This is a genomic window from Pseudomonas sp. L-22-4S-12 (genome assembly GCF_009799935.1).
Taxonomy (GTDB): domain Bacteria; phylum Pseudomonadota; class Gammaproteobacteria; order Pseudomonadales; family Pseudomonadaceae; genus Aquipseudomonas.
Genome location: NZ_WELL01000003.1, coordinates 219,947 through 424,792 on the forward strand (window position 1 = coordinate 219,947; position 204,846 = coordinate 424,792).

General features: G+C 65.3%; 181 protein-coding genes, 4 tRNA genes, 2 other RNA genes and 3 pseudogenes (1 of these 190 running past the window's edge). 123 read left to right on the top strand and 67 right to left on the bottom strand.

Translation table 11 applies throughout. The annotated features are described in order from the left end of the window. The 3 genes in view from F3I16_RS10310 to pilB are tightly spaced (at most 3 nt apart) and all read right to left on the bottom strand, a layout consistent with a single transcriptional unit that may run on beyond the window. Positions 1 to 422 carry the 5' end (the start) of an A24 family peptidase gene (locus F3I16_RS10310; RefSeq protein WP_160493569.1) on the bottom strand. It extends 448 nt beyond the left edge of the window, so the window shows 422 of its 870 coding nt (coding positions 1-422); its start codon is at positions 420 to 422; its stop codon lies beyond the left edge, outside the window. 2 nt (positions 423 to 424) lie between these two features. Further along, positions 425 to 1,642 carry a type II secretion system F family protein gene (locus F3I16_RS10315; RefSeq protein ID WP_160493570.1) on the bottom strand — a complete coding sequence of 406 codons (1,218 nt, stop codon included), beginning with the start codon at positions 1,640 to 1,642 and terminating at the stop codon, positions 425 to 427. A 3-nt stretch (positions 1,643 to 1,645) separates the two neighbouring features. Then, positions 1,646 to 3,349: a type IV-A pilus assembly ATPase PilB gene (pilB, locus tag F3I16_RS10320; RefSeq protein ID WP_160493571.1), complete on the bottom strand. Its 1,704-nt coding sequence runs from the start codon at positions 3,347 to 3,349 to the stop codon at positions 1,646 to 1,648. Positions 3,350 to 3,511: 162 nt separating this feature from the next. On the opposite strand from pilB, the gene F3I16_RS10325 reads away from it, so the two are divergent. The 4 genes from F3I16_RS10325 to F3I16_RS10340 all read left to right on the top strand — a co-directional run bounded on the left by F3I16_RS10325 (position 3,512) and on the right by F3I16_RS10340 (position 7,593). After that, complete coding sequence (locus F3I16_RS10325) at positions 3,512 to 3,988, top strand: pilin (protein WP_306110096.1); 477 nt, start codon at positions 3,512 to 3,514, stop codon at positions 3,986 to 3,988. 546 nt (positions 3,989 to 4,534) lie between these two features. After that, positions 4,535 to 5,935, top strand: coding sequence for a sulfatase-like hydrolase/transferase (locus tag F3I16_RS10330; RefSeq protein WP_372239618.1), 1,401 nt, complete (start codon positions 4,535 to 4,537; stop codon positions 5,933 to 5,935). After that, a complete protein-coding gene (locus F3I16_RS10335) occupies positions 5,932 to 7,479 on the top strand; it encodes an O-antigen ligase (RefSeq protein ID WP_160493573.1) in 1,548 nt (515 codons plus the stop codon). The genes F3I16_RS10330 and F3I16_RS10335 overlap by 4 nt, the downstream gene beginning before the upstream one ends. Positions 7,480 to 7,517: 38 nt before the next feature. Further along, positions 7,518 to 7,593 (top strand) — tRNA-Thr (locus tag F3I16_RS10340). A gap of 48 nt (positions 7,594 to 7,641) precedes the next feature. Here F3I16_RS10340 and nadC read toward each other — a convergent pair. After that, positions 7,642 to 8,490, bottom strand: coding sequence for a carboxylating nicotinate-nucleotide diphosphorylase (gene nadC, locus F3I16_RS10345; RefSeq protein WP_160493574.1), 849 nt, complete (start codon positions 8,488 to 8,490; stop codon positions 7,642 to 7,644). 310 nt (positions 8,491 to 8,800) lie between these two features. Between nadC and F3I16_RS10350 the strand changes: the two genes are divergently transcribed. From F3I16_RS10350 to ampE, 3 genes are all read left to right on the top strand, one after another. After that, positions 8,801 to 11,119, top strand: coding sequence for a DUF1631 domain-containing protein (locus F3I16_RS10350; protein WP_160493575.1), 2,319 nt, complete (start codon positions 8,801 to 8,803; stop codon positions 11,117 to 11,119). Positions 11,120 to 11,247: 128 nt separating this feature from the next. Further along, positions 11,248 to 11,808 (top strand): 1,6-anhydro-N-acetylmuramyl-L-alanine amidase AmpD, encoded by a 561-nt coding sequence (ampD, locus tag F3I16_RS10355; protein ID WP_160493576.1) that lies wholly within the window; start codon positions 11,248 to 11,250, stop codon positions 11,806 to 11,808. Further along, positions 11,809 to 12,639 (top strand): regulatory signaling modulator protein AmpE, encoded by an 831-nt coding sequence (ampE, locus tag F3I16_RS10360; RefSeq protein WP_160493577.1) that lies wholly within the window; start codon positions 11,809 to 11,811, stop codon positions 12,637 to 12,639. It begins immediately after the preceding gene. Positions 12,640 to 12,642: 3 nt separating this feature from the next. Here ampE and F3I16_RS10365 read toward each other — a convergent pair whose 3' ends face one another. Then, the gene (locus F3I16_RS10365) at positions 12,643 to 13,533 is read right to left on the bottom strand and encodes an ROK family protein (protein WP_160493578.1); all 891 of its coding nucleotides are present in this window, start codon (positions 13,531 to 13,533) and stop codon (positions 12,643 to 12,645) included. A 173-nt stretch (positions 13,534 to 13,706) separates the two neighbouring features. On the opposite strand from F3I16_RS10365, the gene F3I16_RS10370 reads away from it, so the two are divergent. Next, positions 13,707 to 15,737, top strand: a complete 2,031-nt coding sequence (locus F3I16_RS10370) for a methyl-accepting chemotaxis protein (RefSeq protein WP_160493579.1) — start codon at positions 13,707 to 13,709, stop codon at positions 15,735 to 15,737. A 201-nt stretch (positions 15,738 to 15,938) separates the two neighbouring features. Here F3I16_RS10370 and F3I16_RS10375 read toward each other — a convergent pair whose 3' ends face one another. From F3I16_RS10375 to F3I16_RS10380, 3 genes are all read right to left on the bottom strand, one after another. Further along, a complete protein-coding gene (locus F3I16_RS10375) occupies positions 15,939 to 16,721 on the bottom strand; it encodes a TatD family hydrolase (RefSeq protein ID WP_160493580.1) in 783 nt (260 codons plus the stop codon). A 109-nt stretch (positions 16,722 to 16,830) separates the two neighbouring features. Next, positions 16,831 to 16,983 carry a hypothetical protein gene (locus F3I16_RS21015; RefSeq protein WP_178116662.1) on the bottom strand — a complete coding sequence of 51 codons (153 nt, stop codon included), beginning with the start codon at positions 16,981 to 16,983 and terminating at the stop codon, positions 16,831 to 16,833. Then, a complete protein-coding gene (locus tag F3I16_RS10380) occupies positions 16,984 to 17,163 on the bottom strand; it encodes a hypothetical protein (protein ID WP_160493581.1) in 180 nt (59 codons plus the stop codon). 393 nt (positions 17,164 to 17,556) lie between these two features. Between F3I16_RS10380 and F3I16_RS10385 the strand changes: the two genes are divergently transcribed. Both F3I16_RS10385 and F3I16_RS10390 read left to right on the top strand, forming a co-directional pair. Then, entirely contained in the window at positions 17,557 to 18,744 is a 1,188-nt protein-coding gene (locus tag F3I16_RS10385; RefSeq protein WP_160493582.1) for an NnrS family protein, read from the top strand. Between the two features lie 35 nt (positions 18,745 to 18,779). Then, positions 18,780 to 19,220, top strand: coding sequence for a CopD family copper resistance protein (locus tag F3I16_RS10390; protein WP_160493583.1), 441 nt, complete (start codon positions 18,780 to 18,782; stop codon positions 19,218 to 19,220). Positions 19,221 to 19,236: 16 nt separating this feature from the next. Here the strand turns inward: F3I16_RS10390 and F3I16_RS10395 are convergent, their stop codons facing one another. Then, positions 19,237 to 20,064, bottom strand: a complete 828-nt coding sequence (locus F3I16_RS10395; protein WP_372239613.1) for a DUF4344 domain-containing metallopeptidase — start codon at positions 20,062 to 20,064, stop codon at positions 19,237 to 19,239. A gap of 446 nt (positions 20,065 to 20,510) precedes the next feature. Here F3I16_RS10395 and F3I16_RS10400 point away from each other — a divergent pair, with 446 nt between their 5' ends. Next, entirely contained in the window at positions 20,511 to 22,871 is a 2,361-nt protein-coding gene (locus F3I16_RS10400) for a DNA polymerase II (protein ID WP_160493584.1), read from the top strand. A 21-nt stretch (positions 22,872 to 22,892) separates the two neighbouring features. Here F3I16_RS10400 and rlmE read toward each other — a convergent pair whose 3' ends face one another. Next, positions 22,893 to 23,513, bottom strand: coding sequence for a 23S rRNA (uridine(2552)-2'-O)-methyltransferase RlmE (gene rlmE, locus F3I16_RS10405; RefSeq protein ID WP_160493585.1), 621 nt, complete (start codon positions 23,511 to 23,513; stop codon positions 22,893 to 22,895). A 257-nt stretch (positions 23,514 to 23,770) separates the two neighbouring features. Between rlmE and F3I16_RS10410 the strand changes: the two genes are divergently transcribed. From F3I16_RS10410 to F3I16_RS21360, 3 genes and pseudogenes are all read left to right on the top strand, one after another. Beyond that, positions 23,771 to 25,390: an NAD(P)/FAD-dependent oxidoreductase gene (locus tag F3I16_RS10410; RefSeq protein ID WP_160493586.1), complete on the top strand. Its 1,620-nt coding sequence runs from the start codon at positions 23,771 to 23,773 to the stop codon at positions 25,388 to 25,390. An 11-nt stretch (positions 25,391 to 25,401) separates the two neighbouring features. Further along, a complete protein-coding gene (locus F3I16_RS10415) occupies positions 25,402 to 26,127 on the top strand; it encodes an RNA methyltransferase (protein ID WP_160493587.1) in 726 nt (241 codons plus the stop codon). Positions 26,128 to 26,172: 45 nt separating this feature from the next. Next, positions 26,173 to 26,373 (top strand): annotated as a pseudogene (locus F3I16_RS21360) (Fic family protein); the annotation flags it as partial. Between the two features lie 210 nt (positions 26,374 to 26,583). Here F3I16_RS21360 and ssrA read toward each other — a convergent pair. Beyond that, positions 26,584 to 26,942, bottom strand: a transfer-messenger RNA (tmRNA) gene (ssrA, locus tag F3I16_RS10420). Between the two features lie 162 nt (positions 26,943 to 27,104). Here ssrA and F3I16_RS10425 point away from each other — a divergent pair. Continuing rightward, entirely contained in the window at positions 27,105 to 30,026 is a 2,922-nt protein-coding gene (locus tag F3I16_RS10425; protein WP_160493588.1) for an ATP-binding protein, read from the top strand. 31 nt (positions 30,027 to 30,057) lie between these two features. On the opposite strand, the gene F3I16_RS10430 is transcribed toward F3I16_RS10425, so the two are convergent. The 4 genes from F3I16_RS10430 to F3I16_RS10445 all read right to left on the bottom strand — a co-directional run bounded on the left by F3I16_RS10430 (position 30,058) and on the right by F3I16_RS10445 (position 36,279). Next, entirely contained in the window at positions 30,058 to 30,303 is a 246-nt protein-coding gene (locus F3I16_RS10430; RefSeq protein ID WP_160082557.1) for a hypothetical protein, read from the bottom strand. Positions 30,304 to 30,468: 165 nt separating this feature from the next. Next, the gene (locus tag F3I16_RS10435) at positions 30,469 to 33,270 is read right to left on the bottom strand and encodes an FAD-binding and (Fe-S)-binding domain-containing protein (protein ID WP_160493589.1); all 2,802 of its coding nucleotides are present in this window, start codon (positions 33,268 to 33,270) and stop codon (positions 30,469 to 30,471) included. A gap of 100 nt (positions 33,271 to 33,370) precedes the next feature. Further along, positions 33,371 to 34,516 carry an FMN-dependent L-lactate dehydrogenase LldD gene (gene lldD, locus F3I16_RS10440; RefSeq protein WP_160493590.1) on the bottom strand — a complete coding sequence of 382 codons (1,146 nt, stop codon included), beginning with the start codon at positions 34,514 to 34,516 and terminating at the stop codon, positions 33,371 to 33,373. Positions 34,517 to 34,584: 68 nt separating this feature from the next. Next, positions 34,585 to 36,279, bottom strand: coding sequence for an L-lactate permease (locus F3I16_RS10445; protein ID WP_160493591.1), 1,695 nt, complete (start codon positions 36,277 to 36,279; stop codon positions 34,585 to 34,587). Positions 36,280 to 36,601: 322 nt separating this feature from the next. Between F3I16_RS10445 and F3I16_RS10450 the strand changes: the two genes are divergently transcribed. Further along, entirely contained in the window at positions 36,602 to 37,375 is a 774-nt protein-coding gene (locus tag F3I16_RS10450) for an FCD domain-containing protein (protein ID WP_160493592.1), read from the top strand. 72 nt (positions 37,376 to 37,447) lie between these two features. Here F3I16_RS10450 and smpB read toward each other — a convergent pair whose 3' ends face one another. After that, positions 37,448 to 37,930 carry an SsrA-binding protein SmpB gene (gene smpB, locus F3I16_RS10455; protein ID WP_160493593.1) on the bottom strand — a complete coding sequence of 161 codons (483 nt, stop codon included), beginning with the start codon at positions 37,928 to 37,930 and terminating at the stop codon, positions 37,448 to 37,450. Between the two features lie 148 nt (positions 37,931 to 38,078). On the opposite strand from smpB, the gene F3I16_RS10460 reads away from it, so the two are divergent. Both F3I16_RS10460 and F3I16_RS10465 read left to right on the top strand, forming a co-directional pair. Next, a complete protein-coding gene (locus F3I16_RS10460; protein WP_160082545.1) occupies positions 38,079 to 38,513 on the top strand; it encodes a type II toxin-antitoxin system RatA family toxin in 435 nt (144 codons plus the stop codon). Beyond that, a complete protein-coding gene (locus F3I16_RS10465; protein ID WP_160493594.1) occupies positions 38,506 to 38,826 on the top strand; it encodes an RnfH family protein in 321 nt (106 codons plus the stop codon). The genes F3I16_RS10460 and F3I16_RS10465 overlap by 8 nt, the downstream gene beginning before the upstream one ends. Positions 38,827 to 38,882: 56 nt before the next feature. On the opposite strand, the gene F3I16_RS10470 is transcribed toward F3I16_RS10465, so the two are convergent. Further along, on the bottom strand, positions 38,883 to 39,398 hold the full coding sequence (locus F3I16_RS10470) for an outer membrane protein assembly factor BamE (RefSeq protein WP_160493595.1): 516 nt from the start codon (positions 39,396 to 39,398) through the stop codon (positions 38,883 to 38,885). Positions 39,399 to 39,495: 97 nt separating this feature from the next. On the opposite strand from F3I16_RS10470, the gene fur reads away from it, so the two are divergent. Further along, positions 39,496 to 39,906 carry a ferric iron uptake transcriptional regulator gene (gene fur, locus F3I16_RS10475; RefSeq protein ID WP_160082539.1) on the top strand — a complete coding sequence of 137 codons (411 nt, stop codon included), beginning with the start codon at positions 39,496 to 39,498 and terminating at the stop codon, positions 39,904 to 39,906. A gap of 58 nt (positions 39,907 to 39,964) precedes the next feature. Here fur and recN read toward each other — a convergent pair whose 3' ends face one another. Then, positions 39,965 to 41,638, bottom strand: coding sequence for a DNA repair protein RecN (gene recN, locus F3I16_RS10480; protein ID WP_160493596.1), 1,674 nt, complete (start codon positions 41,636 to 41,638; stop codon positions 39,965 to 39,967). 148 nt (positions 41,639 to 41,786) lie between these two features. Between recN and grpE the strand changes: the two genes are divergently transcribed. The 8 genes from grpE to F3I16_RS10520 all read left to right on the top strand — a co-directional run bounded on the left by grpE (position 41,787) and on the right by F3I16_RS10520 (position 52,084). Continuing rightward, entirely contained in the window at positions 41,787 to 42,365 is a 579-nt protein-coding gene (gene grpE, locus F3I16_RS10485; protein ID WP_160493597.1) for a nucleotide exchange factor GrpE, read from the top strand. 112 nt (positions 42,366 to 42,477) lie between these two features. Then, entirely contained in the window at positions 42,478 to 44,394 is a 1,917-nt protein-coding gene (dnaK, locus tag F3I16_RS10490; protein ID WP_160493598.1) for a molecular chaperone DnaK, read from the top strand. Positions 44,395 to 44,514: 120 nt separating this feature from the next. After that, a complete protein-coding gene (gene dnaJ / locus F3I16_RS10495) occupies positions 44,515 to 45,639 on the top strand; it encodes a molecular chaperone DnaJ (protein WP_160493599.1) in 1,125 nt (374 codons plus the stop codon). A 179-nt stretch (positions 45,640 to 45,818) separates the two neighbouring features. Continuing rightward, positions 45,819 to 46,622 carry a 4-hydroxy-tetrahydrodipicolinate reductase gene (gene dapB, locus F3I16_RS10500; RefSeq protein WP_160493600.1) on the top strand — a complete coding sequence of 268 codons (804 nt, stop codon included), beginning with the start codon at positions 45,819 to 45,821 and terminating at the stop codon, positions 46,620 to 46,622. A gap of 184 nt (positions 46,623 to 46,806) precedes the next feature. Then, positions 46,807 to 47,943: a glutamine-hydrolyzing carbamoyl-phosphate synthase small subunit gene (gene carA / locus F3I16_RS10505; protein WP_160493601.1), complete on the top strand. Its 1,137-nt coding sequence runs from the start codon at positions 46,807 to 46,809 to the stop codon at positions 47,941 to 47,943. 31 nt (positions 47,944 to 47,974) lie between these two features. Continuing rightward, on the top strand, positions 47,975 to 51,196 hold the full coding sequence (gene carB, locus F3I16_RS10510) for a carbamoyl-phosphate synthase large subunit (protein ID WP_160493602.1): 3,222 nt from the start codon (positions 47,975 to 47,977) through the stop codon (positions 51,194 to 51,196). Continuing rightward, entirely contained in the window at positions 51,193 to 51,669 is a 477-nt protein-coding gene (gene greA, locus F3I16_RS10515; protein WP_160082513.1) for a transcription elongation factor GreA, read from the top strand. Before carB ends, greA begins: the two co-directional genes overlap by 4 nt. Continuing rightward, positions 51,647 to 52,084, top strand: a complete 438-nt coding sequence (locus F3I16_RS10520) for a DUF4149 domain-containing protein (protein ID WP_160493603.1) — start codon at positions 51,647 to 51,649, stop codon at positions 52,082 to 52,084. Before greA ends, F3I16_RS10520 begins: the two co-directional genes overlap by 23 nt. Positions 52,085 to 52,093: 9 nt before the next feature. On the opposite strand, the gene yhbY is transcribed toward F3I16_RS10520, so the two are convergent. Next, on the bottom strand, positions 52,094 to 52,405 hold the full coding sequence (yhbY, locus tag F3I16_RS10525) for a ribosome assembly RNA-binding protein YhbY (protein ID WP_160493604.1): 312 nt from the start codon (positions 52,403 to 52,405) through the stop codon (positions 52,094 to 52,096). A gap of 255 nt (positions 52,406 to 52,660) precedes the next feature. Between yhbY and F3I16_RS21190 the strand changes: the two are divergent. From F3I16_RS21190 to F3I16_RS10600, 16 genes and pseudogenes are all read left to right on the top strand, one after another. Next, positions 52,661 to 52,947: pseudogene (locus F3I16_RS21190) on the top strand (SAM-dependent methyltransferase); the annotation flags it as partial. Between the two features lie 176 nt (positions 52,948 to 53,123). After that, positions 53,124 to 55,031, top strand: a complete 1,908-nt coding sequence (gene ftsH, locus F3I16_RS10530) for an ATP-dependent zinc metalloprotease FtsH (RefSeq protein WP_160493723.1) — start codon at positions 53,124 to 53,126, stop codon at positions 55,029 to 55,031. Between the two features lie 8 nt (positions 55,032 to 55,039). Further along, the gene (folP, locus tag F3I16_RS10535) at positions 55,040 to 55,891 is read left to right on the top strand and encodes a dihydropteroate synthase (RefSeq protein WP_160493605.1); all 852 of its coding nucleotides are present in this window, start codon (positions 55,040 to 55,042) and stop codon (positions 55,889 to 55,891) included. An 18-nt stretch (positions 55,892 to 55,909) separates the two neighbouring features. Next, complete coding sequence (gene glmM, locus F3I16_RS10540) at positions 55,910 to 57,247, top strand: phosphoglucosamine mutase (protein ID WP_160493606.1); 1,338 nt, start codon at positions 55,910 to 55,912, stop codon at positions 57,245 to 57,247. 64 nt (positions 57,248 to 57,311) lie between these two features. Then, the gene (gene tpiA, locus F3I16_RS10545) at positions 57,312 to 58,067 is read left to right on the top strand and encodes a triose-phosphate isomerase (protein ID WP_160493607.1); all 756 of its coding nucleotides are present in this window, start codon (positions 57,312 to 57,314) and stop codon (positions 58,065 to 58,067) included. A 2-nt stretch (positions 58,068 to 58,069) separates the two neighbouring features. Next, entirely contained in the window at positions 58,070 to 58,453 is a 384-nt protein-coding gene (secG, locus tag F3I16_RS10550; RefSeq protein WP_160493608.1) for a preprotein translocase subunit SecG, read from the top strand. 11 nt (positions 58,454 to 58,464) lie between these two features. Then, positions 58,465 to 58,550: transfer RNA gene (locus F3I16_RS10555), tRNA-Leu, on the top strand. Positions 58,551 to 58,645: 95 nt separating this feature from the next. Then, positions 58,646 to 58,722 (top strand) — tRNA-Met (locus F3I16_RS10560). Positions 58,723 to 58,849: 127 nt separating this feature from the next. Continuing rightward, the gene (gene rimP / locus F3I16_RS10565) at positions 58,850 to 59,308 is read left to right on the top strand and encodes a ribosome maturation factor RimP (RefSeq protein WP_160493609.1); all 459 of its coding nucleotides are present in this window, start codon (positions 58,850 to 58,852) and stop codon (positions 59,306 to 59,308) included. An 83-nt stretch (positions 59,309 to 59,391) separates the two neighbouring features. Then, a complete protein-coding gene (gene nusA / locus F3I16_RS10570) occupies positions 59,392 to 60,873 on the top strand; it encodes a transcription termination factor NusA (protein ID WP_160082499.1) in 1,482 nt (493 codons plus the stop codon). Positions 60,874 to 60,899: 26 nt separating this feature from the next. Further along, positions 60,900 to 63,404 carry a translation initiation factor IF-2 gene (gene infB / locus F3I16_RS10575; RefSeq protein WP_160493610.1) on the top strand — a complete coding sequence of 835 codons (2,505 nt, stop codon included), beginning with the start codon at positions 60,900 to 60,902 and terminating at the stop codon, positions 63,402 to 63,404. 225 nt (positions 63,405 to 63,629) lie between these two features. Continuing rightward, positions 63,630 to 64,007 carry a 30S ribosome-binding factor RbfA gene (gene rbfA, locus F3I16_RS10580; protein ID WP_160082495.1) on the top strand — a complete coding sequence of 126 codons (378 nt, stop codon included), beginning with the start codon at positions 63,630 to 63,632 and terminating at the stop codon, positions 64,005 to 64,007. 2 nt (positions 64,008 to 64,009) lie between these two features. After that, a complete protein-coding gene (gene truB, locus F3I16_RS10585) occupies positions 64,010 to 64,927 on the top strand; it encodes a tRNA pseudouridine(55) synthase TruB (RefSeq protein WP_160493611.1) in 918 nt (305 codons plus the stop codon). Positions 64,928 to 65,104: 177 nt separating this feature from the next. After that, positions 65,105 to 65,374 carry a 30S ribosomal protein S15 gene (gene rpsO / locus F3I16_RS10590; RefSeq protein WP_160082491.1) on the top strand — a complete coding sequence of 90 codons (270 nt, stop codon included), beginning with the start codon at positions 65,105 to 65,107 and terminating at the stop codon, positions 65,372 to 65,374. Positions 65,375 to 65,587: 213 nt separating this feature from the next. Next, positions 65,588 to 67,693: a polyribonucleotide nucleotidyltransferase gene (gene pnp, locus F3I16_RS10595; protein WP_160493612.1), complete on the top strand. Its 2,106-nt coding sequence runs from the start codon at positions 65,588 to 65,590 to the stop codon at positions 67,691 to 67,693. A gap of 110 nt (positions 67,694 to 67,803) precedes the next feature. Continuing rightward, complete coding sequence (locus tag F3I16_RS10600; protein WP_160493613.1) at positions 67,804 to 69,219, top strand: hypothetical protein; 1,416 nt, start codon at positions 67,804 to 67,806, stop codon at positions 69,217 to 69,219. A gap of 15 nt (positions 69,220 to 69,234) precedes the next feature. Here F3I16_RS10600 and F3I16_RS10605 read toward each other — a convergent pair whose 3' ends face one another. The 17 genes from F3I16_RS10605 to dksA all read right to left on the bottom strand — a co-directional run bounded on the left by F3I16_RS10605 (position 69,235) and on the right by dksA (position 90,922). Then, on the bottom strand, positions 69,235 to 70,689 hold the full coding sequence (locus F3I16_RS10605) for a rhomboid family intramembrane serine protease (protein ID WP_160493614.1): 1,455 nt from the start codon (positions 70,687 to 70,689) through the stop codon (positions 69,235 to 69,237). A 31-nt stretch (positions 70,690 to 70,720) separates the two neighbouring features. Further along, positions 70,721 to 71,026, bottom strand: a complete 306-nt coding sequence (locus F3I16_RS10610) for a DUF2845 domain-containing protein (RefSeq protein WP_160493615.1) — start codon at positions 71,024 to 71,026, stop codon at positions 70,721 to 70,723. 57 nt (positions 71,027 to 71,083) lie between these two features. Further along, positions 71,084 to 71,377 carry a DUF2845 domain-containing protein gene (locus F3I16_RS10615; protein WP_160493616.1) on the bottom strand — a complete coding sequence of 98 codons (294 nt, stop codon included), beginning with the start codon at positions 71,375 to 71,377 and terminating at the stop codon, positions 71,084 to 71,086. Beyond that, positions 71,377 to 74,409 (bottom strand): DUF748 domain-containing protein, encoded by a 3,033-nt coding sequence (locus F3I16_RS10620; RefSeq protein WP_160493617.1) that lies wholly within the window; start codon positions 74,407 to 74,409, stop codon positions 71,377 to 71,379. The genes F3I16_RS10615 and F3I16_RS10620 overlap by 1 nt, the downstream gene beginning before the upstream one ends. 77 nt (positions 74,410 to 74,486) lie before the next feature. Further along, positions 74,487 to 75,503 carry a class I SAM-dependent rRNA methyltransferase gene (locus tag F3I16_RS10625; RefSeq protein ID WP_160493618.1) on the bottom strand — a complete coding sequence of 339 codons (1,017 nt, stop codon included), beginning with the start codon at positions 75,501 to 75,503 and terminating at the stop codon, positions 74,487 to 74,489. Positions 75,504 to 75,718: 215 nt separating this feature from the next. Continuing rightward, on the bottom strand, positions 75,719 to 77,656 hold the full coding sequence (acs, locus tag F3I16_RS10630) for an acetate--CoA ligase (protein ID WP_160493619.1): 1,938 nt from the start codon (positions 77,654 to 77,656) through the stop codon (positions 75,719 to 75,721). Positions 77,657 to 77,806: 150 nt separating this feature from the next. Continuing rightward, positions 77,807 to 79,471, bottom strand: a complete 1,665-nt coding sequence (gene pgi / locus F3I16_RS10635; protein ID WP_160493620.1) for a glucose-6-phosphate isomerase — start codon at positions 79,469 to 79,471, stop codon at positions 77,807 to 77,809. 87 nt (positions 79,472 to 79,558) lie between these two features. Then, positions 79,559 to 79,939, bottom strand: coding sequence for an aspartate 1-decarboxylase (gene panD, locus F3I16_RS10640; RefSeq protein WP_160082471.1), 381 nt, complete (start codon positions 79,937 to 79,939; stop codon positions 79,559 to 79,561). 83 nt (positions 79,940 to 80,022) lie between these two features. After that, the gene (gene panC, locus F3I16_RS10645) at positions 80,023 to 80,871 is read right to left on the bottom strand and encodes a pantoate--beta-alanine ligase (protein ID WP_160493621.1); all 849 of its coding nucleotides are present in this window, start codon (positions 80,869 to 80,871) and stop codon (positions 80,023 to 80,025) included. Then, complete coding sequence (panB, locus tag F3I16_RS10650; RefSeq protein WP_160493622.1) at positions 80,868 to 81,668, bottom strand: 3-methyl-2-oxobutanoate hydroxymethyltransferase; 801 nt, start codon at positions 81,666 to 81,668, stop codon at positions 80,868 to 80,870. Before panB ends, panC begins: the two co-directional genes overlap by 4 nt. Positions 81,669 to 81,773: 105 nt before the next feature. After that, positions 81,774 to 82,283, bottom strand: coding sequence for a 2-amino-4-hydroxy-6-hydroxymethyldihydropteridine diphosphokinase (gene folK, locus F3I16_RS10655; RefSeq protein ID WP_160493623.1), 510 nt, complete (start codon positions 82,281 to 82,283; stop codon positions 81,774 to 81,776). A 1-nt stretch (position 82,284) separates the two neighbouring features. Continuing rightward, the gene (locus F3I16_RS10660; RefSeq protein ID WP_160493624.1) at positions 82,285 to 83,685 is read right to left on the bottom strand and encodes a polynucleotide adenylyltransferase PcnB; all 1,401 of its coding nucleotides are present in this window, start codon (positions 83,683 to 83,685) and stop codon (positions 82,285 to 82,287) included. An 835-nt stretch (positions 83,686 to 84,520) separates the two neighbouring features. Then, positions 84,521 to 85,933 (bottom strand): sigma-54 dependent transcriptional regulator, encoded by a 1,413-nt coding sequence (locus F3I16_RS10665; RefSeq protein ID WP_160493625.1) that lies wholly within the window; start codon positions 85,931 to 85,933, stop codon positions 84,521 to 84,523. Between the two features lie 89 nt (positions 85,934 to 86,022). Next, a complete protein-coding gene (locus F3I16_RS10670) occupies positions 86,023 to 88,977 on the bottom strand; it encodes a sensor histidine kinase (protein ID WP_160493626.1) in 2,955 nt (984 codons plus the stop codon). A 129-nt stretch (positions 88,978 to 89,106) separates the two neighbouring features. Then, complete coding sequence (locus tag F3I16_RS10675) at positions 89,107 to 89,283, bottom strand: hypothetical protein (protein ID WP_003095129.1); 177 nt, start codon at positions 89,281 to 89,283, stop codon at positions 89,107 to 89,109. 219 nt (positions 89,284 to 89,502) lie between these two features. Further along, positions 89,503 to 90,387 carry a tRNA glutamyl-Q(34) synthetase GluQRS gene (gene gluQRS, locus F3I16_RS10680; protein ID WP_160493627.1) on the bottom strand — a complete coding sequence of 295 codons (885 nt, stop codon included), beginning with the start codon at positions 90,385 to 90,387 and terminating at the stop codon, positions 89,503 to 89,505. Positions 90,388 to 90,478: 91 nt separating this feature from the next. Continuing rightward, the gene (gene dksA, locus F3I16_RS10685; RefSeq protein ID WP_160493628.1) at positions 90,479 to 90,922 is read right to left on the bottom strand and encodes an RNA polymerase-binding protein DksA; all 444 of its coding nucleotides are present in this window, start codon (positions 90,920 to 90,922) and stop codon (positions 90,479 to 90,481) included. 194 nt (positions 90,923 to 91,116) lie between these two features. Here dksA and F3I16_RS10690 point away from each other — a divergent pair, with 194 nt between their 5' ends. Both F3I16_RS10690 and sfsA read left to right on the top strand, forming a co-directional pair. Beyond that, complete coding sequence (locus tag F3I16_RS10690; RefSeq protein WP_160493629.1) at positions 91,117 to 92,298, top strand: pyridoxal phosphate-dependent aminotransferase; 1,182 nt, start codon at positions 91,117 to 91,119, stop codon at positions 92,296 to 92,298. Then, a complete protein-coding gene (sfsA, locus tag F3I16_RS10695; RefSeq protein ID WP_160493630.1) occupies positions 92,288 to 92,995 on the top strand; it encodes a DNA/RNA nuclease SfsA in 708 nt (235 codons plus the stop codon). The genes F3I16_RS10690 and sfsA overlap by 11 nt, the downstream gene beginning before the upstream one ends. 51 nt (positions 92,996 to 93,046) lie before the next feature. Here sfsA and F3I16_RS10700 read toward each other — a convergent pair whose 3' ends face one another. Beyond that, complete coding sequence (locus F3I16_RS10700; RefSeq protein WP_160493631.1) at positions 93,047 to 93,364, bottom strand: Rieske (2Fe-2S) protein; 318 nt, start codon at positions 93,362 to 93,364, stop codon at positions 93,047 to 93,049. A 195-nt stretch (positions 93,365 to 93,559) separates the two neighbouring features. Between F3I16_RS10700 and F3I16_RS10705 the strand changes: the two genes are divergently transcribed. The 3 genes from F3I16_RS10705 to F3I16_RS10715 are packed head-to-tail and all read left to right on the top strand — an operon-like array spanning position 93,560 to position 96,247. Continuing rightward, positions 93,560 to 94,543: an iron ABC transporter permease gene (locus F3I16_RS10705; protein WP_160493724.1), complete on the top strand. Its 984-nt coding sequence runs from the start codon at positions 93,560 to 93,562 to the stop codon at positions 94,541 to 94,543. Further along, on the top strand, positions 94,543 to 95,310 hold the full coding sequence (locus F3I16_RS10710; RefSeq protein ID WP_160493632.1) for a heme ABC transporter ATP-binding protein: 768 nt from the start codon (positions 94,543 to 94,545) through the stop codon (positions 95,308 to 95,310). The genes F3I16_RS10705 and F3I16_RS10710 overlap by 1 nt, the downstream gene beginning before the upstream one ends. Before the next feature lie 52 nt (positions 95,311 to 95,362). Continuing rightward, positions 95,363 to 96,247 (top strand): ChaN family lipoprotein, encoded by an 885-nt coding sequence (locus F3I16_RS10715; protein ID WP_160493633.1) that lies wholly within the window; start codon positions 95,363 to 95,365, stop codon positions 96,245 to 96,247. 122 nt (positions 96,248 to 96,369) lie between these two features. Here F3I16_RS10715 and algW read toward each other — a convergent pair whose 3' ends face one another. Continuing rightward, positions 96,370 to 97,512, bottom strand: a complete 1,143-nt coding sequence (algW, locus tag F3I16_RS10720; protein WP_160493634.1) for a Do family serine endopeptidase AlgW — start codon at positions 97,510 to 97,512, stop codon at positions 96,370 to 96,372. A 112-nt stretch (positions 97,513 to 97,624) separates the two neighbouring features. On the opposite strand from algW, the gene F3I16_RS10725 reads away from it, so the two are divergent. From F3I16_RS10725 to cysN, 3 genes are all read left to right on the top strand, one after another. After that, on the top strand, positions 97,625 to 98,383 hold the full coding sequence (locus F3I16_RS10725) for a Nif3-like dinuclear metal center hexameric protein (RefSeq protein WP_160493635.1): 759 nt from the start codon (positions 97,625 to 97,627) through the stop codon (positions 98,381 to 98,383). Positions 98,384 to 98,514: 131 nt separating this feature from the next. After that, positions 98,515 to 99,432 carry a sulfate adenylyltransferase subunit CysD gene (gene cysD / locus F3I16_RS10730; RefSeq protein WP_160493636.1) on the top strand — a complete coding sequence of 306 codons (918 nt, stop codon included), beginning with the start codon at positions 98,515 to 98,517 and terminating at the stop codon, positions 99,430 to 99,432. Positions 99,433 to 99,444: 12 nt separating this feature from the next. Then, positions 99,445 to 101,340, top strand: a complete 1,896-nt coding sequence (gene cysN, locus F3I16_RS10735) for a sulfate adenylyltransferase subunit CysN (protein ID WP_160493637.1) — start codon at positions 99,445 to 99,447, stop codon at positions 101,338 to 101,340. Positions 101,341 to 101,510: 170 nt separating this feature from the next. On the opposite strand, the gene F3I16_RS10740 is transcribed toward cysN, so the two are convergent. Next, positions 101,511 to 101,945, bottom strand: coding sequence for a ZapG family protein (locus tag F3I16_RS10740; protein ID WP_160493638.1), 435 nt, complete (start codon positions 101,943 to 101,945; stop codon positions 101,511 to 101,513). 138 nt (positions 101,946 to 102,083) lie between these two features. Here F3I16_RS10740 and F3I16_RS10745 point away from each other — a divergent pair, with 138 nt between their 5' ends. From F3I16_RS10745 to zapE, 3 genes are all read left to right on the top strand, one after another. After that, complete coding sequence (locus F3I16_RS10745) at positions 102,084 to 102,707, top strand: alpha/beta fold hydrolase (RefSeq protein WP_160493725.1); 624 nt, start codon at positions 102,084 to 102,086, stop codon at positions 102,705 to 102,707. 158 nt (positions 102,708 to 102,865) lie between these two features. Beyond that, a complete protein-coding gene (locus F3I16_RS10750; protein ID WP_160493639.1) occupies positions 102,866 to 104,212 on the top strand; it encodes a tryptophan--tRNA ligase in 1,347 nt (448 codons plus the stop codon). Positions 104,213 to 104,372: 160 nt separating this feature from the next. Beyond that, positions 104,373 to 105,467 carry a cell division protein ZapE gene (zapE, locus tag F3I16_RS10755; protein WP_160082421.1) on the top strand — a complete coding sequence of 365 codons (1,095 nt, stop codon included), beginning with the start codon at positions 104,373 to 104,375 and terminating at the stop codon, positions 105,465 to 105,467. A gap of 110 nt (positions 105,468 to 105,577) precedes the next feature. Here zapE and F3I16_RS10760 read toward each other — a convergent pair whose 3' ends face one another. Continuing rightward, a complete protein-coding gene (locus F3I16_RS10760) occupies positions 105,578 to 106,480 on the bottom strand; it encodes a GlxA family transcriptional regulator (RefSeq protein WP_160493726.1) in 903 nt (300 codons plus the stop codon). 234 nt (positions 106,481 to 106,714) lie between these two features. On the opposite strand from F3I16_RS10760, the gene F3I16_RS10765 reads away from it, so the two are divergent. Beyond that, positions 106,715 to 107,851 carry an acyl-CoA dehydrogenase family protein gene (locus F3I16_RS10765; RefSeq protein WP_160493640.1) on the top strand — a complete coding sequence of 379 codons (1,137 nt, stop codon included), beginning with the start codon at positions 106,715 to 106,717 and terminating at the stop codon, positions 107,849 to 107,851. 46 nt (positions 107,852 to 107,897) lie between these two features. Here F3I16_RS10765 and F3I16_RS10770 read toward each other — a convergent pair whose 3' ends face one another. Continuing rightward, positions 107,898 to 108,935 (bottom strand): NADP(H)-dependent aldo-keto reductase, encoded by a 1,038-nt coding sequence (locus F3I16_RS10770; protein WP_160493641.1) that lies wholly within the window; start codon positions 108,933 to 108,935, stop codon positions 107,898 to 107,900. A gap of 277 nt (positions 108,936 to 109,212) precedes the next feature. Between F3I16_RS10770 and rplM the strand changes: the two genes are divergently transcribed. The 7 genes from rplM to F3I16_RS10805 all read left to right on the top strand — a co-directional run bounded on the left by rplM (position 109,213) and on the right by F3I16_RS10805 (position 114,025). Then, positions 109,213 to 109,641 (top strand): 50S ribosomal protein L13, encoded by a 429-nt coding sequence (gene rplM / locus F3I16_RS10775; RefSeq protein WP_016490991.1) that lies wholly within the window; start codon positions 109,213 to 109,215, stop codon positions 109,639 to 109,641. A gap of 14 nt (positions 109,642 to 109,655) precedes the next feature. Continuing rightward, positions 109,656 to 110,048 (top strand): 30S ribosomal protein S9, encoded by a 393-nt coding sequence (rpsI, locus tag F3I16_RS10780; protein WP_160488757.1) that lies wholly within the window; start codon positions 109,656 to 109,658, stop codon positions 110,046 to 110,048. Positions 110,049 to 110,298: 250 nt separating this feature from the next. Continuing rightward, positions 110,299 to 110,892 carry a ubiquinol-cytochrome c reductase iron-sulfur subunit gene (petA, locus tag F3I16_RS10785; RefSeq protein ID WP_160493642.1) on the top strand — a complete coding sequence of 198 codons (594 nt, stop codon included), beginning with the start codon at positions 110,299 to 110,301 and terminating at the stop codon, positions 110,890 to 110,892. Further along, positions 110,892 to 112,103 carry a cytochrome bc complex cytochrome b subunit gene (locus F3I16_RS10790; RefSeq protein ID WP_160083456.1) on the top strand — a complete coding sequence of 404 codons (1,212 nt, stop codon included), beginning with the start codon at positions 110,892 to 110,894 and terminating at the stop codon, positions 112,101 to 112,103. The genes petA and F3I16_RS10790 overlap by 1 nt, the downstream gene beginning before the upstream one ends. Continuing rightward, complete coding sequence (locus F3I16_RS10795) at positions 112,103 to 112,885, top strand: cytochrome c1 (RefSeq protein WP_160493643.1); 783 nt, start codon at positions 112,103 to 112,105, stop codon at positions 112,883 to 112,885. Before F3I16_RS10790 ends, F3I16_RS10795 begins: the two co-directional genes overlap by 1 nt. Positions 112,886 to 112,975: 90 nt before the next feature. Then, positions 112,976 to 113,593, top strand: a complete 618-nt coding sequence (locus tag F3I16_RS10800) for a glutathione S-transferase N-terminal domain-containing protein (RefSeq protein ID WP_160082409.1) — start codon at positions 112,976 to 112,978, stop codon at positions 113,591 to 113,593. 18 nt (positions 113,594 to 113,611) lie between these two features. Next, positions 113,612 to 114,025 carry a ClpXP protease specificity-enhancing factor gene (locus F3I16_RS10805; protein ID WP_160082407.1) on the top strand — a complete coding sequence of 138 codons (414 nt, stop codon included), beginning with the start codon at positions 113,612 to 113,614 and terminating at the stop codon, positions 114,023 to 114,025. Positions 114,026 to 114,152: 127 nt separating this feature from the next. On the opposite strand, the gene F3I16_RS10810 is transcribed toward F3I16_RS10805, so the two are convergent. From F3I16_RS10810 to F3I16_RS10825, 4 genes are all read right to left on the bottom strand, one after another. Further along, positions 114,153 to 114,686, bottom strand: coding sequence for a BON domain-containing protein (locus F3I16_RS10810; RefSeq protein ID WP_160082405.1), 534 nt, complete (start codon positions 114,684 to 114,686; stop codon positions 114,153 to 114,155). Then, complete coding sequence (locus tag F3I16_RS10815; protein ID WP_160493644.1) at positions 114,683 to 115,276, bottom strand: phosphoheptose isomerase; 594 nt, start codon at positions 115,274 to 115,276, stop codon at positions 114,683 to 114,685. The genes F3I16_RS10810 and F3I16_RS10815 overlap by 4 nt, the downstream gene beginning before the upstream one ends. Positions 115,277 to 115,432: 156 nt before the next feature. Next, complete coding sequence (locus F3I16_RS10820; RefSeq protein WP_160493727.1) at positions 115,433 to 115,783, bottom strand: YraN family protein; 351 nt, start codon at positions 115,781 to 115,783, stop codon at positions 115,433 to 115,435. After that, positions 115,776 to 117,593 (bottom strand): penicillin-binding protein activator, encoded by a 1,818-nt coding sequence (locus tag F3I16_RS10825; protein ID WP_160493645.1) that lies wholly within the window; start codon positions 117,591 to 117,593, stop codon positions 115,776 to 115,778. The genes F3I16_RS10820 and F3I16_RS10825 overlap by 8 nt, the downstream gene beginning before the upstream one ends. A 90-nt stretch (positions 117,594 to 117,683) precedes the next feature. Here F3I16_RS10825 and rsmI point away from each other — a divergent pair, with 90 nt between their 5' ends. From rsmI to lpxC, 18 genes are all read left to right on the top strand, one after another. Beyond that, positions 117,684 to 118,589, top strand: a complete 906-nt coding sequence (rsmI, locus tag F3I16_RS10830; RefSeq protein WP_160493646.1) for a 16S rRNA (cytidine(1402)-2'-O)-methyltransferase — start codon at positions 117,684 to 117,686, stop codon at positions 118,587 to 118,589. Between the two features lie 40 nt (positions 118,590 to 118,629). After that, positions 118,630 to 118,977, top strand: an RNA gene (gene rnpB, locus F3I16_RS10835) — RNase P RNA component class A. Between the two features lie 311 nt (positions 118,978 to 119,288). Next, positions 119,289 to 119,744, top strand: coding sequence for a division/cell wall cluster transcriptional repressor MraZ (gene mraZ / locus F3I16_RS10840; RefSeq protein ID WP_160488751.1), 456 nt, complete (start codon positions 119,289 to 119,291; stop codon positions 119,742 to 119,744). 2 nt (positions 119,745 to 119,746) lie between these two features. Then, positions 119,747 to 120,688, top strand: a complete 942-nt coding sequence (gene rsmH / locus F3I16_RS10845; RefSeq protein WP_160493647.1) for a 16S rRNA (cytosine(1402)-N(4))-methyltransferase RsmH — start codon at positions 119,747 to 119,749, stop codon at positions 120,686 to 120,688. Then, positions 120,685 to 120,978, top strand: a complete 294-nt coding sequence (gene ftsL, locus F3I16_RS10850; protein ID WP_160488749.1) for a cell division protein FtsL — start codon at positions 120,685 to 120,687, stop codon at positions 120,976 to 120,978. The genes rsmH and ftsL overlap by 4 nt, the downstream gene beginning before the upstream one ends. Continuing rightward, positions 120,975 to 122,726: a peptidoglycan D,D-transpeptidase FtsI family protein gene (locus F3I16_RS10855; protein ID WP_372239615.1), complete on the top strand. Its 1,752-nt coding sequence runs from the start codon at positions 120,975 to 120,977 to the stop codon at positions 122,724 to 122,726. The genes ftsL and F3I16_RS10855 overlap by 4 nt, the downstream gene beginning before the upstream one ends. Beyond that, positions 122,726 to 124,189, top strand: coding sequence for a UDP-N-acetylmuramoyl-L-alanyl-D-glutamate--2,6-diaminopimelate ligase (locus F3I16_RS10860; RefSeq protein WP_160493648.1), 1,464 nt, complete (start codon positions 122,726 to 122,728; stop codon positions 124,187 to 124,189). The genes F3I16_RS10855 and F3I16_RS10860 overlap by 1 nt, the downstream gene beginning before the upstream one ends. Then, complete coding sequence (gene murF / locus F3I16_RS10865; protein ID WP_160493649.1) at positions 124,182 to 125,549, top strand: UDP-N-acetylmuramoyl-tripeptide--D-alanyl-D-alanine ligase; 1,368 nt, start codon at positions 124,182 to 124,184, stop codon at positions 125,547 to 125,549. Before F3I16_RS10860 ends, murF begins: the two co-directional genes overlap by 8 nt. Then, positions 125,550 to 126,632 carry a phospho-N-acetylmuramoyl-pentapeptide-transferase gene (gene mraY, locus F3I16_RS10870; protein ID WP_160493650.1) on the top strand — a complete coding sequence of 361 codons (1,083 nt, stop codon included), beginning with the start codon at positions 125,550 to 125,552 and terminating at the stop codon, positions 126,630 to 126,632. A 6-nt stretch (positions 126,633 to 126,638) separates the two neighbouring features. Beyond that, on the top strand, positions 126,639 to 127,985 hold the full coding sequence (gene murD / locus F3I16_RS10875) for a UDP-N-acetylmuramoyl-L-alanine--D-glutamate ligase (protein WP_160493651.1): 1,347 nt from the start codon (positions 126,639 to 126,641) through the stop codon (positions 127,983 to 127,985). Continuing rightward, the gene (gene ftsW, locus F3I16_RS10880; RefSeq protein ID WP_160493652.1) at positions 127,982 to 129,208 is read left to right on the top strand and encodes a putative lipid II flippase FtsW; all 1,227 of its coding nucleotides are present in this window, start codon (positions 127,982 to 127,984) and stop codon (positions 129,206 to 129,208) included. The genes murD and ftsW overlap by 4 nt, the downstream gene beginning before the upstream one ends. Continuing rightward, positions 129,198 to 130,268 carry an undecaprenyldiphospho-muramoylpentapeptide beta-N-acetylglucosaminyltransferase gene (murG, locus tag F3I16_RS10885; protein ID WP_160493653.1) on the top strand — a complete coding sequence of 357 codons (1,071 nt, stop codon included), beginning with the start codon at positions 129,198 to 129,200 and terminating at the stop codon, positions 130,266 to 130,268. The genes ftsW and murG overlap by 11 nt, the downstream gene beginning before the upstream one ends. 34 nt (positions 130,269 to 130,302) lie before the next feature. After that, a complete protein-coding gene (murC, locus tag F3I16_RS10890; RefSeq protein WP_218573223.1) occupies positions 130,303 to 131,709 on the top strand; it encodes a UDP-N-acetylmuramate--L-alanine ligase in 1,407 nt (468 codons plus the stop codon). Then, entirely contained in the window at positions 131,706 to 132,647 is a 942-nt protein-coding gene (locus F3I16_RS10895) for a D-alanine--D-alanine ligase (protein WP_160493654.1), read from the top strand. The genes murC and F3I16_RS10895 overlap by 4 nt, the downstream gene beginning before the upstream one ends. Before the next feature lie 3 nt (positions 132,648 to 132,650). Continuing rightward, positions 132,651 to 133,508 (top strand): cell division protein FtsQ/DivIB, encoded by an 858-nt coding sequence (locus F3I16_RS10900; RefSeq protein ID WP_160493655.1) that lies wholly within the window; start codon positions 132,651 to 132,653, stop codon positions 133,506 to 133,508. A 20-nt stretch (positions 133,509 to 133,528) separates the two neighbouring features. Further along, on the top strand, positions 133,529 to 134,776 hold the full coding sequence (gene ftsA / locus F3I16_RS10905; RefSeq protein ID WP_160082373.1) for a cell division protein FtsA: 1,248 nt from the start codon (positions 133,529 to 133,531) through the stop codon (positions 134,774 to 134,776). A 55-nt stretch (positions 134,777 to 134,831) separates the two neighbouring features. Continuing rightward, positions 134,832 to 136,028 carry a cell division protein FtsZ gene (ftsZ, locus tag F3I16_RS10910; protein WP_160493656.1) on the top strand — a complete coding sequence of 399 codons (1,197 nt, stop codon included), beginning with the start codon at positions 134,832 to 134,834 and terminating at the stop codon, positions 136,026 to 136,028. Between the two features lie 112 nt (positions 136,029 to 136,140). Further along, positions 136,141 to 137,052: a UDP-3-O-acyl-N-acetylglucosamine deacetylase gene (gene lpxC / locus F3I16_RS10915; RefSeq protein ID WP_160493657.1), complete on the top strand. Its 912-nt coding sequence runs from the start codon at positions 136,141 to 136,143 to the stop codon at positions 137,050 to 137,052. A 63-nt stretch (positions 137,053 to 137,115) separates the two neighbouring features. Here lpxC and F3I16_RS10920 read toward each other — a convergent pair whose 3' ends face one another. Beyond that, positions 137,116 to 137,571: a DUF721 domain-containing protein gene (locus F3I16_RS10920; protein WP_160493658.1), complete on the bottom strand. Its 456-nt coding sequence runs from the start codon at positions 137,569 to 137,571 to the stop codon at positions 137,116 to 137,118. A gap of 238 nt (positions 137,572 to 137,809) precedes the next feature. On the opposite strand from F3I16_RS10920, the gene secA reads away from it, so the two are divergent. From secA to F3I16_RS10940, 4 genes are all read left to right on the top strand, one after another. Beyond that, the gene (gene secA, locus F3I16_RS10925) at positions 137,810 to 140,548 is read left to right on the top strand and encodes a preprotein translocase subunit SecA (protein ID WP_160493659.1); all 2,739 of its coding nucleotides are present in this window, start codon (positions 137,810 to 137,812) and stop codon (positions 140,546 to 140,548) included. Positions 140,549 to 140,669: 121 nt separating this feature from the next. Continuing rightward, positions 140,670 to 141,887, top strand: coding sequence for a bifunctional glutamate N-acetyltransferase/amino-acid acetyltransferase ArgJ (gene argJ, locus F3I16_RS10930; RefSeq protein ID WP_160493660.1), 1,218 nt, complete (start codon positions 140,670 to 140,672; stop codon positions 141,885 to 141,887). An 84-nt stretch (positions 141,888 to 141,971) separates the two neighbouring features. Next, positions 141,972 to 142,604 carry a glutathione S-transferase family protein gene (locus tag F3I16_RS10935; RefSeq protein WP_160493661.1) on the top strand — a complete coding sequence of 211 codons (633 nt, stop codon included), beginning with the start codon at positions 141,972 to 141,974 and terminating at the stop codon, positions 142,602 to 142,604. After that, positions 142,601 to 143,542, top strand: a complete 942-nt coding sequence (locus F3I16_RS10940) for a Nudix family hydrolase (protein ID WP_160493662.1) — start codon at positions 142,601 to 142,603, stop codon at positions 143,540 to 143,542. The genes F3I16_RS10935 and F3I16_RS10940 overlap by 4 nt, the downstream gene beginning before the upstream one ends. A gap of 91 nt (positions 143,543 to 143,633) precedes the next feature. Here F3I16_RS10940 and F3I16_RS10945 read toward each other — a convergent pair whose 3' ends face one another. From F3I16_RS10945 to F3I16_RS10960, 4 genes and pseudogenes are all read right to left on the bottom strand, one after another. Further along, positions 143,634 to 144,209 (bottom strand): cob(I)yrinic acid a,c-diamide adenosyltransferase, encoded by a 576-nt coding sequence (locus F3I16_RS10945; protein WP_160493663.1) that lies wholly within the window; start codon positions 144,207 to 144,209, stop codon positions 143,634 to 143,636. 1 nt (position 144,210) lies between these two features. Continuing rightward, positions 144,211 to 146,232 carry an ATP-binding protein gene (locus F3I16_RS10950; RefSeq protein ID WP_160493664.1) on the bottom strand — a complete coding sequence of 674 codons (2,022 nt, stop codon included), beginning with the start codon at positions 146,230 to 146,232 and terminating at the stop codon, positions 144,211 to 144,213. A 45-nt stretch (positions 146,233 to 146,277) separates the two neighbouring features. Further along, positions 146,278 to 147,189, bottom strand: coding sequence for a putative 2-dehydropantoate 2-reductase (locus tag F3I16_RS10955; protein WP_160493665.1), 912 nt, complete (start codon positions 147,187 to 147,189; stop codon positions 146,278 to 146,280). 10 nt (positions 147,190 to 147,199) lie between these two features. Beyond that, a pseudogene (locus F3I16_RS10960) lies at positions 147,200 to 148,177 on the bottom strand (response regulator); the annotation flags it as partial. Positions 148,178 to 148,315: 138 nt separating this feature from the next. On the opposite strand from F3I16_RS10960, the gene F3I16_RS10965 reads away from it, so the two are divergent. Beyond that, a complete protein-coding gene (locus F3I16_RS10965) occupies positions 148,316 to 148,795 on the top strand; it encodes a YajQ family cyclic di-GMP-binding protein (protein ID WP_160082349.1) in 480 nt (159 codons plus the stop codon). 47 nt (positions 148,796 to 148,842) lie between these two features. Here F3I16_RS10965 and F3I16_RS10970 read toward each other — a convergent pair whose 3' ends face one another. Further along, positions 148,843 to 150,453, bottom strand: coding sequence for an AmpG family muropeptide MFS transporter (locus F3I16_RS10970; RefSeq protein WP_160493667.1), 1,611 nt, complete (start codon positions 150,451 to 150,453; stop codon positions 148,843 to 148,845). Between the two features lie 38 nt (positions 150,454 to 150,491). Then, positions 150,492 to 150,884 carry an MGMT family protein gene (locus tag F3I16_RS10975; protein WP_160493668.1) on the bottom strand — a complete coding sequence of 131 codons (393 nt, stop codon included), beginning with the start codon at positions 150,882 to 150,884 and terminating at the stop codon, positions 150,492 to 150,494. Between F3I16_RS10975 and F3I16_RS10980 the strand changes: the two genes are divergently transcribed. Both F3I16_RS10980 and F3I16_RS10985 read left to right on the top strand, forming a co-directional pair. After that, entirely contained in the window at positions 150,883 to 151,878 is a 996-nt protein-coding gene (locus F3I16_RS10980; RefSeq protein ID WP_160493669.1) for a DUF481 domain-containing protein, read from the top strand. The genes F3I16_RS10975 and F3I16_RS10980 overlap by 2 nt on opposite strands. A 125-nt stretch (positions 151,879 to 152,003) precedes the next feature. Next, positions 152,004 to 153,011 carry a DUF481 domain-containing protein gene (locus tag F3I16_RS10985; protein WP_256670147.1) on the top strand — a complete coding sequence of 336 codons (1,008 nt, stop codon included), beginning with the start codon at positions 152,004 to 152,006 and terminating at the stop codon, positions 153,009 to 153,011. Between the two features lie 181 nt (positions 153,012 to 153,192). On the opposite strand, the gene F3I16_RS10990 is transcribed toward F3I16_RS10985, so the two are convergent. Continuing rightward, entirely contained in the window at positions 153,193 to 153,951 is a 759-nt protein-coding gene (locus F3I16_RS10990; protein ID WP_160493671.1) for an SDR family oxidoreductase, read from the bottom strand. Positions 153,952 to 154,059: 108 nt separating this feature from the next. On the opposite strand from F3I16_RS10990, the gene F3I16_RS10995 reads away from it, so the two are divergent. The 4 genes from F3I16_RS10995 to groL all read left to right on the top strand — a co-directional run bounded on the left by F3I16_RS10995 (position 154,060) and on the right by groL (position 157,833). Then, complete coding sequence (locus F3I16_RS10995; protein WP_160493672.1) at positions 154,060 to 154,791, top strand: HugZ family protein; 732 nt, start codon at positions 154,060 to 154,062, stop codon at positions 154,789 to 154,791. Positions 154,792 to 154,854: 63 nt separating this feature from the next. Continuing rightward, on the top strand, positions 154,855 to 155,304 hold the full coding sequence (locus F3I16_RS11000; protein ID WP_160488720.1) for an FxsA family protein: 450 nt from the start codon (positions 154,855 to 154,857) through the stop codon (positions 155,302 to 155,304). 548 nt (positions 155,305 to 155,852) lie between these two features. Beyond that, positions 155,853 to 156,146 (top strand): co-chaperone GroES, encoded by a 294-nt coding sequence (locus F3I16_RS11005; protein ID WP_160082334.1) that lies wholly within the window; start codon positions 155,853 to 155,855, stop codon positions 156,144 to 156,146. Positions 156,147 to 156,192: 46 nt separating this feature from the next. Beyond that, complete coding sequence (gene groL, locus F3I16_RS11010) at positions 156,193 to 157,833, top strand: chaperonin GroEL (RefSeq protein WP_160493673.1); 1,641 nt, start codon at positions 156,193 to 156,195, stop codon at positions 157,831 to 157,833. A gap of 55 nt (positions 157,834 to 157,888) precedes the next feature. Here groL and F3I16_RS11015 read toward each other — a convergent pair whose 3' ends face one another. Together F3I16_RS11015 and F3I16_RS11020 are read right to left on the bottom strand one after the other, a co-directional pair. Continuing rightward, a complete protein-coding gene (locus F3I16_RS11015; RefSeq protein WP_160493674.1) occupies positions 157,889 to 158,614 on the bottom strand; it encodes a phosphatase PAP2 family protein in 726 nt (241 codons plus the stop codon). An 8-nt stretch (positions 158,615 to 158,622) separates the two neighbouring features. Continuing rightward, positions 158,623 to 160,569 carry an LTA synthase family protein gene (locus tag F3I16_RS11020; protein ID WP_160493675.1) on the bottom strand — a complete coding sequence of 649 codons (1,947 nt, stop codon included), beginning with the start codon at positions 160,567 to 160,569 and terminating at the stop codon, positions 158,623 to 158,625. A gap of 161 nt (positions 160,570 to 160,730) precedes the next feature. Between F3I16_RS11020 and F3I16_RS11025 the strand changes: the two genes are divergently transcribed. The 3 genes from F3I16_RS11025 to F3I16_RS11035 all read left to right on the top strand — a co-directional run bounded on the left by F3I16_RS11025 (position 160,731) and on the right by F3I16_RS11035 (position 163,110). After that, entirely contained in the window at positions 160,731 to 161,414 is a 684-nt protein-coding gene (locus F3I16_RS11025) for a response regulator transcription factor (RefSeq protein ID WP_160493676.1), read from the top strand. Continuing rightward, the gene (locus F3I16_RS11030; RefSeq protein ID WP_160493677.1) at positions 161,404 to 162,696 is read left to right on the top strand and encodes a HAMP domain-containing sensor histidine kinase; all 1,293 of its coding nucleotides are present in this window, start codon (positions 161,404 to 161,406) and stop codon (positions 162,694 to 162,696) included. The genes F3I16_RS11025 and F3I16_RS11030 overlap by 11 nt, the downstream gene beginning before the upstream one ends. Before the next feature lie 174 nt (positions 162,697 to 162,870). Beyond that, positions 162,871 to 163,110 carry a hypothetical protein gene (locus F3I16_RS11035; RefSeq protein WP_160493678.1) on the top strand — a complete coding sequence of 80 codons (240 nt, stop codon included), beginning with the start codon at positions 162,871 to 162,873 and terminating at the stop codon, positions 163,108 to 163,110. Positions 163,111 to 163,191: 81 nt separating this feature from the next. Here F3I16_RS11035 and F3I16_RS11040 read toward each other — a convergent pair whose 3' ends face one another. The 7 genes from F3I16_RS11040 to F3I16_RS11070 all read right to left on the bottom strand — a co-directional run bounded on the left by F3I16_RS11040 (position 163,192) and on the right by F3I16_RS11070 (position 174,771). Then, on the bottom strand, positions 163,192 to 166,248 hold the full coding sequence (locus F3I16_RS11040) for a multidrug efflux RND transporter permease subunit (RefSeq protein ID WP_160493679.1): 3,057 nt from the start codon (positions 166,246 to 166,248) through the stop codon (positions 163,192 to 163,194). Positions 166,249 to 166,271: 23 nt separating this feature from the next. Further along, on the bottom strand, positions 166,272 to 167,426 hold the full coding sequence (locus F3I16_RS11045; protein ID WP_160493680.1) for an efflux RND transporter periplasmic adaptor subunit: 1,155 nt from the start codon (positions 167,424 to 167,426) through the stop codon (positions 166,272 to 166,274). Between the two features lie 266 nt (positions 167,427 to 167,692). Further along, the gene (locus tag F3I16_RS11050) at positions 167,693 to 169,315 is read right to left on the bottom strand and encodes a methyl-accepting chemotaxis protein (RefSeq protein ID WP_160493681.1); all 1,623 of its coding nucleotides are present in this window, start codon (positions 169,313 to 169,315) and stop codon (positions 167,693 to 167,695) included. A 298-nt stretch (positions 169,316 to 169,613) separates the two neighbouring features. Further along, positions 169,614 to 170,708, bottom strand: a complete 1,095-nt coding sequence (locus F3I16_RS11055) for a DUF1513 domain-containing protein (protein ID WP_160493682.1) — start codon at positions 170,706 to 170,708, stop codon at positions 169,614 to 169,616. Further along, entirely contained in the window at positions 170,709 to 171,770 is a 1,062-nt protein-coding gene (locus F3I16_RS11060; RefSeq protein WP_160493683.1) for an imelysin family protein, read from the bottom strand. 10 nt (positions 171,771 to 171,780) lie between these two features. Continuing rightward, positions 171,781 to 173,193: a di-heme oxidoredictase family protein gene (locus F3I16_RS11065; protein ID WP_160493684.1), complete on the bottom strand. Its 1,413-nt coding sequence runs from the start codon at positions 173,191 to 173,193 to the stop codon at positions 171,781 to 171,783. 243 nt (positions 173,194 to 173,436) lie between these two features. Next, positions 173,437 to 174,771 carry an imelysin family protein gene (locus tag F3I16_RS11070; protein ID WP_160493685.1) on the bottom strand — a complete coding sequence of 445 codons (1,335 nt, stop codon included), beginning with the start codon at positions 174,769 to 174,771 and terminating at the stop codon, positions 173,437 to 173,439. 182 nt (positions 174,772 to 174,953) lie between these two features. Between F3I16_RS11070 and F3I16_RS11075 the strand changes: the two genes are divergently transcribed. Together F3I16_RS11075 and F3I16_RS11080 are read left to right on the top strand one after the other, a co-directional pair. After that, positions 174,954 to 175,526 (top strand): LemA family protein, encoded by a 573-nt coding sequence (locus F3I16_RS11075; protein WP_160493686.1) that lies wholly within the window; start codon positions 174,954 to 174,956, stop codon positions 175,524 to 175,526. Positions 175,527 to 175,528: 2 nt separating this feature from the next. Next, positions 175,529 to 176,443: a GIDE domain-containing protein gene (locus F3I16_RS11080; protein WP_160493687.1), complete on the top strand. Its 915-nt coding sequence runs from the start codon at positions 175,529 to 175,531 to the stop codon at positions 176,441 to 176,443. Positions 176,444 to 176,470: 27 nt separating this feature from the next. On the opposite strand, the gene F3I16_RS11085 is transcribed toward F3I16_RS11080, so the two are convergent. The 3 genes from F3I16_RS11085 to F3I16_RS11095 form a co-directional block, all read right to left on the bottom strand. Beyond that, complete coding sequence (locus tag F3I16_RS11085) at positions 176,471 to 176,977, bottom strand: RDD family protein (protein ID WP_160493688.1); 507 nt, start codon at positions 176,975 to 176,977, stop codon at positions 176,471 to 176,473. Between the two features lie 104 nt (positions 176,978 to 177,081). Then, on the bottom strand, positions 177,082 to 177,294 hold the full coding sequence (locus F3I16_RS11090) for a cold-shock protein (protein WP_160082300.1): 213 nt from the start codon (positions 177,292 to 177,294) through the stop codon (positions 177,082 to 177,084). A 290-nt stretch (positions 177,295 to 177,584) separates the two neighbouring features. Further along, positions 177,585 to 177,668, bottom strand: a tRNA-Leu gene (locus F3I16_RS11095). 109 nt (positions 177,669 to 177,777) lie between these two features. On the opposite strand from F3I16_RS11095, the gene queA reads away from it, so the two are divergent. The 6 genes from queA (at position 177,778) to F3I16_RS11125 (ending at position 184,039) form a co-directional block, all read left to right on the top strand. Beyond that, complete coding sequence (gene queA, locus F3I16_RS11100) at positions 177,778 to 178,827, top strand: tRNA preQ1(34) S-adenosylmethionine ribosyltransferase-isomerase QueA (protein ID WP_160493689.1); 1,050 nt, start codon at positions 177,778 to 177,780, stop codon at positions 178,825 to 178,827. A 5-nt stretch (positions 178,828 to 178,832) separates the two neighbouring features. Beyond that, positions 178,833 to 179,951 (top strand): tRNA guanosine(34) transglycosylase Tgt, encoded by a 1,119-nt coding sequence (tgt, locus tag F3I16_RS11105; protein ID WP_160493729.1) that lies wholly within the window; start codon positions 178,833 to 178,835, stop codon positions 179,949 to 179,951. A gap of 164 nt (positions 179,952 to 180,115) precedes the next feature. Then, positions 180,116 to 180,457: a preprotein translocase subunit YajC gene (gene yajC / locus F3I16_RS11110; RefSeq protein WP_160082296.1), complete on the top strand. Its 342-nt coding sequence runs from the start codon at positions 180,116 to 180,118 to the stop codon at positions 180,455 to 180,457. Between the two features lie 61 nt (positions 180,458 to 180,518). Further along, a complete protein-coding gene (gene secD / locus F3I16_RS11115; protein WP_160493690.1) occupies positions 180,519 to 182,387 on the top strand; it encodes a protein translocase subunit SecD in 1,869 nt (622 codons plus the stop codon). Between the two features lie 13 nt (positions 182,388 to 182,400). Next, entirely contained in the window at positions 182,401 to 183,312 is a 912-nt protein-coding gene (secF, locus tag F3I16_RS11120; RefSeq protein ID WP_160493691.1) for a protein translocase subunit SecF, read from the top strand. A 178-nt stretch (positions 183,313 to 183,490) separates the two neighbouring features. Then, a complete protein-coding gene (locus F3I16_RS11125) occupies positions 183,491 to 184,039 on the top strand; it encodes a glycine zipper 2TM domain-containing protein (protein WP_160493692.1) in 549 nt (182 codons plus the stop codon). A 62-nt stretch (positions 184,040 to 184,101) separates the two neighbouring features. Here the strand turns inward: F3I16_RS11125 and suhB are convergent, their stop codons facing one another. Beyond that, positions 184,102 to 184,917, bottom strand: coding sequence for an inositol-phosphate phosphatase (gene suhB / locus F3I16_RS11130; protein ID WP_160082288.1), 816 nt, complete (start codon positions 184,915 to 184,917; stop codon positions 184,102 to 184,104). Between the two features lie 145 nt (positions 184,918 to 185,062). Here suhB and trmJ point away from each other — a divergent pair, with 145 nt between their 5' ends. The 21 genes from trmJ to F3I16_RS11235 all read left to right on the top strand — a co-directional run bounded on the left by trmJ (position 185,063) and on the right by F3I16_RS11235 (position 203,882). Continuing rightward, positions 185,063 to 185,842, top strand: coding sequence for a tRNA (cytosine(32)/uridine(32)-2'-O)-methyltransferase TrmJ (trmJ, locus tag F3I16_RS11135; RefSeq protein WP_160493693.1), 780 nt, complete (start codon positions 185,063 to 185,065; stop codon positions 185,840 to 185,842). Then, positions 185,835 to 186,614, top strand: a complete 780-nt coding sequence (gene cysE, locus F3I16_RS11140; protein ID WP_160493730.1) for a serine O-acetyltransferase — start codon at positions 185,835 to 185,837, stop codon at positions 186,612 to 186,614. Before trmJ ends, cysE begins: the two co-directional genes overlap by 8 nt. A gap of 139 nt (positions 186,615 to 186,753) precedes the next feature. After that, entirely contained in the window at positions 186,754 to 187,245 is a 492-nt protein-coding gene (gene iscR / locus F3I16_RS11145) for a Fe-S cluster assembly transcriptional regulator IscR (protein WP_160082284.1), read from the top strand. A gap of 32 nt (positions 187,246 to 187,277) precedes the next feature. Continuing rightward, positions 187,278 to 188,492, top strand: coding sequence for an IscS subfamily cysteine desulfurase (locus tag F3I16_RS11150; RefSeq protein ID WP_160493694.1), 1,215 nt, complete (start codon positions 187,278 to 187,280; stop codon positions 188,490 to 188,492). 49 nt (positions 188,493 to 188,541) lie between these two features. After that, on the top strand, positions 188,542 to 188,928 hold the full coding sequence (gene iscU, locus F3I16_RS11155) for a Fe-S cluster assembly scaffold IscU (RefSeq protein ID WP_160082280.1): 387 nt from the start codon (positions 188,542 to 188,544) through the stop codon (positions 188,926 to 188,928). 26 nt (positions 188,929 to 188,954) lie between these two features. Further along, positions 188,955 to 189,278 carry an iron-sulfur cluster assembly protein IscA gene (iscA, locus tag F3I16_RS11160; protein WP_160493695.1) on the top strand — a complete coding sequence of 108 codons (324 nt, stop codon included), beginning with the start codon at positions 188,955 to 188,957 and terminating at the stop codon, positions 189,276 to 189,278. An 8-nt stretch (positions 189,279 to 189,286) separates the two neighbouring features. Beyond that, complete coding sequence (hscB, locus tag F3I16_RS11165) at positions 189,287 to 189,808, top strand: co-chaperone HscB (RefSeq protein WP_160488695.1); 522 nt, start codon at positions 189,287 to 189,289, stop codon at positions 189,806 to 189,808. A gap of 42 nt (positions 189,809 to 189,850) precedes the next feature. Beyond that, positions 189,851 to 191,716 (top strand): Fe-S protein assembly chaperone HscA, encoded by a 1,866-nt coding sequence (hscA, locus tag F3I16_RS11170; RefSeq protein ID WP_160493696.1) that lies wholly within the window; start codon positions 189,851 to 189,853, stop codon positions 191,714 to 191,716. Positions 191,717 to 191,722: 6 nt separating this feature from the next. Next, positions 191,723 to 192,061 (top strand): ISC system 2Fe-2S type ferredoxin, encoded by a 339-nt coding sequence (gene fdx / locus F3I16_RS11175; RefSeq protein ID WP_160082271.1) that lies wholly within the window; start codon positions 191,723 to 191,725, stop codon positions 192,059 to 192,061. Positions 192,062 to 192,215: 154 nt separating this feature from the next. After that, on the top strand, positions 192,216 to 192,416 hold the full coding sequence (gene iscX / locus F3I16_RS11180) for a Fe-S cluster assembly protein IscX (protein ID WP_160493697.1): 201 nt from the start codon (positions 192,216 to 192,218) through the stop codon (positions 192,414 to 192,416). A 95-nt stretch (positions 192,417 to 192,511) separates the two neighbouring features. Beyond that, positions 192,512 to 192,943, top strand: coding sequence for a nucleoside-diphosphate kinase (ndk, locus tag F3I16_RS11185; protein ID WP_090442892.1), 432 nt, complete (start codon positions 192,512 to 192,514; stop codon positions 192,941 to 192,943). A gap of 24 nt (positions 192,944 to 192,967) precedes the next feature. Continuing rightward, a complete protein-coding gene (rlmN, locus tag F3I16_RS11190; RefSeq protein ID WP_160493698.1) occupies positions 192,968 to 194,113 on the top strand; it encodes a 23S rRNA (adenine(2503)-C(2))-methyltransferase RlmN in 1,146 nt (381 codons plus the stop codon). A gap of 11 nt (positions 194,114 to 194,124) precedes the next feature. Beyond that, complete coding sequence (gene pilW / locus F3I16_RS11195; RefSeq protein ID WP_160493699.1) at positions 194,125 to 194,886, top strand: type IV pilus biogenesis/stability protein PilW; 762 nt, start codon at positions 194,125 to 194,127, stop codon at positions 194,884 to 194,886. Next, complete coding sequence (locus F3I16_RS11200) at positions 194,886 to 195,968, top strand: RodZ family helix-turn-helix domain-containing protein (protein ID WP_160493700.1); 1,083 nt, start codon at positions 194,886 to 194,888, stop codon at positions 195,966 to 195,968. Before pilW ends, F3I16_RS11200 begins: the two co-directional genes overlap by 1 nt. Before the next feature lie 2 nt (positions 195,969 to 195,970). After that, the gene (gene ispG, locus F3I16_RS11205) at positions 195,971 to 197,083 is read left to right on the top strand and encodes a flavodoxin-dependent (E)-4-hydroxy-3-methylbut-2-enyl-diphosphate synthase (RefSeq protein WP_160493701.1); all 1,113 of its coding nucleotides are present in this window, start codon (positions 195,971 to 195,973) and stop codon (positions 197,081 to 197,083) included. A gap of 18 nt (positions 197,084 to 197,101) precedes the next feature. After that, a complete protein-coding gene (hisS, locus tag F3I16_RS11210; RefSeq protein ID WP_160493702.1) occupies positions 197,102 to 198,391 on the top strand; it encodes a histidine--tRNA ligase in 1,290 nt (429 codons plus the stop codon). Between the two features lie 35 nt (positions 198,392 to 198,426). Beyond that, positions 198,427 to 199,062, top strand: a complete 636-nt coding sequence (locus F3I16_RS11215) for a tetratricopeptide repeat protein (protein ID WP_160493703.1) — start codon at positions 198,427 to 198,429, stop codon at positions 199,060 to 199,062. Beyond that, positions 199,055 to 200,206, top strand: coding sequence for an outer membrane protein assembly factor BamB (gene bamB / locus F3I16_RS11220; protein ID WP_160493704.1), 1,152 nt, complete (start codon positions 199,055 to 199,057; stop codon positions 200,204 to 200,206). Before F3I16_RS11215 ends, bamB begins: the two co-directional genes overlap by 8 nt. A gap of 79 nt (positions 200,207 to 200,285) precedes the next feature. After that, positions 200,286 to 201,749 carry a ribosome biogenesis GTPase Der gene (der, locus tag F3I16_RS11225; protein ID WP_160082253.1) on the top strand — a complete coding sequence of 488 codons (1,464 nt, stop codon included), beginning with the start codon at positions 200,286 to 200,288 and terminating at the stop codon, positions 201,747 to 201,749. 159 nt (positions 201,750 to 201,908) lie between these two features. Then, on the top strand, positions 201,909 to 203,057 hold the full coding sequence (locus F3I16_RS11230) for a pyridoxal phosphate-dependent aminotransferase (protein WP_160493705.1): 1,149 nt from the start codon (positions 201,909 to 201,911) through the stop codon (positions 203,055 to 203,057). Positions 203,058 to 203,093: 36 nt separating this feature from the next. Next, positions 203,094 to 203,882: an amidohydrolase gene (locus tag F3I16_RS11235; protein WP_160493706.1), complete on the top strand. Its 789-nt coding sequence runs from the start codon at positions 203,094 to 203,096 to the stop codon at positions 203,880 to 203,882. 13 nt (positions 203,883 to 203,895) lie between these two features. On the opposite strand, the gene F3I16_RS11240 is transcribed toward F3I16_RS11235, so the two are convergent. Next, on the bottom strand, positions 203,896 to 204,651 hold the full coding sequence (locus F3I16_RS11240) for an ABC transporter substrate-binding protein (protein WP_160493707.1): 756 nt from the start codon (positions 204,649 to 204,651) through the stop codon (positions 203,896 to 203,898). Between the last annotated feature and the right edge of the window lie 195 nt (positions 204,652 to 204,846).

Below are 204,846 nucleotides of genomic sequence, written 5' to 3' on the forward strand. Positions count from 1 at the left end.
CCCCAGGTCAGCAAGAGCACGGCCGCAGCCGGCCAGCCGAAACCGAAATGCAGTGCGACATAGGCGGACAGCAGGCCACAGGCCAGTTCCACCAGGGGGTAGCGTTTGCTGATCGGTGCCTTGCAGCTGGAGCACTTGCCGCGCAGGAACAGGTAGCTGACGACCGGGATGTTCTCCCACGGCTTGATCTGATGCCCGCAATGCGGGCAGCTCGAATGCGGCAGGATCAGGTTGAAGGTCTCGCCGGCCGGCTCTTCGGGCAGCTCGAGCACTTCCCGCGCCTGCAGGCGCCAGTCGCGCTGCATCATCTTCGGCAGGCGATAGACCACCACGTTGAGGAAGCTGCCGATCAGCAGGCCGAGGAGTAGGGCGCAGAAAACAAAGGCCGGCAAGTTGCCGGCCAGAAAATTGATCAACTGCATGGTTAGACAACCGCACCCAGTTGGAAGATGGGTAGGTACATGGCAATGACCAGGCCGCCAACCAACACACCGAGAATCGACATGATCATCGGCTCCATCAGGCTGGTCAGGCTATCGACCATATTGTCGACTTCGGCTTCGTAAAAACTGGCGACTTTGTCGAGCATATCGTCAAGAGCGCCGGATTCCTCGCCGATGGAGGTCATCTGCAGGGCCATGCTGGGGAATACCCCGGTAGTGCGCATGGAGAAGTTCAGCTGCATGCCGGTGGATACATCCTGCTTGATTTGATTGACCGCCGTCTTGAACACGATATTGCCAGTAGCGCCGGCTACCGAGTCCAGGGCCTCAACCAGTGGGACACCTGCGGCAAAGGTTGTCGCCAGCGTACGGGCGTAACGGGCAACGGACGATTTGTAAATGATGTCGCCAACAATCGGTAATTTCAAAACTGTGCGATCAAGCCAGTTACGGAATTTCTCTGAGCGCTTGTGGCTTTCCTTGAAGGCGAAGGCCGCCGCAAACAGTCCAGCCAGTACGGCCAGCCACCATTTTTGCAAGGCTTGTGACAGGCCTATGACCATCAGGGTAAAGGCCGGTAGTTCTGCGCCGAAGTTGGCGAAAACCGACTCGAATTGGGGAACCACCTTGATCAGCAGGATGGCGGAAACAATTAGGGCCACAACGATAACGGCGATGGGGTAGTTCATCGCCTTCTTGATCTTGGCCTTGAGAGCCTCGGTCTTTTCCTTGTAGGTGGCAACCCGATCCAGCAGGGTTTCCAATGCACCCGCTTGCTCGCCAGCATCGACCAGGTTGCAGTACAGGTCGTCGAAGTACAGTGGGCGCTTGCGCAGGGAAGCGGCAAAGCTGTTGCCGGCGGCGACGTCCTGTTTCACCTCGTCCACCAGCTTGCGCATGTTGGGGTTGTCGAAGCCTTCGCTGATGATGTCGAAGGAGTTCAGCAACGGGACGCCGGCTTTCATCATGGTGGCCATCTGCCGAGTGAACAGGGCAATGTCCAGCGGCTTGATCTTTTTCCCCGCGCCGAACAGGGATGCGGATTTCTTGCGAACCTTGAGCGGGTTGATGCCTTGCTTGCGCAACTGAGCCTTGACCAATGCCGGGGTCTGCCCGGACAACTCGCCTTTGACCTTGGTGCCGCGCTTATCCGTGCCCTCCCAGGCAAAGACGCTGGTTTTTAGAGTTTTTTCGGCCATGGTTTAGTCCTTGGTCACGCGGTTGATTTCCTCAAGGCTGGTAATGCCCTGCATGGCCTTGAGCAGGCCGGAGGTGCGCAAATCATTGAAGCCATCACGGCGCGCCTGTTCGGCGATTTCAATGGAGTTGCCTTCTTCCATGATAAGCCGTTGCAGGGCGGGCGTGATTTTAACCACTTCATAAATACCCACTCGGCCCTTGTAGCCACCCTTGCAGTTCTCGCAGCCGATGGGGCCGTAGAGTTTGAACTTGCCGATCTGGGCTTCGGGGAAGCCCTCCTTGATCAGGGTCTCGGCCGGGATATCGACCGCCTTCTTGCAGCTTGGGCAGAGCTTGCGCGCCAGGCGCTGGGCGATGATCAGGTTGACCGAGGTGGCGATGTTGAATGCCGGTACCCCCATGTTGCGCAGGCGGGTCAGGGTTTCCGCCGCGCTGTTGGTGTGCAGGGTCGACATCACCATGTGGCCGGTTTGTGCGGCCTTGATGGCGATTTCCGCGGTTTCCAGGTCGCGGATCTCACCGACCATGATGATGTCCGGGTCCTGGCGCAGGAAGGCGCGCAGCGCCTGGGAGAAGTCCATGCCCTGCCTGGGATTGACGTTGACCTGGTTGATCCCCTCCAGGTTGATCTCCACCGGATCTTCGGCGGTGGAGATGTTCACGTCGATGGTGTTGAGGATATTCAGGCCGGTATACAGGGATACGGTCTTGCCGGAGCCGGTGGGGCCGGTGACCAGGATCATGCCCTGGGGTTGCTTGAGGGCATTCATGTACAGTTCTTTCTGGAAGTCCTCGTAGCCCAGCGCGTCGATGCCCATCTGGGCGCTGGTGGGGTCGAGGATACGCATGACGATCTTTTCTCCCCACAGGGTGGGGAGGGTGTTGACCCGGAAGTCGATGGCCTTGGTCTTGGATATCTTCATCTTGATCCGGCCATCCTGCGGCTTGCGTCGCTCGGAAATGTCCAGGCTGGCCATTACCTTCAGGCGGGCCGAGATGCGCGGGGCCAACTGGATGGGCGGGCGTGCCGCCTCGTGCAGGATGCCGTCGGTACGGAAGCGTACGCGATAGGCTTTCTCGTAGGGCTCGAAGTGCAGGTCGGAGGAGCCGCCCTTGATGGCATCCAGCAGCATCTTGTTGACGAAGCGCACCACCGGGGCGTCGTCGGCCTCGCTGCCGGCGCCATCGTCATTCTTGTCGTCATCGACCGACTCGATATCGACGCTGTCCAGGTCGATGTCGCCCATGCCTTCCAGGCCGGTGGTGGCGTTGTCGAAGAACTTCTCGATGGCATCGCCGAGCTTGTCGTCCTCGACCAGGATGGCCTCGGTATTGAGGCCGGTACTGAACTGGATATCCGTGATGGCCTGGTGGTTGGTCGGGTCGGATATCCCGACATACAGCTTGTTGCCACGGCGATAGAGCGGCAGGGCGCGGTGCTGGCGAGTCAGTTTTTCGCTGACCAGGTCGCGCGGCTGGCTTTCCTTGTCCATGGCGCCGAGGTCCATGAAGGCGATGCCGAATTGCTCCGCGGCCAGTTCGGCCAGGTCGCGACTCTTGACCAGCTTGTTCTGCACCAGGTAGGTGACCAGCGGCAGCTTGTTGCGTGCAGCCTGCTGCTGGGCCTGCTGCGCGGTGCGCTCATCGAGCAGTTCGGCCAGGACTATCTGGCGGGCCAGGCCGGAAAGAGAAACGGTGTCGTTCATGGTTGCGGACGCGTGAGTGGTCAGTGGAGCCTTATAACGTAGTTGCAGGTGGCTGCCAAACCTCCTGGTCTTGGGTGACGTAAAACGTCACAAAGTCCCGGGAAAAGCCTGGGGGATTCGCATTGCTGTGCTGTTCGCCGCTATGTACAACGGGTTTTTAAGTTGGCACGCAAGCTGCTTTGTCTTTTGCAGGTCCAGTGGCCTGACTATTTTTCTTCCTCGATGGAGATGCTTATGAAAGCGCAAAAAGGCTTTACCCTTATCGAACTGATGATCGTGGTTGCCATCATCGGCATCCTGGCCGCCATCGCCCTGCCGGCTTATCAGGATTACACCATTCGCGCTCGCGTTTCGGAGGCGGTTGTTCTGGCTTCCGGGGCCAAGGCCACTATTGGTGAAAACATTGCCAGCAACAATGGTGTGGGTACTGGTACCTGTGCCGGTGTTTCTACCTCCGTTTCGACCGATAACGTTGCTAGCTTGGCTTGCGATGATTCTACTGGTGAAATCTCGGTGGTCACTACTGATAAGGCTGGTGCCGTCACCATTACCCTGACTCCGACCCCTGGTAGCTCGGGTGTAACTTGGGAGTGTGTAGGCTCCGAGGCAAAGTACGTTCCGGCTGAGTGCCGCAGCTAATTAACGCATAGCGTTATTGGTGGAAAAAGAGACCGTTTGACGGTCTCTTTTTTTATCTGCTAAGTAACGGTTTTTGAGGTGTTTGACTTGATAAGGCGTGCCTTCAGCAGTGCAGTGCTCTTTGCGTTTTTTGCATTGTGCTACTGGTTGCCCTTTGTGCTGGATGGTTCTGCTGTTGCAATCAAGGAGGGGCGGGTCGAGCAATTGCTCGCGGAGTTGATTTCCTCGTCTCTGGTTAGGCAGGAGTTGCTGCGCAATGGCGTGGCGCTGTTGGGATTGTTGCTCTGCGTGCATCTGGCTTGTGGCTGGGTGGCCGTGCGGCTGGCTTGCAAGATGGGGCTGGGCGCTTTCCCTGTGCGACTGCTTTTGCTGTTTGTCACCTGGTTGGGGTTGATGGCGGGCAATGCCTGGCTGTTCCCGCAGTCCAACTACTCCGTTGCCTTTCAGTCCATTGTCAGCCCGCTCTGGGTTGTCGCGTGTTTTGCATTGCTGTTTGTGGCCTTTCTGGTGGCAGTTATGCCGCTGAGGCGCGGGGTTCTGGTTTCTTTGGTTGGCCTGGCCCTCGCGGGGCTGGCTGGTGTTGGCTGGCTGTCCGCTCCGGAGCATGAAATCGCTCAGCGGTCGGGGCCGCGCAATATCATCCTGATTGGCATTGACTCATTGTCTGCCGATGCTTTCGAGAAAAATCCAACGCTATTGCCCGTCCTGACGGAGTTGATGGGGCAGGCTAGGCGCTACAGTCGGGCCTACACCCCGCTGGGGCGTACGTTCCCGGCCTGGGTCAGTATCCTGAGCGGCAAGCCGCCGGCCGAGCATGGTGCGGTCTTCAATCTGCGCAACATGGAGCATGTTGAGCGACGGGATCTGCTCCCCTCGACTTTGCGCCACATGGGTTATCGGACGGTGTTTGCCATCGACGAGCGGCGCTTTGCCAATATCGATGAGAGTTTCGGTTTCGATCAGGTGGTGGGGCCAAAGGCTGGTGCGCTGGATTTCGCGTTGCAGGGGGTGAATGACAATCCTCTGAGTAATTTGCTGCTGCAAACGCCCTTGGCCGCCTATTTGTTTCCTTATTCGTATATCAATGTCGCGGCGCATGCCAACTATTCGGCCAATGGCTTCGTCGAGCGCGTATTGGGCTCGGTTCGGACCGGGCAGCCGCTGTTCATGGCAGTGCACTTCGAATCGGCCCATTTTCCCTATAGAACTCGCCATGCCCGGGTTGAGGTGCAGCACGATAACCGCTTCATGGGTGACCATCTGCAGGCGCTGACGGTGGTGGATCGTCAGGTCGCGCAGTTATTGGCGGGTCTGAAGGCACGAGGTGCGCTGGATGATGCCTTGGTGATTCTGCTTTCCGATCATGGCGAAGCTGTGGGGGATCTCGAGGCTTCCGTCCTGCGTGATGGTGAGCCATTCGATGTACGCAGCTTTGGCCATGGTGCCAATCTATTAAGTGATCGGCAGAGCCGGATTATCTTGGGGGACTTGAGGTTCCGGAATGGCGAGCCTGTGGGCGAGTCTGCGGCTGATGCGCGGCAAGTGTCGCTGCTGGCTCTGCGTCCGGCTATCGAGGCTTTTGCTCGTGGCGGAGAAGCGGAATTTCCGAGGTTGGGGGAGTGCCTGATCGTGGAGACCGGTATTCGTCTGGATGCCACTCAGGACTACCGTTCGCTTAAAGAGGCTGACGTAGCAAGGCAGGCAGCCTCTTTTTATGAGGTTGACCCGCAGGGGCGCTTGCGCTTGCGTGAGGATCGCATGTCCGAGCTTTTAGCGACCAAGGACATCGGTTGGCGTTGCGCGGATCAATTGACTTGGTATGAGCCTGCCAGTCAGCGATATCTGGCTTACGGGCTGGATGAGCGTGGTGTGCCAGTTAAACAATTGGTACCGAGTGCTGACGCAGTGGCTCGTATTCGTGCTTACAGGGAGCGTTATCTGAAATGACGGAAAGTATGTCGTGGCGTCAGTGGCAGGAAGGGCTTGGCTTTTTCCTGCCATTTGGGTTGTTGGCGGCCTGCCTTTATTGCGTGTCGGCGGCATTTGTCAATTATGTGCCGCTGGGGCTTTTTCAGGTTTTTCTGGTGCTTACTTCTCCTGTTCTTTTATGGCAGGGCAAAGGCGCGCGCTCTTCAATGCGGCTGGTTTCAGTGCTACTGGTGCTGTCTCTCTTGCTGGGTGCCTTCCTGAGTCAGGTTGATCGTCAGTCTCTTCTAGGGTGGACGGCTGGTTTTTATCTGCTGACTCATTTGGTCTGGTTATGGGCGATCTGGAGCGATTTATATATAACGCGGCGCCAAGACGTTTTTCGTTTGGCTGCTTTGGTTTTTCTGGTTCTTCTGGCGCTGATCAATTCAGGGCTTACCGAGGATAATCAGCGCAATATTGCATTGCTGGAGGGATTGCTGCTGCTGGTCGGGCTCTTCGCTTATGGCAAGGACTTGCTACCAAACCGCTGGTTTTTGATCTGGCTGGTTTGTGTCGGTACTGCGCTTTCCTTGTCAAATCTGCTTGCGGAGCGCGACGGGGTTGGTCTGGTGTCCTGGTGGCGCGTTATCGAAATATGCATGCATCTGCTGTTGGCTTGGGTGCTGTTGGTCTGGATTCGACAAGACTCGCGGGCGGTTTTCTGGATTGTCCCAGGAGTTTTGTTTGCGCTGTTTATCTATGCCCTTGTATTGGCTGAAGCCTGGTGGAGCTTGGCTGATCCGGCGGGGTATGACTGGTTTTCTGCTCCGCCACTGTTCAAGCATATTCGTCACTTGGGGTATTTCCTTTGCATTGCCGTGGTGGCTGCTGTCTGGGCAGTTCTGGTGGGGCGAGGATGGCGCCGCTTTTCAGCCTGGCTGATTTATGTAGTGGCCGTCGCTATTTTGCTTTGGAGTGGCGGGCGCGGAGCATTTCTGGCGGCTCTGCTGGGGGCGTTGACGATGGTGTTTTGGGCGCGCCCCTTACGAGCGTGGCTTGGCCTGCTAGGTGGTTTTTTTCTTGCACTACTTATTTCGGCCTTATTTCCTGTTGATCATCCTGGGTTGGGATGGGTGTCGGCGTTATTGCGCTCAGATTCGGCGGACTCCATTAATGGATTGAGCAGTGGGCGATTAAGGATCTGGGGTTATCTGTGGGACTTCACTGTCCAGAGGCCGTGGTTCGGTTGGGGAGGAGAGGGGGTTCTTGCTGTGTGGGAAGGCTTCCGGTTGAGGCAGGCGCACAATGTTGTCATGCAGGTGCTGGTTGAGTGGGGGTGGGTTGGCTCGCTTGTGATAGGTGTACCGCTGGCTGCCTTATCGATATGGTCTGCACGCAGATATTTATCCTTGGCGCCTGAGCTTCGAGTGGCAACGGGTTTTGGTTTTGCCCTGGTGATTGCTCTGCTTGCGCTCTCGCTGGTTGATGGGGTTTTTTACTATGGCCTGCCTTCTGCATTTCTAGCGCTTGGTTACGCAGTGCTTATAGCTGGTTTGCCGAGCAGGGATGCCAAGACGGCATGATTGCTTCTCGTTTTAGGCGGTGCTAGTTTACCGCCGCTGCCGGTGTAGCTCAGTTGGTAGAGCAGCGCACTCGTAACGCGAAGGTCGCAGGTTCGATTCCTGTCTCCGGCACCACATATGAAAAAGCCCGCCAATTGGCGGGCTTTTTTGTGGGCGGTGCTTTTACAGGCTCAGTCGCATCGACAGGTCGATGGCCTTGATGTCCTTGGTCAGGCTGCCGATGGAGATGTAGTCGACGCCGGTTTCGGCGATGGTGCGCAGGGTGCTTTCGTTGATGCCGCCGGAGGCTTCCAGCTTGGCGCGGCCGGCGGTTATTGCTACGGCCTTGCGCATATCGTCCAGGCTCAGTTCATCCAGCATGATGATGTCGGCCCCGGCATCCAGGGCTTGCTGCAGCTCCGCCAGGCTTTCCACTTCGACCTCCACCGGCTTGCCGGGGGCGATCTGCTGGGCGCTGGCGATGGCCTGGGCAATGCCGCCGCAGGCGGCGATGTGGTTCTCCTTGATCAGGAAGGCGTCGTACAGGCCGATGCGGTGGTTGTGGCAGCCGCCGCAGGTGACTGCATACTTCTGAGCCAGGCGCAGGCCGGGCAGGGTCTTGCGGGTGTCGAGCAGTTTGACGGCGGTGCCGCGGACCATGTCGGCGAAGTGCTGGCTGCGGGTGGCGACGGCGGACAGGCTCTGCAGGAAGTTCAGGGCGCTGCGTTCGCCGCTGAGCAGGGCGCGTGCCGGGCCTTCCAGATGGAACAGCACCTGATTGGCGCTGGCGCGTTCGCCGTCGGCGACCTGCCAGAGCACGCTCACGCGCGAATCCAGCTGGCGGAACACTTCATCGACCCAGGCGGTGCCGGCGATCACCGCGTTCTCGCGGGTAATGATGGTGGCGCGGGCCTGGCGTTCGGCGGGAATGAGCTGAGCGGTAATGTCGCCACTGCCGATGTCTTCGTGCAGGGCGCAACGGACATTGGCCTGGATCTCGGCGCCGAGTTCGGCAAGGGTAAGGTTGGGCATGGCTGCCTCCGCTGTCGGATGGCGCGATTATAGAGATAGCCGACGGCTGGTGCAGGTAGGTGGCGGGGAATCTGTGCTGTTTCTGCTGGACCTATAAGGTGTGGCACTCGACAGTTGCCGACCATTCGTAGCTTTGTCTTGTGCGGGCTGTGACCTGGGTCATGTCTGGAACGGGAGAGAATTGGTCATTCTGCATCCCTCCTTACATAATGATATTTGTCATAATTTTTGACGCCGTGTATTTGGCGTGAAAGTGACGCCCGTTGATTGTTTGCAGGCCGCCCGATCTGGCTCCTGCGGGAGATTCGTAATGCAGACCGACGCGAAAGTGGTGCACCTGAACAGGGTCGCCCCTGAGCATTCGCCAACTTCGCAGGCAGGAAGGCTTCCCGTGGCCCTGATCCAGGTGCGCGACAAGGCTGCGCAGCAGCTCAAGCAGGCGCTGCAGGCGCTGTTCGACAATGCCGACGACACACTCTTCGACATGGCTGACCGGGCGGCGAGCAATGCCGAGCAGAATGCCTTCTTCGAAGCGATGCGCGATTTGCGCCTCAAGCGCAAGACGATCGAGCGGAGCTTCCTGCAGAAGGTCTTCGAGAGCTTCGCGGTCGCCAGTCAGTACCAGGTCGGTCAGGCCCCGCAGTTGGGTGGCGTGTCCTTCGAGAGCCTGTCGCTGGTACAGGACGATGTGCTGGAGGAGGCGGTTGCCCTGGATGCCATGGTGGCGCGGGTGATCAGTCGCGACGGGGTGGCGCTGGGCCACCTGACCACCCGTTGCAATGCCATCGTCAGCCAGAAGCTCGATGACAAGAGCAATCCGCTAGGGCCGCGCGTGCTCTGCGAGCAGTTCATGGCCGCCTGTGCCGGGCTCGGGGTGGAGATTCGCGTCAAGCTGATCGTGCTCAAGCTCTTCGAAAAGTATGTGCTGGCCGATCTCGACCAGCTGTATGCCGCGGCCAACCAGCAACTGGTCGAGGCCGGCGTGCTGCCGGAGCTGAAGTCCGCACTGCCGGCCCGACGCAATGCGCCGGGGCGCGAGGCGCCGGGCAATCGGGTCGCCCGTGAGACGGCTGCGGCGAGTGACGGCGGCGCAGCTTTCGCCGATGAGGGCGTGCAGGAGGTCTTCGGCGCGCTGCAGGAGCTGCTTTCCCACGTGCGCGGGACTGCGGCCGTGCCGCGGCGCGCGGTGCCCGCCGATGCGCTGCCGATTTCCAGCAACGATCTGATGCGCCTGCTCTCGCATATGCAGCAGCGCCTGCCGGCCGATGGGGCGCCGGCCGCCGATGACTTCGACCTGCGCAACCAGCTGGAGCTGTTGCTGACCCGCGCCAGCGCCAAAAGCGGCAAGGCGCGCGTGGTCGGCGAGGTCGATGAGGATGTGATCAACCTGGTGTCCATGCTGTTCGAGTTCATCCTGGACGACCGCACCCTGCCGGATTCGCTCAAGGCGCTGATCGGCCGCCTGCAGATCCCCATGCTCAAGGTCGCGGTGCTGGACAAGACCTTCTTCAGCCGCGGCAGCCACCCGGCCCGGCGCCTGCTCAACGAAATCGCCTCGGCGGCACTGGGCTGGAGCACCCAGGACGATGCCCGGCGCGACAGTCTGTTCCAGCGCATCGAGCAGGTGGTCCAGCGTCTGCTCAATGACTTCACCGACGATCCGAGCATTTTCGCCGACCTGCTCGCCGAGTTCCTCGCCTTCACCGGCGATGAGCGGCGCCGCAGCGAGCTGCTCGAACAGCGCACCCGCGATGCCGAGGAGGGCCGGGCCAAGGCCGAGCTGGCGCGCCAGCAGGTCGAGCAGGCGCTGAATGCCCGCCTGCTGGGCAAGACCCTGCCCGAGGTGGTGGTGCTCCTGCTGCAGCAAGGCTGGAGCAAGGTGCTGCAGCTGAGCTGCCTGAAGCACGGGGCCGAGTCTGCCGAGTGGCAGGCGGCGCTGGCGGTGATGGATGACCTGGTCTGGAGCGTCGAGCCGCACGAGGAGCCGGAAGACCGCCAGCGTCTGCTGGAGCTGGTGCCGAACCTGCTCAAGGCCCTGCGCGAGGGGCTGGCGGGTGCGGCGATCGATCCGTTCGTCACCAGCGAGTTCTTCAGCCAGCTGGAGTCCGTGCATGTGCAGGCCTTCCAGCGCTTCGCACGCGCGCCTGTCGAGCCCGAAGCGCTTGCCGCGCCTTTGGGCAACGAAGCTGGGGATGAGTTGCCGGACGATCTCGACGCACTCCTCGAGGTGCCGGCTGCGGAGCCTGAGCCGGCGGTGCCGGCCATGGTCGAGGTGGTCGAGGAGATCGTCCTGCTGGCCCCGGGCGAGCTACGTGAGCGCGAGCCCGAGATCAGTCTGCCCGATGACGACGAGACCCTGCTGCAGGTCGATAGCCTGCGCGTCGGCAGCTGGGTGGAGATCATGGAAGACGAGGAGCACAAGCTGCGCTGCAAGCTGGCGGCCATCATCAAGCCGACCGGCAAATACATCTTCGTCAACCGCACCGGCATGAAGGTGCTGGAGAAGACGCGCATGGGCCTGGCCGTGGAGTTCCGCCGCGCGGCGATCCGCATGCTGGACGATGCCCTGCTGTTCGACCGAGCCCTGGAGTCGGTGATCGGCAACCTGCGCAAGCTCAAGGGCGCCTGACCTTCCGCTTGGCCTGAAAACGCCCGGTTCGTGCCGGGCGTTTTCGTTTGTGTACCCCGGAAGATCCGCCCAGCTCTGAGGCGCGGCCGGCTATCTGCTACAGTGGCGGGACTGTTCAAGGAGCCCCTATGCAGTTGGACCCCGTCAGCGGCTGGTGCGCCGGTGTGCAGCACTGCCCCTCGCCGAATTGCAATGCGCGCCCGCTGGGGGAGGTTTCCCTGCTGGTGCTCCACAACATCAGCCTGCCGCCCGGGCAGTTCGGTACCGGCAAGGTGCAGCAGTTCTTCCGGAACTGCCTGCCGCTTGATGAGCATGCCTACTACGCCGGCATCGCCCATCTGCAGGTGTCCGCGCATTTCCTGATCGAGCGTGACGGCGGCGTCACCCAGTTTGTCTCCTGCAACGAGCGGGCCTGGCATGCCGGGGTCTCCAGCTTCGAGGGGCGCGAGGGCTGCAATGATTTTTCCCTGGGCATCGAGCTGGAGGGCACCGATGACATGCCGTTCAGCGAGGCTCAGTATGCGGCGCTGATCGGCCTGGCCCGCCAGTTGCTGCAGGCCTACCCGGCGCTCAGCGTGGCGCGGATCTGCGGGCACAGCGATATCGCCCCGGGCCGCAAGACCGACCCGGGCCCGTATTTCGACTGGCCACGCCTGCGCGCGGCCCTGCTGGATCAAGGAGAGCGGTAGATGAACTTTCTGGTGCTGCTGCTGGTGCTCTGGGTGGAGAAGTTTTCTGCCGGGCGCCGGCGTATCCAGCGCGATGGCCCGTGGTTGCGCCAGCTGGCCCGGGCCGAGGCGCGGCCGGACGCGTCGCCATGGCTGCAGCTGGCGCTGCTGGTGCTGCTGCCGGTGCTGCTACTCGGTGTGCTGCTGCTGGTGCTGGAACCGCTGGCCTATGGCTGGCTGGCCTTGCCGGTGCATCTGCTGGTGGTGATCTACAGCCTGGGGCGTGGCGATGTGCTGGCGGCGCTGGGGCCGTTTCGCGATGCCTGGCGGCGTGGCGATGACCAGGCGGCGCTGCATGTGGCCGAGCGCGACCTCGGCCTCGAAGCCGATGGCGAGGCCGAGCTGTTGTTGCGTGTGCAGGGCTATGAATTGTGGCAGGCCTATCAGGCCTTCTTCGCGGTGATCTTCTGGTACGCGCTGCTCGGCCCGCTGGTGCCACTGGCCTATCGCCTGCTGGCGCTGGCCGCCGAACATGCCGCCACGGCGCCGCTGGCCGAGCGGGCCGCGCAGCTGCGCCATGGCCTGGACTGGCTACCGGTGCGGGTGCTGGCGGCCAGCTTCGCCCTGGTCGGCAACTTCGCCGCGGTCAGCCGTGCGGTGCTGCATGACCTGCTCGGCTGGGACATTCCGGCGGCGCAGTTGCTGGTCAATGCCGGGCGTGCCGCCAGCGAGCTGCCCGAACCGCAGGTGGGCGAGCCCGGAGTCAGCAGCCTGGACGAGCTGTGGCAGCTGCTGGTGCGGGCGGCCGTGCTCTGGTATGCCGCCTTTGCCGTGTGGATTCTTCTGCTCTGAGCGCTACGGCCACAGCCAGGCGGCGCCGCGCACCCCGCTGGAGTCGCCGTGGCGGGCCGGCAGCAGACGGGTGTTGACCTGGTCGGAGAACACGTGGCGCACCAGTAGCGGCGGCACCCGCTCATACAGCGCGGCGATATTCGACAGGCCGCCGCCCAGCACTATCGCGTGCGGGTCGAGCAGGTTGATCACCGTGGCCAGACCGCGCGCCAGCTGCTCGCAGTAGCGCTGCAGCGCCTGTTGGGCGGCCGGTTCGCCGGCCTGGGCGGCGGCGGCCAGCTGCGCGGCATTCAGCCCCAGGCCGCTGCGCGCGGCCCAGCCGGGGCCGCTGAGGAAGGTCTCGATGCAGTCGTCCAGGCCGCAGTAGCAGCGCCGCGCCGGGCCATCGGCCGGGCTGCGCCAGGGCAGGGCGTTGTGCCCCCATTCGCCGGCGATGGCATTCGGCCCGCCGAGCAGGCGCCCGTGGATCACGATGCCGCCACCGACCCCGGTGCCGAGGATCACCCCGAATACGCTGTCGGCCCCTGCGCCGGCGCCGTCGCTGGCTTCCGACAGGGTGAAGCAGTCGGCGTCGTTGGCCAGGCGCACCGGGCGCTGCAGCAGGTCTTCCAGGTCGCCTTGCAGGTCCTGGCCGATCAGGCACACCGAGTTGGCGTTCTTGATCCGCCCGTGATCGGGCGAGCGGGTGCCGGGAATGCCGATGCCCACGCTGCCGCTGGCGCCCAGTTGCTGCTCGGCCTCGCGCACCAGGCGCACGATGGTCTGCAGGCTGGCCTGGTAGTCGCCCTGGGGTGTCGGCAGGCGCCGCCGCAGCCGTTCGTCGGAGCCCTGCAGGGCGATGATTTCCGTCTTGGTGCCACCCAGGTCAATGCCGAAGCGGAGAGGTGTGCGCATTCTTAACCTTAAGTTACAGAGGTTGGGGTCGATATCCGGTATACAGCTTGAGAAGGTGCGAGTGCTTGCCTGAGCATGGCGCCGAGATAAACCCGTGACACCCCTATTTTGCCGTTCCAGCGCCGGTCTGCTCCCGACCGGCATACAACAATAATGGCAACAGGAGACGTTTAGTGAATAGCGTGTTGTATCCCGCCATTGCGCTGATGAACCGCCTGAGCTTCGGCATGAAGTTCAGCCTGATCAGTGTGCTTTTCTTCCTGCCCATGCTGATCACCAATTTCTATCTGGTGCGCGACTCCTATCACGAGTTCGTCGATACCCGGTCGGAACTGCAAAGCCTCGAGCTGCTCAAGCAGAGCCTGAAGATGCGCCAGGAACTGGAGCGCCTCAACGACCTGCTGGAGATCAATGCCGTGCTCGGGCAGTCCGGCGAGTCGGAGAAGCTGGTCGCGCAGATCGGCGCACTGGAAACCAGCATCAACACCACCCTGGGGCAGTTGCAGCCGAGCAGCAGCGACGCGCAGAAGATCGAGGAATTCAACACCCAGCGCGACGCCATCAAGGCCTCCCTCGATGCGGTCAAGCAGGAGTCGTCGCAGCGCAGTAAGGCCGGCCTGGTGGTCAAGGCGCTGGACAATGCCGAGGTGTTCATCAAGTTCGTCGCCAGCCAGTCCGGTCTCAGCCAGGACGGCGAACTGACGGTGCGGCAGATGACCGAGCTGCTGACCACGGTCACCCCGCCGGTGACCAAGGCCCTGAGCAAGGGCCGTGCCCTGGGCTCCTACTCCCTGGGCCAGGGCATCCTCGGCTCCTCCGACAGCACCAAGCTCGACGAGCTGCTGCTGGAGCTGGAGAAGCTGCACGCCGAATACGGCTTCAAGATCCAGAACGCCCTGCAGGGCAACGCCCTGGCGCAGAAGCAGCTGAGCGCGCTGGCCGAAGCCAGCCGCAACAGCCTGACCGAGGGCGGCAGCCTGCTGGAAGAGCAGATCCTCATGGCCGATACCCTGGACGCGCCGTGGCAGGGCTTCTTCGACCAGATGAGCGCCGGCATCGACAAGACCTATGTGCTCGACGAGGCGGTGCTGGGCTTCCTCGATGAGGAGCTGAGCGAGCGCCTGGCCGCCAAGCGTGTGCAGATGATCCTGCTGGTGGTGGCGCTGGTGCTGGTGTTCCTGCTGATCGGCTACCTCTATGGCGGCTTCTACGTATCCACCCGCACCACCCTGAAAGGCTTTGGCCAGACCCTGGGCCAGGTCGCCGCCGGCGACATGACGGTCAGGGTCAGCGTCAAGAGCCAGGACGAGCTGGGCGAGCTGGGCCAGGTGTTCAACGGCACCGTGGCGAAGATCCGCGACCTGATCGAGCTGGTCGGCCAGACCGTGACCGAAGTCGAACGCCAGGCCGATCGCGTCGAACTGGTTTCCGGCGAGAGCAGCCAGGCGGTCAGCGCCCAGCGCGGGCAGATCGAGCAGGTGGCCACGGCGATGAACCAGATGTCCGCCACCGCCCAGGAAGTGGCGCGCAGCGCCGCCGCCGCGGTGGGCAGCGCGCAGAGCGTCAACCAGGAAACCGTCAGCGGTCGTGGCATGGTCGAGTTCCAGGTCGGCAGCATCCAGCTGCTGGCCAGCGAGATCGAGAAGTCGGTCGGCGTGATCAACCAGCTGGCCGCCGACAGCGCCTCGATCAGCCAGGTGCTGGAAGTGATCAAGGGCATCGCCGGGCAGACCAACCTGCTGGCGCTCAACGCGGCCATCGAGGCGGCGCGTGCCGGCGAGCAGGGCCGCGGCTTCGCCGTGGTGGCCGACGAGGTGCGCAACCTGGCCAAACGCACCCACCAGTCCACCGAAGAGATCGAGCAGATGATCGGCCGCCTGCAGAGCGGGGTCGGCGCCACGGTGACCGCCATGAACGGCAGTCACCAGATGGTCGAAAGCACCGTCAGCCAGTCGGCCAACGTGCAGCAGGCGCTGGAGAACATCCTCGGCGCGGTGGGCATGATCGTCGACCAGAACCAGCAGATCGCCGCTGCCGCCGAGCAGCAGACCGCGGTCGCCCACGATATCGACATGAACATCGTCGAGATCAACCAGGCCGGCGAGCGTACAGCCGAAGGCGCGGTGCAGACCGAACAGGCCAGCCGCCAGCTGTCCGACCAGGTTGGTCGCCTCAAGGAGCTGATCAGCGCGTTCCGCGTCTGAGAACCTGTCTACGATCTCTTGATCGTCGGCCATGCTGCGTTGAAATTGGACTCGGACTGCTCATTTACGGCTTGTAAACTCCGCGTCCTCGCCCAATTTCGCCTTGCCTGGCTCTAGCTCAAAAGATCGTAAACAGGCTCTGAGCCTGATGCAGGCGCACAAGGCCCGCCCTCCGGCGGGCCTTGTCGTTTCTGCCTGGCCTCAGTGCGGCCAGCCGAACAGTTCGGCGGCGTTGCGGCTGCTGGCGCTGGCCAGCTCGTCCGCCTCGATGCCGCGCAGTTCGGCCAGGGCCGCGCAGATGTCGGCGAGGAACTCCGGGCTGTTGCGCTGGTGGGCGTGCATGGCCGGCGCCATGTCCGGGGCGTCGGTTTCCAGGACGATGGCCTCCAGCGGCAGGCGGGCCACGACCTGGCGCAGGCGCAGGGCCTGCGGCCAGGTCGGCGCGCCGCCGAGGCCGAGCTTGAAGCCGAGCTTGAGGTACTCGCGGGCTTCCTCGTGGCTGCCGGCGAAGGCATGGATGATGCCGCCGCGCTTGAGCCTGCAGCGTTTCAGGGTGGCGATGGTGGCCGCATGGGCGCGGCGCACATGCAGCAGGGCCGGCAGCTCGAACTCGGCGGCCAGGCGCAGCTGGGCCTCGAACAGCGCCTGCTGGCGCTGGCGGTCGAGCTGCTCGAGGAAGTAGTCCAGGCCGAACTCGCCCACCGCGCAGAGCCGGGGGTGGCCGGCCAGGCGCTGCAGCCAGTGGCGCAGCGCGTCCAGGTGCTCGGGGCGGTGCTGCTCCAGATAGACCGGGTGCAGGCCGAAGGCGGCGTACAGGCCCGCATCGCCCTGCACCAGGTCCCACAGGCGCTGCCAGTTGGCCTGGTACACGCCGAGCACCACCAGTTTCTCCACGCCCAGGGCACGGCTGCGGGCGAGCAGGGCGCCGCGGTCGGCATCGAAGTCGGGGAAGTCGAGGTGGGTGTGGGTATCGATCAGCTGCATGGGCACAGCATCGGCGATTTGCCGCGAGCTCGCCAGTCCGGGTGCGCCGCCCAGAAACGGCGAAGGCCGGCAATTGCCGGCCTTCTTCGGTTGCCAACCCGGTGCGGGGTCAGCAGTTGCCTTTCTTGGCCTGCCCGGGCGGGCAGTGGTGCGGGCCGCCGCCACCGCCACCGCCGATGTCGATGCCGATACCCGGCAGTCGCAGGCTGCAGCCCGTCATCAGGATGGCCGCCATGGTCAGGATCAGCAGACGCGCGCTCATTTAGCAGCTCCCTTTCATGCGGTGCCCGGGTGGGCAGAAGCTGCCGCCATGCTGGCCGCCGCCGACATCGAGGTGGACCGAATCGACATCGCCGATGCGGGCATGCACGCCAGGGGCGCTGAAGCTGCAACCCGACAACAGCAGGACCGAGCCTAGAACCATCACCGCCAAACTCTTCATTGGAATACTCCTGAACTTCCACACGCAAAAGACAGCTGCTGCGAACCGTGCCGGGCACGTTTCGGCGGGCAGTTGGACGCCGCGATTTAGCGCGCGTTCCATTGCAGCAAGTTTTCCCGCTGGCCGGTGCCAAGCGCTCGACAGATTTACCCGGTTGCGTCTGGGTTTTGCGAGTAATGTCCATATTTTCAATGGCTTGCCAGGCGGCAAGGAGCCTTGGCCGGTAAAGCCGCGGCGGCCGCGCTAGGCTGGCGGGAGTGGCCGTTGCGGTTTTCCGCTGTGCACTGCGTCGGCTTGACTTCGGTCATGGCCGTGGCCCGGCCATGGGTCATGATGGTGGCCAAGTGTCCATTGATGGGGTTGTGCGCCGGCTGGCGTGGAGCAGGAGCAGCTATGCAGATTCTCGACAAGCGCAAGGCGATGGCGATCACGCCCCTGCTGCGTCTCGGCTTTCGTCCGTTCTTCCTACTGGGCAGCCTGCTGGCGGCGCTGGCCATTCCGCTGTGGCTGCTGGCGCTGCAGGGCTGGCCACTGACCGAGCAACCCCTGGGCGGCTGGCTGGCCTGGCACCGCCATGAACTGGTGTTCGGCTTCGCCGGGGCGATCATCGCCGGCTTCCTGCTGACCGCGGTGCAGACCTGGACCGGGCGGCCGAGCCTGTCCGGCAAGCCGCTGGCGGTGCTGGTGGCCATCTGGCTGGTGGGGCGGCTGATGTGGTGGTCGGGCTCGCCGCTGTTGCTGCTGCTCAGCAACCTGCTGTTCTTCGCCGGTGTGGCGCTGGTGATGGCGCGGCTGCTGTGGGCGGTGCGGCAGAGCCGCAACTACCCGATCGTGGCCGTGCTGCTGCTGTTGCTGGGCGCCGACCTGCTGACCCTGCTCGGCGTGCAGCAGGGCAACGATGGCTGGCAGCGACAGGGCACCTGGGCCGCCGTGTGGCTGGTGGCGGCGATGATGGGGCTGATCGGCGGACGGGTGATTCCCTTCTTCACCCAGCGCGGCCTCGGTCGGATGACGGCGGTGCAGCCCTGGGCCTGGCTGGACTGGGCCTTGCTGTTGCTCACCGCTGCGCTGGCCGTGCTGCATGCCAGCGGCAGCGCCTTGCTGGCACAGGCTTGGCTCGGCCTGGCCTTCGCCGCCTTGGCCCTAGGTCATGGCATCCGTCTGCTGCGCTGGTTCGACGGCGGCCTGCTGCGGGTGCCGCTGCTGTGGTCGCTGCACCTAGCCTATGCCTGGCTGGGGCTGGCTTGTGCCGGCATGGCGCTGTGGCATTTCGGCCTGCTCGGCAACCCCAGCCAGGCCCTGCATGCCCTGACCGTTGGCGGCGTCGGTGGCCTGATCCTGGCCATGCTGGCGCGCGTCTCGCTGGGGCATACCGGGCGGCCGCTGGAACTGCCGCGCGGCTTCGCCCTGGCCTTTGTGCTGCTCAACCTGGGCGGCGTGTTCCGTGTGCTGGGGGTCGGCTTCTGGTACCTGCCGTCGCTGTGGCTGGCGGCGATCTGCTGGACCTGCGCCTTCGCCCTGTATCTTTACTGCTATGCGCCCATGCTCTGGAGCACCCGCGCTGACGGGCATCCGGGCTAACAGGCCGTGGAGAAACTAGCCGCTAAGGAGTGCCCATGGCTTATCTGTTGCTGAAGTTCGTCCATCTGAGCGCCGCCGCCTGCTTCATCGGTGGGGTGTTCTTCGAGGTGATGATTCTCAGCCGTGCCGCCCGGCAGCTGGAGGCGGCCCCGCGCGAGCAACTGTCACGGGCGCTGGGGCAGCGTGCCCGGCAAGTCATGCACTGGGTGGTGCTGGCGCTATACGGTGCCGGTGCGGGGCTGGCCTGGCAGTACCGGGCGGTGCTGCGGGAACCCTTCGCCAGCAGCTTCGGTACCTTGCTGGTGCTGAAGATCGGCCTGGCGCTGAGCATCCTCGGCCACTTCATCGCCGTGGTCTATCTGATGCGCAGCGGCCGCATGACGCCGGCCCGCTCGCGTTTCATCCACCTCAGCGTGCTGGTGCAGATGCTCGGCATCCTGTTTCTGGCCAAGGCCATGTTCCTGCTCGGCTGGTGAGCGGCTGCGCCGGCACTCAGCGGGCTGGCGGCCGGGGCAGCGCCCGCGAGCTGGCCAGCCGGTGGAAGTGCTCGAGGCTCTCGTAGCAGAGCACGACCTCGGCATTGCGCGCGTCGTACCAGGCGTCGGGTGCGCCGCAGCTGGTCAGGCGCAGGGTCGCGTCACGGGGCAGGTCGAACATCTCGCTGGCCTTGTTGGCCACCGCCTCCAGCTCGCCGGACGCCTTGACCTTGGCCAGCATGTCCGGGCCGTAGCTCAGGTGGCTGGGGGGCTCGTCATAGAGCACGCGGATGCGCTGTCGGATGGGGCTGCCTTGGGGGCGCTGCAGGCGTTGCTCGAACCACTGCACGGCATATTGCGCCTGGCGGTATTCCTCGTCGCAGTAGAGCGCCCGCTCCACCGGCAGGCCGGTGGTCTGGATCATCCACTCGAGGCGGTCGGGGTCGCTGCCGTAGGCCAGGCAGGCGAAGTTGTAGAAGCGCTGGGCATCCAGGGCGTGGCTGTCCCAGGGCTGGATCTCCTCGTGGGCCGGCTTGGGCCGCAGCGACTCCAGGCGCCAGTACTCGGCCACATCTAGCAGCTTCTGGTAGAAGTCGGCATCGCGCTGCTTGCCATACAGCAGGAACAGGCCGATGAAGCCCAACTGGTCGGCGGCGTCTTCCTCGCGCCCGAGCACCGGCAGCTTGAGCTCGCTGATCAGCAGGTGGCCCATCTCGTGCAGCAGGGTGAACTCGGCGTTGGCGGTGACGAAGCGTAGCTGCTCGGCACTCAGCGCCGGCTCCTCGGCGGCGGCCAGGCGGCAGAGCAGAAGCAGCGTGAGTCCAGCCAGTAATTGCTTGAGCACCGCAGCCTCCGGCCACCTCGATAGTGGGGCCAACTTTGCGAGTTGCACGGGCAAGATTCAAGGGGCAGGCGCCGGGGCCGGTCGTCCGGTGCGGAGAGGCTAGAGCTAAAAATGCCTACGACACTTTTGCGCGGGCAACAAAAAACCCGCCGAAGCGGGTTTTTCTCAGACCATTCCGACGTCCTGTCAGCTGCCTTCCTGGCGATGGTCGATCATCCTTGATCCCGATGAGCGTCCTGCTCATCAGTGATGGGCTTAGATTAGGCGCAAGGGTCGGTCGTCGACAGGGCCAATCGCAGCCTATCCGTGTAAGCCTTTGGCTATTCGTTCCGGGGCAAATGCCGGCACGCGCGGCCTCGGCCTGGCCCGCGCTGGCTCGAAAGCCAGCGTGGATCGCCCCGGGCCAGTAGAATCGGGCGGTGCAACAGGCATTCGAGGTGGCAGCGGTGGATCTACAGCGGGGCTTTGTCCTGACCCGGCACTGGCGCGATACGCCGGCCGGCACCCAGGTCGAGTTCTGGCTGGCGACCGACGCCGGCCCGCGCTTGGTGCGCGTGCCCTATCAGCCGTCGGTGGCCTTCATTCCAGCGCAGCAGCGCGCGCGCGCCGAGACGCTGCTGCAGGGCGCGCACGGCGCGGAGCTGCGCGAGCTGGACCTGTGCGATTTTCACCATCGCCCCGTGCTCGGCCTGTACTGCCAGCAGCACCGCCAGCTGATCAAGCTCGACAAGCAGCTGCGCAAGGCCGGCGTCGACGTCTACGAGGCCGATGTGCGCCCACCGGAGCGTTACCTGATGGAGCGCTTCATCACCGCGCCGCTGCTGTTCGGCGGCACGCCCGGTGAGGGCGGCCTGCTGCTCGATGCGCAACTCAAGCCGGTGCCTGATTACCGCCCGCCATTGCGCCTGGTCTCCCTCGACATCGAAACCAGCGAGCATGGCGAGCTGTACTCCATCGCCCTGGAAGGCTGCGGCCAGCGTCAGGTGTATATGCTCGGCCCGCAGCCCGAAGTGGCTGCCGAGGTGGATTTCGACCTCGACTACTGCGCAACCCGCGCCGAGCTGCTGGAGCGGCTCAACGCTTGGCTGGCCCGCCACGACCCCGACGCGATCATCGGCTGGAACCTGGTGCAGTTCGACCTGCGCGTGTTGCACGAGCATGCCCAGCACCTCAAGGTGCCGCTGCGCCTGGGGCGTGGCGGCGACGAGATGGGCTGGCGCGAGCACGGCAGCGGCAAGCACTACTTCGCCGCAGCCGCCGGCCGGCTGATCATCGACGGCATCGAGGCGCTGCGTTCGGCGACCTGGAGCTTTCCCTCGTTCAGCCTGGAATACGTCGCCCAGACCCTGCTCGGCGAGGGCAAGTCGATCGATACGCCCTACCAGCGCATGGACGAGATCAACCGCATGTTCGCCGAGGACAAGCCGGCCCTGGCGCGCTACAACCTCAAGGACTGCGTGCTGGTCACGCGGATCTTCGCCAAGACCGAGCTGCTCACCTTCCTCCTCGAGCGCGCCGCCGTCACCGGCCTGCCGGTCGACCGCAGCGGCGGCTCGGTGGCGGCCTTCACTCACCTCTATATGCCGCTGATGCACCGCCAGGGCTTCGTCGCGCCCAACCTCGGCGAGAAGATCCCGCAGGCCAGCCCCGGCGGCTTCGTCATGGAATCGCGTCCGGGCCTGTACGAGTCGGTGCTGGTGCTCGACTACAAGAGCCTGTATCCGTCGATCATCCGCACCTTCCTGATCGACCCGGTGGGCCTGGTGGAAGGCCTGCGCCACCCCGACGAGAGCCAGTCGGTGCCCGGTTTTCGCGGCGCGCGCTTCTCGCGCAGCAAGCACTGCCTGCCGGCCATCGTCGAGCGGGTCTGGCAGGGCCGCGAGGCGGCCAAGCGCGACGGCAACGCGCCGCTGTCGCAGGCGCTGAAGATCATCATGAACGCCTTCTACGGCGTGCTCGGTTCCAGCGGCTGCCGTTTCTTCGACACCCGCCTGGCCTCGTCGATCACCCTGCGCGGCCACGAGATCATGCGCCGCACCCGCGAGCTGATCGAGGCCGAAGGTCATGGGGTGATCTACGGCGATACCGACTCCACCTTCGTCTGGCTCGGCCACGAACATGCCGAAGAAGACGCGGCGCGCATCGGCCGGGCCCTGGTGCAGCGGGTCAACCAGTGGTGGCGCGAGCACCTGCAGCAGGAATACGGCCTGCACAGCGCGCTGGAGCTGCAGTTCGAGACCCACTACCGGCGCTTCCTGATGCCGACCATTCGCGGCGCCGAGGAGGGCAGCAAGAAGCGCTACGCAGGTTTGGTGCGGCGCGCGGACGGGCGCGAGGAGATGGTCTACAAGGGCCTGGAAACGGTGCGCAGCGACTGGTCGCCGCTGGCCCAGCAGTTCCAGCAGGAACTCTACCTGCGCATCTTCAACCGCCAGCCCTATCAGGCCTACGTACGCGACTACGTGCGGCGCACCCTGGCCGGCGAACTGGATGATTTGCTGATCTACCGCAAACGCCTGCGCCGCCAGCTCGGCGACTACCAGCGCAACGTGCCGCCGCATGTGCGCGCGGCGCGCCTGGCCGACGACTACAACCAGCGCCAGGGCCGGCCGCGGCAGTACCAGAACGGCGGCTGGATCAGCTACGTGATGACCCTCGCAGGGCCGGAGCCGCTGGAGACCCGCAGCACGCGGATCGACTACGAGCACTACCTGTCACGCCAGCTGCAGCCGGTGGCCGATGCGATCCTGCCGTTCGTGGATGACGACTTCACGCGCCTGGTCGACCGGCAGTTGGGATTGTTCTGATGCCGGCCCGAAGGCGGCGTCTTATCCCTTGAAGCCCTTGGCCACCAGATACACCTCCCGCGAGCGCGGCCGCGATGCCTCTGGTTTGCGGATCACCACCTTGTCGAATGAGCTGCGCACATCCTTGAGAAACTCGTCGGAGCCTTCGCCCTGGAAAACCTTGGCCACGAAGTTGCCACCGGGCTTGAGCACTTGCCGCACCATATCGAGGACCAGCTCGACCAGGTACATCGAAGAGGCCTGGTCGGCTGCGGCGACGCCACTGATATTGGGGGCGATGTCGGAGACGATCAGGTCGGGCTGGCGGCCGTCGAGCTTGGCGAGGATCTGCTGGAACACGCCGTCGTCGGTGAAGTCGCCCTGGATGAAGTCGACGTTGTCCAGCGGGTCCATCGGCAGGATGTCGCTGGCGATGACCCGCCCCTTTTCGCCCACGATCCTGCCGGCCACCTGCGACCAGCCGCCGGGTGCCGAGCCCAGGTCCATGAGCAGCATGCCGGGGCGGATCAGCTTGTCCTTCTCGTTCAGCTCCATCAGCTTGTAGCTGGCGCGCGAGCGCAGGCCGTCTTTCTGCGCCCGTTTGACGTAAGGGTCGTTGACGTGTTCGTTCAGCCAGCGGCTGCTGCTTTTGGAGCGTTTCATGGAGGGGGCCAACCACGGAGAATCAGGGAGAGGAGCGAACCAGTGTATGGGGCAGCGGGGCAGCTGCTGGTCGCAAAGTGGCAGCGATTATAAGCCGATAATCCGACACAGGCTAAATCCGTGGCCCAAGGCACGCCCCGCCACCTGCTGCCACCGCAAGAGCAAGCCTGACAGCGGCGGGCCGCGGCGGCTACAATTGCGCCTTTCCCCTTCCTCAGTTGCTTCCTTTGCCGGAGTCACCGGCCAGGATTACCGCCATGATTCGCATCAACGAACTGTCCCTGCCCCTCGATCACTCCGCCGATGAACTGCGCGCGGCCATAGTCCGACGCCTGGGCATTGCCGACGCTGACCTGCTGAGCTTCAGCGTGTTCAAGCGCAGCTACGATGCGCGCAAGAAGAACAGCGTCATCCTGTTCATCTACATCATCGATCTGGAGGCCCGCGACGAGGCGGCCATCCTGGCGCGCCTGGCTGATGATCAGCATATCCGCCCGGCCCCGGATACCCGCTACTACCCGGTCGGCCAGGCGCCGGCCAATCTGAGTGAGCGGCCGCTGGTCATCGGCTTTGGCCCCTGCGGCCTGTTCGCCGCGCTGCTGCTGGCGCAGATGGGCTTCAAACCCATAGTGCTGGAGCGCGGCAAGGATGTGCGCAGCCGCACCAAGGACACCTGGGCCCTGTGGCGCAAGAGGGTGCTGACCCCGGAGTCCAACGTGCAGTTCGGCGAGGGCGGTGCCGGGCTGTTCTCCGACGGCAAGCTGTACAGCCAGATCAAGGACCCGAAGTTCTACGCGCGCAAGGTGATGCACGAGTTCGTCCGTGCCGGCGCGCCGGAAGAAATCATGTACGTGAGCAAGCCGCACATCGGCACCTTCCGCCTTACCGGCGTGGTCGCCGCCATGCGCGAGGAGATCATCGCCCTCGGCGGCGAGGTGCGCTTCGAGAGCAGGGTCACCGATCTTGTGATCAATGAGGGCCAGCTGGAAGGCGTGGTGCTGGCCAGCGGCGAAACTCTGCGCAGTCGCCATGTGGTGCTGGCGCTGGGCCACAGCTCGCGCGACACCTTCCGCATGCTGCACCGCCAGGGCGTGTTCATCGAGGCCAAGCCCTTCGCCGTGGGTTTTCGCATCGAACACCCGCAGGGCATGATCGACCAGGCCCGCCTGGGCAAGTACGCCGGCCACCCGGAGCTGGGCGCCGCCGACTACAAGCTGGTGCATCACGCCAAGAACGGCCGCGCGGTCTACAGCTTCTGCATGTGCCCCGGCGGCACCGTGGTGGCGGCCACCTCCGAGCCTGGGCGCGTGGTGACCAACGGCATGAGCCAGTACTCGCGCAACGAGCGTAACGCCAACTCGGGCATAGTCGTGGGCATCAACCCGGAGCAGGACTTCCCCGGCGGCCCGCTGGCCGGCGTCGAGTTCCAGGAGCGCCTGGAATCGCGCGCCTATGAGCTGGGCGGCAGCGACTACTGCGCGCCGGCGCAGCTGGTGGGCGACTTCATTCGCGGCGTGCCATCGAGCGAACTGGGCGAGGTGGAGCCTTCCTACAAGCCCGGCGTGCGCCTGGGCGACCTGGCACCCTCGCTGCCAGCCTATGCGATCGAGGCCATCCGCGAGGCGCTGCCGGCCTTCGGCAAGCAGATCCGCGGTTTCGACCGTGATGACGCGGTGCTGACCGGAATCGAGACCCGCACCTCCTCGCCGGTGCGTATCACCCGTGACCACGAGACCCTGCAAAGCCTTAACCTCAAGGGCCTGTACCCGGCCGGCGAGGGCGCCGGCTATGCCGGCGGCATCCTCTCGGCGGGCGTGGACGGCATCAAGGTCGCCGAGGCGCTGGCCAAGGCGATGTTGTCCGAGCAGAGTCACTGAGACGCGCAGCGATGAAACTCGACGACATCAAGAAGCTGCAGCAGAAGAAGTACCGCGCCGAGTTCGGGCATTTTCTGGTGGAAGGCGAGCACCTGCTGCAGGAACTGCAGAAGGCCGCCGTGCACAACCCCGCGCTGCTGGGCAGCCAGCTGTATGTGACGGCCGCCTACGAGCACTGGCAGAGCCCGTTCCGGACTCACGTGATCAGCGACCGGCAGATGGCGCAGATCGCCGACACCCAGACGCCGCAAGGCATCCTCGCCGTGGTGCCCATGGCGGCGCTGACTCCGGTGGCTGCAGCTCCGGGCGAGCGTGCCATCTACCTGCACGAGATCCAGGACCCGGGCAACCTCGGCACCATCCTGCGCACCCTGGCCTGGTTCGGCGGTTTCCGCTGCCTGCTCAGCCCCGGCAGCGTCGATCCGTACAACCCCAAGGTCGTGCGCTCCAGCATGGGTGCCATTTTCCATACCCCCATGGAGCTGGATGTGGAGCTGGATGCCCTGCGCCCGCGCTTTGCGCGCCTTGCCTGTCTGGACATGCAGGGCGAGCCGGTACAGTCGGCCCGCTTCAACGCCTTCGACTGCTACCTGTTCGGCAACGAGGCGCGCGGCGTGCCCCGCGAGCAACTGAACGCGCTGGGTGCCCAGCCTTTCACCATTCCCGGCTGCGGCGCCATCGAATCGTTGAACCTGGCCACCACGGTCAATATGTGTGCCTACGAATTGAACAGGTAAGCATGCCCCCCAAGTCACGCCTCAAGTAACCCCCAAGTCGCGGAGCCGCTCAGGCATGTGGTTGGTGAGGTCAGCCGTGAGAGGCTGCAAGCTGCGCTGGGCTTGGCCGACCGCAAATATTTCCGCGAGCGCTATCTACGCCCAGCGCTGGATGCTGGGCTGATTGCCATGACCCGGCCGGACAAACCCAACAGCCGCCTGCAGTGTTATTACCTGACGGAGCTGGGCGAGCAGGCTCGGCGGTAGTTGCGTTGCGTGGCTTGAGCGCAGATTGGTATTTCATGAGGGGGCTTGGTATTCCAAAAATTGCCGCCTGCGGGCTTGGAATGCCATTTGGAATGCCAGAAGGCGTGGCTGCAACTGGGGGCTCGTGAGCGCCGGTGGAGCTGAAAGCCCCGTATTTGCTGGATTTCAGGCACAAAAAAAGACGTCCGTGGACGTCTTTATATGTGTATTTGGTGGAGCCGGGGGGATTTGAACCCCCGTCCGCCAGTTCGCCGCTATCGGTTCTACATGCGTAGCCATCTCTATTGAGTTAACTCCGCGCGACCCGAGTGGCAGGGTGCTTGGAGCGAGCTGCATAAGTTTTAGCCGTTACACCTGCAGCGAGTTTGGCGGCGATCCTGTTCTATCTGACTGTCCAGAATCTTCGGGTTTACAGGCATCCCCTATGGACAGCTAGCGGCACTTAGGCGGCTAGAGCGTAGTTGTCGTCGTTGGCAACTATAAGTTTGCAACAGTGGATTTACGAGTTCTGTTACCAACTCGGCATGCCCCTCAAGTTTTGTTACCGGCGTCGAATCCTAATCGGCCCCAAAACCTTCCTACCGCAGTAGGACCGCTAGTCTACGGCAAAGGTTCCGCAGCGTCGACCGTCCATCTGGCTTTAGAATGGTCGCGGGTTTGTCGCCGGGGTGGCTGGCCCTGGCGCTGCCATGTGCCATCATTCCTCTGTTTCGATTGCCTGGAGCGCCGGCATGCCGCCTGCACCGCACAAACCTTTGCGTCGCTGGATCTGGCAGGCCTTCCTGCAGAGTGCGCTGATTCCGCTGGTTCTGGTGGAGTCGGTACTGATCGGCGTCTACCTGTACACCAACGAGTCGATCCGCGAGTCCCAGGTCGGCTACCTGCAGAACAGTGCGCTGCAGGATCTGGCCAGTGCGGTGCAGCGCGAGGGGCAGGTGATCGACAGCCGGCTCAGGGCCATCGAGTCGCAGGTCAGCATTTTCCGCGATGCGGTTGGCGAGGCCTTGCAGGACAAGCGTTTCGAACCGGACGCGCTGGAGCGGGCGCGCCATACGCAGACCGCGGACGGGGTGTTCTACAGCCGCAGCGATGACGGCCGCGCCGCCTCCTTTTATGCCAACAGCACTCCGCCGCAGCGCCAGGATCGCGACAAGGTCCTGCGCCTGTCGCGGGTCGATCCGCTGATGCGCTCGATCAAGGGCGCCGACCCGCTGGTGGCGGCGGTGTATTTCAACAGCTGGGACAGCTACAACCGCATCTACCCGTTCTTCATGACGCCCGAGCAGTATCCGCATGACATGGTCATCCCGGACTACAACTTCTATTACCTCGCCGATGCCAAGCACAACCCGCAGCGCAAGACGGTGTGGGCCGATGTCTATCTGGATCCGGCCGGCCTCGGCTGGATGATGTCAGCGATCGCTCCGGTGTATCGCGGCGATTTTCTCGAGGGTGTGGTGGGGCTGGACGTGACGGTGGGGCAGATGCTCGCCGAGATCGGCAATCTGCAGGTGCCCTGGCAGGGCTATGCGCTGCTGGTCAGCCGGGACAACGGCATCATGGCGCTGCCGGCGGCGGCCGAGCATGATTTCGGCTTGCGCGAGCTGACCCAGTATTCCTATGCCGAAGCGGTCAGGCGCGAGGTGCTCAAGCCGGCCGATTTCAAGCTGGATCGCCAGGCTGGCCTGCAGCCGCTGATCGCGGCCATGGCGCAGGCCCGGCATGGCGTCGAGGAGGTGCAGCTGGGCGGGCGCAGCCAGTTGATGGCCTGGAGCGAGATCCCGCAGACCGGCTGGCGCCTGCTGCTGGTGGTGGACGAGGCCAACATCTTCCGCGAGACCAACAGCCTGGCCGAACAGTACCAGCAGATCGGCTACCTGCTGATCGCCGGGCTGCTGTTCTTCTATCTATTGTTCGGCAGCTGGATGTGGCTGCGCTCGCGGCAGTTGAGCAACCAGCTGGCCACGCCGCTGGCCGGCATCGTCGGGATGATGCGGCGCCTGGCGCACGGCGAGCGGGCCTCGGAAGTGCCGCCCACGGGGATCAGCGAGCTGGCCGACATGGCCCAGGAAGTGCGCTATGCCGGTGAGCAGCTGCGGGCCAGCGAGTCGCGCCGGCTCGAGGTGCAGCGGACCCTGGAGCTGGTGCTGGAAAGCACCACGGAAAGCCTCTGGGAAGTCGAGGCGATGAGCCTGAGCATTTGCGTCAGCGAGCGCTTCGTCAAACGCTTCGGCCTGCGCGACAGCTGCATGCCGTTCGCCGAGTTCAACCAGCGCGCGCATCCGGATGACTTGCCGCGCATCCGCCAGCTGCGTCTGAGCATGGCGGACGACGCCCGCGAGGACTTCTTTGAGGCCGAGTACCGCTATGCCGACGCCCAGGGCCAGTACGTCTGGCTGCTCAGCCGCGGCAAGGTCATCGAGCGTGACGGCCAGGGGCGCGCGGTGCGGGCGGCCGGTACGCATGTCGACATCACCGGCCTCAAGCTGGTCCAGGAGGAGTTGCGTCGCGCCAGCCTGGAGGCGCAGGCGGCCAGCCAGGCCAAGAGCCGCTTCCTGTCCAGCATGAGCCATGAACTGCGCACCCCGCTCAATGCCATCCATGGTTTTGCCCAGCTGATCGAGCTGGAAGTGCAGGAGCGCCCGGACGCCGCCCAGGAGCTGGAGTACGCGCGGGAGATCGTGCTGGCCAGCCGCCATCTGACCTCGCTGGTCGACGATATCCTCGACCTGTCCAGCATCGAGAGCCGGCGCCAGCACCTGCAGCTCAAACCGGTCGAAGTCAGCGCGCTGCTCAGTGGTTGTGCCGAGCTGGTGCTGCCGGAAGTGCTGCAGCGTGGCCAGCAGCTGCGGGTGACGCCCGGGGTGGTTGGCGAGCTGTATGTGCTGGCCGATATCCGCCGGGTGCGCCAGGTGCTGCTCAACCTGCTGTCCAATGCGCTCAAGTACAACGCGCCGCAGGGCCTGGTCTGCCTGGGCTACGAGTTGCGCCCCGGTTGCGTGCGGCTGTGGGTCGAGGACTGCGGGCCGGGGCTCAGTGCCGAGCAGCAGAGCCAGCTGTTCCAGCCGTTCCAGCGCCTCGGCCGGGAAAGCTCGAATATTCCCGGTACCGGTATCGGCCTGGTGCTGTGCAAGGAGCTGGCCGCGCTGATGGACGGCGAGATCGGCTTCAGCAGTTCGCCGGGTGCCGGCAGTCGTTTCTGGATCGACTTGCCGAGCGCGGCGGCGCCGACCCCGGCGGTCGCCACGGATATCCAGGCGAGCGACGACGGCACGGAGCAGCCGTTGGCCCAGGTGCTTTGCGTGGAGGACCATCCGGCCTGCCTGCGCGTGCTGCAGGAGGGGCTGCGCAGCATGGCCGAGGTGCAGGGCGCCGGCTCGCTGCGCCGGGCCAAGGTGTTGCTGGGCGAGCAGACCCCGGCGCTGGTGCTGCTGGATCTCGACCTGCCGGATGGCAACGGCCTGGCGCTGCTGGAGTGGATGCGCAGCCAGCCGCAGCTGGTCGATGTGCCGGTGCTGGTGGTCAGCGCGGCCATCGATGAGGCACAGATGGCCGAGGCCCGCGAGCAGGGCGCGCAGGCCTGCCTGCTCAAGCCGGTGGATCTGCAGAAGCTGCGGCAGATGGCGCTGTCGTTGCTCGGCCAGGTGGTCTAGCAGGCGGCGCCTGGGGCCCGTTTGGGCCGGCCTATTCGCTGGACTGCAGCAGGTTCAGCGCCTCTTCCAGCACCTTGACCGACTCGGCGTGGTCGCCGGCCTTGTGCAGGGCTTCGCCCTCGGCGCGCAGGCGCTTGACCTCGGCGAGCACGGCCGGGTCGGCCGGCGGGTCGCTTTTCAGCAGTTGATCGATCTTGGCCATCTCCTGCGGGCAGTGCATGGCCATCAGTGGCGTGCAGAGCAGGGCGGCGGCGAGAAACAGGGCGGTGCGGCGCATGATGGCTCTCCTCGACTGGGCGGTGTCAGCAGTATAGGAGCCGCGCAACGATCTGCAGGGCGGGCGGCTGTTCGCTGGGTGCTTGCCGGGTGAGGTTAGCCCGGGCAAAAAAAGCCCCGCACGGGGCGGGGCCGAAGTTAGCGTGCCGGGGCACGCACCTTGAGGTCAGGCTTTGCGCCGGGTCACCCGGTCGACCAGGTAGACCAGGCCGTGGTAGTCGATGCCGGCATGATGGCTGAGGCCGATCTCGCAGGTACGGCTGGTGGAGATGCCTTCGTCGCAGATCTGCACCGCCTCCTTCAGGCTGCGCAGCGCGTGTGCATTCAGTTGCGGGGTGGTGAAGCCCTTGTCGCCGGCGAAGCCGCAGCAGTGGATGCCTTCGGGGATCACCACCTCGCGAGTGCAGCGCCGGACGATGTCGATCAGGCCCTGGGCCTCGCCCAGGTGCTGGGTGCTGCAGGTGACATGCACGGCCACCGGCTGCTCCTGCGGGCTGAACTCCAGCCGGTCGAGCAGATGTAAACGGATGAACTTCACCGGGTCGTGCAGCTGCAGGCGCGGGTCGAGGCCGTCCTGCAGCAGGCGCAGGGTGCAGGGGCTGGTGTCGCAGTAGATCGGGTCAAGGCCGCCACGGCTGGCCTGGAGCAGGGCGTCGATCAGCTCCTGCTTCTTGCGTTCGGCCTGCTCGGGGTAGCCTTTGGAGGCGAACGGCTGGCCGCAGCACAGGTTGTCCTGCTCGTCAGGGAAGACCACCTGGAAGCCGGCCTTTTCCAGCAACTGGCGAGTCTTGTCGAGCAGCGGCATCTGCTCGCTGTCGGCAAAGGCCGGGCCCATGGCCCGCGACACGCAGGCGGCCAGGTAGACCACTCGCGGCCGTGCATCGCTGACGACCGGATTGATGCGCAGCGGCTGCACCGCCTGTGGCATGGCCGGCGTCCACAGGGGCAGGCCGGCGCTTTCATGCAACGTACGGGCGACTTTGGCCAGGCGTGGCGCGCCGAGCAGTCGGCGCGCGCCATCAGCCAGGCGCAGGCTCAGGCGAGTGCCTTGCAGCGCCGTGGCGAAGTGCCCGGCCAGCCAGGTGGCAGTGCCGGGGTGCTGGGCACTGGTGGCGCGCAGCTGGCGCACCAGGTCGCCGGTGTTGATGCCCACCGGGCAGCGCTGCGCGCACAGGCCGGTGGCGGCGCAGGTGTCGAGGCCCTGGTGCTGGTAGGCGCGTTCCAGCTCGGAGGTGTCGATGCCGGCGCGCTTGCGCGCCTGGATATCGCGCCAGATGACGATGCGCTGGCGCGGCGTCAGGGTCAGCCCGTTGGACGGACACACCGGCTCGCAGAAGCCGCACTCGATGCATTTGTCGACGATGGCGTCGGCGGCCGGCAGCGGCTTGAGGTGTTTCAGGTGGATCTGCGGGTCTTCGCTGAGCACCACGTCCGGGTTGAGGATGCCCTGCGGGTCGAGCAGGCGCTTGAGCGTCCACATCAGCTGGTAGGCCTCGCTGCCCCACTCGAGTTCCACAAAGGGCGCCATATTGCGCCCGGTGCCGTGCTCGGCCTTCAGCGCGCCGCCGAACTCCACCGCCACCAGCTGGGTGACGTCCTGCATGAAGGCCTCGTAGCGGGCGACCTGGGCCGGGTCGTCGAAACCCTGGGTGAAGACGAAGTGCAGGTTGCCCTCCAGGGCATGGCCGAACAGGATCGCCTCGTCGTAGCGGTGCTTCTCCAGCAGCGCGAGCAGGCGGTTGCCCCCCTCGGCCAGGCGCTCGACCGGGAAGGTCACGTCCTCGATGATCACCGTGGTGCCGGTCTGGCGCACCGCGCCGACGGCGGGGAAGGTGTCCTTGCGGATCTTCCACAGCTGGTTGTAGACGGCCGGGTCCTCGCTGAAGTCGACCTGCTTCTCCACCGGGAAGTGGGCGATGGATGCCATGATCTGCGCCAGCTGTTCGTGCAGCAGGCTCTGGCTGGCGGCACGCGATTCGATCAGCAGGGCACAGGCATTGGCCGACAGGTTTTTCACCCAGTCCGGCATGCCCGCCATGTTTTCCACCGAGCGCATGCTGCGCCGATCCAGCAGCTCCACCGCCGATACCGGCTGGCGCTTGAGCAGCGGCACGGCCTGGCAGCAGGTCTCCACATCGGGGAAGACGATCAGCGCGCTGGCCTTGTGCGGGTGATCCGGCACGGTGTCGTAGGTCACCGCGCTGATGAAACCGAGGGTGCCTTCGGAGCCGACCATCAGGTGGTTGAGGATCTCCAGCGGCTCATCGAAATCGACCAGGGCATTCAGCGAGAAGCCGGTGGTGTTCTTCAGCCGGTACTTGTGCCGAATCTTGTCGGCCAGGGCGGTATTGGCGCGGGTCTGCCGGCCCAGTTCGGCCAGGCGCTCGAGCAGCGCCGCGTGGCTCTGGCGGAAGGCGGCCACGCTGGCGGCGTCCTCGCTGTCCACCACCGTGCCGTCGGCCAGCACCAGGCGCAGGCCGGCCAGGGTCTGGTAGGTGTTCTGCGCGGTGCCGCAGCACATGCCGCTGGAGTTGTTGGCGACTATGCCGCCGATCTTCGCCGCGTTGATCGAGGCCGGGTCCGGGCCGATCTTGCGCAGGAAGGGCGCCAGCGCGGCGTTGGCGTTGGCGCCGATGACTCCCGGCTGCAGGCGGATCTGCGCGCCCTGGTTGCGGATTTCCCGGCCGTTCCAGTGTTCGCCGAGAACGATCAGCACCGAGTCGGAAATCGCCTGGCCGGACAGGCTGGTGCCGGCGGCGCGGAAGGTCACCGGCACCTTCTCAGCACTGGCCAGTTTGAGCAGCTCGACCACTTCCGCCTCGCTCTCGACGCGCAGCACCAGCTTGGGGATCAGCCGGTAGAAGCTGGCGTCGGTGCCGAAAGCCAGGGTCGACAGCGGGTCGTCGAAACGCCGTTCGCGGGGGATCAGGCGGGCGGCTGCAGCGAGGAAGGTGGCGGGCAGGCTCATGGGCGCTCCGGATTGTTCTTGGGCTGTTGTGGGAGCGGATTTATCCGCGCTGCCGTCCTTGTTGACGGCATCGCGGCTGAAGCCGCTCCTACGCGGATGCTCAGCGACTCAGTTCACGCACCAGCGAATCGGCGCTGATTTCGGCGATGGACTTGGCCCCGGTCAGGGTCATGGCTACGCGCATTTCCTTGTCGATCAGCTCCAGCAGGTTGGTTACGCCGGCGCCACCGGCGGCGGCCAGGGCGTAGACGAAGGCGCGACCGAGCATCACCGTGTCGGCGCCGAGGGCGAGCATGCGCACCACGTCCAGGCCGGTGCGGATGCCCGAGTCGGCGAGGATCTTGATCTCGCCCTTCACCGCGTCGGCAATCGCCGGCAGGGCGCGGGCACTGGACAGCACGCCGTCGAGCTGGCGGCCGCCGTGGTTGGACACGACGATGCCGTCGGCACCGAACTTCACCGCGTCGCGGGCGTCGTCCGCATCGAGGATACCCTTGATCACCATCGGGCCGTCCCAGAAGTCGCGGATCCACTCCAGGTCTTTCCAGGAGATCGACGGGTCGAAGTTGGCGCCCAGCCAGCCGATGTAGTCGGCCAACCCGGTGGGGTTGCCGCGGTAGGCGGAGATGTTGCCCAGGTCATGGGGCTTGCCCAGCAGGCCGACGTCCCAGGCCCAGGCCGGGTGGGTCATGGCCTGCAGCACGCGGCGCAGCGGCGCGTTCGGCCCGCTCATGCCGGAGTGGGCGTCACGGTAGCGCGCGCCGGGCACCGGCATGTCGACGGTGAACACCAGGGTGGTGACGCCGGCGGCCTTGGCGCGCTCCAGGGCGTTGCGCATGAAGCCGCGGTCCTTCAGCACATAGAGCTGGAACCACATGGGGCGGCTGATCGCCGGGGCGACTTCCTCGATCGGGCACACCGAGACGGTCGACAAGGTGAAGGGAATGCCCTTGGCCGCCGCCGCCTTGGCCGCCTGCACTTCGCCACGGCGGGCGTACATGCCGGTCAGGCCGACCGGGGCCAGGGCCACCGGCATGGCCAGCTTCTCGCCGAACAGCTCGGTTTCCAGGCTCAGTTCGGCCATGTTGCGCAGCACGCGCTGGCGCAGGGCGATGTCGGCCAGGTCGGCGACGTTGCGCCCCAGGGTGTGCTCGGCGTAGGCGCCGCCGTCGATGTAGTGGAACAGGAACGGTGGCAGCTTGCGCCGGGCGGCTTCGCGGTAGTCGGTGGAGGCGGAAATGATCATCGGTAGGCTTCCGTCGAGTCTCGAAAGAGCGATGCCCCGGCCGGGGCCGGGGCGTCGTTGGGCATGGATCAGCGGGCCAGCAGCGGGTCGCCGATGCCCAGGCCATAGATGGCGAACAGGGCGATCAGGCCGGTGAACAGCACGTAGTACAGGGTCGGCCAGACGGTCTTGCGCAGGGTGGTGCCCTCGCGGCCGAGCAGGCCGACGGTGGCCGAGGCGGCCACCACGTTATGGATGGCGACCATGTTGCCGGCCGCCGCGCCGATGGCCTGCACGGCGACGACCAGCGCGGTGGAAATGCCCAGGTTTTGCGCCACGCCGAACTGGAACTGCGCCAGCATCATGTTGCTCACCGTGTTGGAGCCGGCGATGAAGGCGCCCAGGGCGCCGACGCTCGGCGCCAGCAGCGGGTAGATGCCGCCGACGCTGTCGGCTACGTAGCGGGCCATGGTGATTGGCATGCTGGCCAGTTCCGCGGCGTTGACCCCGGAATTGATCAGGATGCGCACCATGGGCACGGTGAACAGCAGGACGAAGCCGGCGCCGAGCAGCACGCCGGTCGATTCCTTCACCGCCGCGCCCAGCTCGCGCAGCTTCATGCCATGCAGGAAGAAGGTGGCCAGCACCACAGCGACCAGGATGCCGCCGGGCAGGTACAGCGGCATGAAATCGGCCTTGATGCCGGCCTCGCCGAGGATGTCCGGGAACACCAGCACCACGGATTTCAGCGCGGCGCCGACCTCAGGGAACACCCGACTGACCACCAGCAGGGCGCCGACCAGCACATAGGGCAGCCAGGCGCGCAGGGTGCCCATGGGCTTGACGGTGAGGCTGTCGAGCTTCATCTCGACGCTGCCCAGCCACTCGCTCGGCCATTCGCTGGCCGGGGCGAAGTCCCAGTGCTTCTTCGGCACCAGGAAGCCGAAGTGGGCGGCGGTGCAGACGATGGCCAGGCCGACCAGACCGCCCAGCAGGGAGGGGAACTCCGGGCCGAGGAACACGCCGGTGGCGGCATAGGGCAGGGTGAAGGCCAGGCCGGCGAAAATGGCGAAGGGCAGCACCTCGAAGCCGGCCTTCCAGCTCTTCTCGCGGCCGAAGAAGCGGGTCAGCATCAGCACCATGATCAGCGGCATCAGGGTGCCGACCGTGGCATGGATGATCGCCACTTCGCTGGTGATCAGCTGCAGGTAGGCCTCCCAGCTGGAACCCTGGGCGACCAGCTGGGCGCCGATGCCGGCGCTGTCCAGGCCGGTGTTGAGGCCGACCAGGATCGGCGTGCCGACCGCGCCGAAGGATACCGGGGTGCTCTGCACCAGCATGCCGAGGATCACCGCCGCCAGCGCCGGGAAGCCGATGGCCACCAGCAGCGGCGCGGCGATGGCCGCCGGGGTGCCGAAGCCGGAGGCGCCCTCGATGAAGCAGCCGAACAGCCAGCCGATGATCAGCGCCTGGATGCGCCGATCCGGGCTGATGGTGGCAAAGCCGGCGCGGATCGCGGTGATGCCGCCGGAATGCTTGAGGGTGTTGAGCAGCAGGATGGCGCCGAAGATGATCCACAGCACGCCGCCGGTGATCACCAGGCCCTGCAGGGTGGAGGCGAGCACTCGGTTGAAACTCATGTCCCACACGCTCAGGCCGATGCCGGCGGTGAGCAGGTAGACCAACGGCATGGCGCGCTTGGCCGGCCAGCGCAGGCCGATCAGCAGCACAGCGGCCAGCAGGATGGGGGAGAAGGCGAGGAAGGCGAGAAGTCCGGACGACATGATCGTTCTCCGCTCAGGGGCGCATCGGGCGCAGGCAGGTGGATGGGCGACGGGGCGGGCTGAGCGGTGGGTAACTGAGCGACATGGCGGTGACCTCTACGGCTTTCTTGGAATTGTTGGTGTGCTTGCTTTGTAAATTGGTAATACCAATTTACAAACAGGCGACGCCAGAGTAAAAGTCAGGCTTCCTGGCTGTCAAACCCGGCGTCTCAGACTTTGGTCGAAGCAGTCTGGGTTGCTGGGCCCGGGTGGTCTCGTTAGGCTAGCCGGCAGGCACCGTGGTAGAGCGGGGCAAGTGGTCAAACCAGTGGAGAATCGCTTTATGGCAGTGGGTCAGGTGCAACAGCGCCGTCTGTCGGATGACATCGTCAGTCAGCTGGAGGCGATGATTCTCGAAGGCACGCTCAAGGTCGGCGAGCGCCTGCCGGCCGAGCGGGTGCTGGCCGAGCAGTTCGGCGTGTCGCGGCCGTCTTTGCGCGAGGCGATCCAGAAGCTGGTGGCCAAGGGCCTGCTTGTCAGTCGCCAGGGCGGCGGCAACTATGTCGCCGAAACCCTCGGCAGCACCTTCAGCGACCCGTTGCTGAAACTGCTGGAGGAAAACCCGGCGGCCCAGCGCGACCTGCTGGAATTTCGTCACACCCTGGAAGGTTCCTGCGCCTTCTACGCCGCTCAGCGCGCCACCGAGCCGGATCGCCAGCGCCTGAGCGAAGCCTTTGCCGCGCTACAGGATTGCTACGAGCGCGGCGGTACGGTGACCCGCGCCGAGGAGGGGGCGGCCGATGCACGCTTTCACCTGGCGATTGCCGAGGCCAGCCACAACGCGGTGCTGCTGCACACCATTCGCGGCCTGTTCGACCTGCTCAAGCGCAACGTGGTGACCAATATCGGTGGCATGTACGCCCAGCGCGAGGAAACCCGCAGCATGCTGATCAGCCAGCACCGGGCGCTGTTTGAGGCGATCATGGCCGGGCAGGCGGAACAGGCGCGCAGCCTGTCCAACCGGCATATCGACTATGTGCAGGAAGTGCTGGCGGATGTGCAGCTGGAGGCGCAGCGCCTGGCACGGGCGCAGCGGCGGGTGGCGGTCAAGCCTTAGTAGGGTTGCCTGGAGGCGTGCGCAACGAGATCGGGTAGGGGGCGGGTGCGCGCGGCGCACCCGGCGGACGGCTTAGTCGTCCTTGCCCTTGGTGCGCATGGCGCGCTGCACTTCGCGGTCGGCGTCGCGCTCTTTCTCGGTGTGGCGCTTGTCGAAGTCCTTCTTGCCCTTGGCCAGGGCGATCTCGCACTTGACCAGGTGCTGCTTCCAGTACAGCGACAGGGCCACGCAGGTGTAGCCCTTCTGCTGCACCGAGCCGAACAGCTTGTCCAGCTCGCGCTTGTTCAGCAGCAGCTTGCGCGTGCGGATCGGGTCGGCGATGACGTGGGTGCTGGCGGTTTTCAGTGGGGTGATGTGACACCCCATCAGCCAGGCTTCGTCGTCCTTGAGCAGCACGTAGCTGTCGACCAGCTGCGCCTTGCCGGCGCGCAGGCTCTTCACTTCCCAGCCGGCCAGGGCCAGGCCGGCCTCGAACTTGTGTTCGATGAAATAGTCGTGCAGCGCTTTCTTGTTCTGCGCGATGGTGCCGGTGGGGTGTTTCTTTTGTTTAGCCATAGGCGCGGCATTATAGGGAGTCGGCGCGGTGCTGGCGACAGCCTGTGCTTGAGGGGGCAGGGTGAATTACGCACAATGCGCGCTTCTTGGCGGTCGCGCGGGCGGTTTGGCCCGGGTTGCCGCAATGCAGTCCTGGAAGTGAGAGCTGATGAGCACGCGAATCCTGCGTTCGGCGCTGCTGCCTTATCCGGCACAGGCCTTGTACGATCTGGTCAATGATGTGGCGAGCTATCCGCAGTTCCTGCCCTGGTGCTCGGCCTCCGAGGTGCTGGCGGTCAGCGAGGCGGAGATGCGCGCCAGCCTGACGGTGGCCAAGGGCTCGCTCAGTCAGCGCTTCATGACCCGCAACCGCCTGGTGCCGGGCCAGGCCATCGAGATGCAGCTGGAGGAGGGGCCCTTCTCGCAGCTGCAGGGCATCTGGGAGTTCAAGGCGCTGGGCGACAAGGCCTGCAAGATCAGCCTGGACCTGACCTTCGATTACGCCGGGCCTCTGGTCAAGGCGACCCTCGGGCCGCTGTTCAACCAGGCGGCCAATACCCTGGTCGATGCCTTCTGCCAGAGGGCCAAGCAACTCCATGGATAAGCCGAACATCTTCGTGGAGGTGGTGTACGCCCTGGCCGACAAGCAGAAGCTGCTGCGCCTGAGCGTGCCGGCGGGCAGCAGCGTGCGCGACGTGGCCTTGCGCTCCGGGCTGGATGCGCACTTTCCCGGCCTGGATCTGGCGCACAGCCCGCTGGGCATCTTCGGCAAGGCGGTGGCCAGGCCCGAGGAGCGGATCATTGAGGAGGGCGAGCGGGTGGAAATCTACCGGCCGCTGATCGCCGACCCGAAAGAGGTGCGCAAGCAGCGCGCGGCCAAGGCGGCGCTGGCGCGGGCCGGTGAACAGGGCGAGTAGCTTTCGCCCAGGTACAAAAAAGCCCGGTGAAAACCGGGCTTTTTGCTTTCCGCAGTTTACTGCGGAGTGGCTTCCAGCGGCTCCGGAATCGGTACGGCGACCGGTTCGGCGGCGTCCACTTCGCGCTGGATCTGTTCCAGCAGCGAGCCCGGCTTGGCCGGTTCTTCGGTGGTTTGCTGCGGCTGGCTGACCACGCTGCTCTGGCCGTCTTCGCCGAGGATTTCCTGGTCGCGGCTGACGCCCGGCATGAAGTCGCCGGCCAGGCCGATCAGCTGGTCGTCGCCGCCGAACATCAGGCTGACGCGTTCCTGGTAGCGCTGCCGGCCACCCGGCTGGATGCTGTACAGGTAGTCCCAGCGGTTGGCGTGGAAGGTGTCGGTGATCAGCGGGTTGCCCATGATAAACCGCACTTGTCGGCGGGTCATTCCGGGCTTCAACTGGTCTATCATGTCCTGCGTTACGACATTGCCCTGCTGGATGTCGATTTTATAAACCCCGGGAAATGAACAACCGGCGAGTGCGAGCAGACCCACGAGCGTGAGGCTGGACAGCAGGAGCTTGGTGTTTTGCATCGGTGGGTGACTTCCACTATCTTGGCTGGGCAAAGTAAACCCCGATCATACCCGCATAAACGGAAGCTGCGAAGCAGCAACCTAGAGAAAGCCGACCATGGTTGAAAATAGCGAACTGCGCAAAGCTGGCCTGAAAGTAACCCTGCCGCGCGTGAAGATCCTGCAGATGCTCGACTCGGCCACTTCCGGCCAGCGCCACATGAGTGCCGAGGATGTGTACAAGGCGCTGATGGAGGCGGGCGAAGACGTCGGCCTGGCCACCGTGTACCGGGTACTGACCCAGTTCGAGGCGGCCGGTCTGGTCGAGCGCCACAACTTCGATGGCGGCCATGCCGTGTTCGAACTGGCCGACGGCGGGCACCACGACCACATGGTCTGCGTCGACAGCGGCGAGGTCATCGAGTTCTTCGATCCGGATATCGAGAAACTGCAGAAAGAGATCGTCAAGAAGCACGGCTTCGAGCTGGTCGATCACAACCTGGTGCTGTACGTGCGCAAGAAGAAGTAAGTGTCACGACTCGAATGTAAAAGGCGCCCCGCGGGGCGCCTTTTTCATGTCTGGAATCTCAGAGCTGCGCGCTGCTGACCATCTTGCGCGCGTGCTGCAGGGATTCCTCGGTGAGGTCGACCCCGCCGAGCATGCGTGCCACTTCCTCGACCCGCTGCGCGGTGTCCAGGGTCGCCACGGCGGTGCGGGTTTCCTCGCTGCCGCGCTGCTTGTGCACGAACAGGTGGTTGTGGCCCTGGGCGGCGACCTGCGGCAGGTGGGTGACGGTGAGCACCTGGCCGCGTTCGCCGAGGCGGCGCAACAGCTGGCCGACCACTTCGGCGGTGGGCCCGCCGATGCCGACGTCGACTTCGTCGAACACCAGGGTCGGCACCCGCGAGGTCTGCGCGGTGATCACCTGGATCGCCAGGCTGATGCGCGACAGCTCGCCGCCGGAGGCGACCTTGGCCAGGGATTTCAGCGGCAGGCCAGGGTTGGCGCTGACCAGGAATTCGACCTGCTCCAGGCCATGAGGCTGCGGTTCCTCGGCGCTGCCAGCCTGCAGCTGGATGCTGAAGCGCCCGCCGGGCATGCCCAGGCCCTGCATCTCGGCCTGTACGGCGGTGGCCAGGCGCTCGGCGGCCTGTTGGCGCAGCTGGCTCAGCTCGGCGGCCTTGTCCTGGTAATGGCGGGCATAGGCCGCCAGTTCCTCGGCCAGGCGTTCGCTGGCCTGGTCGTCGGCGTTCAGGCCTTCCAGTTCTTCCAGCAGGCGCTGCTGCAGCTCGCCCAGTTCGGTGGGCTGGATGCGGTGCTTGCGCGCCAGGGTATAGATGGTGTCCAGGCGTTCTTCGAGGATCTGCTGGCGCTGCGGGTCGGCGTCGAAGTGGTCGATGAAGCGGTTCAGCTCGCCGACCGCTTCCTCGACCTGGATCTGCGCGCTGGCCAGCAGGTTGCTGGCTTCGCCGAGGGCGCCGGGCTGGCTGCTGAACGCGCCGAGGCGATTGAGGCTGGCGGTCAGGGCCGACAGCACGTTGCCGGCATCGCTTTCGCTGCACAGGTCGAGCACCTGGCGGCAGGCGCCGAGCAGCTGCTCGGCGTTGCTCAGGGTCTTGTGTTCCTGCTCCAGCTGCTCCAGTTCGTTGTCGCCGAGGGCGAGGCTCTCCAGCTCCTCCAGCTGGTAGCTGAGCAACTGGTGGCGGGCGCGCTGCTCGTCGCTGGTCGAGGTCAGGCGCTGCAGCTCCTGGCGGGTCTGGCGCCAGCGCTGGGCGGCCAGTTGCACCTGGCGCGCCAGCTCCTGGCTGCCGGCGTACTCGTCGAGCAGGCGGCGGTGGGTGTCGGGCTTGAGCAGCGACTGGTGCTCGTGCTGGCTGTGGATGTCGATCAGCAGTTCGCCGAGCGCCTTGAGGTCGCCCAGCGGGCAGGGGCTGCCGTTGATGTAGCCGCGCGAGCGGCCTTCGCTGGTGATCACGCGACGCAGGATGCACGGGCCGTCGTTATCCAGGTCGCGTTCGGCCAGCCAGGCGCGGGCTTCGGCGATGTCGTCCAGGTCGAAGCTGGCGAGGATGTCCGCCTTGTCCGCGCCGGGGCGCACCACGCCGCTGTCGGCGCGGTCGCCGAGGGCCAGGCCGAGGGCGTCGAGCATGATCGACTTGCCGGCGCCGGTCTCGCCGGTGATCACCGACATGCCGCGGGCCAGCTCCAGATCCAGGTGTTCGACGATGGCGTAGTTGTGAACGGACAGGTGCACCAGCATGGAGATCACTCCCAAAAAATTGTGCTGGCTATTTATACAGTGTTTTGTTTTGTCCTGACAATAACCCTTGAAACCTTGTGATCGAGCCCCATATAGGCGACAGAAGCAGCAGGCCTTGACCTGCCCCCGCATTGAACAGGAGGACCTAATGGCTGACGAACAGACCCTGGATACGCAGAACCCGCAGAACCCGCAGGACGCCCAGAACGCCGAGGCGGGCGCTGGCGAGGATCTGGCGGCACGTGTGCAAGCCCTCGAGGAGCAGCTGGCGCAGGCGCAGGACAATGCCCTGCGGGTTGCCGCCGATCTGCAGAACGTGCGCCGTCGCGCCGAGCAGGACGTCGAGAAGGCGCACAAGTTCGCCCTGGAGAAGTTCGCCAATGACCTGCTGCCGGTAGTCGACAGCCTGGAGCGCGGCCTGGAGCTGTCCGACCCGAACGACGAGTCGATCCGCCCGGTGCGCGAAGGCATGGAGCTGACCCTCAAGCTGTTCCACGACACCCTCAAGCGTTACCAGCTGGAAGCGGTCGACCCGCATGGCGCGCCGTTCAATCCGGAGCACCACCAGGCGATGGCCATGGAAGAAAGCACCCATGTCGAGCCGAACTCCGTGCTCAAGGTGTTCCAGAAGGGCTATCTGCTCAGCGGTCGCCTGTTGCGCCCGGCCATGGTCGTGGTGAGCAAGGCGCCGAGCATCGCTCCGCCGTCGATCGACGAGCAGGCTTGAAATCGGCGAGTCCGACCCCATCTGTTAGAGCAAGCGATTTAGTGCTGGTGCGGCCAATCCATTCAACGGGTCGCGCAATCAAGGTTAAAGATCAAGTTTCGGGAGAGTGAATATGGGCAAGATTATCGGTATCGACCTGGGGACCACCAACTCCTGCGTCGCCATTCTGGAAAACGGTAACGTCAAGGTCATCGAGAACGCCGAAGGCGCGCGCACCACGCCGTCGATCATCGCCTACACCAATGACGGCGAGATCCTGGTCGGCCAGTCCGCCAAGCGTCAGGCGGTGACCAACCCGCACAATACCCTGTACGCGGTGAAGCGCCTGATCGGTCGTCGCTTCGAAGAAGAAGTGGTACAGAAAGACATCAAGATGGTCCCCTACAAGATCGCCAAGGCCGACAACGGTGACGCCTGGGTCGACGTGAAGGGCCAGAAAATGGCGCCGCCGCAGATTTCCGCGGAAGTGCTGAAGAAGATGAAGAAGACCGCCGAAGACTACCTCGGCGAAGCCGTGACCGAGGCGGTGATCACCGTTCCGGCCTACTTCAACGACAGCCAGCGTCAGGCCACCAAGGACGCCGGTCGCATCGCCGGTCTGGACGTCAAGCGCATCATCAACGAGCCGACCGCGGCGGCGCTGGCCTACGGCATGGACAAGGGCAAGGGCGACCACACCGTGATCGTCTATGACCTGGGCGGCGGTACCTTCGACGTGTCGGTGATCGAGATTGCCGAAGTCGACGGCGAGCACCAGTTCGAAGTGCTGGCCACCAACGGCGATACCTTCCTCGGTGGTGAGGACTTCGACATCCGCCTGATCGACTACCTCGTCGACGAATTCAAGAAAGAGTCCGGCATCGACCTCAAGGGCGATCCGCTGGCCATGCAGCGCCTGAAGGAATCCGCCGAGAAGGCCAAGATCGAGCTGTCGTCCGCGCAGCAGACCGACGTCAACCTGCCGTACATCACTGCAGACGCCAGCGGTCCGAAGCACCTCAACGTGAAGATTTCCCGCGCCAAGCTGGAAGCCCTGGTCGAAGACCTGGTCACCCGTACCATCGAGCCGTGCCGCATCGCCCTGAAGGACTCCGGTCTGGACGTCGGCAGCATCGACGAAGTGATCCTGGTCGGCGGTCAGACCCGCATGCCGCTGGTGCAGCAGAAGGTTGCCGAGTTCTTCGGCAAGGAAGCGCGCAAGGACGTCAACCCGGACGAAGCCGTGGCCATCGGTGCCGCCATCCAGGGCGCCGTGCTGGCTGGCGACGTGAAGGACGTGCTGCTGCTCGACGTATCGCCGCTGACCCTGGGTATCGAAACCATGGGCGGCGTGATGACTGCGCTGATCGAGAAGAACACCACCATCCCGACCAAGAAGTCGCAGGTGTTCTCCACCGCCGACGACAACCAGGGCGCGGTGACCATCCACGTGCTGCAGGGCGAGCGCAAGCAGGCCTCGCAGAACAAGTCGCTGGGCAAGTTCGACCTGGCCGAGATTCCGCCGGCGCCGCGTGGCGTGCCGCAGATCGAAGTGACCTTCGACATCGATGCCAACGGCATCCTGCACGTCGGTGCCAAAGACAAGGCCACCGGCAAGCAGCAGTCCATCGTGATCAAGGCCAACTCCGGCCTGTCCGAGGAAGAAATCGAGCAGATGGTGCGTGACGCCGAGGCCAATGCCGAGGAAGACCGCAAGTTCGAGGAGCTGGTTACCGCGCGCAACCAGGGCGACGGTCTGGTGCATGCCACCCGCAAGATGGTCACCGAGGCGGGCGACAAGGCCACTGCCGACGAGAAGGCGGCCATCGAGAAGGCGCTGGGCGAGCTGGAAGTTGCGGTCAAGGGCGACGACAAGGCGGCCATCGAGGCCAAGATGAACGCCCTGTCCGAAGTCACCACGCCGCTGGCGCAGAAGATGTACGCCGAGCAGCCGCAGCCGGGTGCTGCCGGCCAGGGTGCCGACGAAGCCAAGGACGCGGCCGACGACGTGGTCGATGCCGAGTTCGAAGAGGTCAAGGACAACAAGTAAGCCACGGCTTACCTCAGTTCCCGCCCGCCGAAGCCTGGCTTCGGCAGGTGCGATTCGCCGCGCGGGAGCTTGCTCCCGCGTTGGCGTGTCTGGGGCAGACGAATTTAAAGGTGTTGATGTATGTCCAAGCGTGACTATTACGAAGTGCTCGGTGTCGAGCGCGGCGCCAGCGAGGCCGAGCTGAAAAAGGCTTACCGGCGCCTGGCGATGAAGCACCACCCGGACCGCAATCCGGACGACAAGGCTTCGGAAGAGAAATTCAAGGAGGCCAACGAGGCCTACGAAGTGCTTTCCGATGCGGGCAAGCGTTCGGCCTACGACCAGTACGGTCATGCCGGCGTCGACCCGCAGATGGGTGGCGGCGGGTTCGGCGGTGGCGGGGCGAACTTCTCCGACATATTCGGCGATGTGTTCAGTGATTTCTTCGGTGGCGGCCGCGGCGGTTCGCGCGGTGGCGCCCAGCGCGGCTCGGATCTGCGCTACACCCTGGAGCTGGATCTGGAAGAGGCCGTGCGCGGCACCACCGTGACCATTCGCGTGCCGACCCTGGTCAACTGCAAGCCGTGCGATGGCAGCGGGGCGAAGAAGGGCACCAGTCCGGTGACCTGTACCACCTGTGGCGGCATCGGCCAGGTGCGCATGCAGCAGGGCTTCTTCTCGGTGCAGCAGACCTGCCCGCGCTGCCATGGCAGCGGCAAGATGGTCACCGACCCCTGTGGCTCCTGCCACGGCCAGGGCCGGGTGGAAGAGAGCAAGACCCTGTCGGTCAAGGTGCCGCCAGGCGTCGATACCGGCGATCGTATCCGCCTGTCCGGCGAGGGCGAGGCCGGCAGCATGGGTGGTCCGGCGGGTGACCTGTATGTGGTGGTCAACGTGCGCGAGCACGCGATCTTCCAGCGCGACGGCAAGCACCTGTACTGCGAAGTGCCGATCAGCTTCGCCGACGCGGCGCTGGGTGGCGAGCTGGAAGTGCCGACCCTGGATGGTCGGGTCAAGTTGAAGATTCCAGAAGGCACCCAGACCGGCAAGCTGTTCCGTCTGCGCGGCAAGGGCGTGGCCCCGGTGCGTGGCGGCGGTGCCGGCGACCTGCTGTGCAAGGTGGCGGTGGAGACCCCGGTGCATCTGGACAAGCGCCAGCGCGAGCTGCTGGAAGAGTTCCGCAAGTCGCTGGAAGGCGACAGTACCCATTCGCCCAAGGCCAGCGGCTGGTTCGACGGCGTGAAGCGGTTCTTCGGCGACATCTAAGAGCTGCCCACGATCTGCTGCGCGTCGGCCAGGCGTCGTTAAAAACAGGCTCGGAATGCTCATTTACTACTTGTAAACTCCGCTTCCTCGCCGCTTTGACCAGCCGTAGGCTGTTACTGACGTAGCGCCTAGCCTGGCTCTAGCTCGCGAGATCGTAAGCAAGCTCTAAGGAATCGACTATGCGACGTATTGCAGTGATGGGCGCCGCCGGGCGCATGGGCAAGATCCTCATCGAGGCGGTCGGTCAGGCGGATGGCGCCCAGCTGACCGCCGCCATCGATCGCCCGGACAGCAGTCTGATCGGTGCCGATGCCGGCGAGCTGGCGGCGCTGGGCAAGATCGGCGTGGCCCTGGCGGGTGACCTGAATGCGGTGCTGGATCAGTTCGATGTGCTGATCGACTTCACTCACCCCTCGGTGACCCTGAAGAATCTGGAGGTCTGCCGCCAGGCAGGCAAGGCCATGGTCATCGGCACCACCGGCTTCTCGCCGGAGGAGAAGCAGTTGCTGGTCGAGGCAGCCAAGCAGATCCCGATCGTCTTCGCCGCCAACTACAGCGTCGGCGTCAACCTGTGCCTCAAGTTGCTGGATACCGCGGCTCGGGTGCTGGGTGACGAGGTCGATATCGAGATCATCGAGGCGCACCATCGGCACAAGGTCGATGCGCCGTCCGGTACCGCGTTGCGCATGGGTGAGGTGGTGGCGGGTGCCCTGGGGCGCGATCTGCAGAAAGTCGCGGTGTACGGGCGCGAAGGCCAGACCGGTGCCCGCGAGCGCGAGACCATCGGTTTCGCCACCGTGCGTGCCGGCGACGTGGTCGGTGACCACACCGTATTGTTCGCCGCCGACGGCGAGCGGGTGGAGATCACCCACAAGGCCTCCAGCCGGATGACCTTCGCCAAGGGCGCGGTGCGTGCGGCGCTGTGGCTGCAAAGCCAGCCGGCCGGGCTGTATGACATGCAGGACGTGCTGGGGCTGAGCTGAAATGCTTGAACGGTCCACTCAGACGGTGGACCGAAAAGGCACTTTCCTGTAAGCTTTCTGCTTTAGTGTGTCCACTAAAAGTAACGCAGAATGAATCAGATAAAAAAGCGGGGTGACGGTCAATACGTCATCCCGCTTTTTTACAACCTGCGTTTGTACAAGTTTCAGATCTAGGGAGGTCTTCTTGACTAAGCCAGCCATACTCGCCCTTGCCGACGGCAGCATTTTCCGCGGCGAAGCAATCGGGGCCGACGGCCATACCATCGGTGAAGTGGTGTTCAACACCGCCATGACCGGCTATCAGGAAATCCTCACCGATCCTTCCTATGCCCAGCAGATCGTCACCCTGACCTATCCGCATATCGGCAACACCGGCACCACGCCGGAAGATGCCGAATCCAACCGGGTGTGGGCGGCCGGCCTGATCATTCGTGACCTGCCGCTGATCTCCAGCAACTGGCGCAACAAGCAGCCGCTGGACGAGTACCTGAAGGAAAACGGTACCGTCGCCATCGCCGGCATCGATACCCGGCGCCTGACCCGCATCCTGCGTGAGAAGGGCTCGCAGAACGGCTGCATCCTGGCTGGCGCTGACGCCACCGAGGAAAAAGCCCTGGAGCTGGCGCGCAGCTTCCCCGGGCTGAAAGGCATGGACCTGGCCAAAGTGGTCAGCTGCACCGAGCGCTACGAGTGGCGCGAAAGCACCTGGGAGCTGAAAACCGACAGCCACCCGCAAATCGCCGCCAGCGAGCTGCCTTACCACGTGGTTGCCTACGACTACGGGGTCAAGCTCAACATCCTGCGCATGCTGGTCGAGCGCGGCTGCCGCCTCACCGTGGTGCCGGCGCAGACTCCGGCCAGCGACGTACTGGCGCTGAACCCGGACGGCGTGTTCCTCTCCAACGGCCCTGGCGATCCCGAGCCGTGCGACTACGCGATCCAGGCGATCAAGGATGTGCTGCAGACCGAGATTCCGGTCTTCGGTATCTGCCTCGGTCACCAGCTGCTGGCCCTGGCCTCCGGCGCCAAGACCGTGAAGATGGGCACCGGCCACCACGGCGCCAACCACCCGGTACAGGATCTGGATTCCGGTGTGGTGATGATCACCAGCCAGAACCACGGTTTCGCCGTGGACGAGCCGAGCCTGCCGGCCAACCTGCGCGCCACCCACAAGTCGCTGTTCGACGGCACCCTGCAGGGCATCGAGCGTACCGATAAGGCGGCTTTCAGCTTCCAGGGACACCCGGAAGCCAGCCCGGGCCCGCACGACGTCGCCCCGCTGTTCGATCGCTTTATCTCCGCCATGGCCGCCCGTCGCTGATCGCTGAGTCCAGGAATTCGAGAGTTACCCCATGCCAAAACGTACAGACATCAAAAGCATCCTGATCCTCGGCGCCGGCCCCATCGTCATTGGCCAGGCCTGCGAGTTCGACTATTCCGGTGCCCAGGCCTGCAAGGCCCTGAAGGAAGAGGGCTACCGCGTCATCCTGGTGAACTCCAACCCGGCCACCATCATGACCGACCCGGCCATGGCCGATGCCACCTATATCGAGCCGATCAAGTGGTCCACCGTGGCCAAGATCATCGAGAAGGAGCGCCCGGACGCCCTGCTGCCGACCATGGGTGGCCAGACCGCGCTGAACTGCGCCCTGGACCTGGAAAAGCACGGCATCCTGGAAAAGTTTGGCGTCGAGATGATCGGTGCCAACGCCGACACCATCGACAAGGCCGAAGACCGTTCGCGCTTCGACAAAGCGATGAAAGACATCGGCCTGGCCTGCCCGGTTTCCGGCATCGCGCACAACATGGAAGAAGCCTACGGCGTACTGGAGAAGGTTGGCTTCCCGTGCATCATCCGTCCGTCCTTCACCATGGGCGGCACCGGCGGCGGTATCGCCTACAACCGTGAAGAGTTCGAAGAAATCTGCGCCCGCGGCCTGGATCTGTCGCCGACCAGCGAACTGCTGATCGACGAATCGCTGATCGGCTGGAAGGAATACGAGATGGAGGTGGTCCGCGACAAGAAGGACAACTGCATCATCGTCTGCGCCATCGAAAACTTCGACCCGATGGGCGTGCACACCGGCGACTCGATCACCGTGGCGCCGGCCCAGACCCTGACCGACAAGGAATATCAGATCCTGCGTAACGCCTCCCTGGCGGTACTGCGCGAGATCGGCGTGGAAACCGGCGGCTCCAACGTGCAGTTCGGCATCTGCCCGAACACCGGTCGTATGGTCGTGATCGAGATGAACCCGCGCGTGTCGCGTTCCTCGGCACTGGCCTCCAAGGCCACCGGCTTCCCGATCGCCAAGATCGCCGCCAAGCTGGCCGTAGGTTACACCCTCGACGAGCTGAGCAACGACATCACCGGCGGTCGCACCCCGGCCTCGTTCGAGCCGGCCATCGACTACGTCGTGACCAAGATCCCGCGTTTTGCCTTCGAGAAGTTCCCCAAGGCCGACGCCCGTCTGACCACCCAGATGAAGTCCGTGGGTGAAGTCATGGCCATCGGCCGCACTTTCCAGGAATCCCTGCAAAAAGCCCTGCGCGGCCTGGAAGTGGGCGTTGCCGGCTTCGATCCGAAGCTCGACCTGAACGATCCGGAAGCCGAAAGCACCCTGCGCCGCGAACTGACCGTGCCCAGTGCCGACCGTATCTGGTACGTGGCCGATGCTTTCCGCGCCGGCAAGACCGTGGCGGAAATCTTCGAGCTGACCAACATCGACGAATGGTTCCTGGTGCAGATCGAGGATCTGATCAAGGACGAGGAGAAGGTCAAGACCCTCGGCCTGTCCTCCATCGACTATGAGCTGATGCTCAAGCTCAAGCGCAAGGGCTTCTCCGATGCGCGCCTGGCCAAGCTGCTCGGCGTTTCCGAGAAGAGCCTGCGCGCCCATCGGCACAAGCTGAAAGTGCTGCCGGTGTACAAGCGCGTCGACACCTGCGCCGCCGAATTCGCCACCGACACCGCCTACATGTACTCGACCTACGAGGAAGAGTGCGAGGCCGCGCCGTCCAGCCGCGACAAGATCATGATCCTCGGCGGCGGCCCCAACCGTATCGGCCAGGGCATCGAGTTCGACTACTGCTGCGTGCACGCGGCGCTGGCCATGCGTGAAGACGGTTACGAGACCATCATGGTCAACTGCAACCCGGAAACCGTTTCCACCGACTACGACACCTCCGACCGCCTGTACTTCGAGCCGGTGACCCTGGAAGACGTGCTGGAGATCGTCCGGGTCGAGCAGCCGAAAGGCGTGATCGTGCAGTACGGCGGCCAGACCCCGCTGAAGATCTGCCGCGCCCTGGAGGAGGCCGGCGTACCGATCATCGGCACCAGCCCCGAGGCCATCGACCGCGCCGAAGACCGCGAGCGCTTCCAGCAGATGGTCCAGCGCCTCGGCCTGCGCCAGCCGGCCAACGCCACCGCGCGCAGCGAAGACGAGGCCCTGGCCCTGTCCAAGGGCATCGGTTACCCGATGGTCGTGCGTCCGTCCTACGTGCTGGGCGGCCGGGCGATGGAGATCGTCTATCAGGAAGAAGAGCTCAAGCGCTACATGCGCGAAGCCGTCAAAGTATCGAACGACAGCCCGGTGCTGCTCGACCGCTTCCTCAACTGCGCCATTGAGGTGGACGTGGATGCGGTGTGCGACGGCGAGAGCGTGGTGATCGGCGCGATCATGCAGCACATCGAGCAGGCTGGCGTGCACTCCGGTGACTCCGCCTGCTCGCTGCCGCCGTACTCGCTGCCGATGCACATCCAGGACGAGATCCGCGAGCAGGTCAAGAAGATGGCCCTGGAGCTCGGTGTGGTCGGCCTGATGAACGTGCAGATGGCCGTGCAGGGCGAGGACATCTATGTCATCGAGGTGAACCCGCGCGCTTCGCGTACCGTGCCGTTCGTCTCCAAGTGCGTTGGCGTCTCACTGGCCAAGGTGGCTGCCCGGGTCATGGCTGGCAAGTCGCTGGCCGATGCCGGCTACACCAAGGAAATCATCCCGCCGTACTTCAGCGTCAAGGAAGCGGTGTTCCCCTTCGCCAAGTTCCCGGGTGTCGACCCGATCCTCGGCCCGGAAATGAAGTCCACCGGTGAGGTGATGGGCGTCGGCGATACCTTTGGCGAGGCCTTCGCCAAGGCGCAGCTGGGCGCTAGCGAGATCCTGCCGAACTCCGGCTGCGCCTTCATCAGCGTCCGTGAGGACGACAAGCCGGAAGCCGTGCAGGTCGCCCGTGACCTGGTGGCGCTGGGCTTCGAGGTGGTTGCTACCGCCGGTACCGCCAAGGTGATCGAGGCCGCCGGTCTGCCGGTGCGCCGGGTGAACAAGGTGACCGAAGGCCGTCCGCACGTGGTCGACATGATCAAGAACGACGAAGTCACCCTGATCATCAACACCACCGAGGGGCGTCAGTCCATCGCTGACTCCTACTCCATCCGTCGTAACGCTCTGCAGCACAAGATCTACTGCACCACCACCATCGCGGCGGGGCAGGCGGTCTGCGAGGCGCTCAAGTTCGGTCCCGAGAAGACCGTGCGCCGGCTGCAGGATCTGCATGCAGGAATCAAGGCATGACCAAATACCCCATGACCGTCCAGGGCGCTCGCGCCCTGGAAGAAGAACTGGCGCATCTGACCAAGGTGGTGCGGCCCAAGCTCAGCCAGGACATCGGTACTGCGCGCGAACTGGGTGACCTCAAGGAAAACGCCGAATACCACGCCGCTCGCGAGCAGCAAGGCATGGTCGAGGCGCGTATTCGCGATATCGAGGGTCGTCTGCAGAATGCGGTGATCATCGATGTCACCACCATTGCCCATACCGGCAAGGTGATCTTCGGCACCACCGTGGAGATCGCCAACTGCGAGACCGACGAGAGCGTGACCTACCAGATCGTCGGTGAGGACGAGGCCGATATCAAGCAGAGCAAGATCTCCGTCGGCTCTCCCATCGCCCGCGCCCTGGTCGGCAAGGCGGAAGGGGACGTGGTTGCGGTGAAGACGCCGGGCGGTCTGGTCGAGTACGAGATTGTCGAAGTCCGCCATCTTTAAGCGTCAACCGCTACGGGCGGGGCTGATCAGCTGGCAGCTGGCCCAGACTTTCTGGGTTGGCGGCCTGTGGCTGTTGTACTTCGTCATGCTGCCGGCGCTGGAGGAGATCGGTCTGGCGCCGTTGCTGATTCACACCGTCGATGCGACGTTGACGCCGCTGCTGGTCGGCTTCGCGGCATTCTGTGCGTTGCTGCAGATGCTGGTATTGCTGCAGGTCGAAGGTGGGCGCAGTCTCTGGCGCGATATGCGCGGTCAGCTGCTGCTGAGTGTGCTGGGGATGGCGCTGGCGTACTTCGCCGTGCGTGAGTGGCAGCCGGATGCGGTGCGCTGGCTGCGGTTCAACTACCAGGTGCTGGCGTTGTGCGGCTTGTTGCTGGTGTTGCAGCCGCTGCCGGGGCAGCGGGGCGAGGGCTGACTGCCGCTATCAGGCCTGATAGCGGTGGATGTTGGACAGGTTCTTGTTGGCCTTGGGGTTCTTGCGGTAGACCAGTGCCATCTTGCCGATGATCTGTACCACTTCGCAGCGGCTGATCTTGCTCAGTTCGTCGATCAGAGCGCGGCGATCGTCGCGTTCGGTGATGCGAAACTGCACCTTGATCAGCTCGTGATCATTCAGGGCGCGTTCCAGTTCAGCCTGCACCCCTTCGGTCAGGCCGTTTTCGGCCACGATCAGCACCGGCTTCAGGTGGTGACCGATGGATTTGAAATGTTTCTTCTGCTCGTTGTTAAGCGCCATAATCTGACCCTGCGACTGGGAAACTGCCGGAAATACAGCGTGCCTGAGCTTGAGTGACAAGCAGTAAAGGTCGCCTGATGCGGCTCCCCCAACCTTATTGCCTGCTCTGGCTTCGCTTGCCGAGGTTCCGGACGGCTTCTGAAGTGTAAAAGCGGCGTAGTGTACCCGAGCGTGCTTGGGTGCGCCTAGCTAATCGCGACCGTTGAGCATGAGGTGGCTCGTTCCAAGACTAGTCGGCGTTGGCTGGGGCGATTCGATCATCTGGTTGGCCTTGTGATTTCCGATGTGACCCCAATATCAGAAAGGTGAGAGCTGCCGATCAGGCACGTACCCTGTGTTTGTGCGAGCTGGGGTTGGATCTGGCTGCACGGGTGTGACGTCCGGGTGGCGACTTCCTGATCAGGATTTCCAGGGTGAGGGCTCGAGGTCTGGTGCAAGCGGATGCGCGAGATGTTCGGCAGGGAACAGATGTGCAACCCCTGTCGTCGTGTAAGTGTTCGTGCGAGCAATACCTGCTCGCCCGTGGCTTTCGCCGGGCCTAGACTGAAATCTCGGGCATCTCCCCCGGTCGGATAGGTGGGTGTGGGCTCATAAAGGGTTACAGACGGCACCTGCAGGGGCAGGGGTTGTGTAGTAAGTTAGGCGGGTAATCAACCAGCCGTCATGCGGGGCGCGTTTCAGGACGAGGCTCGCTTCAGAGGGTAGCTAATTGAACGATATGGCAAAGAACCTGATCCTGTGGCTGATCATCGCGGCCGTCCTGGTCACCGTGATGAACAACTTCTCCAGCCCCAGTGAGTCCGGCAAGCTGAACTACTCCGAGTTCATCCAGCAGGTGCAGGAAGGTCGGGTCAAGCAGGTCACCGTGGATGGCTACATCATCAGTGGCAAGAATGCCGATGGCACCACCTTCGAGACCGTGCGTCCGGCCATCGAGGACCGCGGGTTGATCAAGGACCTGATCGACAACAACGTCGAGATCGTCGGCAAGCAGCCGGAGCGCCAGAGTATCTGGACCCAGCTGCTGGTAGCCAGCTTCCCGATCCTGGTGATCATCGCCGTATTCATGTTCTTCATGCGCCAGATGCAGGGTGGCGGCGGTGGCAAGGGCGGGCCGATGAGTTTCGGCAAGAGCAAGGCACGTCTGCTCTCGGAAGATCAGGTGAAGACCACCCTGGCTGACGTCGCCGGTTGCGACGAGGCCAAGGAGGAGGTTGGTGAACTGGTCGAGTTCCTCCGTGACCCGGGCAAGTTCCAGCGCCTGGGTGGTCGCATCCCGCGTGGCGTGTTGATGGTCGGCCCGCCCGGTACCGGCAAGACCTTGCTGGCCAAGGCGATCGCTGGCGAAGCCAAGGTGCCGTTCTTCACCATTTCCGGTTCCGATTTCGTCGAGATGTTCGTCGGTGTTGGTGCCAGTCGCGTGCGCGACATGTTCGAGCAGGCCAAGAAACACGCCCCCTGCATCATTTTCATCGACGAGATCGACGCTGTCGGTCGTCATCGTGGTGCCGGTCTCGGTGGTGGTCACGACGAGCGCGAACAGACCCTCAACCAGTTGCTGGTGGAGATGGACGGCTTCGAGATGAACGACGGCATCATCGTCATTGCCGCCACCAACCGTCCGGATGTGCTCGATCCTGCGCTGCTGCGTCCGGGTCGCTTCGATCGCCAGGTGGTGGTCGGTCTGCCGGATATCCGTGGTCGCGAACAGATCCTCAAGGTACACATGCGCAAGGTGCCGATCGGCGACAACGTCGAGCCGGCGGTAATTGCCCGCGGTACCCCGGGTTTCTCCGGTGCCGACCTGGCCAACCTAGTCAACGAGGCTTCGCTGTTCGCCGCGCGTGCGGGCAAGCGCCTGGTGGAGATGAAGGAGTTCGAGCTGGCCAAGGACAAGATCATGATGGGCGCCGAGCGCAAGTCCATGGTCATGTCCGAGAAGGAAAAGCTCAATACGGCCTTCCATGAGGCCGGCCATGCCATTGTCGGGCGTTTGGTGCCCGAACACGATCCGGTCTACAAGGTGTCGATCATTCCCCGTGGTCGCGCCCTGGGTGTGACCATGTTCCTGCCGGAAGAGGATCGCTACAGCCTGTCCAAGCGGGCGCTGACCAGTCAGATCTGCTCGCTGTTCGGTGGCCGTATCGCCGAGGAGATGACCCTGGGCTTTGATGGCGTGACCACGGGTGCGTCCAACGACATCATGCGTGCCACGCGTCTGGCACGGAACATGGTGACCAAGTGGGGCTTATCCGAGAAACTGGGCCCGCTGATGTACGCCGAAGAAGAAGGTGAAGTCTTCCTTGGGCGTAGTGCCGGTAGCCAGCATGCCAACGTGTCCGGAGAGACGGCCAAGCTCATCGATGACGAGGTGCGTAGCCTGATCGATGGCTGCTACGCCACTGCCAAGCGTCTGCTGGAAGAGAATCGCGACAAGCTGGATGCCATGGCTGATGCGCTGATGAAGTACGAAACCATCGATGCCGATCAGATCGACGACATCATGGCTGGCCGTACGCCGCGCGAGCCGCGCGATTGGCAGGATGGCTCGGGTACTCCGAGCGCTCCCAAGGAGCAGGCTGATCGCCCGGAAACCCCGATTGGCGGCCCGGCCGGCGAGCACTAAGGCGACCCATGACTGTTGCGCAATACCCAACCCGACTGCCTTGCGGCAGTCGGGTTCTTGATTTGTCCCGTCCGCAAGTGATGGGGATTCTGAATGTCACCCCCGATTCCTTTTCCGATGGTGGTCGTTTCGCTGCGCGCGACGCGGCATTGCGCCATGCGGCGGCGATGGTTGCGGCTGGAGCGACGCTGATCGATGTCGGCGGTGAGTCGACCCGTCCGGGCGCGCGTCCGGTCTCTCCGGTGGAGGAGCTGGGGCGGGTGGCGCCGGTGGTTGAGGCCATCGCCGCCGAGCTGGATGTGGTCATTTCCCTGGATACCTCGACTCCGGCAGTCATGCGTGAGGGGGCTCGACTGGGTGCTGGGCTGATCAATGACGTACGCTCGCTGCGCCGTGATGGTGCGCTGGAGGCGGCTGTCGATACCGGTCTGCCGGTTTGCCTGATGCATATGCTGGGTGAGCCCGGCAGCATGCAGCAGAATCCGCAATACCGTGACGTGCTCGCCGAGGTGGCCGATTTTCTCGCGCAGCGCATGGTCGCCTGCGAGGTGGCCGGAATCCCGCGCGAACGGATCGTGCTGGACCCAGGCTTCGGTTTCGCCAAGACGCTGGCGCACAACCTGAGCCTGTTCAAGCATATGGAAGGGCTGCATGCCCTGGGGCGGCCTCTGCTGGTCGGGGTGTCGCGTAAAAGCATGATCGGGCAGGCGCTGGGGCGCGAGGTCGGTGAGCGCCTGTATGGTGGTCTGGCCTTGGCGGCATTGGCGGTCAGCAAGGGCGCCTGCATTCTGCGTGTACACGATGTCGCCGAGACGGTCGACGTGGTGCGCATGGTCGCGGCCGTGCAGATGGCGGAATAAGAATTAAGTGGAGTGATTATGAGCAGAAAGTATTTCGGCACCGACGGTATTCGTGGTCATGTCGGGCAGTTTCCCATTACTCCTGACTTCATGCTCAAGCTTGGCTGGGCGGCCGGCATGGCCTTCCGCAGGCAGGGCAAGTGCCGAATTCTGATCGGCAAGGACACGCGCATTTCCGGCTATATGTTCGAGTCGGCGCTGGAGGCCGGGCTGTCTGCGGCGGGGGCTGATGTCATGCTGCTCGGACCCATGCCGACGCCGGCCATTGCCTACCTGACCCGTACCTTTCAGGCGGAAGCAGGTATCGTCATCAGTGCATCGCACAATCCGCATTACGACAATGGCATCAAGTTCTTTTCGGGTAGTGGCACCAAGCTGCCGGATGAGGTCGAGCTGATGATCGAGGAATTGCTCGATCAGCCGATGACCGTGGTCGAGTCGGCGCAGCTGGGCAAGGTGTCGCGGATCAACGATGCCGCCGGTCGTTACATCGAGTTCTGCAAGAGCAGCGTGCCGACCAGTACCAGCTTCGCCGGGCTCAAGCTGGTCATCGATTGCGCCCATGGTGCGACCTACAAGGTGGCGCCGAGCGTGTTCCGCGAGCTCGGGGCGCAGGTTTCGACCCTGGCCGTTCAGCCCAATGGCCTCAACATCAATGACAATTGCGGCTCGACCCATGTCGAGGCGCTGCAGGCGGAGGTGCTGGCGCAGCAGGTCGACCTGGGTATCGCCTTCGATGGAGATGGCGATCGCGTATTGATGGTCGATCACGCCGGTGTGGTGGTCGATGGTGATGAGCTGCTGTTCATTATTGCGCGCGATCTGCAGGAGCGCGGCAAGCTGCAGGGTGGCGTGGTCGGTACGCTGATGAGCAATCTGGGCCTGGAGCTGGCATTGGCCGAGTTGGGTATCCCGTTCTCCCGGGCCAAGGTCGGTGATCGCTATGTGATGGCTGATCTGCAGGAGCGTGACTGGCAGCTGGGTGGCGAGAACTCCGGGCATGTCGTGTGTTTCCAGCACACCACCACCGGCGATGCCATCATTGCCGCGTTGCAGGTGCTGCTGGCGTTGCGGCGCAATGGCCAGAGCCTGGCCGAGGCGCGTCAGGCCTTGCGCAAGTGTCCGCAGGTGCTGATCAATGTGCGTTTTGCCGGTGGTGCCGATCCGCTCGAGCATCCGGCGGTCAAGGATGCCTGTGCGCGAGTGACCGAGCGCATGGCAGGACGCGGTCGCGTGCTGTTGCGCAAGTCCGGCACCGAGCCGCTGGTGCGGGTGATGGTGGAGGGCGAGGATGGGGCTCAGGTGCGTAGCTATGCCGAGGAATTGGCGAAAGTCGTCACCGAAGTCTGCGCCTGATTGGCTTGCCAGTGCTGGAGCTCTTGGGTAACATCTGCGCCCACTTTGATCGACGAGGTATGGCATGCGTCGCCCCCTGGTAGCTGGTAACTGGAAAATGCACGGTACCCGCGCCAGCGTCGCAGAGCTGATCAAGGGCCTTCGTCAGTTGGCTCTGCCTACCGGTGTAGAAGTGGCGGTATTGCCGCCCTGTCTCTACATCAACCAGGTGATTGCCGGGTTGGAAGGTAAATCGATCGCCGTTGGCGCGCAGAACTGCGCGGTTGAGCCCATGCAGGGGGCGCTGACGGGTGAGGTGGCGCCAAGCCAGTTGGCGGATGCGGGTTGTTCGCTGGTGCTGGTTGGGCATTCCGAGCGTCGCCAGATTCTGGGTGAGCGTGACGATATACTCAGTCGCAAGTTTGCTGCAGCGCAGTCCTGTGGTTTGGTGCCTGTGCTGTGTGTGGGTGAGACGCTGGAGCAGCGTCAGGCTGGCAAGACCCTTGAGGTGGTTGCCGCTCAGCTGGGTAGTGTGATTGAAGAATTGGGTGTGGGTGCATTTGCCCGTGCCGTTGTGGCGTATGAGCCGGTCTGGGCCATTGGTACCGGGCTGACGGCTTCGCCGCAGCAGGCGCAGGAAGTGCATGCAGCCATACGTGCGCAGCTGGAGGCGGAAAATGCCGAGGTGGCGCGCGGAGTGCGGATTATTTACGGCGGCAGCGTGAAAGCGGTCAATGCAGCTGAACTGTTCGGCATGCCGGATATCGATGGGGGGCTCGTTGGTGGGGCCTCTCTGAACGCGGACGAGTTTGGCGCGATCTGTCGCGCGGCAGGAAACTGAAAATGCTGGAAACAGTCGTAATTGTTGTGCATCTGCTGGTTGCCATTGGCGTGGTTGCGCTGGTGCTGTTGCAGCAGGGCAAGGGTGCGGATGCTGGCGCCTCGTTTGGTGCGGGTGCTTCGGCAACTGTATTCGGTAGCCAGGGTTCGGCTACCTTTCTGAGCCGCTTTACTGGTATACTCGCTGCAACTTTTTTCATTACCAGCTTGGGTTTAGCGTTTTTTGCTAAAGAAAAGTCTGATATGCTGACGCAAGCAGGTTTGCCGGATCCGGCAGTGCTTGAAGTGCAACAGGAAAAGCCGGCCGTCGAAGACGTCCCGGTGCTCGAAGGCCAGGTGCCGGCAGTTGAAGCAACTGACGTGCCGAAGGCTCCAGAGCAAAAGTAACACCCGTTTTTGCCGAGGTGGTGGAATTGGTAGACACGCTACCTTGAGGTGGTAGTGGCCATAGGCTGTAGGGGTTCGAGTCCCCTCCTCGGTACCAAATCAAGAAGGCCCGCTTTATGCGGGCCTTCTTGTTGCTGGGAGTTCGGTTGACCCTGAAGGGGTATCGGTCGTATACTTCCGCCCCAGCTTTGGCGCGGGGTGGAGCAGTCTGGTAGCTCGTCGGGCTCATAACCCGAAGGTCGTTGGTTCAAATCCAGCCCCCGCAACCAGTATTCGAGAAGCCCCTTTTCAGGGGCTTTTTGCTAGCTGGACAGTCCGCCGCCAGTGTTTCTGAGTGGCTTGATGATGGGCGTTTCGCCCATTTTTTATTTGTACGACATGCACGGAGGGGTTCAGGTGTCGAGCAAGCTAGAGCAGTTGCAGGCCTTGTTGGCCCCGGTAGTGGAGTCGCTTGGCTACGAGTGCTGGGGTGTCGAGTTCCTGTCTCAGGGTCGGCATTCTCTGCTGCGGGTCTACATCGATCAGCCCGATGGTGTGCTGGTCGAAGATTGCGAAAAGGTCAGCCGACAGATCAGCGGTGTGCTGGATGTGGAAGACCCGATCGCCAGTGAATACACCCTCGAGGTTTCATCGCCCGGCATGGACCGGCCGCTGTTTAGCCTCGAGCAGTTCGCCAAGCACGTTGGCGAGCAGGTGAAAATCAAGTTGCGTTCGCCATTCGATGGCCGGCGCAACTTCCAAGGCCTTCTCCGCGGTGTGGAAGAGCAGGACGTGGTGGTGCTGGTGGATGATCACGAATACCTGTTGCCGATCGACCTGATCGACAAGGCCAACATTATCCCCCGTTTTGACTGAGGCGCGGATCCCGCGGAGTACGCGGATTGCGCAGTTGGCGCGGATTGCGTGGATCCAATGGATTGCGAAAGGCGAGGCGTACGATGAGTAAAGAAGTACTGCTGGTTGTAGAGTCGGTATCCAACGAAAAAGGCGTACCGGCCAGTGTAATTTTTGAAGCGCTGGAGCTGGCTCTGGCGACAGCGACCAAGAAGCGTTTTGACGACGAGGTCGAGTTGCGTGTGGAGATCAATCGCCACACCGGCAACTATGAAACTTTCCGCTGCTGGAATGTGGTCGAAGAAGACGACCTGGAAAACCCGGCGGCCGAACTGACCGTCGAACAGGCCCAAGAGCAGAAGCCGGGCGCCAAGGTCGGTGACATCGTTGAAGAGCCGGTCGAGTCGATCGAGTTCGGTCGTATCGCCGCACAAACCGCCAAGCAGGTCATCGTGCAGAAAGTGCGCGAGGCCGAGCGTGCTCAGGTGGTGGATGCGTACCGCGAGCGCGTGGGCGAGATCATCTCCGGTACCGTAAAGAAGGTTACCCGCGACAGCGTGATCGTCGACTTGGGCAACAATGCCGAGGCCCTGCTGGCCCGCGAAGACATCATCCCGCGCGAAACCTTCCGTGTCGGTGCGCGTCTGCGTGCCCTGCTCAAGGAAATCCGCACCGAGAACCGCGGCCCGCAACTGATCCTGTCGCGCACCGCGCCGCAGATGCTGATCGAGCTGTTCCGCATCGAAGTGCCGGAAATCGCCGAGGAACTGATCGAAGTGATGGCCGCCTCCCGTGACCCGGGTTCGCGCGCCAAGATCGCGGTGCGTTCCAAGGACAAGCGCATCGACCCGCAAGGCGCCTGCATCGGCATGCGCGGTTCGCGCGTGCAGGCCGTTTCCGGCGAGCTGGGTGGTGAGCGTGTGGACATCGTGCTGTGGGACGAGAACGTCGCCCAGTTCGTGATCAACGCCATGGCTCCGGCCGAAGTGGCGGCGATCATCGTCGACGAAGATGCCCATGCCATGGACATCGCCGTCGGTGAGGACAATCTCGCTCAGGCCATCGGTCGTGGCGGTCAGAATGTGCGCCTGGCCAGTCAGCTGACCGGCTGGACCCTCAACGTGATGACCGAGGCGGACATCCAGGCCAAGCAGCAGGCCGAGACCGGCGACATCCTGCAGGACTTCATCAACGAGCTGGAAGTCGATGAAGAACTGGCCCAGGTGCTGGTCGAGGAAGGCTTCACCAGCCTGGAAGAAATCGCCTACGTACCGATGGAAGAGATGCTCAGCATCGATGGCTTCGACGAGGACATCGTCAATGAGCTGCGCGCTCGCGCCAAAGATCGCCTGCTGACCAAGGCCATCGCCAACGAAGAGAAGTTGGCCGACGCCCAGCCTGCCGAGGACCTGCTGTCCCTGGAAGGCATGGACAAGGGCCTGGCGCAAGAACTGGCAGTACGTGGCGTAGTTACCCGCGAAGACCTGGCCGAGCAGTCGATCGACGACTTGCTCGACATCGACGGCATCGACGAAGAGCGTGCCGGCAAGCTGATCATGGCCGCCCGAGCCCATTGGTTCGAGTAAGTTTTACGGCCTGAGGAGAGAAGTGCATGACGCAAGTCACGGTGAAAGAACTGGCCCAAGTGGTCGACACACCGGTAGAGCGCCTGCTGCTGCAGATGCGTGAGGCGGGTCTGCCGCACACCAGTGCCGAGCAAGTTGTGACCGACAACGAGAAGCAAGCCCTGCTTGCCCATCTCAAGAGCAGCCACGGCGAGAAACTGGAAGAGCCGCGCAAGATTACTTTGCAGCGCAAGACCACCACTACCCTGAAGGTTGCCGGTAGCAAGACCATCAGTGTGGAAGTGCGCAAGAAAAAAACCTACGTCAAGCGCAGCCCTGACGAGATCGAGGCGGAGAAGCAGCGCGAGCTGGCAGAGCAGCGCGCGGCCGAAGAGGCTGCCCGCCTGAAGGCCGAGCAGGAAGCCGCTCGCCGCGCCGAAGAAGAGGCGCGCAAGCAGCCGACCGCCAGCGCCAAGCCGGCCGAAGCCGCCAGCGAAGCTGCTGTCGCTGCGGTTGCCGCTCCGCTGGACGTGGCGCCGGTGCTGGATGCCGCCGCTGCCGAGCGCAAGAAAGAAGAACAGCGTCGCCCGGAAAAGGCGCGCAGCGACGATGCCGAGCGTCGTGGTGGTGACCGCAAGACCACCCAGCACCGCCCTTCCGTCAAGGAAAAGGCTCCTGCCCCGCGTGTTGCACCGCGCACCGTCGACGAGGAAACCGATGGTTTCCGTCGTGGCGGTCGTGGCAAGGGCAAGCTGAAGAAGCGTAATCAGCACGGGTTCCAGAGCCCGACAGGACCGGTAGTGCGCGAAGTATCGATTGGCGAGACCATCACTGTGGGCGAACTGTCCCAGCAGATGTCGGTCAAGGCTGCCGAAGTCATCAAGTTCATGTTCAAGATGGGCACCCCGGTGACCATCAACCAGGTGCTGGATCAGGAAACTGCCCAGCTGATCGCCGAAGAGCTGGGCCACAAGGTCAAGCTGGTCAGCGACAACGCCCTGGAAGATCAACTGGCCGAATCGCTGCGCTTCGAAGGTGAATCCTTCCATCGCGCGCCGGTAGTGACCGTCATGGGTCACGTCGACCATGGCAAGACCTCGCTGCTCGACTACATTCGTCGCGCCAAGGTCGCCGCCGGCGAAGCCGGTGGCATCACCCAGCATATCGGTGCCTACCACGTCGAAACCGACCGCGGCATGGTCACCTTCCTCGACACTCCCGGTCACGCCGCGTTTACTCAGATGCGTGCCCGTGGTGCCAAGGCGACCGACATCGTCATCCTGGTGGTGGCTGCGGACGACGGCGTGATGCCGCAGACCCAGGAAGCCGTACAGCATGCGAAAGCCGCTGGCGTGCCGATCGTGGTCGCGGTGAACAAGATCGACAAGCCCGATGCCAACCCGGACAACATCAAGAACGGTCTCGCCGCGCTGGATGTGATTCCGGAAGAGTGGGGCGGTGATGCGCCGTTCGTGCACGTTTCCGCCAAGGTCGGTACCGGCGTCGACGAACTGCTCGAAGCCGTACTGCTGCAGGCCGAAGTTCTCGAACTGAAAGCCACGCCGTCGGCCCCGGGCCGTGGTGTGGTGGTCGAGTCCCGTCTGGACAAGGGCCGTGGCCCGGTAGCGACCGTGCTGGTTCAGGACGGTACTCTGCGCCAGGGCGACATGGTCCTGGTCGGCGTCAACTATGGCCGCGTGCGCGCCATGCTCGACGAGAACGGCAAGCCGATCAAGGAAGCCGGTCCGTCGATCCCGGTCGAGATTCTCGGCCTGGATGGCACGCCGGATGCCGGTGACGAGATGATGGTCGTGGCCGACGAGAAGAAGGCCCGCGAAGTCGCCCTGTTCCGCCAAGGCAAGTTCCGCGAGGTCAAACTGGCTCGCGCGCATGCCGGCAAGCTGGAAAACATCTTCGAGAACATGGGCCAGGAAGAGAAGAAGACGCTCAACATCGTCCTCAAATCCGACGTCCGTGGTTCGCTGGAAGCGCTGCAGGGTTCGCTCGGCAGCCTGGGCAACGACGAGGTGCAAGTGCGTGTGGTCGGGGGCGGCGTCGGTGGTATCACCGAGTCCGATGCCAACCTGGCGCTGGCATCGAATGCGGTGATTTTCGGCTTCAACGTGCGTGCCGATGCCGGTGCGCGCAAGATCGTCGAGGCCGAAGGCCTGGATATGCGTTACTACAACGTGATCTACGACATCATCGATGACGTCAAGAAAGCCCTGACCGGCATGCTCGGCAGCGATGTCCGCGAGAACATCCTGGGTATCGCCGAAGTGCGTGACGTGTTCCGTTCGCCGAAGTTCGGTGCGGTCGCCGGTTGCATGGTGGTCGAGGGTGTCGTGCACCGTAACCGTCCGATCCGCGTACTGCGTGAAGACGTGGTGATCTTCGAGGGCGAGCTGGAATCCCTGCGCCGCTTCAAGGACGACATGTCCGAAGTGCGGGCCGGCATGGAGTGCGGTATCGCGGTGAAGAGCTACAACGACGTCAAGGTCGGTGACAAGATCGAAGTGTTCGAGAAGGTCCAGGTGGCTCGTACGCTCTAGAGCGGACTCGGGGCTAGCGAGCTAGAGCGAGACAAGGCGAAAGCAGCCGAAGAAGCGCAGTTTACGAGTTGTAAATGAGCATTCTGAGGCTGCTTTTAACGCAGTATCGCCGACGCGCAGCAGACCCGAAAACGAGTTGCAACACGCAACGCCCGGCCCCGCATGCGCGGCCGGGCGTTTGCCGCTTTTGTACCCGCTGGCGCTGCCGGCGGGAGAGGTAAGAAAATGGCCAAGATATACAGCCGTACCCAGCGTATCGGCGACCAGATCCAGCGCGAGCTGGCGCAGATGATCCCGCGCGAGGTCAAGGACCCGCGCCTGGGCTTCGTCACCGTCACTGCCGTGGACGTCAGTCGCGATGTTGGTCACGCCAAGATTTTCATCACCGTGATGGGCGAGAACGACGCCGACAAGATCAAGCAGAACGTGCGCGTACTGAATGACGCCGCCGGCTACCTGCGCATGCTGCTGGGCAAGGCGATGAAGCTGCGCAGCGTGCCGCAGCTGCATTTCCACTATGACGAAAGCATCTCTCGCGGTGTGCACCTGTCCACGTTGATCGAACGTGCCGTCGCCGAAGACAGCAAGCATCAGGACGATTGAGCGTGGCCCAGGTCAAACGTATTCGCCGCAAGGTTGACGGCATCATCCTGCTCGACAAGCCCTATGGCTTCAGCTCCAACGCCGCGCTGCAGAAGGTGCGCTGGCTGCTCAATGCCGAAAAGGCCGGGCACACCGGCAGCCTCGATCCGCTGGCCACCGGCGTGCTGCCGCTGTGCTTTGGCGAGGCGACCAAGTTCTCCCAGTACCTGCTGGACGCCGACAAGGGCTACGAGACCCTGGCCCAGCTGGGCGTGACCACCACCACCGGCGATGCCGAGGGTGAGGTGCTCGAGCGTTGCCAAGTGACCGTTGGTCGGGATGATGTCGAGGCGCTGCTGCCGCGTTTTCGCGGGGAAATCAGCCAGGTGCCGCCGATGTACTCGGCCCTGAAGAAGGATGGCCAGCCCTTGTACAAGCTGGCGCGGGCCGGTGAAGTAGTGGAGCGCGAGGCGCGTTCTGTTACTATTGCGCGCCTGGAACTGCTCAGCCTCGAAGAGTCGAAGCTGAGACTGAGCGTGGCCTGCAGCAAGGGTACCTATATCCGTACCCTGGTCGAGGATCTTGGCCAGCTGCTCGGTTGTGGCGCCCATGTTGCCGAATTGCGCCGTACCCAGGCCGGGCCGTTCAATCTGGCGCAGACGGTCACCCTGGAAGAGCTGGAAGCAGCCCATGCCGAGGGCGGCAACGAGGCACTGGACTGCTTCCTGCTTCCGGCGGACAGCGGCTTGCAGCACTGGCCGCTGGTGCATTTTTCCGAGCACAGCGCCTATTACTGGCTGCATGGCCAGCCGGTACGCGCCCCGGATGCACCGAAGTTCGGTATGGTGCGGGTACAGGATCACAATGGTCGCTTCATCGGCATCGGTGAAGTGAGCGAAGACGGGCGCATCGCGCCGCGTCGACTGATTCGGTCGGAATGACCGAAACCGCCAGCGGATTCGTGCGCTGGCGGTGAAACACAGGCGGATTTATCCGCATGCAAGCGTCAGCGGATTTACCCGCTGGCGTACGAGGATGGCTGTCAACAGGCATGGTCACTCCTCACTTTTTAATACAGGGAATAGTCCCTGGCCTGTTCACTCTAGGAGCCCATTACCATGGCACTGAGCGTTGAAGAAAAAGCCCAAATCGTAACCGACTACAAGCAAGCTGAAGGCGATACCGGTAGCCCGGAAGTGCAGGTTGCCCTGCTGACCGCCAACATCAACAAGCTGCAAGGCCACTTCAAGGCCAACGGCAAGGACCACCACTCCCGTCGTGGCCTGATCCGTATGGTTAACCAGCGTCGCAAGCTGCTGGACTACCTGAAGGGTAAAGACGTATCGCGTTACAGCGCCCTGATCGGTCGCCTGGGTCTGCGTCGTTAAGACGTACCCCTGAAGTGAGAAGCTGGAAGTCGCAAGTCGCAGTCGGTCTGACCGTCTGAGGTTTGGGGCTTCCAGCTTCTGGCTTTCTGCACAAGGGTATTTAAAGCCCGTTCACAAACCGGTTCCGCCGAGCCGAGTTGCGAACAGACTTTAAGAGGGTCAACCCCTCGCACCACCAGTTTCCCCAAGGCAACAATAGAGAAGGAAAAAACCGTGAACCCGGTAATCAAGAAGTTCCAGTTCGGTCAGTCGACCGTTACCCTCGAGACTGGCCGTATCGCCCGTCAGGCCTCCGGCGCCGTGCTGGTCACCGTTGACGACGACGTCACCGTACTGGTCGCCGTAACCGGCGCCAAGACCGCCGACCCGAGCAAAGGCTTCTTCCCGCTGTCCGTGCACTACCAGGAGAAAACCTACGCCGCGGGCAAGATCCCCGGTGGTTTCTTCAAGCGTGAAGCGCGTCCTTCGGAAAAAGAAACCCTGACCTCGCGCCTGATCGACCGTCCGATCCGTCCGCTGTTCCCGGAAGGCTTCCAGAACGAAGTGCAGGTCATCTGCACCGTGGTTTCCACCAGCAAGAAGACCGATCCGGACATCGCTGCGATGATCGGTACCTCGGCTGCCCTGGCCATCTCCGGCATCCCGTTCAACGGCCCGATCGGTGCCGCGCGCGTCGCCTTCCACCCGGAAACCGGCTACCTGCTAAACCCGACCTACGAGCAGCTCAAGGCTTCCAGCCTGGACATGGTCGTGGCCGGCACCAAGGACGCCGTGCTGATGGTTGAATCGGAAGCCAAAGAGCTGACCGAAGACCAGATGCTGGGCGCCGTACTGTTCGCCCACGACGAATTCCAGGCCGTGATCCAGGCCGTTACCGAGCTGGCCGCCGAAGCGGGCAAGCCGACCTGGGACTGGCAGCCGAAAGCGGAAAATACTGCGCTGCTCAATGCCATCCGCAGCGAGTTCGGCGACGAAATCTCCAAGGCCTATACCATCATCATCAAGCAGGACCGCTACGCGCGTCTGGGCGAGCTGAAGGATCAGGTGGTGGCCAAGTTCTCCGGTGAAGAAGGTCAGCCTTCTGCCGGCGAAGTCAAAGACGCCTTCGGCGAAATCGAATACCGTACCGTGCGCGAGAACATCGTCAACGGCAAACCGCGTATCGATGGGCGTGACACCCGTACCGTACGTGGCCTGAACATCGAAGTCGGCGTTCTGGACAAGACCCACGGTTCGGCGCTGTTCACCCGTGGCGAAACCCAGGCCCTGGTGGTTGCCACCCTCGGCACCGCGCGTGACGCACAGCTGCTCGACACCCTGGAAGGCGAGAAGAAAGACCCCTTCATGCTGCACTACAACTTCCCGCCGTACTCGGTCGGTGAGTGTGGTCGCATGGGCGCTACCGGTCGCCGCGAAATCGGCCACGGCCGTCTGGCCCGTCGTTCGGTGCAGGCCATGCTGCCGGCCGCCGACGTGTTCCCGTACACCATTCGCGTGGTCTCGGAAATCACCGAATCCAACGGTTCGTCCTCGATGGCTTCCGTCTGCGGCGCTTCCCTGGCCCTGATGGACGCCGGTGTGCCGATGAAGGCGCCGGTTGCCGGTATCGCCATGGGTCTGGTCAAGGAAGGCGAGAAGTTCGCCGTTCTGACCGACATCCTCGGCGACGAAGACCACCTGGGTGACATGGACTTCAAGGTGGCCGGTACCGCCAATGGCGTCACCGCACTGCAGATGGACATCAAGATCCAGGGCATCACCGAAGAGATCATGGAAATCGCCCTGGGCCAGGCCCTGGAAGCGCGCCTGAACATCCTCGGCCAGATGAACCAGGTCATTGCCCAATCCCGTAGCGAACTGTCGGCCAACGCGCCGACCATGATCGCCATGAAGATCGACCAGGACAAAATCCGCGACGTCATCGGCAAGGGTGGCGCGACCATCCGTGGTATCTGCGAAGAGACCAAGGCCTCGATCGACATCGAAGACGACGGCTCGATCAAGATCTTCGGCGAAACCAAGGAAGCGGCCGAGGCCGCGCGTCAGCGCGTACTGGGCATCACCGCGGAAGCCGAAATCGGCAAGATCTACCTCGGCAAGGTCGAGCGCATCGTCGACTTCGGCGCCTTCGTCAACATCCTGCCGGGCAAGGACGGCCTGGTGCACATCTCCATGCTCAGCGATGCGCGTGTCGAGAAGGTCACCGACGTGCTGAAGGAAGGTCAGGAAGTCGAAGTACTGGTACTGGACGTGGACAACCGCGGCCGTATCAAGCTGTCGATCAAGGATGTCGCTGCGGCCAAGGCCTCGGGCGTCTAAGTCCGAAGCATCTGCAGTAAAGAGGAGGGCCCGCTTGCGGGCCCTCTTTTTTTGCCCGGGATTTGCCCGGACAATGGCGCTTCAAGCCGTATCGACAAGGATGTTTGGCCATGGATATCACCCACTGCCGCTACCACCCCACGCAGCCGGCCACCTGGCAGTGCGTGCCGTGCCAGCGGGATTTCGGCGACTGCTGCATCCCGCTGAATGCCGAGGCCCCCGAGCAGCAACCGGTCTGCCCCCTGTGTCGCGGCAAGCTGGCCTTTCTCGGCGCGGCCAATAGCGCGCAACCCTTCTGGGAGCGTATCCCGCAATTCTTTCTCTACGGCTTGCAGACCGGGCCGTTGCTGTTCGCCGTGGTGCTGGCCCTGGCCAGCCTGTTCATGCCGGGCTGGAAGCTGCTCTGGCTGGCGCTGTTCTGCGTGGCCTGCAAGTACCTGCAAACGGTGATCGAGAGTGCCAGCCAGGGTGGCCGCGAGGCTCCCGCGTTGCGCACCGCATTCGATATCGAGGGTTTCGGCCTGTTCTGGCGCCTGCTGGTGATCTTCTTCATCGCCTTCGCCGCCCAGTGGCTGGCCGCCGATTTCGACAGCGAGGCACTGTTCTGGGCGGTCAGCCTGGGCGTGCAGCTGCTGATTCCGGCCTGCATCATCCGCTTGGCGCTGGACAAGACCCTGGGCGCGGCGCTCAGTCCGGACGAGGTCGGCCAGGTGATCAAGGCCATGGGTTGGCGTTACCTGATCCTCTGGGTGTTCCTGTTCATCCTCTGGCAGTCGCCGGACTGGGTCACCTACATGCTTTCGAACGGCTTGCCGAGAGTGGTGCTGCTGCCGATTGCCGCCTTGCTGTTCGGTTATTTCAGCGTGGTGATGTGCGCCATGATGGGTTATGCGGTGTTCCAGTATCAGGGCGCGCTAGGCTTTGCCGTGGCCGAGGAGGGTGCCAGTGCCGGTTTTCCGGCCGAGGAGTACCAGCGCCGGCGTGCTCTGGCCGAGGCCGAAGTGCGGCTCAAGGAGGGGCAGAGCGGGCCGGCCCTGGAGGTGCTGACCCAGGCGCTGGAGCGCATGCCCGACGACCTCAAGCTCAACGAGCGCTTCCATCAGCTGCTCTATAGCCTCAACGCCCGCGAGCGCTGCCTGCGCCATCTGGCCCATTACCTGCCCTTGGCCGCCCGCTCGAACCCGGCCCAGGCCGCCACGGCGCTGCTCAATGCGCGCCAGCTGCAGGCCGATTACCTGCCGGACGATGCCCAGACCTGCGAGCGGCTGGCCCAGGCGCTGATCGAGCGGCACAAGGTTCGCGAGGGCCTGAGCCTGCTGCGCAACCTGCACCAGCGTTTCCCCGACTACCCGTTCATGCCCCGCGCCTATCTGCTGGCTGCGCGTGCTTTTGCCGAGGGGCTGGGGCAACTGGAGCCGGCGCAGAAGCTGCTGGCCTTCATCCGTGCCCGTTACCCGCAGTCGCCGTTGCTGGGCGAGATAGCCGTGCTGGAGACGACCATTGCGCGTTTGGCCGAGCGCAGCTGAGGCGGCTGGCGCCGCTTAGCGCGCCAGATGCTGCTGGTAGATCGTCAGCTGGCGGGTCTGCTCGGCTTCCGGGAAGGCCTGGCGCAGGAAGCGGCTCAGCTCGCCGACCCCGTGCAGGTCCTGGCGCTGGCCGAGCTGGCGAGCCAGTTGCAGGGTCAGCAGCGGGAACTGCTGCGGCAGTTGCGCGCTGCGGCTCAGGCGGCGCCAGGCGCCCAGCGCGCGTTGCCCCTCGCCGGCGCGGATCAGCGGGGCAAGCAGGTGCAGTTGCACGGCCGGGTGCTGCAACAGGCGCTGCTCGGCCTCGCCGCTGTCGTCGGCGATGCGGCGCAGCAGGGTCAGGCTGTCGCCGTGCTCGGCCAGGGCGAACAGCTGCTTGAGCACGGCGCCGAGCAGGACCTTGTCCTGGCGCCCGCGGGCCACCGCATACAGCCGCTCCAGCAGCGCGATGCGGCCAGGGTAACGGGCCAGCAGGTCCGGGCCGCGGGCGGCGGCCTGGTCCAGGGCGAACTGGCCGATCAGCTGGTCGAGGGCGGCCAGCTCGCGCTTGAACGGCGCGTCCGGGTCTTCCTTGTGCAAGTAGGCCTCGTCGATCTTGAGCCGGCCGCCCAGGCGCGGCAGCCACACGGCGAGGAAGCCGGCCGCGAGGCCACCGAGGTGGGCGTAGTAGTTGGTGTTGCCCTCGGCCAGCAGCAGGCCGTACAGCTCCTTGCCCATCCACACCGGCAGGATCCACAGCGCTGGCGCCTTGAAGTAGCCGAACAGCGGGCCGAGCCAGTAGAAGAAGTTGATCTTGCGCAGGCCGTAGACGCCGATGTACATGCCCATCAGCCCGGAAATGGCGCCGGAGGCGCCGACGCCGCTGACCCAGACCGGGTCCACGGCCCACCAGAGCAGGTGCGAGGCGACGCCGCTGAGCAGGTACAGGCCCAGATACAGCGCACGGCCCAGGGCGATTTCCAGGGCGAAACCGAAGATGAACAGGAACAGCATGTTGCCCAGCAGGTGCTCGAAGCTGCCGTGCAGGAACATGGCGCCGAACAGGCCTTCAACCGTGAACCTGGCCGGGATAAAGCCGAAGCGCATGCTGCTGAGCTGGTTGCGCGCGGCTTCGGCTTGCTGGCGTGCCGCTTGCCAGGTGCTGTCGGCCCGGTAGTCGGCGCGCTGATGCAGACCATGCTCGAACTCCAGGTCATGCAGGATCAGTGCAGCCAGGTCCTGGCGGCGCATGCCGTCGAGATACTCGCGGCTGTCCTGATCCAGCTCCCGGCGCTGGCTGAAGTCCTCGGTGAACAGTGTCCGCTCGCGATTGAGCAGGCCGCCGTCCAGGTAGGCATGGACGGCGATCTCCTGGCGTTCGTCGTCACCGCCCTGGTAGGCGAAGTAGATCAGCGTGTTGAGCAGGATCAGCAGCAGGGTGATGACCGGTGGGCGTTTCCAGTCCAGCGGGTGTTCGGCGGGAATGATGAGCATTGGTTACTTCCATGTAGCCGGCGGCTGGCAGTTATTGGCCGCGTTTGCTTTCGATCTTGACCAGGCGATTGCCTTGCAGGCGCAGGTAGTAATACATGCCGTTCTTCGGCCCGTAGATCCACTCTTCCACCAACACTTCCTGGGTGAAGCCGTAATAGTCGGTCACTTCGCGGTAGCCTAGGTTGTCCCGGCTGACGGGAGTGCCGCACTTGGCCTCCACTTCGCTGGCTAGGTCATCGAGGCTGATCAGATTGCTACCGCAGCGCAGGGTCGAGCCGGCCTGGGCGGTGGCGCAGCACAGCGAGAGCAGCAGGGAAGTGGCGAGGGGCTTGAGCATCGAAGGGATCGCGGCGCGGGGCTATGGGCGGCAGCCTACACCGCCGCCGGCCGGCTGTCAGCGGCTGCGCCGGGTTTCGATGCGGATCAGCCGGTTGCCCTCGAAGGTGAGGATGCTGAGCATGCCGTTGGTGGGCCCGTAGACCCACTCCTCGATCTTGAATTCGCGCCGGTCATAGCCGCTCAGGGTGTAGCCGACCAAGTCGCGGTGCGCCGGCGCGCCACATTTCTGCTCGACCTCGAAGGCGCGGTCGCCTTCGCTGATCAGATGCGTACCGCAGCGCATGGTGGTTGCCTGGGCCGGGCTGCTGAGCAGCAGCGCCAGGGCCAGGCCGGCGACGTAGCGCTGCATCACTGGCTCCCCAAGTGCAGGGCGGTGGCGACCTTGCCGTCGGCCAGGGCCTGGCTGCTGGCGACGTCGAGCAGGTAGACCCGCTGGTCCTCCAGGCCGCCGCGTTCGACCAGGTAGTCCTTGATGCTGGCGGCGCGGGCCTGGGCCAGCTGGCGCAGGAGCAGGTCGCTCTGCGCCCAGGATTGCAGCACGGCCTGCTGCAGCTTCAGGGTGCGTTCTTCGTCCGGCAGTTCTTTCCATTCGGCCGGGGGCTGCTGCTTTAGGCGCGCGCGGTAGATGCCTTCGAGCAGCACGGCCTGGTCGTCCTCGGCCACCACCAGTTCGCTGGGGTCGGCCGGTACCTTGTCGCCGCGGCGCTGGAGGATCTTGTACCAGGTGTTCTGGTACTCGCGCTCCAGGCGTTGGGCGGCGAGCGGCGGGCCGTCGCTGCTCTGGGCGCTCATGCCCTCGACTTCCAGGCGCAGCACCGGGCGCTCCTTGAGGGCCGCGGCCAGGGTATCCAGGGATTTCTGCGCGGCGCCGTCCAGCTCGCTGCTGCCGGCGGCGAACTGCACCTGGCTGAGGTCGCTGTCGCTGCCGCCGACCAGCCCGGCGATGAAGTTGAACGGCGCCTGCGCGGCGCGCAGCACCAGGTTGCGCAGGGTCTGCCAGACGATCGGCATGACGCTGAACTGCGGGTTGTTGAGGTCGCCCTGCACCGGCAGCTGGATGTCGATATTGCCGTTGGTGTCCTTGAGCAGGGCCACGGCCAGGCGGATCGGCAGATCCACGGCGTCCTTGCTGTCGACCTGCTCGCCGAGCTGCAGGTCTTCCAGCAGCAGCTTGTTGTCGGCAGTCAGCAGGCCCTTCTCGATCTGGTAGTGCAGGTCGAGGTTGAGCCGGCCCTTGCGGATGCGGTAGCCGGCGAACTTGCCGGAGTAGGGGGTGAGGGTGGTCAGCTCGACATTCTTGAAGCTGGTGGCGATATCCAGGCTGTTCATCGGGTCGAAGGGGGTCAGCTTGCCCTTGATGCTGACCGGCGCGTACTTGTCGACCTTGCCCGCGATGTTCACGTTGGCGGCTTGCGGGCTCTGGTTGTCGAGGGTGCCGATCTTGCCGTTGAGTTGCTGGATGGCGGTGGCAAAGTTGGGCATCAGGCTGAAGTCGGCGAAGTTGGCCGAACCGTCCTGGATGTCGATGCCGCCGATGCGGATCGGCAGCGGCTTGGCGGCGGGCTCGGCCGCGGCGGCCTTGGCGCCGCTCGGCTCGGCCTGCGGGATCAGCAGGTCGTTGACGTTGGTGGTGCGGTCTTCGTTGATGATGAAGCGGGCATAGGGCTGCTGCAGGTTGACCTGCTGGATGCCCAGGCCTTCGCCGTGGCGGTAGTCGAGGCCTTCCACCTGCAGCAGCTGCCATTTGAGGAAGTCGCGCTCCTTGAGGGTATCCAGGGTGTGCAGCTGGTTGACCTCGGCCCGGCCGCCGATGGCGAAGGCCAGCGGTTCGAGGCTTTTCAGGTCGACCGCTAGGTCGCTGCCGAGCAGACCGCTGCGCAGTTCCAGGCGGATGAAGGGGCTGATATAGGCTTGCGCCAGGCGCAGGTCGATATCGCGGGTGGTCACTTGCAGCTGGGCGCTGAGCGGCGTCAGCTGGACCTTGCCGGCGGCCGTCAGCTGGCCGTTCTGGTTCAGGCCGGTGTCCAGCTTGAGGGCGAAGGGCGAGGTGCCCTGGCTGTCGAAGTCGCTCAGATCGAGGTTGAGCGGGCCGAGGTCGAGCTTGACCTCCTGCGCCGGCGCGCGGTCGGCCAGGTGGATCCGGTAGTCGCGCAGCTGCAGGTCGCGCAGGCTCACCTGCCAGGGTTTGCCCGGTTCGTTGCTGGCCGCTGGGGCTGCCGCTGCGGGTGTGCCTTGCGGCGCCGGAACCGACTCGCCGGTCGCCACGGCAGGGGGGGCGCTACCGTCTGCGGTCGTCGGCGTGGAGCCGGCGGCTCCCTCATTCGGTACTGGGGTCGAAGCCGGAACCGGAGCAGTTGGCGGTGCCGCCTTGGCGGGTTGGCTGGCCAGCAGTTTCTGCCAGTCGAGCTGGCCATCCTGCTCGCGGGCGGCCCAGGTTTCCAGCTTCCGGCTGCGCACCTTGCCGATCACCACCTGCTGCTTGGCCAGGTCCAGCGAGGTCTCGCTCACGTCCAGACTGGCCAGGCGCAGCAGCGGCTTGTCCTGCGGGCTCTTGATGGCGAAGTTGCTGAGGCTGAGCGTGGTGTTGCTGAGCAGCAGTTCGGTGCCCTTGGCCAGGCTCAGCCGGTAGTCGGTACTCAGGCTGAGCACGCCGTCTTCCAGTACCAGCGGGACGGCATCGCGCACATAGGGCCAGACGCCCTTGAGCTTGCCGTCGCTGAGTCTCAGCTGGCCGCTGGAGGCGAACGGGGTCAGGCTGACCTGGCCTTGCCAGTCGATGCGGCCGCCGGCCGGGCCGATGGCCACCAGGCTCATCTCGGCGTTGTCGCCTTGCAGGGTGCTGAGGTTCTTCAGCTCCAGGTTGAGCGAGTCATAGACGAACTCCACCGGCTCGCTGGGGCGCAGGTCGCGAAAGTGCAGGCCGTTCTCGATCAGTTCGAGGCGCTCGATGCGCAGCGGGAAGGGTTCGCTCGGCGCCTCTTCGGCCGGTTTCTCCGGGCTGGGCGGCAGCTTGAACAGCTGCCTCAGGTTGAGCGTGCCGTCCTGGGCGAACAGCACCTCGCTGCGCACCTTCTCCAGCTCGACATCGGACAGGTGCAGGGCTCCGCTCCACAGGCTGTCCAGTTGCAGGTTGGCGTGCAGGCGCTCGAAGGCGACCTGCTCCTGGCCCGTTTCGCCGATATGCAGGCCCCAGAGGTTCAGCTCCAGGCTGAAGGGGTTGAGTTCGATGCGCTCCAGGCGGGCCGGCACCGTGGTGTACTGGGCCAGTTGCTGGTTGGCGATGCGCAGGCCGATGCCGGGCAGGATCAGGAAGCCGAGCAGGCTGTAGAGGGCGATGGCGATCAGCAGTGCGCTCGCGGCGCGTTTCAATCCTTTGGGCATGGCGCGACTTCAACTTCCAGGCTGAGATGCCCGGAAGTATGGCATGGCTGTTTTGAAAACGGGGCCATCAAGGCGTCTCAGAACTGCAGGATCAGGGTCTTCAGCGGCGGCTGGCCATCTTGCGAGGGGAAGTCGGCGGCTGGCGCCAGCACTTGCCAGTCGCGCACCGGGCGGCCGAGCTTTTCCGCGCAGCGCAGCACCTGCTGGCGCCAGTCGTCCATGGTCACGCGCGCCAGGTTGTTGCAGCAGATCAGCGTGCCGTTGGCTGCGGTGGCGAGCAGCGCGGGCTTGAGCAGGCTCTGGTAGTCGCGCAGCAGGTCGACGGTGCCGAAGGCGCTCTTGGCCCAGGCCGGTGGGTCGAGCAGCACCAGGTCGAACTGGCGCTGCGCCAGGCGCGGGTAGTGCGGCAGCTGGTGCCCGTGCCGTGCGGCGATGGGCAGGCCGGCCAGCTGGCGGATGGCCGGGAAGTAGTCGGACTGGATGAACTGCATGGCCGGCAATTGCGGGTTAAGCAGGCCGTTCTCGCGGCCGACCGCCAGGTTGCCTTCGGCGAAGTCGAGGTTGACCACCTCGCTGGCACCACCCGCGGCGGCACACAGGCCGACGCCGCAGGTGTAGGCGAACAGGTTGAGCACCGACTTGCCGGCGCTATGCGCCTTGAGCCAGCCGCGGGCGTTGCGCAGGTCGAGGAACAGCAGTGGGTCCTGCCCCGGATGACGGCCGCGCACCCGGTAGTTCAACCCCCATTCGTGGCCGACCTGGTCTTCCAGGGCAGCAGGCTCGGCCTGGTAGGTGGGATCGCTGCGGTCGATGCGTGAGTTGCCTTGCGAGCGGTCGTTGTAGACCAGTTGCAGGTCGTGGCCGAGCCGTTGCTGGACGGTTGCGTGCAGGTCGAGCAAGGCGTCGCGTTCGAGGCTCTGATGGAAGCTCTGCACCAGCAGCTGCGGGCCGTAGCGGTCGGCGGTGAGGCCGGGGGCACCTTCCTGGCTGCCGTGGAACAGGCGGTAGCAGTCGGTGCCCTGGCCGTGCAGTTCGTCGAGCAGGCCCTGGCGGGCGTCGAGAGCGGCGCGCAGCGCCTGATTGAGAGCGGGCATGCGCGGTATCTCGGAAGAGGGAGCGCGCAGTTTACCAGCCCTGCCGTCGTGCCGGCAGGGCTGGCTCTCCGGTCAGAACCTGCTCAACGTCTCGCGAGCTAGAGCCAGGCAAGGCGAAATCGTGCGAAGAAGCGCAGTTTACGAGCTGTAAATGAGCATTCTGAGCCCGATTTCAACGCAGCATGGCCGAAGCGCAGCAGACGTTGAACAGGTTCTCAGCGGTTGAGGCGCTTGTCGATCAATCCGTCGACCACGCTGGGGTCGGCCAGGGTCGAGGTGTCGCCCATGTTGTCCAGCTCGTTGCAGGCGATCTTGCGCAGGATGCGGCGCATGATCTTGCCCGAACGGGTCTTCGGCAGGCCCGGCGCCCACTGGATCAGCTCCGGTTTGGCGAAGCTGCCGATCTCCTTGCCGACCAGCGCCAGCAGCTCGGCCTTGAGCGCGTCGTTGAGCTCCACGCCGAGTACCGGGGTGACGAAGGCGTAGATGCCCTGGCCCTTGATGTCGTGCGGGTAGCCGACCACGGCGGCCTCGGCCACCGCGTCGTGCAGGACCAGGGCGCTCTCCACCTCGGCGGTGCCGATGCGGTGGCCGGAGACGTTGATCACGTCATCCACCCGGCCGGTGATCCAGTAGTAGCCGTCCTCGTCGCGGCGCGCGCCGTCGCCGGTGAAGTAGTAGCCGGGGTAGGGCTTGAAGTAGGTGTCGATCATCCGCTGGTGATCGCCGTAGACGCTGCGGATCTGGCTCGGCCAGCTGGCCTTGATCGCCAGCACGCCGGAACCGGCGCCGTCGATCTCGTGGCCCTGGTCGTCGAGCAGCACCGGCTGCACGCCGAAGAACGGCCGGGTCGCCGAGCCGGGCTTCAGATCCGTGGCGCCGGGCAGCGGGGTGATCAGGATGCTGCCGGTCTCGGTCTGCCACCAGGTATCGACGATCGGGCAGCGCATCTCGCCGACCACGTGGTAGTACCACTCCCAGGCTTCCGGGTTGATCGGCTCGCCGACCGAGCCGAGCAGGCGCAGGCTGCTGCGCGAGGTCTTCTGCACTGGGCCTTCGCCTTCGCGCATCAGCGCACGCAGGGCGGTCGGCGCGGTGTAGAAGATATTGACCTGGTGCTTGTCGATCACCTGCCAGAAGCGCGAGGCGTCCGGGTAGTTCGGTACACCTTCGAACATCAGGGTGGTGGCGCCGTTGGCCAGCGGGCCGTAGACGATGTAGCTGTGCCCGGTGACCCAGCCGACGTCGGCGGTGCACCAGTAGATGTCGCCCTCGTGGTAATCGAACACGTACTTGTGGGTCATCGCCGCGCTGAGCAGGTAGCCACCGGTGCTGTGCAGCACGCCCTTGGGTTTGCCGGTACTGCCGGAGGTATAGAGGATGAACAGCGGGTCCTCGGCGTCCATCGGTTCGGCCGGGCAGTCGCCGGAGGCTTCGCGCAGGGCCTCGTGGTACCAGAGGTCACGACCGGGGGTCCAGTCGATTTCGCCCTGGGTGCGTTCGACCACCACCACTGTGCTCACCGCCGGGCAGCTCTGCAGGGCCTGGTCGACATTGCGCTTGAGCGCCACGTACTTGCCGCCGCGCACGCCTTCGTCGGCGGTGATCACGGTGCGGCAGTCGGCATCGAGGATGCGGTCGCGCAGGGCATCCGGGGAGAAGCCGCCGAACACCACCGAATGCACCGCGCCGATGCGCGTACAGGCGAGCATGGCGTAGGCGGCTTCCGGGATCATCGGCATGTAGATGCACACCCGGTCGCCCTTCTTCACCCCGCGCTGTTTCAGCACATTGGCCAGGCGGCAGACGTGGTGGTGCAGCTTGTTGTAGGTGATGTGCGCGGATTCGTTGGGGTTGTCGCCTTCCCAGATGATGGCGATCTGTTCGCCGCGGCTGGCCAGGTGGCGGTCGATGCAGTTGTGCGCCACGTTGATCCGGCCGCCCTTGAACCATTCGGCCTGGCCCAGGCGCAGGTCGCTGTGCTGCACCCGGTCCCAGGGTTTGAACCAGTCGAGGAACTGCTTGGCCTGCTCGGCCCAGAAGGCGTCGGGTTGCTCGATGGACTGGCGATACAGGCGCAGATAAGCGTCGTTGTCCAGGTGGGCGTGCTGGCGCACGGCATCCGTGACGGGATGGCGGGTGATCTCGAACATGGCGGGCTCCTTGTTATTGTTGATCCGCTGTGTCGATCAGGGTGGTCCAAGCAGTTGCTTGGTTCAAGTGGCGGGGCGAATTCCTGGCGTGCTCGGTGCGTGTCCTGCCCCGATAACGAAAAAGCCCGGCGCTGGGCCGGGCTTTTAGGGTCAACCGCGGTGACGGCCACGGAAGAAGTCGATCAGGCCCTGGGTCGAGGCATCCTCGGCGGCGGGCTGGTCCCAGCCGGTGAGGCGCTGGTACACGCCCTTGCCGAGGTCCTTGCCCAGCTCCACGCCCCACTGGTCGAAGGCGTTGATGCCCCAGATCACGCTCTGCACGAATACCTTGTGCTCGTACATGGCCACCAGCGCGCCCAGGCGGCGCGGGCTGACCCGTTCCAGGACCAGGGTGTTGCTCGGCCGGTTGCCGGGGATCACCTTGTGCGGCGCCAGGCGCTGCACTTCGTCCTCGGCCAGGCCCTGGGCGCGCAACTCGGCTTCCGCTTCGTTGCGGCACTTGCCGAGCATCAGCGCCTGGCTCTGCGACAGGCAGTTGGCGTACAGCCACTGGTGGTGGTCGGCGACCGGGTTGTAGCTGACCACCGGCACGATGAAGTCGGCCGGAATCAGCTGGGTGCCCTGGTGCAGCAGCTGGTGGTAGGCATGCTGGCCGTTGCAGCCGACGCCGCCCCAGATCACCGGGCCGGTATCGGTGCTGACCGGGCTGCCGTCCTGGCGCACGCTCTTGCCGTTGGACTCCATGTCCAGCTGCTGCAGGTGCTTGGTGATGTTGCGCAGGTAGTGGTCGTACGGCAGGATCGCGTGGCTCTGCGCGCCCCAGAAGTTGCCGTACCAGACGCCGAGCAGGGCCAGCAGCACCGGCATGTTCTTCTCGAACGGGGTGGTGCGAAAGTGGCTGTCCATGCTGTAGGCGCCGGACAGCAGCTCCTTGAAGTTGGACATGCCGACGGCCAGGGCGATCGGCAGGCCGATCGCCGACCACAGCGAGTAGCGCCCGCCGACCCAGTCCCACATGGGGAAGATGTTTTTCTCGCGGATGCCGAAGGCGACGGCGGCCTCCTTGTTGCTGGTGACCGCGATGAAGTGGCGGTACAGCTTCTCCTCGGTGCCGCCGCGGGCCAGGTACCAGCTGCGTGCGGCCTGGGCGTTCTTCAGGGTTTCCAGGGTGCCGAAGGACTTGCTGGAGACGATGAACAGGGTGGTTTCCGCGTTGAGCTTGCCGGTCAGCTCGTGGAACTCGCTGCCGTCGATATTGGCCAGGTAGTGGCAGCGCACGCCGTGCTGGGTGAACGGCAGCAGCGCCTCGGAGACCAGCTGCGGGCCGAGGAAGGAGCCGCCGATGCCGATGTTGACCACGTCGGTGATGCTCTTCTCGCTGTAGCCGCGCCACATGTTGCTGTGGATGCGCCCGACTATGTCGGTCATCTGGTGCAGCACGCGGTGCACCTCGGGCATCACGTTGACCCCGTCGACCCTGACGCAGTCGCCGATCGGCCGGCGCAGGGCGGTGTGCAGGGCCGGACGACCTTCCGAGGCGTTCAGCTGCTCGCCGTTGAACAGGGCGTCGATGGCCGGCTGCAGGCCGGCGTCTCGGGCCAGCTGGACCAGCAGGTCACGGGTCTGCGGGCTGATCAGGTTCTTCGAGTAGTCGAGGAACAGGCCGCTGGTGCTCATGGAGAAACGCTCGAAGCGCTTGTCGTCGCTGGCAAAGGCCTCGCGCATGCTGAACGCTCGCATGTCCTCGCGGTGCTGGCGCAAGGCCTGCCAGGCGGGCAGGGTGGTGACATCGAGCGGCTGTTGGTAATACGCCATGGGCGGCAAGTTCCTTGTTGTACGGCGTTTCGGGCATTAAAAAGCCCGGAAGATTCCGGGCTTGGAGTGTAGCGGCACGGGCCCGGGTCAGGCGACCTGCACGGGAATCGCGTTGCTGGTGTGGCTCAGCTCGCCATCGGCGCCCATGTACAGCACGCGCGGCTGGAAGTTGGCCAGCTCGGCCTCGCTGTAGTGGGCATAGGCGCAGATGATCAGGCGGTGACCGACACCGGCCTTGTGCGCGGCGGCGCCATTGACCGAGATGATCTTCGAGCCTTCCTCGCCGCGGATGGCGTAGGTGGTGAAGCGTTCGCCGTTGTCCACGTTGTACAGCTGGATCTGTTCGTATTCGCGGATGCCGGAGAGGTCCAGCCATTCGCCGTCGATGGCGCAGGAGCCTTCGTAGTCGAGCACCGCGTGGGTGACGATGGCACGGTGCAGTTTGGCCTTGAGCATGATGGCGTGCATGGCGGTTTCCTCGTCAGTACCTCGGGCGGCGGCAGAGTTTGCCCGAACCCCGAACAGTGTTCAAGGTCACAGGGCGGCTGGGCTCAGAGCTCGAAAGCCAGGTTGTCGATCAGGCGGGTGCTGCCCAGATAGGCGGCGCCGAGAATGACCAGTCGGCTGTCCGTGGCGCTGGCCGGGCGCAGGCTGCCGGCTTCGCGGATTTCCAGGTAGTCGGGGCGGAAACCGGCTTGTTCCAGCGCGGTCTTGCCCTCGGCCGCGAGCGGGGCAAAGTCGCGGCGGCCGTCGCGGATGGCCGCGGCCAGCTGCTGCAGGGTGCGTTGCAGCGCGGGGGCGCTGGCGCGCTGCGCTTCGTTCAGGTAGCCGTTGCGCGAGGACAGGGCCAAGCCGTCGGCGGCGCGCACGGTCGGCTCGCCGATGATCTGGATCGGCATGTTGAGGTCGTGCACCAGGGTGCGGATCACCGCCAACTGCTGGAAGTCCTTCTCGCCGAACACGGCGAGGTCCGGCTGGACCATGTTGAACAGCTTGGTCACCACGGTGGCCACGCCGTCGAAGTGGCCGGGACGGCTGCCGCCGCACAGGCCCTCGGACACACCGCTGACACGCACCAGGGTCTGCCCGTCCATGCCGTGCGGGTACATTTCCTCGACATCCGGGGCAAACAGCAGCTGGCAGCCGGCGGCGACCAGTTTTTCCTGGTCGGCCGCCAGGGTGCGCGGGTAGCTGGCCAGGTCTTCCTTGGGGCCGAACTGCAGCGGGTTGACGAAGATGCTGGCGACCACGAAGTCGGCGCGCTGGCCGGCCTTCTCCACCAGGGCGACATGGCCCTCGTGCAGGTTGCCCATGGTCGGCACGAAGGCGATGCGTTTGCCTTCGCCGCGCGCGCGCGCCACGGCGGCGCGCAGTTCGAGTACGGTCTTGACGGTGTTCATGCGGAGAATCCGTGTTCCTCGGCGGGGAAGCTGACGTCCTTCACCGCCCTGACGTAGGCGCCCAGGGCGGCCTGGATGGTCGGTTGGCCGGCCATGAAGTTCTTCACGAACTTCGGCGTGCGCCCGGTCAGCGCCAGGCCGAGCATGTCGTGCAGCACCAGCACCTGGCCATCGGTGGCCGGGCCTGCGCCGATGCCGATCACCGGCACCTTGACCGACTGGCTGATCTCGGCGGCCAGCGCGCTGGGCACGCATTCCAGCAGGATCATCGCCACGCCGGCCTGTTCCAGGGCCATGGCGTCGGCGCGCAGCTGGCGCGCGGCGGCATCGCCACGGCCCTGCACCTTGTAGCCGCCGAACACGTTGACCGCCTGCGGGGTCAGGCCCAGGTGGGCGCACACCGGCACGCCGCGCTCGGCCAGCTGGCGTACCGGTTCGGTCAGCCAGGCCGCGCCTTCCAGCTTGACCATATGGGCGCCGGCCTGCATCAGGGCGGCGCAGCTGGCGAAGGTCTGCTCCAGGGTGGCGTAGGCCATGAAGGGCAGGTCGCTGAGGATCAGCGCGCCCTGGTTGCCGCGTTTTACCGCGGCGGTGTGGTACGCCATGTCGGCCAGCGAGACCGGCAATGTGCTGTCATGGCCCTGCAGGACCATGCCCAGGGAATCGCCGACCAGCAGCACTTCCACGCCGGCCTGGCAGGCAGCCTGGGCAAACGTGGCATCGTAGGCGGTCAGCATGGCGATCTTCTCGCCTTTCTGCTTGAGCCCCAGCAGGGTGCTTACGGTTATCTCTGGCATGAAAACATCCTCATCAGCGCGCGGTTCTTGCACCGCCGCGGGGCAACGGGACGCCTATAGTCCCGATGGGGGTGCATGAAGTCAATCGCAGGTGTTACCGGCGTGTTACTGCGTTACCTGCACCAGGGCCGGTTCGGCCAGGCGCTCCAGGCCGACATAGGGGCAGGCGGCCAGCAGGCTGTGCAGGGTGCGGCCGTCGGGCAGCTGCAGGTCGGCGGCGATTTCCGCCAGCGGGTAGAGCACGAAGGCGCGGGCGTGCATGTGGTAGTGCGGCACGCTCAGGCGCGGCTCGTCGAGGATGCGCTGGCCGAACAGCAGAATGTCCAGGTCCAGGGTGCGCGGGCCCCAGCGCTGCTCCTTGCGCACGCGGCCCTGCTCCAGTTCGATGGCTTGCAGGGCATCGAGCAGCTGCAGGGGCGTGAGGGCGGTGTCCAGGGCGGCCACGGCATTCACGTAGCGCGGCTGATCGGGCGGACCCAGCGGGTCGCTGGCGTAGAGCGAGGACACCGCCGCCAGTTGGCTGTCGGGCAGGGCGGCCAGCGCGGCGAGGGCCGCGCGCAGTTGCTGGCGGGGTTCGGCCAGGTTGCTGCCGAGGCCGATGTAGACGCGTTCCATCTTATTCGCCGGCAGGGCTGTCGCTGCGCGCCCCGCGGCGCTTGTTGCGGCCGCCGCGGCGGCGCTTGCGGGCCGGGCCGTCGCCTTCTTCCTGGCGGGCGCTGAGGTCGCGGATCATGCTGCGCCGTTCGCTGTCGGTGGCATCCTGGTAGTCGGTCCACCAGTCGCCGAGACCGCCGGTCTCTTCACCGGCGTCTTCACGCAGCAGGAGGAAGTCGTAGCCGGCGCGGAAGCGCGGGTTTTCCAGGAGCAGGTCGGCACGCTTGCCGCTGCGCCGTGGCAGGCGCTCCTGCATGTCCCAGATCTCGCGGATCGGCAGGGTGAAGCGCTTGGGCACGGCGATGCGCTGGCATTGCTCGGCGATCAGGTCGTGGGCCGCTTCCTGCATCGCCGGGATCGGCGGCATGCCGCGCTCCTGCAGGTGCAGCGCGCGGGCGGGCAGGGCCGGCCAGAGCAGGGCGGCGAAGAGGAACGCCGGGGTCACCGGCTTGCCCAGGGCGATGCGCTCGTCGGTATTGGCCAGGGCCTGGCGGATCAGCGCGCCGGTGTAGTCCGGGTTGCGCTTGAGGGCGGCGGCACTGGCCGGGAACAGTGGGGCGAACAGGTCGTACTCGACCAGCAGCTCGAAGGTGCGCTCGGCATAGCCGGCGAGGAACAGCTTGAGCACCTCGTCGAACAGGCGCGCCGAAGGGATGTCGCGCAGCTTCGAGGCCAGCTGGCGGATCGGCGCGGCGCTGTGCTTCTCGATGTCGAAGTCCAGTTTGGCGGCGAAACGCACGGCGCGCAGCATGCGCACCGGGTCTTCCAGGTAGCGCTGCTCGGGGTCGCCGATCAGGCGGATCAGGCGGTTGCGGATGTCGTGCACGCCGTGGGCGTAGTCGAGGATGCGCTCGCCGGTGACGTCGAAATACAGCGCGTTGATGGTGAAGTCGCGGCGCTGGGCGTCGTCCTCCAGGCTGCCGTAGACGTTGTCACGCAGGATGCGCCCGCTCTCGTTGCGCGCGGACAGGTGGCTGTCTTCGTCGTCGTCGCCCAGCGGGTGATTGGCGCGGAAGGTGGCGACCTCGATGATCTCGCGGCCGAAGTGCACGTGGGCCAGCTTGAAGCGTCGGCCGATCACCCGGGCGTTGCGGAACTCGGCGCGGACCTGCTCCGGGGTGGCGCTGGTGGCCACGTCGTAGTCCTTGGGCTGCATGCCGAGCAGCATGTCGCGCACGCAGCCGCCGACCAGGTAGGCCTGGTAGCCGGCATGCTGCAGGCGCTCGACCACATTGACCGCATTGCGGCTGAACTGCCCCCGCTGCAGCGAGTGCTGGCGGTTGCCGAGGATCTCGGGGGTGCTGCGGGGATGAGCGTTGCGCTTGAGGGGCGAACGGAACGACTTGAACAGCTTTTTCAGCATGGGGAGCACTGTGTGTTTGAGAAAACGGCCGTTTCAGGGCGTCGTAGAGTCGCGGCGTAAGATGGCGCGACGTAGCACGACGGGCTGAAAAATGCATTAGACCGCACGGATGGCGCGGATTCTAGCATTGGGGAGGGGGATGGTGAATTAAATGGCAGGCTGGGGATGCGGAAGCTACTGGGGGAGCCGAAGCTCCCCCCCAAGTAGGTGCGTGCTTTGTTTTTGTTATTATTGCGGGCCTGTTGTTTTTGTTGGTTGGCCCGTTTTTGGTAGCCCAATATGGGTACCAGGAGCAAACGGATTACTTTGAATGCTGATGTTGCCATGATCAATCCGTGATCCAACCAGTGCAGGCACTGTCTTGAGACAGTCTTATTGTTCTCGGCCTGGCTGTGGGGCGAACCCCAAGGGCAAATCCTCTCCAAAATGATCAGTTAGCTGCGCCTCCGCCTTGTTGTTTTTATTGTGCTGGAGTCGTTTCGTCTTATTTTTATTGTGGTGTTTCTGGTTTGTTATTGTTGTTGTGCCAGAGATAAAGCAGAAGCCGTGCCAGTTTTTGAAAACCCTTATATTTCAAGGTATTGCTGTTTTGTGTGGCGTGCGGGAAGCCCAAAAAAGCCGCGTTCTCGTTACCGATGAACCCGGCGCCTGTTACGGCTGGGGCGTTGCGGTAACAGCTGCGGGGAACCTTTGTGCGGCCGGCCGGTCGCCCGGGTAACGTCGGTGCCGCGCTGGCTTGCCTGGCAGGTGGCTGGCTCGGCGCTGTGCCCAGGGCGCAAAGCATGAGGGCGCCTTGCGGCGCCCCCATGGGTACTCGTCGGATCCAGCCCGGAACTCAGGAGTCGGTGGCCGCCCCGGACTTGCGCCGCGGGATACCCAGGCGCTGGCGACGTTCCCACAGGCACTTGCGGCTGATGCCGAGTTTGCGCGCCAGCTCGGTCTCGGTCATGTGGTCCTGGTGTTCCAGGACGAAGTGCTGGAAGTAGTCTTCCAGGGACAGGTCCTCGGTCGGCTCGTGGCTGTTGCCGGAGCTGGCCGGGAGGCTGGAGCTGTCGAAGTCGTCCTCTAGGTCATCCAGTTCGATATCGATGCCCAGCAGCTCGGCGGAAATCTCCGAACCCTCGCAGAGGATCACTGCCCGCTCGATGGCGTTCTCCAGCTCGCGCACGTTGCCCGGCCAGGGGTAGTGGCGGATCGCCTGTTCGGCGTCATGGGCGAAGCGCAGGTCGTCGCGACCCATGCGCGTGCACTGGCGCATGAGGAAGGATTTGGCGATCTCGTTGACGTCGGCGCCGCGCTCGCGCAGCGGCGGCAGCTTGAGGGCGATGACGTGCAGGCGGTAATAGAGGTCTTCGCGGAACTGGCCGATCTTGGCCAGGGTCTTCAGGTCGCGGTGGGTGGCGGCGATCAGGCGCACGTCGACCTTCTGCGACTGTACCGAGCCGACCCGGCGGATCTCGCCTTCCTGCAGCACGCGCAGCAGGCGCGCCTGGGCTTCCAGGGGCAGCTCGCCGATTTCGTCGAGGAACAGGGTGCCGCCGTCGGCCGCCTCGACCAGCCCGGCGCGGCCGGCGCTGGCGCCGGTGAAGGCGCCTTTCTCGTGGCCGAACAGCTCCGACTCGATCAGGGTTTCCGGGATCGCCGCGCAGTTGACCGAGATCAGCGGCGCCTTGGCGCGCCTGGACAGGTTGTGCAGGGCGCGGGCGACCAGCTCCTTGCCGGTGCCGGATTCGCCCTGGATCAGGACGTTGGAGTCGGTCGGGGCGACCTTGCGGATCTTGCCGTAGAGATCCTGCATGGCGGCGCAGGAGCCGATGATGCCGATCTCGCCTTCGCTGCTCGCCGGCGTCTTGCCGGCACTCTTGCTGGTGCCTTCCGGCGCCTTGTTGCGGGCGTTCTGGTGGTCGCTGAGGATGCGCGCCACGGCCTGCAGCATTTCGTCGTGGTCGAAGGGCTTGGCGATGTAGTCGACCGCGCCCATTTTCATCGAGTCCACGGCCGAGCGCAGGCTGGCATAGCTGGTCATGATCAGCACCGGGGTGCCTTCGGCCAGCTTGATCAGTTCGGTGCCGGGGGCGCCGGGCAGGCGCAGGTCGCTGACGATCAGGTCGAAACCGGGAATGCTGTAGCGCTCCTGGGCCTCCTGCACCGAGCCGGCTTCGCTGACCTGGTACTGGTTGCGTTCCAGCAGGCGGCGCAGTGCCGATCGGATGATGGTTTCGTCTTCGACGATGAGGATATGCGGCATTGAGTCTCTCTCGACGGTCTCGATCTGTTCAAGGTCGCTGCGCCTCTGGTGCGACTCGCGAGGCCTTGAACGGGCTCATAGTTCACTGCTTAGGTCGCTACGGACGTCGCTTCGATATAGCGCGGCAGCGTCACGCGGAAGCGGGTTCCGAGCTGGCGTTCGGGGTCGGCCGGGCTGTCGATGGTAATTTGCCCATAATGCTCTTCCACGATGGAATAGACCAGTGCGAGCCCCAAACCGGTGCCTTTGCCCGGGTCCTTGGTGGTGAAGAAGGGTTCGTACAGGCGATCCATGATCGCTTGCGGGATGCCCGTGCCTTCGTCCTCGACTATCAGTTCGACGCTCTGCTCCGAGGCTTCGCTGCGCACGCGGATGGCGCCGCCGACCGGTGAGGCGTCGCGGGCGTTGGACAGCAGGTTGATCAGTACCTGGGCCAGGCGCTGCGGGTCGCCCTTGGCCAGATGCTCGGGGTCGCACAGGTTGAAGAAGTGCACCTCGGTGCTGTTGCGATTCAGCGACAGCAGGCCGATGGCGTCCTGCGCCACGTCGGCCAGGCACACCGGGTATTCGGCGCGTTGCTGCTGGCCGGCGTGGGCGAAATTCATCAGCGACTGGACGATGCGCGAGATGCGCTTGGTCTGGTCGAGGATCTGCGTGCTCAGCTCGGCGACTTCCTCGTCGCCTTCGCGCTCCTCGCGCAGGTTCTGCGCCAGGCAGGCGATGCCGGTGACCGGGTTGCCGATCTCGTGAGCCACCCCGGCGGCCAGGCGGCCGATGCTAGCCAGGCGTTCGGAGTGCACCAGCTGGTCCTCCAGCACGCGGGTCTCGGTGACGTCCTCGACCAGCAGCACCAGGCCGCTGTTGCCCGGTGCCAGCGGTTCGTCGATGGCCGCCTTGTGCAGGTTGAGCCAGCGCTCCTCGCCATCCAGGCGCAGCTGCTGCTTGTGCAGGTGTTCGTCGTCCTGGTGGATGAAGCCGATCAGCAGGCCGCGCCAGGGCTGGTCGAGGGCGCTGAGACGCGAGCCGACCACGCGCTCGGCCGGGATCTCGGTGAGGTCCTCCATGGCGCGGTTCCACATGAGAATTTCCTGGTCCTTGGCCAGCGAGCAGACGCCCATCGGCAGTTCCTGCAGGGTCTGCCGGTGGAAGCGGCGCAGGGCGTCCAGTTCGGCGGCCAGGCCGGTGAGGCGCGACTGGTAATCCTCCAGGCGGCTCTCGATGAAGTGGATGTCTTCGCTGACATAGCTTTCGCTGCCGCTCTTGTACGGCAGAAAGGTCTCGACTATGTCCTGGGCCACGCTGGGGCCCATCAGGCCGGAGAGGTTGGCCTCGATACGGTCGCGCAGGCGGCGCAGGGCATAGGGACGGCGCTCGTCGAAGGGCAGGTGCAGGTCATGCAGGGCCTGTTCGACTTCCTTCTGTGCGGTCTTGGCGCCCAGTGGCTTGGCCAGCTGGGTGGCGAATTCCTGCGGCGAATTGGCCAGCAGCTCGCGGCGTTGCGGGCGGCGCACGTTGTCCACGGTGCAGGCCTCGGCGGCGCTCTTTTCTTCCGGGCTGGCCTCGGTGAACAGCGAGATCAGGGTGAACACCAGCACGTTGGCCGCCAGCGAGCCGATCGCCGCCAGGTGCCAGCTGTTGTTGTCGAGGGTGTAGACCACGTCGAGCAGCGGCAGGTGCATGCCCTGCACATTGCTCACCAGCGGCAGCAGCATGCTCACCGCCCAGACCAGGATGCCGGTCAGCAGGCCGGCGATGAAGCCGCGCCGGTTGGCGGTCGGCCAGTACAGCACCGACAGGGTGCCGGGGAGGAACTGCAGGGTGGCGACGAAGGCGACGATGCCCAGGTTGGCCAGGTCCTGCTCGGCGCCGAGCAGCAGGTAGAAGCCGTAGGCGGCCATGATGATGGCGATGATCAGGGCGCGCCGGGTCCACTTCAGCCAGCGGTAGATATTGCCCTCGGCCGGCGGCTGGTACAGCGGCAGCACCAGGTGGTTGAGGGCCATGCCGGACAGCGCCAGGGTGGTGACGATGATCAGCCCGCTGGAGGCCGACAGCCCGCCGACGTAGGCGACCAGCGCCAGCGCCTGGCTGTTCACCGCGATGCCCAGGCCGAGGGTGAAGTATTCCGGGTTGGTGGTGGCGCCCAGCTTGAGGCCGGCCCAGAGGATCAGCGGCACCGACAGGCTCATCAGCAGCAGGAACAGCGGCAGGCCCCAGCTGGCGCTGACGATGGCGCGTGGGTTGAGGTTCTCGGTGAAGGTCATGTGGTACATGTGCGGCATGACGATGGCCGAGGCGAAGAACACCAGCAGCAGGGTGCGCCACGGGCCTTCCTGCAGCGGGGTGTGCAGGGCGGTGAGCGAGGCCTGGTTCTGCAGCAGCCACAGTTCCAGCTCGGCGGGGCCGCCGAACACCCCGTACAGGGCATATAGGCCGATGCCGCCGAGGGCCAGCAGCTTGACCACCGACTCGAAGGCGATGGCGAACACCAGGCCCTCGTGTTTCTCGCGGGTGGCGATATGGCGCGCGCCGAAGAGGATGGTGAACAGCGTGATCAGCGCGCAGAAGCCCAGGGCGAAGCGGTTCTGCAGCGGTTCGCGGGTGAGGATGCCGATCGAGTCGGCTACCGCCTGGATCTGCAGGGCCAACAGCGGCAGCACGCCGATCAGCATGAACAGGGTGGTCAGCGCGCCGGCCCAGCTGCTGCGGAAACGGAAGGCAAACAGGTCGGCCAGCGACGACAGCTGGTAGGTGCGGGTGATGCGCAGGATCGGGTAGAGCAGTACCGGGGCGAGCAGGAAGGCGCCGGTGATGCCCAGGTAGCTGGCGAGGAAGCCGAAGCCGTACTGGTAGGCCAGGCCCACCGTGCCGTAGAAGGCCCAGGCGCTGGCATACACGCCCAGCGACAGGGTGTAGGTCAGCGGGTGGCGGATGATCCAGCGCGGGATCAGGCCCTTTTCGCTGACCCAGGCCACGCCGAACAGCAGCAGCAGGTAGGTGGCGCTGATCAGGATCAGCTGACTCAGGTCAAAGCTCGTCAGCATCTCGTCGGCTCGGCGAATAGGGATAAGGGGTGATCAGCGGGGTGCGCCGGGGTAGGGCCGCGCTCGTCGGCAGCGGGCCAGCTCTGCTGGGCATCCAGAGGGCGGTTGGCGCCTTTGCTTCGATATCGCTCAAAGCTCATCGGCATCACGCTGGCTCTGCAGGATGAAGGTCACCACGATGAGGATCAGCCACAGCAGGTAGGGGCGATACCAGGCACCGTTGGGGTCGATCCACCAGTCCATGATGGCCGGGGAAAACAGGTAGATCCCCACTACCAGGAGCAGGACCAGTCGGTAGATGTACATGCCGGGTCTCGTGTCGGAGTTGTCGCGATGGTAGCGGATTCGTTACCCGGACGGCAGTCGTGCGCTGCGCTTGTTCGGGGCCAGGTCTGCGCGCTAGGTCACGGAGATTCGTGCAGGCGTAGGTAGGTTGGCGTTGAGCGTAGCGAAGCCCAACGGTCAGCGGCTGGGTCGTTGGGCTTCGTCGCTATGCTCCTCAACCCAACCTACGGTCTGAGCAGCTCAGCGTAGCTGGGCTTCGGCCAGGGTCCGCCGGCGCGGGATGCGCGCGGCGTCCCAGTGGCGCGTGCCCCAGGCCAGCAGCTCGGCGGCGCTGGCTCCGGCCAGCTCCGCCGGCGCCGGCTGGCCGAGGGCGCGTAGCGCACGCAGCAGCAACGCCGGGGCCTGGTCGGCGGGCAGCGGCGGCGAACGGTAGCTCTTGCCCAGCTTGTGGCCGTCCGGCTGGATCAGCAGCGGCACGTGCAGGTAGCGCGGCTGGCGCAGGCCGAGCAGCTCCTGCAGGTACAGCTGGCGCGGGGTGGAGTCGAGCAGGTCGGCGCCGCGCACCACATCGGTGATGCCCTGCCAGGCATCGTCCAGCACCACCGCCAGCTGGTAGGCGTACAGGCCGTCGCGGCGGCGGATGACGAAATCGCCGACTTCGCGGCCCAGGTGCTGGCCGAACTCGCCCTGCACGCGGTCGGTGAAGCGGTATTCCAGCTCCGGCACGCGCAGGCGAATGGCCGCGTCGTGGGCCGGGTGGCCGGCATTGCGGCAGAAACCCGGGTAGATGCCGCCGTGGCCCTCCAGCTGCTTGCGCGAGCAGGTGCAGGCATAGGCCAGGCCCTGGTTGAACAGTTGCTCGAGAACCGCGGCATAGGCCGGCAGGCGTTCGCTCTGGCGCACCAGCGGGCCGTCCCATTGGAAGCCGTAGGTTTCCAGGGTGCGCAGGATGGCATCCTGGGCGCCGGGCACTTCGCGCGGCGGGTCGAGGTCTTCCATGCGCAGTAGCCACTGGCCGCCGACATGACGGGCGTCGAGATAGGAGGCGAGGGCGGCGACCAGTGAGCCGAAGTGCAGGTAGCCACTGGGCGTGGGGGCGAAGCGCCCGATATAGGAGGTGTTCATGGGCTGCATGATGTCTGCGCGGGCATCGTCAGACCAGCCCGCTGATCAGGGGGCAGAAATGCAACGGGGCGCCTGAGCGCCCCGTCCGGAATCAGGAACCGATCTGTTTTTCCTTGATTTCCGCCAGCGTCTTGCAGTCGATGCACAGGGTCGCGGTCGGGCGGGCTTCGAGGCGGCGGATACCGATTTCGACGCCGCAGGAATCGCACCAGCCGTACTCGTTGTCTTCGATCAGCTGCAGGGTTTCGTCGATCTTCTTGATCAGCTTGCGCTCGCGGTCACGGGCGCGCAGTTCCAGGCTGAACTCTTCTTCCTGGCTGGCGCGGTCGGCTGGGTCCGGGAAGTTGGCAGCTTCGTCCTGCATGTGATGCACGGTACGATCCACTTCCTGCATCAGCTCCAGCTTCCACTTGTTGAGGATGTTGGTGAAGTGAGCTCGCATTGGCTCGCCCATGTATTCCTCGCCCTTTTTCTCTTTATAGGGCTCGAAACCGCGGGCCAGATGGCTACTGCTTGGTTTTGCTTTGGTGGGCATGGATGGCCGCCTCTCACTCTCTCTGATCCACTAGCGCAGGATCTGTTCCTTTACCGGCAGGGCCGGGCCTGCGGCTGCAAGCGGGCGAACTTACCAGATCAATTCGGGCGATGCTACTCCCGGTTGTCCATGTTGCTGCAGCCTGGTCGAGCAGTTAGTTAGAATCCACCCTTTGCCTAGATAAAGGAAGGCCAATGGCCCAGCCCTTCAGTGCGCGCAGTCGCGCCATCGAACCGTTCCACGTCATGGCCCTGCTGGCCCGCGCCAACGAGTTGCAGGCCGCCGGCCATGATGTGATCCACCTGGAAATCGGCGAGCCGGACTTCACCACCGCCGCGCCGATCGTTGCCGCCGGCCAGGCGGCCCTGGCCGCCGGGCATACCCGCTACACGGCGGCGCGCGGCATTCCGGCGCTGCGCGAGGCGATCGCCGGCTTCTACGCCAGCCGCTACGGCCTGAGCATCGACCCCGGGCGCATCCTGATCACTCCCGGCGGTTCCGGCGCCCTGCTGCTGGCCGCCAGCTTGCTGGTCGACCCGGGCAAGCACTGGCTGCTGGCCGACCCCGGCTACCCGTGCAATCGCCACTTCCTGCGCCTGGTCGAAGGCGCCGCGCAGCTGGTGCCGGTCGGCCCGGACAGCCGCTACCAGCTCACCCCGCAGCTGGTCGAGCGCTACTGGGACCACGACAGCGTCGGCGCCCTGGTCGCCTCGCCGGCCAACCCCACCGGTACCCTGCTGCACCGGGACGAGCTGGCCGCGCTGTCGAGCGCGCTCAAGGAGCGTGGCGGCCACCTGGTGGTCGACGAGATCTACCACGGCCTGACCTACGGCTGCGAGGCGGCCAGCGTGCTGCAGGTGGACGACGACGCCTTCGTCCTCAACAGCTTCTCCAAGTACTTCGGCATGACCGGCTGGCGCCTGGGCTGGCTGGTGGCGCCGAGCAATGCGGTGGGCGAGCTGGAGAAGCTGGCGCAGAACCTCTACATCAGCGCCCCGAGCATGGCCCAGCATGCCGCGCTGGCCTGCTTCGAGCCGGCCACCCTGGCCATCCTCGAAGAGCGCCGCCACGAATTCCAGCGCCGCCGCGACTACCTGCTGCCGGCCCTGCGTGAGCTGGGCTTCAGGATCGCCGTGGAGCCGGAAGGCGCCTTCTACCTGTATGCCGACATCTCCGCGTTCGGCGGCGATGCTTTTGCCTTCTGCCGGCACTTTCTCGAGACCGAGCACGTGGCCTTCACTCCCGGGCTGGACTTTGGCCGGCACCTGGCCGGGCACCATGTGCGCTTCGCCTACACGCAGAGCGTCGAGCGCCTGCAGCAGGCGGTCGAGCGCATCGCCCGCGGCCTGAAGAGCTGGCGCCCCGATGCGGTTTGATCCACCCCTGGAGGAGGGCCGTCTGCTGCGCCGCTACAAGCGCTTCCTCGCCGATATCGAGACGGCCGGCGGCGAGCAGCTGACCATTCACTGCCCCAACACCGGCTCCATGCTCAACTGCATGAGCGAGGGCTGCCGGGTCTGGTTCAGCCGCTCCAGCGACCCCCGGCGCAAGCTGCCGGGCACCTGGGAGCTGGGCGAGACGCCGCAGGGCCGGCTGGCCTGCATCAATACCGCGCGGGCCAATGCCCTGGTCGAGGAGGCCCTGCGGGCCGGGGTGATCGGCGAGCTGGCTGGCTTCACCGCGCTCCGGCGCGAGGTGCCCTTCGGCGCGGAGAACAGCCGGGCAGATTTCCGCCTGGATTACCCCGCTGGGCCGGCTTGGGTCGAGGTGAAGAGCGTCACCCTGGGGTTCCCGGATACGGCCGTGGCGGCCTTTCCCGATGCCGTTACCGCCCGCGGCGCCAAGCACCTGCGCGAGCTGGCGAGCCTGGCGCGCCAGGGCGTGCGCGCGGTGCAGCTGTATTGCGTGAACCTGAGCGGGATCGAGGCGGTGCGCGTGGCCGCGGAAATCGACCCGGCCTATGCGGCGGGCCTGCGCGAGGCCAGGGCGGCGGGTGTCGAGGTGCTGGCCTATGGTGCCGAGATCACGCCGCAGGCCATGCGCCTGGTGCGCCGCCTGGAGGTGCTGCTGTAGGGGGCGCTGCGCACCGATAGCGACTCGCAAGTGTCTGGTGCGCGGCGCACCCTAGGGCTTGATCCAGATACCGTCGGTATCTTCGCGGCACTCCAGTGCCTGCAGCGCCTGACCGGCGCAGGGCCCGGTCAGGCATTCGCCGCTTTCTATAAGGAACAGCGCGCCGTGGTGGGCGCACTGCAGCAGGCTGCCGCTGGCATCGAGAAAGTCGTCCGCGCGCCATTCCAGAGTCAGGCCGCGGTGCGGGCAGCGATTGCGGTAGACATAGGCGCGGCCGTCGCGGCGTACCGCCACCAGCTGCTGGTCGTGCACGACAAAGCCCCGGCTCTGGCCTTCGGCCAGCTCGTGCGGGGCGCATAGAAGCTTCATGGAGATCTCCGCGCTAGGTGGGGGATTATCCCGCATGGGCGTGACGCTGGGCTAGGGCGCGCGCCGCCCCTGGCGGATGCGCTGGCGGTAGCGGCGGCAGCCTTTTATCCTTGCGCGCACCCCGACTGCCGAAAGCCGCCCATGACCGCCATCGTTCGACCACGCCCGCTGCTGATCGCCCTGGGCCTGTTGCTGCTGCTGGCGCTGTGGCTGTCCCTGGCCCTGGGCCCGATCAGCCTGCCGCTGGCCGATACCCTGCAGGCCGCCCTGCGCCTGCTCGGCGTGCCGCTGGAGGGTGAGGGCTTGCAGCAGGCCGAACTGATCCTCGGCCAGATCCGCCTGCCGCGCAGCCTGCTCGGCCTGGCCGTGGGCGCCGTGCTGGCGCTGTCCGGGGTGGCCATGCAGGGCCTGTTCCGCAACCCGCTGGCCGACCCCGGCCTGGTCGGGGTGTCCGGCGGTGCGGCCTTGGGCGCGGCCATCGCCATCGTCGGCGGCAGCTACCTGGGCGGCCTGCCGCCGGTGCTGGAGCCTTATCTGTTGTCGCTCTGTGCCTTCGGCGGCGGCCTGGCGGTGACTGCGCTGGTCTACCGCTTCGGCCGCCGCGACGGGCAGACCCATGTCGCCACCATGCTCCTGGCCGGGGTGGCGCTGACTGCCATGGCCGGCGCCGGCGTGGGCCTGTTCACCTACCTGGCCGACGACGCCACCCTGCGCAGCCTGACCTTCTGGAACCTCGGCAGCCTGAATGGCGCCAGCTACTCGCGGCTGTGGCCGCTGCTGCTGGTGACCCTCGGCGTGGCCGCTTGGCTGCCGCGGCGGGCGGCGGCGCTGAATGCACTGCTGCTGGGCGAGTCGGAGGCGCGCCACCTGGGCTTCGATGTCGAGCGGATCAAGCTGGAGCTGGTGCTGTGCACGGCCCTGGGCGTCGGCGCGGCGGTGGCGGCGGCCGGGCTGATCGGCTTCATCGGCCTGGTGGTGCCGCACCTGATGCGCCTGCTGGTCGGTCCCGATCATCGCGTGCTGCTGCCGGCCTCCCTGCTGGCCGGCGCCAGCCTGCTGCTGCTCGCCGACCTGGTCGCGCGTTTGCTGCTGGCGCCGGCGGAGCTGCCGATCGGCATCGTCACCGCGCTGCTCGGCGCGCCGTTCTTTCTCTATCTATTGCTGCGGGGGCGCACCTGATGTTGCGGGCCAGGAACCTGGCGGTGCAGCGCGGCCCTTGCACCGTGCTGGCGGATGTCGATCTGCAGCTGCACCCCGGCGAAGTGCTCGGCGTGCTCGGGCCCAACGGCGCGGGCAAGAGCAGCCTGCTTGGCGCCCTGTGCGGCGAGCTGAAAGCGGCCCGGGGCGAGGTCAGCCTGGCCGGCCTGCCCCTGGCCGAGTGGCCCGGGCCGGCGCGGGCGCGGCGCCTGGCCGTGCTGCCGCAGAGTTCGACTCTGAGCTTCTCTTTCGCGGTGGAGCAGGTGGTCGGCCTGGGCCGTCTGCCCCACGCCAGCGGGCGGCAGCGCGACGACGAGATAGTCGGCGAAGCCCTGCGCGCCGCCGATGCCGCGCACCTGGCCGGGCGCAGCTACCTGGCGCTGTCCGGCGGCGAGCGCCAGCGCGTGCACCTGGCGCGGGTGCTGGCGCAGCTGTGGCCGGGTGCGGCGGGGCAGACCCTGCTGCTCGACGAGCCGACTTCGATGCTCGACCCGTTGCACCAGCACACCACCCTGCAGGCCGTGCGCGAGTTCGCCGGGCGCGGCGCGGCGGTGCTGGTGATCCTGCATGACCTCAACCTGGCGGCGCGCTATTGCGACCGCATCCTCCTGCTGCAGCACGGTCGGCCCCACGCCCTGGGGACCCCGGATGAGGTGCTCAACGCGGCAGGGCTGGAGGCGGTGTTCGGCTTGCAGGTGCTGATCCAGCGCCATCCCGAGCGCGGCCATCCGCTGATCGTGGCGCGCTGATGGGTTTATCCGCCGGCCTGGGCTGCTGGTGCGGATATCCAAGGAAATGTCCATGCGTATGTTGTTGCTCTGTGCTCTTGTCCTGCTGGCGGCCTGCCAGTCCCGTGGCGTGCTGCCGCCGCCAGCCCCCATTGCCCCCGAGGGGCGCGATCATCCCCGGCTGGGCCGGATCCTCGATCCGGCCAGCGGCGAGTGGCTGACACCGGAGCAGCTGGTCGAACGCCTGGCCCAGGCGCCGCGGGTGCTGGTCGGCGAGCAGCACGACAACCCCGATCACCATGCCCTGCAACTCTGGCTGCTGCGCGAGCTGGCGGCGCGGCGTGCCCAGGGCAGTGTGCTGCTGGAGATGCTCAATCCGGATCAGCAGGCCAGGATCGAGCAGGCCCAAGGGCATGCCCGTGCGGGTGAGCAGCTTGGCGATCCCTTTGTCGCGCTGGCCTGGCAGACGAGCTGGGCCTGGTCGCTGTACGGGCCGCTGGTCAGTCATGCGCTGCGCCAGCCCTATCCGCTGCTGGCGGCCAACCTCGATCGCGGCGAGCTCATGCAGGTCTATCGCCAGCGTCCGGCGCTGAGCGGGGCGGCCTCCAGCGCGCCGGCGGTGCAGGCGGCGCTGCTGGCCGATATCCGCGAGTCGCACTGCGGCTTGCTGCCGGACAGCCAGTTGCCGGCCATGCTCGCCGTGCAGCAGCAGCGCGACCGGCGCATGGCCGAACGCCTGCTGGCCGCGCCGCAGCCGGCCCTGCTGCTGGCCGGCGCCTTCCACGTGCGCAGGGACCTCGGCGTGCCGCTGCACCTGGCCGACCTGGGCGCGGCGCAGGGCAATGCCGTGCTGATCCTGGCCGAGGCGGGCACCACGGTCGAGCCGGGCAGCGCCGACTATGTCTGGTACACCGCGGCCATGCCGGCACAGGATCACTGCGCGCAGTTGCGCCGTTAGGCGCGCCTGTTCGTGCGGGACCCCGGTGCGCACGGCGCACTCTGCGCAGGCGCGCAAGGCTGCTGGTTCGTAGACGCGGCTGGTGCTTCAAGAAAAAGCCCGGCGGGTGCCGGGCTTGGTTGTTACTGGGTGCTCTGCGGCGGGCGCATGCCCACTTCGGCGCTCAGCGCGAGGGTCTCGCCGCCGCGCAGCACCTCGATGGCGATGCTCTCGCCGGGCTTGGTGCGCGCCACCTGGTTCATCGAGCGGCGGCCGTCGATGGCGGCTTCGCCGGCGATGCTGAGGATCAGGTCGCCCGGCTGCAGGCCGGCCTTCTGCGCCGGGCCGTCGCGGTAGATGCCGGCGACCAGGATGCCGGCGCGGCTCTGCAGGCCGAAGGATTCGGCCAGCTCCGGGGTCAGCGGTTGCACCTCGATACCCAGCCAGCCGCGGATCACCTGGCCGTGCTCGACTATGGCCCTCATCACTTCGGTGGCCAGCTTGACCGGGATGGCGAAGCCGATGCCCTGGGAGCCGCCGGACTTGGAGAAGATCGCCGTGTTGATGCCGATCAGGTTGCCGTGGGCATCGACCAGCGCGCCGCCGGAGTTGCCGGGGTTGATCGCCGCGTCGGTCTGGATGAAGTCCTCGTAGGTGTTGAGGCCCAGCTGGTTGCGCCCGGTGGCGCTGATGATGCCCATGGTCACGGTCTGGCCGACGCCGAAGGGGTTGCCGATGGCCAGGGTGACGTCGCCGATGTTGATCTGGTCGGAGCGGCCGAGGGTGATGGCCGGCAGGTCCTTGAGGTCGATCTTGAGCACGGCCAGGTCGGTTTCCGGGTCGCTGCCGATCACCCGGGCCAGGGTTTCGCGGCCGTCCTTGAGGGCCACCACTATCTGGTCGGCACCGGCTACGACATGGTTGTTGGTCAGCAGGTAGCCTTCCGCGCTCATGATCACCGCCGAACCCAGGCTCGACTCCATGCGCCGCTGCTTGGGCAGGTTGTCGCCGAAGAAGCGGCGGAACACCGGGTCGTCGAACATCGGCGCCGCCGAGCGGCTGACCACCTTGGTGGTGTACAGGTTGACCACCGCCGGCGCGGCCAGACCGACCGCCTCGGCGTAGGACACCGGGCCTTCCTGGACCATGCCGTAGCGCGGCGCCTGCTGCAGGTTGACGTCCTGGCTGGGCAGGCCGACCCACTGCGGGTAACGCTGGATGATCAGCATCGCCAGCAGCAGGCCGGCCAGCAGGGGCCAGCCGTAGAAACGCAGGGCCTTGAGCATCGGGGGAGAATCCTGAGGGTTGCGAGGGCACGGAGCGGCCCTTAAGGTGGCGGCATTATAGAGGTGCGCTGCGTCAGAAAGCAGTGCCCGCAACAGCTTGTGAGGAATCCCCATGGCCATCGCGCTGCGTACCCTGGTCGAGGAAGCCGACCGTTTCCTGAATGCCGCACGGATCGGCGATTATTGCCCCAACGGCCTGCAGGTCGAGGGCCGCCCGCAGGTGCGGCGCATCGTCAGTGGTGTCACCGCCAGCCAGGCGCTGCTGGATGCCGCGGTGGAGGCCGAGGCCGACGTGGTGCTGGTGCACCACGGCTACTTCTGGAAGGGCGAGGATGCCTGCATTACCGGGATCAAGCGTCGCCGCCTGCAGACCCTGCTGAGCCACGACATCAGCCTGCTGGCCTACCACCTGCCGCTGGACCTGCACCCGGAAGTCGGCAACAACGTGCAGCTGGCGCGCCAGCTCGACATCACCATCGAAGGCCCGCTCGATGCCGACAATCCCAAGGTGGTCGGCCTGCTCGGTTCGCTGGCCGAACCGATGAGCGCCCGCGACTTCGCCCGCCGGGTGCAGGAGGTGCTGGGGCGCGAGCCGCTGCTGGTGGAAGGCGCGGGGCCGATCCGGCGGATCGGCTGGTGCACCGGCGGTGGCCAGGGCTATATCGATGATGCCATCGCCGCCGGCGTCGACCTGTTCCTCACCGGCGAGGCCTCCGAGCAGACCTTCCACAGCGCCCGCGAGAACGGCATCAGTTTCATCGCCGCCGGCCACCACGCCACCGAGCGTTACGGTGTGCAGGCGCTGGGCGAGTACCTGGCGCGGCGCTTTGCCGTGGAGCATCTGTTCATCGACTGCCCGAACCCCATATAAAGCGCTGATTTTCCGGGCATAAAACTAGATCTTTTCGATCTAACCAGTGCCCTGAATAGAAGAGGGCGCTGTGCTAGAGTGCGCCCTCGTCCACGGCCCGCCGGCCGTTATCCTGTATTTCGAGAGTAACCATGCTCGACAAACTGACGCACCTGAAACAGCTCGAGGCGGAAAGCATCCACATCATTCGTGAAGTGGCCGCCGAATTCGACAACCCGGTGATGCTGTACTCCATCGGCAAAGATTCCGCCGTGATGCTGCACCTGGCGCGCAAGGCCTTCTTCCCTGGCAAGCTGCCGTTCCCGGTGATGCACGTGGACACTCGCTGGAAATTCCAGGAGATGTACAGCTTCCGCGACAAGATGGTCGCCGAGATGGGCCTGGACCTGATCACCCACGTCAACCCGGATGGCGTGGCGCAGGGCATCAACCCCTTCACCCACGGCAGTGCCAAGCACACCGACATCATGAAGACCGAGGGTCTCAAGCAGGCGCTGGACAAGTACGGTTTCGACGCCGCCTTCGGTGGCGCGCGTCGCGACGAAGAGAAGTCCCGCGCCAAGGAGCGCGTGTATTCCTTCCGCGACAGCAAGCACCGCTGGGACCCGAAGAACCAGCGTCCCGAGCTGTGGAATGTGTACAACGGCAAGGTCAAGAAGGGCGAGTCGATCCGCGTGTTCCCGCTGTCCAACTGGACCGAGCTGGACATCTGGCAGTACATCTACCTGGAACAGATCCCGATCGTGCCGCTGTACTTTGCCGCCGAGCGCGAAGTGATCGAGAAGAACGGCACGCTGATCATGATCGACGACGAGCGCATCCTCGAGCACCTGTCGGACGAAGAGAAAGCCCGCATCACCAAGAAGATGGTGCGTTTCCGCACCCTCGGCTGCTACCCGCTGACCGGCGCGGTGGAGTCCACGGCGACCACGCTGACCGACATCATCCAGGAAATGCTCCTGACCCGTACTTCCGAACGCCAGGGCCGCGTGATCGATCACGACGGCGCCGGGTCGATGGAAGAGAAGAAACGTCAGGGCTATTTCTAAGGACTGCGCACCATGAGCCATCAATCCGATCTGATCAGCCAGGACATCGTTGCGTACCTGGCCCAGCACGAACGCAAAGAACTGTTGCGTTTCCTCACCTGCGGCAACGTCGACGACGGCAAGAGCACCCTGATCGGGCGCCTGCTGCACGACACCAAGATGATCTACGAAGACCATCTGGAAGCCATCACCAAGGATTCAAAGAAGGTCGGCACCACCGGCGATGAAGTGGACCTGGCGCTGCTGGTCGACGGCCTGCAGGCCGAGCGCGAGCAGGGCATCACCATCGACGTGGCCTACCGCTACTTCAGCACCGCCAAGCGCAAATTCATCATCGCCGACACCCCCGGCCATGAGCAGTACACCCGCAACATGGCCACCGGCGCCTCCACCTGCGACCTGGCGATCATCCTGATCGACGCGCGCTACGGGGTGCAGACCCAGACCAAGCGCCACAGCTTCATCGCCTCCCTGCTGGGTATCAAGCACATAGTCGTCGCCATCAACAAGATGGACCTCAAGGGCTTCGATCAGGGCGTGTTCGAGCAGATCAAGGCCGACTACCTGGCCTTCGCCGACAAGATCAGCCTGAAGCCGAGCTCCCTGCACTTCGTGCCGATGTCGGCGCTCAAGGGCGACAACGTGGTGAACAAGAGCGAGCAGTCGCCCTGGTACACCGGCCAGTCGCTGATGGAAATCCTCGAGACCGTGGAAGTCGCCGGCGACCGCAACTTCGACGATCTGCGTTTCCCGGTGCAGTACGTCAACCGCCCCAACCTGAACTTCCGCGGCTTCGCCGGCACCCTGGCCAGCGGCATCGTGCGCAAGGGCGACGAAGTGGTCGCCCTGCCGTCGGGCAAGGGCAGCAAGGTCAAGTCCATCGTCACCTACGAAGGCGAACTGGAGCAGGCCGGCCCGGGCCAGGCGATCACCCTGACCCTGGAAGACGAGATCGACGTGTCCCGTGGCGACATGCTGGTGCATGCCGACAACCGTCCGCAGATCAGCGACAGCTTCGACGCCATGCTGGTGTGGATGGCCGAGGAGCCGATGCTGCCGGGCAAGAAATACGATATCAAGCGCGCCACCAGCTACGTGCCGGGCTCGATCGCCAGCATCGCCCACCGCGTCGATGTGAATACCCTGGAAGAAGGCCCGGCGAGCAGCCTGCAGCTCAACGAGATCGGCAAGGTCAAGGTCGCCCTGGATGCGCCGATCGCCCTCGACGGCTACGCGCAGAACCGCACCACCGGTGCCTTCATCGTCATCGACCGGCTGACCAACGGCACCGTCGGTGCCGGCATGATCATCGCCAAGCCCACCGCTGGCAGCCATGAGCACCATGGCAAGCTGGCTCATGTCTCGACCGAGGAGCGCGCTGCACGCTTCGGCCAACAGCCAGCCACCGTGCTGTTTTCGGGCCTGTCCGGCGCCGGCAAGAGCACCCTGGCCTACGCCGTGGAGCGCAAGCTGTTCGACCTGGGCCGCGCCGTGTACGTGCTGGACGGCCAGAACCTGCGCCATGACCTGAACAAGGGCCTGCCGCAGGACCGTGCCGGGCGCACCGAGAACTGGCGGCGTGCCGCCCACGTGGCCAAGCAGTTCAACGAGGCCGGCCTGCTGACCCTGGCTGCTTTCGTCGCTCCGGATGCCGAAGGCCGCGAACAGGCCAAGGCGGCGATCGGCAACGAGCGTCTGCTCACCGTCTACGTCCAGGCTTCGCCGGCCGTGTGCCGCGAGCGTGATCCGCAGGGGTTGTATGCGGCGGGGGGCGACAATATCCCCGGCGAATCCTTCCCCTACGACGTGCCGCTGGATGCCGATCTGGTGATCGACACCCAGAGCCTGTCGGTGGAAGAGGGCGTCAAGCAGGTGCTCGATCTGCTGCGTAGCCGCGGCGCGATCTAAGCCCGCCGGCTGACCGAAAGCCCCGCCTGGTGCGGGGCTTTTTTGTGTGTGGCTGGTGGGGCTGCCCACCACGCTGTTGCCTGGGTGCACGCTCCTGCGGATTAACCTGCACCTGGTTCAATAAAAAAGCCCCGCATCGGCGGGGCTTTTTCTCGGCGGTTAAGCGCAGATCAACGCTTGAGGCCGAAGGCCTCGTCCAGCGTGCCCGGGGCATCCGGTGCTTTCGGCGCGTAGTCCTTGGGGGCTTCGTTGCTTTTCGGCGGGGTCAGGCGTTCGCGTTTTTCGCTGCCGTCTTCGGCCTGCAGGGCGGCGAGCAGGCGCTGGCGGGTCAGTTCGTCGAGGGCCAGGCGGTTGGCGCCCTCGGCCAGGTGTTCCTGCACTTCCTGGTAGCTCTGGGTGAGCTTCTTCACCAAGCTGGCGGTGGTGTTGAAGTGGGTCACCACCTCGCTCTGGTAGGAGTCGAAACGCTGCTGCATTTCATCCAGCTGGCGCTGGGTGCGGCTGGGCGCGGCATTGGGCAGCAGGCGCGCCAGGGCAAAGCCGATGGCGGCGCCACCCAGCAGGGCAATGGCGGTGAGCAACCAGGGCGATATCGTCTGTTCCACGAGTCCTTCCTCTCTATACGGCTTTGCTTTACGGTAGCGGCTCCAAACCGCGCTGTATACCGCTTGCGAGCCGTGTTGTGCGTTGTGCCTAACCAAGACGTGTCGACCCGACCCGGGGTCACGGAGTTCCCGCAGTTGATCCGCGAAACCCCTCTCTCTCTCGAAGGCCCCTGCGGCCCGCTGGAAGCCCTCTACCTCGAAGTGCCGGACGCCAAGGGCGTGGCGCTGCTCTGCCACCCCAACCCGGTGCAGGGCGGCACCATGCTCAACAAGGTGGTCTCCACCCTGCAGCGCGCGGTGCGCGACATGGGCTACAGCACCCTGCGCTTCAACTACCGCGGCGTCGGCGCCAGTGCCGGCAGCCATGACATGGGCAGCGGCGAAGTGGACGATGCCGAAGCGGCCGCACGCTGGCTGCGCACCGCGCATCCCCAGTTGCCGCTGAGCCTGTTCGGCTTCTCCTTCGGCGGCTTCGTCGCCGCGGCCCTGGGCGGCCGCCTGGAGGCGCAGGGCGAAGGCGCGCAGCGACTGTTCATGGTCGCCCCGGCGGTGCAGCGCCTGCAGGCGCCGGAACAGCTGCCGGCCGCCGGCGAGCTGGTGGTGATCCAGCCCGAGCAGGACGAAGTGATAGATCCCGCCCTGGTATTCGCCTGGTCGGCGGCGCTGCAACGTCCTCATGAGCTGCTGAAAGTGGCAGAATGCGGCCACTTTTTTCACGGCAAGCTGCCCGAACTGAAAGGTCTGGTGCAGCCACGTCTTTGAGCCTGTTGATGATTTGCTGCGCGTCGGCCATGCGGCGTTAAAAACAGGCTCGGAATGCTCATTTACCACTAGTAAACTCCGCTTCCTCGCCTGTTTTTGCCTTGCCTGGCTCTAGCTCGCGAAATCCTAAACAGGCTCAAGTACGGCGATATTCGAACATGACCACCCGAATCCTGACTGGCATCACCACCACCGGCACGCCGCACCTGGGCAACTACGCGGGCGCCATCCGCCCGGCCATCGTCGCCAGCCGCGCCGCCGATGCGGACTCGTTCTACTTCCTCGCCGACTACCACGCGCTGATCAAGTGCGATGATCCGGCGCGCATCCAGCGCTCGCGCCTGGAGATCGCCGCCACCTGGCTGGCCTGCGGCCTGGACGTGAACAAGGCGACCTTCTACCGCCAGTCCGACATCCCCGAGATTCCCGAGCTGTGCTGGCTGCTCACCTGCGTGGCCGGCAAGGGCCTGCTCAACCGCGCCCACGCCTACAAGGCCTCGGTGGACAAGAACATCGAGCAGGGCGAGGACCCGGATGCCGGCATCACCATGGGCCTGTTCAGCTACCCGGTGCTGATGGCCGCGGACATCCTGATGTTCAACGCGCACAAGGTGCCGGTCGGTCGCGACCAGATCCAGCACGTGGAAATGGCCCGCGACATCGGTCAGCGCTTCAACCACCTGTTCGGCAACGGCAAGGAACTGTTCACCCTGCCCGAGGCGGTGATCGAGGAAGAAGTGGCGACCCTGCCCGGCCTCGACGGGCGCAAGATGAGCAAGAGTTACGACAACACCATCCCGCTGTTCGGTTCGGCCAAGCAGCTCAAGGACGCCATCGCCCGCATCGTCACCGACTCCCGGCTGCCGGGCGAAGCCAAGGATCCGGACAGCTCGCACCTGTTCACCCTGTTCCAGGCCTTCGCCACCCCGGCCCAGCAGGCCGAGTTCCGCAGTGATCTGCTCGCCGGGCTGGCCTGGGGCGAAGCCAAGCAGCGCCTGTTCCAGCTGCTCGACAACGAACTGGGCGAGGCGCGCGAGCGTTACCACGCACTGATCGAGCGCCCGGCGGATCTGGAAGACATCCTCCTCGCCGGCGCGGCCAAGGCGCGCAAGACCGCCACCCCGTTCCTTGGCGAGCTGCGCGAGGCGGTGGGCCTGCGTTCCTTCCGCAGCCAGGCGCAGGGCGGCGAAACCGGTAAGAAGAAGGCGGTCAAGAGCGCACGCTTCGTCAGCTTCCGCGACGAGGACGGCAGCTTCCGTTTCCGCCTGCTGGATGCCGCCGGCGAGCAGCTGCTGCTGTCCAAGTCCTTTGCCGATGGCAAGGCCGCGGGCCAGGCCAGCAAGCGCCTGCAGTCCGGTGAGGCGCTGGATGTGCGTGAGCAGGGCGAAGGCTTCGGCCTGTGGCTGGATGACGAGCTGGTCGGCGAGAGCCCGGCCTTCGCCGATGCCGGCGCACGTGACGCAGGTATTGCCCGTCTGCGTGAGGCTTTGGCGCCGCAGGAATAAACGCTGCGTAGGTTGGGTTGAGGCGCGTAGCGGCGAAGCCCAACATGGCCATGTCGCCACTGTTCGTTGGGCTTCGCTGCGCTCAACCCAACCTACGATTGCTAATCAACGGGGCCGTCGTTAAAGTGACCGCCCCGTTTTTGTTACCGAATTTCCCATCATGACTCCTCTTGCGCGCTACCAGGCCGACCTGCAACGGCCGGACTTCTTCCACGACGCCGCCCAGGAAACTGCCGTGCGTCATCTGCAGCGCCTGTATGACGACCTGGTGGCCGACTCCAAGAGCAAGCCGGGCCTGCTCGGCGGCCTGTTCGGCAAGAAGCGCCAGGGGCCGGTCAAGGGCCTGTATTTCTGGGGGGGGGTCGGCCGCGGCAAGACCTACCTGGTCGATACCTTCTTCGATGCGCTGCCGTTCCCGCAGAAGATGCGCACCCACTTCCACCGCTTCATGAAGCGCGTGCACGAGGAAATGAAGACCCTCAAGGGCGAGAAGAACCCGCTGACCATCATCGGCAAGCGTTTCGCCGACGAGGCGCGGGTGATCTGCTTCGACGAGTTCTTCGTTTCCGACATCACCGACGCGATGATCCTCGCCACCCTGCTGGAGGAGCTGTTCAAGAACGGCGTGACCCTGGTGGCGACCTCCAACATCGTTCCGGACGGCCTGTACAAGGACGGCCTGCAGCGCGCGCGCTTCCTGCCCGCGATCGCCCTGGTCAAGCAGCACACCGAGGTGGTCAACGTCGACAGCGGCGTCGACTACCGCCTGCGTGCCCTGGAGCAGGCCGAGCTGTTCCACTGGCCGCTGGATGCCGAGGCCGAAATCAGCCTGGACAAGAGCTTCCGCAGCCTGCTGCCCGAGCACTGCGTGGTGGAGGAGAACAAGGCGCTGATGATCGAGAACCGCGCGATCATGGCGCGCAAGGAAGGCGACGACGTCGCCTGGTTCGAGTTCCGCGAGCTGTGCGACGGCCCGCGCAGCCAGAACGACTACATCGAGCTGGGCAAGATCTACCACGCGGTGATCCTGGCCAACGTCGAGCAGATGGGCGTGGCCAAGGACGACATGGCGCGGCGCTTCATCAACCTGGTGGACGAGTTCTACGACCGCAACGTCAAGCTGATCATTTCCGCCGAAGTGGAGCTGAAGGACCTGTACACCGGCGGGCGCCTGAGCTTCGAGTTCCAGCGCACCCTGAGCCGCCTGCTGGAGATGCAGTCCCACGAGTTCCTGTCGCGCGCGCACAAGCCATAAGCCGGTCCGTGCTGAACAAGAAAGGGGTTGCCAGTCGGCAACCCCTTTTTCGTTTCAGAAACTGTTTTTAACGCTATATCGACGACGCACAAAAGATCCTAAGTAAGCTCTCAGGCGCCGTCCTTGTGCAGGAACTGCCGGCGGTACTGGTTGGGCGACAGCTCGGCGTGCTGGCGGAACAGGCGGGCGAAGAAGCTGGCGTCGTCGTAACCGACTTCGTAGCTGATGGTCTTGATGCTCTTGCGCGTGGAGCTGAGCAGGCTCTTGGCCGTCTCGATGCGCAGGCGCTGCAGGTAGTGCAGGGGCTTGTCGCCGGTCGCGCTCTGGAACCGGCGCATGAAGTTGCGGATGCTCATGCCGTGCTCGCGGGCCACGTCCTCGATGCGGAATTTCTCGGCGAAATGCTCTTCCAGCCACTGCTGCACCTGCAGGATGGCCACGTCCTGGTGCAGCTTCTGCCCGCCGAAACCGATGCGCCCGGGGCTGTAGCTGCGCTGGGTCTCGTAGAGGATGTCGCGGGCCACGCCCTGGGCGATGGAGGCGCCGCAGTAGCGTTCGATCAGGTAGATGTACATGTCGCAGGCCGAGGTGACGCCGCCGGCGCAGTACAGGTTGTCGGCATCCGACAGGTGCTTGTCCTGGTTGAGCAGCACCTTGGGGAAGCGCTCGGCGAACTCGCGGAAGAAGCGCCAGTAGGTGGTCGCCTCCTTGCCGTCGAGCAGGCCGGCCTCGGCCATCCAGAACACCCCGGTGGCTTCGCCGCACAGGGCGGCGCCGGCGGCATGCTGTTCACGCAGCCAGGGGATGATCTGCGGGTGGCGTTGGCGCAGCTCGTCGAAGTCGCCCCAGAAGGCCGGCAGGATGATCACGTCGGCCGCTTCCAGGGCACCATCCACCTGGATGTTGGCCTGGCTGAAACTGGTTACGTCCAGGCCGTCCGGGCTGACCACGCGGATCTGGAAGTTGGTGGCCTGGTCCAGGCCTTGCTGCTTGCTGTAGCGCAGGCCGGCCATGTGGAAGAAGTCGCGCGCCTGCATCAGGGTGGCGGCGAACACACCTTCGGTGGCGAGGATGCAGATGCGGGTCTGGGCGGTTGTCGCAGGCATGGCAATTATTCTTATTGGTGGTGAAACGGTCATTCAGTGGCTGGATCGTCTTATTTTTTGTCGCATGTGTCCAGTGTCTAGACCTTCTGGCCTGGCCTAGAGTGATGCTCACTCAATGACCACTCAGATGCAGGTGTAACAATGATTCCAAGAACCCTGTTCAGTCACGAGCACGAACAGTTTCGCGAGTCCGTGCGCAAATTCTTCGAGCAGGAGGCCGTGCCTTTTCATGCCCAGTGGGAGAAGGATGGCCATATCGACCGCGCCCTGTGGAACAAGGCAGGCGAGGCCGGCATGCTCTGCTCGCACATTCCGGAAGAATACGGCGGCATGAGCGCCGACTTCCTCTACAGCGCCGTGGTGATCGAGGAGCAGTCGCGTCTGGGGCTGTCCGGCATCGGCTTCTCCCTGCACTCGGACATCGTTGCGCCGTACATCCTGCATTACGGCAGCGAGGAGCAGAAGAAGCACTACCTGCCCAAGCTGGTCAGTGGTGAGCTGGTCACGGCCATCGCCATGACCGAGCCGGGCACCGGTTCCGACCTGCAGGGGGTGAAGACCACTGCCGTGCTGGACGGCGAGGAGTACGTGATCAATGGCTCGAAGACCTTCATCACCAACGGCTTCCTCGCCGATCTGGTGATAGTCGTCGCCAAGACCGACGCCAAGGCCGGGGCCAAGGGCATCAGTCTGTTCCTGGTCGAGGCCAACACCCCGGGCTTCGCCAAGGGCAAGCGCCTGGAGAAGGTCGGCATGAAGGCCCAGGACACCTCCGAGCTGTTCTTCCAGGACGTGCGCGTGCCCAAGGAAAACCTGCTGGGCAAGGAGGGCATGGGCTTCGTCTACCTGATGCAGGAGCTGCCGCAGGAGCGCCTGACCGTGGGGCTGCTGGCCATCAGCTCGGCCGAGGCGGCGCTCGAGTGGACCAAGGACTACACCCGCGAGCGCAAGGCGTTCGGCAAGGCGGTAGCGGACTTCCAGAACACCCGCTTCAAGCTGGCCGAGATGGCCACCGAGATCCAGATTGGTCGGGTGTTCGTCGATCGCTGCCTGGAGCTGCACCTGCAAGGCAAGCTGGATGTGCCGACTGCGGCGATGCTCAAGTACTGGAGCACCGACCTGCAGTGCAAGGTGATCGACGAGTGCGTGCAGCTGCACGGTGGCTACGGCTACATGCTGGAGTACCCGATCGCCCGCGCCTGGGCCGACTCGCGCGTGCAGCGTATCTACGCCGGCACCAACGAGATCATGAAGGAAATCATCAGTCGCGCCCTGTAAGTGCGACTGCTTGCGAGGAGCCCGGCGAATGCCGGGCTCTTTCGTTTCATGGCGCGGGATTGGGCTGCTCGCGGTGGATCGCCTCGATGGCCGTCAGCAGTTCCTCGCTCAGCTCCAGGCTCATGCTGCCCAGGTTGCTTTCCAGTTGCTCCAGGCTGGTGGCGCCGATGATGTTGCTGGTGACGAAGGGTTGGCGGGTGACGAAGGCCAGGGCCATCTGTGCTGGGTCCAGGCCGTGTTCCTCGGCCAGCTTGACGTAGCGGCTACAGGCGGCCTGGGATTGCGCATTGGTGTAGCGGGTGAAGCGGCTGAACAGGGTGATCCGTGCATTGGCCGGGCGCGCACCGTTCTCATGCTTGCCGGAGAGCATGCCGAACGCCAGTGGCGAGTAGGCCAGCAGGCCGCACTGCTCGCGCATCGCCACCTCGGCCAGGCCCACTTCGAAGCTGCGGTTGAGCAGGTTGTAGGGGTTCTGTACCGATACCGTGCGCGGCAGGCCCAGGCTGTCGGCCAGTTGCAGGTACTTCATGGTGCCCCAGGGGGTTTCGTTGGACAGGCCGATATGGCGGATCTTGCCGGCCTTGACCTGCTCCCCGAGCACTTCCAGGGTTTCCTGCAGCGGGGTGAAGTCCTGCTCCTGGTGGCGGTAGCCGAGCTGGCCGAAGAAGTTGGTGCTGCGTTCCGGCCAGTGCAGCTGATACAGGTCGATCCACTCGGTCTGCAGGCGCTGCAGGCTGGCGTCGAGCGCGGCGACTATGTGCGCGCGGTTGTGTTTGAGCTGGCCGTCGCGGATATGGCCGATGCCGTTGCCGGGGCCGGCCACCTTGCTGGCGAGAACCCACTCGCTGCGGTTACCGCGGGCCTTGAAGTAGTTGCCGATGATCCGTTCGGTGGCGCCATAGGTCGTGGCGCGGGGCGGCACCGGGTACATCTCGGCGGTGTCGAGGAAATTGATTCCGGCGGCGCGGGCGCGGTCGATCTGGGCGAAACCCTCGCTCTCGTCGTTCTGCTCGCCCCAGGTCATGCTGCCCAGGCACAGTGCGCTGACCTTGAGGTCGCTGCGGCCCAGTTGACGGTATTCCATGCGCTGCTCCTTGGCTGTGGCGGAAACGGCAAGCATAAAGCAGGTTGCTATTTTTGCAGTAATCGGCATAATTTCGCGGCTTTCTCGGCGGGGATGCCTAGCCTGTTCGAGAAAGAAGGTGGGGATGCCTAGCCCGCCGAAACCCCCGCCGTAGCGGACGCGCTGACCCGAGCCCCCGATAGCGTCTGTTTTCCGGCCGTCTTTGACTTGTCAAAGCAAGCACTATTCAGTAAGATCCGCCGTCTTATTTTCAGGGCGGCCCCTGAGGCTATAGCGAATGAAGACTTTTACTGCAAAACCGGAAACTGTTAAGCGCGACTGGTACGTCGTCGACGCTGCTGGCCAGACCCTGGGTCGTCTGGCCACTGAAATTGCAAGCCGTCTGCGTGGCAAGCACAAGCCGGAATACACTCCGCACGTTGATACCGGCGACTACATCGTCGTGATCAACGCCGAGCAGGTGCGTGTGACCGGTGCCAAGACCACCGACAAAATGTACTACTCGCACTCCGGTTTCCCGGGTGGCATCAAGGAGATCAACTTCGAGAAGCTGATCGCCAAGGCCCCCGAGCGCGTGATCGAGACCGCGGTCAAGGGCATGCTGCCGAAAAACCCGCTGGGTCGCGACATGTACCGCAAGCTGAAGGTGTACAAGGGTGCTGTTCACCCGCACACCGCTCAGCAGCCCCAAGAACTGAAGATTTAACGGAATAGTTCATTATGTCGGCGACTCAAAATTACGGCACTGGCCGTCGCAAGACCGCTACCGCACGCGTCTTCCTGCGTCCGGGTACTGGCAAGATCTCCATCAACAACCGCACCTTGGATACCTTCTTCGGTCGCGAAACCGCTCGCATGGTCGTGCGTCAGCCGCTGGAGCTGACCGAGACCACCGAGAAGTTCGACATCTACGTCACCGTTCTCGGTGGTGGTGTCAGCGGTCAGGCTGGTGCGATCCGTCACGGTATCACCCGCGCTCTGATGGACTACGACGAAGGTCTGCGTCCGGCTCTGCGTAAAGCTGGCTTCGTCACTCGCGATGCTCGTGAAGTTGAACGTAAGAAAGTGGGTCTGCGTAAGGCGCGTAAGCGTCCTCAGTACTCCAAGCGTTAATCGCTGCTGCGTTCAAAAGCGCCCAGTTTCCTTTCGGAACTGGGCGTTTTTTATGGGCGCCTATATGCCCTGCGACAACGTGCCGCATTGGTGAATCCCGCGGCTGGCAAGGCTTCCGGGCAATTTGTATCCGGTAATTACCTTGTCAGAAAAGGGGCTTTTCTTTACCATTCGGCAAATTTTGTGCGGCTAGCTTTTTACCTAGTAGAGGCCTGAACAACAGGCCACAAAGCTGATGGGAGACGACTGAATGAGCAATGACGGCGTGAATGCAGGCCGGCGTCGCTTCCTGGTAGCGGCCACTTCTGTGGTGGGCGCTGCCGGAGCGGTGGGTGCTGCGACTCCGTTTGTGGGGTCATGGTTCCCCAGTGCCAAGGCGAAGGCCGCTGGTGCACCGGTGAAAGTGAATATCAGCAAGGTCGAGGCCGGCCAGCAGATGATTGCTGAATGGCGCGGCCAGCCGGTGTTCATCGTGCGCCGTACCGAGGAGATTCTCGGTAACCTGGCCAAGCTCGAAGGCATCGTTGCCGACCCGGAATCCGCTGCCTCGGTGCAGCCGACCTATGTCGACAAGAAGACCCGTTCGATCAAGCCCGAGTTGCTGGTGCTGGTCGGTCTGTGCACGCACCTGGGCTGCTCGCCGTCCTTCCGTCCGGAAGTCGCGCCGGCCGACCTCGGTGCCGAGTGGGTGGGTGGCTACTTCTGCCCCTGCCACGGTTCCCGCTACGACCTCGCTGGGCGTGTCTACAAGGCCCAGCCTGCACCCTTGAACCTGCCGGTGCCGCCGTATTCGTACGAGTCGGATGATGTGATCGTCATCGGCGTGGACCAGGAGAAGGCATGATGAACAAGTTCATGGCATGGGTCGATGCGCGCTTCCCCGCGACCAAGATGTGGGAAGACCATCTGTCCAAGTATTACGCTCCGAAGAACTTCAACTTCTTCTATTTCTTTGGCTCCCTGGCACTGCTGGTGCTGGTCAACCAGATCGTTACCGGTATCTGGCTGACCATGAGCTTCACCCCGTCCGCCGAGGAAGCCTTCGCTTCCGTCGAATACATCATGCGTGATGTGGAGTTCGGCTGGATCATCCGCTACCTGCACTCCACGGGCGCCTCGGCGTTCTTCGTGGTGGTCTACCTGCACATGTTCCGCGGCCTGCTCTACGGCTCTTACCAGAAGCCGCGCGAGCTGGTGTGGATCTTCGGCATGCTGATCTACCTGTGCCTGATGGCAGAAGCCTTCATGGGTTACCTGCTGCCGTGGGGCCAGATGTCCTACTGGGGCGCCCAGGTGATCATCTCGCTGTTCGGTGCCATCCCGGTGATCGGCGATGACCTGACCCAGTGGATCCGCGGTGACTACCTGATTTCCGGCATCACCCTGAACCGTTTCTTCGCCCTGCACGTGATCGCCCTGCCGATCGTCCTGCTCGGCCTGGTCGTGCTGCACATCCTGGCGCTGCACGAAGTCGGTTCGAACAACCCGGACGGAGTCGACATCAAGAAGAAGAAGGACGAGAACGGCATTCCGCTCGACGGCATCGCCTTCCATCCCTACTACACCGTGAAAGACATCGTCGGCGTGGTGGTCTTCCTGTTCGTCTTCTGCGCCATCGTGTTCTTCTTCCCGGAGATGGGTGGTTACTTCCTCGAGAAGCCGAACTTCGAACAGGCCAACCCGTTCAAGACCCCGGCGCACATCGCCCCGGTGTGGTACTTCACGCCGTTCTACGCGATCCTGCGCGCCGTTCCGGACAAGCTGCTCGGCGTTATCGCCATGGGCGCCGCCATCGCCGTGCTGTTCGTCCTGCCGTGGCTGGACCGTAGCCCGGTCAAGTCGATGCGCTACAAGGGCTGGCTGAGCAAGATCTGGCTGCTGGTGTTCTGCGTGTCCTTCGTGATCCTCGGCGTACTCGGCGTGCTGGCCCCGACTCCGGGTCGTACCCTGCTGTCGCAGATCTGCACCGCGCTGTACTTCGCCTACTTCATCCTGATGCCGTTCTACACCCGGATGGAGAAGACTAAACCGGTTCCGGAAAGGGTGACTGGCTGATGAAAAAGCAATTTATCGCACTGATGTTCGCTGTACTGCCGGCCTTTGCTCTGGCTCAGGCGGCACTCGAGTATCCGAATGACCATGTCGATATCGACCTGGCCGACAAGGCTGCCCTGCAGGACGGCGCGCGTACCTTCGCCAACTACTGCATGGGTTGCCACAGTGCCAAGTTCCAGCGCTACGAGCGTGTGGCCAAGGACCTGGGCATCTCGGAAGAGCTGATGATGGACAACCTGGTCTTCACTGGCGCCAAGATCGGCGACCACATGAAGATCGGCATGCAGCCGAACGATGCCAAGGTCTGGTTCGGCGCTGCGCCGCCCGACCTGACCCTGGTCGCTCGCGTGCGTGGCACCGACTGGCTGTACACCTACCTGCGCACCTTCTATGAAGACCCGACTCGTCCTTATGGGGTGAACAACAAGGTCTTCCCGAACGTCGGCATGCCGAACGTGCTGGTCGACCTGCAGGGTCGCCAGGTCATCGGTTGCAAGCAGGTTCAGGTGGTCGAGCACGGCAAGAAGCAGTACGACCCGCTGACCGGTGCGCCGATCACCCACGAAGCCTGTGATCAGCTGACCGTCGTGCCGAACACCGGCAAGCTGACCGAGGCGGAGTTCGACCAGAAGATCCACAATCTGGTGAGCTTCCTGGCCTACTCGGCCAACCCGGTCAAGCTGGAGAGCCAGCGCATCGGTGTCTATGTGCTGCTGTACCTGGCCTTCTTCTTCGTGTTCGCCTACCTGCTCAAGCGCGAATACTGGAAGGACGTGCACTGATCCATCGCGTTACCGCTGTAGACGCACGCGCCCATAATGGGCGCGTGCGTTTTTCTGTTTCTGCAATCTGGTTTTTTAAGGAGGGGCATCATGGCCGCACCGAATAAGTTGGCCTGCTATTCCGACCCCGCCGATCACTACTCCCATCGCGTGCGCCTGGTGCTGGCCGAGAAGGGCGTGAGTGCCGAGATCATCGACGTCGCTCCGGGCCGTTGCCCGCCGCAGCTGGCCGAAGTCAACCCGTACGGCAGCGTGCCGACCCTGGTTGACCGCGACCTGGCCCTGTACGAGTCGACCGTGGTGATGGAGTATCTGGACGAGCGTTACCCCCATCCGCCGCTGTTGCCGGTCTATCCGGTGGCGCGGGCCAACAGCCGCCTGCTGATCCATCGCATCCAGCGCGACTGGTGCAAGCAGGTCGACCTGATCCTCGATTCGCGCAGCAAGGAACCGGCCCGGGTGCAGGCGCGCAAGGAATTGCGCGAGAGCCTGACCGGCGTATCCCCGCTGTTTGCCGATAAGCCGTTTTTTCTCAGTGAAGAACTGAGTCTGGTAGATTGCTGCTTATTGCCGATTCTCTGGCGCTTGCCGTTGCTGGGGATCGAGTTGCCGAAGCCGGCCAAGCCGCTGCTGGACTACATGGAGCGGCAGTTCGCCCGTGAGGCGTTCAAGGCCAGTCTGTCCGATGTCGAACGCGACATGCGCTAACTCAGGAGGTCGTCCGTCATGAATTCCAGTCGTCCCTACCTGGTGCGAGCCCTCTACGAGTGGATCCTCGACAACGATTGCACACCGCATCTGCTGGTCAGTGCGGAGTTTCCAGGGGTGCGCGTGCCGCCGGGCTTCGCCAGCGACGGGCAGATCGTGCTCAACGTGTCGCCCAGTGCCGTGCGCAACCTGCACATGGACAACGAGGCGGTCAGCTTCGAGGGGCGTTTCGGCGGGGTGGCCCATTCGCTGTTCATCCCGGCCGGCGCCATGCTGGCGATCTATGCGCGGGAGAATGGCCAGGGCATGGTCTTCGAGCTAGAACCGCCGGTCGACGAGGATGATGACGAGCAGGGCCCGGATGACGATGGTCCGTCCGGTGGCGAGCCGTCGCGGCCCAGCGGGCGGCCGAGCCTGAAGGTGGTCAAGTAAGTCTTGGCGGGTTACTCGGATAGAAACGACAAGGGCGCCTAGGGCGCCCTTGTCGTTTCTATGCCGGCCTGCGCTTGCGCAGTTCGTGGCGGCGGCTTCGGCCGCGAGCCAGGTGCAGCGGGCTGCCTCAGTTGGTGTACTGGAACAGCTTGACGATCTTCTGCACGCCGGATACGCCGGCGACCACGTTGCCGGCGCTGGCGCCTTCGGCGCGGGTCACCAGGCCCATCAGGTAGACGATGCCGTTCTCGGTGATCACCTTGACCTTGGCGCTGGGTACCGTGCTGTCGGCCAGCATCAGGGTCTTGATCTTCGAGGTCATCAGTGCATCGTTGCTGCGGGCCAGGGCCGATGTCGGCTGCAGCACCTGCAGTTCGTTGTGGATCTTGGTCACGCCCTGGACATTGCGTGCCGCCTGGGCGGCCTTGTCCTTGAGCTCGGCGCGCGGGGTCTGGCCGGCCAGCAGGATCACCCCGTTGTAGCTGGTGACCACCACGTGCGAGGTCGGGCTGGTCAGGTCCGGGTGCGCGCGCGACACGGCCGAGCTGACGTCCGGGCCGAGGAACTGGTCGTCGATCTTGTTGCCGATGCTGCGGTTGCTACAGGCGCCCAGCAGCAGGCTGAGGGCGAGGGTGGCAAGAATCAGCGGATTGCGGGTCATTCTTCACTCCCGAACAGTTGGCGGTCGATCAGGTCGCACAGGCAATGGATAGCCAGCAGGTGCACTTCCTGGATGCGTGCGGTGACCTTGGAAGGCACGCGAATTTCCACGTCTTCCGGCAGCAGCAGCGAGGCCATGCCGCCGCCGTCGCGCCCGGTCAGAGCTACGACAATCATTTCGCGGTCATGTGCGGCCTGGATGGCCTGAATCACGTTGGCCGAGTTGCCGCTGGTGGAAATCGCCAGCAGCACGTCGCCGGGCTGGCCGAGGGCGCGGATCTGCTTGGAGAACACCTCGTTGTAGCTGTAGTCGTTGGCGATCGAGGTGATGGTCGAGCTGTCGGTGGTCAGGGCGATGGCCGGCAGGCTCGGGCGTTCGCGCTCGAAGCGGTTGAGCAGCTCGGAGGAGAAGTGCTGGGCATCGCCGGCGGAACCGCCGTTGCCGCAGCTGAGAATCTTGCCCTCGTTGAGCAGGGCGTTGACCATCACCTGGCTGCCATGCTCGATGAACGGTACCAGCACTTCCATGGCCTGCTGCTTGGTGTCGATGCTGGCCTGGAACATCTGGCGGATTCGGGATTGCATGTCCATCGGATAAGACCTTCGGTGTACGGGCTGGGTCAGCCTCTACGGTGAGGGAGTGCCATAAGGCGTGGCGAATTATAACGACTCGCATCTGGCGTGCTGTCCGGCTTTTTACCCGACTTGCCCGGTGCGGGTCGACTAGAAAGCGTTGATCGGGTCGATTCAGGCCTCAAAAGCGTTCTTTAGCCAGTCCAGTTGCGTGGGGGCGAGGGCGATCACGTCGAAGCGGCAGGGTTGCCTGGCCCAGCGGCTTTCCTGCTGTAGGAAGTGCTGGGCGGCGTGGATCAGGCGTTGCTGCTTGCGCGAGTCGACGCTTTCCAGGGCGCCGCCCCAGGCGGCATGCCGGCGATAGCGGACTTCGACGAATACTACTGTATCGCCGTCGAGCATGACCAGATCGAGCTCGCCGCCGCGGCAGCGCCAGTTCTGCGCCAGCAGGCGCAGGCCGTGGCGCAGCAGGTGGTCGCGCGCCTGGGTTTCGGCGGCGCGACCGCTGTCGCTCGGCTTACTGATTGCCGCTGTCCGACAGGCGCTGGACCTGGCCGTCGTGGAACTCGGCCCAGGGCAGCTGGCGTTCGATGCGCTGGGCGCTGTTCAGGCTGAGGTTGCCGGACAGGCCTTCGACCCGGCTGTCGGGCATGGCCTGCAGCTGGCTCAGGCGCGGCGCCAGGCGGTAGGCGTCGACACCCATGGCGTACAGGCGACCGAGGCTGCCGGCGGCCTGCGGCCATTGACCGTCGACCTGCTGGCGCAGCGGGTCATTGGCATCCAGCAGCCAGGGGGTTTCGCAGAAGCGGATGCCTTCCAGGTCCTGGTACTGGCTCGGATTCTGCCCGCCGGCATACAGGTGTGAGGTGGCGTACACCGGCACGTCGCCGGCGTACTGGAAGGCCAGGGTCGGCTTGATCTGCTGGGCCTGCTGCGGGGTGGCGGCGAGGAAGATGAAGTCGACGTCCTGGCGGCGCGCCGGCACGGCGGCGATGGCGCCGCCGAGGGTGCTCTGCAGGCGCTTGGCGCGCGCTTCGCTTTCGCGCAGCTGGAACAGGTCGGCGATCTGCTGGGCCAGCTGTACCGGCTGGTCGACGTGCTCGGCGGCGATCAGGGTGCCGCCGGCGGCCTGCCAGCTCTGCTGGAAGGCGGCCAGCACGCGGTTGCCCCATTCGCCGCTGGGCACCAGGGCTACCGCGCGGCGCATGCCGTCGGCCCAGGCGCGCCGGGCCACTTCGCGGGCTTCGTCTTCGGCGGCCAGGCCGAACTGGAACAGCTGCGCCGGCGCTTCGCGGCCGGCGTCGCTGTAGTTCAGGGCCAGGGTGGTGATCGGTAGCTGCGGGCGCTCGCTGAGCTGCTTGACCAGCGGCTTCTCCAGCGGGCCGATCACCAGTTGCGCGCCGTCGGCCTGGGCCTGGCGGTAGAAGTCATCCAGCGAGGCGAGGCGCGAGCTGTCGTAGAGCAGCACTTCCGGCGGGTTCTGGCCGGCCTGCTGGGCCTGGTAGTGGGCAGCCATGAAGCCGTCGCGCAAGGCGCGGGCGACCGCGGCCAGCTGGCCCTCCTGGGGCAGCAGCAGGGCGACCTTCTGCAGCGGCTGGCCGGCCAGGCTCTTCAGCTTGTCCAGGGCCTGCGGCAGCTGTTGCGCGGCCGGGTGTTGCGGATGCTGCTGGCGCCAGGCGTCGATGGCGGCCAACTGCTGATCCGGGGTGCCGGCGCTCTTGGTGGCCAGGGCCAGGCTCAGCCAGCCATCCAGGTCGCTATCGCCGGAGGACTGCAGCTGGCTCTGCGGCAGGCTGGCGACCAGGGCCCAGATTGCTTCGTGGTTGCTGGCGGCCGCGCCGCCATCGAGCAGCGGGGCGATGTACACGCGTTCGCGGGCGGCGGCGAGGGGCTGGCCGTCGGCCTCCAGGGCGCGGGCGCGGACCAGCTGAGTGCGCACCTGCTGCTCGACCGGCAGTTCGCCGAGGCGCTGCATGCTCGGGTGGCTGAGGGCCTGGAGGGCGGCCTTGGGCTTGTTGCGGGCCAGGGCCAGTTCGGCGGCGAGGGTGCTGGCGAAGATCTGCTGGGCCGGCTTCAGGCCATCCAGGGCGATCTCGTCGAGGATGCGCGTGGCGCGTCCCAGATCTTGCTGCTGGTAGGCCAGGTCGGCGGCGGACAGGCGCAGCAGGGCGGCCTCTTCCGGCATTTCGCTGGCGGCGGCCTGTTGCAGCAGTTGTTCGATGCTGGCTTGCGGGGTGCGTGGCAGCTCGCCCAGGTTGGACGACGGGGTGCTGGCGCAGGCGGCCAGCAGGCCGGCGAGGCAAAGGGCGGAAAGCGGGCGCAGGCGGGCGATCATCTAAACGTTCCTGGTACTGGATCCAATGAGTGCGCGATTGTACCCAAGCCCCGCAGCCCATGCGATGTCGCTGCAGCGAAACGGGCTACAATGCGCGCTTTCCGTGGTCATCGAGGGTTGCCCGTGAGCGTTTCCGCTGCTTCTGTCACCGCCACCGGCACGCTGTATGTGGTTGCCACGCCGATCGGCAACCTGGATGACATCACTGCCCGCGCCCTGCGCATCCTGCGTGAGGTGGCGCTGATCGCCGCCGAGGACACCCGTCACTCCATCCGTCTGCTGCAGCATTTCGGTATCGCCACGCCACTGGCGGCCTGCCACGAGCACAACGAGCGCGACGAGGGCGGGCGCTTCCTCACCCGCTTGCAGGCGGGCGAGGACGTGGCACTGATTTCCGATGCGGGCACGCCGCTGATTTCCGACCCGGGTTATCACCTGGTGCGCCAGGTGCGGGCGGCCGGGATTCGCGTGGTGCCGGTGCCGGGCGCCTGCGCGCTGATCGCCGCCCTGTCGGCCGCCGGCCTGCCGTCCGATCGTTTCAGCTTCGAGGGTTTCCTGCCGGCCAAGACCGTCGGGCGCCAGGCGCGCCTGCAGCAGGTGGCGGAAGACCCGCGCACGCTGATCTTCTACGAGGCGCCGCACCGCATCCTCGAGTGCCTGGCCGACATGCGCGAGGTGTTCGGCGCCGATCGGCCGGCGGTGCTGGGGCGCGAACTGACCAAGACCTTCGAGACCCTCAAGGGCTTGCCGCTGGGCGAGTTGCACGACTGGGTGGCGGCCGACAGCAACCAGCAGCGCGGCGAGTGCGTGGTGCTGGTGGCCGGCTGGCAGGCGCCGGAAGGCGATGAGGCGATCAGCGGCGAGGCGCTGCGGGTGCTCGACCTGCTGCTCGGCGAGATGCCGCTCAAGCGCGCGGCGGCGCTGGCTGCGGAGATCACCGGGGTGCGCAAGAATCTGCTCTATCAGGCGGCGCTGGAGCGGCAAAAGGACGCTTGAGCTTGTCCTGCGGCGCTCGGCTCGTTACCCTTGGCGGCGGAGAGTCGATCGGACAGTCGCTGCCTTCGCAAGAAGGGGGAGGAAAGTCCGGGCTCCATAGGGCGGAGTGCCAGGTAATGCCTGGGAGGCGTGAGCCTACGGAAAGTGCCACAGAAAATAACCGCCTAAGCGCGCAAGCGCCGGTAAGGGTGAAAAGGTGCGGTAAGAGCGCACCGCACGGCTGGCAACAGTCCGTGGCTAGGTAAACCCCACTCGGAGCAAGACCAAATAGGGTTCCATTGGCGTGGCCCGCGCTGGAACCGGGTAGGTTGCTAAAGGCGTGCAGCGATGTACGTCGTAGAGGAATGACTGTCCTCGACAGAACCCGGCTTACAGATCGACTCTCCACCTTTTCTCTTCTATCCGCTTCACCCCGCATCCCGCATTTGTAATATCGAAAAGATCTTACTCTTAAGAAACTACTTTAAGTTCGAAGTTCAGTGCCATGAACAGGCTGAAATTCGCCTCTGAAAAACCCTCGATTTGCCTCTCCAAACCCCTCGCTTAGTTCGCTAAATCTCCGTCCTGTAAGGATTTTTCCCTGTTTGCGCGCCTTGACGCTGGGTGTGCTGCATTCCTATAGTGTGCCGAAGTGGCACAAAGTGGCACGAAGTGGGTCGTATGGGCACGGAAAGCTAATTACAGTGGGGAAACGCAGCCTTGTTTCGCGGAGCTAACGCCATCAGTCTCGACGCCAAAGGGCGACTCGCGATGCCGAGCCGGTACCGTGACGAGCTCGTTTCGCGTTGTGCCGGCCAGCTCATCGTCACCATCGATGCCGTCGATCCCTGCCTCTGCGTGTATCCGCTGCCCGAGTGGGAGCTGATCGAAGCCAAGCTCCGCGAGTTGCCCTCCCTGCGTGAAGAAACCCGTCGCCTGCAGCGCCTGCTGATCGGCAATGCCGTGGATATCGAGCTGGACGGCAGCGGCCGCTTCCTCGTGCCGCCGCGGCTGCGCGCCCATGCCGGCCTGGACAAGCATGCGATGCTGGTTGGCCAACTGAACAAATTCCAACTGTGGAACGAGGATGCCTGGAACGCACTTGCCGATGCCGACCTGGCTGCCATCAAACAACCCGGTGCTTTGCCGGACGACCTGCGTGATCTGATCCTGTGACCATGACCAATAGCTTTCGCCATATCACCGTGCTGCTCGACGAAGCCGTCGACGGCCTCGCCGTGCGCGCGGATGGCTGCTATCTGGATGGCACCTTCGGGCGGGGGGGGCACAGCCGGCTGATACTCGAAAGGCTCGGGCCAGACGGTCGCCTGTTGGGTTTCGACAAGGACCCACTGGCGATTGCCACGGGAAATGCACTGGCGGCCGAAGACGGCCGCTTCGTCGTTGTGCAGCGCAGCTTTGCCGAGCTGGGCGACGAGGTCGCTCAGCGCGGCCTGGCGGGCCGGGTCGATGGCATCCTGCTCGACCTCGGCGTGTCCTCGCCGCAGCTGGACGATGCCGCGCGCGGCTTCAGCTTCCTCAATGACGGCCCGCTGGACATGCGCATGAACCCGGATGCCGGGGTCAGCGCCGCCGAGTTCATCGCCAGCGCCAGCGCCGAGGAGATCGCCCGGGTCTTCAAGGAATACGGCGAAGAGCGTTTCGCCAAGCGCATGGCGCGTGCCGTGGTCGAGCGCCGCGCGCTCAAGCTGTTCGAACGTACCGCCGACCTGGCCGCCGTGCTCACCGAGGCCAATCCTGCCTGGGAAAAGGGCAAGAACCCGGCGACCCGCGCCTTCCAGGGCCTGCGCATCTACATCAACAACGAGCTGGGCGATCTCGAGCAGGGCCTCGATGCCGCCCTGGAAAGCCTGGCCGTCGGTGGGCGCCTGGTGGTGATCAGCTTCCACTCGCTGGAAGACCGCATCGTCAAGCAGTTCATGCGCCGTCACGCCAAGGGCGAGGCGGACAACCTGCCGCGCGACCTGCCGATCATCCCCAAGGCCTTCGAGCCGCGTCTCAAGCTGCTGGGCAAGCCGCAGTTCGCCTCCGAGGCCGAACTCAAGGCCAACCCGCGCTCGCGCAGCGCCGTCATGCGTGTGGCGGAGAAGCTGCGATGAGCCGCCTGTTCGCCAAGCCGTTGCCGCCCGGCAGCCTGCTGCTGTTGCTGCTGTTCATCGGCGTGCTGCTGTCGGCCCTGGCCGTGTCCTACAGCGCGCACTGGAACCGCCAGCTGCTCAATGCCCTGTACGCCGAACTCAGCGTGCGCGACAAGGCGCAAGCCGAGTGGGGCCGGCTGATCCTCGAACAGAGCACCTGGACCGCCCACAACCGCATCGAAACGCTGGCCAGCGAGCAGCTGCACATGCGTATCCCGGAAGCGGCCGAAGTGCAGATGGTGGCGCCATGATGGGTCTCGAAGGCGCCCTCTATCCCTGGCGTTTCCGCCTGGTGCTGGCCCTGCTGGCACTGATGGTGGGCGCCATCGCCTGGCGCATCATCGACCTGCACGTGATCGACCACGATTTCCTCCAGGCCCATGGCGATGCGCGCAGCGTGCGGCACATCCCGATCCCGGCGCACCGCGGCCTGATCACCGACCGCAATGGCGAGCCGCTGGCCGTCAGTACGCCGGTGATCACCCTGTGGGCCAATGGCAAGGAGCTGGTCAAGGCGCAGAACCGCTGGGTCGACCTGGCTGCCGCCTTGGGCCAGGAGCCGCAAGCCTTCGCCAAGCGCCTGCAGCAGGCCAGCGAGCGCGAGTTCATGTACCTGGTGCGTGGCCTGACCCCGGAACAGGGGCAGGCCATCCTCGACCTGAAAGTGCCGGGCGTATACAGCATCGAAGAGTTCCGCCGTTTCTACCCGGCCGGCGAAGTGGCCGCCCATGTGATCGGCTTCACCGACGTCGATGACCGTGGCCGCGAAGGCATGGAATTGGCCTTCGACGAGTGGCTGGCCGGTGTGCCGGGCAAGCGTCAGGTGCTCAAGGATCGCCGCGGCCGCCTGATCAAGGATGTCCAGGTCACCCAGAACGCCAAGGCCGGCAAGACCCTGGCGCTGTCCATCGACCTGCGCCTGCAGTACCTGGCCCACCGCGAGCTGCGCAATGCCCTGGTGGAGAACGGCGCCAAGGCCGGCAGCCTGGTGATCATGGACGTGAAGACCGGCGAAGTGCTGGCCATGGCCAACCAGCCCACCTACAACCCGAACAACCGGCGCAACCTGCAACCGGCAGCCATGCGTAACCGCGCCATGATCGACGTATTCGAGCCGGGCTCCACGGTCAAGCCGTTGTCGATGAGCGCGGCCCTGCAGAGCGGGCGCTGGAAGCCGGAAGACATCGTCGAAGTCTGGCCCGGCTCCCTGCAGATCGGCCGTTACACCATCAAGGACGTGTCCAAGACCCAGGGCCGCGAACTCGACCTGACCGGCATCCTGATCAACTCCAGTAACGTCGGCATGAGCAAGGTCGCCTTCGATATCGGCGGCGAGTCCATCTACAACATGATGCAGCAGCTGGGCCTGGGCCAGGATACCGGCCTGGGCTTCCCCGGCGAGCGCGTCGGCAACCTGCCCAACCACCGCAAGTGGCCGAAGGCGGAAACCGCCACCCTGTCCTATGGCTACGGCCTGGCGGTCACCGCCGTGCAGCTGGTGCATGCCTATGCCGTGCTGGCCAACGACGGGCGCAGCGTGCCGCTGACCATGACCCGCGCCGATCGCGTGCCCGAGGGCGTGCAGGTGATGTCGGAAGACGTGGCCAAGACCATGCAGGGCATGCTGCAGCAGGTGATCGAGGCGCCGCGCGGGGTGTTCCGCGCCCAGGTGCCGGGCTACCACGTGTCCGGCAAGAGCGGCACGGCGCGCAAGGCCAGTGTCAGCACCAAGGGCTACACGGCCAATGCCTACCGCTCGATGTTTGCCGGCTTCGCGCCGAGCAGCGACCCGCGCATCGCCATGGTCGTGGTCATCGACGAGCCGAGCAAGGCCGGCTACTTCGGTGGCCTGGTCTCGGCGCCGGTGTTCAGCAAGGTCATGGGCGGCACGCTGCGCCTGATGAACATCACCCCGGATAACCTGCCGCCGCCGGTCGCGCCAACTCCCGTTGCGCCGCAAACCGCCGCGACGGCCAGTAACCATGGAGGGCGGATCTGATGCCCATGCCACTCAACCAGCTGCTGCCCCAGGCCCAGTCGGCCACCTTGATCCGCGAACTGACCCTGGACAGCCGCAAGGTGCGTCCGGGCGATCTGTTCCTCGCCGTGCCCGGCACCGCCCAGGATGGCCGCCTGCATATCGCCGATGCCGTGGCCCGCGGTGCCGCCGCCGTGGCCTATGAAAGCGAAGGTGCGCCGGCGATGACGGCCAGTAGCGCCGAGCTGGTGCCGATCAAGGGCCTGCTCGGCCAGCTGTCGGCCATCGCCGGGCGCTTCTATGGCGAGCCGAGCCGCGCCCTGCGCCTGGTCGGCGTCACCGGCACCAACGGCAAGACCAGCGTCAGCCAGCTGCTGGCCCAGGCCCTGGACCTGCTCGGCGAGCGCTGCGGCATAGTCGGCACCCTCGGCACCGGCTTCTACGAAGCCCTGGAAAGCGGTCGCCACACCACCCCGGACCCGGTGGCGGTGCAGGCCATCCTCGCCGACCTCAAGCAGGCCGGTGCCCGCGCCCTGGCCATGGAAGTCTCCTCCCACGGCCTGGAACAGGGCCGCGTGGCGGCGCTGGACTTCGACGTGGCGGTGTTCACCAACCTGTCGCGCGATCACCTCGACTATCACGGCTCGATGGAGGCCTACGGCGCGGCCAAGGCCCGGCTGTTCGCCTGGCCGGACCTGCGTTGCCGGGTGATCAACCTGGACGACGCCTTCGGTCGCCAGCTGGCCGCCGCGCTGCATGAATCGCGCCTGATCGGCTACAGCCTGGACGACAGCAGCGCCTACCTCTACTGCCGCGAAGCCAGCTTCGACGACCACGGCGTGCGTGCTCGTCTGGTCACCCCGCAAGGCGAGGGCAACCTGCGCAGCCCGCTGCTGGGGCGCTTCAACCTGAGCAACCTGCTGGCCGTGGTCGGCGCGCTGCTCGGCCTGAACTACCCGCTGGACGAAATCCTGCGCCTGCTGCCGCAGCTGCAAGGCCCGGTCGGGCGCATGCAGCGCTTCGGCGGCGGCCGGCTGCCGCTGGTGGTGGTGGACTACGCGCACACCCCGGATGCCCTGGAAAAGGTGCTGGAGGCCCTGCGCCCGCACGTGACCGGCCGCCTGCTGTGCCTGTTCGGCTGCGGCGGCGACCGCGACAGCGGCAAGCGCCCGCTGATGGCCGCGGTGGCCGAGCGCCTGGCCGACGCCGTGCTGGTCACCGACGACAACCCGCGCACGGAAGACCCGGCGCAGATCATCAAGGACATCCGCGCCGGTTTCGCCCAGCCCGAGCGGGTCGAGTTCGTCCACGGCCGTGGCCAGGCCATCGCCCGGCTGATCGCCGCCGCACAGGCCGGCGACGTGGTGGTGCTGGCCGGCAAGGGCCACGAGGACTACCAGGAGATCAACGGCGTGCGCCAGCCGTTCTCCGACCTGGACGAGACCGCCAAGGCCCTGCAGGCCTGGGAGGCTGCCCATGCTTAAGCCGCTGCTGCTCAGTGAAGTGGCGCCAGCCCTGCACGCTCGTCTGCACGGTGCGGACGTGGCCTTCTGCGCGGTATCTACCGACAGCCGCAAGATCGAGGCCGGCCAGCTGTTCGTCGCCCTGAGCGGGCCGAACTTCGATGGCCACGATTACCTGGCCGAGGTGGCAGGCAAGGGCGCCGTGGCCGCGCTGGTCGAGCGCGAAGTGGCGGGCGTCGCTCTGCCGCAGCTGATCGTCAGCGACAGCCGGGTCGGCCTGGGTCGCCTCGGCGCCCTGAATCGCCAGGCCTACAGCGGTTCGCTGGCCGCCGTGACCGGCTCCAGCGGCAAGACCACGGTCAAGGAAATGCTTGCCAGCATCCTGCGTGCCGGCCTGCACGGCCCGGTGCTGGCCACCCGCGGCAACCTGAATAACGACCTCGGCGCGCCGTTGACCCTGCTGGAACTGGCGCCCGAGCATGTCGGCGCGGTGATCGAGCTGGGCGCCAACCACGTCGGCGAGATCGGCTACACCGTCAGCCTGACCCGGCCGCAGGTGGCGATCATCACCAACGCCGGCATCGCCCATGTCGGCGAGTTCGGCGGTCCGGACAAGATCGTCGAGGCCAAGGGCGAGATTATCGAAGGCCTGGCCGCCGATGGCGTGGCCGTGCTCAATCTCGACGACAAGGCCTTCGCCACCTGGCAGGCGCGCGCGCGTGGCCGGCGCGTGCTGAGTTTCGCCCTGCGCGACAGCCGCGCCGATTTCCATGCCGCCGAGCTGGCCCGCGACGCCCGTGGCTGCCTGGCCTTCACCCTGCACAGTCCGGCCGGCCAGGCGCGCATCCAGCTCAACCTGCTGGGCGAGCACAATGTGGCCAACGCCCTGGCCGCCGCCGCTGCCGCGCATGCCCTGGGTGTGCCGCTGGTCGGGATCCAGGCCGGGTTGGAAAGCCTGCAACCGGTCAAAGGCCGCGCCGTTGCTCAGTTGGCGACGAACGGTGCGCGGGTGATCGACGACACCTACAACGCCAACCCGATTTCGATGTGCGCCGCCGTTGATATACTCGCCGCCTTCTCCGGTCGCACCGTTCTGGTGCTGGGGGATATGGGCGAGTTGGGCGAGTGGGCCGAGCAAGGCCATCGCGATGTCGGCGCCTATGCCGCCGGCAAGGTCAGCGCGCTGTATGCCGTGGGCCCGCTGATGGCCCATGCCGTCAAGGCATTCGGTACGGAAGGACAGCACTTCGCCGATCAAGCCAGCCTGATCGCGGCACTTGGCCGCGAGTCGGGCGACACCACCATTCTAATTAAAGGTTCGCGCAGCGCGGCGATGGAAAAAGTCGTCGCGGCTCTCTGTGCATCGGGGGAGGCTCACTAAATGCTGCTGCTGCTGGCGGAGTACCTGCAACAGTTCTACACCGGTTTCGGTGTGTTCCAGTACCTGACCCTGCGCGGGATCCTCGGGGTGCTGACCGCCCTGGCCCTGTCGCTGTGGCTCGGTCCGTGGATGATCCGCACCCTGCAGATCCGCCAGATCGGCCAGGCGGTGCGCAACGACGGCCCGCAGTCGCACCTGTCGAAGAAGGGCACGCCGACCATGGGTGGCGCGCTGATCCTTTCCGCCATCGCCGTCAGCACCCTGCTGTGGGCCGACCTGACCAACCGCTACGTGTGGACCGTGCTGGCCGTGACCCTGGCGTTCGGCGCCATCGGCTGGGTCGACGACTACCGCAAGGTGATCGAGAAGAACTCGCGCGGCCTGCCGAGCCGCTGGAAGTACTTCTGGCAGTCGGTGTTCGGCCTGGCTGCCGCCGTCTTCCTTTATATGACCGCGCAGAGCCCGGTGGAAACCACCCTGATCGTACCGATGCTCAAGGATGTGGCCCTGCCGCTGGGTGTCGGCTTCGTGGTGCTGACCTACTTCGTCATCGTCGGCACCAGCAACGCGGTCAACCTGACCGACGGCCTCGACGGCCTGGCCATCCTGCCGACCGTGCTGGTGGCCGGTGCGCTGGCGATCTTCTGCTACCTGTCGGGCAACATCAAATTCGCCGACTACCTGCTGATCCCCTACGTGCCGGGCGCCGGCGAGCTGATCGTGTTCTGCGCCGCGCTGGTCGGCGCCGGCCTCGGCTTCCTCTGGTTCAACACCTACCCGGCCCAGGTCTTTATGGGCGACGTGGGAGCTCTCGCGCTGGGCGCCGCGCTGGGCACCATCGCCGTGATCGTCCGCCAGGAAATCGTGCTGTTCATCATGGGCGGCGTGTTCGTTATGGAAACCTTGTCGGTGATCATCCAGGTCGCCAGCTTCAAGCTGACCGGCAAGCGCGTGTTCCGCATGGCGCCGATCCACCACCACTTCGAACTCAAAGGCTGGCCCGAACCACGGGTGATCGTGCGCTTCTGGATCATCACCGTAATTCTCGTCCTGGTTGGCCTTGCCACCCTGAAACTGAGGTAATAGACAGTGTCGCTGATCGCTTCCGACCAGTTCCGCATCGTTGTCGGCCTCGGCAAGAGCGGCATGTCCCTGGTGCGCTTCCTCGCGCAGCAGGGCGTGCGCTTCGCCGTGGCCGATACCCGCGCGAACCCGCCGGAACTGGCGACCCTGCAGCGCGACTACCCGCAGGTGGAAGTGCGCTGCGGCGAGCTGGACGTGGATTTCCTCTGCCGCGCCTCGGAGCTGTACGTCAGCCCGGGCCTGGCCATCGCCACCCCGGCGCTGCAGGCCGCGGCCGCGCGCGGGGTCAAGCTGTCCGGCGACATCGAACTGTTTGCCCGCCATGCCAAGGCGCCGATCATCGCCATCACCGGCTCCAACGCCAAGAGCACCGTCACCACCCTGGTCGGCGAGATGGCGGCGGCGGCCGGCAAGCGGGTCGCGGTTGGCGGCAACCTCGGCACCCCGGCGCTGGACCTGCTCAATGACGAGGTCGAGCTGTACGTGCTGGAACTGTCCAGCTTCCAGCTGGAGACCACCGACCAGCTGAATGCTGAAGTGGCCACCTGCCTGAACGTCAGCGAAGACCACATGGATCGCTACGCCGGCATGCCGCAGTACCACCTGGCCAAGCACCGCATCTTCCGCGGCGCCAAGCAGGTGGTGGTCAATCGCGACGACGCCCTGTCGCGGCCGCTGATCGCCGATCAGGTGCCGTGCTGGGAGTTCGGCCTGGGCAAGCCCGACTTCAAGCGCTTCGGCCTGATCGAGGAGGGCGGCGAGAAGCACCTGGCCTTCCAGTTCGACAGCCTGCTGCCGACCTCCGTCCTGAAGATCCGTGGCGCCCACAACCAGTCCAACGCCCTGGCGGCCCTGGCCCTCGGCCATGCCGCCGGCCTGCCGATGGCGCCGATGCTGGCGACCCTGCAGAGCTTCGCCGGCCTGGCCCACCGCTGCCAGTGGGTGCGCGAGCTGCGCGGGGTGAGCTACTACGACGACTCCAAGGCCACCAACGTCGGCGCCGCCCTGGCTGCCATCGAAGGCCTGGGCGCGGATATCGCCGGCAAGCTGGTGCTGATCGCCGGTGGCGACGGCAAGGGCGCCGACTTCTCCGCACTGCAGGCGCCGGTGGCCAGGTTCTGCCGCGCCGTGGTGCTGCTCGGCCGCGATGCCGAACTGCTGGCCGCAGCCCTGGGCGATGCCGCGCCGCTGGTTCGCGTGGCGACCCTCGACGAGGCCGTGCAGCGTGCTGCTTCCCTGGCCGAGACCGGCGATGCCGTGCTGCTGTCGCCGGCCTGCGCCAGCCTGGACATGTTCAAGAACTTCGAAGAGCGCGGGCGCCTGTTCGCCCAGGCCGCGGAGGGCTTGCAATGAAGCTGGAGCACCTGCTCGCCGCCCCGTCGCCGCTGCGCAGCCAGCGCGGCATCGACCTCGACTTCCCGCTGCTGGCCGGCTGCCTGGCCCTGCTCGGCCTGGGCCTGGTGATGATCACCTCGGCCTCCTCGGAAGTGGCCGCGGCGCTGTCCGGCAACCCGCTGTACCACATGGTCCGCCACCTGATTTACCTGGCCATCGGCCTGGGCGCCGGGTTCATGACCCTGCTGATCCCGATGGCCCTGTGGCAGCGTTTCAGCGGCACCCTGCTGCTGATCGCCTTCGTCCTGCTGATTCTGGTGCTGTTGCCGGGCATCGGTCGCGAGGTCAACGGCGCCAAGCGCTGGATCGGCTTCGGCCTGTTCAACCTGCAGCCGTCCGAGCTGGCCAAGCTGTTCACCGTGATGTTCATCGCCGCCTACCTGGTGCGCCGTCAGGAGGAAGTGCGCAAGCACCTGATGGGGTTCATCAAGCCGATGTTCATCCTCGGCCCGATCGCCGTGCTGCTGCTGGCCGAGCCGGACTTCGGCGCCACCGTGGTGCTGGTCGGCGCCTGCATCGCCATGCTGTTCCTCGGCGGCATCAACCTGCTGCGCTTCATCCCCCTGGCCAGCGGCGTGCTGGCCCTGGGCGTGGTGGTGATGACCAGCCAGAGCTACCGCCTGGCGCGCCTGACCAACTTCGTCGATCCCTGGGCCGACCAGTACGGTGCCGGCTACCAGCTGAGCCAGGCGCTGATCGCTTTCGGCCGCGGCGAGTGGCTGGGCGTCGGCCTGGGCAACAGCATCCAGAAGCAGTTCTACCTGCCGGAAGCGCACACCGACTTCGTCTTCGCCGTGCTGGCCGAGGAACTGGGCATGGTCGGCGCGCTGCTGACCGTGGCGCTGTTCGTCTTCGTCAGCGTGCGCGCCCTGTACATCGGCCTGTGGGCGGAAAAGGCCAAGCAGTTCTTCTCCGCCTATGTGGCCTACGGCCTGGCGTTCCTGTGGATCGGCCAGGTGCTGATCAATATTGGCGTGAACGTCGGCCTGCTGCCGACCAAGGGCCTGACCCTGCCGTTCCTCAGCTACGGCGGCAGCTCCCTGGTGATCTGCTGCGTCAGCCTGGCGCTGCTGCTGCGCATCGAGTGGGAGCGGCGCACCCAGATCCAGCTGGGCAGCGCGGAGGTGGAATTCAGCGAGGCGGATTTCTTCGAGCCCGAGGAGGTCGGTCATGCGCGGTAATGTCCTGATCATGGCCGGCGGTACCGGCGGCCATGTGTTCCCGGCCCTGGCCTGCGCCCGCGAGTTCCAGGCGCGCGGCTACAGCGTGCACTGGCTGGGCACCCCGCGCGGCATCGAGAACGAACTGGTGCCGGCCGCCGGCCTGCCGCTGCACCTGATCCAGGTCAGCGGTCTGCGCGGCAAGAGCAAGCTGGCCCTGCTCAAGGCGCCGTTCCAGCTGCTGCGGGCCCTGTGGCAGGCGCGGCGGATCATGCGCGAGCTGCAGCCGGTCTGCGTGCTGGGCATGGGCGGCTATGTCACCGGCCCCGGCGGCCTGGCGGCCAGGCTCAATGGCGCGCCGCTGATCATCCAGGAACAGAACGCCGTGGCCGGCACCGCCAACCGCAGCCTGGTGCCGTTCGCCAGCCGCGTCTGCGAAGGCTTCCCGGATACCTTCGCAGGCAGCGCCAAGCGCCGCACCACCGGCAACCCGGTGCGCGAGGAGCTGTTCCTGGAAACCCCGCGCGACTCGCTGCGTAAACGCAAGCCGCGCCTGCTGGTGCTGGGCGGCAGCCTGGGCGCCGAGCCGCTGAACAAACTGCTGCCGGCCGCGCTGGCCAAGCTGCCGGCCGAGCTGCGCCCGCAGGTGTTCCACCAGGCGGGCAAGCAACATGCCGAGATCACCGCGGAGCGTTATCGCGAAGTTGCGGTCGAAGCCGAGGTCGCGCCGTTCATCAAGGACATGGCCCATGCCTATGCCTGGGCCGACCTGGTGATCTGCCGCGCCGGCGCGCTGACCGTCAGCGAGCTGGCCGCCGCCGGGCTGCCGTCGTTCCTGGTGCCGCTGCCGCACGCGATCGACGACCACCAGACGCGCAATGCCGAATACCTGGCGAAGGAGGGCGCGGCCTTCCTGCTCCCGCAACATGCGACTGACGCGGACAAACTGGCCGCGCAGCTGACCGAGGTTCTGATGCACCCCGAAAAACTCAAGGACATGGGCCGCATTGCGCGCCGCCTGGCCAAGCCCGATGCCACCCGCACGGTGGTGGAAACCTGCCTGGAGGTGGCCCGTGGCTAAATCCCCCGCCGCTGCCCGTTCGGAAATCCGCCGCATGCGCCGCATCCGCCGCATCCACTTCGTCGGCATCGGCGGCGCCGGCATGTGCGGCATCGCCGAGGTGCTGCTCAACCTGGGCTACGAAGTGTCCGGCTCCGACCTCAAGGCCTCGGCCGTGACCGAGCGTCTGGAAAGCTTCGGCGCCATCATCTTCATCGGCCACCGCGCGGAGAACGCCGAGCAGGCCGACGTGCTGGTGGTCTCCAGCGCCATCAACACCAGCAACCCGGAAGTCGCCACCGCCCTGGAGCGGCGCATCCCGGTGGTGCCGCGTGCCGAGATGCTGGCCGAGCTGATGCGCTACCGCCACGGCATCGCGGTGGCCGGTACCCACGGCAAGACCACCACCACCAGCCTGCTGGCCTCGGTGTTCGCCGCCGGCGGCCTGGACCCGACCTTCGTCATCGGCGGCCGCCTGAATGCCGCCGGCACCAACGCCCAGCTCGGCAGCAGTCGCTACCTGATCGCCGAGGCCGACGAGAGCGACGCCAGCTTCCTGCACCTGCAGCCGATGGTCTCGGTGGTCACCAATATCGACGCCGACCACATGAGCACCTACGGCGGCGACTTCAACGTCCTGAAGAAGACCTTCATCGAGTTCCTGCACAACCTGCCGTTCTACGGCCTGGCCGTGCTCTGCGTTGATGACCCGGTGGTGCGCGAGCTGCTGCCGCAGGTGGCGCGGCCGACCGTGACCTACGGCTTCGCCGAGGACGCCGACGTGCGTGCGATCAACGTGCGCCAGCAGGGCATGCAGACCCACTTCACCGTGCTGCGCACCGGTCGCGAGCCGCTGGACGTGTCGGTGAACATGCCGGGCAACCACAACGTCCTGAACTCCCTGGCGACCATCGCCATCGCCACCGACGAAGGCATCGACGATGCCGCCATCGTCGCCGGCCTGTCCGGCTTCCAGGGCGTCGGCCGGCGCTTCCAGGTCTACGGCGAGCTGCCGGTGGACGGTGGCAGCGTGATGCTGGTCGACGACTACGGCCACCACCCGCGCGAAGTCGCCGCGGTGATCAAGGCCGTACGCGGTGGCTGGCCGGAGCGCCGCTTGGTGATGGTCTACCAGCCGCACCGCTACAGCCGTACCCGCGACCTGTACGACGACTTCGTTCAGGTTCTCGGCGACGCCAAGGTGTTGCTGCTGCTGGAAGTCTACCCGGCCGGCGAAGCGCCGATTCCCGGTGCCGACAGCCGCCACCTGTGCCACAGCATCCGCCAGCGTGGCCAGCTGGACCCCATCTATGTCGAGCGTGGCGCCGACCTGGCACCCATCATCAAGCCGTTGCTGCGTGCCGGCGACATCCTCCTGTGCCAGGGCGCCGGCGATATCGGCGGCGTGGCCCCGCACCTGATCAAACACCCGCTGTTCACGGCTGAAGGGGAGTCGAAATGAGTCTGCAGTCCACCCTCGATCCCAAGGCCTTCGGCCGCGTCGCCGTGCTGTTCGGCGGCAAGAGCGCCGAGCGCGAAGTCTCGCTGAAATCCGGCGCCGCCGTGCTGCAGGCCCTGCAGGCGGCCGGCGTGGATGCCTTCGGCATCGATGTCGGCGATGACCTGTTGCCGCGCCTGACCCGAGAGAAGATCGACCGCGCCTTCATCGTCCTGCACGGTCGTGGCGGCGAAGACGGTGCCATGCAAGGCCTGCTGGAGTGCGCCGGCATCCCCTACACCGGCAGCGGCATCCTCGCCTCCGCCCTAGCCATGGACAAGCTGCGCACCAAGCGCGTGTGGCTGAGCCTCGGCCTGCCGACGCCGAACCACGCGGTGCTGGCCTCGGAAGCCGATTGCCGCGCGGCGGCCGCCGAACTGGGCTTCCCGCTGATCGTCAAGCCGGCCCACGAGGGTTCCAGCATCGGCATGGCCAAGGTCGCCGATGTCGAGGCCTTGATCGCCGCCTGGCGCGACGCCAGCCAGTACGACGCGCAGGTGCTGGTCGAGCAGTGGATCGCCGGCCCGGAATTCACCATCGCCATGCTGCGTGGCCAGGTGCTGCCGCCGATCGGCCTGGGTACTCCGCATACCTTTTATGACTACGACGCCAAGTACCTGGCCAATGACACCCAGTACCGCATTCCCTGCGGCCTCTCGGCCGACAAGGAAGCCGAGCTCAAGGAACTCACCGCGCGCGCCTGCGAGGCCGTGGGCACCCAGGGCTGGGCGCGGGCCGACGTGATGCAGGACGCCGCCGGCAAGTTCTGGCTGCTGGAGGTCAACACCGTGCCGGGCATGACCGACCACAGCCTGGTGCCGATGGCCGCCCGCGCCGCCGGTCTGGATTTCCAACAGCTGGTGCTGGCGATTCTCGCCGACAGCGTCGAGGCCAGGGGTTAAGTCATGGGCGCCACTCTCCGCCACCCGCAACCCATCGGCCGCGCTCCCCTGCGCCAGCCGACGGCTGCGCGCGGCGCGAGCCGGATGGTGGCCAAGGAGCCGCTGTCCGCGCGCCTGCCGAAGCCGGACTTCAGCGGCCTGAAACGCCTGCTGTGGCCGCTGCTGCTGGTCGGCCTGGGTTTCGCCACCTACGAGCTGGCCCAGCGCCTGATCCCCTATGCCGACCGGCCGATCGCGCGGGTCAGCGTGCAGGGCGAGCTGAGCTACATCAGCCAGCAGGCGGTGCAGGAGCGTATCGCGCCGTTCATCGCAGCGAGCTTCTTCACCGTCGACATGGCCGGCATGCGCGCCGAACTGGAGCGCATGCCGTGGATCGCCCATGCCGAAGTGCGCCGGGTGTGGCCGGACCAGGTGTCGATCCGCCTGGAGGAGCAACTGCCGGTGGCCCGTTGGGGCAGCGAGGCGCTGCTCAACAACCAGGGCCAGGCCTTCGCCCCGCGCGAGCTGACCCACTACGAGAACCTGCCGCTGCTGTCCGGCCCGCAACGCGCCCAGCAGCAGGTGATGCAGCAGTACCAGGTGCTCAGCCAGATGCTGCGCCCGCTGGGTTTCTCCATCGTCAGCCTGGAACTGCGCGAGCATGGCAGCTGGTTCATCAGCACCGGCCAGGGGGTGGAGATCCTTCTGGGGCGCGACCACCTGGTAGAGAAAATACGTCGCTTCAGCACCATCTACGACAAGGTGCTGAAAGAGCAGATCGCGAATATCGCGCGCATCGACCTGCGTTACGCCAACGGCCTGGCCGTGGCCTGGCGCACGCCGGTGGCGCCAACGGCGGCTGAACCCGCCGCCGTGCAGTGAATCGAGGAGAAAGTAGAACCATGGCAAGCGTGCAGAGCGGCAAGATGATCGTCGGCCTGGATATCGGCACCTCCAAGGTGGTGGCGCTGGTGGGCGAGGTGACCGCGGACGGCCAGCTGGAAATCGTCGGCATCGGCACCCACCCGTCGCGCGGCCTGAAGAAGGGCGTGGTGGTCAACATCGAGTCCACCGTGCAGTCGATCCAGCGCGCGGTGGAGGAGGCCCAGCTGATGGCCGGCTGCCGCATCCACTCGGCCTTCGTCGGCGTGGCCGGCAACCATATCCGCAGCCTCAACAGCCACGGCATCGTCGCCATCCGCGACCGCGAAGTGAGCCCGGCCGACCTCGAGCGCGTACTCGACGCCGCCCAGGCCGTGGCCATTCCGGCCGACCAGCGGGTGCTGCACACCCTGCCGCAGGATTACGTGATCGATAACCAGGAAGGTGTGCGCGAGCCGCTGGGCATGTCCGGCGTGCGCCTGGAAGCCAAGGTGCATGTGGTCACCTGCGCGGTGAACGCGGCGCAGAACGTCGAGAAGTGCGTGCGCCGCTGTGGCCTGGAAGTCGACGACATCATTCTCGAGCAACTGGCCTCCGCCTATGCGGTACTGACCGACGACGAGAAGGAACTGGGCGTGTGCCTGGTCGACATCGGCGGCGGCACCACCGACATCGCCATCTTCACCGAAGGTGCGATACGTCACACGGCGGTGATTCCGATCGCTGGCGACCAGGTTACCAATGATATTGCAATGGCATTACGCACCCCCACCCAGTATGCCGAGGAGATCAAGATTCGGTATGCTTGCGCCCTGGCCAAACTGGCCGGTGCCGGGGAAACCATCAAGGTTCCCAGTGTGGGCGACCGGCCACCGCGGGAACTGTCCCGCCAGGCTCTGGCCGAAGTTGTCGAGCCCCGTTACGACGAACTCTTCACCCTGATTCAGGCCGAGCTGCGGCGCAGTGGCTACGAGGACATGATTCCTGCCGGGATCGTCCTCACCGGTGGCACCGCCAAGATGGAAGGTGCCGTCGAACTGGCCGAAGAGATCTTTCACATGCCGGTGCGTCTGGGCGTACCACACAGCGTCAAGGGACTGGCCGACGTCGTGCGTAATCCTATCTATTCGACAGGCGTGGGCCTGCTCATGTACGGCCTGCAGAAGCAGGCCGACGGCATTTCCATGTCTGGCAGCAGCCTGTATAGCGACGAACCCAAGGCACCTGTACTGGAGCGGCTGAAACGCTGGGTCCAGGGCAATTTCTGAAAGCAACACCGCGGTTAGCTGTAGGCGATACAACTAGAAAATAAGGAGAGGGGAAATGTTCGAACTCGTAGATAACGTTCCGCAGAGCGCAGTTATCAAGGTGATCGGCGTCGGTGGCGGCGGTGGTAACGCCGTCAACCACATGGTCAAAAACAACATCGAAGGCGTCGAGTTCATCTGCGCCAACACCGATGCGCAGGCGCTGAAGAATGTCGGCGCGCGCACCGTACTGCAGCTCGGCCCTGGTGTGACCAAGGGTCTGGGCGCCGGCACCAACCCGGAAATCGGCCGCCAGGCCGCCCTGGAGGACCGCGAGCGCATCGCCGAAGTGCTGAATGGCGCCGACATGGTCTTCATCACCACCGGCATGGGTGGCGGTACCGGTACCGGTGCGGCGCCGATCATCGCCGAAGTGGCGAAGGAAATGGGCATCCTCACCGTTGCGGTGGTGACCCGTCCGTTCCCGTTCGAAGGGCGCAAGCGCATGCAGGTCGCCGACGAGGGCATCCGTGCCCTGTCCGAGTGCGTCGACTCGCTGATCACCATCCCCAACGAGAAACTGCTGACCATCCTCGGCAAGGACGCCAGCCTGCTGTCCGCCTTCGCCAAGGCCGACGACGTGCTGGCCGGTGCCGTGCGCGGCATCTCCGACATCATGCAGCGTCCGGGCCTGATGAACGTCGACTTCGCCGACGTGAAGACGGTGATGGGCGAAATGGGCATGGCGATGATGGGCACCGGCTGCGCCAGCGGTCCGAACCGTGCTCGCGAAGCCACCGAAGCGGCGATCCGCAACCCGCTGCTGGAAGACGTCAACCTGCAGGGCGCCCGCGGCATCCTGGTCAACATCACCGCCGGTCTGGATCTGTCCCTCGGCGAGTACGCCGCGGTCGGCGAGATCATCGAGGCCTTCGCCTCCGAGGCTGCCACCGTCAAGGTCGGCGCGGTGATCGATGCCGATATGCGCGACGAGCTGCACGTGACCGTGGTCGCCACCGGCCTGGGCGCGCGCATCGAGAAGCCGGTCAAGGTGGTCGACAACACCATCGCCGCCGCTTCCGTCGCGCCGGCGGCCGTGATCAGCGCCGCGCCGCGTGCTGCCGAACCGCAGAGCGTCAACTACAAGGACTACGAGCGTCCCACCGTGCAGCGTCAAAGCCACGCCGGTGCCGCCGCAGCAGCCAAGCTGAACACGCAGGATGACCTGGATTATCTGGATATCCCGGCCTTCCTGCGTCGCCAAGCTGATTGATGGAATTTATCAGGAGTATGAAGGTGATTGGTGTTCAGCAAAGGCCGGTTCTGCTATCATCGCCGGCCATTGTTGACAACAGTTCGCAACTAGCGCACAAGCAGCCAAAGCCATGATCAGACAACGCACCCTGAAAAACATCATCCGTGCCACCGGCGTTGGCCTGCATTCGGGGGAAAAGGTATACCTGACCCTCAAGCCGGCTCCGGTGGATAGCGGTATCGTGTTTCGTCGCACCGACCTCGACCCCGTCGTGGACATCCCCGCCCGCGCGGAAAATGTCGGTGAGACCACCATGTCGACCACTCTGGTCAATGGTGACGTCAAGGTGGATACCGTGGAGCACTTGCTTTCGGCCATGGCAGGCCTGGGCATCGATAACGCCTACGTCGAGCTCTCGGCATCCGAAGTGCCGATCATGGACGGCAGCGCCGGTCCCTTTGTATTCCTGATTCAGTCCGCCGGTCTGGAAGAGCAGGACGCTCCGAAGAAGTTCATCCGCGTGCTGCGCGAAGTGACAGTCGAAGAGGGCGACAAGCGCGCCACCTTCCTGCCCTTCGACGGCTTCAAGGTGAGCTTCGAGATCGACTTCGACCACCCGGTGTTCCGGGGTCGCACCCAGACCGCCAGCGTCGATTTCTCCAGCACCTCCTTCGTCAAGGAAGTCAGCCGCGCACGCACCTTCGGCTTCATGCGCGACATCGAGTTCCTGCGTTCGCAGAACCTGGCGCTCGGCGGCAGCGTGGACAACGCCATCGTGGTCGATGAATTCCGCGTGCTCAACGAAGACGGCCTCCGTTACGAGGACGAGTTCGTCAAGCACAAGATCCTCGACGCCATCGGCGACCTCTACCTGCTGGGCAACAGCCTGATCGGCGAGTTCAAGGGCTTCAAGTCCGGGCACGCGCTGAACAACCGTCTGCTGCGTACCCTGATCGAGCAGAAAGACGCTTGGGAAGTGGTGATCTTCGACGACGCCAGCAACGCCCCGATCTCCTACATGCGACCGGTTGCAGCCGGTTAAGCAGCAACACTCCCTCTTCTAGTTTGATTTAGGCCACCTCCGGGTGGCCTATTTTTTTGTCCGCTATTCGCGCGGCTTGGCGTGGCTGGCCAGGCGTTCGAGGGCGGCGCGCAACCTGGGGTCGCTGATGCCTTCGGCGGCGCTGTTGAGGCTGTCGGCGGCGGCGCTGGAAAGTTCCGCCTTGCGCCCGACATGGTCGACCTGGCCGGTCGGCGGGCGCACCTTGATCTGGATCTTCAGCAGCCCGGCGAACTCCGGCAGCGCCTGCAGCTGGCGCTGCAGGCGGCGCTGCTGATAGTGCAGGCGGGTGGCCCAGTGGCCGTTGCTGGTGAGCAGCAGCAGGCAGCCCTCGCGCCAGCTGGCGACCCGGCAGTGTTCGCGGGCGGCGGGCTCCAGCTGGCCGTCGACCAGCTCCTGCAGACGGGCAATCCGCTGGGCCTGGTCGAACAGCGCCTGCAGCGGTCTGCTGGCATGCAGCAGCGCGGCAGACGCCTTGGCGGGCAGGGGGCGGAAGGTCATGGGCGGGGCGTCGATACGGTCATGGCCGCATGTTAGCAAACCAGGCCTTGCAGTGGACGGCAGGCGCCCCCATATGGAAAGGATTCGCGGTTGCGGACTGTGCTCTGGTCGAGGGCATGATGCGCTTTCCTCGTCGACGTTTCCGAGTAGAATGCCCCCTTTCGCACGCAGCCGAGCCGGCTGCAGGGCTGGCGTTCTGCGTCGCCCATCATCCCAATTAGTGGAAGAATCTGCCGATATGTTTGCGCCGCTGTTGAAGAAACTCTTTGGAAGCAAGAACGAGCGTGAAGTCAAACGCATGCTCAAGGCGGTGACGGCGATCAATGCCCTCGAAGAGCAGATGCTGGCGCTCTCCGACGAGCAGCTGAAGGCCAAGACCGAGGAGTTCAAGGCGCGCCTGGCCAAGGGCGAGACCCTCGACCAGATTCTTCCCGAAGCCTTCGCCGTGGCCCGCGAAGCCGGCAAGCGGGTGATGGGCATGCGTCACTTCGACGTGCAGCTGATCGGCGGCATGACCCTGCACGAAGGCAAGATCGCCGAGATGCGCACCGGCGAGGGCAAGACCCTGGTGGGCACCCTGGCGGTGTACCTGAACGCCCTGGAAGGCCGCGGCGTGCACGTGATCACGGTCAACGACTACCTGGCTCGCCGCGACGCCAACTGGATGCGCCCGCTGTACGAGTTCCTCGGCCTCAGCGTCGGCATCGTCACCCCGTTCATGCCGCCGGAAGAAAAGCGCGCCGCCTATGCGGCCGACATCACCTACGGCACCAACAACGAATTCGGTTTCGACTACCTGCGCGACAACATGGCCTTCAGCCTGGACGAGAAGTTCCAGCGCGAGCTGAACTTCGCCGTGATCGACGAAGTGGACTCGATCCTCATCGACGAAGCGCGCACCCCGCTGATCATCTCCGGCCAGGCCGAAGACAGCTCCAAGCTGTACATGGAAATCAACAAGCTGATCCCGCGCCTCACCCAGCACATCGAGGAAGAGGAGGGCGTGGTCACCCAGGAAGGCCATTACAAGATCGACGAGAAGAGCCGTCAGGTCGAACTCAACGAAGCCGGCCACCAGTACATCGAGGAACTGCTGACCAGCGCCGGCCTGCTGGCCGAGGGCGAGAGCCTGTACTCGGCGCACAACCTGGGCCTGCTGACCCACGTCTATGCCGGCCTGCGCGCGCACAAGCTGTTCCACCGCAACGTCGAGTACATCGTGCAAGATGGCCAGGTGCTGCTGATCGACGAGCATACCGGGCGTACCATGCCGGGCCGTCGCCTGTCCGAGGGCCTGCACCAGGCCATCGAAGCCAAGGAAGGCCTGAATATCCAGGCCGAGAGCCAGACCCTGGCCTCGACCACCTTCCAGAACTACTTCCGCCTGTACAAGAAGCTGGCCGGTATGACCGGTACCGCCGACACCGAGGCCTTCGAGTTCCGCCAGATCTACGGCCTGGACGTGGTGGTGATCCCGACCAACAAACCGCTGGCGCGCAAGGACTACAACGACCTGGTCTACCTGACCCAGGAAGAGAAGTACGCGGCGATCATCGCCGATATCAAGGAAATCCAGGCCCAGGGCCGGCCGATCCTGGTTGGTACTGCCTCGATCGAGACCTCCGAATACCTGTCGAGTCTGCTCAACAAGGCCGGCATGGAGCACAAGGTGCTCAACGCCAAGTACCATGAGAAGGAAGCCGAGATCATCGCCCAGGCCGGTCGCCCGGGCGCGGTGACCATCGCCACCAACATGGCCGGTCGCGGTACCGACATCCTCCTCGGCGGCAACTGGGAAGTGGAAGTCGCCAGCCTGGAAAACCCGACGGCCGAGCAGATCGCACAGATCAAGGCTGAGTGGCAGAAGCGCCACCAGCAGGTGATCGAGGCCGGCGGTCTGTGCGTGATCGCTTCCGAACGCCACGAATCGCGGCGCATCGACAACCAGCTGCGGGGCCGTGCCGGCCGCCAGGGCGACCCGGGTTCGAGCCGCTTCTACCTGTCGCTGGAAGACAGCCTGATGCGCATCTTCGCCTCCGACCGGGTGAAGAACTTCATGAAGGCCCTGGGCATGCAGGCCGGCGAGGCCATCGAGCACAGCATGGTGACCAACGCCATCGAGAAGGCCCAGCGCAAGGTCGAGGGGCGCAACTTCGACATGCGCAAGCAGCTGCTCGAGTACGACGACGTGGCCAACGAGCAGCGCAAGGTGATCTACCACATGCGCAACAGCCTGCTGGCCGCCGACAACATCGGCGAGACCATCGCCGAGTTCCGCGAGGAAGTGCTGACCGCCGCCATCAACAACCATATCCCGCCGCAGTCGCTGCCCGAGCAGTGGGATATCGCCGGTCTGGAAGCGACGCTGTTCAGCGACTTCGGCCTGCGCCTGCCGATCCAGCAGTGGCTCGACGAAGACGACCACCTGTACGAGGAAACCCTGCGCGCGCGCATCCTCCAGGAGCTGCTGGCCGCCTACAACGAGAAGGAAGAGCTGGCCGGCGCGGTGGCCCTGCGCACCTTCGAGAAGCAGATGCTGCTGCGCGTGCTCGACGACCTGTGGAAAGACCACCTGGCGACCATGGATCACCTGCGTCACGGCATCCACCTGCGCGGCTATGCGCAGAAGAACCCCAAGCAGGAATACAAGCGCGAGTCCTTCACCCTGTTCCAGGAACTGCTCGACTCGATCAAGCGCGACACCATCCGCGTGCTGTCGCACGTGCAGATCCGTCGCGAAGACCCGGCCGAGGAAGAGGCGCGCCTGCGCCGCGAAGCCGAAGCCATGGCCCAGCGCCTGCAGTTCCAGCATGCCGATGCTTCGGCAATGGCCCTCGCGGAGCCCGAGGCGGCAGACGCTGGCGAGGTGGCCCAGGCCACCGCGCCGGTGCGCAGCGAGGTGAAAACCGGGCGCAACGAACCCTGCCCGTGCGGTTCCGGGAAGAAGTACAAGCATTGCCACGGTCAGATCGCCTGATCCGGCGGAAGTCAGCTATATAAACAACGCCGCGACCGGCTCTGCCGCTCGCGGCGTTTTGCCACTGCCTGCCGGGCCCTTGCCCGGCCTATGAACAGACTGCTTATTGAGGAGCGCACCCATGGCTGTTGGTCTTGGTCCCCTGCCGGTCCTGCACCCGGTTCCCGGTTTTGAACTTGGCATCGCCTCTGCCGGCATCAAGCGCCCAGGGCGCAAGGATGTGGTGGTGATGCGCTGCGCCGAAGGCTCGCGCGTGGCGGCCGTGACCACCACCAACGCCTTCTGCGCCGCGCCGGTGATCGTCACCCGCGAGCGTGTGCAGGGCGAGGTGCGTTACCTGCTGACCAACACCGGCAACGCCAATGCCGGCACCGGCGCGGATGGCCTGGCCAATGCCAAGCGTACCTGCGCCGCGCTGGCCGCGCTGACCGGCGTGGCCGCCGAGGCGGTGCTGCCGTTCTCCACCGGGGTGATAGGCGAGCCGTTGCCGGTAGCGAAGATCGAGGGCGCCCTGCAGGCGGCCCTCGACGATCTGTCGGAAAACCACTGGGCCGAAGCCGCCACCGGCATCATGACCACCGACACCCTGCCCAAGGGCGCCAGCCGCCAGTTCCAGCATGACGGCGTGACCGTCACCGTGACCGGCATCAGCAAGGGCGCCGGGATGATCCGGCCGAACATGGCGACCATGCTCGGCTACATCGCCACCGACGCCAAGGTCGCGCGCAGCGTGCTGCAGGACCTGGTGCGCGACGCGGCGAACAAGTCGTTCAACCGCATCACCATCGACGGCGATACCTCGACCAACGACTGCTGCCTGCTGATCGCCACCGGCCAGGCGGCGCTTCCGGAAATCACCGAGGCTGCCGGCGAACTGTTCGCCAAGCTCAAGCAGGCGGTGTTCGAGGTGTTCATGGACGTCGCCCAGGCCATCGTCCGCGATGGCGAAGGCGCGACCAAGTTCGTCACCGTGCAGGTCAACGGCGGCGGTACCCACCAGGAGTGCCTGGACGTCGCTTACGCGGTGGCCCACTCGCCGCTGATCAAGACCGCGCTGTTCGCCTCCGACCCCAACTGGGGGCGCATCCTCGCCGCCGTCGGCTATGCCGGCGTGCCGCAGCTGGACGTGAGCAAGATCGACGTGTTCCTCGGTGAAGTCTGCATCGCCAGCAAGGGCGGTCGCGCCGCCAGCTATACCGAGGAGCAGGGCGCCGCGGTGATGGCCCGCGAGGAAATCACCATCCGCATCGAGCTGGGCCGCGGCACCTGCAGCGAGACCATCTGGACCACCGACCTGTCTCACGAGTACGTCAAGATCAACGCCGAATACCGCAGCTGAGCCGGCGGCGTTGCACTCGAGTTGACACAGGGGGCGCCACGGCGTCCCCTGTGCATTCCGCCCACCCTTGTCAGGAGAACCGACATGGCCCTGCAACTGGTCATTGGTGACAAGAACTTCTCGTCCTGGTCGTTGCGCGCGGCGCTGGCCCTGGAACTGACCGGCGAGCCCTACGACGAGCTGAAAGTGCGCCTCTATCAGGCCGACAGCCGCCAGCAGATCCTCGCCCACTCGCCGACCGGCAAGGTGCCGCTGCTGAAGACCGAGGAAGGGCTGATCTGGGATTCCCTTGCGATCGCCGAATACCTCGCCGAACGTTTTGCCGAGTCCCACCTGTGGCCGCGCGGGCAATATGCGCGGGCGGTGGCGCGCGCCGTGTGCGCCGAGATGCACAGCGGCTTCCTCGGCCTGCGCAGCCACCTGTCGATGGACATGCGCCGCGACCAGGCCCTGGAGTCGATCCCGGCCGAGGCGCAGGCCGACATCGCACGCATCTGCCAGCTGTGGGCCGACTGCCGGGCCCAGTTCGGCCAGGACGGGCCGTTCCTGTTCGGCCATGCCAGCATCGCCGATGCCTTCTTCGCGCCGGTGGCCAGCCGCCTGCGCAGCTACCGGGTGGCCCTGCCGGACGTGGCGGCCGCCTATGTCGAGACCATCTACCACTGGCCGGCCTTCCAGCGCTGGTACCAGGCGGCGTTGCAGGAGAGCCCGGCGTGAAGCGTGTGCATGTGGCCGCGGCGGTGATCCGCGGCGCCGATCGGCAGATCCTCCTCGCCAGGCGCGCGGCGCAGCAGCACCAGGGCGGCCTGTGGGAGTTCCCCGGGGGCAAGGTCGAGGCCGGCGAGGCGGTGCGCGATGCGCTGGCGCGCGAACTGGCCGAGGAACTGGGAATCGAGGTGCGCCAGGCGCGGCCGCTGATCCAGGTGCACCACGACTACCCGGACAAGCAGGTGCTGCTGGATGTCTGGGAAGTCTCCGCGTTCAGCGGCGAACCGCACGGCGCCGAGGGCCAGCCGCTGGCCTGGGTCAGCCCGCGGCAGCTGGACGACTACCAGTTCCCGGCGGCCAACCAGCCGATCGTGACGGCGGCGCAGCTGCCCGAGCGCTACCTGATCACCCCGCAAGGGCTGGAACCCGGCGAGCTGCTGCGTGGCGTGCGCCAGGCCCTGGTAGATGGCGTGCGCCTGGTGCAGTTGCGCGCGCCGAATATGTTCGATGCGCAGTACCGCGATCTGGCGGTGGATATCCAGGGCCTGTGTGCCGGCAAGGCCCAGCTGATGCTCAAGGGGCCGCTGGAGTGGCTGGGCGACTTCCCGGCGGCCGGTTGGCACCTGACCGCCGCGCAGTTGCGCCAGTATGCGGCCAAGGGCCGGCCGTTCCCCGCCTCGCGCTGGCTGGCCGCGTCCTGCCACGGGGCCGAGGAGCTGGCGCTGGCGGCGCAGATGGGCGTGGACTTCGTCACCCTGTCGCCGCTGCAGGCGACCCAGACCCATCCCGACGCCGCACCGTTGGGCTGGGAGGTCGCCAGCGAGCTGCTGCGCGGCAGCAATATCCCGGCCTACCTGCTCGGCGGCGTCGGCCCCGAGCACCTGGAGCAGGCCTGGCAGGCCGGTGCCCAGGGCGTCGCCGGCATCCGCGCGTTCTGGCCGGCGTAGGTTGGGTTGAGGGGCGCAGCGCCGAAGCCCAACGGGCGGCACTGAGGATTTCTTCGAGGTGTCAGTTGGGCTTCGCTGCGCTCAACCCAACCTACGGTTTCTCCGCCGCCTGCCACAGCACTTCGTCGACGTGCTGGCGGCGGGCGATCAGGCGGGCGGCGACGAACAGCAGGTCGGAGAGGCGGTTGACGTAGGCCATGCCGACGGCGCGCAACGGCTCCACCGCATTCAGGTGCTGGCAGCGCCGTTCGGCATTGCGCGCCAGGCTGCGGCAGATGTGGGCCTGGGCGACCAGGCGGGAGCCGCCGGGCAGGATGAAGTTCTGCAATGGGCCGATTTCCTCGTTCCAGCGGTCGATGGCCGCTTCCAGGCGTTCCACTTCGCCTTCCTGCAGGGCCTGGTAGTCGGGCATCGCCAGTTCGCCGCCGAGGTCGAACAGGCGGTGCTGGCAGGGCGCCAGGACTTCGCTGACCTCGCTCAGGCCCGGCCACATGCCTTTCTGTTCGGCCAGCTCGGCCAGCAGCAGGCCGAGCTGGCTGTTCAGCGTATCCAGCTCGCCCATGGCTTCCACGCGCGGGTGGTCCTTGGCCACGCGGCGGCCGTCGGCCAGGCCGGTTTCGCCTCGGTCGCCGGTTTTCGTATAGATCTTGCTCAGGCGATAGCCCATCTCAGGTGCTCGTGCTGTCGGTGGTGGAGGTCAGGGGCAGGCGCAGGGTGAAACAGGTGCCCTGGCCCGGCAGGGAGTGCACCTCCATCTGCCCCTTGTGGTTGTTGGTGATGATGAAATAGGACACGGACAGGCCGAGGCCGGTGCCCTGGCCGACTTCCTTGGTGGTGAAGAAGGGTTCGAAGATGCGCTTGCGCACGTGCTCGGGCATGCCGATGCCGTTGTCTTCCACCTGAATTTCCGCCCACGGCGGGTTGAGGCGGGTGCGCAGGATGATGCGCCCCGGCTCGTCCTCGTCGTCGCGCTGGTGGATGGCCTGGGCGGCGTTCTTCAGCAGGTTGAGCAGCACCTGTTCCAGCTCGTTGGCGGTGGCCAGCACCGGGCCCAGCTGGTCGTCGAATTCGCGCTGGATGAGCAGGGTCTTGAAGTCGAAGCTGTCGGCCAGGTCGAAGTCGTTGCCGGCGATTTCCAGGGCCTGGTCGATCAGCGCCGGGAGCTGGCAGGGCGCCATCTGCCGGTTGCTGCGCCGGCTGAAGCTGAGCATGTGGCTGACGATCTTCGCCGCCCGCGAGCCGGCCTGCTGGATGCCGTCGAGCAGCTGCGGGATCTCGCGGGCCTCCAGATAGGCGCTGACATCCTCGAGGGCGATGCCGACCTCGACCGCCTGCTCCTGGTTCTTCGCCAGCTCCGGCGACAGCCGCCGGCGGATGTTCTGCACGTTGTGCAGGATGGCGCCCAGCGGGTTGTTGATCTCGTGGGCCATACCGGCGGCCAGGCCGCCGACCGAGAGCATCTTCTCCGACTGCACCATCATGTCTTCCAGGGACAGGCGCTGGGTGATGTCGTCGATGCGGATCACCACGCCACGGCCACTGCCGCCCATCAGCGGGTAGAAGGTCAGCTCGTAGTGGTGCGGTTCCTCGTTGCGGCTCCAGGTGACCCGCTCGATCTTCTCCACCCGGTGCTGTTCGGCGGTGCGCCTGAGCTGCGGCAGGAAGGGCTTGAGCGGCGGGAAGGCGAGGAACACCGGCTGGTTCAGCGCCTCGTCCAGGCGCGTGCCGGAAAGCGCACTGGCCTCTTGGTTCCACTGGGTGACATAGAGCTGTTCGTCGAGGGCGATCAGGGCCGAGGGCATGGAGTCGATGATGCTGTTGAGGTACTTCTGGAAGCCGGTGAGCTTCTTCTCGATCTTGCTGCGCACCTGCACTTCCAGCTCCAGCTTGCGGTTGGAGTGGCGGGTTTCCTCGGCCAGGGTCTGCGCCTGGTCGAAGGCGGCCTGGGCGTCGTCGCGGGCGCGCTTGAGCTGCTGCTCGCGCGCCTCCATGCGGCTGAGCATGGTGTTGAAGGCGTCGGCCAGGCTGCCGATCTCGTCCTGGTTGCCGCGGGCGACGCGCAGGGCGTAGTTCTCTTCGCGGGTGACCTGGCGGGTGAGTTCTTCCAGATGACGGATCGGCTGGGTGATCAGGCGCCTGATCTGCCGGGCGATCAGGGTCCAGAGCAGGATGCTGAACGCCAGGATCACCCCGCTGGCGGTCAGGGTGCCGGTGTAGAACGCCCCGGGCAGCTCGCCGGAGGCCACCAGCAGCAGATGGCCGGGCAGCTTGCCCGGTTGCGGCAGCTCGATCAGCTGGGTGGCGCGCAGCTCGCCCTGGCGCCAGCTCTCCAGCTCTTCGCTGTGCGCCGGCAGCTGCAGCGAGTCGCCCAGTTGCAGCTCGGCGAGGCGCAGGCCGTGGCTGTCGTAGAGCGCGGCGGCGCGCAGCGGGCTGTAGCTGTCGAGGTTGTGCAGCAGGGCGGCGGCGGCGGCCGGCGAGGTCAGCGCCTTCTGGCTGACTTCCGGGGTGGCGATCAGCCGGCCGAGGGTGTGCAGGGCCTGCGGCGCCACGCTTTCCTGGGAGATCCAGTAGGCGGCGCTGATAAAGGCCAGGTTGGCCACCAGCAGCACGGTGGCCAGCAGGGCCAGCAGGGCGGCGAGCAGTTTGCGGCCGACCGGCAGGTTATCGAGGCGCTGGCGCAGACGGGTCAAGGGCGCAGGTTTCCGCGGAGTGAGGAAGGGCAGGGTAGCGCGGGCTCAGGTGACGGGCAATCCGCGGGCGGCCAGGTGCGCGCTCAGGCGCTGCTGCAGGGCCTGCAGGCGGGGCACGGCCAGTTGCCGCCGGGCGGCCGCCCGGCAGGCATGGCCGAGCAGGTAGGCGATTTCCGTGCGCCGGCCGGCGGCGACATCCTGGTACATGGAGGAGTAGTTGGCGGCGGTGGCGGCGATCACCCGCTGCACCTCCGCGTGCAGGCCCTCGGCGGCGCTGGCCTGGCCGCAGGCGTGCAGCAGCGTGGCCAGTTCCTGGCAGAGCGCGGCGACCTCGTCCGGCCACGCGGCCAAGCCGCCATTGCGGCAGTCGTGGAGCACGGTCAGTGGGTTGATCGCGCAGTTCAGGGCCAGCTTGCGCCACAGCTTGGCAAGGATCTCGGCGCTCCAGGTGTGGGCGATGCCGGCCTGCTCCAGCTCGCCGAGCCAGGCCGGAGCTTGCGCCTGGCCTTCGATGCCGAGCCAGGTATGGCCCTGGCCGGCGAACACCACGCGAAAGTCGTCATCGCGGAAGGCTCCTTCGGTGCTGCTGGCGAGAATGCAGCGCGCCCGCGGCAGGCGCGCGGCGACCGCGTCCTGGCTGCCCAGGCCGTTCTGCAGAAGGATGATCTCGGCGTCCGGGCTCAGGCGCGGGACCAGCGCGGCGGCGGCTTCTTCGGCATCGTAGGCCTTGCAGGCCAGTAGCAGGCGCTGCACCGGGGCGCCGGTGGCGGCAGTCTCGCCGGGAATCGGGTAGCGCCGGGCCTGGCCGTTCTCCACCAGGCTCAGGCCGCCGGCGGCGCGGTAGGCGGCCAGGCGTGGCGCATCACGCAGGATCAGGCGCACCGGCAGGCCGGCGCGGGCCAGGCGGGTGGCCCACAGGCTGCCGAGGCTGCCGGCGCCGAGGATGTGCCAGGTCACTGCGGGTCGGTCACTGCGGCAGCGGCAGGCGCAGCGCGGTGACCCGGCCGCTGGCGTAGGAGTCCGCCAGCAGGGCGCTGGCGCGATCGAGCAGGGTGCTCGGTTCGACCGGCAGCGACTTGGCGTCGAGGCCGACCAGGCTGATCCCCGCCTTGAGGGTGATGAAGCCTTCGCTGGTCTTGAAGGCCTTGAGGTTGAGGCCGTCGTACAGGCGCTTGAAACTGCTCGGCGAGCATTCCTGCAGGTCGTCGAGCAGGGTGATCAGGGCGAAATGGTTGTCGTCCATGCGTGCCAGCACGTCGAGGGGCCGTACCAGCTGTTGCAGGCGCCGGGCCACGCCGTGCAGCAGCTCGTTGTAGAAGCCGTTGCCGTACTGCTGGCGCAGGGTGTTGGCCTCCTGCAGGCCGATCAGCAGGTAGCACACCGCGCCGCCGCGGGACTCGACCTGGCGCAGGCTGTCGGCCAGCTTCTGCTTGAGGTAGCGCGGGTTGCCCAGGCCGGTGAGCGGGTCGACCAGGTTGCGCTGCTCCAGGCTGGAGATGTTCTGCACCAGCATGCGGTTCTCCTGCAACAGGCGCTGCAGGGTGTTGCACAGGCGGTCGGCGGCATACACGCGCGGCACCAGTTGCTCGTTCATCGAGGCCTTGCTGATGAAGTCGTCGACGCCGCGGTCGAAGGCTTCCACCAGCACATTGTCGCCTTCCTTGCCGGTGAGCAGGATGATGTAGGTGTAGTGGTCGGCGGTTTCGTCCAGCTGGCGTACCCGCCCGGTCAGGTCCAGGCCGTCCATCTCCGGCATCAGCCAGTCGGCCAGCAGCACGCTGGCCGGGCGCAGTTCGAGCTGCTGCAGGGCTTCGGCGGCGCTGCTGGCGAAACGCACATCCAGATAACCGGCTTGGCTCAGTGCGCGACCGATCATGGCGCTGGAAAACTTGGCGTCGTCCACCACCAGAATGCTGAGATGGGGGTTGGGCATGATGGGCTCACTGGCAGGGAACTGGGGTGCCGTCGGTACTTCGCCGAACGGGGCGTGTGGGTGTGGTTATAATGAGCGCGCAAATTTTATCGTCAAGCCAGGCGCGCTCTGTCCGTGATATGGATCGCGCCGTCCATCTGGAGGAATTCCATGCCTTCGTTCGACGTGGTGTCCGAACTGGATAAACACGAACTCACCAACGCCGTGGACAATGCGGTGAAAGAGCTGGAGCGGCGTTTCGACCTGCGCGGCAAATGCAGCTTCGAAAGCAAGGACAAGAGCATTACCTTGACCGCCGAAGCCGATTTCATGCTCGAGCAGATGCTGGAAATCCTGCGCATGGCCCTGATCAAGCGCAAGATCGACGCTCAGTGCATGGAGGTCAAGGACGCCTATGCCTCCGGCAAGGTGGTCAAGCAGGAAGTGGAGTTCCGCGAGGGCATCGACAAGGAGCTGGCGAAGAAGATCGTCGCTCACATCAAGGATGCCAAGCTCAAGGTGCAGGCCGCCATTCAGGGCGAGCAGGTGCGCGTTACCGGCAAGAAACGCGACGACCTGCAGGAGGCCATCGCCGCCCTGCGCGCCAAGGAGTTCGGCATGCCGCTGCAATACAACAACTTCCGCGACTGATGGCGCGCAAGCGCCAGATGAAAAAGGCCGGCTGATGCCGGCCTTTTTCATGGGCGCTCGGACGCCTCCGCGGGCGGCGGGGCGCCGTTGGCCTGGCCGTGCTCGCGGCGCCATTGCAGCAGGATGAGGAGCAGCGTGGGAATGCCGAGCAGGGCGGTGACCAGGAAGAACTGGGCATAGCCGAGTTTCTCCACCAGCAGCCCGGAGGAGCCGCCGACCAGGCGTGGCAGCAGCAGCATGATCGAGCTGAGCAGGGCGTACTGGGTGGCGGAGAACTTCAGGTTGGTCAGGCTCGACAGGTAGGCGACGAAGGCCGCGGTGGCGAGCCCGGAGCTGAGGTTGTCGAGGGCGATGGTCAGCACCAGCATGAGCATGTGCGGGTCCAGGGCCAGCAGCAGCTCGGCCACGGTCTGTTCGGCATAGCGCGGGCGGTCGGCGACTTCGCCCAGGCGCGACAGGCTGGCGAACAGCAGGTTGGTCGCGGCGGATGCCGCCCCGCCCAGCAGCAGGATCGGCAGGATGCCGAAACGCACGATCAGCAGGCCGCCGATGGCGGCGCCGAACAGGGTCATGAACAGGCCGAACAGCTTGCTGACGCTGGCGATCTGGCTCTTGGCGAAGCCCATGTCGATGTAGAAGACGTTGGCCATCACCCCCATCACCGTATCGGACATGCGGTAGGTGGCGATCAGGCCGAGCAGCAGCAAGGCCTGCCAGCGGTAGCGCAGGATGAAGTCATTGATCGGCGTGAGCACCGGCCCCAGGCCGCGGCGGCCCATGCGCGACAGGCAGGCGGCGGTGAGGATGGTGTACAGCAGGAAGCGCAGGGTGGCGCGGTCGTCGCGCAGCAGTTCGCTCAGGCCCAGCTCGCCGCGCAGCATCGGCAGGATGTCGCTGTTGTAGAACTGGGTGAACATGGCCGGCACCGAGACCAGCAGCACGATCAGCACCAGCACCGAGGCCAGCTGGCGGTACAGGCCGTAGCGCGCCGCGGCGATCTGGGTTTGCAGCGGCACTGCCGGCTCACGCATCCACAGGGTGGTGATCAGCCCCGGCAGCATGATCATGGCGAACAGCAGGTAGGTGCTGGCCCAGGCGCCATGCTGGTAGCCGGCGTCGGCATTGCCGAACCAGCCGGCGAAGTACAGCGCGCCGGCCGTGCTGAGCAGCACGGCGACCCGGTAGCCGGCCATGTAGCTGGCGGCCAGGGCGGCCTGGCGGGTGTCGTCGACGATTTCCAGGCGGTAGGCGTCCACCGCGATGTCCTGGGTGGCGGAGGCGAAGGCCACCACCACCGCCACGGCGATCAGCCAGGCCAGGTGCTGCTGGGGGTCGCACAGGGCCATGCCGATCAGGCCGAAGACCACCAGCCCCTGCGACAGCACCAGCCAGGAACGGCGCCGGCCCAGGCGGCCGAGCAGCGGCAGGCGCCACTGGTCGAGCATCGGCGCCCAGACCCACTTGAAGGCGTAGGCCAGGCCGATCAGGCTGGCGTAGCCGATGGTCTGCAGGGCCACGCCGGCTTCGCGCAGCCACACCGACAGGGTGGCGAACACCAGCATGTACGGCAGGCCGGCGGCGAAGCCGAGCAGCAGGAGGGCGAGGGCGGCCGGGTGGGCGTAGGTGGCGAGAGCGGCGCGCCAGGATTTACGGGGCATGGGCAAGGTCTGGGGGTAAACGGAACAAAGGGCGCACTCTAACCGTTGAGCTCCATCGGGCGCCAGCCGTGGCGGCGCATATCCACGCGGTTGTTGCGGATGGTCAGGCCTTCTTCGCGCAGGCGCGCGCGCTGCTCGTCGCCGCTCGGGCTGCCGGCCGGCAGGCTCAGGCGGCCGCCGGCGCCGAGCACGCGGTGCCAGGGCAGGCGGGTGTCCGCAGGCAACTGGCTGAGGGTGCGCCCGACCCAGCGGGCGGCGCGGCCGAGGCCGGCCAGGGCGGCCAGCTCGCCGTAGCTGACCACCTTGCCCTCGGGTATCTGCGACAGCAGCAGATACAGGGCGGCGCGCCGGCCCTCGGCGCTTGCCGTCGGGTCGGGGGCGGGGGCATGCTCTGCGCCGATGCCCTGTCCTGCCGGTGGTTTCTGTCCCATGCTGCGCTTCCTGCTCTCGACTGTTCTCTTGGCCGCCGCGGCCTGTGCCCAGGCGGATACCGTGTGGCTGAACAACGGCGATCGCCTGACCGGCAAGATCCTCCTGCTCGACGGCGGCAAGCTGGCGCTGAAGACCCGGTATGCCGGGCGCGTGCTGATCGACTGGAAGGATATCGACACCCTGCGTTCGGACAAACCCCTGCTGTTGCGGCGCAACGGGCTGGACAGCCGGCACAGCCAGCAGTTGCAGGCCGCCGGTGCGGGCCTGGTGACGGTGGTCGACGATGGCCGCGAGACGGTGCCGCTGGCCAGCATCACCCGCCTGGTGCCGCCGCGCCCGCTGCTGCAGGACCGCCTGTGGGAAGGCAACCTCGACGCCAAGCTCGACCTGGAGCGCAACGAGGACCGCACCGACGAGTTCAAGATCAAGGGCGATACGCGGGTCGAGCACGGGCGCTGGCGCCATGTGCTGCACGGCCAGCTGGAGCACGAGACCAAGAACGACGAGAAGAAGGAGGACAACTGGGAACTGGAGTACGACCTAGACCGCTTCTTCACCGAGCACTGGTTCTGGCGGGCCGGTTATGAGCAGGAAGAGGACCAGTTCGAGGACATCGATCGCCAGCGCATTCTCGGCAGCGGCCCCGGCTATCGCTTCTGGGACGACGAGCTGGGGCGTTTCGACCTGATCGGCCAGTTCAACCGGGTGCAGCTGGATTCGCAGGTGGGCGAGCTGGCCTTCAACACCTGGTCGCTGGAGTGGGACTATAAGCGCCTGTTGTGGGGCACGCGCCTGGAGTTCTACAGCAGCGCCGAGCTGCAGGTGCCGCAGATCGACGAAATCGACTACGTGCTCGACAGCGAGGCCGGCCTGCGTTACCGCCTGAATGACTGGGCCCGGCTGTCGCTGCTGTACGAGCTGGACCAGCTGCGCGGCCTGGGCAGCACCTACTCGGAGCGGCGCTACCTGATCGGCGTGGGAGTCGGCTGGTAGCCGTCTACCGGTGCAAAGACGAGGCTTTTCTGAACTCGCGGAGCAATTGCCAGTCTGTGCTTGCTCTGCCGGCGCGTACGCGGATAATGCCGGCCTTTTTGCCCACCCGAGCCGATTGTTTGCCGATGACTGTTTCCCGCTCCCTGCTGTGCCTGGCGCTGAGCGCCATTTCCACCCCCTCGCTGGCCGATACCGTGTGGCTGAAGAACGGTGACAAGCTCACCGGCAGCATCGAGCTGGTCGACGGCGGCAAGCTGCTGCTGAAGACCGACTACGCCGGCTCGATCACCCTCGAGGTGGAGAAGATCGCCACCCTGGAAAGCGAGCGCGAGCTGCTGGTCAAGCAGGACGATTTCACCGGCGAACGGGCCAAGTCGCTGAAGCCGGCCGGCGAAGGCCAGGTCGAACTGGTCAACGGCGAGGCGCCGAAAGTGGTGGCGCTGAACTCCATCGCCCAGATCCTGCCACCCAAGCCGCTGGTGCAGGACCTGCGCTGGAGCGGCAACATCGATTTCTCCGCCGACTACAAGCAGGCCGAGAGCGACGTGAAGGACTACGACATCGACCTCGCCACCCAGGCCCGCCACGGAGCCTGGCGCCACAGCTTCGGCGTCGAGTACGACCACGAACTCAAGGACGACGAGAAGAAGACCGACCGCACCGAGCTGGACTACGACCTCGACCGCTTCCTCACCAAGCAGTTCTTCTGGCAGGGCCAGCTCAAGTACACCCACGACCGCATGGAGGATCTGCGCATCCAGCGCACCGTCGGTACCGGCCCCGGCTACCAGTTCTGGGACGATGCCCTCGGCGCCTTCTCCGTGGCCGGCCTGCTCAACCGCAACGACTTCGTCTTCGACAACGGCGAGAGCGAGCACTTCAACTCGGCGGCCATGGAGTGGGACTACAAGCGCAAGCTGATCGGTCAGAACGTCGAGCTGTACACCCAGGGCGAACTGGGCGCGCCCTTCATCGACGAGATCGACTACATCATCGATACCGAGGCCGGCGTGCGCTACAAGCTCAACAGCTGGGCGGCGCTGAGCCTCAAGGCCGAGTGGGACAAGGTCGCCAGCGAGAACGGCGATACCGACGAGCGCCGCTACATGATTGGCCTGGGGGTCGGCTGGTAATTCACCCACCCACAAAAAAGCCCCGCAAATGCGGGGCTTTTTATGAGGCCAAGTCTCGACTCTGCGAGCTAGAGCCAGGCAAGGCGAAATTGGGCGAGGGCGCGGAGTTTACGAGCTGTAAATGAGCAGCCCGAGCCCAATTTCAACGCAGTCTGGCCGACGCGCAGCAAGTCGAAACGGATCAGAGGCGCAGGCCGCCGTCGAGCTCCAGGATCCGCCCGGTGTAGTAGTCGTTTTCCAGGATGTAGGCCACCGAGTGAGCGATCTCGGCCGGCTTGCCCATGCGCTTGAGCGGAATACCGGACGTCATCTTCTCCAGAGCTTCCGGCTTCATGCTGCCGGTCATCTCGGTTTCGATGAAGCCCGGGGCGACGCCGGCCACGCGGATGCCGTAACGCGCCAGTTCCTTGGCCCAGACCACGGTGTCGGCGGCGACGCCGGCCTTGGCCGCGGAGTAGTTGGCCTGGCCGACGTTACCGGCACGGGAGATCGAGGAGATGTTGACGATGGCGCCCTGGTTCTTCAGCTCGATCATCTTCGCCGCCACTTCGCGGGTGCAGAGGAACACACCGGTCAGGTTGACGTCGATCACCGACTGCCACTGGGCCAGGCTCATCTTGCTCAGTTCGCCGTCCTTGACCTTGATGGTCAGGCCGTCGCGCAGGATACCGGCGTTGTTGACCAGGCCGTTGATCGCGCCGAAGTCTTCGGCGATCTGCGCCACGGTGTGGGTGACCTGCTCCTCAACGGCCACGTTGCAGATATAGGCACGGGCGTCACCACCGGCGGCCTTGCAGGCGGCTACGGCTTCGTCGAGTTTTTCCTGGTTGAGGTCGACCAGGGCCAGCTTGGCGCCCTTGGCGGCCAGGTATTCGCCCATGGCGCGGCCGAGGCCCTGGCAGCCACCGGTGATGATGATGACTTTGTCTTTGAGTTCCATAACACTACCCCTCTAAAGGTCTACAGGTGGCCTCGCTGGCGCTGCAAAGAGTTCTGCCGGGCGCCTGTCCGTTTTGTTTTCGACGGATTCTTAACGAGGAGTCATAAGTTGAGCGTGACAGCCGGCAAGCATGCCCGAGAATTGCTCCTCAAGGAATACCGCGGCGTGCTTTCGACCCATTCCAAGGCCATGCCGGGTTTCCCTTTCGGATCAGTGGTGCCCTATTGCCTGGACGCGCAGGGTTGCCCGCTGATCCTGATCAGCCGCATCGCCCAGCACACCCATAACCTGCAGCAGGACGGCAAATGCTCGCTGCTGGTGGGCGAGCGTGGCGCCGAGGATGTGCAGGCGGTCGGGCGCCTGACCCTGCTGGCCGAGGCGAAAAAACTGGCGGAACCGGCGCAGATCGCTGCCGCCGCCGCGCGTTACTACCGCTATTTCCCCGAATCGCGCGATTACCACCGGGTGCACGATTTCGACTTCTGGCGCCTGCAGCCGGTGCGCTGGCGCTATATCGGCGGCTTCGGCGCGATCCACTGGCTGGACCAGGTCAACCTGGCCAACCCCTTTGCCGGCGAGAGCGAGCAGGGCATGCTCGAACACATGAATGCCGATCATGCCGCGGCCATTGCCCATTACGTCGAACTGGCCGGGTTGCCCGGCGATGAACCGGCGCAACTGGTCGGCATCGACAGCGAAGGTTTCCACCTGCGCATCGGCAAGAGCCTGCACTGGCTGGCCTTCCCAATATCCTGTAACAGTCCCGGCGAAGTGCGCCAGGCCCTGGTACAGCTGGCTCGCGCCGCAAGCTGGCCGACCGCCGGGCAGGTTTCAGCTTGAATTAAGCGCCACGCCCCATACTTCATCGGTATCGGAAGCCGTTCTTCCGCCAAGGAAATCCTGATGCGCGCTTTTCTCTTTCTGTTTCTGCTGTTCCCGCTGATCGAACTGGCCGTGCTGATCCAGGTCGGCAGTGCCATCGGCGTCCTGCCGACCCTGTTGCTGGTAATCGGCACGGCCATCCTCGGCAGCGTGCTGCTGCGCGTGGCCGGCCTGGCCACCGCCTGGCGCGCCCGCGAGAAGCTGGCCCGCGGCGAGATGCCCGAGCAGGAGATGTTCGAGGGCCTGCTGATCGCCGTCGGCGGCGGCCTGCTGCTGCTGCCGGGCTTCATCAGCGACGCGTTCGGCCTGCTCTGCCTGATTCCGTTCACCCGCCGCTGGATGATCGGCGGCCTGCGTCGGCGTGCCGCGGAGCAGGCCTTGCGCCAGCGCGCCTTCTTCGACGACCCCCAGGCCCGCTCCGGGCAGACCCGGCCCAATGTGCTGGAAGGCGAATACCAGCGCCGCGACTGAGGCTGTGTGCAAAAAATTGCCAGGAGCAATTTTTAACGTCGCGCAGCGACGGCCCGCAGGGTGGCCGCTAGGGTCTGTTCCCGTTTCGTTCACGGCCGCGCCGGAGCCCGTTTTTGCGCGGGGCTAGGCGCGAGACGCGAGGTTTGGTCGTCCAAATGAGCCGTCGAGTAACGACGTCCCGCGCAAAAACGGGCCCGTCCCTGCGGGTTGCGCGCAAAATCGCGCCATGCGTCGTTGCGGGACTTGCCAAGGGAATGACCATTGCCTGCGTCCCACGCCTAGCCTGGCGCGATTTTGCGCAGCAACGCGGTTCGCGAACGAAACGGGAACAGACCCTAGAGATGGCAGGCCATAAAAAAATCACAGCCCAGCCCTTGAAATGCCCTTGATCGCCCCTATCTAGCTAGCACCGCAAGGTGTCTGCCGGTTCCGGCAGAACAGACTTCCGTGGCCCGCCCAGGCGTGCCGCGCCCGGCTCCGCCGGACTTTGCTAACCCGCCGGTGCAGTCACCGGCCTGCTTACAACAACTATCGGGAGAGATCGACCAATGAAGCTTCGTCCTCTGCATGACCGCGTCGTTATCCGCCGCAGCGAAGAAGAATCGAAAACCGCGGGTGGCATCGTGCTGCCGGGTTCCGCTGCCGAGAAGCCGAACCAGGGCGTGATCGTCGCCGTCGGTGCCGGCAAGACCCTGGACAACGGTGAAGTGCGTGCCCTGGCCGTCAAAGTCGGTGACAAGGTGGTATTCGGCCCGTACTCCGGCAGCAACACCGTCAAGGTCGACGGCGAAGACCTGCTGGTGATGAGCGAGAACGAAATCCTCGCCGTCCTCGAAGCCTGATTCCCGCGAATCCCCGTACAACTCAAGAATTTAAGGAACTACCACCATGGCTGCTAAAGAAGTCAAATTCGGCGATTCCGCTCGCAAGAAAATGCTGGTCGGCGTTAACGTCCTGGCCGACGCCGTCAAAGCCACCCTCGGCCCGAAAGGCCGCAACGTGGTGCTCGAGCGCAGCTTCGGCGCGCCGCTGATCACCAAGGACGGCGTGTCCGTTGCCAAGGAAATCGAGCTGAAAGACCGCTTCGAGAACATGGGCGCCCAACTGGTCAAGGACGTTGCGTCCAAGGCCAACGACGCGGCCGGTGACGGCACCACCACCGCCACCGTACTGGCTCAGGCCATCGTCAACGAAGGCCTGAAAGCCGTCGCTGCCGGCATGAACCCGATGGACCTCAAGCGCGGCATCGACAAGGCCACCATCGCCATCGTCGCCGAGCTGAAGAAGCTGTCCAAGCCGTGCACCGACACCAAGGCCATTGCCCAGGTCGGCACCATCTCCGCCAACTCCGACAACTCCATCGGCGACATCATTGCCGAAGCCATGGAAAAAGTCGGCAAAGAAGGCGTGATCACCGTTGAAGAAGGCTCGGGCCTGGAAAACGAACTGTCCGTCGTAGAAGGCATGCAGTTCGACCGCGGCTACCTGTCGCCGTACTTCATCAACAAGCCGGACACCATGGTCGCCGAACTCGACGGCCCGCTGATCCTGCTGGTCGACAAGAAGATCTCCAACATCCGCGAACTGCTGCCGGTTCTCGAAGCCGTGGCCAAGTCCGGCCGTCCGCTGCTGATCGTGGCCGAGGACGTCGAAGGCGAAGCCCTGGCGACTCTGGTTGTGAACAACATGCGTGGCATCGTCAAGGTCGCAGCCGTCAAGGCTCCGGGCTTCGGCGACCGTCGCAAGGCCATGCTGCAGGACATCGCCATCCTCACCGGCGGTACCGTGATTTCCGAAGAAGTCGGCCTGAGCCTGGAAAGCGCCACCCTGGAACACCTGGGTAACGCCAAGCGCGTTCAGCTGAGCAAGGAAAACACCACCATCATCGACGGTGCTGGCCAGCAGGCCGACATCGAAGCCCGCGTTGCGCAGATCCGCAAGCAGGTCGAAGACACCACTTCCGACTACGACAAAGAGAAGCTGCAAGAGCGTCTGGCCAAGCTGGCTGGCGGTGTTGCCGTGATCAAGGTCGGTGCCGGCACCGAAGTGGAAATGAAAGAGAAGAAAGCCCGCGTTGAAGACGCCCTGCACGCCACCCGCGCAGCCGTCGAAGAAGGCGTGGTGCCTGGCGGCGGCGTCGCCCTGGTGCGCGCCCTGCAGGCCATCAGCGAACTGAAAGGCGACAACGACGACCAGAACGTCGGTATCGCCCTGCTGCGTCGCGCTGTTGAAGCACCGCTGCGTCAGATCGTTTCCAACGCCGGCGGCGAGCCGAGCGTAGTGGTCGATAAGGTCAAGCAGGGTTCGGGCAACTACGGCTTCAACGCCGCGACCGACGTGTACGGCGACATGATCGAGATGGGTATTCTCGATCCGGCCAAAGTCACCCGTTCCGCCCTGCAGGCCGCCGCTTCCATCGGCAGCCTGATGATCACCACCGAAGCCATGATCGCCGACAGCCCGGACGACAAGGCCGCTCCGGCCATGCCGGACATGGGTGGCATGGGTGGCATGGGCGGCATGATGTAAGCCGACCGGCACCCCGCTGTAAGAAAAGCCCCGCCTCGTGCGGGGCTTTTTGTTTTCAGTGGCTCGGCTCGACGTTGTTCGCCAACTGGGGCGGTGCTGGGGGGCGATACAGCAGCAGGTCGTACAGGCCCAGGCAGATCAGCCAGCTGAGCAGGGCCGTCCACAGGTTATGCGAGAGAAAGTGCGCGCCCTGGGCCATGCGTACCAGGGAAAACAGGCAGCCCAGGCCGATGGCGAAGACCAGCGCGCCATTGGCCAGGCGCGGGTAACGGTCACGCCAGACGAAGAACAGCGCGAGCAGGGCAAAGCCGGCCGCGGCATGGCCGCCGGGCCAGCACTTGCCGGCTTTCTCCACCGGCTGCGCGCGCGGCTCGAGCAGCCCGGAGAAATGCTCGACCCCGCCGTACTGCTCCAGGCTCCACGGGCAGTGCATCTGGGTGAGCTTCTTCAGTGGAGTGACGAAGCTGGTGGACAGGCCCATGGCCAGCACCAGATAGCCGAGCTGGCGGCGCAATGGGCGCAGGCGGGTCGGCAGCAGGCTGAGCAGGAAGCCGCCGATGGCCAGCACGCCGATGACGATGGTCAGCTGCTTGGCGCGGTCGTGCAGGGCATCCTCGAGAAAGTCGTTGTGCCGGCCGATGAAGCCCTGGCCCTGGATGTAGAACAGGTCGGCCAGGGCGAAGTCCAGACGGCTGGGCTCGACCAGCAGCATCAGCGCCAGCAGGGCGAGCGGCAGGCCGTACCACCGGCGGCGGTCGAAGGTGGGGGAATGGCTGGGCATGGCGGCTTTCATCTCGTGCTGAGTTGCAGGTCGGGTTGCGGGTTGCCCTTCCAGGTCAGCAGATGCTCCTTGAAGGCATGACTGGCGGCTTGGTAGTAGGCGATATCGCGCTGCAGCAGCGGGTCGCTGGCGTCGCTGCTGGATTCATGGCTGGCGCCCAACGCATCGTCATGTCGGCGCATATGTCGCTGCGGGCTGAGGATGGCCAGGTCCTGGCCGTCGAACAGGCCGAGGTGCTGGTAGTTGCCGAGCAGCACCCGGTGCGGTGCCGGATGGTCCTGCAGCAGGTTGCGGCCGAAGAAGGTCGACTGGTAGTCGAGGTTGAGCAGGCCGAGCAGGGTCGGTGCCAGGTCGATCTGGCTGGCCAGCTGGTTGTCCTCGCGGGCCTCGACCAGCCCCGGGGCGTAGATGAACAGCGGGATGTGGTAGTTGGCCACCGGCAGATCCTGGGCCCCGGCGCTGCCGGCGCAGTGGTCGGCGACGAAGACGAACAGGGTGTTGGCGAACCAGGGTTTCTGCCGCGCGGCGGCGAGGAATTGGCCGATGGCATGGTCGGTGTACTTCACCGCGCCTTCGCGGCCGTCGCCCGAGGCGATATCGATGCGCCCGTCCGGGTAGCTGTAGGGACGGTGGTTGGAGGTGGTCATCAGCTGCAGCAGGAAGGGTTTGCCGGCGGCGTGGTCGGCATCGGCGAGCTTGAGGGCCTGGGTGTAGAGGTCCTCGTCGGCCATGCCCCAGGCATTCTTGAAGTGGATGTCGGCCTCGGCCACGCTGCTCTGGTCGACCACCCGGTAGCCGTTGCCGCCGAAGAAGGTGTTCATGTTGTCGAAGTAGCCGCGCCCGCCGTAGACGAACACGCTGTCGTAGCCCTGGGCGCTGAGCTGCTGGCCGAGGCTGGCATAGCCGCTCTCGCGGCCCACGCGCTTGACGATGGAGCGTCCCGGGGTGGGCGGCACCGACAGGGTGATGGCCTCCAGGCCGCGGTCGGTGCGGGTGCCGGTGGCGTAGAAGTTGTTGAAGAACAGGCTCTGCCGGCGCAGCGCATCGAGGTTGGGGGTCAGCCCGCGGCTGTCGCCGAAGCTGCCGAGGTACTTGGCCGACAGGCTCTCGATGGTGACCAGGACGATGTTCAGCCGGTGCGGTTGGCCGGGGTTGTCGATCTGCCGGCGGATATCCAGCGGGTCGCTGCCGATGAAGCGGCTATTCGGCTCGCTGAGTTCCTCGCGCAGGCGGGTGGCGACCTGGGCATCGGGCAGGGTGGCGTAGAATTGCGGGTAGTCCAGCTCGTTGTTACGGAAGGCGGCGAAGAACTGGTAGGGCCCGTTGCTCGCCAGCTCATGCCGGTAGGCATTGCCGCCCAGGCCGCGCGGGCTGTCCTGATCCAGCGCCAGCAGGCTCAGCGCGCTACAGGCCAGCAGCCCGGCGAGCGCGCCCAGGCGTGCCGAACGCGTGGGCAGCGGCGCCTGCAGCGCGGCCTGCAGCGGCCGGTGCAGGGCCAGGCCGAGCAGGGCGGCGAGGCCGGCCAGGGCACCGAGCAGCAGGCCCAGCGGGTAGGACTCCAGCAGGTTGTTGAGTACTTCGTCGGAGTACACCAGGTAGTCCACGGCGATGAAGTTGAAGCGCACGCCGAACTCGTCCCAGAACAGCCATTCGGCCGTGGCGACGAACAGCATGGCGAACAGGCTGACCAGCAGCAGCCCGCGCAGCCACCAGCGGTGCCCGGGCCGGCGCCACAGCCCGGGTGGGCAGAGCAGCAGGTACAGGCCCAGCGGCAGGGCGGCGTAGGCGAGGAAGCCGAGGTCGTAGAGCAGGCCGATGGCGAAGATTGCCAGCGGGTTGCCGGCCTCGTGCAGATGGCCGAACAGCAATACGCCGCGGGTCAGCAGGAAGATCGCCAGCCAACTGGCGAGCAGGAGCAGCAGATAGCGCAGGGGTGCGCTGCGGAGCAGGGGCATGGTGCGGTTCCAGGCGGGGGAAATGCGCGGCAGTCTGCTCCCGGCTTTGTTGGTGGGCGGTGAATTCGCCGTGAAAAATGCGTCAAACCGGCCGCCTCGATGGGGTCGCCGGGTTATCGTGGGCACCTGGCAAACCGGCTGCAGCCGAAGAGGAACAGACCATGCGCATCCTCCTGGTCGAGGACAACCGCGACATCCTGGCCAACATGGCCGACTACCTAGGAATCAAGGGCTACACGGTGGACTGTGCCCAGGACGGCCTGTCCGGCCTGCACCTGGCCGCCAGCGAGCATTACGACCTGATCGTGCTGGACATCATGCTGCCCGGCATCGACGGCTACACCCTGTGTCAGCGCCTGCGCGAGGAGGCGCGCCGCGATACCCCGGTGATTATGCTGACCGCCCGCGACCAGCTGGACGACCGCCTCAAGGGCTTCAAGGCCGGCGCCGACGATTACCTGATCAAGCCGTTCGCCCTGTCCGAACTGGCCGCGCGCATCGAGGCGGTGCTGCGCCGCAGCCTCGGCGGCGGCAAGCGCAGCCTGCAGGTCGGCGAGCTGAGCTACGACCTCGATACCCTGGAAGTCAGCCGTGGCGGGCGCGGGCTCAAGCTCAACCCGGTGGGCCTCAAGCTGCTCGCCCTGCTGATGCAGAAGAGCCCCCATGTGGTGCGCCGCGAGGCGCTGGAAGAGGCGCTGTGGGGCGACGACTGCCCGGATAGCGACAGCCTGCGCAGCCACGTGCACCAGTTGCGCCAGGTCATCGACAAGCCGTTTGCCCACGCGCTGCTGCACACCGTGCATGGCGTCGGCTACCGCCTGGCGGAGCTGCACGATGGAGTTTAGGCAGAGCCTGTCGCGGCGCATCGTCATCGCCTTCATGCTGATGACCCTGCTGGTCGGCGGCACTTTCGCCATCGGTATCGTCGAGACCGTGCACCTGGTCGAGGAACGCTTGATCTCCGCCGAGCTGGGCGGCGACCTCGGCCGCCTGCTGAAGATGGAGAGCAGCGAGGATTGGCGGCACAACCCCGAGCCGGGCCAGCTGTTCCATTTCAGCAACGGCCCCGGCGACTTCGCCATGCCGGCAGACCTGCAGGCGCTGCCGCCCGGCTTCAGCGAGCTGTACCGTGGCGAGCGCTCCTACCACGCCTTCGTCCAGCTGGTGGATGGCCGCCGCTATGTGCTGCTGGAGGACCAGAGCGAGTTCGAGGACCGCGAGCAGCTGCTGTTCGCCGTGGTGCTCACCGGCTTCCTGATCAGCCTGGCGCTGTCCGGGCTGCTCGGCTGGCTGCTGGCGCGCAAGGTGATCGAGCCGGTGGTGCGCCTGTCCAAACAGGTGCGCCACCCGGACCAGCTGCTCGACCGCGCGCCGTCGCTGGCGCCGGACTATGCCGGCGACGAGGTTGGCCAGCTGGCGGCCTCCTTCGACACCACCCTGGGTCTGCTGCGCCGCGCACTGACCCGCGAGCGGCTGTTCACCAGCGATGTCAGCCACGAGCTGCGCACGCCCTTGATGGTGCTGGCCAGCTCCTGCGAGCTGCTGCTGGACAATCCGGCCCTGGACCCGCGTGCCCGCGGCCAGGTGCAGCGCATTGCCCGCGCCAGCGAGGAGATGCGCGACCTGGTGCAGACCTTCCTGCTGCTGGCGCGCTCGCGCAACGACGAGACCGGCATGACCCCGCTGGCCAGCCTGGCCGAGGTGGCCGACGGGGTGGTCGAGCAGTGGCGCCCGCCGATCGAGGCCAAGGGCCTGGCCTTCCACTACCAGCGTGGCGAGTTCGCCCCCGGGCGCTTCAATGCTCCCTTGCTGCGCGCGGTGTTGGGCAACCTGCTGCGCAACGCCCTGCACTACACCGAGCGCGGCGGCATCCACCTGGCCCTGCAGGCGCAGGGCTTCGTCGTCAAGGACAGCGGCGTGGGCATTCCGGAAAGCGAGCGCGAGGCGATGTTCCAGCCCTTCGTGCGCGGCGGCCAGGCGCGGGGTGAAGGTCTCGGCCTGGGCCTGTCGCTGGTGCAGCGGATCTGCGAGAGCCAGGGCTGGAGCGTCAACCTGAGCGGCGTGGAACCGCAGGGTTGTCGTTTCGAGGTCAGCCTGGGGCAGCACGACCAGCCGCACGGGGCATGACGCTTTTTTCACAAGGCCGCCCATAACCTGTCTGTAACTTTCCCCGGCTAGGCTGGTCACACCGTGGCTGGGCTGGTGTCCTGGCCTACCGTTCGTCTGTCGAGCCTGCGCCCTGGTCTTAGTGAACTAGGGTTTCATTTAAGTGCTTGGCAGCATTTTCAAGGGGTTGCAGTTATGAAGTTAGAAATAGCTCGAGGTCTTTTCCTCGTCGGCGCCCTCGGCGTGACGGCCCTGGCCGCCGCCGCGTGGCAGGAGCCCGAACCCATGGTGCTGGAGGCCCAGCAGAGTTCGCGGCAGAACTGCCCGCAGCCAGCGGTCGCCCGCAACAAGCCGCTGGCGCCGCAGGTCAGGCCCGACAGCGACCTGCTGTTACTGATGTTCGGTTTGTCGCAGAACATAGCGGCTCACCAGTAGCACCGGAGAACCTGGTCCAGCAGGCATTTCCGCCATAAGCAAAAAGCCCCGCACCAGGCGGGGCTTTTTTTGCCGGTTTGATCAGTGGCTGCTTGCCACTGCTGCCGCTGCCGGTTGCGTGTCCGGCTTGGCCAGCAGGGTGTAGACGCACGGCAGGACGAACAGGGTGAACAGGGTGCCGATCGACATGCCGGTGGCGATCACCAGGCCGATGTCGAAGCGGCTGGCCGCCCCGGCGCCGGTGGCGAGGATCAGCGGCACCATGCCGAAGACCATCGCCGCGGTGGTCATCAGCACCGGGCGCAGGCGAATCGAGGCGGCTTCCTCGATCGCTTCGCGCACGCCCAGGCCCTTGTCGCGGCGCAGCTGGTTGGCGAACTCGACGATCAGGATGCCGTGCTTGCTGATCAGGCCAATCAGCGTCACCAGGCCCACCTGGGTGTAGATGTTCATGCTGGAGAAACCGAGGAAGATCGGCAGCAGGGCGCCGCAGATCGACAGCGGTACGGTCACCAGGATCACCAGCGGGTCGCGGAAGCTCTCGAACTGCGCGGCCAGCACCAGGAAGATGATCGCCAGGGCCAGGGCGAAGGTGACGAACAGCGCGCTGCCTTCCTGCACATACTGGCGCGAGGCGCCGGCATAGTCGAAGGCGTAGCCGCGCGGCGCTTCCTCGCGGGCGATCTGCGCGATGCTGTCCACCGCCTCGCCGGTGCTGACGATCGGCACGCCCTCGATGATCGCCGAGTTGAGCTGCTGGAACTGCTTGAGCTTGGTCGGTCGCGCGCGGTCGCTGACCTTGATCAGGGTGCCCAGCGGCACCATCTGCCCGCTCTCGCTCTTCACGTAGTAGCTGCTCAGCCAGCCCGGGTTGTCACGGTAGGCGCGCTCGACCTGGGCGATCACCTTGTAGCTGCGACCGTCGATGGTGAAGCGGTTGATCTCGCCTTCGCCGAGCAGGGTGGCCAGGGTCAGCCCCAGGTCCTGCATCGACACGCCCATCTGCGCGGCCTTCTCGCGGTCGATATCGACCACCACTTCCGGTTTGTCGAAGGCCAGGTCGACGTTGAGGAAGGCGAACTTGCCTGACTCCATGGCCCGCGCCTTGACCCGGTCGGCCACTTGCAGCAGCGACTCGTAGTCGTTCGGCGTGTTGATCACGAACTGGAACGGCAGGCCCTGGCCGGTGCCCGGCAGCGACGGCAGGTTGAAGCCGAAGATCTGCAGGCCGGGGATGGCGTTGAGTTTGGCCTGGACTTCCGGCAGCAGCTCCATCTGGGTGCGTTCGCGCTCGTCCCAGGGGGTCAGCAGGAAGCCGCCGATCCCCGCCTGCACGCCATCGAAGCCGTTGATCTGGAACGACGAGTAGTACTCGGGGAAGCTCTTGAAGATCTCCACGAACTCGTCGGTGTAGGCGTTCAGGTAGTTCAGGTTGGTCGGCTGCGGCGCGTTGGCGAAGAGGAACACGATGCCCTGGTCCTCTTCCGGCGCCAGCTCGCTGTGGCTGAACTTGAGCAGCACCGGGATCAGGCCGAGGACGATCAGGGCGAACACCAGCACCACCGGGCGGGTGTTGAGGGTGCCGTGCAGGGCGCGCTGGTAGCGCTGCTTGAGCTTGTCGAAGATCTGGTCGAGCCGGTGCGCCAGGCCCGAGGGGTTTTCCTCATGGCGCAGCAGCTTGGCGCACATCATCGGCGACAGGGTCAGGGCGACGATGCCGGAGATGATCACCGCGCCGGCCAGGGTCAGGGCGAACTCCTTGAACAGCGCCCCGGTGAGGCCTTCGAGGAAGCCGATCGGGGCATACACCGCCGCGAGGGTGATGGTCATCGAGACCACCGGCACGGCGATCTCCCGCGCCCCCTCGATGGCCGCGTCGAAGGGCGTTTTACCTTCCTCGATGTGGCGGTGGATGTTCTCCACCACGACGATGGCATCGTCCACCACCAGGCCGATGGCCAGGACCATGGCCAGCAGGGTCAGCAGATTGATCGAGTAGCCCATCAGCTGCATGAAGAACAGCACGCCGATCATCGACAGCGGAATGGTGATCACCGGGATCAGCACCGAGCGGAACGCGCCGAGGAACAGGAAGACCACGACGATGACGATCAGCACCGCCTCGATCAGGGTCTTCACCACCTCGTCGATGGAGGCCTGGATGAAGCGGGTGGCGTCGTAGGCGATGGAGACTTTCAGGTTCGGCGGCAGCTGCGCCTCCAGCTCCGGGAGAATGGCGCGCACGTGCTTGATCACGTCCAGCGGGTTGGCGCTGGGTGTGCCCTTGATGGCGATGTACACCGAGGGCGTGCCGTCGAACGAGCTGATCGAGTCGTAGTTGGCCGCGCCCATTTCCACCCGGGCCACGTCACGCACCAGCACGCGGGTGTCGCCGAGGGTCTTCAGCGGGATGGCGGCGAAGGCTTCCGGGGTCTTCAGGTCGGTGCTGGCATTGATGCTGGTGACCACGTACTGGCCCTTCACTTCGCCGGCGGCGGCGAGGAAGTTGTACTGGCGCACGGCCTCGCTGAACTCGCCGGCGGTGACGCCGTAGGCGGCCATCTTCACCGGGTCCAGCCACAGGCGCATGGCGAACACCTGGTTGCCGAGGATTTCCGCTTCGGCCATGCCCGGCAGGGTCGCCAGCTTGGGCTGGATGACCCGCGACAGGTAGTCGGTGATCTGCGGGTTGGACAGCTGCTCGCTGTAGAAGCTGACATACATCAGCGCGGTGGAGTCGGCCGCTTCCTTGGACAGCACCGGGTCTTCGGCATCCTGCGGCAGCTGGTTCTTCACCTCGCCGGCCTTGGCCAGCAGCTCGGTGAACAGGCGGTCGCTGTCGGCGCCGATGCGCGCGTAGATGGAAATCACCGAGAGGTTCTGCTGGCTCGACGAAGTCATGTAGTCGATGCCCTCGGCGCTGGCCAGGCTCTGCTGCAGCGGCTGGGTGATGTAGCCCTGGATGGTCTCGGCATTCGCCCCGGGGTAGGCGGTGGTCACCGTGATCAGGGCGTTTTCCATCTGCGGGTACTGGCGGATCACCAGCTTGCTGAAGGCCTGGAAGCCCAGCAGGATGATCAGCAGGCTGACCACGGTGGCCAGTACCGGGCGACGGATGAACGGATCTGTAAAAGCCATGTTGGTTTCCTTGGCGCCGAGCCTTACCGGGCGGCGCTGGCTGGGGTGGCCGTTTCGACCGCCTGGGCCTGGTCGTCGACGATGCTCACGTGGGCGCCGTTATCCAGCTTGAGCTGGCCGGCGGTGACCACCTGCTCGCCGGCCTTGAGGCCCTTGAGCACCACCACCTGGGCGTCGCGGCGCTCGCCGGTCTCGACGAAGCGGCGCTCGACCAGCAGCTGGGCCTGGCCCTTGTCGTCTTTTACGACGGCGCCCTGATCGTCCTGCTTCTCGCCGATCACGTACACCGAGTTGCCGTACAGGGTGTAGGTGATGGCGGTTTCCGGCACCACGATCACCGGCTTATCCCCAGGCAGGAGCACGTCCAGATTGGCGAACATGCCCGGCAGCAGCTTGCTCTCGGGGTTCGGCAGCATGGCGCGTACCTGCAGGTTGCGCGTGGTTTCTTCGACCTTGGGGTTGATCGCGGCGATTTCGCCCTCGAATACCTCACCCGGATAGGCGGCGACGTTCAGGCGTACGCGCTGACCGATGGCCAGCAGCGGCACGGTCTGCTCGGGCAGAAAGAAGTCGACGAACAGCTTGGACAGGTCCTGCAGGGTGGCCACCGGGTTGCCGGGGCTCAGGTAGTCGCCGGTATCCACCTGGCGGATGCCGATGGTGCCGGCGAAGGGCGCGAGGATGCGCTTCTTGTCCAGGCTGGCCTGCAGCTGGGCGACGCTGGCCTCGGCCTTGAGCAGTTCGGCATTCAGGCGGTCGAACTCGCTCTTGGAGATGGCCTGTTTGACCGCCAGATTCTTGCCGCGCTGGTACTCCACCTGGGCCAGGTTGCGTACGGCCAGGGCGGTGGCGAGGATCGCCTGTTCCACCTGGCTGTCCAGTTGCAGCAGGGGCTGGCCGAGGCTGACCTTCTCCCCGGACTGGAACAGCACCTGCTGCACGGTGCCCTCGACTTCGGCGGTCAGGTCGACGCCCTGGAATGCCTTGAGCGTGCCGATGGCCGGCAGGCGGCTCTGCCAGGGCTGCTCCTTGGCCGTGGCGGCGGACACGCTGATGGCCGGCTGCGGCGCGGCGAACATCTGCACTTCCTGGTAGATCGAATAGCCTTTGTAGGCGGCCAGGGCGAGCACCACGAGGATGACCGCGCCCAGCATGATAAACATGCGGCGGAGCAACATATTCCGGTTCCTTGGCAGGGCGAGAGTGGCCTGGGAATAGGCGAAGCAGGCACCTTAGTACCAGCTGACCATCAAGTCAAAAACATCCCGTTTGCAGGAAATTACCGCTGCCGATTGCCGCAACACTGTGTCGCGGCGATCGCCCGCCAGGCTCTGGCCCGGTACCTCCCAGTGCCGGCGCGCGGGCTCAGAGCCTGTCTAGGATCTGCTGCGCGTCGGCCCTGCGGGGTTAAAACAGGCTCTAGCGTGAGATCGCAACCAGGTTTTCAGGAGGCCAGGCTGCGGGTCACCGCGCCCAGCTCGCCGGAGAGCTGGTGCAGGTTCTGGCTGGCGGCCTGGGTGCGCTCGACGTTTTCCTGGTTGGAACTGGCGATGGCGGTGATTTCGGTGAGGTTGCGCGAGATGTCCTCGGCCACCGAGGTCTGTTCCTCGGCGGCGGTGGCGATCTGCCGGTTCATGTCGCGGATGGCCTCCACCGCGCCGGTGATGCGCTGCAGCATGGCGCCGGCCTCGGTGACCTGGGTCACGCCTTCCTCACTGCGGCTCTGCCCGCTCTCGATGGCGCGCACGGCATTCAGGGCGCCGGTCTGCACCGTGTCGATGATCTGGTTGATCTCGGCGGTGGATTCGGCGGTGCGCTGGGCCAGGGTGCGCACCTCGTCGGCCACCACGGCGAAGCCGCGGCCCTGTTCGCCAGCGCGGGCGGCCTCGATGGCGGCGTTGAGGGCCAGCAGGTTGGTCTGCTCGGCGATGCCGCGGATCACCTCCAGCACCTTGCCGATGCGCCCGCTGTCGGCTTCCAGGCGGCGGATCACCTCGGCGGTGTTGGCGATCTCGCCGCGCATGCCGGTGATGGTCTGGATGGTCGCGTCCATCACCTGGCCGCCCTGGCGCGCCGAGCTGTCGGCATCGTCGGCGGCATGCGCGGCCTCGGCGGCGTGGCGGGCCACTTCCAGGGCGGTGGCGGACATCTCGTGCATGGCGGTGGCGACCTGGTCGGTGCGCTCGAACTGCTCGTTGATGCCCAGGGTCATGCGCGAGGCGATGTTGTTCAGCTCGCCGCTGGCGTTGTCCAGGTTGCTGCTGCTCTGCTGCAGGCTCTGGGTGGTGCTGGCGAGGAAGTCGCGCAGGGTATTGGCGGCGATGGCCAGCATGCCCAGTTCGTCGGCGCGGGTGGTTTCCACGCGCTGGCCGAAGTTGCCGTGGCTGAGTTGGTCGACGTGGGTGATCAGGTGGCGGATCGGGATGATCAGGTTGCGGTTGACCAGCCACAGGCTGAACAGGGCGATGAGCCCGCTGGCGGCCAGCAGCAATAGGGTGCCGATTTGGATGGTGCGGTCGGCCGCGGCGTTGATCTGCTGGGCCTGCTGCAGGCTGTGTTCGCGCAGCTGCTTGACCAGGGCGCTCATTTGCTCGCTGGCCGCGCGGTCGATGCCCTTGACCGCGGCATCGCCGGCGCCAGCATCGCCAGCGGCGGCGATGAAGGCGTCGCGGCCCTTGCGGTAGTTGGCGCCGAGGCTCTGGTGTTCGCTGCGCAGGCGCTCGACCTGGGCCTGCAGGGCCGGATCATCGGCGGCCACCTGGATCAGCTGCCCCAGAGTGTCCTGCACCTTGCGTTCCTGGGCCTCGAACTGGCCCCAGTACTTGTCCAGATTGGCGCTGTCGCGGCCGCGCAGCAGGACGTTCTTCCATTCCTGCACCTGGATCTTGAACTCGACGTTGGCCGCGTCGATCAGGCGGGTGGCTTCCACCGGGCCGTCGAGCAGGCCGCGGTAGGCCTGAATGCCGCCGGAGAGGAAGCTGAAGCAGGCCAGGGCGGTGATCAGGATCAGCACCAGGCTGCCGCCGAGCAGGGCGAGAATCTGCGCGCGCAGGGATTTTTGCAACATGGGGGCTAGGCCTCTCTTCCGGGTTCTGGGTGCGGCAAGGCGCGCCCTGGGGCGCGTGCCGGCGGCCCGGCCGGCTGCCGCCTGGAGGCGGGCCGGTCAAGCCGCGGTGAGTATAGATCGGTCGGCCGGCGCCGACCTTGAGCCTGGCATGCGGCGCAGAGCCCGTTCACGATTTTCTGAATTAGAGCCAGACAAGGCAAAAATGGCCGAGGAAGCGGAGTTTACGAGCTGTAAATGAGCATTCCGAGGGCGTTTTTAACGCGGTCTGGCCGACAGTCAGGGGATCGTGAGCGGGCTCTCAGGCCAGGCGCAGGTGGTTGTCCCACAACCCGGCCGGCAGCTGCAGCGGGTGGGCGGCGATCGGCGTGGTGCGGCAGTCGTACAGGCGGCAGCGGCCCTGGCCGGAGGTGACGACGAAACCCTCGCTCACCGCGCCGACCCCGGCGCAATCCGGCAGCGGGGCGTCGAGCAGCAGTTCGCTGCTGTCCAGGTTCCAGATGAAGAAGCGGTTGCCGCGTGGCGCGGTCAGGGCCAGCAGGCGCAGCTTGTCGTGGATGGCCAGGCTGGCGGTGTACTGGTGCATCGCCGCGCGCTGCGCCTCGCCCAGGGGGAAGGCCTGGAAGGGCTGGCCGGGGCGCTTGATCGCCAGCAGCGGCGCGGCGTCCAGCGGGTCGCCTTCGTACTGCTGGCCGGAGACGATGGTGCCGTCGCTGGCCACGGCCAGGTGGCGCACGCTGTTCATCTGCTGCGGCAGCTGCTCCTTGCTGAGCAGCGTGCCGTCGCGCTGCATCAGTACCAGGCTGGGTTCCATGGCCTGCAGGTTCATCATCACCCGGCTGTCGGCCTCGGTGCGGATGCCGCCGTTGGCCACCACCAGGCTTTCCCCACCGGGCAGCCAGAGCAGCTGGTGCGGGCCGATGCCGTGGGTGGAGTGCTCGCCGATGCGCTGCAGCCGGTCGGCCTGCAGGCGATAGACGCCGAGCACGCCGCGGCCGGGCTGCGCGGTGTCGTTCTCGGTGCTGTAGAACAGCTCGCCGTCCTGATGGAACAGGCCGTGGCCGTAGAAGTGGCGTTCGTGCGCGGCGGCCAGGGTCTGCAGCAGGCGGCCGTCGCGGGTATCGATCAGGTAGCTCTCGCGGCTCGGCCGGCGGCCGACGAACACGGCCAGCGGCAGGCTGGGGTGCGGCACCACGTCGTGGCAGCGTTCGGCGACCGGCGTGGCGAAGGCCTGGCTGCCGTCCAGGCGGTAACCGACGGCATAGTGCTGGCCGTCGCCGTCGTCGCGGGCCGACAGCAGCAGGGGTTGCCGGGCGTGGCTGGCCAGCTTCCAGCCGCCGAGGGAGGCGGCGGCGAGGGCGGCGCCAGCGAGGCCGAGGAAGGCTCTGCGCTTCATTCAGTCACCATCGTGGGCGTTGAAGCCCAGCTGGATGCCGAGGGCCTTGGCCAGCTCGCCTTCGTGCAGGCGGTGCAGCTGGTCGAGGCTGTCGTAGAAGGCGTTCAGCTGCTGGCGGCCGGCGTCGTCGGCGAGCAGTTCGCCGAGCGGGCGCTGCAGCGCGGCCAGCAGCTGGCGGGTGCTGGCGTACTGGGCGTCCAGGCGCTTGGCCAGGTCGGCCTGCTCGCTGCCGAGCAGGGCCTTGATGCCGTCGTTGTTGGCGCCGAGCCAGACGCGTTCGGCGCTGGCCAGGCTGGCGGCGAGGCTGGCCAGGCTGGCGTTGCTGCGCCAGAACTCGGCCTGGTAGGGCTGCGCCAAGCCCTTGCTCTGCCGGCCGAGGGCAGTGCCGAGCTTCTTCTTCAGGCCGTCGAGGGCGCTGACCTGGGCGCGCAGCAGCTCGCCGACGGCTTCCGTGGCCTCCGCGTAGCGGGCATTGGGGAAGGTCTTGAGCTGAGCGGCCATGCCGTCCTGGGCCTGCCACTGGCCGAGCACCCTGGCGCTGAGCTGGGTCTGGTGTTCGCCGATGGCGATCAGCAGCGGGCAGTAGCGGGCTTTCTGCGCGGCCTGGTCGAGGTCGATGGTGCCATCGAACAGCGCGTACTCGTAGGCGGTGAGCCCCTGGACCACCACGCTGGCCTGGTCCAGGTCGGCCTGGGTCAGTTGCGGCTTGCTCTTCAGCAGGCTCTCGACCTGGCGCTGCACCAGGTTCTTCTTGTCCGGCCAGAACTGCACCTGCCAGGCCTGGTTGCCTTCGGCCAGCGGGCCGACCAGCAGCGGCTGCAGGGCGGCCCAGCTGGCGATGCTGCTGTGCAGCGCCTGGCGCGTTGCGGCGAGATCCTGGCTGCCGGCGCAGAAGGCCTTGGCGCTGGCGGCCAGTTGCTGGTTGCTCTTGTCCCAGCTGGCATAGGCCGGCAGCAGCACGCCGTCGGTCAGCGCCATGCTGGCCTGCTGCCTGGGGTCTTGCGGGCTGCAGGCAGCCAGGGCGAGGCCGAGCAGGGCGACAGCGAGGGGCGTGCGGATCATGCCATTCTCCTTAGAGGGAATTGAGGAAGGCCAGCAACGCGCTGCGCTGCTCGGCGTCGAAATCGAGGACCCGGTTCTTCGCCGCCTGCGCCTCGCCGCCGTGCCAGAGGATGGCCTCCAGCAGGTTGCGCGCGCGGCCGTCGTGGAGGAACTGGGTGTGGCCGTTGACCGCCTGGGTCAGGCCGATGCCCCATAGCGGTGCGGTGCGCCACTGGCGACCGTTGGCCTGGAACTCGTCGCGGCCGTCGGCCAGGCCCGCGCCCATGTCGTGCAGCAGCAGGTCGCTGTAGGGGCGAATGGTCTGGTTGGCCAGCTCGGGTTCGGCGGCCTCGGCGGCGGTGGTGAAACTGGGGGTATGACACAGCTGGCAGCCGGCCTGGTGGAACAGCTGCTTGCCGCGGCGCACCGCCAGGCTGTCGACGTCGCGACGGGCCGGGACGCCGAGGTTGCGGGTGTAGAACAGCACGCTGGCCATGATGCTGGCGCTGACTTCCGGCACTCCGCCGTCGGGTGTGGCGCGGCACTCCTCTTGGGCCGGGCTGCAGTTGTCCTGGCCGATCAGGCTGCTGGTCAGGCCCATGTCGTTGGCGAAGGCGTCGGCATTCTGCTGGTTGAGGCCGGGCTGGCCGGCCTTCCAGCCGAAGCGGCCGAGCACGCTGCGCTGCTGGGCCCGGTCCCAGACCCGGTTGGGCACGCCGCGGATGCCGTCGCCGTTGCCATCATCGGGGTCGGCGCCTGCCAGGATGGCCGCCTCGGGGATGGCTTCGAGCAGGCCGAGGCCGATCATCGGCGGGGCGATGCGCGCGGAGAAGCGGGTGTCCGGATGCAGTTCGCCATAGGCGAGCCGATCGATCTCCAGGACCGGCTGGCGCAGCTCGACCCGGCTGTCGTCGGCGAAGGTCTCCAGGCGCGTTTCGTAGCGCACCCGCACGCGGCCTTCCGGGGCCTGCCCTGGAATGCTCATGTCCTGCAGCTGCCCGCCGTACACCGGCTCGGGGATCACGCCCTGGCGCTGCAGCTGCTCGGCATGGGCCGGCGAGCCAGCGGCGGGGATGGACAGGCGGACCAGCATGGAAGCTGCCGTGCTGGCGTCCGGCTGCGGTGGATGGCCGCGGCCGTCCTTGATATGGCAGTTCTGGCAGGCGTTGGTATTGAACAGTGGGCCGAGGCCGTCGCGCGCGGTGGTGGTCGACGGCGCGATGACCCAGGGATTGCGGAAGAAATTGTTGCCCACGCTGAAGTCCAGGCGCCGCGACGGGGCGAGGTTGGCGGAGGGCTGGGAGAAGGCGTTCTGGTCGGCCTGGCGCACGGAGGCGCTGCCGGCGGAAAGGGCTTCGCCGGGCTCGGCCGGTGGCGGCGCCTGGTCACAGGCGGCCAGGCCGAGGGTCAGCGCAAGTACGCAGGGGCGCAACGGGAAAGGCATCGAGCACGAACCTGAACGGAGAATCAGGCGGGCAATCTTAGCAGGCTAATGGAATTCGAATAAGAGGGATTTGCGTTTGCAGCCTGAGGCGCGCTGCCGCAGGTGCGAGTGGCGGGCATGAACAATGGCCGGCAGCAGTTTCAACCATCGCGCAGCGGCGGCCGAAGGCTGGCCGCCAGATGGTTACCGGGCATAAAAAAACCGATGCACCTTGTGGGTGCATCGGTTGCCAGTGCCGGGGTATCAGAACTGGTGGTCGGCGGTGTCCGGGTTCAGGTCGCTGATGCCCAGCTTGCCGGCAGCCTGTTCGATGGCGCCGGTCTGCTTGACCAGGGCGGCGATGGCGTCACGGACGATCTGCTGGCCGTCCTTGTTGTCGGCGGCGATCAGCTGGTCGAAGTGCACGTTGTTCTTTTCGGCGCTGTCGACCAGGGCCTGCAGCTTGGCTTCGCTGGTTTGCAGGTCGGTCTTGAGGGTGCTGTCGGCGGCAGCGTCGAGCTTGGCCACCAGGGACGACAGGCTCGGGCCGCTGAGGGTGGTGCCGTCGACTTTCTGGTACTCGCCCAGGTAGACGTTGCGGATGCCTTTGCCGTTGTAGAAGTGCGAGTTGTGGGTGTTGTCGCTGAAGCAGTCGTGCTCGTCTTCGGTGGAGTTGGCTTCCAGGGCGACTTTCATGCGCTCGCCGGCCAGTTCGCCGAGGGACAGGCTGCCCATGCCGAACAGCATCTTGCGCAGGCCGTTCTCGGCCGATTCGGCTTCCAGCTTGGCGCGGTAGTTGTCGGGATTGCCGGCTTGCCACTGCACGACCATCGCGTCGAGGTCGCTGACCAGCAGGTCGGTGGCGGCCTTCAGGTAGGCGCGGCGACGCTCGTTGTGCTCACCGGTGGCACCGGCGCCGACGCTGAAGTCGCTGGCCGGGCGGGCGCCGGCGCCCGGGCCCGTGCCGTTGAGATCCTGGCCCCAGAGGAGGAACTCGATGGCGTGGTAACCGGTGGCGACGTTGGCCTCGGAACCGCCCAGCTCGTTCAGGCTGGCCAGCAGTTCGGGGGTGAGGGTGGTCACGTCGAGCTGGTCTTCGCCGACCTGGATCGAGGTGTTGGCGATGATGTTGGCGGTGGCGCCCGGGTTGCCCTGGGTCTGCGCGGTGTCGGCGGCGACGTAGTCGATCAGGCCTTCGTCCAGCGGCCAGGCGTTCAGCTGGCCTTCCCAGTCGTCGACCACGGCGTTGCCGAAGCGGAACACTTCGGTCTGCATGTAGGGCGCGCGGGCGGCCAGCCAGGCTTCGCGGGCGGCCTGCAGGGTGGCGTCGCTGGGGTTGGCGAGCAGGGCATCGACGGCGGCCTGCAGGTTCTTGCCGGTGCTGGCGGCGTCGCTGAACACGGCCAGGGCCAGGTCGGCGTAGTGGCTGACCACGGCCTTGGCCTCGGCATCGGCGACTTTCAGGGTCGCGGCAGGGCTGCTGGCGGCAGCCGGAGTGGCGGCTTGCGGTGCGGCGGCTTCTTGCTTGTCTTCACCGCAGCCGGCGAGGGCAATGGCGAGGGCCAGCAGGCTGGCGGTGGCCAGGGGCATACGAGTCATGGCGGGATCCTTTACCTATGAAGATGGGAGTGCAGTGCAGTTGCACCTAGAAACCGCGCAATAATGCGAAAGATTTGCATTTTATGCAAAGGGCTAATTATTCCGCTGCCGTGTGACCTGCTGGGACTGTGCTCGCCGCGGCGCATCGCTAGAATGCCGGCAGTCCACAAGGAGCGTTGCCCATGAGTCTTACCGTCGTTGCCATTCTGGTTGTCCTGTTCCTCGCCGCCGTCTGGGTGGTGAGCCTGTATAACGGCCTGGTGCGCCTCAAGCACGGGGTGAGCAAGGCCTGGTCGAACATCGATGTGCTGCTCAAGCAGCGCCACGACGAGCTGCCCAAGCTGGTGGAAACCTGCAAGCAGTACATGCAGCACGAGCGCACCACCCTGGAGCGGGTGATCGCCGCGCGCAATGCGGTGGCCAGCGCCCGCGAGAAGCACGATGTCGGCGCCCTCGGCCAGGCCGAGAGCGGCCTGCGTGCCGGCCTGGGGCAGCTGTTCGCCCTCGCCGAGAACTATCCCGAGCTCAAGGCCAACGACAGCTTCCAGCATCTGCAGCAGCGCATCAGCGGCCTGGAGAACGCCATCGCCGATCGCCGCGAGCTGTACAACGAGGCGGTCAACCTGAACAACGTGCGCGTCGAGCAGTTCCCGGACGTGATCATCGCGCGCCTGTTCGCCTTCCAGGCGGCCGAGTTGCTGGAGTTCAGCGATGAAGAGAAGGCCGACGTCGACCTCAAGTCGCTGTTCAGCTGAGCATGGATGTCGGTGGACTGGCCATCAGCCTGGCCTTCAGCGTCGGTGCCTGTGTCGGCGGTGGCTGGTGGTGCCTGAAGCGGCTCGGCGAGGCGCGTTTCCTGCTGGATACGCCGACCTCCAAGCTGCGTTCGGCGGCGCAGGGTTATGTCGAGCTGTACGGCGTGCTGCACGAGCAGCCCGAGGTGCAGATCATCGCGCCGCTGACCGGCACGCCCTGCCTGTGGTGGCGCTTCAAGATCGAGGAGTACAGCGAGAGCGGCAAGAAGCGCTCCTGGCGGGTGGTCGAGAGCGGCAGCAGCGAAGGCTGGCTGCGCTTCGCCGACGGCACCGGCGAGTGCCTGATCAATCCGGCGGGGGCCGAGGTGCGCCCGGCAACCCGCCAGGTCTGGCGCGGCAGCCTGCGCCACCCGCGGATGCAGGAAGCGTCTGCGGGTGTGCTCGGCTGGCTGCTGTCCGGCAGCAGCGAGTACCGCTATACCGAGGAGCGCCTGCATGCCGGCGAGCCGCTGTACGCCATCGGCGACTTCCGCACGGCGGGCGGGGCTCAGGCCTTCGACCTGGGCGTGGCGCAGGGTGCCGTGGTGCGCGAGTGGAAGGCGGATTTTGCCGGCCTGCTGCAGCGCTTCGACAGCAATGCCGATGGGCGGCTGGACGAGGCCGAGTGGGCGCGCATGCGCGAGTCGGCGCGCAGCGAGGCGCAGCGGCGCCAGCGCGAGCAGGGCGATGCGCCGCTGCGCAACCAGCTGCAGCAGCCGCGCGAGGCGCAGCCATTCATTCTCTCCAGCCATGGCGAGGATGTGCTGGCGCGCGGTTTCTACTGGCAGGCGGTGGGCGGCGGGCTGCTCTGCCTGCTCGGCGCCCTGGCGACCACCTGGCTGGTCAGCAACGTGCTGCTGCCGGGCTTGGCGCTCTAGCGTCCGGCACGGGCGCCTGGTGGCGCCTCAGTGCTTGCCCTGCTTGTGGATGTTCTTCGGCAGCTGCACCACCCGGCTTTCCGAGTAGATGTCGTGCCAGCTGCGCCCGTCCTTGTCCCACAGCATCCAGAGAAAGCCCAGGCCGCCCAGCAGCCAGGAGATGATGGCGATCAGGAAGCGCAGCAGCGCCTGCCACAGGCTGATCGCCGAGCCGTCGGCATTCTCGATGCGCAGACCCCAGACCTGCATGCCGAGGGTCTGGCCGGTGTGCGTCCAGAACTTGGCGAAGAAGGCGAACAGGCTGAACAGCACGACGGTGGCCAGCAGCGGGTCGCGGTCCAGGGCGCCGGCCTGGGACATCGCCAGCAGCTGTTCGCTGCCATGGATCATGCGCAGCAGGCCGTGCTGGTAAATCAGGGTCACCACCATCATCAGTGCCACGCACAGCAGGAAGTCATAGAAGATCGCGGCGAAGCGGCGAGGCAGGCCGGCGGTGGGGAAGTTCCCCTGGGGGCGCAGCATATGTTTGGGCATGGCGGGCTCGTGGCTGAACAACTGCGCGGATTGTACGGGCAACAAATCGCAGGCACAAAAAAGCCCCTGATGTCGCCATCAGGGGCTCTTCGGAGCAGCGAAACTTAGCCCAGAACCTGGACCTTGTCAGCCTGCATGCCTTTCTGGCCTTGAACGGCTTCGAAAGTAACCTTCTGGCCTTCTTTCAGGCTCTTGAAGCCATTACCTTCGATAGCGCGGAAGTGTACGAACAGATCCGGACCGCTTTCTGGGGTGATGAAGCCAAAGCCCTTCTCGTCGTTGAACCACTTAACGGTGCCGGTTTGACGATTCGACATGTCTTATTTCCTTGAAACTAGAGTTAATGACAGCCTCTTGCTTTGGCGAAGAGGGCTGGGACTGGTTGCAGAGAGTAAGAGAAGTCGAGCGGGTTTAGCGGATCTAGGATCTACTGCACCAGGTCACGATTCATAGCGACCCATGCAAACACAGTGGGCACACTCTAGCTAACAAAAGGGGGTTTGCCAAGCCCTGCGAAACGCTCACTTTCGTGGGTTTTTCCGGCTCTCTGCGGCAGGTATTTCGGGAGGGTTTCAGGCGTCTCGGACGAGGGCTGAAACTGGGTGACTGGTGCCCCGGGGGAGACTCGAACTCCCACTTCTTGCGAAAACGGATTTTGAATCCGCCGCGTCTACCATTCCGCCACCGGGGCACGATGGGCGCGCAGTATAGGGAGCTGGTAGGGGCCGGTCAATCGTGGCGCGTGGTCAGCGCAGGCACTTTCCGGTAAGCTCTGCGCCCCTGCAAGACGAACTCCCACCATGCGCGTTGCCGACTTTCATTTCGACCTTCCCGAAGCCCTGATCGCCTCCCATCCCCTGGCCGAACGCCGGGCCAGCCGTCTGCTGGTGCTGGATGGCGAGACGGGCGCGTTGAGCCATCGGCAATTCGTCGACCTGCTCGAATATCTTCGCCCCGGCGACCTGATGGTGTTCAACAACACCCGGGTGATCCCGGCGCGGCTGTTCGGCCAGAAGGCTTCCGGCGGCAAGCTGGAGGTGCTGGTCGAGCGAGTGCTGGACAGTCATCGGGTGCTGGCCCATGTGCGCTCGAGCAAGTCGCCCAAGCCGGGTTCGCTGATCCATATAGATGGTGGCGGCGAGGCCGAGATGGTCGCGCGCCACGATGCGCTGTTCGAGCTGCGCTTCGCCGAGCCGGTGCTGCCGCTGCTGGAGCGGGTCGGTCATATGCCGTTGCCGCCTTATATAGAGCGCGCCGACGATGCCGCCGACCGCGAGCGCTACCAGACCGTGTACGCGCAGAAGGCCGGTGCGGTGGCGGCGCCCACTGCCGGCCTGCATTTCGACGAGGAGCTGCTGGCGGCGATTCGCGCCAAGGGCGTGGAAACCGCGTTCGTCACCCTGCATGTCGGCGCCGGGACTTTCCAGCCGGTGCGGGTGGAGCGCATCGAGGATCATCACATGCACCACGAGTGGCTGGAAGTCGGCCAGGACGTGGTGGATGCCGTGGCCGCCTGCAAGGCGCGCGGCGGCCGGGTGGTCGCGGTGGGTACCACCAGCGTGCGCTCGCTGGAGACGGCGGCGCGCGATGGCGAGTTGAAGGCCTTCAGTGGCGACACCAATATCTTCATCTACCCGGGTCGGCCGTTTCACGTGGTCGATGCCCTGGTCACCAATTTCCACCTGCCCGAGTCGACCCTGCTGATGCTGGTTTCGGCCTTTGCCGGTTATGCCGAGACCATGGCCGCCTATGCCATGGCGGTGCAGCAGCAATACCGCTTCTTCAGTTACGGCGATGCCATGTTCATCACCCGCAATCCCGCTCCGCGCGGCCCCGAGGAAACCCTATGAGTCACATGTCCTTCGAGCTGCTGGCCACCGACGGGCGTGCCCGTCGTGGCCGCCTGACCTTTCCGCGTGGCGTGGTGGAAACCCCGGCCTTCATGCCGGTGGGTACCTACGGCACGGTCAAGGGCATGCTGCCGCGCGACATCGAGGCGATCGGCGCGCAGATCATTCTCGGCAACACCTTCCACCTGTGGCTGCGCCCGGGCACCGAGGTGATCAAGCAGCACGGCGACCTGCACAACTTCATGCAGTGGCAGGGGCCGATCCTCACCGACTCCGGCGGCTTCCAGGTGTTCAGCCTGGGCGCCATGCGCAAGATCAAGGAGGAGGGGGTGACCTTCGCCTCGCCGGTGGACGGGCGCAAGGTGTTCATGGGCCCGGAAGAGTCGATGCAGGTGCAGCGCGACCTGGGTTCGGACATCGTGATGATCTTCGACGAATGCACGCCGTATCCGGCCGACTTCGACGTGGCCAAGCGCTCCATGGAGCTGTCGCTGCGCTGGGCCAAGCGCTCGAAGAATGCCCACGAGGGCAATCCGTCGGCGCTGTTCGGCATCGTCCAGGGCGGCATGCACGAAGAGCTGCGCATGCGCTCGCTGGAGGGGCTCGAGGAGATCGGTTTCGACGGCCTGGCCATCGGCGGCCTGTCGGTCGGCGAGCCGAAGGAAGAGATGATCCGCGTGCTGGATTTCCTACCGCCGCAGCTGCCGGCCGACAAGCCGCGCTACCTGATGGGGGTGGGCAAGCCGGAGGACCTGGTCGAGGGCGTGCGCCGTGGCGTGGACATGTTCGACTGCGTGATGCCGACGCGCAACGCGCGCAACGGTCACCTGTTCACCGATACCGGGGTGGTGAAGATCCGCAACGCGGTGCACCGCAATGACGATTCGCCACTGGACCCAACCTGCGATTGCTACACCTGCCAGAGCTTTTCCCGCGCCTACCTCTATCACCTGGACAAGTGCGGCGAAATGCTGGGCAGCATGCTCAATACCATCCACAACTTGCGCCATTATCAGCGCCTGATGGCTGGTTTGCGCGAGGCAATTCAACAGGGTACATTGGCCGCCTTTGTCGATGCCTTCTATGCCCGGCGCGGGCTGCCTACGCCGCCGCTGGCGCCTTGAGCGCAGCTATTTCGTGACATGAAACGCTCGCAAAGCGTTGAAATCGAACGAAATGCACCCATTAAGGCTGTAGCCTGCGTTGCGCTTGCGGCGCCTTGCCCGAATGGCTTGCCTGTGCAGCCACCCAAAACAACAGTTTCAAGACCTCGTAATAGGAGTTTTCCATGAGCTTTCTGATTCCCGCCGCTTTTGCCGATGCCGCCGCGCCGGCTGCCGCCGCTGGTCCTGCCGGTAGCGGGTTCGAGTGGGTGTTCCTGGTTGGCTTCCTGGTCATCTTCTATCTGATGATCTGGCGTCCGCAGGCCAAGCGCGCCAAGGAGCACAAGAACCTGCTCGGCGGCCTGCAGAAGGGCGACGAAGTGGTGACCTCCGGCGGCCTGGCCGGCAAGGTGACCAAGGTGTCCGACGATTTCGTGGTGGTCGAAGTTTCCGACAATGTCGAGTTGAAGTTCCAGAAGCAGGCCATCGCGGCGACCCTGCCGAAGGGCACCCTGAAAGGCATCTAACGAACCACTATTCACCAACGACGGGGCGCATCATGCGCCCCGTGTCATAACGGGCGGCGTCATGCTCAATAAGTTTCCCCTGTGGAAGTACCTGCTGATCCTGGCTGTGCTGGTGGTCGGTTTCATCTATTCCGCTCCCAACCTGTATCCGGACGATCCGGCCATCCAGGTCAGTGGCGCCAGCACGGCCTTGCAGGTCGGCCAGGCCGATCTGGAGCGCATCAGCAAGGCGCTGGGCGAGGCGGGTATCGAGGTCAAGGCCGCTACCCTGAACGACAAGGGCAATGCCGGTCTGGTACGCCTGGCCAAGCAGGCCGACCAGTTGCCGGGCAAGGAGCTGGTGCATCGCCTGCTCGGTGATGACTACGTGGTGGCCCTGAACCTGGCGCCGACCACGCCGCAGTGGCTACGCAATGTCGGCGCCGGCCCGATGAAACTGGGTCTGGACCTGTCCGGTGGTGTGCACTTCCTGCTGGAAGTGGACATGGACAAGGCCGTGGGCGCGCGTCTCAAGGTCTACGAAAGCGAGGTCAAGACCCTGCTGCGCAAGGAGCGTCTGCGCTATCGCAGCCTGCCGCAACAGGATGGCGTGATTCAGCTGGGCTTCACCGATGCCGAGCAGCTGGACAAGGCGCAGAGCCTGATCCGCAAGGACTTCATCGATTTCGAGCAGATCGTTGCCGAGCGCAATGGCCTGCAGGTGCTGAGCCTGGCGCTGAGCCAGGCCAAGCTGGCGGAAATCCGCGAGTACTCGATCAAGCAGAACCTGACCACCGTGCGTAACCGGGTCAACGAGCTGGGTGTGGCCGAGCCGCTGGTGCAGCGCCAGGGCGCCAACCGCATCGTGGTCGAGCTGCCGGGCGTGCAGGACACTGCCGAGGCCAAGCGTATCCTCGGCAAGACCGCCAACCTGGAGTTCCGCCTGCAGGCCGAGGTGGATGCACCACGCGCCTCCAGCGAATTCTTCGAGTTCCGCGAGGAGGGTCGTCCGGCCGTGGCGCTGGAGCGTAACCTGATCATCACCGGTGATCAGGTGACCGATGCCCAGGCCAGCTTCGACGAGAACGGTCGTCCGCAGGTCAACATCCGTCTGGACAGCCACGGCGGCGAGCTGATGAATCGCGCCACCCGCAACAACGTCGGGCGCAGCATGGCGGTGATCTTCATCGAGCAGAAGCCGATGACCCGTTACGTCAAGCAGATGGTCGACGGCGTCGAGAAAGAGCAGGCGATCCAGACCTTCAAGGAAGAGCGCAAGATCATCAGTCTGGCGACCATCCAGTCGCCGCTGGGTAGCCAGTTCCGCATCACCGGTCTGGACGGTCAGGGCGAGTCCTCGGAACTGGCTCTGCTGCTGCGTGCCGGTGGCCTGGCGGCGCCGATGTACTTCGCCGAGGAGCGCACCATTGGCCCGAGCCTGGGTGCCGACAACATTGCCAAGGGTATCGATGCGTCCCTGTGGGGCATGGTCTTCGTCTCCTTGTTCATCATCGTCATCTACCGCTTCTTCGGGGTGCTGGCGACGGTAGCGCTGGGCCTGAACATGGTGATCCTGTTGGCGCTGATGTCGTTGCTCGGTGCCACCCTGACCCTGCCGGGTATTGCCGGTATCGTCTTGACCATGGGTATGGCGGTGGACGCCAACGTGCTGATCTTCTCGCGTATTCGCGAGGAAATTGCCAATGGCATGTCCAATCAGCGCGCCATCCACGAGGGGTTCGATCGGGCCTTCTCGGCAATCATCGACGGCAACCTGACCACCCTGCTGGTCGGCGGCATCCTGTTCGCCATGGGTACCGGCCCGGTCAAGGGTTTTGCCGTGACCATGTCGCTCGGCATCATCACCTCGATGTTCACTGCCATCTTCGTCACCCGTGCCATGGTCAACCTGATTTTCGGTGGCCGTGATTTCAAGAAGCTGTGGATCTAAGGGGTTCGGCACGATGAAACGTGTAATCAATTTCATGGGCATTCGCCATGTGGCGTTTGCCGTGACGGTGCTGCTGACCCTGGTCTCGCTGGGCAGCCTGGCGGTAAAGGGGCTGAACTTCGGCCTGGACTTTACCGGCGGTACGCTGATCGAGCTGGGTTACGAGAAGCCGGCCGATCTGACCCTGGTGCGTGAGCAGCTGGGGCAGGCGGGCTATGCCGATGCCATGGTGCAGAGCTTCGGTGCCACCACCGATGTGCTGGTGCGCATGCGTGGCGATGATCCGCAGCTGGGCAATCAGGTGGCGGACGCGTTGCGCAAGGTGGGTGGCGACAATGCCTTCACCATCAAGCGCGTCGAGTTTGTCGGGCCGGCGGTGGGTGAGGAGCTGCGTGATCAGGGTGGCCTGGGCATGCTGCTGGCGCTGGCCGGGATCCTGCTGTACGTGGCTTTCCGTTTCCAGTGGAAGTTCGGTTTCGGTGCCATCGTCTCGCTGATCCATGACGTGATCGTGACCCTGGGTGTGTTCTCGTTCTTCGAGATTCCTTTCGATCTCACCGTGCTGGCCGCCGTATTGGCGCTGATCGGCTACTCGCTCAACGACACCATCGTGGTCTTCGACCGTATCCGCGAAAACTTCCGGGTGCTGCGCAAGGCCGAGCTGATCGAGAACATCAACATCTCGACCACCCAGACCCTGCTGCGCACCATGGCGACCTCGATCTCCACCCTGCTGGCAATCGTTGCGCTGATGGTGTTCGGTGGTGAGAACCTGTGGGGCTTCTCCCTGGCGCTGTTCATTGGCGTTACTGCCGGTACCTACTCGTCGGTGTATATCGCCAGCATCCTGCTGATCTGGCTGAAGTTGACGCGCGAGGATCTGATTCCGCCGGTTGAGGCCGAGGAAGTGGACGAGCGTCCCTGAGTCTTCTCTGCATCCACAAGGCCCGGCTCAAGCCGGGCTTTGTGTTTCTGCGGCGTGACGAGGCTCCCAGTTGTCGCTTAAGCCTGCCGCAAGGTGGAACTTAGGCACTGTTGCTGTCTCCAAGGCTAGGAATAATGGCGCAAAGCGCGTCACGCTGGCTGTGTCTCAGGAGGACCGGATGAACAAGTCGATGATCGTGGGGGCGGTATTGGGTGCGGTGGGGGTGACCGCCGGCGGTGCAGTGGCGACCTATAACCTGGTCAAGGGGCCTCAGTATGCCGAGGTGCTGGCCGTGCAGCCGGTCAATGAAACCATCAAGACGCCACGCGAGGTGTGCAAGGACGTGGCCGTGACCCGGCAGAAGCCGGTCAAGGATCAGCATCAGATCGCCGGTACGGCCATCGGCGCTGTGGTTGGCGGCCTGCTCGGCAATCAGGTGGGTGGTGGCAGCGGCAAGAAGATCGCCACTGTGGCGGGTGCTGTCGGCGGCGGCTATGCCGGCAACAAGGTGCAGGAAAACATGCAGGAGGGTGACACCTACACCACCACCGAGACCCGTTGCAGTACGGTGATGGATAGCAGCGAGAAGCTGGTCGGCTATGACGTGAAGTATCAACTGGATGGCAAGGTCGGCCAGGTGCGCATGGCGCGTGATCCGGGCAGCCGCATTCCGCTCGATGAGCAGGGGCAGCTGGTGCTGACCGATCCGGTTCAGCCCGTCCAGTAAGTTCTGGTCCATAAAAAAACCGCCCCGAGGGGCGGTTTTTTTATGGACCGGGAAAAGCGCGGTTAGCGCTTCATCGACGGCGCCAGGTGCGGCTGGATGGCGGTCAGTACGGCCTTGAAGCACTTGGTGTTGCCGGCGACGATCTGGCCCTTCTCGAGGAACTCGTGACCACCGCTGAAGTCGCTGACCAGGCCGCCCGCTTCCTGGATCAGCAGGGCGCCCGCGGCCATGTCCCATTCGGACAGGCCGAACTCCCAGAAGGCGTCGTAGCGGCCGGCGGCAACGTAGGCCAGGTCCAGGCTGGCGGCGCCGGCGCGGCGGATGCCGGCGGTCTGGCCGACCAGGCTGCGGAACATGCCCAGGTAGTTGTCGAGGTTTTCGATCTGCTCGTTGCGGAACGGGAAGCCGGTGCCGAGCAGGGCGCCGTCCAGGCTCTTGCGGGTGCTGACGCGCAGGCGGCGGCCGTTGATGGCGGCGCCGCGGCCGCGGCTGGCGGTGAACTCTTCCTGGCGCACCGGGTCGAGGACCACGGCGTGCTCGAGGCGGCCGCGGTACTTGCAGGCGATGCTGACGGCGAAGTGCGGCACGCCGCGCAGGAAGTTGGTGGTGCCGTCCAGTGGGTCGATGATCCACTGGTAGTCGGCGCCATCACCAGTGCCCTGGATGATGCCGCTTTCCTCGCCCATGAAGCCGTGCGTCGGGTAAGCCTTCTGCAGGGCCTGGATGATGGTCTGCTCGGCGGCGCGGTCGACCTCGGACACGTAGTCGTGGGCATCTTTCTCGCTGACCGAGATGACGTCCAGGCGCTCGATGGAGCGGAAGATCAGTTCACCGGCGCTGCGGGCTGCGCGCAGCGCGATATTCAGCATGGGCTGCATGGGGAGATTCACCTGGGTCGTTAAAGAAAGCCGGCCATACTAGCAGAAAAGCCTGAATATGTAGCCTAGCCTTTGTCGCGCGTGGCGTAACTCTTGGTCGTTCTGTAAGATCGGCGACCCTTTCGTTTCTCGCCGGGAGCTCGCGGTGCTGCAGAATATTCGTGTGGTTCTGGTCAATACCAGCCATCCCGGCAATATCGGCGGGGCTGCGCGGGCCATGAAAAACATGGGCCTGTCGCGTCTGGTGCTGGTGAATCCCGAGGATTTTCCGAGCGGCGAGGCGGTGGCGCGTGCCTCCGGGGCGGTGGATATCCTCGAGGCGGCGCAGGTGGTCGCTACCCTCGAAGAGGCGCTGGTCGGCTGCAGCGTGGTGCTCGGCACCAGTGCGCGTGACCGGCGCATTCCCTGGCCGCTGCTCGATCCGCGCGAGTGCGCGACAACGTGTCTGGAGCATGTCGGGCTGGGTGGCGAGGTGGCGCTGGTGTTCGGTCGCGAGTATGCCGGCCTGACCAACGAAGAGCTGCAGCGCTGCCAGTTCCATGTGCACATCCCCTCCGATCCCGAATTCAGTTCGCTGAACCTGGCAACCGCCGTGCAGGTGCTCACTTACGAGGTGCGCATGGCCTGGCTGGCCGCGCAAGGCCAGCCGACCAAGATGAACAAGCTGGAAACCACGGCGATGCTCAACACGCAGCTGGTGACCGCGGACGAGCTGGAGCTGTTCTACGGCCATCTGGAGAGTACTCTGGTCGAGATAGGCTTCCTCGATCCGCAGAATCCACGGCATCTGATGTCGCGCCTGCGGCGCCTGTACGGTCGCAGCGCGATCAGTCGGCTGGAGATGAACATCCTGCGCGGTATCCTGACGGAAACCCAGAAGGTAGTGCGTGGCGAGCCCCACAAGCGGAGAAGAGATGATGTTTGAGCGTATGCGCGAAGATATCCAGAGCGTATTTCATCGTGATCCGGCGGCGCGCAATGCCTTCGAGGTGGTCACTTGCTATCCGGGCTTGCATGCAGTCTGGCTGCATCGTCTGGCACATGGCTTGTGGGTGAGTGGCTGGAAATGGCTGGCGCGCGTGGTGTCGAACTTCGGGCGCTGGCTGACCGGGATCGAGATCCATCCGGGGGCGAAGATCGGTCGGCGATTTTTCATCGACCACGGCATGGGCATCGTCATCGGCGAAACTGCCGAGATCGGCAACGACGTGACCCTGTATCAGGGCGTGACCCTGGGCGGCACCAGCTGGAACAAGGGCAAGCGCCACCCGACCCTGGAGGATGGTGTGGTGGTGGGGGCGGGGGCCAAGGTGCTCGGGCCCTTCACCGTGGGCGCCGGGGCCAAGATCGGCTCCAATGCGGTGGTGACCAAGGCGGTGCCGGCCGGCGCCACTGCGGTTGGCATCCCCGGGCGGATCATCGCCAAGGCCGATGATGAGCAGGAGGCCAAGCGCCAGGCCATGGCCGAGAAGCTCGGCTTCGATGCCTATGGCGTCAGTCAGGACATGCCGGACCCGGTGGCGCGTGCCATTGGTCAGTTGCTGGATCACCTGCAGGCGGTCGACGGTCGCCTGGAAGGCATGTGCGCGGCGCTCAAGGCCCTGGGCAGCGACTACTGCGCCAAGGAACTGCCGGCCCTGCGCGACGAGGATTTCGCCGGGGTGTGCAAGGAGCAGGGCGACAAGCCGGCGGCCTGATGCCTAGTGCCACGGGTTTTGGTATGATTTGCGCCCCTCGCCGAGGTTAATTCCTACTGTTTTGATCGGTCTTATAGTTGACCTAAATAGTAGGAAAAGGGGATACTTGCGGCAATTCAGCGAAACCGTGGTAATCACCATGCGCTTGACCACCAAAGGCCGTTACGCCGTCACCGCGATGCTCGATCTGGCGCTGCATGCCCAGCACGGGCCGGTGTCCCTTGCCGATATTTCCGAGCGCCAGGGTATTTCCCTGTCCTATCTCGAACAGCTGTTCGCCAAGCTGCGCCGTGGCAACCTGGTCAGCAGCGTGCGCGGGCCGGGTGGTGGCTACCAGTTGTCGCGCGACATGCGGGTGATCCAGGTGGCTCAGGTGATCGATGCGGTCAACGAGTCGGTGGATGCCACGCGCTGCCAAGGCCTGGGTGATTGTCACTCCGGCGATACCTGCCTGACTCATCACCTGTGGTGCGACCTCAGTCAGCAGATTCATGAGTTCCTCAGTGGCATCAGCCTGGCTGATCTGGTGACTCGCCGTGAAGTGCAGGAAGTTGCCCTGCGTCAGGACCAGCTCCGCTGCAATGGCAGGACGCCACGCCTGGATAAGATCGAAGCGTCCGCCGTTGAGTGAGCAGGGCGTCTGCCTGAATTAGGAGAAATCTGATGAGATTGCCGATTTACCTCGATTATTCCGCTACCACTCCGGTTGATCCGCGCGTTGCGCAGAAGATGAGCGAGTGCCTGCTGGTGGATGGCAACTTTGGCAACCCGGCCTCGCGCTCCCACCTGTTCGGCTGGAAGGCCGAGGAGGCGGTGGAGAACGCTCGCCGCCAGGTCGCCGAGCTGGTCAATGCCGACCCGCGCGAGATCGTCTGGACTTCCGGTGCCACCGAGTCCGACAACCTGGCGCTCAAGGGTGTTGCGCACTTCTACAGCAGCAAGGGCAAGCACATCATCACCTCGAAGATCGAGCACAAGGCGGTGCTCGACTCCGCTCGCCAGCTGGAGCGCGAGGGGTTCGAAGTGACCTACCTGGAGCCGGGCGAAGACGGCCTGGTGACCGCGGCGATGGTCGAAGCCGCGCTGCGTGACGACACCATTCTGGTTTCGATCATGCACGTGAACAACGAGATCGGCACGATCAACGACATTGCCGCCATCGGTGAGCTGACCCGTTCCCGTGGCGTGCTGTTCCATGTCGATGCGGCGCAGTCCACCGGCAAGGTGGAAATCGATCTGGAGAAGCTCAAGGTCGACCTGATGTCCTTCTCCGCGCACAAGACCTACGGGCCCAAGGGCATCGGTGCGCTCTATGTGCGGCGCAAGCCGCGCGTGCGCCTGGAGGCGCAGATGCATGGCGGCGGTCACGAGCGCGGCATGCGTTCCGGTACCCTGGCCACCCATCAGATCGTCGGCATGGGTGAGGCCTTCCACATCGCCAAGGCAGAAATGGCCCAGGAAAACGAGCGCATCCGCGCCCTGCGCGACCGTTTCTACCAGCATGTCGAGGGCATGGAAGAGCTCTATATCAACGGCAGCATGACCCAGCGGGTGCCGCATAACCTCAACCTCAGCTTCAATTATGTCGAGGGTGAGTCGCTGGTCATGGCGCTCAAGGATCTGGCGGTTTCCTCCGGTTCGGCCTGTACTTCGGCCTCCCTGGAACCGTCCTACGTGCTGCGTGCCCTGGGGCGCAACGACGAACTGGCGCACAGCTCGATCCGCTTCACCTTCGGTCGCTTCACCACCGAGGAAGAGGTCGACTACGCCGCCTCGAAGATTCGCGATGCAGTGGGCAAGCTGCGTGAGCTGTCGCCGCTGTGGGATATGTTCAAAGAGGGTGTCGATCTGTCCAAGGTCGAATGGCAGGCGCACTGATTGTTTAGTCGCCTCCAAGAGCGGCACCTGATGAGAGAGGAATTGCACCATGGCTTACAGTGAAAAGGTCATCGACCACTACGAGAATCCGCGCAACGTCGGCAAGCTCGACGCGGAAGATCCGGATGTCGGCACCGGCATGGTCGGCGCGCCGGCCTGCGGCGACGTGATGCGCCTGCAGATCAAGGTCAACGAGCAGGGCGTCATCGAAGACGCCAAGTTCAAGACTTACGGCTGCGGCTCGGCGATCGCTTCCAGTTCCCTCGCCACCGAGTGGATGAAGGGCAAGACCCTGGATGAAGCCGAGACCATCAAGAACACCCAGCTGGCTGAAGAGCTGGCCCTGCCGCCAGTGAAGATCCACTGCTCGGTACTCGCCGAGGATGCCATCAAGGCGGCCGTGCGCGACTACAAGCAGAAGAAGGGTCTGCTCTGATCCTCTCCAGTCTGTAAGGAGTTGTTATGGCGATTACCATGACCGAAGCGGCTGCGCGGCACGTGCAGCGTTCCCTCGAGGGGCGCGGCAAGGGGGCGGGGATTCGTCTGGGGGTGCGCACGACCGGCTGTTCGGGCCTGGCCTATGTGCTGGAGTTCGTCGATGAGCTGGCGGCCGAAGACCAGGTGTTCGAGAGCTTCGGGGTGAAAGTGATCATCGACCCGAAGAGCCTGGCCTACATCGATGGCACCGAGCTGGATTTCGTGCGCGAAGGTCTCAACGAGGGCTTCAAGTTCAACAACCCTAACGTGCGTGGCGAATGCGGCTGCGGCGAGAGCTTCAACGTCTGAGGCCATTCGTGGGCAGTCCCTGTCATTTCGCTTTGTTCGACCTGCAGCCGAGCTTTCGCCTGGATCAGGCGCAGTTGTCTGCGCGCTATCGCGAGCTGGCCAAGGCCGTGCACCCCGATCGCTTTGCCGATGCCTCCGAGCGCGAGCAGCGCCTGGCACTGGAGCACTCGGCCAGCCTCAACGAGGCCTACCAGACGCTCAAGAGTGCGCCGCGCCGTGCGCTCTATCTGCTCGCCCTGCGCGGGCGCGAATTGCCGTTGGAAGTGACGGTGCAGGATCCGCAGTTCCTGCTGCAGCAGATGCAGTTGCGCGAGGAGCTGGAAGACCTGCACGACAGCGCCGATCTGGCGGGCGTGGCGGCCTTCAAGCGCCGCCTCAAGACGGCTCAGGACGAGCTCGATGAAGCCTTTGCAGCTTGCTGGGATGATGCTGCGCGTCGCGAGGAGGCCGAGCGCCTGGTGCGGCGCATGCAGTTTCTCGACAAGCTGTCCCACGAAGTGCGCCAGCTGGAAGAGCGCCTCGACGATTAACCGCCGTGCAGCCTGAGCTGCGCGCCTGACCTCCAGAGCATCATGGCCCTACTGCAGATCGCCGAGCCCGGCCAAAGCCCTCAGCCCCACCAGCGCCGCCTGGCCGTGGGGATCGATCTGGGCACCACCAATTCCCTGGTCGCCGCCGTGCGCAGCGGTCTGTCTGCGCCGCTGGCGGATGCCGAAGGCCAGGTCATCCTGCCGTCCGCGGTGCGCTACCACGCCGACCGAGTCGAAGTCGGCCAGGCTGCCAAGCTGGCGGCGCCGCTCGATCCGCTGAACACCGTGCTGTCGGTCAAGCGCCTGATGGGGCGTGGTCTGAGTGACGTCAAGCAGCTGGGCGAGCAATTGCCGTACCGCTTCGTCGGTGGCGAGTCGCACATGCCGTTCATCGACACGGTGCAGGGGGCGAAGAGCCCGGTCGAGGTGTCTGCCGAGATTCTCAAGGCGCTGCGTCAGCGCGCCGAGGAAGCGCTGGGTGGCGAACTGGTCGGTGCGGTGATCACCGTGCCGGCCTATTTCGACGATGCCCAGCGCCAGGCCACCAAGGATGCCGCGCGGCTGGCCGGCCTGAATGTCCTGCGCCTGCTCAACGAGCCCACGGCGGCGGCGGTGGCCTACGGCCTCGACCAGCAGGCCGAGGGCGTTGTTGCCATCTACGACCTGGGTGGCGGCACCTTCGACATTTCCATCCTGCGCCTGACCCGCGGCGTGTTCGAGGTGATGGCCACCGGTGGCGACAGTGCCCTGGGTGGCGACGACTTCGATCACGCGATCGCCAACTGGGTCCTGCAGCAGGCCGGCCTGTCCCTGGATCTCGATCCGGGGACCCAGCGCAGCCTGCTGCAGGCGGCCTGTGCGGCCAAGGAAGCGCTGACCGGCGCCGATTCGGTGGTGGTTGCCCATGCCGGCTGGCAAGGCGAGCTGACTCGCGCGCAGTTCGATGCGCTGATCGAGCCGCTGCTGGCGCGCAGCCTCAAGGCTTGCCGGCGTGCGGTGCGCGACGCCGGTATCGAGCTGGAGGAAGTCGAGGCGGTAGTCATGGTCGGTGGTTCCACTCGCGTGCCGCGGGTGCGTGCCGCGGTGGGCGAGCTGTTTGCCCGCGAGCCGCTGACCGATATCGATCCGGATCAGGTGGTGGCCATCGGCGCGGCCATCCAGGCCGATACCCTGGCCGGCAACAAGCGTGGCCATGGCGAAGAGCTGCTGTTGCTCGACGTGATTCCGCTGTCCCTGGGGCTGGAAACCATGGGCGGCCTGATGGAGAAGGTCATTCCGCGCAACACCACCATCCCGGTGGCGCGCGCCCAGGACTTCACCACCTACAAGGATGGCCAGACGGCCATGATGATCCATGTGCTGCAGGGCGAGCGCGAGCTGATCAGCGACTGCCGCTCCCTGGCACGCTTCGAGCTGCGTGGCATTCCGCCGCTGGTGGCCGGCTCGGCGAAGATCCGCGTGACCTTCCAGGTCGATGCCGATGGCTTGCTGGGGGTGACGGCGCGCGAACTGGGCTCCGGGGTGGAGGCCAGCATCCAGGTCAAGCCGTCCTACGGCCTGACCGATGGCGAGATCGCCCGCATGCTGCAGGACTCCTTCCACAATGCCGGTGGCGACAAGGCGGCGCGTGCGCTGCGCGAGCAGCAGGTCGAGGCCGAGCGTCTGCTGGAGGCGGTGCAGTCGGCCCTGGATGCCGATGGCGAGCGCCTGCTCGATGCCGATGAGCGCATGGCCATCGAGCTGTGCATGAGCGAGCTGCGTGAGCTGGCTGGCGGCACCGATACGCCGGCCATCGAGCAGCAGGTCAAGCGGCTGGCACAGATCACCGACGCCTTCGCCGCGCGGCGGATGGATGCCACGGTCAAGGCGGCCCTGTCCGGGCGTCGACTTAATGAAATCGAGGAATAACTGAGAATGCCGCAGATCATCGTTCTGCCCCATGCCGAACATTGCCCGGAAGGGGCCGTGTTCGAGGCGCAAGCTGGCGAAACTGTGCTGGATGCCGCGCTGCGCAATGGTATCGAGATCGAGCATGCCTGCGAGAAATCCTGCGCCTGTACCACCTGTCACGTGGTGATTCGCGAGGGTTTCAACTCGCTGGAGCCTTCCGATGAGCTGGAGGACGACATGCTGGACAAGGCCTGGGGGCTGGAGCCGAGCTCGCGTCTGTCCTGTCAGGCCGTGGTGGCGGATCAGGACCTGGTGGTCGAGATCCCCAGGTACACCATCAACCAGGTCTCCGAAGGTCACTGACGAAGCTGTTCGAAGCCTGCTGCGCGTCGGCCATGCTGCGTTGGATGCAGGCTCGGACTGCTCATTTACGCTGTGTAAACTCCGCGTCCTCGCCTGTATCCGCCTTGCCTGGCTCTAGCTCGCGAGATTTGAAAAGCTTCTAGGAGCGCATGATATGAGTCTGAAATGGGCTGATGTGCTGGATATCGCCATCGAACTGGCCGAGAGCAAGCCGGATGTCGATCCGCGCTACGTCAATTTCGTCGACCTGCATGGCTGGGTGCTGGCCCTGCCGGACTTCGACGATGACCCGCAGCGTGGCGGCGAGAAGGTTCTCGAGGCGATTCAGGCGGCCTGGATCGAAGAGTCCGAGTAAGGGCTGGCAGCCCCTCGGTCTACGCATTTCCCCCTAACCCGCGTATAATTCGCGGGTTTACTTGTTCGCTTTAATCCTTGTTCCTGGAGTTTCACATGGCCGTTCAACGCACTTTCTCCATCATCAAGCCGGATGCCGTTGCCAAAAACGTTATCGGTGAGATTACCACCCGTTTCGAAAAAGCCGGCCTGCGCGTCGTTGCTTCGAAAATGGTTCAACTGTCCGAGCGCGAAGCCGCCGGCTTCTACGCCGAGCACAGCGAGCGCGGTTTCTTCAAGGATCTGGTCGCTTTCATGACCTCCGGTCCGGTCATCGTTCAGGTTCTGGAAGGCGAAGACGCCGTTCTGAAAAACCGTGAGCTGATGGGCGCTACCAACCCGAAAGAAGCTGCTGCCGGCACCATCCGTGCTGACTTCGCCGTTTCCATCGACGAAAACGCCGTACACGGTTCCGATTCCGAGGCTTCCGCCGCTCGCGAAATCGCTTACTTCTTCGCCGCCACCGAGGTGTGCGCTCGCATTCGCTAATGGCGAACAGGCGAGGGTGAGTTCATGACTGAGACTGCCGGTAAAATCAATCTGCTGGGTCTGACCCAGACTGAAATGGAGAGCTTCTTCGAGTCCATCGGAGACAAGCGCTTCCGTGCCGGCCAGGTGATGAAATGGATTCACCACTTTGGCGTCGATGATTTCGACGCCATGAGCAATCTGGGCAAGGCCTTGCGCGAAAAGCTCAAGGCCTGTGCCGAAATTCGAGGTCCCGAGGTCGTCAGCCAGGACATCTCCAGCGATGGCACCCGCAAGTGGGTGGTTCGCGTGGCGTCCGGCAGTTGCGTCGAGACCGTCTATATCCCGCAAGGCGGCCGTGGCACCCTGTGTGTGTCGTCCCAGGCCGGCTGTGCGCTGGATTGCAGTTTCTGTTCCACCGGCAAGCAGGGCTTCAATAGCGACCTGACTGCCGCGGAAATCATCGGCCAGGTGTGGATTGCCAACAAATCCTTCGGCACCGTGCCGGCCAAGATCGATCGTGCCGTCACCAACGTGGTGATGATGGGCATGGGCGAGCCCCTGCTGAACTTCGACAACGTGGTTGCCGCCATGCGCATCATGATGGACGACCTCGGCTACGGCATTTCCAAGCGCAAGGTGACCCTGTCCACCTCCGGCGTGGTGCCGATGATCGACAAGCTGGGTGAGGTCATCGACGTGTCCCTGGCCCTGTCGCTGCATGCGCCGAACGACCAGCTGCGCAGCCAGCTGGTGCCGATCAACAAGAAGTACCCGCTGGACATGCTGCTGCCGGCGTGCCGTCGCTATATCGAGGGTCTGGGCGAGAAACGCTTCCTGACCATCGAGTACACCCTGCTCAAGGACGTCAACGACCAGCCCGAGCATGCTGAGCAGATGATCGCACTTCTCAAGGATTTTCCTTGCAAGATCAATCTGATTCCGTTTAATCCCTTCCCCTTCTCCGGTTACGAGCGGCCGAGCAACAACGCCATTCGCCGTTTCCAGGACCTGCTCCACAAGGCCGGGCACAATGTCACCGTGCGCACCACGCGTGGCGACGATATCGATGCGGCCTGTGGTCAACTGGTAGGCCAGGTTCAGGATCGTACCCGGCGCAGCGAGCGTTATATCGCCGTGCGCCAGCTGGGCAGCGAGGCTGAAGAACCTCGCACTACCAATCGAACTTGAAGGGGATGTTCATGATTTTGCGCGCTGCGCTGTTTCTGTCGCTTGCAGGCTTGCTGGCCGGTTGCGTGACCACCGGCGGCATGAAAGATCCGCTCAGCACGGAAGAAGGGCGTAATCAGGCGCGGGATGCCTATATCCAGCTGGGTATCGGTCTGTTGAACCAAGGCACTACGGAAAAGGCCAAGGAGCCCCTGAAGTCTGCCCTTGAACTGGATCCTTCCAGTGCCGAGGCGCATGCAACCTTGGCCGTGGTGTTCCAGCGCGAGATGGAATCCAAGCTGGCGGAAGAGCACTATCGCAAGGCAATTTCTCTGAGTTCGGGTGAGTCGCGCATACTGAACAACTATGGTGGCTTTCTGTTCGAGCAGAAGCGTTATCAGGAGGCCTACGATATTTACCTCAAGGCTTCCGAGGACACGCTCTACTCCGAGCGCTCCCGGGTTTTCGAGAATCTGGGTTTGACCGCTTTGCAGCTGGGCAAGCGCGATGATGCCGAGCATTATTTCGAGCGTTCTTTGCGCTTGAACAGTCAGCGCCCAGTGTCTCTGCTGCAGATGGCCCAGCTGAATTTCGACAAGAAACAGTACGTCCCGGCGCGTAGTTACTACGAAGGTTTCAGTCAGCTGTCTGGACAGACACCACAGAGCCTGCTGCTGGGGATCCGACTGGCCAAGGTGTTCGATGAGCGTGATCTGGCTGCCAGCCTTGGTCTGCAAATGAAAAGACTCTATCCGGGCACCCCGGAATATCAGCAATACCTGTCGGAGCAGTGATGAAGACGTCGCATCCCGAAGCAGTAGCGGCGAGTCGTGTCAATCCGGGCGATACCCTGCGCCAGGCTCGCGAGAGCAGGGGCTGGGCGCTGGCCGAGGTGGCGGCACAACTCCATTTGACCGAGCAGGCCCTGCATCAGCTGGAGACCGGCGCTTTCGACAAGCTGCCGGGCCATACCTTTGCACGGGGTTACGTGCGTGCCTATGCCAAGTTGCTGGGGATGGATCAGGCGCCGCTGGTCCGCGACTTCGACCAGTTCACCGGCAGCGATGCCAGCGGCAGCAGCGTGCACAGCCTGGGTCGTATCGAGGAGCCGGTACGGCTCTCGCAGAGCATCCTGAAAATCGTCAGCCTGTGCCTGTTGCTGGCCTTGGGGGCCGGGGCATTCTTCTGGTGGCAGGCCGGTGCCGGCAAGGCCAGCCTGGTGCCCGCCGACCTGGGGCTCGAGCATGTCGAGGTCGAGGGCGCGGATGGCACGACCGAGATTCATCCGCTGGGTGAGCTGGAAGACCAGGCAGTCGCCGCGGCGCAAACGCCCGCCGAATTGCCGGTGCCGGTATTGCCCGGAGAGCAGGCCGGTGTGCCGGAGGCTGCTGTGGCCCCCGAGGGCGCCAGCGCCATCCCGACTGTTGTCGATACACCAGTGGCTGCTCCAACTCCTGCTACGACCTCCGTGGTTCCCGCGGTAACGCCGCCGTCGGTTGCCGCGCCTGAAGCATCCGCCCCGGCATCCCCTGCGCCTGCACCCGAGGCGCCGCTCAGCCCTGCGGCGCCGGCCGCCACCCCGCCGGTGGCGCAGACCCCGGTCGAGCCGGTCGCAGCTGTCGTGCCGGCCGCCGGCGAGGTCAAGGTCCACCTGCAGTTCACCGCCAACTGCTGGACCCAACTCACCGATGCCAATGGCAAGGTGCTGCTCAGTGCGTTGAAGCGCCGTGGCGAAAGCGTCGAACTGGTCGGCAAGGCCCCGCTGGAGCTGCGCCTGGGCTATGCCCGTGGTGCGGAGGTGCGCCTGGATGGTCAATTGGTCGATCTGGCCGCCTTCACTCACGGTGAAACCGCTCGCCTGAAGCTGGGTCAATAGACATGCATTGCGAATCTCCGATCAAACGTCGTCTGTCCCGCAAGATCTGGGTCGGCTCGGTACCTGTGGGTGGCGATGCGCCGATCTCGGTGCAGAGCATGACCAACACCGATACCTGCGACGTGGCCGCCACCGTCGGCCAGATCCTCCGCCTGGAAGAAGCCGGCGCCGACATCGTCCGAGTCTCCGTGCCGGACATGCAGGCCGCCGAGGCCTTCGGCAAGATCAAGCAGCAGGTGCATGTGCCGCTGGTGGCCGACATCCACTTCGACTACCAGATCGCCCTGCGCGTGGCCGAGCTGGGTGTCGACTGCCTGCGCATCAATCCCGGCAATATCGGCCGCGAAGACCGCGTGCGCGCGGTGGTCGAGGCTGCCCGCGACAAGGGCATCCCGATCCGCATCGGGGTCAATGCCGGTTCGCTGGAAAAGGACCTGCAGAAGAAATACGGCGAACCGACCCCGGAAGCGCTGGTCGAGTCGGCGCTGCGTCACGTCGAGCACCTGGACCGCCTGAATTTTCCCGACTTCAAGGTCAGTGTGAAGGCTTCCGACGTGTTCATGGCCGTCGAGGCCTATCGCCTGCTGGCCAAGCAGATCGAGCAGCCGCTGCACCTGGGCATCACCGAGGCCGGCGGCCTGCGCTCCGGTACCGTGAAGTCGGCGGTCGGCCTGGGCATGCTGCTGATGGACGGCATCGGCGACACCATCCGCATCTCCCTGGCCGCCGATCCGGTGGAAGAGATCAAGGTCGGTTACGACATCCTCAAGTCCCTGCGCCTGCGCTCGCGTGGCATCAACTTCATCGCCTGCCCGAGCTGCTCGCGGCAGAACTTCGATGTGGTGAAGACCATGAACGAGCTGGAAAGCCGCGTCGAAGACCTGCTGGTACCGCTGGACGTGGCGGTGATCGGCTGCGTGGTCAACGGGCCCGGCGAAGCCAAGGAAGCGCATATCGGCCTGACCGGCGGTACGCCGAACAACCTCGTCTATATCGACGGCAAGCCGGCGCACAAGCTGACCAATGAAAACCTGGTGGACCAGCTGGAAAAGCTGATCCGCCAGAAAGCGGCCGAGAAGGTCGAGGCCGACGCGGCCGTGATTGCCCGCGGCTGACCGCACTAAGGATTATTTGTGAGCAAGACCCTGCAAGCCATTCGTGGCATGAACGACATCCTGCCGGAGCAGACGCCGACCTGGCGCTACCTGGAAAACACCCTGGCGGGACTGCTGGATGGTTACGGCTACAAGGAAATCCGCCTGCCGGTGCTCGAGTTCACCGAGCTGTTCGCCCGCGGCATCGGCGAAGGCACCGATGTGGTCGACAAGGAGATGTACACCTTCCTCGACCGCAACGATGAATCCCTGACCCTGCGTCCGGAAGGCACTGCCGGTTGCGTGCGCGCGGTGCTGGAGCACGGCCTGACCGGCGGCGGCCAGGTACAGAAGCTGTGGTATGCGGGGCCGATGTACCGCTACGAGAAGCCGCAAAAAGGCCGCTATCGCCAGTTCCACCAGGTCGGCGTGGAAGTGTTCAACCTACCGGGGCCGGATATCGATGCCGAGCTGATCGTGCTCACCGCGCGCCTGTGGCAGCAACTCGGGCTGGCCGACTCGGTCACCCTGCAGCTCAACAGCCTGGGTTCCAGCGAGGCCCGTGCGGTTTATCGCGATGCCCTGGTGGCCTACCTCAAGGAGCGCTTCGAGCAGCTCGACGAGGACAGCCAGCGCCGCCTGACCACCAATCCGCTGCGCATTCTCGACAGCAAGAACGCCCAGACCCAGGCGCTGCTCGCCGATGCACCGACCCTGCATGATTACCTCGACGAGGAGTCGCGCGTGCATTTCGAGGGGCTCAAGGCGCGCCTGGATGCGGTCGGTATCCGTTACGAGATCAACCCGAAGCTGGTGCGTGGCCTGGATTACTACGGCCGCACCGTGTTCGAGTGGGTCACCGACAAACTGGGCTCGCAGGGCACCGTGTGTGCCGGTGGGCGCTATGACGGCCTGATCAGCCAGTTCGGCGGCAAGCCGACCCCCGGTGTCGGTTTCGCCATGGGCGTCGAACGCCTGGTGCTGCTGCTGGAGACCCTCGGCCTGGTGCCTGCGCATCTGCACAGCCCGGCGGATCTCTACCTGTGCGCCTTCGGCGAACCGGCCGAGCTGGCCGCCCTGGCCCTGGCCGAGCGCCTGCGTGACGCCTTGCCGGGCCTGCGCCTGGTGGTCAATGCCGGTGCCGGCAGCTTCAAGAGCCAGTTCAAGAAGGCCGACAAGAGCGGCGCCCGCTTCGCCCTGATTCTGGGTGAGGACGAACTGGCCAACCGCGTGGTAGGTTGCAAACCTTTGCGCGACGACAGCGAACAACAAAGCGTGAGCTGGGATGCGTTGCCGGAACATCTGGCCGCTTGTCTGGCGCAGGCCTGAAGCCTTCAAAGAATCAAGGAGTAACCGGGGTGAGCATGACCGAAGAAGAACAGATTGCGCAGATCAAGGACTGGTGGCAGCGCAATGGCAAACCCCTGCTGACGGGCGGCGCGCTGGCGCTGGCACTGGTATTCGGCTGGAACGCCTGGCAGAGCTACCAGACCAAGCAGGCGCAAAGCGCCTCGCTGATCTATCAGCAACTGCTGGAGACCAGCCTGACCGGCAGCGGCACTCCGGATGCCGGCAAGGTCGCCGAGCTGGCGGGCAAGCTGAAGAGCGAGTACGCCGGCACCCACTACGCCCAGTACGCCTCGCTGTTCGTGGCCAAGGTCGCCGTGGAAGCCGGCAAGCTGGATGATGCCGCCGCCGAACTCAAGGCCCTGAGCGACAAGCCGGTCGATGCCACCGTGGCCGAGCTGGCCCGTCAGCGCCTGGCCCGTGTCCTGGCTGCCCAGGGCAAGGCCGAAGACGCGCTCAAGCTGCTCGAAGGCGAAGCCGCCAAGGTCTGGCAGGCCAGCCGTGAAGAACTCAAGGGCGATCTGCTGGTGCAGCTCGGCCGGGCTGACGATGCCCATGCGGCTTACCTGAAAGCCAAGGCCGCTCTGGCCGACGACGCCGCCGTGGGCGGCCTGCAAATGAAACTCGACGACCTGGCGAAAGGGGATGCGTGACGTGATGCGCTGGAAGAATGCCGCCGTGCTGGCCCTGGCCGTTCTGGCCGTGGGGTGCAGCAGCAACAGCAAGAAGGAACTGCCGCCTGCCGAACTCCCTGAGTTCCAGGAAGAAGTCGAACTGCAGAGCCAGTGGAGCCGCTCCATCGGTGATGGCCAGGGCGAGCTGTACAACCTGCTGACTCCGGCCGTGGATGGCGAGCGCCTGTTTGCCGCCGATGCCGAAGGCCTGGTGATGGCCCTCGATCGCCTGAATGGCGACGTGTTCTGGAAAGTCGATCTGGAGCTGCCGGTATCCGGCGGCGTCGGTGCCGGCTACGGCCTGGTGCTGGTCGGCACCCTGAAAGGCGAAGTGATTGCCCTCGACGCCGGCTCCGGTGAAGAGCGCTGGCGTGCCCGCGTGACCAGCGAAGTGCTGTCCGCTCCGGCGACCAATGGCGACGTGGTGGTGGTGCAGACCCAGGACGATCGCCTGATCGGCCTGGATGCCAGCACCGGCGAACAACGCTGGATCTTCGAGAACAGCCCGGCCGTGCTGACCCTGCGCGGTACCAGCAGCCCGGTGGTGACCAACCGCCTGGCCATCGCCGGCCTGTCCACCGGCAAGGTGATTGCCCTGGATATCCAGCGCGGCATTCCGGTGTGGGAGCAGCGTGTGGCCGTGCCGCAAGGCCGTTCCGAGCTGGAGCGCGTGGTCGACATCGACGGCAGCCTGCTGCTCTCCGGTGGCACCCTGTATGTGGTGACCTACCAGGGCAAGGTGGCCGGTATCGACATCGAAAGCGGGCGCCAGCTGTGGCAGCGCGAGGCGTCCAGCTACGTGGGCCTGGCCCAGGGCTTCGGCAACGTCTACGTCAGCCAGGCCGGTGGCAGCGTCGAGAGTATCGACGAGCGCTCCACCTCGGCCCTGTGGAACAACGATGCCCTGGCCCGTCGCCAGCTGTCTGCGCCGGAAGTGTTTTCCAGCTACGTCGCAGTCGGCGATCTGGAAGGCTACCTGCACCTGCTGAGCCAGGTGGATGGCCACTTCGTCGGCCGCAAGAAGATTGACGGTGACGGTCTGCGCGCCCGTCCGCTGGTGGTGGGTGACTGGATCTACGCCTACGGCAACAGCGGCAAGCTGGTCGCGCTGACCATCCGCTAAGCTGTTTTGCAATGTCCGGCCGCTGCCGTCCTACGGCAGCGGCCTTTGTGTTTTCTGGATTTAGCTGTGGAGGAGCCCAATGGTTCCGGTAATCGCCCTGGTGGGCCGCCCCAACGTGGGCAAGTCGACCCTGTTCAACCGCCTGACCCGCACCCGCGATGCCATCGTCGGCGACCTGTCGGGCCTGACCCGCGACCGTCAGTATGGCGAGGCCAAGTGGGAAGGGCGCAGCTACATCCTGGTCGATACCGGCGGCATCACCGGTGACGAGGAGGGCATCGACGAGAAGATGGCCGAGCAGTCGCTGCTGGCCATCGAGGAAGCCGACGTGGTGCTGTTCCTGGTCGACGCCCGCGCCGGCCTGACTGCCAGCGACCAGATGATTGGCGAGCACCTGCGCAAGCGCAACAAGCGCAGCTACCTGGTGGTGAACAAGATCGACAACATCGATCCGGACATCGCCCGCGCCGAGTTCGCCCCGATGGGCATGGGCGAAGCCCTGCCGATCGCCGGCGCCCATGGCCGCGGCATCACCCAGTTGCTGGAAGCGGCGCTCGGCGAGTTCCCCCGCGACGAGGACGACGGCGCCACCGACGAAGAAGTGGCCGAAGGCGAGGAAGCCACGCGCATTCCCGGCCCGAGCGAGAAGGATGGGATCAAGATCGCCATCATCGGCCGGCCCAACGTCGGCAAGTCGACCCTGGTCAACCGCATGCTCGGCGAGGAGCGCGTGGTGGTCTATGACCAGCCCGGCACCACCCGCGACAGCATCTACATCCCGTTCGAGCGCAACGACGAGAAGTACACCCTGATCGACACCGCCGGTGTGCGCAAGCGCGGCAAGATCCACGAGGAAGTGGAAAAGTTCTCGGTGGTGAAGACCCTGCAGGCGATCAAGGACGCCAACGTGGTGATCTTCGTCATGGATGCCCGCGAAGGCGTGGTCGACCACGACCTCAACCTGCTCGGCTTCGCCCTGGAGGCCGGTCGTGCGCTGGTCATCGCGCTGAACAAGTGGGACGGCATGGAGCCGGGCGAGCGCGACTACGTGAAGACCGAGCTGGAGCGCCGGCTGTTCTTCGTCGACTTCGCCGACATCCACTTCATTTCCGCCCTGCATGGCACGGGCGTGGGCAACCTGTACAAGTCGGTGCAGGCCTCGTTCAAGTCGGCGATCACCCGCTGGCCGACCAACCGCCTGACCCAGATCCTCGAGGATGCGGTGCAGGAGCACCAGCCGCCGATGGTCAGCGGTCGGCGCATCAAGCTGCGCTATGCCCACCTCGGTGGCGCCAACCCGCCGCTGATCGTGATCCACGGCAACCAGGTCGAGGCGGTGCCGAAGTCCTATACCCGCTACCTGGAAAACACCTACCGCCGCGTGCTCAAGCTGGTCGGCACGCCGATCCGTATCGAGTACAAGGGCGGCGAGAACCCTTATGAGGGTAAGAAGAACACCCTCACCGACCGCCAGGTGAACAAGAAGCGCCGCCTGATGAGCCACCACAAGAAGGCCGAAAAGAAGCGTCGCGACAAGAAGTAACCTTCGCCAGGCGTGCCTGTTTCCACCAGGCGGGTATCAAGGCGTAAAAGGGCGCAGAAGGCATAAGCTTCTGCGCCTTTTTCATAAGCGCGGCTGCTGCATCCGGCCATGACCATGGGCTATCCTCGCCGCTCGCGCCCGTCAGCAGGAAAAGGCCTGATGCTCACCAGCAAGTTGCCGCATGTCGGCACCACCATCTTCACCCGCATGTCCCAGCTCGCCGTGGAAAGCGGCGCGCTCAACCTGTCCCAGGGTTTCCCCGATTTCGACGGGCCGCAGGCCCTGCGTGACGCGGTCGGCCGGCATATTGCCGCCGGGCACAATCAATATGCGCCGATGACCGGCCTGCCGGCCCTGCGCGAGCAGGTGGCGGCGAAGATCGCCCGTTGCTACGGGCGCCGCGTCAGCGCCGATAGCGAGGTGACCATCACCCCCGGTGCCACCCAGGCGATTTTCTGCGCGATCCAGGCGCTGATCCAGGCGGGTGACGAGGTGATCGTCTTCGATCCCTGCTACGACAGCTACGAGCCTTCCGTGACGCTGGCCGGCGGGCGCTGCGTGCATGTGCCGCTGGCCCTGCCGGACTTCGCCATTGACTGGCAGCGCCTGCAGGATGCACTGAGCCCGCGCACCCGCCTGATCATCCTCAACAGCCCGCACAACCCCAGCGGCGCCCTGGTCGGCGCGGCGGACCTGGAGCGCCTGGCCACACTGATCCGTGGCCGTGACATCTACCTGCTGAGTGACGAGGTCTACGAACACCTGGTGTTCGACGGCGTGCCGCACGCCAGCGTGCTGGCTCACGAGGAGCTATACCAGCGTGCCTTGGTGGTCAGCTCGTTCGGCAAGACCTACCACGTCACCGGCTGGAAGACCGGCTATGTGGTGGCACCGCCGGCGCTTTCCGCCGAGCTGCGCAAGGTGCACCAGTACGTCAGCTTCTGCGGGGTGACCCCGCTGCAGTGGGCGCTGGCCGACTTCATGGCCGAACACCCGGAGCATGTCAGCGAGCTGCCGGCCTTCTATCAGGTCAAGCGCGACCTGTTCTGCGACCTGCTGAGCGGCTCGCGCTTCGCCTTCACGCGCACCGCCGGCACCTATTTCCAGCTGGCCGACTACTCGGCGATCCGTCCGGAGCTGGACGATGTGGCCATGGCCGAATGGCTGACCCGCGAGCACGGGGTGGCGGCCATCCCGGTCTCGGTGTTCTACCAGCAGCCGCCGGCCGACCTGCGCCTGGTGCGCTTCTGTTTCGCCAAACGCGAGGACACCCTGCGCCAGGCCGCCGACAAGCTCTGCGCGGTGTAACCTGGCAGGGTGTCCCCAATGGTTTGAGGAGTTGCGATGAGCCATAAGCCCGATCTCGACGTGGCGCTGATCCAGACCGAACTGGCCTGGCAGGACCCGGCGGCCAACCGCGCGCACTTTGCCGAGCTGCTGGTCGAGGCACGCGCCGCCGACCTGGTGATCCTGCCGGAAATGTTCAGCACCGGTTTTTCCATGCACTCCTCGGCCCTGGCCGAAGCGGAGGACGGGCCGACCAGCGCCTGGCTGCTGGAGCAGGCCGAGCGCATCGGTTCGGTGATCTGCGGCAGCCTGATCATCCAGGTCGCCGATGGCAGCTACCGCAACCGCCTGCTGTGGGCGCGCCCGGACGGCAGCCTGGCCCATTACGACAAGCGCCACCTGTTCCGCATGGCCGGCGAGCACAAGCACTATGCCGCCGGCGAGCAGCAGGTGGTGCTGGAAGTGAACGGCTGGCGGGTGCGCCCGCTGATCTGCTACGACCTGCGCTTCCCGGTGTGGAGCCGCGATCCCGGCGGCACCGACCTGCTGCTGTACACCGCCAACTGGCCGGCCGCGCGGCGCCAGCACTGGAACCGCCTGCTGCCGGCGCGGGCGATCGAAAACCTGTGCTACGTGGCCGCGGTCAACCGTATCGGCAGCGACGGCAACGGCCACCCCTACAGTGGCGACAGCCAGGTGCTGGACTTCCAGGGCGACGCCTTGCTGGCGCCGGGCGAGGCCGGCGGGGTGTTCCGCACCCGCCTCAGTGCGGCCGCCCTGGCCGCCTATCGGCAGCGCTTCCCGGCACACCTGGATGCCGATCCGTTCAGCCTCGACGAAGCCTGAGCGGCGCAGGGCGCTACTGCTGCAGGTAGTGGTCGTAGATCTGCTGGTAGCGCCCGCTGCGTTTCAGCTGCTCGAGGCCGGCGTCGAAGTCGTCGCGGATCTGCCGGTCGCGAAACAGCGGGCGGTAATCCTCGGGATCTTCCTCGACGAAGTGGTGCAGTTCGGTGGCCTGGGCCTTGAACAGGCTGGTGCGTTCGAGCATCAGCTCGAAGTAGCGGAAGATGCTCTGGTCGCTAAGCACCACGTCGTAGCGGTCCTTGTTCAGACCGAGCACCTGCAGCTCTTGGTTGTTCTGCTCGAAGTACAGTCCGGCCTGCTGGGTCTGCGCCAGCCACTCCGGGTAGCGTTGCGCCGCCCCGGGAAAGGCCACCACGCTGAGGCCGCCCAGGTCCTGCGGGCGCTGGATGCGCAGCTGGCGCTTTTTCAGGGTGATGAACACGTTCTGGTAGATCACCGCCGGTTGGCCATAGTGGGCGCCGGCCTGGCTGAGATCCTGGCCCAGGTCGGTCATCGCCGCATCCACTTCGCCCTGGCGAAAGCTCAGCGGTACGCGCGCCAGCGGGTAGTAGTGCGGCTTGAGCCGGTGGCCCCTGAAGGCCAGGGCTTCACCGATGATCTCCAGCTCGATGCCACTGTCGCTTTCCGGGAAGCAGAAGGGCGGAATCTTCTCGCCGAAGGCCATCACCACCTCGACCGCGCTGCCGTGGCCGCTGCCGCCGAGCAGGGCCGTGGCCAGGACGAGGCGGGCCAGCAGGTTGGGCTTGCGCATCGTGGGGCTCTCCGTGTCGGCATGATGCTATGCAGTCTAGGAGCCGATGCCGGGGGGGGGGGGGGGGGAAAAAAAAAGGGGGGGGGGGGGCCCCCCTTGTGGGGTGGTGGGGGGGGGGGGGGGGGGGGGGGGCCCAAACCCCGCCACCGCCGGCGTTCAGGCGGCCCGGGCCCCGCCCGGGCCCCGGGCGCGGTT

Coding starts and splice junctions, on each gene's coding strand:
- F3I16_RS10315 (WP_160493570.1), bottom strand. CDS start 1,642: ATGGCCGAAAAAACTCTAAAAACCAGCGTCTTTGCCTGGGAGGGCACG.
- pilB (WP_160493571.1), bottom strand. CDS start 3,349: ATGAACGACACCGTTTCTCTTTCCGGCCTGGCCCGCCAGATAGTCCTG.
- F3I16_RS10335 (WP_160493573.1), top strand. CDS start 5,932: ATGACGGAAAGTATGTCGTGGCGTCAGTGGCAGGAAGGGCTTGGCTTT.
- nadC (WP_160493574.1), bottom strand. CDS start 8,490: ATGCCCAACCTTACCCTTGCCGAACTCGGCGCCGAGATCCAGGCCAAT.
- F3I16_RS10350 (WP_160493575.1), top strand. CDS start 8,801: ATGCAGACCGACGCGAAAGTGGTGCACCTGAACAGGGTCGCCCCTGAG.
- ampD (WP_160493576.1), top strand. CDS start 11,248: ATGCAGTTGGACCCCGTCAGCGGCTGGTGCGCCGGTGTGCAGCACTGC.
- ampE (WP_160493577.1), top strand. CDS start 11,809: ATGAACTTTCTGGTGCTGCTGCTGGTGCTCTGGGTGGAGAAGTTTTCT.
- F3I16_RS10365 (WP_160493578.1), bottom strand. CDS start 13,533: ATGCGCACACCTCTCCGCTTCGGCATTGACCTGGGTGGCACCAAGACG.
- F3I16_RS10375 (WP_160493580.1), bottom strand. CDS start 16,721: ATGCAGCTGATCGATACCCACACCCACCTCGACTTCCCCGACTTCGAT.
- F3I16_RS21015 (WP_178116662.1), bottom strand. CDS start 16,983: ATGAGCGCGCGTCTGCTGATCCTGACCATGGCGGCCATCCTGATGACG.
- F3I16_RS10380 (WP_160493581.1), bottom strand. CDS start 17,163: ATGAAGAGTTTGGCGGTGATGGTTCTAGGCTCGGTCCTGCTGTTGTCG.
- F3I16_RS10385 (WP_160493582.1), top strand. CDS start 17,557: ATGCAGATTCTCGACAAGCGCAAGGCGATGGCGATCACGCCCCTGCTG.
- F3I16_RS10390 (WP_160493583.1), top strand. CDS start 18,780: ATGGCTTATCTGTTGCTGAAGTTCGTCCATCTGAGCGCCGCCGCCTGC.
- rlmE (WP_160493585.1), bottom strand. CDS start 23,513: ATGAAACGCTCCAAAAGCAGCAGCCGCTGGCTGAACGAACACGTCAAC.
- F3I16_RS10410 (WP_160493586.1), top strand. CDS start 23,771: ATGATTCGCATCAACGAACTGTCCCTGCCCCTCGATCACTCCGCCGAT.
- F3I16_RS10415 (WP_160493587.1), top strand. CDS start 25,402: ATGAAACTCGACGACATCAAGAAGCTGCAGCAGAAGAAGTACCGCGCC.
- F3I16_RS10425 (WP_160493588.1), top strand. CDS start 27,105: ATGCCGCCTGCACCGCACAAACCTTTGCGTCGCTGGATCTGGCAGGCC.
- F3I16_RS10430 (WP_160082557.1), bottom strand. CDS start 30,303: ATGCGCCGCACCGCCCTGTTTCTCGCCGCCGCCCTGCTCTGCACGCCA.
- F3I16_RS10435 (WP_160493589.1), bottom strand. CDS start 33,270: ATGAGCCTGCCCGCCACCTTCCTCGCTGCAGCCGCCCGCCTGATCCCC.
- lldD (WP_160493590.1), bottom strand. CDS start 34,516: ATGATCATTTCCGCCTCCACCGACTACCGCGAAGCCGCCCGGCGCAAG.
- F3I16_RS10445 (WP_160493591.1), bottom strand. CDS start 36,279: ATGTCGTCCGGACTTCTCGCCTTCCTCGCCTTCTCCCCCATCCTGCTG.
- F3I16_RS10450 (WP_160493592.1), top strand. CDS start 36,602: ATGGCAGTGGGTCAGGTGCAACAGCGCCGTCTGTCGGATGACATCGTC.
- smpB (WP_160493593.1), bottom strand. CDS start 37,930: ATGGCTAAACAAAAGAAACACCCCACCGGCACCATCGCGCAGAACAAG.
- F3I16_RS10460 (WP_160082545.1), top strand. CDS start 38,079: ATGAGCACGCGAATCCTGCGTTCGGCGCTGCTGCCTTATCCGGCACAG.
- F3I16_RS10465 (WP_160493594.1), top strand. CDS start 38,506: ATGGATAAGCCGAACATCTTCGTGGAGGTGGTGTACGCCCTGGCCGAC.
- F3I16_RS10470 (WP_160493595.1), bottom strand. CDS start 39,398: ATGCAAAACACCAAGCTCCTGCTGTCCAGCCTCACGCTCGTGGGTCTG.
- fur (WP_160082539.1), top strand. CDS start 39,496: ATGGTTGAAAATAGCGAACTGCGCAAAGCTGGCCTGAAAGTAACCCTG.
- recN (WP_160493596.1), bottom strand. CDS start 41,638: ATGCTGGTGCACCTGTCCGTTCACAACTACGCCATCGTCGAACACCTG.
- grpE (WP_160493597.1), top strand. CDS start 41,787: ATGGCTGACGAACAGACCCTGGATACGCAGAACCCGCAGAACCCGCAG.
- dnaK (WP_160493598.1), top strand. CDS start 42,478: ATGGGCAAGATTATCGGTATCGACCTGGGGACCACCAACTCCTGCGTC.
- dnaJ (WP_160493599.1), top strand. CDS start 44,515: ATGTCCAAGCGTGACTATTACGAAGTGCTCGGTGTCGAGCGCGGCGCC.
- dapB (WP_160493600.1), top strand. CDS start 45,819: ATGCGACGTATTGCAGTGATGGGCGCCGCCGGGCGCATGGGCAAGATC.
- carB (WP_160493602.1), top strand. CDS start 47,975: ATGCCAAAACGTACAGACATCAAAAGCATCCTGATCCTCGGCGCCGGC.
- greA (WP_160082513.1), top strand. CDS start 51,193: ATGACCAAATACCCCATGACCGTCCAGGGCGCTCGCGCCCTGGAAGAA.
- yhbY (WP_160493604.1), bottom strand. CDS start 52,405: ATGGCGCTTAACAACGAGCAGAAGAAACATTTCAAATCCATCGGTCAC.
- ftsH (WP_160493723.1), top strand. CDS start 53,124: ATGGCAAAGAACCTGATCCTGTGGCTGATCATCGCGGCCGTCCTGGTC.
- folP (WP_160493605.1), top strand. CDS start 55,040: ATGACTGTTGCGCAATACCCAACCCGACTGCCTTGCGGCAGTCGGGTT.
- glmM (WP_160493606.1), top strand. CDS start 55,910: ATGAGCAGAAAGTATTTCGGCACCGACGGTATTCGTGGTCATGTCGGG.
- tpiA (WP_160493607.1), top strand. CDS start 57,312: ATGCGTCGCCCCCTGGTAGCTGGTAACTGGAAAATGCACGGTACCCGC.
- secG (WP_160493608.1), top strand. CDS start 58,070: ATGCTGGAAACAGTCGTAATTGTTGTGCATCTGCTGGTTGCCATTGGC.
- nusA (WP_160082499.1), top strand. CDS start 59,392: ATGAGTAAAGAAGTACTGCTGGTTGTAGAGTCGGTATCCAACGAAAAA.
- infB (WP_160493610.1), top strand. CDS start 60,900: ATGACGCAAGTCACGGTGAAAGAACTGGCCCAAGTGGTCGACACACCG.
- rbfA (WP_160082495.1), top strand. CDS start 63,630: ATGGCCAAGATATACAGCCGTACCCAGCGTATCGGCGACCAGATCCAG.
- rpsO (WP_160082491.1), top strand. CDS start 65,105: ATGGCACTGAGCGTTGAAGAAAAAGCCCAAATCGTAACCGACTACAAG.
- F3I16_RS10600 (WP_160493613.1), top strand. CDS start 67,804: ATGGATATCACCCACTGCCGCTACCACCCCACGCAGCCGGCCACCTGG.
- F3I16_RS10605 (WP_160493614.1), bottom strand. CDS start 70,689: ATGCTCATCATTCCCGCCGAACACCCGCTGGACTGGAAACGCCCACCG.
- F3I16_RS10610 (WP_160493615.1), bottom strand. CDS start 71,026: ATGCTCAAGCCCCTCGCCACTTCCCTGCTGCTCTCGCTGTGCTGCGCC.
- F3I16_RS10615 (WP_160493616.1), bottom strand. CDS start 71,377: ATGCAGCGCTACGTCGCCGGCCTGGCCCTGGCGCTGCTGCTCAGCAGC.
- F3I16_RS10620 (WP_160493617.1), bottom strand. CDS start 74,409: ATGCCCAAAGGATTGAAACGCGCCGCGAGCGCACTGCTGATCGCCATC.
- F3I16_RS10625 (WP_160493618.1), bottom strand. CDS start 75,503: ATGCCCGCTCTCAATCAGGCGCTGCGCGCCGCTCTCGACGCCCGCCAG.
- acs (WP_160493619.1), bottom strand. CDS start 77,656: ATGTTCGAGATCACCCGCCATCCCGTCACGGATGCCGTGCGCCAGCAC.
- pgi (WP_160493620.1), bottom strand. CDS start 79,471: ATGGCGTATTACCAACAGCCGCTCGATGTCACCACCCTGCCCGCCTGG.
- panD (WP_160082471.1), bottom strand. CDS start 79,939: ATGCACGCCATCATGCTCAAGGCCAAACTGCACCGTGCCATCGTCACC.
- panC (WP_160493621.1), bottom strand. CDS start 80,871: ATGAACACCGTCAAGACCGTACTCGAACTGCGCGCCGCCGTGGCGCGC.
- panB (WP_160493622.1), bottom strand. CDS start 81,668: ATGCCAGAGATAACCGTAAGCACCCTGCTGGGGCTCAAGCAGAAAGGC.
- folK (WP_160493623.1), bottom strand. CDS start 82,283: ATGGAACGCGTCTACATCGGCCTCGGCAGCAACCTGGCCGAACCCCGC.
- F3I16_RS10660 (WP_160493624.1), bottom strand. CDS start 83,685: ATGCTGAAAAAGCTGTTCAAGTCGTTCCGTTCGCCCCTCAAGCGCAAC.
- F3I16_RS10665 (WP_160493625.1), bottom strand. CDS start 85,933: ATGCCGCATATCCTCATCGTCGAAGACGAAACCATCATCCGATCGGCA.
- F3I16_RS10670 (WP_160493626.1), bottom strand. CDS start 88,977: ATGCTGACGAGCTTTGACCTGAGTCAGCTGATCCTGATCAGCGCCACC.
- F3I16_RS10675 (WP_003095129.1), bottom strand. CDS start 89,283: ATGTACATCTACCGACTGGTCCTGCTCCTGGTAGTGGGGATCTACCTG.
- gluQRS (WP_160493627.1), bottom strand. CDS start 90,387: ATGAACACCTCCTATATCGGGCGCTTCGCCCCCACGCCCAGTGGCTAC.
- dksA (WP_160493628.1), bottom strand. CDS start 90,922: ATGCCCACCAAAGCAAAACCAAGCAGTAGCCATCTGGCCCGCGGTTTC.
- F3I16_RS10690 (WP_160493629.1), top strand. CDS start 91,117: ATGGCCCAGCCCTTCAGTGCGCGCAGTCGCGCCATCGAACCGTTCCAC.
- sfsA (WP_160493630.1), top strand. CDS start 92,288: ATGCGGTTTGATCCACCCCTGGAGGAGGGCCGTCTGCTGCGCCGCTAC.
- F3I16_RS10700 (WP_160493631.1), bottom strand. CDS start 93,364: ATGAAGCTTCTATGCGCCCCGCACGAGCTGGCCGAAGGCCAGAGCCGG.
- F3I16_RS10710 (WP_160493632.1), top strand. CDS start 94,543: ATGTTGCGGGCCAGGAACCTGGCGGTGCAGCGCGGCCCTTGCACCGTG.
- F3I16_RS10715 (WP_160493633.1), top strand. CDS start 95,363: ATGCGTATGTTGTTGCTCTGTGCTCTTGTCCTGCTGGCGGCCTGCCAG.
- algW (WP_160493634.1), bottom strand. CDS start 97,512: ATGCTCAAGGCCCTGCGTTTCTACGGCTGGCCCCTGCTGGCCGGCCTG.
- F3I16_RS10725 (WP_160493635.1), top strand. CDS start 97,625: ATGGCCATCGCGCTGCGTACCCTGGTCGAGGAAGCCGACCGTTTCCTG.
- cysD (WP_160493636.1), top strand. CDS start 98,515: ATGCTCGACAAACTGACGCACCTGAAACAGCTCGAGGCGGAAAGCATC.
- cysN (WP_160493637.1), top strand. CDS start 99,445: ATGAGCCATCAATCCGATCTGATCAGCCAGGACATCGTTGCGTACCTG.
- F3I16_RS10750 (WP_160493639.1), top strand. CDS start 102,866: ATGACCACCCGAATCCTGACTGGCATCACCACCACCGGCACGCCGCAC.
- zapE (WP_160082421.1), top strand. CDS start 104,373: ATGACTCCTCTTGCGCGCTACCAGGCCGACCTGCAACGGCCGGACTTC.
- F3I16_RS10760 (WP_160493726.1), bottom strand. CDS start 106,480: ATGGCCGGCCTGCGCTACAGCAAGCAGCAAGGCCTGGACCAGGCCACC.
- F3I16_RS10765 (WP_160493640.1), top strand. CDS start 106,715: ATGATTCCAAGAACCCTGTTCAGTCACGAGCACGAACAGTTTCGCGAG.
- F3I16_RS10770 (WP_160493641.1), bottom strand. CDS start 108,935: ATGGAATACCGTCAACTGGGCCGCAGCGACCTCAAGGTCAGCGCACTG.
- rplM (WP_016490991.1), top strand. CDS start 109,213: ATGAAGACTTTTACTGCAAAACCGGAAACTGTTAAGCGCGACTGGTAC.
- rpsI (WP_160488757.1), top strand. CDS start 109,656: ATGTCGGCGACTCAAAATTACGGCACTGGCCGTCGCAAGACCGCTACC.
- petA (WP_160493642.1), top strand. CDS start 110,299: ATGAGCAATGACGGCGTGAATGCAGGCCGGCGTCGCTTCCTGGTAGCG.
- F3I16_RS10790 (WP_160083456.1), top strand. CDS start 110,892: ATGAACAAGTTCATGGCATGGGTCGATGCGCGCTTCCCCGCGACCAAG.
- F3I16_RS10795 (WP_160493643.1), top strand. CDS start 112,103: ATGAAAAAGCAATTTATCGCACTGATGTTCGCTGTACTGCCGGCCTTT.
- F3I16_RS10800 (WP_160082409.1), top strand. CDS start 112,976: ATGGCCGCACCGAATAAGTTGGCCTGCTATTCCGACCCCGCCGATCAC.
- F3I16_RS10805 (WP_160082407.1), top strand. CDS start 113,612: ATGAATTCCAGTCGTCCCTACCTGGTGCGAGCCCTCTACGAGTGGATC.
- F3I16_RS10810 (WP_160082405.1), bottom strand. CDS start 114,686: ATGACCCGCAATCCGCTGATTCTTGCCACCCTCGCCCTCAGCCTGCTG.
- F3I16_RS10815 (WP_160493644.1), bottom strand. CDS start 115,276: ATGGACATGCAATCCCGAATCCGCCAGATGTTCCAGGCCAGCATCGAC.
- F3I16_RS10825 (WP_160493645.1), bottom strand. CDS start 117,593: ATGATCGCCCGCCTGCGCCCGCTTTCCGCCCTTTGCCTCGCCGGCCTG.
- rsmI (WP_160493646.1), top strand. CDS start 117,684: ATGCGCGCTTTCCGTGGTCATCGAGGGTTGCCCGTGAGCGTTTCCGCT.
- rsmH (WP_160493647.1), top strand. CDS start 119,747: ATGACCAATAGCTTTCGCCATATCACCGTGCTGCTCGACGAAGCCGTC.
- ftsL (WP_160488749.1), top strand. CDS start 120,685: ATGAGCCGCCTGTTCGCCAAGCCGTTGCCGCCCGGCAGCCTGCTGCTG.
- F3I16_RS10855 (WP_372239615.1), top strand. CDS start 120,975: ATGATGGGTCTCGAAGGCGCCCTCTATCCCTGGCGTTTCCGCCTGGTG.
- F3I16_RS10860 (WP_160493648.1), top strand. CDS start 122,726: ATGCCCATGCCACTCAACCAGCTGCTGCCCCAGGCCCAGTCGGCCACC.
- murF (WP_160493649.1), top strand. CDS start 124,182: ATGCTTAAGCCGCTGCTGCTCAGTGAAGTGGCGCCAGCCCTGCACGCT.
- mraY (WP_160493650.1), top strand. CDS start 125,550: ATGCTGCTGCTGCTGGCGGAGTACCTGCAACAGTTCTACACCGGTTTC.
- ftsW (WP_160493652.1), top strand. CDS start 127,982: ATGAAGCTGGAGCACCTGCTCGCCGCCCCGTCGCCGCTGCGCAGCCAG.
- murG (WP_160493653.1), top strand. CDS start 129,198: ATGCGCGGTAATGTCCTGATCATGGCCGGCGGTACCGGCGGCCATGTG.
- murC (WP_218573223.1), top strand. CDS start 130,303: ATGCGCCGCATCCGCCGCATCCACTTCGTCGGCATCGGCGGCGCCGGC.
- F3I16_RS10895 (WP_160493654.1), top strand. CDS start 131,706: ATGAGTCTGCAGTCCACCCTCGATCCCAAGGCCTTCGGCCGCGTCGCC.
- F3I16_RS10900 (WP_160493655.1), top strand. CDS start 132,651: ATGGGCGCCACTCTCCGCCACCCGCAACCCATCGGCCGCGCTCCCCTG.
- ftsA (WP_160082373.1), top strand. CDS start 133,529: ATGGCAAGCGTGCAGAGCGGCAAGATGATCGTCGGCCTGGATATCGGC.
- ftsZ (WP_160493656.1), top strand. CDS start 134,832: ATGTTCGAACTCGTAGATAACGTTCCGCAGAGCGCAGTTATCAAGGTG.
- lpxC (WP_160493657.1), top strand. CDS start 136,141: ATGATCAGACAACGCACCCTGAAAAACATCATCCGTGCCACCGGCGTT.
- F3I16_RS10920 (WP_160493658.1), bottom strand. CDS start 137,571: ATGACCTTCCGCCCCCTGCCCGCCAAGGCGTCTGCCGCGCTGCTGCAT.
- secA (WP_160493659.1), top strand. CDS start 137,810: ATGTTTGCGCCGCTGTTGAAGAAACTCTTTGGAAGCAAGAACGAGCGT.
- argJ (WP_160493660.1), top strand. CDS start 140,670: ATGGCTGTTGGTCTTGGTCCCCTGCCGGTCCTGCACCCGGTTCCCGGT.
- F3I16_RS10935 (WP_160493661.1), top strand. CDS start 141,972: ATGGCCCTGCAACTGGTCATTGGTGACAAGAACTTCTCGTCCTGGTCG.
- F3I16_RS10945 (WP_160493663.1), bottom strand. CDS start 144,209: ATGGGCTATCGCCTGAGCAAGATCTATACGAAAACCGGCGACCGAGGC.
- F3I16_RS10965 (WP_160082349.1), top strand. CDS start 148,316: ATGCCTTCGTTCGACGTGGTGTCCGAACTGGATAAACACGAACTCACC.
- F3I16_RS10970 (WP_160493667.1), bottom strand. CDS start 150,453: ATGCCCCGTAAATCCTGGCGCGCCGCTCTCGCCACCTACGCCCACCCG.
- F3I16_RS10980 (WP_160493669.1), top strand. CDS start 150,883: ATGCTGCGCTTCCTGCTCTCGACTGTTCTCTTGGCCGCCGCGGCCTGT.
- F3I16_RS10975 (WP_160493668.1), bottom strand. CDS start 150,884: ATGGGACAGAAACCACCGGCAGGACAGGGCATCGGCGCAGAGCATGCC.
- F3I16_RS10985 (WP_256670147.1), top strand. CDS start 152,004: ATGACTGTTTCCCGCTCCCTGCTGTGCCTGGCGCTGAGCGCCATTTCC.
- F3I16_RS10990 (WP_160493671.1), bottom strand. CDS start 153,951: ATGGAACTCAAAGACAAAGTCATCATCATCACCGGTGGCTGCCAGGGC.
- F3I16_RS11000 (WP_160488720.1), top strand. CDS start 154,855: ATGCGCGCTTTTCTCTTTCTGTTTCTGCTGTTCCCGCTGATCGAACTG.
- F3I16_RS11005 (WP_160082334.1), top strand. CDS start 155,853: ATGAAGCTTCGTCCTCTGCATGACCGCGTCGTTATCCGCCGCAGCGAA.
- groL (WP_160493673.1), top strand. CDS start 156,193: ATGGCTGCTAAAGAAGTCAAATTCGGCGATTCCGCTCGCAAGAAAATG.
- F3I16_RS11015 (WP_160493674.1), bottom strand. CDS start 158,614: ATGCCCAGCCATTCCCCCACCTTCGACCGCCGCCGGTGGTACGGCCTG.
- F3I16_RS11020 (WP_160493675.1), bottom strand. CDS start 160,569: ATGCCCCTGCTCCGCAGCGCACCCCTGCGCTATCTGCTGCTCCTGCTC.
- F3I16_RS11025 (WP_160493676.1), top strand. CDS start 160,731: ATGCGCATCCTCCTGGTCGAGGACAACCGCGACATCCTGGCCAACATG.
- F3I16_RS11030 (WP_160493677.1), top strand. CDS start 161,404: ATGGAGTTTAGGCAGAGCCTGTCGCGGCGCATCGTCATCGCCTTCATG.
- F3I16_RS11035 (WP_160493678.1), top strand. CDS start 162,871: ATGAAGTTAGAAATAGCTCGAGGTCTTTTCCTCGTCGGCGCCCTCGGC.
- F3I16_RS11040 (WP_160493679.1), bottom strand. CDS start 166,248: ATGGCTTTTACAGATCCGTTCATCCGTCGCCCGGTACTGGCCACCGTG.
- F3I16_RS11045 (WP_160493680.1), bottom strand. CDS start 167,426: ATGTTGCTCCGCCGCATGTTTATCATGCTGGGCGCGGTCATCCTCGTG.
- F3I16_RS11050 (WP_160493681.1), bottom strand. CDS start 169,315: ATGTTGCAAAAATCCCTGCGCGCGCAGATTCTCGCCCTGCTCGGCGGC.
- F3I16_RS11055 (WP_160493682.1), bottom strand. CDS start 170,708: ATGAAGCGCAGAGCCTTCCTCGGCCTCGCTGGCGCCGCCCTCGCCGCC.
- F3I16_RS11060 (WP_160493683.1), bottom strand. CDS start 171,770: ATGATCCGCACGCCCCTCGCTGTCGCCCTGCTCGGCCTCGCCCTGGCT.
- F3I16_RS11065 (WP_160493684.1), bottom strand. CDS start 173,193: ATGCCTTTCCCGTTGCGCCCCTGCGTACTTGCGCTGACCCTCGGCCTG.
- F3I16_RS11070 (WP_160493685.1), bottom strand. CDS start 174,771: ATGACTCGTATGCCCCTGGCCACCGCCAGCCTGCTGGCCCTCGCCATT.
- F3I16_RS11075 (WP_160493686.1), top strand. CDS start 174,954: ATGAGTCTTACCGTCGTTGCCATTCTGGTTGTCCTGTTCCTCGCCGCC.
- F3I16_RS11080 (WP_160493687.1), top strand. CDS start 175,529: ATGGATGTCGGTGGACTGGCCATCAGCCTGGCCTTCAGCGTCGGTGCC.
- F3I16_RS11085 (WP_160493688.1), bottom strand. CDS start 176,977: ATGCCCAAACATATGCTGCGCCCCCAGGGGAACTTCCCCACCGCCGGC.
- F3I16_RS11090 (WP_160082300.1), bottom strand. CDS start 177,294: ATGTCGAATCGTCAAACCGGCACCGTTAAGTGGTTCAACGACGAGAAG.
- queA (WP_160493689.1), top strand. CDS start 177,778: ATGCGCGTTGCCGACTTTCATTTCGACCTTCCCGAAGCCCTGATCGCC.
- tgt (WP_160493729.1), top strand. CDS start 178,833: ATGTCCTTCGAGCTGCTGGCCACCGACGGGCGTGCCCGTCGTGGCCGC.
- yajC (WP_160082296.1), top strand. CDS start 180,116: ATGAGCTTTCTGATTCCCGCCGCTTTTGCCGATGCCGCCGCGCCGGCT.
- secD (WP_160493690.1), top strand. CDS start 180,519: ATGCTCAATAAGTTTCCCCTGTGGAAGTACCTGCTGATCCTGGCTGTG.
- secF (WP_160493691.1), top strand. CDS start 182,401: ATGAAACGTGTAATCAATTTCATGGGCATTCGCCATGTGGCGTTTGCC.
- F3I16_RS11125 (WP_160493692.1), top strand. CDS start 183,491: ATGAACAAGTCGATGATCGTGGGGGCGGTATTGGGTGCGGTGGGGGTG.
- suhB (WP_160082288.1), bottom strand. CDS start 184,917: ATGCAGCCCATGCTGAATATCGCGCTGCGCGCAGCCCGCAGCGCCGGT.
- cysE (WP_160493730.1), top strand. CDS start 185,835: ATGTTTGAGCGTATGCGCGAAGATATCCAGAGCGTATTTCATCGTGAT.
- iscR (WP_160082284.1), top strand. CDS start 186,754: ATGCGCTTGACCACCAAAGGCCGTTACGCCGTCACCGCGATGCTCGAT.
- F3I16_RS11150 (WP_160493694.1), top strand. CDS start 187,278: ATGAGATTGCCGATTTACCTCGATTATTCCGCTACCACTCCGGTTGAT.
- iscU (WP_160082280.1), top strand. CDS start 188,542: ATGGCTTACAGTGAAAAGGTCATCGACCACTACGAGAATCCGCGCAAC.
- iscA (WP_160493695.1), top strand. CDS start 188,955: ATGGCGATTACCATGACCGAAGCGGCTGCGCGGCACGTGCAGCGTTCC.
- hscA (WP_160493696.1), top strand. CDS start 189,851: ATGGCCCTACTGCAGATCGCCGAGCCCGGCCAAAGCCCTCAGCCCCAC.
- fdx (WP_160082271.1), top strand. CDS start 191,723: ATGCCGCAGATCATCGTTCTGCCCCATGCCGAACATTGCCCGGAAGGG.
- iscX (WP_160493697.1), top strand. CDS start 192,216: ATGAGTCTGAAATGGGCTGATGTGCTGGATATCGCCATCGAACTGGCC.
- ndk (WP_090442892.1), top strand. CDS start 192,512: ATGGCCGTTCAACGCACTTTCTCCATCATCAAGCCGGATGCCGTTGCC.
- rlmN (WP_160493698.1), top strand. CDS start 192,968: ATGACTGAGACTGCCGGTAAAATCAATCTGCTGGGTCTGACCCAGACT.
- pilW (WP_160493699.1), top strand. CDS start 194,125: ATGATTTTGCGCGCTGCGCTGTTTCTGTCGCTTGCAGGCTTGCTGGCC.
- F3I16_RS11200 (WP_160493700.1), top strand. CDS start 194,886: ATGAAGACGTCGCATCCCGAAGCAGTAGCGGCGAGTCGTGTCAATCCG.
- ispG (WP_160493701.1), top strand. CDS start 195,971: ATGCATTGCGAATCTCCGATCAAACGTCGTCTGTCCCGCAAGATCTGG.
- F3I16_RS11215 (WP_160493703.1), top strand. CDS start 198,427: ATGACCGAAGAAGAACAGATTGCGCAGATCAAGGACTGGTGGCAGCGC.
- bamB (WP_160493704.1), top strand. CDS start 199,055: ATGCGTGACGTGATGCGCTGGAAGAATGCCGCCGTGCTGGCCCTGGCC.
- der (WP_160082253.1), top strand. CDS start 200,286: ATGGTTCCGGTAATCGCCCTGGTGGGCCGCCCCAACGTGGGCAAGTCG.
- F3I16_RS11230 (WP_160493705.1), top strand. CDS start 201,909: ATGCTCACCAGCAAGTTGCCGCATGTCGGCACCACCATCTTCACCCGC.
- F3I16_RS11235 (WP_160493706.1), top strand. CDS start 203,094: ATGAGCCATAAGCCCGATCTCGACGTGGCGCTGATCCAGACCGAACTG.
- F3I16_RS11240 (WP_160493707.1), bottom strand. CDS start 204,651: ATGCGCAAGCCCAACCTGCTGGCCCGCCTCGTCCTGGCCACGGCCCTG.